The 230,686-nt window shown below is 32.5% G+C and carries 189 protein-coding genes, 18 tRNA genes, 3 rRNA genes, 3 pseudogenes, 1 riboswitch and 2 other annotated features (2 of these 216 only partly in view); of the genes and pseudogenes, 76 read left to right on the top strand and 137 right to left on the bottom strand.

What is annotated here, in order from left to right; genetic code table 11:
- Positions 1-1,052, bottom strand: partial view of an ABC transporter permease gene (locus C1I91_RS02045; protein WP_164880416.1) — the 5' portion only. 85 nt of this gene lie to the left of the window's left edge; the window shows 1,052 of its 1,137 coding nt (coding positions 1-1,052); the start codon lies at positions 1,050-1,052; its stop codon lies off the left edge, out of view.
- 1 nt (position 1,053) lies between these two features.
- Positions 1,054-1,998 carry an ABC transporter ATP-binding protein gene (locus C1I91_RS02040; RefSeq protein WP_128210993.1) on the bottom strand — a complete coding sequence of 315 codons (945 nt, stop codon included), beginning with the start codon at positions 1,996-1,998 and terminating at the stop codon, positions 1,054-1,056.
- A gap of 300 nt (positions 1,999-2,298) precedes the next feature.
- Here C1I91_RS02040 and C1I91_RS02035 point away from each other — a divergent pair, with 300 nt between their 5' ends.
- Positions 2,299-2,880, top strand: a complete 582-nt coding sequence (locus C1I91_RS02035) for a DUF4878 domain-containing protein (RefSeq protein WP_128210992.1) — start codon at positions 2,299-2,301, stop codon at positions 2,878-2,880.
- Positions 2,881-3,173: 293 nt separating this feature from the next.
- Here the strand turns inward: C1I91_RS02035 and C1I91_RS02030 are convergent, their stop codons facing one another.
- Positions 3,174-3,830: a response regulator transcription factor gene (locus C1I91_RS02030; RefSeq protein ID WP_128210991.1), complete on the bottom strand. Its 657-nt coding sequence runs from the start codon at positions 3,828-3,830 to the stop codon at positions 3,174-3,176.
- Between the two features lie 20 nt (positions 3,831-3,850).
- Positions 3,851-5,014: a sensor histidine kinase gene (locus tag C1I91_RS02025; protein WP_128210990.1), complete on the bottom strand. Its 1,164-nt coding sequence runs from the start codon at positions 5,012-5,014 to the stop codon at positions 3,851-3,853.
- A 255-nt stretch (positions 5,015-5,269) separates the two neighbouring features.
- On the opposite strand from C1I91_RS02025, the gene C1I91_RS02020 reads away from it, so the two are divergent.
- Both C1I91_RS02020 and C1I91_RS02015 read left to right on the top strand, forming a co-directional pair.
- Positions 5,270-5,692: a Fur family transcriptional regulator gene (locus C1I91_RS02020; RefSeq protein WP_128215887.1), complete on the top strand. Its 423-nt coding sequence runs from the start codon at positions 5,270-5,272 to the stop codon at positions 5,690-5,692.
- A 392-nt stretch (positions 5,693-6,084) separates the two neighbouring features.
- Positions 6,085-6,561 carry a Dps family protein gene (locus tag C1I91_RS02015; protein ID WP_128210989.1) on the top strand — a complete coding sequence of 159 codons (477 nt, stop codon included), beginning with the start codon at positions 6,085-6,087 and terminating at the stop codon, positions 6,559-6,561.
- A 358-nt stretch (positions 6,562-6,919) separates the two neighbouring features.
- Here the strand turns inward: C1I91_RS02015 and C1I91_RS02010 are convergent, their stop codons facing one another.
- Entirely contained in the window at positions 6,920-7,477 is a 558-nt protein-coding gene (locus C1I91_RS02010; RefSeq protein WP_128210988.1) for a rubrerythrin family protein, read from the bottom strand.
- Positions 7,478-7,830: 353 nt separating this feature from the next.
- Between C1I91_RS02010 and C1I91_RS02005 the strand changes: the two genes are divergently transcribed.
- Positions 7,831-8,427, top strand: coding sequence for a superoxide dismutase (locus C1I91_RS02005; RefSeq protein ID WP_128210987.1), 597 nt, complete (start codon positions 7,831-7,833; stop codon positions 8,425-8,427).
- Positions 8,428-8,691: 264 nt separating this feature from the next.
- Here the strand turns inward: C1I91_RS02005 and C1I91_RS02000 are convergent, their stop codons facing one another.
- The 7 genes from C1I91_RS02000 to C1I91_RS01970 form a co-directional block, all read right to left on the bottom strand.
- The gene (locus C1I91_RS02000; RefSeq protein WP_128210986.1) at positions 8,692-9,447 is read right to left on the bottom strand and encodes a nitroreductase family protein; all 756 of its coding nucleotides are present in this window, start codon (positions 9,445-9,447) and stop codon (positions 8,692-8,694) included.
- A 243-nt stretch (positions 9,448-9,690) separates the two neighbouring features.
- Entirely contained in the window at positions 9,691-10,581 is an 891-nt protein-coding gene (locus C1I91_RS01995; RefSeq protein ID WP_128210985.1) for an MBL fold metallo-hydrolase, read from the bottom strand.
- Between the two features lie 232 nt (positions 10,582-10,813).
- The gene (locus C1I91_RS01990) at positions 10,814-11,788 is read right to left on the bottom strand and encodes a 2-hydroxyacid dehydrogenase (protein WP_128210984.1); all 975 of its coding nucleotides are present in this window, start codon (positions 11,786-11,788) and stop codon (positions 10,814-10,816) included.
- 585 nt (positions 11,789-12,373) lie between these two features.
- The gene (locus C1I91_RS01985; protein ID WP_128210983.1) at positions 12,374-12,841 is read right to left on the bottom strand and encodes a hypothetical protein; all 468 of its coding nucleotides are present in this window, start codon (positions 12,839-12,841) and stop codon (positions 12,374-12,376) included.
- Positions 12,842-13,271: 430 nt separating this feature from the next.
- Complete coding sequence (locus C1I91_RS01980) at positions 13,272-13,889, bottom strand: pentapeptide repeat-containing protein (RefSeq protein WP_128210982.1); 618 nt, start codon at positions 13,887-13,889, stop codon at positions 13,272-13,274.
- Between the two features lie 5 nt (positions 13,890-13,894).
- A complete protein-coding gene (locus C1I91_RS01975) occupies positions 13,895-15,001 on the bottom strand; it encodes a pre-toxin TG domain-containing protein (protein ID WP_128210981.1) in 1,107 nt (368 codons plus the stop codon).
- On the bottom strand, positions 14,988-15,332 hold the full coding sequence (locus C1I91_RS01970) for a hypothetical protein (protein WP_128210980.1): 345 nt from the start codon (positions 15,330-15,332) through the stop codon (positions 14,988-14,990). The genes C1I91_RS01975 and C1I91_RS01970 overlap by 14 nt, the downstream gene beginning before the upstream one ends.
- Before the next feature lie 513 nt (positions 15,333-15,845).
- Here C1I91_RS01970 and C1I91_RS01965 point away from each other — a divergent pair.
- The 3 genes from C1I91_RS01965 (at position 15,846) to C1I91_RS27965 (ending at position 17,985) form a co-directional block, all read left to right on the top strand.
- Positions 15,846-17,138 (top strand): helix-turn-helix domain-containing protein, encoded by a 1,293-nt coding sequence (locus C1I91_RS01965; RefSeq protein WP_128210979.1) that lies wholly within the window; start codon positions 15,846-15,848, stop codon positions 17,136-17,138.
- A gap of 85 nt (positions 17,139-17,223) precedes the next feature.
- Positions 17,224-17,364 (top strand): hypothetical protein, encoded by a 141-nt coding sequence (locus tag C1I91_RS27970; protein WP_164880415.1) that lies wholly within the window; start codon positions 17,224-17,226, stop codon positions 17,362-17,364.
- 480 nt (positions 17,365-17,844) lie between these two features.
- Positions 17,845-17,985: a hypothetical protein gene (locus C1I91_RS27965; protein ID WP_164880414.1), complete on the top strand. Its 141-nt coding sequence runs from the start codon at positions 17,845-17,847 to the stop codon at positions 17,983-17,985.
- Between the two features lie 118 nt (positions 17,986-18,103).
- On the opposite strand, the gene C1I91_RS01960 is transcribed toward C1I91_RS27965, so the two are convergent.
- From C1I91_RS01960 to C1I91_RS01935, 6 genes are all read right to left on the bottom strand, one after another.
- Positions 18,104-18,538, bottom strand: coding sequence for an NUDIX hydrolase (locus tag C1I91_RS01960; RefSeq protein ID WP_128210978.1), 435 nt, complete (start codon positions 18,536-18,538; stop codon positions 18,104-18,106).
- Between the two features lie 411 nt (positions 18,539-18,949).
- Positions 18,950-19,915 carry an ABC transporter ATP-binding protein gene (locus C1I91_RS01955; protein ID WP_128210977.1) on the bottom strand — a complete coding sequence of 322 codons (966 nt, stop codon included), beginning with the start codon at positions 19,913-19,915 and terminating at the stop codon, positions 18,950-18,952.
- On the bottom strand, positions 19,908-20,891 hold the full coding sequence (locus tag C1I91_RS01950; RefSeq protein ID WP_128210976.1) for an ABC transporter ATP-binding protein: 984 nt from the start codon (positions 20,889-20,891) through the stop codon (positions 19,908-19,910). Before C1I91_RS01950 ends, C1I91_RS01955 begins: the two co-directional genes overlap by 8 nt.
- 6 nt (positions 20,892-20,897) lie before the next feature.
- Complete coding sequence (gene opp4C / locus C1I91_RS01945) at positions 20,898-21,815, bottom strand: oligopeptide ABC transporter permease (RefSeq protein WP_128210975.1); 918 nt, start codon at positions 21,813-21,815, stop codon at positions 20,898-20,900.
- Between the two features lie 19 nt (positions 21,816-21,834).
- Positions 21,835-22,791, bottom strand: coding sequence for an ABC transporter permease (locus C1I91_RS01940; RefSeq protein WP_128210974.1), 957 nt, complete (start codon positions 22,789-22,791; stop codon positions 21,835-21,837).
- A 76-nt stretch (positions 22,792-22,867) separates the two neighbouring features.
- Entirely contained in the window at positions 22,868-24,577 is a 1,710-nt protein-coding gene (locus C1I91_RS01935; protein WP_128210973.1) for an ABC transporter substrate-binding protein, read from the bottom strand.
- Between the two features lie 60 nt (positions 24,578-24,637).
- Positions 24,638-24,887: a binding site (T-box leader), on the bottom strand.
- Positions 24,888-25,633: 746 nt separating this feature from the next.
- Here C1I91_RS01935 and C1I91_RS01930 point away from each other — a divergent pair.
- A complete protein-coding gene (locus C1I91_RS01930; RefSeq protein ID WP_205694271.1) occupies positions 25,634-26,068 on the top strand; it encodes an NUDIX hydrolase in 435 nt (144 codons plus the stop codon).
- 247 nt (positions 26,069-26,315) lie between these two features.
- Here C1I91_RS01930 and C1I91_RS29320 read toward each other — a convergent pair whose 3' ends face one another.
- From C1I91_RS29320 to C1I91_RS01915, 4 genes are all read right to left on the bottom strand, one after another.
- Positions 26,316-26,438: a hypothetical protein gene (locus tag C1I91_RS29320; RefSeq protein WP_275051645.1), complete on the bottom strand. Its 123-nt coding sequence runs from the start codon at positions 26,436-26,438 to the stop codon at positions 26,316-26,318.
- 181 nt (positions 26,439-26,619) lie between these two features.
- Entirely contained in the window at positions 26,620-28,860 is a 2,241-nt protein-coding gene (locus C1I91_RS01925; RefSeq protein WP_128210972.1) for an ABC transporter permease, read from the bottom strand.
- Entirely contained in the window at positions 28,860-29,558 is a 699-nt protein-coding gene (locus tag C1I91_RS01920) for an ABC transporter ATP-binding protein (RefSeq protein WP_128210971.1), read from the bottom strand. The genes C1I91_RS01925 and C1I91_RS01920 overlap by 1 nt, the downstream gene beginning before the upstream one ends.
- A gap of 126 nt (positions 29,559-29,684) precedes the next feature.
- Positions 29,685-30,329, bottom strand: coding sequence for a TetR/AcrR family transcriptional regulator (locus C1I91_RS01915; RefSeq protein ID WP_128210970.1), 645 nt, complete (start codon positions 30,327-30,329; stop codon positions 29,685-29,687).
- Between the two features lie 303 nt (positions 30,330-30,632).
- On the opposite strand from C1I91_RS01915, the gene C1I91_RS01910 reads away from it, so the two are divergent.
- Positions 30,633-31,244, top strand: a complete 612-nt coding sequence (locus tag C1I91_RS01910) for a DUF4652 domain-containing protein (protein ID WP_128210969.1) — start codon at positions 30,633-30,635, stop codon at positions 31,242-31,244.
- A 211-nt stretch (positions 31,245-31,455) separates the two neighbouring features.
- Here the strand turns inward: C1I91_RS01910 and C1I91_RS01905 are convergent, their stop codons facing one another.
- On the bottom strand, positions 31,456-31,650 hold the full coding sequence (locus C1I91_RS01905) for a BhlA/UviB family holin-like peptide (protein WP_128210968.1): 195 nt from the start codon (positions 31,648-31,650) through the stop codon (positions 31,456-31,458).
- Between the two features lie 435 nt (positions 31,651-32,085).
- Between C1I91_RS01905 and C1I91_RS01900 the strand changes: the two genes are divergently transcribed.
- Positions 32,086-32,649 (top strand): hypothetical protein, encoded by a 564-nt coding sequence (locus C1I91_RS01900; protein ID WP_128210967.1) that lies wholly within the window; start codon positions 32,086-32,088, stop codon positions 32,647-32,649.
- A gap of 449 nt (positions 32,650-33,098) precedes the next feature.
- Positions 33,099-33,980 (top strand): SPL family radical SAM protein, encoded by an 882-nt coding sequence (locus C1I91_RS01895; protein WP_128210966.1) that lies wholly within the window; start codon positions 33,099-33,101, stop codon positions 33,978-33,980.
- Between the two features lie 305 nt (positions 33,981-34,285).
- Here the strand turns inward: C1I91_RS01895 and C1I91_RS01890 are convergent, their stop codons facing one another.
- Positions 34,286-34,804 (bottom strand): hypothetical protein, encoded by a 519-nt coding sequence (locus C1I91_RS01890; protein ID WP_128210965.1) that lies wholly within the window; start codon positions 34,802-34,804, stop codon positions 34,286-34,288.
- Between the two features lie 505 nt (positions 34,805-35,309).
- Between C1I91_RS01890 and C1I91_RS01885 the strand changes: the two genes are divergently transcribed.
- Together C1I91_RS01885 and C1I91_RS01880 are read left to right on the top strand one after the other, a co-directional pair.
- The gene (locus C1I91_RS01885) at positions 35,310-35,525 is read left to right on the top strand and encodes a helix-turn-helix transcriptional regulator (RefSeq protein WP_128210964.1); all 216 of its coding nucleotides are present in this window, start codon (positions 35,310-35,312) and stop codon (positions 35,523-35,525) included.
- 4 nt (positions 35,526-35,529) lie between these two features.
- On the top strand, positions 35,530-35,943 hold the full coding sequence (locus C1I91_RS01880; RefSeq protein ID WP_128210963.1) for a hypothetical protein: 414 nt from the start codon (positions 35,530-35,532) through the stop codon (positions 35,941-35,943).
- A 553-nt stretch (positions 35,944-36,496) separates the two neighbouring features.
- Here the strand turns inward: C1I91_RS01880 and C1I91_RS01875 are convergent.
- The 4 genes from C1I91_RS01875 to C1I91_RS01860 form a co-directional block, all read right to left on the bottom strand.
- Complete coding sequence (locus C1I91_RS01875) at positions 36,497-38,947, bottom strand: GxGYxYP domain-containing protein (RefSeq protein ID WP_420808462.1); 2,451 nt, start codon at positions 38,945-38,947, stop codon at positions 36,497-36,499.
- A 263-nt stretch (positions 38,948-39,210) separates the two neighbouring features.
- Positions 39,211-40,587, bottom strand: coding sequence for a HAMP domain-containing sensor histidine kinase (locus C1I91_RS01870; protein ID WP_128210962.1), 1,377 nt, complete (start codon positions 40,585-40,587; stop codon positions 39,211-39,213).
- Position 40,588: 1 nt separating this feature from the next.
- Complete coding sequence (locus C1I91_RS01865) at positions 40,589-41,269, bottom strand: response regulator transcription factor (protein ID WP_205694270.1); 681 nt, start codon at positions 41,267-41,269, stop codon at positions 40,589-40,591.
- 120 nt (positions 41,270-41,389) lie between these two features.
- Positions 41,390-41,842: a PepSY domain-containing protein gene (locus C1I91_RS01860; RefSeq protein WP_128210960.1), complete on the bottom strand. Its 453-nt coding sequence runs from the start codon at positions 41,840-41,842 to the stop codon at positions 41,390-41,392.
- Positions 41,843-42,101: 259 nt separating this feature from the next.
- On the opposite strand from C1I91_RS01860, the gene C1I91_RS01855 reads away from it, so the two are divergent.
- Entirely contained in the window at positions 42,102-42,533 is a 432-nt protein-coding gene (locus C1I91_RS01855) for an EamA family transporter (RefSeq protein ID WP_128210959.1), read from the top strand.
- 320 nt (positions 42,534-42,853) lie between these two features.
- Here the strand turns inward: C1I91_RS01855 and lacZ are convergent, their stop codons facing one another.
- Both lacZ and C1I91_RS01845 read right to left on the bottom strand, forming a co-directional pair.
- Positions 42,854-45,877, bottom strand: a complete 3,024-nt coding sequence (gene lacZ / locus C1I91_RS01850; RefSeq protein ID WP_128210958.1) for a beta-galactosidase, LacZ type — start codon at positions 45,875-45,877, stop codon at positions 42,854-42,856.
- Between the two features lie 144 nt (positions 45,878-46,021).
- Positions 46,022-46,573 (bottom strand): annotated as a pseudogene (locus tag C1I91_RS01845) (carbohydrate ABC transporter permease); the annotation flags it as partial.
- 81 nt (positions 46,574-46,654) lie between these two features.
- On the opposite strand from C1I91_RS01845, the gene C1I91_RS01840 reads away from it, so the two are divergent.
- Positions 46,655-47,218, top strand: a complete 564-nt coding sequence (locus C1I91_RS01840) for a sensor histidine kinase (protein WP_128210956.1) — start codon at positions 46,655-46,657, stop codon at positions 47,216-47,218.
- 492 nt (positions 47,219-47,710) lie between these two features.
- Here C1I91_RS01840 and C1I91_RS01835 read toward each other — a convergent pair whose 3' ends face one another.
- The gene (locus tag C1I91_RS01835; protein WP_238475910.1) at positions 47,711-48,460 is read right to left on the bottom strand and encodes an IS4 family transposase; all 750 of its coding nucleotides are present in this window, start codon (positions 48,458-48,460) and stop codon (positions 47,711-47,713) included.
- 226 nt (positions 48,461-48,686) lie between these two features.
- Between C1I91_RS01835 and C1I91_RS28680 the strand changes: the two genes are divergently transcribed.
- Genes C1I91_RS28680 through C1I91_RS29540 form a run of 3 tightly spaced genes read left to right on the top strand, consistent with a single transcriptional unit; the run spans position 48,687 to position 49,823 of the window.
- Entirely contained in the window at positions 48,687-49,181 is a 495-nt protein-coding gene (locus tag C1I91_RS28680) for a DUF4372 domain-containing protein (protein WP_238475909.1), read from the top strand.
- Positions 49,182-49,210: 29 nt separating this feature from the next.
- Entirely contained in the window at positions 49,211-49,621 is a 411-nt protein-coding gene (locus C1I91_RS28675; RefSeq protein WP_238475908.1) for a hypothetical protein, read from the top strand.
- On the top strand, positions 49,560-49,823 hold the full coding sequence (locus C1I91_RS29540) for a transposase (RefSeq protein WP_338032612.1): 264 nt from the start codon (positions 49,560-49,562) through the stop codon (positions 49,821-49,823). The genes C1I91_RS28675 and C1I91_RS29540 overlap by 62 nt, the downstream gene beginning before the upstream one ends.
- Before the next feature lie 129 nt (positions 49,824-49,952).
- Here the strand turns inward: C1I91_RS29540 and C1I91_RS01825 are convergent, their stop codons facing one another.
- On the bottom strand, positions 49,953-50,297 hold the full coding sequence (locus C1I91_RS01825; RefSeq protein WP_128210955.1) for a DUF4372 domain-containing protein: 345 nt from the start codon (positions 50,295-50,297) through the stop codon (positions 49,953-49,955).
- A 463-nt stretch (positions 50,298-50,760) separates the two neighbouring features.
- Positions 50,761-53,175, bottom strand: a complete 2,415-nt coding sequence (locus tag C1I91_RS27960; protein ID WP_164880412.1) for a DUF4474 domain-containing protein — start codon at positions 53,173-53,175, stop codon at positions 50,761-50,763.
- A gap of 478 nt (positions 53,176-53,653) precedes the next feature.
- Between C1I91_RS27960 and C1I91_RS01815 the strand changes: the two genes are divergently transcribed.
- Positions 53,654-54,319, top strand: a complete 666-nt coding sequence (locus tag C1I91_RS01815; RefSeq protein ID WP_128210954.1) for a hypothetical protein — start codon at positions 53,654-53,656, stop codon at positions 54,317-54,319.
- A gap of 182 nt (positions 54,320-54,501) precedes the next feature.
- Positions 54,502-56,129, top strand: a pseudogene (locus C1I91_RS01810) (IS1182 family transposase).
- A 300-nt stretch (positions 56,130-56,429) separates the two neighbouring features.
- Here the strand turns inward: C1I91_RS01810 and C1I91_RS01805 are convergent.
- From C1I91_RS01805 to C1I91_RS01765, 11 genes are all read right to left on the bottom strand, one after another.
- Positions 56,430-57,605 (bottom strand): SAM-dependent methyltransferase, encoded by a 1,176-nt coding sequence (locus C1I91_RS01805; protein WP_164880411.1) that lies wholly within the window; start codon positions 57,603-57,605, stop codon positions 56,430-56,432.
- 123 nt (positions 57,606-57,728) lie between these two features.
- Entirely contained in the window at positions 57,729-57,890 is a 162-nt protein-coding gene (locus C1I91_RS27955; RefSeq protein ID WP_164880410.1) for a hypothetical protein, read from the bottom strand.
- Positions 57,891-58,683: 793 nt separating this feature from the next.
- On the bottom strand, positions 58,684-60,399 hold the full coding sequence (locus tag C1I91_RS01800; protein WP_128210953.1) for a sensor domain-containing diguanylate cyclase: 1,716 nt from the start codon (positions 60,397-60,399) through the stop codon (positions 58,684-58,686).
- Between the two features lie 147 nt (positions 60,400-60,546).
- The gene (locus tag C1I91_RS01795; protein ID WP_128210952.1) at positions 60,547-61,815 is read right to left on the bottom strand and encodes a ferredoxin reductase family protein; all 1,269 of its coding nucleotides are present in this window, start codon (positions 61,813-61,815) and stop codon (positions 60,547-60,549) included.
- A 101-nt stretch (positions 61,816-61,916) separates the two neighbouring features.
- Complete coding sequence (locus tag C1I91_RS01790; RefSeq protein WP_128210951.1) at positions 61,917-62,510, bottom strand: CDP-alcohol phosphatidyltransferase family protein; 594 nt, start codon at positions 62,508-62,510, stop codon at positions 61,917-61,919.
- Positions 62,511-63,168: 658 nt separating this feature from the next.
- Positions 63,169-63,414, bottom strand: a complete 246-nt coding sequence (locus tag C1I91_RS28665) for a hypothetical protein (RefSeq protein ID WP_238475854.1) — start codon at positions 63,412-63,414, stop codon at positions 63,169-63,171.
- 2 nt (positions 63,415-63,416) lie between these two features.
- Positions 63,417-64,505, bottom strand: a complete 1,089-nt coding sequence (locus C1I91_RS01785) for an IS4 family transposase (protein WP_238475853.1) — start codon at positions 64,503-64,505, stop codon at positions 63,417-63,419.
- Positions 64,506-64,742: 237 nt separating this feature from the next.
- Positions 64,743-65,516 (bottom strand): ABC transporter permease, encoded by a 774-nt coding sequence (locus tag C1I91_RS01780; protein ID WP_128210950.1) that lies wholly within the window; start codon positions 65,514-65,516, stop codon positions 64,743-64,745.
- Positions 65,509-66,429: an ABC transporter ATP-binding protein gene (locus C1I91_RS01775; RefSeq protein WP_128210949.1), complete on the bottom strand. Its 921-nt coding sequence runs from the start codon at positions 66,427-66,429 to the stop codon at positions 65,509-65,511. The genes C1I91_RS01780 and C1I91_RS01775 overlap by 8 nt, the downstream gene beginning before the upstream one ends.
- Positions 66,430-66,508: 79 nt before the next feature.
- Positions 66,509-67,432: a sensor histidine kinase gene (locus tag C1I91_RS01770; protein ID WP_128210948.1), complete on the bottom strand. Its 924-nt coding sequence runs from the start codon at positions 67,430-67,432 to the stop codon at positions 66,509-66,511.
- A complete protein-coding gene (locus C1I91_RS01765) occupies positions 67,429-68,127 on the bottom strand; it encodes a response regulator transcription factor (RefSeq protein ID WP_128210947.1) in 699 nt (232 codons plus the stop codon). Before C1I91_RS01765 ends, C1I91_RS01770 begins: the two co-directional genes overlap by 4 nt.
- Before the next feature lie 304 nt (positions 68,128-68,431).
- Here C1I91_RS01765 and C1I91_RS01760 point away from each other — a divergent pair, with 304 nt between their 5' ends.
- Entirely contained in the window at positions 68,432-69,199 is a 768-nt protein-coding gene (locus C1I91_RS01760) for a carbonic anhydrase (protein WP_128210946.1), read from the top strand.
- 194 nt (positions 69,200-69,393) lie between these two features.
- Here C1I91_RS01760 and C1I91_RS01755 read toward each other — a convergent pair whose 3' ends face one another.
- From C1I91_RS01755 to C1I91_RS01745, 3 genes are all read right to left on the bottom strand, one after another.
- On the bottom strand, positions 69,394-69,723 hold the full coding sequence (locus tag C1I91_RS01755; protein WP_128210945.1) for a DUF6054 family protein: 330 nt from the start codon (positions 69,721-69,723) through the stop codon (positions 69,394-69,396).
- 234 nt (positions 69,724-69,957) lie between these two features.
- Complete coding sequence (locus tag C1I91_RS01750; RefSeq protein ID WP_205694269.1) at positions 69,958-70,329, bottom strand: DUF1304 domain-containing protein; 372 nt, start codon at positions 70,327-70,329, stop codon at positions 69,958-69,960.
- A gap of 13 nt (positions 70,330-70,342) precedes the next feature.
- The gene (locus tag C1I91_RS01745) at positions 70,343-71,092 is read right to left on the bottom strand and encodes an MBL fold metallo-hydrolase (protein WP_128210944.1); all 750 of its coding nucleotides are present in this window, start codon (positions 71,090-71,092) and stop codon (positions 70,343-70,345) included.
- A gap of 890 nt (positions 71,093-71,982) precedes the next feature.
- Here C1I91_RS01745 and C1I91_RS01740 point away from each other — a divergent pair.
- Positions 71,983-73,695, top strand: a complete 1,713-nt coding sequence (locus tag C1I91_RS01740; protein WP_128210943.1) for a cellulase family glycosylhydrolase — start codon at positions 71,983-71,985, stop codon at positions 73,693-73,695.
- Between the two features lie 312 nt (positions 73,696-74,007).
- Here the strand turns inward: C1I91_RS01740 and C1I91_RS01735 are convergent, their stop codons facing one another.
- The 3 genes from C1I91_RS01735 to polC all read right to left on the bottom strand — a co-directional run bounded on the left by C1I91_RS01735 (position 74,008) and on the right by polC (position 84,362).
- Entirely contained in the window at positions 74,008-77,721 is a 3,714-nt protein-coding gene (locus C1I91_RS01735) for a SpaA isopeptide-forming pilin-related protein (protein WP_128210942.1), read from the bottom strand.
- 24 nt (positions 77,722-77,745) lie between these two features.
- Entirely contained in the window at positions 77,746-79,506 is a 1,761-nt protein-coding gene (locus tag C1I91_RS01730) for a collagen binding domain-containing protein (RefSeq protein ID WP_128210941.1), read from the bottom strand.
- A 51-nt stretch (positions 79,507-79,557) separates the two neighbouring features.
- A riboswitch (cyclic di-GMP riboswitch) is annotated at positions 79,558-79,640 on the bottom strand.
- A 366-nt stretch (positions 79,641-80,006) separates the two neighbouring features.
- On the bottom strand, positions 80,007-84,362 hold the full coding sequence (gene polC, locus C1I91_RS01725) for a DNA polymerase III subunit alpha (protein ID WP_128210940.1): 4,356 nt from the start codon (positions 84,360-84,362) through the stop codon (positions 80,007-80,009).
- A gap of 808 nt (positions 84,363-85,170) precedes the next feature.
- On the opposite strand from polC, the gene ahpC reads away from it, so the two are divergent.
- Both ahpC and ahpF read left to right on the top strand, forming a co-directional pair.
- Positions 85,171-85,734, top strand: a complete 564-nt coding sequence (ahpC, locus tag C1I91_RS01720; protein WP_128210939.1) for an alkyl hydroperoxide reductase subunit C — start codon at positions 85,171-85,173, stop codon at positions 85,732-85,734.
- A gap of 10 nt (positions 85,735-85,744) precedes the next feature.
- The gene (gene ahpF, locus C1I91_RS01715; RefSeq protein ID WP_128210938.1) at positions 85,745-87,274 is read left to right on the top strand and encodes an alkyl hydroperoxide reductase subunit F; all 1,530 of its coding nucleotides are present in this window, start codon (positions 85,745-85,747) and stop codon (positions 87,272-87,274) included.
- A gap of 103 nt (positions 87,275-87,377) precedes the next feature.
- On the opposite strand, the gene C1I91_RS01710 is transcribed toward ahpF, so the two are convergent.
- Positions 87,378-87,854, bottom strand: coding sequence for a hypothetical protein (locus C1I91_RS01710; RefSeq protein ID WP_128210937.1), 477 nt, complete (start codon positions 87,852-87,854; stop codon positions 87,378-87,380).
- Between the two features lie 373 nt (positions 87,855-88,227).
- Here C1I91_RS01710 and C1I91_RS01705 point away from each other — a divergent pair, with 373 nt between their 5' ends.
- A complete protein-coding gene (locus tag C1I91_RS01705; protein ID WP_128210936.1) occupies positions 88,228-88,986 on the top strand; it encodes a DUF975 family protein in 759 nt (252 codons plus the stop codon).
- 469 nt (positions 88,987-89,455) lie between these two features.
- Here C1I91_RS01705 and C1I91_RS01700 read toward each other — a convergent pair whose 3' ends face one another.
- The 8 genes from C1I91_RS01700 to C1I91_RS01665 form a co-directional block, all read right to left on the bottom strand.
- Entirely contained in the window at positions 89,456-90,628 is a 1,173-nt protein-coding gene (locus C1I91_RS01700; protein ID WP_128210935.1) for a serine hydrolase domain-containing protein, read from the bottom strand.
- A gap of 485 nt (positions 90,629-91,113) precedes the next feature.
- Positions 91,114-92,298, bottom strand: coding sequence for a hypothetical protein (locus tag C1I91_RS01695; RefSeq protein ID WP_128210934.1), 1,185 nt, complete (start codon positions 92,296-92,298; stop codon positions 91,114-91,116).
- 290 nt (positions 92,299-92,588) lie between these two features.
- Complete coding sequence (locus C1I91_RS01690; RefSeq protein WP_128210933.1) at positions 92,589-93,248, bottom strand: hypothetical protein; 660 nt, start codon at positions 93,246-93,248, stop codon at positions 92,589-92,591.
- A gap of 342 nt (positions 93,249-93,590) precedes the next feature.
- Complete coding sequence (locus C1I91_RS01685) at positions 93,591-94,229, bottom strand: uracil-DNA glycosylase (RefSeq protein WP_205694267.1); 639 nt, start codon at positions 94,227-94,229, stop codon at positions 93,591-93,593.
- 426 nt (positions 94,230-94,655) lie between these two features.
- Entirely contained in the window at positions 94,656-95,747 is a 1,092-nt protein-coding gene (locus C1I91_RS01680; RefSeq protein WP_128210932.1) for a vWA domain-containing protein, read from the bottom strand.
- Between the two features lie 92 nt (positions 95,748-95,839).
- Positions 95,840-96,499 (bottom strand): flavodoxin family protein, encoded by a 660-nt coding sequence (locus C1I91_RS01675; protein ID WP_128210931.1) that lies wholly within the window; start codon positions 96,497-96,499, stop codon positions 95,840-95,842.
- On the bottom strand, positions 96,499-97,131 hold the full coding sequence (locus C1I91_RS01670; RefSeq protein ID WP_128210930.1) for a TetR/AcrR family transcriptional regulator: 633 nt from the start codon (positions 97,129-97,131) through the stop codon (positions 96,499-96,501). Before C1I91_RS01670 ends, C1I91_RS01675 begins: the two co-directional genes overlap by 1 nt.
- A 138-nt stretch (positions 97,132-97,269) precedes the next feature.
- Positions 97,270-98,451 carry an NAD-dependent epimerase/dehydratase family protein gene (locus C1I91_RS01665; RefSeq protein WP_164880409.1) on the bottom strand — a complete coding sequence of 394 codons (1,182 nt, stop codon included), beginning with the start codon at positions 98,449-98,451 and terminating at the stop codon, positions 97,270-97,272.
- A 76-nt stretch (positions 98,452-98,527) separates the two neighbouring features.
- Between C1I91_RS01665 and C1I91_RS01660 the strand changes: the two genes are divergently transcribed.
- A complete protein-coding gene (locus tag C1I91_RS01660) occupies positions 98,528-99,436 on the top strand; it encodes an AraC family transcriptional regulator (RefSeq protein ID WP_164880408.1) in 909 nt (302 codons plus the stop codon).
- 18 nt (positions 99,437-99,454) lie between these two features.
- Positions 99,455-99,913, top strand: coding sequence for a GNAT family N-acetyltransferase (locus C1I91_RS01655; RefSeq protein ID WP_128210927.1), 459 nt, complete (start codon positions 99,455-99,457; stop codon positions 99,911-99,913).
- Positions 99,914-100,048: 135 nt separating this feature from the next.
- On the opposite strand, the gene C1I91_RS01650 is transcribed toward C1I91_RS01655, so the two are convergent.
- Together C1I91_RS01650 and C1I91_RS01645 are read right to left on the bottom strand one after the other, a co-directional pair.
- Positions 100,049-100,891 carry an acyltransferase domain-containing protein gene (locus C1I91_RS01650; protein WP_128210926.1) on the bottom strand — a complete coding sequence of 281 codons (843 nt, stop codon included), beginning with the start codon at positions 100,889-100,891 and terminating at the stop codon, positions 100,049-100,051.
- A gap of 263 nt (positions 100,892-101,154) precedes the next feature.
- Positions 101,155-101,790: a flavodoxin family protein gene (locus C1I91_RS01645; protein ID WP_128210925.1), complete on the bottom strand. Its 636-nt coding sequence runs from the start codon at positions 101,788-101,790 to the stop codon at positions 101,155-101,157.
- A gap of 620 nt (positions 101,791-102,410) precedes the next feature.
- Between C1I91_RS01645 and C1I91_RS01640 the strand changes: the two genes are divergently transcribed.
- Positions 102,411-102,752, top strand: a complete 342-nt coding sequence (locus C1I91_RS01640) for a winged helix-turn-helix transcriptional regulator (RefSeq protein WP_128210924.1) — start codon at positions 102,411-102,413, stop codon at positions 102,750-102,752.
- A 297-nt stretch (positions 102,753-103,049) separates the two neighbouring features.
- On the opposite strand, the gene C1I91_RS01635 is transcribed toward C1I91_RS01640, so the two are convergent.
- Complete coding sequence (locus tag C1I91_RS01635; RefSeq protein ID WP_128210923.1) at positions 103,050-103,622, bottom strand: TetR/AcrR family transcriptional regulator; 573 nt, start codon at positions 103,620-103,622, stop codon at positions 103,050-103,052.
- Between the two features lie 137 nt (positions 103,623-103,759).
- Between C1I91_RS01635 and C1I91_RS01630 the strand changes: the two genes are divergently transcribed.
- Positions 103,760-105,007, top strand: coding sequence for a glycosyltransferase (locus tag C1I91_RS01630; protein WP_128210922.1), 1,248 nt, complete (start codon positions 103,760-103,762; stop codon positions 105,005-105,007).
- Positions 105,008-105,478: 471 nt separating this feature from the next.
- Here C1I91_RS01630 and C1I91_RS01625 read toward each other — a convergent pair whose 3' ends face one another.
- The 12 genes from C1I91_RS01625 to C1I91_RS01565 all read right to left on the bottom strand — a co-directional run bounded on the left by C1I91_RS01625 (position 105,479) and on the right by C1I91_RS01565 (position 121,516).
- Positions 105,479-106,666 carry a helix-turn-helix domain-containing protein gene (locus C1I91_RS01625; protein ID WP_128210921.1) on the bottom strand — a complete coding sequence of 396 codons (1,188 nt, stop codon included), beginning with the start codon at positions 106,664-106,666 and terminating at the stop codon, positions 105,479-105,481.
- Between the two features lie 293 nt (positions 106,667-106,959).
- Positions 106,960-107,961, bottom strand: coding sequence for an acyltransferase family protein (locus tag C1I91_RS01620; RefSeq protein WP_128210920.1), 1,002 nt, complete (start codon positions 107,959-107,961; stop codon positions 106,960-106,962).
- 1,142 nt (positions 107,962-109,103) lie between these two features.
- Positions 109,104-109,559: an SDR family NAD(P)-dependent oxidoreductase gene (locus C1I91_RS01615; protein WP_128210919.1), complete on the bottom strand. Its 456-nt coding sequence runs from the start codon at positions 109,557-109,559 to the stop codon at positions 109,104-109,106.
- A 250-nt stretch (positions 109,560-109,809) separates the two neighbouring features.
- Positions 109,810-110,976 carry an alpha/beta hydrolase family protein gene (locus C1I91_RS01610; RefSeq protein ID WP_128210918.1) on the bottom strand — a complete coding sequence of 389 codons (1,167 nt, stop codon included), beginning with the start codon at positions 110,974-110,976 and terminating at the stop codon, positions 109,810-109,812.
- Between the two features lie 537 nt (positions 110,977-111,513).
- Positions 111,514-112,566: a sensor histidine kinase gene (locus C1I91_RS01600; RefSeq protein ID WP_128210916.1), complete on the bottom strand. Its 1,053-nt coding sequence runs from the start codon at positions 112,564-112,566 to the stop codon at positions 111,514-111,516.
- A gap of 4 nt (positions 112,567-112,570) precedes the next feature.
- Positions 112,571-113,263 carry a response regulator transcription factor gene (locus tag C1I91_RS01595; RefSeq protein ID WP_128210915.1) on the bottom strand — a complete coding sequence of 231 codons (693 nt, stop codon included), beginning with the start codon at positions 113,261-113,263 and terminating at the stop codon, positions 112,571-112,573.
- Between the two features lie 817 nt (positions 113,264-114,080).
- A complete protein-coding gene (locus tag C1I91_RS01590; RefSeq protein ID WP_128210914.1) occupies positions 114,081-115,487 on the bottom strand; it encodes a DHA2 family efflux MFS transporter permease subunit in 1,407 nt (468 codons plus the stop codon).
- Positions 115,488-116,032: 545 nt separating this feature from the next.
- The gene (gene rlmH / locus C1I91_RS01585) at positions 116,033-116,512 is read right to left on the bottom strand and encodes a 23S rRNA (pseudouridine(1915)-N(3))-methyltransferase RlmH (protein WP_128210913.1); all 480 of its coding nucleotides are present in this window, start codon (positions 116,510-116,512) and stop codon (positions 116,033-116,035) included.
- Positions 116,513-117,113: 601 nt separating this feature from the next.
- Complete coding sequence (locus tag C1I91_RS01580; protein WP_164880407.1) at positions 117,114-119,096, bottom strand: LPXTG cell wall anchor domain-containing protein; 1,983 nt, start codon at positions 119,094-119,096, stop codon at positions 117,114-117,116.
- A 444-nt stretch (positions 119,097-119,540) separates the two neighbouring features.
- A complete protein-coding gene (locus C1I91_RS01575) occupies positions 119,541-120,182 on the bottom strand; it encodes a lactate utilization protein (RefSeq protein WP_128210911.1) in 642 nt (213 codons plus the stop codon).
- A 404-nt stretch (positions 120,183-120,586) separates the two neighbouring features.
- Positions 120,587-120,997 (bottom strand): hypothetical protein, encoded by a 411-nt coding sequence (locus tag C1I91_RS01570; RefSeq protein ID WP_128210910.1) that lies wholly within the window; start codon positions 120,995-120,997, stop codon positions 120,587-120,589.
- 96 nt (positions 120,998-121,093) lie between these two features.
- Entirely contained in the window at positions 121,094-121,516 is a 423-nt protein-coding gene (locus C1I91_RS01565; RefSeq protein WP_128210909.1) for a carboxymuconolactone decarboxylase family protein, read from the bottom strand.
- 131 nt (positions 121,517-121,647) lie between these two features.
- Here C1I91_RS01565 and C1I91_RS01560 point away from each other — a divergent pair, with 131 nt between their 5' ends.
- Positions 121,648-122,094, top strand: coding sequence for an Lrp/AsnC family transcriptional regulator (locus C1I91_RS01560; protein ID WP_128210908.1), 447 nt, complete (start codon positions 121,648-121,650; stop codon positions 122,092-122,094).
- Between the two features lie 169 nt (positions 122,095-122,263).
- Here the strand turns inward: C1I91_RS01560 and C1I91_RS01555 are convergent, their stop codons facing one another.
- The 6 genes from C1I91_RS01555 to C1I91_RS01530 all read right to left on the bottom strand — a co-directional run bounded on the left by C1I91_RS01555 (position 122,264) and on the right by C1I91_RS01530 (position 128,804).
- Positions 122,264-124,261, bottom strand: a complete 1,998-nt coding sequence (locus C1I91_RS01555; protein WP_128210907.1) for a methyl-accepting chemotaxis protein — start codon at positions 124,259-124,261, stop codon at positions 122,264-122,266.
- A 492-nt stretch (positions 124,262-124,753) separates the two neighbouring features.
- Positions 124,754-125,257 carry an SEC-C metal-binding domain-containing protein gene (locus tag C1I91_RS01550; RefSeq protein ID WP_128210906.1) on the bottom strand — a complete coding sequence of 168 codons (504 nt, stop codon included), beginning with the start codon at positions 125,255-125,257 and terminating at the stop codon, positions 124,754-124,756.
- Positions 125,258-125,436: 179 nt separating this feature from the next.
- Positions 125,437-125,610 (bottom strand): CxxH/CxxC protein, encoded by a 174-nt coding sequence (locus tag C1I91_RS01545; protein ID WP_128210905.1) that lies wholly within the window; start codon positions 125,608-125,610, stop codon positions 125,437-125,439.
- 23 nt (positions 125,611-125,633) lie between these two features.
- Positions 125,634-126,425: an MBL fold metallo-hydrolase gene (locus tag C1I91_RS01540; protein ID WP_128210904.1), complete on the bottom strand. Its 792-nt coding sequence runs from the start codon at positions 126,423-126,425 to the stop codon at positions 125,634-125,636.
- Between the two features lie 25 nt (positions 126,426-126,450).
- Positions 126,451-127,713, bottom strand: a complete 1,263-nt coding sequence (locus C1I91_RS01535; protein WP_128210903.1) for a UDP-N-acetylglucosamine 1-carboxyvinyltransferase — start codon at positions 127,711-127,713, stop codon at positions 126,451-126,453.
- Positions 127,714-128,639: 926 nt separating this feature from the next.
- Positions 128,640-128,804: a DUF1540 domain-containing protein gene (locus tag C1I91_RS01530; protein WP_128210902.1), complete on the bottom strand. Its 165-nt coding sequence runs from the start codon at positions 128,802-128,804 to the stop codon at positions 128,640-128,642.
- A gap of 160 nt (positions 128,805-128,964) precedes the next feature.
- Here C1I91_RS01530 and C1I91_RS01525 point away from each other — a divergent pair, with 160 nt between their 5' ends.
- The 5 genes from C1I91_RS01525 to C1I91_RS01505 all read left to right on the top strand — a co-directional run bounded on the left by C1I91_RS01525 (position 128,965) and on the right by C1I91_RS01505 (position 133,667).
- A complete protein-coding gene (locus C1I91_RS01525) occupies positions 128,965-129,513 on the top strand; it encodes a 2'-5' RNA ligase family protein (protein ID WP_128210901.1) in 549 nt (182 codons plus the stop codon).
- Between the two features lie 763 nt (positions 129,514-130,276).
- A complete protein-coding gene (locus C1I91_RS01520; protein WP_128210900.1) occupies positions 130,277-130,753 on the top strand; it encodes a dUTP diphosphatase in 477 nt (158 codons plus the stop codon).
- 272 nt (positions 130,754-131,025) lie between these two features.
- Positions 131,026-131,457 carry a DMT family transporter gene (locus C1I91_RS01515; protein WP_128210899.1) on the top strand — a complete coding sequence of 144 codons (432 nt, stop codon included), beginning with the start codon at positions 131,026-131,028 and terminating at the stop codon, positions 131,455-131,457.
- A 19-nt stretch (positions 131,458-131,476) separates the two neighbouring features.
- Positions 131,477-132,289 carry an MBL fold metallo-hydrolase gene (locus C1I91_RS01510; RefSeq protein ID WP_128210898.1) on the top strand — a complete coding sequence of 271 codons (813 nt, stop codon included), beginning with the start codon at positions 131,477-131,479 and terminating at the stop codon, positions 132,287-132,289.
- Between the two features lie 184 nt (positions 132,290-132,473).
- Entirely contained in the window at positions 132,474-133,667 is a 1,194-nt protein-coding gene (locus tag C1I91_RS01505) for a S8 family serine peptidase (RefSeq protein WP_128210897.1), read from the top strand.
- Between the two features lie 286 nt (positions 133,668-133,953).
- On the opposite strand, the gene C1I91_RS01500 is transcribed toward C1I91_RS01505, so the two are convergent.
- The 3 genes and pseudogenes from C1I91_RS01500 to C1I91_RS01490 all read right to left on the bottom strand — a co-directional run bounded on the left by C1I91_RS01500 (position 133,954) and on the right by C1I91_RS01490 (position 137,052).
- Positions 133,954-135,156 carry a peptidoglycan DD-metalloendopeptidase family protein gene (locus tag C1I91_RS01500; RefSeq protein WP_128210896.1) on the bottom strand — a complete coding sequence of 401 codons (1,203 nt, stop codon included), beginning with the start codon at positions 135,154-135,156 and terminating at the stop codon, positions 133,954-133,956.
- A 174-nt stretch (positions 135,157-135,330) separates the two neighbouring features.
- Positions 135,331-136,476, bottom strand: coding sequence for an RNA-guided endonuclease InsQ/TnpB family protein (locus tag C1I91_RS01495; protein ID WP_128210895.1), 1,146 nt, complete (start codon positions 136,474-136,476; stop codon positions 135,331-135,333).
- Positions 136,454-137,052 (bottom strand): annotated as a pseudogene (locus C1I91_RS01490) (IS607 family transposase). The gene C1I91_RS01495 and the pseudogene C1I91_RS01490 overlap by 23 nt, the downstream one beginning before the upstream one ends.
- A gap of 458 nt (positions 137,053-137,510) precedes the next feature.
- Here C1I91_RS01490 and C1I91_RS01485 point away from each other — a divergent pair.
- Both C1I91_RS01485 and C1I91_RS01480 read left to right on the top strand, forming a co-directional pair.
- Complete coding sequence (locus C1I91_RS01485) at positions 137,511-138,500, top strand: DnaD domain protein (RefSeq protein ID WP_128210894.1); 990 nt, start codon at positions 137,511-137,513, stop codon at positions 138,498-138,500.
- Positions 138,493-139,470: an ATP-binding protein gene (locus C1I91_RS01480; RefSeq protein WP_128210893.1), complete on the top strand. Its 978-nt coding sequence runs from the start codon at positions 138,493-138,495 to the stop codon at positions 139,468-139,470. Before C1I91_RS01485 ends, C1I91_RS01480 begins: the two co-directional genes overlap by 8 nt.
- A 311-nt stretch (positions 139,471-139,781) precedes the next feature.
- On the opposite strand, the gene C1I91_RS01475 is transcribed toward C1I91_RS01480, so the two are convergent.
- The 14 genes from C1I91_RS01475 to C1I91_RS01415 form a co-directional block, all read right to left on the bottom strand.
- Positions 139,782-139,856: transfer RNA gene (locus C1I91_RS01475), tRNA-Thr, on the bottom strand.
- Between the two features lie 7 nt (positions 139,857-139,863).
- Positions 139,864-139,940, bottom strand: a tRNA-Asp gene (locus tag C1I91_RS01470).
- Between the two features lie 7 nt (positions 139,941-139,947).
- Positions 139,948-140,023 (bottom strand) — tRNA-Val (locus C1I91_RS01465).
- 14 nt (positions 140,024-140,037) lie between these two features.
- Positions 140,038-140,112 (bottom strand) — tRNA-Glu (locus C1I91_RS01460).
- A 20-nt stretch (positions 140,113-140,132) separates the two neighbouring features.
- Positions 140,133-140,207, bottom strand: a tRNA-Thr gene (locus C1I91_RS01455).
- Between the two features lie 10 nt (positions 140,208-140,217).
- Positions 140,218-140,294 (bottom strand) — tRNA-Asp (locus C1I91_RS01450).
- 6 nt (positions 140,295-140,300) lie between these two features.
- Positions 140,301-140,376 (bottom strand) — tRNA-Val (locus C1I91_RS01445).
- 13 nt (positions 140,377-140,389) lie between these two features.
- A tRNA-Glu gene (locus C1I91_RS01440) sits at positions 140,390-140,464 on the bottom strand.
- A gap of 20 nt (positions 140,465-140,484) precedes the next feature.
- Positions 140,485-140,559, bottom strand: a tRNA-Thr gene (locus C1I91_RS01435).
- Positions 140,560-140,569: 10 nt separating this feature from the next.
- Positions 140,570-140,646 (bottom strand) — tRNA-Asp (locus C1I91_RS01430).
- A gap of 6 nt (positions 140,647-140,652) precedes the next feature.
- Positions 140,653-140,728: transfer RNA gene (locus C1I91_RS01425), tRNA-Val, on the bottom strand.
- A gap of 13 nt (positions 140,729-140,741) precedes the next feature.
- A tRNA-Glu gene (locus C1I91_RS01420) sits at positions 140,742-140,816 on the bottom strand.
- A gap of 596 nt (positions 140,817-141,412) precedes the next feature.
- Positions 141,413-141,565, bottom strand: coding sequence for a hypothetical protein (locus tag C1I91_RS27950; protein ID WP_164880391.1), 153 nt, complete (start codon positions 141,563-141,565; stop codon positions 141,413-141,415).
- A 237-nt stretch (positions 141,566-141,802) separates the two neighbouring features.
- Positions 141,803-142,168, bottom strand: coding sequence for a CoA-binding protein (locus C1I91_RS01415; protein ID WP_128210892.1), 366 nt, complete (start codon positions 142,166-142,168; stop codon positions 141,803-141,805).
- A gap of 545 nt (positions 142,169-142,713) precedes the next feature.
- On the opposite strand from C1I91_RS01415, the gene C1I91_RS01410 reads away from it, so the two are divergent.
- Complete coding sequence (locus C1I91_RS01410) at positions 142,714-143,973, top strand: BaiN/RdsA family NAD(P)/FAD-dependent oxidoreductase (RefSeq protein ID WP_128210891.1); 1,260 nt, start codon at positions 142,714-142,716, stop codon at positions 143,971-143,973.
- Between the two features lie 331 nt (positions 143,974-144,304).
- Here C1I91_RS01410 and C1I91_RS01405 read toward each other — a convergent pair whose 3' ends face one another.
- The 8 genes from C1I91_RS01405 to glpK form a co-directional block, all read right to left on the bottom strand.
- Complete coding sequence (locus C1I91_RS01405; RefSeq protein WP_128210890.1) at positions 144,305-145,045, bottom strand: acyl-[acyl-carrier-protein] thioesterase; 741 nt, start codon at positions 145,043-145,045, stop codon at positions 144,305-144,307.
- A 168-nt stretch (positions 145,046-145,213) separates the two neighbouring features.
- On the bottom strand, positions 145,214-145,396 hold the full coding sequence (locus tag C1I91_RS01400) for a DUF1858 domain-containing protein (protein WP_128210889.1): 183 nt from the start codon (positions 145,394-145,396) through the stop codon (positions 145,214-145,216).
- 430 nt (positions 145,397-145,826) lie between these two features.
- Complete coding sequence (locus C1I91_RS01395) at positions 145,827-147,113, bottom strand: adenylosuccinate synthase (protein WP_128210888.1); 1,287 nt, start codon at positions 147,111-147,113, stop codon at positions 145,827-145,829.
- A 616-nt stretch (positions 147,114-147,729) separates the two neighbouring features.
- Entirely contained in the window at positions 147,730-148,236 is a 507-nt protein-coding gene (locus C1I91_RS01390) for a hypothetical protein (protein ID WP_128210887.1), read from the bottom strand.
- A 110-nt stretch (positions 148,237-148,346) separates the two neighbouring features.
- Entirely contained in the window at positions 148,347-148,487 is a 141-nt protein-coding gene (locus C1I91_RS27945; protein ID WP_164880406.1) for a hypothetical protein, read from the bottom strand.
- Between the two features lie 1,051 nt (positions 148,488-149,538).
- Entirely contained in the window at positions 149,539-150,540 is a 1,002-nt protein-coding gene (trhO, locus tag C1I91_RS01385) for an oxygen-dependent tRNA uridine(34) hydroxylase TrhO (protein WP_205694266.1), read from the bottom strand.
- Between the two features lie 391 nt (positions 150,541-150,931).
- A complete protein-coding gene (proC, locus tag C1I91_RS01380; RefSeq protein ID WP_128210886.1) occupies positions 150,932-151,732 on the bottom strand; it encodes a pyrroline-5-carboxylate reductase in 801 nt (266 codons plus the stop codon).
- A 99-nt stretch (positions 151,733-151,831) separates the two neighbouring features.
- On the bottom strand, positions 151,832-153,328 hold the full coding sequence (gene glpK / locus C1I91_RS01375) for a glycerol kinase GlpK (protein WP_128210885.1): 1,497 nt from the start codon (positions 153,326-153,328) through the stop codon (positions 151,832-151,834).
- Between the two features lie 651 nt (positions 153,329-153,979).
- Between glpK and C1I91_RS01370 the strand changes: the two genes are divergently transcribed.
- The gene (locus C1I91_RS01370) at positions 153,980-154,378 is read left to right on the top strand and encodes an alpha-crystallin domain-containing protein (protein WP_128210884.1); all 399 of its coding nucleotides are present in this window, start codon (positions 153,980-153,982) and stop codon (positions 154,376-154,378) included.
- A gap of 130 nt (positions 154,379-154,508) precedes the next feature.
- Here C1I91_RS01370 and mgtE read toward each other — a convergent pair whose 3' ends face one another.
- The 15 genes from mgtE to C1I91_RS01295 form a co-directional block, all read right to left on the bottom strand.
- Positions 154,509-155,852 (bottom strand): magnesium transporter, encoded by a 1,344-nt coding sequence (gene mgtE / locus C1I91_RS01365; RefSeq protein WP_420808461.1) that lies wholly within the window; start codon positions 155,850-155,852, stop codon positions 154,509-154,511.
- A 246-nt stretch (positions 155,853-156,098) separates the two neighbouring features.
- Complete coding sequence (locus C1I91_RS01360) at positions 156,099-157,436, bottom strand: replicative DNA helicase (RefSeq protein WP_128210882.1); 1,338 nt, start codon at positions 157,434-157,436, stop codon at positions 156,099-156,101.
- A 161-nt stretch (positions 157,437-157,597) separates the two neighbouring features.
- Complete coding sequence (gene lonC / locus C1I91_RS01355) at positions 157,598-159,499, bottom strand: Lon family ATP-dependent protease (protein ID WP_128210881.1); 1,902 nt, start codon at positions 159,497-159,499, stop codon at positions 157,598-157,600.
- Positions 159,500-159,513: 14 nt separating this feature from the next.
- Positions 159,514-159,960: a 50S ribosomal protein L9 gene (gene rplI, locus C1I91_RS01350; RefSeq protein WP_128210880.1), complete on the bottom strand. Its 447-nt coding sequence runs from the start codon at positions 159,958-159,960 to the stop codon at positions 159,514-159,516.
- A 1-nt stretch (position 159,961) separates the two neighbouring features.
- Positions 159,962-161,920: a DHH family phosphoesterase gene (locus tag C1I91_RS01345; RefSeq protein WP_238475906.1), complete on the bottom strand. Its 1,959-nt coding sequence runs from the start codon at positions 161,918-161,920 to the stop codon at positions 159,962-159,964.
- 33 nt (positions 161,921-161,953) lie between these two features.
- Complete coding sequence (locus C1I91_RS01340) at positions 161,954-162,949, bottom strand: DUF2232 domain-containing protein (protein WP_128210879.1); 996 nt, start codon at positions 162,947-162,949, stop codon at positions 161,954-161,956.
- Positions 162,950-162,963: 14 nt separating this feature from the next.
- Positions 162,964-163,281, bottom strand: a complete 318-nt coding sequence (locus C1I91_RS01335; RefSeq protein WP_128215879.1) for a MazG-like family protein — start codon at positions 163,279-163,281, stop codon at positions 162,964-162,966.
- A 665-nt stretch (positions 163,282-163,946) separates the two neighbouring features.
- Positions 163,947-165,752: an LTA synthase family protein gene (locus C1I91_RS01330; RefSeq protein ID WP_128210878.1), complete on the bottom strand. Its 1,806-nt coding sequence runs from the start codon at positions 165,750-165,752 to the stop codon at positions 163,947-163,949.
- On the bottom strand, positions 165,715-167,535 hold the full coding sequence (locus C1I91_RS01325; RefSeq protein WP_128210877.1) for a GtrA family protein: 1,821 nt from the start codon (positions 167,533-167,535) through the stop codon (positions 165,715-165,717). The genes C1I91_RS01330 and C1I91_RS01325 overlap by 38 nt, the downstream gene beginning before the upstream one ends.
- A gap of 343 nt (positions 167,536-167,878) precedes the next feature.
- The gene (rpsR, locus tag C1I91_RS01320; RefSeq protein WP_202127775.1) at positions 167,879-168,115 is read right to left on the bottom strand and encodes a 30S ribosomal protein S18; all 237 of its coding nucleotides are present in this window, start codon (positions 168,113-168,115) and stop codon (positions 167,879-167,881) included.
- 52 nt (positions 168,116-168,167) lie between these two features.
- Complete coding sequence (locus tag C1I91_RS01315; protein ID WP_128210875.1) at positions 168,168-168,617, bottom strand: single-stranded DNA-binding protein; 450 nt, start codon at positions 168,615-168,617, stop codon at positions 168,168-168,170.
- 15 nt (positions 168,618-168,632) lie between these two features.
- Positions 168,633-168,920, bottom strand: coding sequence for a 30S ribosomal protein S6 (gene rpsF, locus C1I91_RS01310; protein ID WP_128210874.1), 288 nt, complete (start codon positions 168,918-168,920; stop codon positions 168,633-168,635).
- A gap of 108 nt (positions 168,921-169,028) precedes the next feature.
- Positions 169,029-169,223 (bottom strand): DUF951 domain-containing protein, encoded by a 195-nt coding sequence (locus C1I91_RS01305; protein ID WP_128210873.1) that lies wholly within the window; start codon positions 169,221-169,223, stop codon positions 169,029-169,031.
- Between the two features lie 38 nt (positions 169,224-169,261).
- Positions 169,262-170,158 (bottom strand): mechanosensitive ion channel family protein, encoded by an 897-nt coding sequence (locus C1I91_RS01300; RefSeq protein ID WP_128210872.1) that lies wholly within the window; start codon positions 170,156-170,158, stop codon positions 169,262-169,264.
- A 13-nt stretch (positions 170,159-170,171) separates the two neighbouring features.
- Positions 170,172-170,414: a putative Se/S carrier protein gene (locus C1I91_RS01295; RefSeq protein ID WP_128210871.1), complete on the bottom strand. Its 243-nt coding sequence runs from the start codon at positions 170,412-170,414 to the stop codon at positions 170,172-170,174.
- Between the two features lie 704 nt (positions 170,415-171,118).
- Between C1I91_RS01295 and C1I91_RS01290 the strand changes: the two genes are divergently transcribed.
- From C1I91_RS01290 to yyaC, 3 genes are read left to right on the top strand one after another with little or no spacing between them, the layout of a single operon-like run.
- Positions 171,119-172,276: an aminotransferase class V-fold PLP-dependent enzyme gene (locus C1I91_RS01290; protein WP_128210870.1), complete on the top strand. Its 1,158-nt coding sequence runs from the start codon at positions 171,119-171,121 to the stop codon at positions 172,274-172,276.
- A complete protein-coding gene (gene ytvI, locus C1I91_RS01285) occupies positions 172,276-173,334 on the top strand; it encodes a sporulation integral membrane protein YtvI (RefSeq protein ID WP_128210869.1) in 1,059 nt (352 codons plus the stop codon). The genes C1I91_RS01290 and ytvI overlap by 1 nt, the downstream gene beginning before the upstream one ends.
- A 49-nt stretch (positions 173,335-173,383) precedes the next feature.
- The gene (yyaC, locus tag C1I91_RS01280; RefSeq protein WP_128210868.1) at positions 173,384-173,980 is read left to right on the top strand and encodes a spore protease YyaC; all 597 of its coding nucleotides are present in this window, start codon (positions 173,384-173,386) and stop codon (positions 173,978-173,980) included.
- A 4-nt stretch (positions 173,981-173,984) separates the two neighbouring features.
- Here yyaC and C1I91_RS01275 read toward each other — a convergent pair whose 3' ends face one another.
- The 13 genes from C1I91_RS01275 to rpmH form a co-directional block, all read right to left on the bottom strand.
- Entirely contained in the window at positions 173,985-174,233 is a 249-nt protein-coding gene (locus C1I91_RS01275) for a YkuS family protein (RefSeq protein WP_128210867.1), read from the bottom strand.
- A 484-nt stretch (positions 174,234-174,717) separates the two neighbouring features.
- Complete coding sequence (locus C1I91_RS01270) at positions 174,718-175,227, bottom strand: DUF4446 family protein (RefSeq protein WP_128210866.1); 510 nt, start codon at positions 175,225-175,227, stop codon at positions 174,718-174,720.
- A gap of 50 nt (positions 175,228-175,277) precedes the next feature.
- A complete protein-coding gene (locus tag C1I91_RS01265) occupies positions 175,278-176,144 on the bottom strand; it encodes a ParB/RepB/Spo0J family partition protein (RefSeq protein WP_128210865.1) in 867 nt (288 codons plus the stop codon).
- 4 nt (positions 176,145-176,148) lie between these two features.
- Positions 176,149-176,916, bottom strand: coding sequence for a ParA family protein (locus C1I91_RS01260; protein WP_128210864.1), 768 nt, complete (start codon positions 176,914-176,916; stop codon positions 176,149-176,151).
- An 828-nt stretch (positions 176,917-177,744) separates the two neighbouring features.
- On the bottom strand, positions 177,745-178,530 hold the full coding sequence (gene noc, locus C1I91_RS01255; RefSeq protein WP_128210863.1) for a nucleoid occlusion protein: 786 nt from the start codon (positions 178,528-178,530) through the stop codon (positions 177,745-177,747).
- Between the two features lie 156 nt (positions 178,531-178,686).
- On the bottom strand, positions 178,687-179,406 hold the full coding sequence (gene rsmG, locus C1I91_RS01250; protein WP_128210862.1) for a 16S rRNA (guanine(527)-N(7))-methyltransferase RsmG: 720 nt from the start codon (positions 179,404-179,406) through the stop codon (positions 178,687-178,689).
- 2 nt (positions 179,407-179,408) lie between these two features.
- The gene (gene mnmG, locus C1I91_RS01245; RefSeq protein WP_128210861.1) at positions 179,409-181,307 is read right to left on the bottom strand and encodes a tRNA uridine-5-carboxymethylaminomethyl(34) synthesis enzyme MnmG; all 1,899 of its coding nucleotides are present in this window, start codon (positions 181,305-181,307) and stop codon (positions 179,409-179,411) included.
- 10 nt (positions 181,308-181,317) lie between these two features.
- Complete coding sequence (mnmE, locus tag C1I91_RS01240; protein WP_128210860.1) at positions 181,318-182,694, bottom strand: tRNA uridine-5-carboxymethylaminomethyl(34) synthesis GTPase MnmE; 1,377 nt, start codon at positions 182,692-182,694, stop codon at positions 181,318-181,320.
- Positions 182,695-183,240: 546 nt separating this feature from the next.
- Entirely contained in the window at positions 183,241-183,873 is a 633-nt protein-coding gene (gene jag, locus C1I91_RS01235; protein ID WP_128210859.1) for an RNA-binding cell elongation regulator Jag/EloR, read from the bottom strand.
- Between the two features lie 58 nt (positions 183,874-183,931).
- Entirely contained in the window at positions 183,932-184,612 is a 681-nt protein-coding gene (yidC, locus tag C1I91_RS01230) for a membrane protein insertase YidC (RefSeq protein ID WP_128210858.1), read from the bottom strand.
- 22 nt (positions 184,613-184,634) lie between these two features.
- A complete protein-coding gene (yidD, locus tag C1I91_RS01225; RefSeq protein ID WP_128210857.1) occupies positions 184,635-184,844 on the bottom strand; it encodes a membrane protein insertion efficiency factor YidD in 210 nt (69 codons plus the stop codon).
- Positions 184,807-185,196, bottom strand: a complete 390-nt coding sequence (gene rnpA, locus C1I91_RS01220) for a ribonuclease P protein component (RefSeq protein ID WP_128210856.1) — start codon at positions 185,194-185,196, stop codon at positions 184,807-184,809. The genes yidD and rnpA overlap by 38 nt, the downstream gene beginning before the upstream one ends.
- A 57-nt stretch (positions 185,197-185,253) precedes the next feature.
- A complete protein-coding gene (gene rpmH, locus C1I91_RS01215) occupies positions 185,254-185,388 on the bottom strand; it encodes a 50S ribosomal protein L34 (RefSeq protein ID WP_128210855.1) in 135 nt (44 codons plus the stop codon).
- Between the two features lie 539 nt (positions 185,389-185,927).
- On the opposite strand from rpmH, the gene dnaA reads away from it, so the two are divergent.
- The 25 genes from dnaA (at position 185,928) to addA (ending at position 217,859) form a co-directional block, all read left to right on the top strand.
- A complete protein-coding gene (dnaA, locus tag C1I91_RS01210) occupies positions 185,928-187,289 on the top strand; it encodes a chromosomal replication initiator protein DnaA (RefSeq protein WP_128210854.1) in 1,362 nt (453 codons plus the stop codon).
- 270 nt (positions 187,290-187,559) lie between these two features.
- The gene (dnaN, locus tag C1I91_RS01205) at positions 187,560-188,660 is read left to right on the top strand and encodes a DNA polymerase III subunit beta (protein ID WP_128210853.1); all 1,101 of its coding nucleotides are present in this window, start codon (positions 187,560-187,562) and stop codon (positions 188,658-188,660) included.
- 80 nt (positions 188,661-188,740) lie between these two features.
- A complete protein-coding gene (gene yaaA / locus C1I91_RS01200; RefSeq protein ID WP_128210852.1) occupies positions 188,741-188,947 on the top strand; it encodes a S4 domain-containing protein YaaA in 207 nt (68 codons plus the stop codon).
- Between the two features lie 57 nt (positions 188,948-189,004).
- Positions 189,005-190,090, top strand: a complete 1,086-nt coding sequence (gene recF, locus C1I91_RS01195) for a DNA replication/repair protein RecF (protein ID WP_128210851.1) — start codon at positions 189,005-189,007, stop codon at positions 190,088-190,090.
- 15 nt (positions 190,091-190,105) lie between these two features.
- Positions 190,106-190,366 carry an extracellular matrix regulator RemB gene (remB, locus tag C1I91_RS01190; protein WP_128210850.1) on the top strand — a complete coding sequence of 87 codons (261 nt, stop codon included), beginning with the start codon at positions 190,106-190,108 and terminating at the stop codon, positions 190,364-190,366.
- 58 nt (positions 190,367-190,424) lie between these two features.
- Positions 190,425-192,335 carry a DNA topoisomerase (ATP-hydrolyzing) subunit B gene (gene gyrB, locus C1I91_RS01185; RefSeq protein WP_128210849.1) on the top strand — a complete coding sequence of 637 codons (1,911 nt, stop codon included), beginning with the start codon at positions 190,425-190,427 and terminating at the stop codon, positions 192,333-192,335.
- A 20-nt stretch (positions 192,336-192,355) separates the two neighbouring features.
- A complete protein-coding gene (gene gyrA, locus C1I91_RS01180; RefSeq protein ID WP_128210848.1) occupies positions 192,356-194,923 on the top strand; it encodes a DNA gyrase subunit A in 2,568 nt (855 codons plus the stop codon).
- A gap of 758 nt (positions 194,924-195,681) precedes the next feature.
- Positions 195,682-197,204, top strand: a 16S ribosomal RNA gene (locus C1I91_RS01175).
- A 366-nt stretch (positions 197,205-197,570) separates the two neighbouring features.
- Positions 197,571-200,474 (top strand): 23S ribosomal RNA (locus tag C1I91_RS01170).
- 135 nt (positions 200,475-200,609) lie between these two features.
- Positions 200,610-200,727: ribosomal RNA gene (rrf, locus tag C1I91_RS01165) — 5S ribosomal RNA — on the top strand.
- Together the 16S, 23S and 5S rRNA genes with 2 tRNA genes alongside form the textbook arrangement of a ribosomal RNA operon.
- A 6-nt stretch (positions 200,728-200,733) precedes the next feature.
- Positions 200,734-200,810: transfer RNA gene (locus C1I91_RS01160), tRNA-Ile, on the top strand.
- Positions 200,811-200,815: 5 nt separating this feature from the next.
- Positions 200,816-200,891 (top strand) — tRNA-Ala (locus C1I91_RS01155).
- Between the two features lie 309 nt (positions 200,892-201,200).
- Positions 201,201-201,710, top strand: coding sequence for an HDIG domain-containing metalloprotein (locus C1I91_RS01150; protein ID WP_128210847.1), 510 nt, complete (start codon positions 201,201-201,203; stop codon positions 201,708-201,710).
- Between the two features lie 26 nt (positions 201,711-201,736).
- Complete coding sequence (locus C1I91_RS01145) at positions 201,737-202,255, top strand: transcription repressor NadR (RefSeq protein ID WP_128210846.1); 519 nt, start codon at positions 201,737-201,739, stop codon at positions 202,253-202,255.
- 37 nt (positions 202,256-202,292) lie between these two features.
- Positions 202,293-204,965 (top strand): UPF0182 family protein, encoded by a 2,673-nt coding sequence (locus C1I91_RS01140; RefSeq protein WP_128210845.1) that lies wholly within the window; start codon positions 202,293-202,295, stop codon positions 204,963-204,965.
- 78 nt (positions 204,966-205,043) lie between these two features.
- On the top strand, positions 205,044-206,435 hold the full coding sequence (locus C1I91_RS01135) for an NAD(P)/FAD-dependent oxidoreductase (RefSeq protein WP_128210844.1): 1,392 nt from the start codon (positions 205,044-205,046) through the stop codon (positions 206,433-206,435).
- 14 nt (positions 206,436-206,449) lie between these two features.
- Complete coding sequence (locus C1I91_RS01130) at positions 206,450-206,683, top strand: DUF1667 domain-containing protein (protein WP_128210843.1); 234 nt, start codon at positions 206,450-206,452, stop codon at positions 206,681-206,683.
- Positions 206,684-206,903: 220 nt separating this feature from the next.
- Positions 206,904-207,106 (top strand) — a binding site (T-box leader).
- 539 nt (positions 207,107-207,645) lie between these two features.
- Positions 207,646-207,736, top strand: a tRNA-Ser gene (locus tag C1I91_RS01125).
- 32 nt (positions 207,737-207,768) lie between these two features.
- Positions 207,769-207,859, top strand: a tRNA-Ser gene (locus C1I91_RS01120).
- Between the two features lie 378 nt (positions 207,860-208,237).
- Positions 208,238-208,328 (top strand) — tRNA-Ser (locus C1I91_RS01115).
- 33 nt (positions 208,329-208,361) lie between these two features.
- Positions 208,362-208,452, top strand: a tRNA-Ser gene (locus C1I91_RS01110).
- Between the two features lie 112 nt (positions 208,453-208,564).
- Positions 208,565-209,455, top strand: coding sequence for a metallophosphoesterase (locus tag C1I91_RS01105; protein ID WP_128210842.1), 891 nt, complete (start codon positions 208,565-208,567; stop codon positions 209,453-209,455).
- A 243-nt stretch (positions 209,456-209,698) separates the two neighbouring features.
- Positions 209,699-210,238 carry a GNAT family N-acetyltransferase gene (locus C1I91_RS01100; RefSeq protein ID WP_128210841.1) on the top strand — a complete coding sequence of 180 codons (540 nt, stop codon included), beginning with the start codon at positions 209,699-209,701 and terminating at the stop codon, positions 210,236-210,238.
- A gap of 347 nt (positions 210,239-210,585) precedes the next feature.
- Positions 210,586-214,050, top strand: coding sequence for a helicase-exonuclease AddAB subunit AddB (gene addB, locus C1I91_RS01095; protein WP_128210840.1), 3,465 nt, complete (start codon positions 210,586-210,588; stop codon positions 214,048-214,050).
- Positions 214,050-217,859, top strand: a complete 3,810-nt coding sequence (gene addA, locus C1I91_RS01090; RefSeq protein WP_128210839.1) for a helicase-exonuclease AddAB subunit AddA — start codon at positions 214,050-214,052, stop codon at positions 217,857-217,859. Before addB ends, addA begins: the two co-directional genes overlap by 1 nt.
- 58 nt (positions 217,860-217,917) lie before the next feature.
- On the opposite strand, the gene C1I91_RS01085 is transcribed toward addA, so the two are convergent.
- From C1I91_RS01085 to C1I91_RS01075, 3 genes are all read right to left on the bottom strand, one after another.
- Complete coding sequence (locus C1I91_RS01085) at positions 217,918-218,223, bottom strand: hypothetical protein (RefSeq protein ID WP_128210838.1); 306 nt, start codon at positions 218,221-218,223, stop codon at positions 217,918-217,920.
- A gap of 166 nt (positions 218,224-218,389) precedes the next feature.
- Positions 218,390-219,334 (bottom strand): AEC family transporter, encoded by a 945-nt coding sequence (locus tag C1I91_RS01080; RefSeq protein ID WP_128210837.1) that lies wholly within the window; start codon positions 219,332-219,334, stop codon positions 218,390-218,392.
- Between the two features lie 19 nt (positions 219,335-219,353).
- Positions 219,354-220,700 carry a CCA tRNA nucleotidyltransferase gene (locus C1I91_RS01075; protein WP_128210836.1) on the bottom strand — a complete coding sequence of 449 codons (1,347 nt, stop codon included), beginning with the start codon at positions 220,698-220,700 and terminating at the stop codon, positions 219,354-219,356.
- Between the two features lie 161 nt (positions 220,701-220,861).
- Between C1I91_RS01075 and C1I91_RS01070 the strand changes: the two genes are divergently transcribed.
- The 7 genes from C1I91_RS01070 to C1I91_RS01045 all read left to right on the top strand — a co-directional run bounded on the left by C1I91_RS01070 (position 220,862) and on the right by C1I91_RS01045 (position 227,174).
- Positions 220,862-221,827: a 3'-5' exoribonuclease YhaM family protein gene (locus C1I91_RS01070; RefSeq protein ID WP_205694265.1), complete on the top strand. Its 966-nt coding sequence runs from the start codon at positions 220,862-220,864 to the stop codon at positions 221,825-221,827.
- Between the two features lie 666 nt (positions 221,828-222,493).
- The gene (locus tag C1I91_RS27940; protein WP_164880405.1) at positions 222,494-222,631 is read left to right on the top strand and encodes a hypothetical protein; all 138 of its coding nucleotides are present in this window, start codon (positions 222,494-222,496) and stop codon (positions 222,629-222,631) included.
- 77 nt (positions 222,632-222,708) lie between these two features.
- The gene (locus C1I91_RS01065) at positions 222,709-223,029 is read left to right on the top strand and encodes a PqqD family protein (RefSeq protein ID WP_164880404.1); all 321 of its coding nucleotides are present in this window, start codon (positions 222,709-222,711) and stop codon (positions 223,027-223,029) included.
- Positions 223,007-224,395 carry a B12-binding domain-containing radical SAM protein gene (locus C1I91_RS01060; RefSeq protein WP_128210834.1) on the top strand — a complete coding sequence of 463 codons (1,389 nt, stop codon included), beginning with the start codon at positions 223,007-223,009 and terminating at the stop codon, positions 224,393-224,395. The genes C1I91_RS01065 and C1I91_RS01060 overlap by 23 nt, the downstream gene beginning before the upstream one ends.
- 16 nt (positions 224,396-224,411) lie before the next feature.
- The gene (locus C1I91_RS01055; protein WP_128210833.1) at positions 224,412-225,086 is read left to right on the top strand and encodes a hypothetical protein; all 675 of its coding nucleotides are present in this window, start codon (positions 224,412-224,414) and stop codon (positions 225,084-225,086) included.
- A gap of 31 nt (positions 225,087-225,117) precedes the next feature.
- Positions 225,118-226,446 carry a hypothetical protein gene (locus C1I91_RS01050; RefSeq protein ID WP_128210832.1) on the top strand — a complete coding sequence of 443 codons (1,329 nt, stop codon included), beginning with the start codon at positions 225,118-225,120 and terminating at the stop codon, positions 226,444-226,446.
- 44 nt (positions 226,447-226,490) lie between these two features.
- The gene (locus C1I91_RS01045) at positions 226,491-227,174 is read left to right on the top strand and encodes an ATP-binding cassette domain-containing protein (protein WP_128210831.1); all 684 of its coding nucleotides are present in this window, start codon (positions 226,491-226,493) and stop codon (positions 227,172-227,174) included.
- Positions 227,175-227,372: 198 nt separating this feature from the next.
- Here the strand turns inward: C1I91_RS01045 and C1I91_RS01040 are convergent, their stop codons facing one another.
- Positions 227,373-228,725: a L,D-transpeptidase gene (locus C1I91_RS01040; RefSeq protein WP_128210830.1), complete on the bottom strand. Its 1,353-nt coding sequence runs from the start codon at positions 228,723-228,725 to the stop codon at positions 227,373-227,375.
- Positions 228,726-229,211: 486 nt separating this feature from the next.
- Between C1I91_RS01040 and C1I91_RS01035 the strand changes: the two genes are divergently transcribed.
- Both C1I91_RS01035 and C1I91_RS01030 read left to right on the top strand, forming a co-directional pair.
- Positions 229,212-229,997: a DUF1189 domain-containing protein gene (locus C1I91_RS01035; protein ID WP_164880403.1), complete on the top strand. Its 786-nt coding sequence runs from the start codon at positions 229,212-229,214 to the stop codon at positions 229,995-229,997.
- Positions 229,998-230,074: 77 nt separating this feature from the next.
- Positions 230,075-230,686 carry the 5' portion of a DUF1189 domain-containing protein gene (locus C1I91_RS01030; protein ID WP_128210828.1) on the top strand. Its footprint extends 189 nt past the window's final position, so the window shows 612 of its 801 coding nt (coding positions 1-612); its start codon is at positions 230,075-230,077; its stop codon lies beyond the right edge, outside the window.

Raw genomic sequence — 230,686 nt, 5'->3', positions numbered from 1 at the left:
AAGAAACCATTACTTCCTTGTAGTATTGCTAAATTCTTATAGGAATTAAGTATCAAGGAATTAGGTGCGAAATTAGAAATCATCTTTAAGGCACTTGAGCCTGTCATATCAATGCTATAGAATACCCCACCTATCATTAGAGGTAATGCATTAAGCACTCCAATTATTGCATTACTAACCTTCTCACTTTTTACAAAGGCTATTATGAGACCTATTACCGAAGCTTGAAGTAAGCTTTGAAGTATAACTGTAACCAATATCCATGCTATAGAAGTGGTAAAAGCTATACCTAAGATTCTATTTACCAAAACATAAGCTAGGTTTATAAAGAATACTATTAGGAAGGATGAACTTAAATATCCTGCCAAGTAATTAATTTTGCTGTTAGGAGTAGAAAAGCTTCTTTTCAATATACCAACTCTTTTTTCCTTGTAAAACATCTTTACTAAGGTAAGCATTATTATTATTGATGAAAAACTAAACATTGATATAGTAAAATACTCTCTTGCTCCTAGTGACTTGTAACCTTCTATTATCTTTTCTTTTATCGAAGGTACCGCTTGAATCTCTTGAAGCTTTGCTACTAACTTTTCTTTTAACTGTTTGTTTTCTTCTGCATTTAGGCTTACTTTATCGATATCTTTGTATAATACCTTATATTGATTGATGCTGTCACTGAAGGTTTTAACAAAACCTTGCACCATATCCGTAACACTATCAGAACCAGATAATTTTTCTATCTCTATATTATTAAAAGACTTATCAATCACTACACTGCATTTGAAATCGTCCTTTGCATCACTATTTATAAAGCTTTTAACTTCTTTAGAGCTTAACATTGACTCTAAAGCCTTTCCTTCAAAAGAAGTTTTATCGTATTTAAACTCAACCTTTATAGGATCAAACTTGCTCTTTCCCTCAAAGGAATCCTGCTGCATAACTCCATATATATAGGCAGCTACCATTGGACAAATTATGAATAAAATAAATACTAGCTTACTTTTCCTAATAAAAGAAATTAAGTTTTTTCTTATCTCTGTGAAAATATTCATCTTACTTCTCCTCATCCCTAAGATTTTTACCTGTAAGTGTCAAGAATACTTCTTCTAGAGTAGGTTCCTCTATACCAATATTCTTTACTGCTACTTTATATTTAGAAATAACATCCAATATGGAGTTTATAGTAATACCTTCATTACAGATTACCTTTATCTCATCATTTATAACTTCTGTTCCTCTTATATTGGAAAGCTTCTTTATCTCATAAGCAAGTTCTTCTAACTTTCCTTGAGCTTTTATCTTAATAACCTTATCGCTGGTTACCATTCTCTTAAGCTCTTCTTTATTTCCGTAAGCCACTTCTTTTCCTAGATCTAATATGAGTATGTTGTCGCATAATAGCTCAACCTCTTCCATATAGTGAGATGTGTATATTATTGAAGTGCTATATTCCTTATTCATCTTCTTTACAACTTCAAATATATGATTTCTTGACTGTGGGTCCACCCCTACAGTAGGTTCATCCATTATTAAAACTTCTGGATGGTGCATCATAGCAGCAGCTATATTAAGTCTTCTCTTCATTCCACCGGAGTATTTCTTTACAGGATTTTTTAAGTGATCCTTAAGAGCTGATATCTCAATTGCCTCGTCAATTCTTTCTTTAAGCAGCTTCCCTCTTAGCCCATATAAACCGCCCCAGTACTCTAAGTTTTCCTTTGCATTTAAGCTTTCAAACAATGCTATCTCCTGCGGTACTAGACCTATTCTTTCTTTTGTCTTAATAGGCTCCTTAGTAATATCATTGCTGCCTATTAAAACTTGCCCCTTATCAAGCTTCAAAAGTCCAACCATTAAATTTATCAAAGTAGACTTTCCTGCTCCGTTTGGTCCAAGTAGTCCAAAAACTTCACCTTTCTTGATGTTAAAGGAAACATTATCTAAAACTAACTTATCATTAAATCTCTTTGTTATATTATTTACCTCTACTATATTCATTTTAAAATCCTCCTATATTAAACTGCTAAGTTTTATTTTATAAACTTGCTTTGTTGATTTCTTATCTATGAGTTAATTATACAAGGATATCTATTTATTACCTATTAGCCTAGGTCATCATCTTCAATGACTTAAGTCATTTGTAATAATGCTTTTTGAATTAACACTATAGCAAGTTTTATTCTTAAATCATATATAAGCCTCATTATCTTATAAATAGCGACTTACCATATTACAGTGATTTACTTATTTTGAAATTGATAATATAATTAGTAAGTATGCCAAAAAGGGGGAATATAAATGAAAAAAACTACTTACATACTATTGTCACTAACACTAATATTCACATTAATATTATCTGGATGTGGAGTTAAACCTGACGTAAACGCCAAAGCCTTCTTAGATGCACTTAAGGCTCAAGATATGTCAAAAGCATCTAGCTTCATGAAAAAAGATGGTTCTAAAGGTGAGTTTAAATACGACAGTCCTGAACAAGAAAAGATGATAAAAGCTGTTTTCTCCAAGATAGACTATAAACTTGATGAAAGCACGGTTAAGGGTGACAACGCTACAATTAAAGCAAAAATCACTTCCATAGATCTTATGAGAGTTTCAAACAAAATGATTAGTGAACTAATGCCAACATTAATGGCTCAAGCCCTTTCCGGAGACAAGCCAGATGAAAAAAAGCAAAATGAAATGATGCTTCAATACATGGTAAACTCAATAAATGACCCAAATGCGCCAAAAACTCAAACTGATGTCACTTTAGAACTTGTTAAGGATGGCAACCAGTGGTTAGTAAAACCTACAGACGATTTACTAAACGCTTTAACTGGTAACTATGATAAAATGGCTAATTCTTGGGGTAATAAAAAATAAAAACTCAATTTTACAATATTCACATGTTACATAAGACATTGTAGATTAAGGCTTTGTTATAAAGCACCATGTTGAAATTAAGTGGTCAGTCATCCGATGCTTAACCACTTAATTTCAACAATAATCTTAAACATAGCCTAGATTAAATATAATTACATAGCCAAAACGAAAAAGTTAATAATTTCTTATATAATAAAAAGATCAGGCATTCCTGATCTTTTAACATATAAACTTTTTACTTAGTTTCCTTTTAAGCCTTAAACTAACTGTTTTTAATGGCTCTTTCATCAACTCTACTTAACTAGATTATTCTTAAATGCAAATATTGCAATCTGCGTTCTATCTCTCAAGGCTAACTTTGATAATATTGTAGTTATATTATTCTTTATAGTTCCTTCAGTAAGAAACATTTTTTCTCCTATTTCTTTATTAGTCAAACCGTTGGCTATTTCCTGAATTATAATTATTTCTCTTTCAGTAAGTCCTGTTTCCTGCTGTAGCTTTTCCTTTGCTATAGCTTCACCACCGCTACTTTCCTTAACTACAAGCTTAGGTATTATATCTGGATGAACAACTATATTACCTCCAAAAGCTGCTTTAATCCCTCCGTAAATCAGATCATAAGAACTGTCCTTTAACAAGTAGCCAGAAGCTCCGTTTTTAAGGGCATCCTCTATATACTCACTGTCCTTGAAGGTAGTTAATATCAAAACCTTAATATCACTATTATGCTCTTTTATAAGTTTCGTACCTAGAACACCATCACAGTTTTCCATTCTTATATCCATAAGAACCACATCAACCTTATTTTCCTTACAAAACTCATAGGCTTTTTGTCCATCTTCACAAAGTGCCAATACTTCTATGTCCTCATAGGTTGAAAGTATTATCTTAAGCCCTTCTCTTATGAGCTTTTCATCATCTACAATAATTATCTTTATCTTATCCACCCTAATCCCTCCAGAAAAATCTATACTTCATCTAAACTCAATTTACCTTTATCCATAGTAACTGCAACTTCAAAGCCTTTGCCTTCCTCTGTAAAGAATTCTAAATGTCCTCCCCAGACAGAAATTCTTTCTTTTATACTGGAAAGTCCCACGCCTGGTACCACAGTACCGCAGCCTTTACCATTGTCCTTTAAATGAAGTCTAAGATGACTATCTAAAAAGTTCAAGAATATCCTCACTTCAGTGGCCTTTCCATGTCTAACTGAGTTAGATAAGAATTCCTGCACTATTCTATATATAACCATGGTTTGATCCGAATTAAGTCTCCAAACCTTATCTGACACTCTAAATTGTACTCTTACATCAGTAAGCTTTTCAAAGTTCTTAATCATTTCTGAAATAGCAATTACACCCTCGTATTCTTCCAATTCTCTAGGCTTCATAGCCCTTACTGCTGCTCTTACTCTCTCCATACTTTCCTTAGAAAATTCACCTAAGTTTTTAGCCATAAGAGCTGCGCTGTTTCCATCCTTCTCTGCTACCTTTTCTATTGCTCCTAACTGAATTATTATGGTAGAAAGTGCGTGGCCTACATTGTCATGAATCTCCCTTGATACCCTGCTTCTTTCTCTTAAAAGAGTTATTTCTTCTATTGTATTGGCATAAGATTCTAGTTCTTTATTTGCCTTTTTAAGTTCTTCGTCCTTCTCTCTTAATTGATCATACAAATCCTGAGCTTCTATTTTTCTAAACTGCTCAATCTTTACCTTATCCAGTATTATAAGCAATGGTACTGCAACTACAATCCAGCCCATGAACCTATTTAAATCCTCAATATACATTAAAGCAGCTATGATAGCACCATAGCACATCCAAAAGATTTTAGGAAAATTATATATTATATCAAGCAGGGTTAATACAAATATAAACTCACCAAAAAATCCTGCTAAACTATGTAAGTTGTAAGCTAATATAGTCTCTATAATTAGAGACGGAAGCATAATAAACCATTTCCTAGGGAATATAAAGTATCTAAGCTGATTATTTGCTATAAATAAAAGAAATAGAATTATGTAAAAGGAATTTATCTTATCTCCACTGTATGAAAAAGCTATCATAAACACAAATATATATATGTATCTTAAAAATATTATGGAGCTTTCTTGCTCAAATCTAGTAACCATAGTACCTCCAACAAAATTTTGTATTAAGTAGTGTTAAAGTATGCTTTTGAAATTATTAGACATCATCTATTATTGAAACTTAATACAGCTAAAGCATCAGCCATATTTTCAAAAAAATGTATTACCTTTATATAATATAACTTAAACCGTATATTAACCAGCAGATTCCATTAACATTTTCAAAAATTTTTGCTATTATTAAATTAAGTATAAATTTGTATTAATTACACACTAATATAGGAGGCGATTGATTTGATGAAAATAATTAATATCGAAGCTTATTTGAGAGAACACGGCATAAGTCCTTCCTATCAAAGAAAAAGAATTTTTGAATATTTAAATGAAAGACAAAACCATCCAAATGTTAATCAGATATATGAAGAATTAGTAAAAGAGATACCAACCCTTTCTAAGACTACTGTTTATAACACCTTAAATATGTTCGTTGAAAAAAAGATTGTAGAGGCTATAACTATTGAAGGTACCGAAATACGCTACGATCTATTTAACCCTGCTTCTCATGGCCACTTCAAATGTGAGAGCTGCGGAACTGTTTATGATGTAGATATAGATATTGAACCTTCTCATATAAAAAATTTAGATGGTTTTATGATTAAAGAACAATCTCTTCATTTTAAAGGAATATGTAAAAATTGTTTATCTAAAAGAGCTGAGTAAAGACTAGATCGATGAGATCTGGTCTTATTTTTTTACAGACTCTGAGTATACTTTTTTACTAGTCGTTATAAAGTAATCTATTAAATTAAGTGGTCAGTGATTCCATGCTTAAGTTAATGTCCCTACTCTGAAATAAGTTAGATCTTAATTATGAAAAACGACCATCTAACACCCTAAGGTTACCCCTCAATCTCAAGAAACAAGTCGCAGTTGATAATTTTTATCATTTAGCATTGACAAGCATGTAAATAAGAGTTATTATAATATTGTACTAATTACAAATTAGTTATTAATACAATAATGTTTTAGTTGGTACAAATATTATAAATATCAAATGGTTATACTTATTATGATTTCATATTAATTAATAAATTAGCTAAGGAGGATTTTTTATGAGTAAAAATTATATTGGTTTAGAAAAAGAAGGTTTAGAAAGTGTTGTTAGAGAGTTAAATAAGTATCTTGGAAACTTAAATATAATCTACACTAAACTACACAACCTTCATTGGAATATAAAAGGTGCGGCTTTCTTTGAACTTCACACTAAGTTTGAAGAGTACTATGACACTGTAAACACAGATTTAGATGCTGTAGCAGAAAGAATATTAACTTTAGGTTATACTCCAGCTGCTTCATTGAAAGAATACTTGAGCTTATCTACAATTGCTGAAAGAGAAAGCAAGGATGCTACCCCTGAAGAGTCTGTAGAAGTTATAAGAAAAGACTTTTCATATTTATTAGAATCCTCAAGGAATATACTAAAGCTTGCTGAGGCTGCTAATGATCAAGGTACTGTTGATCTTATGGCTGGTTTCATAGCTAAGTATGAGAAGGATTTATGGATGCTAAATGCTTTCACTACAAAGTAATGGATAGATAGCCTATTTAATCCGAAATCTATTTTTAAAGTCCTCTGGTGCTTGAGAGGAAAGTTTAAAAATATTAACCTTAATATAAAGTGGTACATCTATATGTCCCCTTTGATTGAAGTTTCCCCCTACCTATATCTTAATAAATTTTGGCTCAATAAAAGCACTATCAGCTGTTTGATAGTGCTTTTTATGCAAAAACTCCACTAAATAATTTTCTTTTCAAGTGAAGCAATGCACTTACAAGATTATAACTAAAATTTTTAGTTTGTAGATATTATACATTAAGACTAAAATTTATAGTTTGGAGATATTTTAATTTATAAACGTAGAATATGACTAAGTTTACAAACCCTTGTTATTCAAATGCTTTAAATAATTCTCTGCTTACTCCACAAACTGGGCACTTTTCAACATTATCTCCTATTTCTGTGTATCCACATACTGGGCAAACATACATAGTTGCTATTTCTAGATCCTTGCCTTGCTTTGCAGTGTCCTGAGCAAATTGGAAGATCTTCGCATGAACCTTTTCAGCTTCTAAAGCGTAATGGAAGGATCTTTGAGCATCTTTTTCTTCTTGATATCTTGCTGTCTCGAGATAAACAGGATACATTTGTTTTATTTCATGTAACTCTCCATCAATAGCACCTTGTAGGTTCTCTATAATGTTTGTATGACCAAATACAGCTCCTGCTACAACAGTGCTATCCCCTACTTGGTCCTTCATAACATTGAAGTGATTCGTTGCATGAACTCTTTCAGCATAAGCTACAGCTCTAAATAGCTTTCCTATATTAGGATATCCGTCTTTCTCTGCTGAGTCCCCCCACACAAGATATCTCATATGAGCCATACTTTCCCCACCGTATGCTGAACGTAAAAAATCCGCAGTCATTGCATTATTTACTGACAATACACACACATCCTCTCAAAATATAATTACATAGGTATAATAGTTATCTAACTTCAACTATTAATTTATGCATTACTGATGATCCCTAGAACCCAGGATCATCTTATCCCCAGAACCCAGGATCATCTTATCCCTAGAACTCGGGAGCATCCTATCCCCAGAACCGAGGATTATCGAACATAAATAAATTAAGTTTTCGTAAAGTATAACCATATATATTATTAGCTTCAGTTTGAAATATATACCTAAATTTTTCTAATGCATTTTATAATATCCAAATCTATAATTACGCTTATAACATTCTAAATAGTGGGTAATATATAAAAGATAAAAATTTATTAAGAGGTGATATTATGCCATATACTTTACCTGATTTACCTTATGCTTATGATGCGCTTGAACCACACTACGATCAAGAAACCGTAAGAATTCACCATGATATGCATCATAAAGCTTATGTAGATGGACTAAACAATGCAGAAGCAAAACTAGCTGAAGCTAGAGAAAAAGGAGACTTCGGTCTTATCAAACATTGGGAAAGAGAGTATGCCTTCCACGGGGCAGGCCATATACTTCACACAATGTTCTGGCAAAACATGAGTCCAAATGGAGGCGGAGAACCAACTGGAAGTTTAGCAGATCAAATAAACAAAGACTTTGGAAGCTATGACGCCTTCAAAAAGCAATTCAGCGCAGCTGCTGTAGCTGTAGAAGGATCAGGCTGGACTGTACTATGTTGGAATAAGCTATTTAACAAGTTAGTTATTCTTCAAGTAGAAAAGCATCAAAACCTAACTCAATGGGAAGTGTGTCCACTTCTTATAGTAGATGTATGGGAACATGCTTACTACTTAAAATATCAAAATAAGAGAGCTGGCTTCGTTGAAGCATGGTGGAACATAGTAAACTGGGAAGATGTAAATAGCAGATTCCAAGCAGCAATGAAATAAAGCTTAACATATAGTTAATATTAATGCATTATATTAAAGTTAAAAATATATTTAATATTAATGCATTGTATTAAAATTAAGTGATTAGCAGTCAGATGAGATCACAAAAAACAAAGAGACTCCAGTTTGCTTATGCCAAGAGAGTCTCTTTGTTAATTTATAGCAATGTTCAGCATAAACCAATTTACAATAAAAAAGTTTGTACTGGTCTTAACAGTAAAAAATCACCAAGATTAACTCCTAGTGATTTCTACTATTCTTAAGTTATTCAATTTCAACTAGCCCTATATTATAATATCCCTTAGGAGCATTATAGTTGGAAGGCTCCTTCAAAGAAAACTTAAATTTCTTTTCTGACTTCTGGCAAGCTATATCTAAATGGCATAGAGCAATTCCCATATCTACCTTATTCATTCTTTCCATTATAAGTGCTTTAATAGGATTAAGTTTTATACAGTCTACATGTAAGGAGTTCCCTTCTATATTAAAGTACCAAGGCTGACTGTTGGTTGCAGAAGGCGCTATTCTAACTACCTCTAACAACTCATCAAAGTCTCCCTTATCTCTTATACTTTCCATAGAATTTCTCTTGAACTCTGATTTGTCGCTTCTATGCAGATTCTCAGCAGGCTTTCCGAAAGCAAGCATTATAACAAATTCTAAATTAGACTTGTTTATTATATCCTTAGCAGGCTTAGCTATCCCCTGCCAGCAAGCACCAAGACCCTTTGAGGATAAATATAAGTCTAATTGTTGCAGCATATAGCCTATGTTGGTCAAGTACCCTTCCTTGTTTTCAGAAAATACAACTACGTAGTGAGGAGCCTTAATTGACATAAAACTCTTAACATCATCTTGAGAGATCACTTGAAATTCAGTGTTAACTTCAGGTAATAATGGCTTAATGTCATCTATGAACTTTTTAACATCTTCTAAAGTTTTTTCGTCTAAAGGAGCCATATCGTACTTTCTCACAGATTTTCTTTTGAATATGGTTTCGTAAAACTTTGCATTATTCATTTAAATCCTCCAATATATAGATGTACTAATTCACATTAAAACTTATATTTTCAAATTATCCTCTCAGAAACCAGAGGCGTTTTGAAAATAGGCTTCAGATTGAAGTGGTACATATTTAGATACACACTATTAATAATATGCTCTATATTTGTATATACAACTATTATAATAGGTAAAATATGCTTAACACAATATAAAACTTAGGTTAATTTCAACATAGTACTTTAACAGGCGCAAAACTCCTTAACTGCTATAATAATAAAGCTTCCCATTCTCTACAGAATGATTAAGCTTCCCTTTATTATATAAGTAAGCTAAAAATGCAGACATAGAAGAATAGTTTATGTGATATTGATTAAAGTCTATATCCAAATCATTTAGTATGGTTATATTCTCCATAAGCTCTTCCTTAGTTAAAGGTTTTTCTAAAAGCTCTATTATTTGCTCGCAGTAATTATTGATATTATCTATATTTTTATCAACTAATGCTTCTAAGTCTTCCTTTAATACTATATCCTCTGCATGGCTTATTACAAAGTAGTCTGCATCAATATTCCTTATCTTCTCTAATGAATCCAAAGTACTCCCTACATCAAAGAGATATGGGAAAGAATATTTGTTTAATATAGCTTCACTATATATTGCATCTCCTAAAAAACAAACTCTGTCAGAGGTTAGTAGGGCTATTCCTTGAGGAGAGTGTCCTTTTAATTCTACAACTTCAAACTTATCCTCATTTATCTTTGTATTTCCTTCTGCTAATGTGTAATCCACTATGAGATCCTTACAGTCAGAATCAAGATTCTTTGGAGTTGTTGAAGTATATAACATGTTAGGTCTTAACTCCATATTCTCCATATATAACTTCTCTTTTTCCGAAGCATATACTATACAGCCCGTATAATTATTCTTAAAGTAAGTATTACCTCCACAGTGATCCGTATGGCTGTGAGTGTTGACTATATATTTTACATGAAGATTATTGTCTTTAAGCACCTCTTCAATCTTTCTAGCGGCAGAATTATTTATTCCCGTATCTACGAGAAGGCAATTCTTATTTTTATAACTATAAACTCCAATATTGGTAGGAGCCTTTATATAGTAGGTATTTCCATTAATTTTTGTTAGCTCCATGGTCAATCAATTCCTTCCTTAGTTATATATAATTTATATCTTCAACGGATCTCCTTAGAACTTAGCGGAGGTTGAAAATACTTGTAATCTCTATAAAATACTACTCTTCAAGCTTCTTAAAGCTTTAGTAAATTGGCTAATTGTTAAATTGTTATATTTTAAAATTCTTATATTGTTATATTTATATAATTATAAATTCATATAAATATATAGTAAATACCAGGGTTTAAGCCTATTCCTGTTTTAATTCTGGTACGATATTAGGTGCATTTTCTCCATTAAGTGCTTTCACAAGATTTTCTGCAGCAAGCTTAGCCATGGCAAATCTTGTGTCATCATTTGCTGAGCCTATATGTGGTAAGGTAACAACATTGTCCATCTTAAGAAGTGGATTGTCAGCCTGCACTGGTTCAACATCGAATACATCAAGTCCTGCGGCTTTTATCTTCTTGCTTTGTAGCGCTTCAATCAGCGCCTTTTCATTTACAGTTTTTCCTCTAGAGGCATTTATAAATATAGCATTAGGTTTCATTATATTAAATTCAGCCTCATCTATAAGGTGATGGGTTTCTTCAGTTAAAGGAGTCATGATAACTATAAAGTCTGAAGCCTTTAACACTTCTTCCATGCTACAGTACTTTACCCCTAACTTTTTCTCCACCTCAGGCTTTCTACTTCTGTTATAGTAAAGCACCTTCATATCAAAGCCTAGACTAGCCCTTTTAGCTACTGCCTCACCTATTCTACCCATGCCTATTATTCCTAAAGTACTATGATGCACATTAGCCCCATAAAGGTCTAGATCATCATCTTTCTTCCACTTACCAGCCTTTACATACCTATCAAGCTCCGTTATCCTTCTAGCACAAGCTAGCATAAGCCCAAATATAAGGTCAGCAACGGTATCATCCAAAGAACCTGCCACATTGGTACCTATTATATTTCTTTTTTTCATTGCTTCTAAGTTGAAGTTATTATAACCTACAGACATATTGCTAACAACCTTAAGCTTTTGCGCCTTTTCTAAAAGCTCCTCATCAATTCTAGTTCCAGAGGCTAGAAGACCATCCTTATCCTTTAACTTTTCAATCAACTGCTCCCTTGTGATATCCTCATCTTCACACTTTTCATAATCACAATATTGTGCTATATAATCCTCTACTTCTTGAGGAATAAACTTCGCTATATAAACTTTTGGTTTATTCATAAATTTACCTCCAGTATGTCTATTTTTACTTACTAATATTCTATGATATTAATATGATTAATTAAAAAGCACTTAAATTCACCTTACATAGTTTTAATTATACTCTTATACGAAGCTAAGTGAATAATTCATGTTATTAAGTTATATAAAAATTCGGTAAAGCATCCTTCTTCAGTTAGTTTTTTTGCGCATTGGCATTTCTGAATATAGATGTGCAAAACCTGACGCTCTATACATTCTATTTTTCAGTGTATATACTAACCATATCTTCTAATTCATTTATATTGCTAGGTTTCATAATAAACTTTTTTATAGATTACTATTATAAATAAAGTATTTTCATTACACTTTGTGAGATTTTTAGCTCTCATGGGCGATTTCTAGACAGTAAAAAAGTTAATACCTTCCTAGTTTAGAGGCATTAACTTTATTATAGGCTTATACTCCATATTTAAAATTTTTTAAATCCAGTCTACTTATTACATATTGCGCTGTATTATTATAACTATATGAAGTTTCACTATTCATATGCCATATAGAATCATCATACTACTGAATATATACCGTATTACAATCCCAGTTACTCTATTCTCTTTGCTCTCTACACAAATTCTTATATACAGAGAACTCAGGGTATACATCCCAATTACCTTCAACGCTAAAGTTACCTTCCTTTTGTACGATTTCCCCTGTTATTTCATTTTTTTCACTCATAATTGTATTTCCATTCTGTAAAAAAGTGAAGTGCATAGTAGTTAGGATTTTATCGCTATCACCATCATACTCCCAGTATGATGACTCATTTAAGAAAAGCTTATTTTTTTCAACTTCCTTGAAAGAATAATATAAATAGTTTCTTTTATACTTATCTAGAAAGTATACGCTTATCCATCCCCCAGCTACATTAACTATATATTTCTCTAAATTATTTTCAAAAATAACAGCAGTATAACTTCTTTTCTCAATATGTCTCCTATAAGCCTCATCTTCACTTATATCCTTATGAGTTTCTTTATAGAATAATGACCATTTTTCACAGTATCTTATTTCCACTATTTATATACCTTCGCTTCAATATCTCTTATTACTATGTGCAATTCTCTAGCCTTCTGTAAAACCTTTATAGGAATATCATATTTTTGTACTGGAACTTCTAATATCATCTGACCTTCTAATGTTAATCACCATATCCCTCCAGCTTTATTGTGTTTTTTACCTTTGCTGATGCTCCTATCCCTACTGCAGCTATGTCAAGTATTCTTTCCAAGCCATTTAAGTCTCTGCCTGAAAATAAATCTTCTCAATTGCTTGCCATCTTCTTTCGCCTTTCTTAGGATCTCCTTCAATATTTAATTAACTAGCTATAAAGTAGGTTATTACTCCCTGAAGGAACTGAGTAAATATCCTCTTAATTATTTTCTTTAGATCCATTTCCATTATTACTATATGGTATGTCTATTCTTTCAATTTTCTTTATGACTTTTTAAACAAGTTCACTTTTCTCTTTAAAAAATCTTATAGCGTCATCGCCATTTATAATTAGAGGCTGTTCTAAAGTTCCCCTATTAATATTTTTTATGATATCAGTAACCTTAAACTTACTATTTTTAAATTTAAGATTACTGATTATACATTGCCAAAATTCTACTCCTTTAAAATCACATTCTTCAAATAGTATATTTTTAATCATACTATTTGAGAATACATCATCTAATCTGCAATTTTGAAAACATAAATCTTCAAAAAAAGCTTCATTTGAACCTACTTTTATTAGTGTACAGTTAATAAAAATTGAATTTACAATTTTACTAGAATCTAGCTCTGCTTTTCCCAAGTTTACATTTTTAAATGTAATATTATTAAATTCGCAGCCATATAATTTTGCCCCTCCAAAATTTGCATTCTCAAAGACGGCGTTATTAAAGATTGAGTCTGTAATATATACATCTACGAAATTTAGCTGTGAAAGGTCATTATCCGAAAAATCTACTTCATCTAAAATTAATCTTTTACCCTCTACATCATTTTTATTTACTGAGTCCATGTACAAATTATGATTTCTTATTAATAAATCTAACTCTTTTTGTTCAAATTTTTTCATATTTATCACTCCGGCCACCAAATAATTTTATTTTTTAAACCTAACTTTTCTATAGCTTCTTCAAGTTCTTTAATATGTTGTAATGTTAATTTAGTCTTATTGATTACGACTATATCGTTACCATTCTTTTCAAATTCTTTGACTATATTTTTTATAGCATTTTCTACTTTAAATGCCCCCTTTTTAGCCGAAGTTATTGGTTTTCCATCTCCACCTATGGGATATGACTCAAAGCTTTTTACATCAATTTTTTTACCAGTAGTAATATCTATAAATTCAGCTTTAGGGTCTAAACTTCTTTCAATCCTCCCAAGCGTCCCTTTTCCCTCTAATTCAAGACCTATAACAGCTTCAATTTTAGATCCATCTGTTACTGCCTTCTTTGCTGGATCATATTCTAAAGAATCTAGCTCTGCTTGAGTTTTTCCCCCTGTATAAGCTTCACTTAACCCCTTATCTATAGTCACAGCTTCCTTAGCCACCAAATCCTCTTCAGCCTTGCTTTGTTTAAGCTTACTGATGATATTGTCTAATTGGCCTCCACCATTCATTCCAAAGGAAATAGAACCTTCTACTTTTCCACCTATTTCTCCAAGCTTTATTGCATTCTTTACCTTTGCTAATGCTCCTACACCTGCTGAAGCTATAGCTAGTATTCTTTCCAAACCATTTAGGTCTTTGCCTGAAACTAAATCTTCTCCTAGTAACCCTTCTAGAGTCATCTTTTCTATTCCTAATATAGGAATAAAATCTAAGCCTATGGAAAGCTTCTTCTCTCCTTCAGTCTCGAAGTTAAAGTCTCCGCTTTTTATTATTGCATCCAGGTAATCATCATAATTATCTATTGTCTTTTCTTTTTTCTTGGTTAAATTATACCATAGTTTCTTGGCAAAACCAGGTAGTAATGATGGGTAGTCCTTCTCATTATAGGTGTTTAGGCCAGCATTGTATTTTTCAATAAGAGCTTTACTGTCCTCATACTGTTTTTTTATATTGTCGGATATGTTTCCAAAGCCTAGAATGTCTCTTATGTTTACTTTATCCTTTATGGCAGTTGTATGTCCTACAAAAGCTTGCATATTTGTTGTTATTCCTAACCTATTGTCTATCACCTAGCTTGTCTAGTAAAGCTTCTTTCTGGTTATAATAAGGATCATCCACTGTATCCTTATACTCTCCGACGAAGCCTCCATCACCATTTACATTATAGGTGCCTCCTATAAAGCTTTGATATTTATTCTTGTAGTCTCTTAAATATTGTATATCGCTTTCCAGTGATTGATAGTACATTCTATTTAATTCATCGTGTCTGTTTATTTCATTACTTGCTTCTTTTAAAAGTTCATCTAACCTGTTGAGGTTTTCTTCTATTATAGTTAATGCAGTGTACCCTTGCATTCCCTTTTCATACACTGTATTGGAGTCTATCAAAAAGTCCCTCATAATTATTCTCCTATACTGTACTCTATTACTTTGTGCCATTAACCTTAAATCCAAACACACATCCATTTTATAACTTATTACGATAATAATTCCATAAAGTTACAATATATATGATACTTCATTACTAAATCTTTTTCAAATATTGTATATAAACCAATTTAACTTCACTTTTAAAATTCTATAAGTAGCTTTACTTACAAAGCTTAACTACTACTATTTTTTATATAAGCCACTAATGGATCTTATGTAGTTCATTAATATTACATGTGACTATAATATTGCAAAATATAACTAGTCTTAAATACACCCTTTTTGACATAAACATTTCTATTTTATAAAATCACCTGCTTAAATATAGGCTTTTTATTGTTAAAAAAATATTTTTCATTAAAAAAATTAACATATTAACATTTTTTTCATTTTCTTGAGCAATTTATGTAATAATAATATATAATTTCTAATATATGTATCAGCGTATTTTGTTTATGAGTTAATGTAAAAGGGGGGAGCGCTTTGGAATTTTTAAATCCAAACGAAAAAATTAAACGAATGAGGAAAAAGTTTCGAGTAAATCAAGCTGAGCTTGAAAATACCAACATGACTAGAGCCTTCATTAGTATGATGGAAAGTGGAAAAAGAAACGTAAGTAAAGCAAGTTCTAAGCTTTTAGCTGAAAGATTCAACGAGATAGCTAAGAGAATAAGTGTCAATTTAAATTTAGATGAAGAGTATTTCTGTAGAACTCCAAAGGAGGATGCTAGGTACTACTGTGAGAATGAATTAAAAGATGAAACACAACTTACTCATAAAAAGTTGGACGAGCTTATAGAAATAGAAAAGGAATTTGAACTTACAGATTTGTTAGCACGATGCTATAAGATTTCTGGTGGAATGTATAATGATGAGAAGGATTATAGCAATGCTTTCATAGCATTAAACAACGCTCTAGGCCTTTACAAAGAATTAAAGGATGAAAAAAGCCAGATATTTGTTTATCTAGAATTAGGATTTTGTAAATATATGCAAAATAATTATGAGGATTCAAGCCTTTATTATAAAAACGGTAGTACTTATGCCTTAAATTGTGGGGATTATGTGCGCTATGGAAAAGGACTTAGATCTCTAGCCTTATGTTATGCACGTATGGAGCAGTATGATGAAAGCCTATCAATAATTGATAATGAAATATTAAATAATACCATAATCACTGATGAAGAAACACTGATAGAAGCAAAAGCGGATAAGGCTCTTTTTCTATCTTTTACTGAAAGAGATGATGAATCTGCTAAGCAGTACTTTGAATTAGTTGAATTAATAAAGAGCAAAGATAGTGATAATTACAATGTTATGCTTTCATTGTTATATAACAACATAGGCGAATATTATTATAAAATTAAAGATTACAACAAGAGTTTACAATACTTAAGTCAATCTCAAAGTTTAAAACTTAAATGTAGCAAGTCAAAACTTTCAATTACTTTATGTCTAAAAGCAAAAGTACTATATGCACAAGGGTTACTTGAAGAAAGCCTGATGTTGTTTGATTTGGCTACAGAAATGGCAGAACAGTATAATAGATTTGATTTGTTATTAGATGCTTATAAAGATTTAGCAAAAGCTCTATCAGAAAGTAAACTATTTGATAAATTAAAGCAAAGCATGGAGAGATTAATGGAAACCTTAGAAAGAAATGATTTAAAAGAAGGAAAACGCTTTGCCTTGTATAAACTTGTAGAAGTAGCCAATAATCAAGGTGACCAGGAGAAATGCAACGAGTATCTTAAACAACTAGAAAACTTTATATAAACATTTATATATTTCAATTGTAGTGCATTTTTTATATAAATGTAATATAATAGTAACATGAAAATGGTTGGGAGGGGTATTATTTATGAGAAAAAAAATATCAACGCTTTTACTTAGTGTATTGGTTTTAGGGGTTCTAGCTATTCCAGTTAATAGCCTCAATTTACCAAATACTCGCAGCACCATTACTCCAATGGGAGAACCAGTAGACCCAATTAGAGGATAATATAATAAAGAAATAAGTAGGTGGATTTTCTCACCTACTTATTTTTTATAGCATTATATATCCGTTGCTAAAACCTTTATATCTCCATTCATATAAAAACTTATACTTCTTTATTATCATATCAATTTTGAACATTACTACTGTTCCAATTATCAAAGCTGTATTTACTAAGTGTATTACACCAATTATTCAATACTAATCAATTATTTTATTAGAAAACAATTTGTTTGATAAATTAAAACAAAGCATAAAGAGATTAATCAAAGCCTTGGAAAGCCATTATTTAAAAGAAGGAAAACGCTTTGCCTTGTATAAACTTGTAGAAGTGGCCAATAATCAAGGTGACCAGAAGAAATGCAACGAGTATCTTAAACAACTAGAAAACTTTATATAATTTTTTATATATTTCAATTTTAGTGCATTTTTTATATAAATGTAATATAATAGTAATATAAAAAATAGTTGGGAGGGGTATTATTTATGAGAAAAAAAATATCAACGCTTTTACTTAGTGTATTGGTTTTAGGGGTTCTAGCTATTCCAGTTAACAGCTTCAATTTACCAAATACTCACAGCACTATTACTCCAATGGGAGATCCAGTAGACCCAATTAGAGGATAATATAATATATAAATAAGTAGGTGGATTTTTTCACCTGCTTATTTATATATTTTCATATGGTCGTAACTAACAATTTTTATCTTTTTAACTATATAAAAAACTCATATCTTTTTAATTACTATATTTGATCAAATACTTCACTTAAAAACTTCTGTGTTTCATAAAGGGATATACTGCTCATTAACTGTTCCTTAGAAAAGAACTTAACCTCATCAATTTCCTCATCCTGAGGCTCTAAATCTTCTCTATTTCCATAATACTCAACATAAAACATAGTAGTTTCTTGCTTTTCATATTTATATGATTTAGGAAATGAGAAGCAAATCTTTCTGTCAAATCTATTAATTATTTTATAGTTAGCAGATCCAGTCTCTTCTTTTAGCTCTCGCATAATTGCTGCTTCTAGATCTTTATCCGATGCTTCAACTCCACCCTTTGGAAAGTCCCAGTATCCATTAATAACCTTGTTACTATCAGAATTCCTAGCTTTATGAATTAGCAAATATTCATTATCTTGAACTATAACTGCACCAACTGCTTTTCTTATCTTCATAATGGTTAATCTCCATATACTTAAATATTAAGTTTTTAATATAGATATCCAACTTCAACTACTAATTTATATATGCCTTATAATCCCCAGGAGCTCGTATTATCAAACATGTATAAATTAAGCTTTCATAAAGAATCCCTATATATAACATATTTTTATCATTTCATCTATAATTGTAAAGTATCTTTATAAAATCTAAAAGAGCAGTTTTTTCATTATAGCAGCATCCATATTATTATAGTAACATCGTATATTAAAGTAGGCGGATTCGTCCACCTACTTCTTTTACTTTAGGCTATATTTTATTGTTAAAATTAAGTGGTCACCAAGAAGATGCTACACCGACTAAAGCATCAGATTGCCGACCACTTAATTTCAAAGCTATGGTTTATATATACTTATTTTATACCTCTAAACTAAATGGCAAGCAACCTCATGGCCTTCGGATACTTTTTTAAACTCCGGAACTTCCTTACTGCACTTTTCCATAGCATAAGGACATCTTGTATGAAACCTACAGCCTGAAGGAGGATTTGCTGGGCTTGGTATATCACCCTTTAGTATGATTCTTTTTCTTTTTAGGGTTGGATCTGGTATTGGCACTGCTGACAATAACGCCTTGGTGTATGGGTGCAATGGATTATTAAAGAGCTCATCTCTATCTGCCAGCTCCACTATATTTCCTAAGTACATGATGGCTATTCTGCTGCAAAGATGCTCTACCACACTTAAATCATGGGATATAAATAAGTAAGAGAGGCCTCTATTCTCCTTTAAGTCGCTAAAAAGGTTTATTATCTGTGCTTGTATGGACACATCTAAGGCAGACACTGGTTCATCTGCTACTATAAAGTCTGGTTGCAAAGCCATAGCTCTTGCTATAACTATACGCTGACGCTGCCCTCCAGAAAACTCATGAGGAAATCTATCTATATGGTATGGAGCAAGACCACATAAAACTAGTACTTCTTCCACCTTTTCTCGGACATTTTCTTCGGTTGCTAAGCCATGTTGAAGTAAGGGTTCTCCTATGGCATCTCCGATTCTCATCCTTGGATCTAGTGAACTATAGGGATCTTGGAATATATACTGCATCTTTGGACGAAGCTTTTGAATTTCCTTCCTTGAAAGCTTGTGTATATCTAGGCCATCAAATAGCACTTTACCATCGGTCTTATCATTCATTCTCAATATGGTTTTACCGATAGTAGTCTTTCCGCTTCCTGACTCACCTACCAGGCCAAAGGCTTCTCCTTTTCCTATGGTAAAACTCACATCATCTACCGCTCTTACATTCTCCTTTGCCTTGCCTAAAATACCTTTAGAGATAGGAAAGTATTTTTTTAAGTTTTTTACTTCTAATAAAGGCTTACTCATTTTTATTTTCCTCCTCATAAAGCCAGCAGGCAGTTTTATGCTTATTGTCATCTAGCTTAAGCTTTGGTGCTTTATTTTTACATATCTCCATGCAGTGTTCACACCTATCACTAAAATAACAAGACTCTTTAAGCTCTAAAAGATTTGGCACCTGTCCTTGTATAGAATAAAGCCTAGGCTTTCTTTGTCCTATTATTGGTTTTGACTTAAGAATTCCTTTGGTATATGGATGCTTAGGGTTCTTAAACAGCTCCAGCACTGGAGCTTCTTCTATAACCTTTCCCGCATACATTACCACCACATGGTCTGCCATCTCTGCTACTACTCCTAGATCGTGAGTTATGAAAAGTATAGAGGTATTAAACTCCTCTCTTATACTGCGCAATATGTCTAAAACCTGAGCTTGGATGGTAACATCAAGAGCAGTGGTAGGTTCATCAGCAATTAGAAGCTTAGGCTCACAGCTCAGGGCTATAGCTATCATAATACGCTGTAGCATACCTCCGCTTAATTCATGAGGATAGGAATTAAATATTTCTTCAGCTCTTGGTATTCCAACCTTAGTTATAAGCTCTATGGCTTTTTTATGTGCTTCTTCTTTGCTTAATAATAAATGTACCATGATTGGTTCAAGCATTTGCTGACCTATTGTAAATACAGGATTGAGAGAAGTCATCGGCTCTTGAAATATCATAGCAATATCATTTCCTCTGATATCTCTCATATCATATTTATTCAAAGAAAGCAGGTCTTTTCCATTAAAAATTATTTGTCCATCTTCAATCTTTCCTTGGTCGCTTATGAGCCTCATTATGGATAAGGAGGTTACACTCTTGCCGCAGCCTGACTCACCAACTACACAAACCACTTCACCTTCATTTATAGAAAAACTAACATCATCTACTGCTTTAACTACATCATTATCTACATGAAAGTAGGTTTTTAAGTTCTTTACTTCTAATAGTGTTTTTTTCATTATAACTTACCTACCTTTCATCTTAGGATCAAGAGCATCTCTTAAGCCCTCACCTAATAAGTTTATGGATATAACCGTAAGGAAAATTGCTGTTCCTGGAGGTACCCAAAGCCAAGGTCTCTTTTGGAAATCTATCAGGTTATTTGCCGCATCTATCATATTTCCCCAAGAAGCCGCTGGTGGTACTACCCCTAAGCCTAAAAAGCTTAATACAGATTCGCTTAATATAGCTCCAGCTACATTTAAGGTAGCTACTACCAACAATATAGGAATTGTATTAGGTATTAAATGATTAAAAATTTTCCTTCTGTCACTGAGACCTAGCACTTCAGTGGCCTGCATAAAAGGCTGCTCTTTAAGGGACAATATTTGCCCTCTTATAAGTCTGGCAAGCCCTGGCCATCCTACTAAACTAAGCATTATCATAACAATATATATACGATACTCTCCTGGAACCTTCCACTCAGATAGCAGTGCTCCTATTATCATAAGCAGTGGCAAACCAGGTATGGACATCAATATATCTGCAAGCCTCATTATTAGGTTATCTACAATGCCTCCATAAAAGCCTGAAATAGCCCCTAATATAGCTCCAAATATCACTGATACCAGCATGGAGGCAATTCCTATGGTTAAAGAAATTCTTCCTGCCTGCATAAGTCTTGTAAGAATATCTCTTCCTAGCTTATCAGTACCTAGCCAATGTCTAGCACTAGGCGCTTTGCTTATGCTTGAGGCATTAACGGTTCCTGAAACATATGGAGAAAATAATGGTCCTATAAAGCTAAATAAAAGCATCAATATGAGAAATATAAGTGCTATCATCGCTAATTTATTTTTTCTTAGTCTCTTAAAGGCTTGTTTCCATAAGGATTCCGACTTTCTTACAGCCTTGCTTTTATTAACAACCTTTGAATTTATCATACCTTCACCTCTTCTCTTTCTATTTAAGTCTTATTCTAGGATCTGCTGCAGCATATAAAATATCTGCTAAAAAATTACCTAGTATAGTTAAGAAGGATAAAAACATGGTAAAAGCCATAAGCACTGGATAGTCTCTATAGCTTAGAGCTTCAAGTTGAACTCTTCCAACTCCTGGCCAGTTAAAAATCTGCTCTGTTATTATTGCACCGGAGAATAAGCCCGGCAGCTCAAATCCCAGCAGAGTTATTGCAGGAAGAATAGCATTCTTTAAAGCATGCTTAAAGATAACAGTCTTTTCTTTTAAACCCTTTGCTCTTGCTGTACGTATAAAATCCAGCCTTATAACGTCAAGCATACCAGTTCTAAAATACCTGGTAAGAGATCCAATACTTAAGAAAGTAAGTATTGCAACAGGAAGTATCATATGCTTTAACACATCAAACACATAGGTAAACCCCATATAGTTACTTCCCGTATCTATCATCCCGCCTACCGGCAGCAGCTTCAGATCTATCGCAAAGAACTTAATCATAAGAAGTCCTATGAAGAAGGATGGAAAGGACATAGATGCAAATACTGCCAAAGTAACGATTCTATCAAAAATTGAGTACTGCTTCAGCGCAGAAAAAACTCCTATTATAAGTGCTATACTCCAAGACAGTATCAGGGTAAATACCGCTACTATAAAAGAATTCCATATATATTTATTTAAAAGTGAGGTTACTGATTCTTGATACTTTAAAGAAAAGCCAAGATTGCCAGTAAGAGCATCCTTCACCCAATTTACATAACGTACTGGTATAGGTTTGTCTAATCCGTATAATGCCTTTAGTTCATGTGCTCTTTGCGGTGTAAGCTGAAGATTTGAATCTATATAATCTCCTGGCAACAAGGCAAAGAGAAAGAAAACTATCATTGATACCCCAATCAAGGTTGGAATCATCTGAACAAATCTTTTTAAGATATATTTTTTCATATACTGCCTCCCCTCATATATCTCCAAAAAGGTCTAGCATCGGCTAGACCTTTTTACTTTATATGAAATATATAATTTATTGTTTTATCTTAACTTTAGCTAGGGTAGCTCCAATTCCATTGAAGTTATCAATATCAAGGCCTTCTATTCTTCCATTGTAGGCTGCTACTGATTTTCTATAGTTTAGAAGTATTATAGGTGGATCATTGCTGAACTCCTTATAAAGCTCCTTGTATATCTCTTTTCTCTTTGCAACATCAGTTGTAGCTATTCCATCAAGTATTAGCTTATCAATCTTAGGATTTGAGTAACCTGAATAGTTTCCTTGGGAAGTTGATAAAAACTCACCTACAGCATCATTAGGATCTCCAAGCATTGAAGTAGAAACCGCTGCAAAGTCATAATCACCTTTCTTAAGCTTTGCTACTAAAGCATTAAAGTCCATTATCTCTGCGTTAAAGTCTATTCCTAGTGCCTTATAATTTTCCTTCGCTATTGGAATAAGCTCGTCATCCTTACTTCTAGCTAAGTAATTTATCTTAAGCTTTTGTCCGTCTTTTTCACGTACTCCATCAGCTCCTACCTTCCAGCCAGCTTTGTCTAGAAGTTCCTTTGCTTTATCTGTATTAAATTCATATTTATTTACACCATCATCTGAGTAAGACCATAAAACTGGTGATGCAGGAACATTTGCTACTTGTCCGTAACCCTTATAAGCTACATCTACATATTTTTTACGATCTAGACCGTATATAAGTGCCTGTCTCACTAAAGTATCCTTAAGATATGGCTTTTTATTATTTATATATAAGAAACTGTAAGTGTTAGCTGTAGCAATTCTAATATTTGCAAAGCCTAAGCCCTTTAATTGGTCTACAGTGTCCTCATCAGCGGTAAATCCATCATAGTCGGTTTCTCCAGTTTGGAATAATTGAAGCTTTGTATCCTTTGAAGTAACCTTATATATTAAATGCTCTACAGAAGGTTTTCCTCCATAGTAGTTTTCGTTGGCAGTATAACGTATTTCTTGACCTGGAACATATTTATCAAGCTTATATGGGCCTGCTCCTAAAGGTGCTGGGTATAAACTCTTCAAATAATCAAGTTGTCCCTTTTTGTAGTCTTTTCCATAGTATGCCTTTGACAATACCTGAACTCCTAGAGTAGTTAAGCTCTGTGCATTTACCTTTTCAGTAGTTATTTCTACGGTCTGTGGATCTATTACCTTAATACCTGAAATAGAGGTTGCTGATCCATTCTTATAATCATCTCCGCCTTTTATGGAAGCAAGAGAAATATCCATATCACCGGAATAAGCTGGATCATCTAATAGTGTAAGTGTAAAAGCTACATCATCTGCGGTTAATGGTGAACCATCGCTAAACTTTAGATTCTTTCTTAAATGGAAGGTGTAAGTTAACTGATCCTTTGATATATCCCAGCTCTCAGCTAAGTCTGGTATCACCTTACCGTTTCTATCTAGTCCTACTAAAGCACTAAACATAGGTGAAGTGGCATTTCCATCCCAGCCGTTATCATAGAAATATGGCAAAAATACTCCTCCTGGAGCTGAAATAGCTGCTACAAAGGTATCCTTTCTATCCTTGGCCTTTTGTACATTTTTACTTAAATCTGTCGCCTTTATTATTTGTTCACTGCTGTCTTCAACCTTTTGCTGTACTACCGCAGTATCATCCTTCGAGTCATCCTTACCACCAGAACATCCCGTGAAGATGAGTACTGCACTAAGACTTAAAATCATAGCCCTTAATAAATTTTTCTTCATTTCTTCTCCCCCAATAAAATTAATATTATGAAAAACCACGCAAAAAAATCGCCCCTAATATACAGAGGCGAAGAAGATTCTCCGCGGTTCCACTCTGCTTATCACTACTTCTTTGTAGAAGAGGATATCTCATGTGCCTAAATATCAAAAATACCAACGCTTTAACGGGCGTACCCGCTGAAGTCTACTAATAACTTCGATTCAGAGCTCAAAGATGCATTTCAATTAAGTTCCATTGAGACTTCTTACAGCCAGGAAAGTCTCTCTCTGTAAATATTCCTTAACCTACTCTTCTTATCATAGCCATTATTTCATAGTATTCCTATAATGTTACTAATACCAATTATAGGTAACCAGACCATTTTTGTCAACATTAAATTTGAAATTTTTGTATTAAAATTATTTATTTACTTATTAGTCCATAAAATAACTGACTAGCTTTAATATTTATATTTGCATTAATGTACTAATATTCATCATATAGATATTTTTATTATGTAAACCTTTTAAATTAATAAATTGATAGTTCTTTCTTTGATTGCTAGGCTATTACTATAGGGAACCAAATTCAACTATTAATTTATACATGCCACAAAATTCCCAGAAGCCAGGATTTTATAACAAGTTTAATTTAAGTTTTCATAAAGGTTCCCTATATAGGGAACCAACTTCAACTATTAATTTATACATGACACAAAATCCCCAGAAGCCGCGATTTTATAACAAGTATAAATTAAGTTTTCATAAAGGTTCCCTATAAATTGCATCCTATATTAAAGATTGATTATATATCTATTGGATTATTTAAAGCAAAAAAGTCACTGAAGTGAGCATTTTTCATCATCTGCCTTCTTTAAGCCCAAAAGTGAAGAGCTTTATGGTTCAATGCAATGTAGTCCATGCCTATAGAAAAACAGTACACTTCAAGGAAGTATATCCAGTATCTATACAAACACATACATTATATTGAAATAAATGTTATAATTAGCATATAGCTTAACTATAATTTATTGCACAATTGTAATATGTGACGTACTATAGAAGGGAGTTTTTTATTTGAATAAGAAAAGATTTCAAATGCCTGTTGCCGTACATCTTTTTCTAATTAGAGAAGGTAAAATATTATTATTAAGAAGATTTAATACAGGATATGAGGATGGGAATTATAGCATAGTGGCAGGACATTCAGACGGAAACGAAGATGTAAAATCAGCAATGATAAGAGAAGCAAGAGAAGAAGCAGGAATAGAAATCAAACCAAACAATATTCAATTTGCAGGTGTAATGCACAGAAAATCAGATGATGAAAGAATTGATTTCTTTTTTTCAGCAGATTTATGGGATGGCCAAATAGTAAATATGGAACCACATAAATGTGATGATTTATCGTGGTTTGAAATTGATAATCTTCCGCCTAACGTTATCCCATACATAAAAAAAGCAATAACAAATTATATATCTGGTGTGCGATTTGATACATATGGATGGTAAAATTCATTGAATATTTAATTGAATTTTATGTGTTTTTATCAGAACATTTTATTACACCATATTCTTAAAAGCCCAGTTAAGGAAGCCAAAATAGCTTCCCTTAATTATTTATATATTTTTAACACTATATTAAAACATAGCCTTAATTTAAAGTTTATTTTTCTTAGAAATTTGTGGTTTTATAAGTTTAAAAAATTATCTTGAGTTATTTAGTAAAAAACGTGTTCTAGCGAGGAAGCACGTTTTTTTACTTTTCAGAGTTATTTTCTGAATCAACTACAATCTCACATTTCATTAAATCACTAACATTTGCTGATCCTTTTATGGATAGCTTGTCTTTATTTAAAGAAGTAAATAGAAACATAGTCATAATTCTTATAAATTCCTAAAAAGTTAAGGCTGAGCATCAACGGTTTTTAATCGCCAATACAACAGCCCCTTTATTTTTTGATATATCCAATAATATTAATTCTTTGCGTAAGCTCATCTAAGCATCGAATCACTGACCACTTAATTTCAACACGTTTTTAGTAGAACCTAATTTAAAGATTCTATTCTACTCTAGACTTCAAGGCTTCTGTCATGGATATTCTGTTTACTTTTCTTCTGCTTACGGCCTTTGAAACCTCATAAGTAAGGTAGATTACCACAAATCCAATAAATGCATATATATAGTTAACCCTTATAGGAAATGCCAAGTTCATGCTTTTGCTAGCTGAATTAATCATTTCATTTATTGAAGCAAGTAGTAGCGGTATTCCAATTATATAGCCTAGTACCACTATAAATGAAGAACTATTTAGTATCAGCGAGTATACTTCCTTCTTCTTATAGCCAAGGACCTTCATAAGAGAAATGTTCTCTTTATTCTCCTCTATTATTAAAGAAGTAACCACATAGATAACTATAAGTCCTATGATAAAGGCCATGAAGGCTATAGCTCCAACGTAAGCTTGCATTGGCTTAGTTAAGGCATCAAAGGCATTCTTGAAATCATCCAAAGTCGCAGTGCTTAAAAGCTTGCTTTCAGGTATGTTTAAATTATCCTTACTCCAAACTCCCATATAGCTTCCCTTTGGATAACTTAGCATAGAGTTAAAGTTATTGATTGGCATATAAATATATTCACCAACATAGGTATCTGCAATGCCGTCTACAGCTATATCGTATTCCTTTGAGTCAATCTTATTTATCAGCTTTAAAGTATCACCAGTTTTAAGCTTTAACTTATCTGCTAGAGGCTTAGTTATTAAAACCTTACTAGTATCAAGCTTTTCTCCCTTCTCATCCTTTAGATAGATATATTGAGTGTTTTCAGCTATTCCGTATACACTAAGATTTTGTTTTTCATCAGACTTTAAGGTAAAAGGAGATATAGAAAAGCCTTCTCCGCCTGAGGTATCCTTTGTCTGTAAGGAATTGAATAGATACTGGTATTGATATTTATAAGTATTCTCGTAGGTATCTTTAACAAGGTAATCCATAGAACTCTTCATCACAAAGCCCATAAGCAGAAGCATTGTAGCAAAGGTTATTCCTAGCAATAAGAAGATACTTCTAGGTATACTTCTAAGCTGTTCTCTTACCTTAAACTTAGTGGAAAACTTAAGCTTATCTAACTTTAATCTCTTTTCAATAAACCCTACCTTATTCTTTTCTGCTCCACCTCTCATTAAATCTAAAGGAGAATATTTTAGGGCTCTATTTACTACAAAGTAGCCACATACCCCTAAAAACACTATTGGCAGTATAATACTTATAATCACGTATTTTAGATCAAAATGAATATTTCCCATTGGCATATTGAAATAGCTAAGCATAACCTTCAACATAGGCTTAACAGTAAGTGCTCCTAGTATAGTTCCTATTACTCCACCAACAACAGCTATGGATAAAGGAAAGGTTATATAATGCCTCATTATTTCTTTTTTTCTATACCCAAAGGAATATAGAGTTCCTATGGATGCAAACTCCTTCTTAAGCATTCTCCATATAACTATTCCGGTAAGTATGCAGGTTAGAAGAAGTATGAATATTGGCATTGAAGAACTCATCTGCTCTATTCCCTGAACCTTAGCAGTTTCATAGGTTACCCTTGGATTATCAGTTATATTACTCCACTTAAGCACTATTATATTTTGCTCTTTTAAATAGGCTTTGAATTTTGCTATATTAGCTTCAACATTTCCTCTCTCATTAAATCTTATTGCGTAGGAAATATTTCCTCCAGAAAGCTTATTCAAGTCTTCCTTGCTTATAGATGCTATACCAAAGCTCTTTGGATCATTTAGTATGTCACTTTCCTGTTTTATTACATAGATATAATTGGGCAATGACATAAAGCCTGACACCTTAAAGCTCTTAGAAGCTATGGTTATGTTATCTCCAACCTTTATAGCATTAGCCTTGGCATAGGCTGGATCAATTATTATATCTCCACCGGTCAAAGCATTGCCTTCAATTATAGCAGGCAAATTCACCTTTTTATTCTCACTAAACAGCCTAAGAGTATTGCCCTCTGAAAGCTTATAGTCTAAGGTTTTCTGCTGCTCCATACGCATATTGAACTTTGTTTCTAAATCAGCTATATTAGTAAGCTGCTTATCAGCTATAAAGCTGGCATCCTCTTGATAATAATTTTTTTCGAAGGAGTAGGATATGCTTTTCATGCTGCTAGTTAGTTGGTTAAACATGGTATAAAGCATGCAACTTATGATAATTAAAAATAATGATCCAATGTATTGAGATTTGTTTTCTAGCATGGTTCTTTTTATCTTTTTATTTATAACCATTACCACTCAATCCTTTCTGCTGGCAAGATCACTTCATTTTCAAACTGCTCTACTATTTCTCCACTTCTAACTTTAAAAACCTTGTTTGCCATATCGCTTATAGCACCATTGTGAGTAATCATAAGTATTGTAGTTCCAAACTCTTTATTTACCTTTTGCAAAAGCTTAAGGATTTCTCTTGAAGTAGTGAAATCTAAAGCACCAGTGGGTTCATCACATAAAAGCAGCTTTGGATTCTTCACTACTGCTCTAGCTATGGCCACTCTTTGCTGCTCTCCACCACTTAATTCCTTTGGAAATCTATACTTTTTTTCTAACATTCCAACAGCCTTAAGGACTTCATCTGTATTTAAAGGTTTATCACTTATATTAGATACCACCTCTATATTTTCCCCTACAGTAAGGTTAGGAATGAGGTTGTAAAACTGAAATATAAAGCCTATCTTATCTCTTCTATAATCTGTAAGCTTATCATCCTTAAGGGTTGTGATATCTTCACTGTCCACTAGGACTTTACCGGCATCACTGCGATCTATCCCACCTATTATATTTAGCAAAGTGGATTTTCCTGAACCAGAAGGTCCAAGGATAACCCCTATTTCTCCTTTATTTAAAGTCATGCTTACGCCCTTAAGCACTTCCGTTACAACTTCACCTGTCTCATAGCTCTTTTTTAAGTTTGTAATCTCTATAAACATGATTTCTCTCATGCCTCCCTATATAATAAGACTTGTAACCTCACTAAGCCTATATAATAAAATGCTGGCTTTTCACTTATAATTAATAATCCTGCTGTATTTAAGTTGTTATAGATGATATAAGTTTTATTTAGTTCCAACTCCGCTTTTTAGAAGTTCAATCATACTTTTAAGGTCTTTCGCTATCACATCAAAGCTTTCGTCAATAATATCTTCTCCAGCCTCTCTGGCCCTATTCATCATGTGCTCCTTCATCTTCACAGAAACCCCTGTCATAAATAACGCTATAATCTCATCGTCTATATCCGTTCTTATATAACCATTCTTTTTCCCAGATCTTATTATCTTAAGCATATATTCATCAGAAACCTTCATCATGTAACTCATTGATTCATTGGTTAAGTGACTGTACTTACCTAAAAATACATCCTGAATAAAAATCATTAACTCTCTTTCATCGTTAAGCTGTCCCCATACATCTCTTGAACTTTCATATAAGTAATCAAATATATTTATGTTTTCATCAACATTTATTATATAGTTGCCGTACTTTTCCATAAGAAGCTGAGCAGACCACTGCACTGAAAACATGAACAGCTCCTTCTTATTTTCAAAGTACTGATACATACTTCCCTTGGCAACTGAAGCACTCTTCGCAATGCTTCCTATGTTGGCCTTTTCAAAACCATTGTTGGAAAACTCACTTACAGCAGCTCTCATCACCTTCTCTTGTTTCTCTTCATTAAGATTAAAAAAAGTTTCCTTTGGCATATTTCCTCACCTGTATTTACGTAAATATTTATGACTTCTCAGTCATGTGACTCCTTAGTCATAGTATATGACTATAGAGTCATGTTGTCAATATATTTTTATCTTTAAGAAACTGCTTCACATATCTATCACGCTTAATTTTTATTAAATAGCACTATATTATACAAATATTAACATAATTTCATAAAAGCCCACAATAACCAACTCCTAAATTTAATATTTTTTATCTTTTTTGTATTTAAATGTAAAATAATATGTTATAATGTTATTCGTAAAAAACATTTATGGAAAGAGGTATAAAATATGAAAAAATTTCTAATAAAGGCACTTGTAATTTGTTGTTTGTTGCCAATTACTAATGCAGGTGTATCAGCTAAAGCACAAGAGATTAGACTAAACACTAGCAATAGTGTAACAGTGAATAGTCAAACATATTTTGAAGAAATCAATCCTGAAAATAGTATAAAAAGTGATTGGCGTACTCCATTAAAAAAAGTAGGCAACACTAATTATGAAGCATCAATTGTTGGTAAGGGAGAGTATGCAGACGAAGAAGGCCCAGCTACAGTATTAGTGAGAGATACTTTAACCAATAAGTATAAGGAATTTAAATTTATAGATAGAAATAACTTAGAACATCCTCAAGTTAGTGCATTGAAAGTTGTTGATGGAAAAGCAAATACTTTATTTGTGATTGTTGGAAACGCATATGGGATGGGTTTTCAGGGGAACTCCATTTACTCATTAAATGTACAAGATGGAACTTCAAAAATGGTGACACAAACCACAGGAGCTGCAATTGCCGTAATTAAGGATGCAAAGTTAATAAATGACAATTTATTAAAAGCAGAAGTATGGATATTTGATGATCAGATGATTAATCATATTGTTGATTACAATTATTATGCTGTTTAATATTTATGGTAAAGAATATTTATTAGATCTGGCAAACTAACTCATTATATCAATGGGCGGATACTTTAATGTTCTAAATCAACATTTTATTAAGGTTGGATGGCATCACAGCCTCCAACCTTAACCTTTAATAGCCTTAATTCATACTTATCTAATGTTAATTTTAAATGCTTTTCTATAATTACTTTACTAAAAAGACTTTTTAGATTAGCTATTTTAATAACTTTTCCTTAATATCTTCTACATCTTGTTTAATTTGTGGTAATAGCTCTGTTAATTCTTGAACTATACTTTGGTAATTACTTTCTCTTTTGCTGTTTTCCTTTAATACATAAAATAATAAATAACTAAACAAAATTGCAAAAGCACCTTGAGTAGCTATTAACTTTAATATATCACCCTCCATAAGTATTCTCCTCTCATATAAAAATTATCGGTTCTTTATACATAGAGAAAAAAAAGTAACTTATGTAAATGTATATCTGTTAATATTATATATATATATTCTTATATGCTATCTCTTCCCTATAAAACCGCATATTTTAATGTTATTACAAATTATTTTCTTAGTTTACACATATTCATTTTAATAAACCTATAAATTTGTTAGAACAATCCTCTTATATTGATATTGGCTAGGTTATAATTAAAAATCAAATCTATAAGTTTCTTCAATTATAAATTCTTATTTTTCTTTCTGCCAACTGGTTATCAAGTTCTCTTCGTACTAGCTTTTCATTTTTATTATAAATAAAACTTGTATATATCTTTACACTTTAAGCTATCTTATCTCTTTACTTTATGAAAAGTGTTTAAAATATATAATCAAGGAGGATTTATTATGGCAACTGCATTAGACAATTCATACGAAAGAGGATATTGGTGTATAAACAATAGTTCTAGTAAATCAGCTGTATATGCTAGCTTTACATGGGACCCAAATCAATCTAAATATGTGGGGGTGAATTACTTAGGTTCCATATGGCCTGGAGAGAAATTTGTACTAGCAGATGGCTTTCAATATCCGACTGAGCTCTATGGATTCTGTGTCTATTTTGTAGCAGCAGATGGAAATTGGAAACAGGGCTTTGTGCTTAGTGATATTAGAGGTACTTCTGCTGCTAGACATTTCAGTCCTGAAAATGGAAGCCTTAGATATTACACTGCAAGAGTGACTCTAAATTATTATGATGATAACTTACATTATATTGGTGAAATACCAAGTGGAAATGGATTTTATGTAAGAGATGCTGGGTTATGCGCTTGGGGAGATACTGGTAAAGTTGCAATTCAATTTTCATCAACATCTGGTAGCTCAAGATATTGGGTAAATACTGGTGCAACCACAACCTCTGGTAATCAAAATCCATATTTAACACCTAACACTGCTTGGAGCAATCTATAACAACTTATAAAACGCGGCTGTATACTAATTAATCAGTATACAGCTTTTTACTATAAAAAAGTTGTACATATAACTACTAAGATTAGATAGATTATAGGTATGTAACTGAGAGTTGGTACTTAATTATAATTCGCTTAATATTAATAAGCTTATAGTCAATCTATATAAGTGTTGAGGATATTTTATAAATACAAATCAGCTTTGGAATAAAGCTATATCAATTTTAAAAACAGAAATAGTCTTTATTATATCTTTATTTCTAGCATTAATTACTTCTATATTTATCTTTTTTTATTTTTTCCCAATAAATCTATTTAAACAATATGCACAGCTTTATGTCCGTCCCCTTGACCTATTATGACATACAGCTGTCTTATTAATTAAGGTATACTAGAATAGAATATAGAGCTAATAACTAGGCTAGTATGTTTATTTTAGGAGGGACTGAAATGCATAAAGAAATAGATGCAAAAACTTTACTTTCTGCCAGTAAGAATCCTAGTAGATGGTTTGGAGTTAATTATACCTTTAATACTTATAGAGGTTGTGAACATCACTGCATATATTGCGATTCAAGAAGTATGTGTTATAGAATAGATAACTTTGATGAGCTTATAGTAAAGAGAAATTCTGTAGAAATACTAAAAAAAGAGCTTAAGAATAAAAGAAAGAAGGGCTGCTTAGGTACTGGTGCTATGAGTGATCCTTATACCAAGTCAGAAAAAGATTATATGATCACCCGTGGTTGCTTAGAAGCAATTGCCGAATATAACTATCCGGTACACATAACTACAAAAAGCAGTTTAATTCTAAGAGATATAGATTTGCTTGAAGAGATAAATAAAATCTATGCTTCTGTGGCTATAACTATTACAACTACTGATGATAATCTAGCTAAAGTAATAGAACCTGGTGCTCCCTCTTCCTCTGAAAGACTTAAGGCACTTGGAGTGCTTTCTGAATTAGGAATATGCACAAGTATAACCATGATGCCTATTTTGCCTTTTATAGAAGATACTGAAGAAAATATTTTAGATATAGTAAACAAAGCAAGTTATTATGGAGTTAAACATATAGTTCCTTGGCTTGGAATGTCCTTACGTGATAGACAAAGAGACTATTATTATAAAAGATTAGATAAGAGCTTTACAGGGCTTCGTATGAAATATGAGAAAAGCTTTGGAGACAGGTATAGCTGCTCTGTGAGAAATGCTAAAAAGCTATACTACAGCTTATCAGAAGCCTGCAGCAAGTATGGAATATCCTTAAAGATGCCCTCTTATCATCAGAAGGTTTCTGCGGTTCAACTCAGTTTATTAAATGATATATAATATATTTATAATTAAAAGCGTTTAGCCAGTTAAAATGAACCATCTGTAAAAGACATTTTAAATTGCTAAACGCTTTTCTAAAGAATTGATATTACTAGGTTGTTCTAGCAAAGACTTTCTTATTTTCTTATTGAGTAAAGAGTTTTCTTATCCACCGAGTCCTTTATTAGTAGCAATGTTTTCTCAGAATCCAATGAAGAATAGCTTGTATTTTTAATGCTTAATTATGGCTCAAATTAGTCTTAAATAAATATTAATACCATACTTAAATTATAATACTATCTAATTATTACAAAACCCAAAGCTCACGAATTACTCTCAGTCAGCATATTTAATGCCTTCTCCATAGCTTTATTCTCCTCTTTATCTAGAAAATAATACTTTACAGGATCTATCTTGCAATCCTCTATTATAATATTCAGTGCCCCTTCAAGCTTCTCTAGCTTAAGTTGAGTTCGATCTATAGCCTCAGCCATCTGCTGGTCAGATCCATTGCTATCCTTTAATCTATTTAGATCTTGATACTCTCTTGTCAAACCCAAAAGGAAATCAGGTACCGACTTCTTTGGTAAGTCTAGCTTTCCAGCCTCATTGAATTTCCAGTAATCCCTTTGCAGACTCTTAGTATCCTTGTTAGCTAAATCTTTCTCAGCATCCTTAACTGTAGAATATAAATCAAGTATATTAGCCTGAATCTTTTCTCCACGTTCATTTATCATCGCTCTGTTGTTATTTGTTAAAGTAATCATATTAATCAATAAAGCTACAGCAGCTATAATCAATGACACTGAGAAGGCTACCGCCGCCCACTTCTTTTTATCCATAATTATTTCTCCATTCAAGTGTTGTTTGTGTTTATAAAGCTTGTGCATTTGAAAAATTACCTAAGTGATATTCTTCAGATATTCATTCACAGCTTCCAATATGTGTTCAGATAGAAGCTTTTCTTAATTAGGTGTTTATTAATGATGTACTATCAGGCTTCTCTATCCATGGCAAATTATTGCTTTCATATAAATAATATAACATTGCTGCTTACTAGTCATCAAAATTCTGAACTAATTTTATGAATAATACTTATTTCATAGAAGCTACCATAGATATTACCCCTTGCTTCTAATTTTTATATTTCGCTGCCATTAAAGACTTTAAAGTTCTTAGAACTCAAGTTAATTTATTTTTTATGCTCTATTAAAGTACCTGTTAATTTAATCATAGCGTTGTTTAAAATATAAATCCAAAAATAATGTAAAGATATCTTTACACATCCAATTATTTGCAATACAATTAACGTAAAGATATCTTTACATTACTAGGAGATGATTTTATTTGAAGGTAATAAACCACATTAGAGAAATAAGAGAAAAAAGAGGAATAACTCAGATAAAGATGGCCGAAGATCTTAGGATTACAAGACAGACCATAAATGCCATAGAAAAAAACAAATACAATCCTAGCTTAGAGCTAGCCTTAAAATTGATTGACTATTTTGATGTACCCATAGAGCAGTTATTTTATTTAGAAAAGAATAGTAAGGAGGATTAGTTATATGAAAACAAAAAAACTTAGTTTATTTGCAAATTTGTATCTAGGTGTAATCTTTGTAGCAGGAGTACTAGTGGTGTCCTACGTATTAAGCATAAGATCTAATATAAATTTTAACACCTTAGCCCTAACTTCTGTAGGCGGTAGTCTCATAGGATTACTTGTACCTAATATAATCTCCTTAATATCCAAAAAGAACGCTACCAATATTCCACCTATCGATGAACGAAATGTAGCTATTTTAAAGAGATACTTTCTAATTGTATTATATATTGTCTTAATAGGAATCGGTCTTGGATTATTTATTTTATATGCTTTAGGTGTGAAAACTGTTGAGGTTGGTGCTTTAATAGTATGCCTAGGAGCAGTATATTTACTCATAGTTATTGGAGCCTTTATCGTAAAGCGTTTTTGCTAAAGTTTCAATTTATAATAGTATTTAAGTATTCTTATTATCTAAACAATTCCTTTACCTTAGTTGTAGCTGTATAACTTCGTAATAAAACTTATATTCTCAAATTCTCCTCTCAGAAACTAGAGGAGCTTTGAAAATTGATTTTTGGTGAAGTTTTATATATTTAGTACAGTTCTTAAAATGATTAAATAAACATACAACTTAAGTAGTCCCACTAAATAGCTTACTAATTTAAAGTTTATTTTCCTTGAAAATATGCCATAGTTAACATAAGGAAACAACTTTTGTGGTTTTATAAGTTAAATTATCTTAAGTTGTTAGTAAAAACGTGCTGTGGTCGAAGATAGCACGCTTTTTACTTTTTAGAGTTATTTTCTCAATAATAAATAAAAGGTTACTGGTAAGCATCCAGTAACCTTTTATTGGTTATATAAACTTAAAACGCTAGGCTTATTTAAGCAAGTTACAACTTATTATATATAAACGTAACTTAATTACATATTATATCACACTACCATTAAAATTCCAATGTATTTTAGATTAGAGTCTTAAAAGGTCATCTTTTTACATTCCTATCAATAGTCTCCATGAAAACCTTTGGACTAACTACTCTTACCTTTGGATTCTTATTTAACATATCCATAGCAGACCTCACATCATTCATACTCTTGCTCCAGGCATGAACATATACAAAGGTGTAGGCTTTAGGATCCTTCACATTGGTTTCACCATTTTCAACTCTATCATTAATATTTTTAACTAACTGGCTTTCATCTTCTAAGCCACTCCAAAGCAAATCTCTGCAGGATACTATTGGTTTATTTTTAGACCATATTATCTCTCCGTGATAGTTATCATGCCTATGATAATCTAAATAAAATATACCTTTCATATGAGGCTTATCCGTAAACTTGTTCCAAAGCCTATTGTCATGAAAACTACCATCATCTATGACTGCCATATATTTCTCATCAGTGTCTTTCATATAATTATCTAATTGCTGTAAATATAACTTCAAGCTGCTTTTTTCAAACTTACTTGGGTACATATACCCATTACCTGAAGGAGGAACTATAAAATAATCCTCAAAGGGTTTATTAGAAGCACAGTCATAATATTTTTTAAACACTGTAGGTGCTAAGTAATACATGGATGGACTTATGCCCCATCCCATATGGAACCTTCCTCTATTTGTAGAACCAAACCACTTTTGAGAGTTATAATTGGAGCCAAGATTCCACTGCTGATTATCACCATCAGACATCATAAAGGTAACATAATGGACATTGTCTTCTTTTGGTATTTCCTTATCTTCAGCTTTCTGCATTAAGGGTTTAGAGTCGAAGGAACTTAGAACTGTTAGATTGTAAGACCAATCTGCTGCCACAACACTTACTCCGTTTTTAGAGGCTGTGCTTACATTAACAAATTCATCTGGTCCCCAACCTAGGCATACTGAATTTTTATCCATTGATGAAAATATTTTTTCTCTAAGCTTTGTAGTATTAGGATCATTTTCATAGAATACTAGCGCCTTTGACATTATGGCATAATCTCTTAGAACTGAAGCTTTGCTAGGCTGAAGCTGTATAACTAAACTATGGTTTAAGCCTTTATTCCACAAGTTTTCATATGCCCAAGCTTCATTTGTATTCCTGCAATCACCCTTAAGCTTTGTTATGCCGTGAAGCTTTACCTTATATTCAATACTTTTATCCACAGCAATAGAGTTTTTTAATCCACATAAAGAACAGGCATTGTTTATAGATGGGTTGTCACCTCCGCTATAAAGTACATAACCTTCTACATAATCCTTAAACATATGTACTAGCTCCCAAGGATCATAAACATTTTTAAAGTTTACTCCATAACTGGATTTGAGATCATTTAGCCATAAACTATAATCTGGCTGACTAGAACTTAATATATAAATCTGATATGCAGATTGGCTATTAACTACTCCTTGAAGTGTAGCTAACATAGTTTTTTCAGCTTCTGACAAGCGATCTTGTGATATAACATAAAGTTGTTTTGGTTTTAAGGTGTTTTTTACATAATTAGAAAAAGGACTATTACTAGTAGTAATAGTCTTAATCCACTCACTCCATTTAATATTGAAGTTATCTTTATTTTCATTGCAGTATTTATAAAAGTTTTGTAAAAAAGCTGTTCTCTCTTTATTATAGAAAAGTCTTGTTTCATTTTCATCAAAGCCTGCTAGGGTTAATTGTCTTTTTGTTATATTATCAAAAGAAACTTGTTTTGAGTTCTTCATCATATCATACATTATCATGAAGGTGGAGGTTCTTCCTATACCCTCCTTGCAGTGGAAGTGAAGCCAGGTATCATTAGGTTGATCCTTAACTACTTGTATAAAGTAATCCACCATATCGTTTGTAGGTATCTTACCATCAGTAACAGTGATTCTAATGTAGTTTAAATTTTTGTCTTTTGTTAGTTGCTCTTCATCCTGAACCTTAGTTGGAGTTACTGGCATATTAGGATGATTAAAAAAAGTAATTGGAACATTGAGCTTAATACTCTGAAGCTTACTCTTTTCACTTGCCAATACTTGCTCCCTTGTCATACCAATATTAGCATCATTCTTTAAGTTCTTCCAACTCACTGGGATGTCATTTATAAAGCCATGAGATTCCTGTCTTAAATCAATTACTGTAGTAGGAAGCTTAGTATTTATACCACTTATGACAAGAGGAAGATTAAAGCCTGAAAACTGCTGACTTCCAGATATATTTAGCTTATCTAAGCCTTTCACATCTATGGTCTTATCTTTTTGCAGCACGGTCAAATCAGTAGTTTTTCTAAAGTTTCTAGGCATATCCTTATAGTTTAAGGTATCTATCACAAGATTTACTGTGTTTGGGTCTGGTGTTGCTGGCTCTTTAGGAACATCATACAGTCTCTCTTGTAGAGCACAGGAAGATAATAAATTTAATGAGAGCATCATTACTAAAGAAAAAATCCATGGTCTAAACTTTTTATTCAAATTCATCACCTCAGCTTGATTAATTAAGAAGCCATCAAATCACAAATAGTTTGATGATAGCTCTCTTTTCATAATGTTCACCGAGAAAGAAAATTATATGTTATATAAATCTTACCTCATAGACCAATTTACGCCTACAAATTAGAACCTTTTCATTATGCTTTCTGAAAGTTGGTTTTCATGAATGGCTACTAGACAGTAAAATAGAGCCCAACCTTTTAATATTGAACTCTACGAATAACCTTATTAACTAAAATTAATATTTAGTTTTTTAAATCCAACTTTACTATTACAGTTGTACCTCTTCCTTCTTCACTAAGCATTTCAATTTTTGCGTTATGCACCTCTGCTATCCATCTTGCTATGGAAAGCCCTAATCCACTTCCACCCTTCTCCTTTGACCTAGATTTATCTACAGTGTAAAATCTATCAAAGATATTATTAATGTCCTCTTCTGGTATTCCTATACCTGTGTCCGTAACACTTATCTGCAGCTGGCCATTTTCTACAAAAGAATCTACTGATATAAATCCACCTTGTGGGGTGAATTTTATGCTATTTTCAATAAAGATTCTTAACATTTGTTTCAGTAGCTTATAATCTGCATATACTTCCGTTACTGCATTCTCTCTATTTTTTATTAGATGAGCGTCGTCAATTAACCTAGTATCCTGCACAACCTCCTCTATCAATTCATTAATCTTAAAGTACTGTTTTTCTACTATTTGAGTGTAACTGTCACCCTTAGCAAGGAACAACAGCTTCTCTATAAGATTTGCCATGTTTGAAGCCTCAAGCTTTATGCCATAGATAGATTTTTCTAAGGCTTCCTTATCATCTTTCCCCCACCTATCAAGAAGATTGGCATAGCCTTGGATTATAGCAATAGGTGTTCTTAACTCGTGAGAAGCATCAGACACAAACTGCACTTGGCTGTCAAAAGCCTTCTGCAACCTGTCTATCATGTTATTAAAGGTATTTCCAAGCCTTCTCAGCTCATCATCTGGTCCTTCTACTTCTATTCTTTCCTTCAAGTTGTTAATGCTTATGTTTTCAGCAGTATTAGTCAGTTTATCTATAGGAATCAGCATCTTTTTACTTATTATATAACCAAAGGCAAGCGAAGCTAATATGCCTATGAAATCAGCAATTGCCATAAATATAAATAATATTTTCATAAAGCTGTATTCATTTTCTAGATCTTTTACTACCTGTATATAAAGTACACCATAGGCACTTTTAACTCTGGTATTTAAGTAAATTAAATGTTTCTCATTTTTCTCTAGTCGCCTTGTTTTACCATCCATGCTCTTTGATTTTATATTAAAGTTAACTCTTCTAGATTGATTTATGATAGCTCCATCCTTGTCTGATATCTTGATATAAATGTTTTCCTTTGATGGTATATCTAAAAAGAATTCTTTGCTATATAAGTCAGGTTGCTCTTGCTGTTCATTAATCTTGTTTTTTATTATGACAGTAAGTTCTTGAACTTGCTTATTTGCCTGTTTATATAGAAAGTACTTAGTTCCATATAAAGTTACTGAACTAAGTACCAATAATATAAGAGAAAACATAAAAGCATAAATGATGGTAAGCTTTAAGGATATCTTTGCACTTCTAAGAAATTTTAAGTTCATACTAGTCACCTTTAATCACATAGCCTACGCCTCTTATAGTCGTTATAAGCTTATGTTCAAAACCTTCATCGATCTTGCTTCTCAAATATCTTATGAATACATCTACTACATTGGTGTCGCCAACATAATCATATCCCCATATACTGCCTATCAACTTTTCTCTGGTCAAAACTATATTTTTGTTTAAAATCAGCATTTCTAACAGCTCATACTCTTTTTTTGTAAGCTCAATTTCTTGACCACTTCTCCAAACTTGATGAGCTTTTCTATCCATAACAACATCTTCTATCATAAGCTTATCACTTTTATTTATTATAGTATTTCCTCTAGTATGAGCTCTAATCCTTGCCAAAAGCTCTTCTATGGCAAAAGGCTTAGTAAGATAATCATTTGCCCCTACATCTAGCCCCAAAACCTTGTCCGAAACTTCTCCCTTTGCCGTAAGCATTATTATTGGAACCTCTGAAAACTGTCTGGTTCTTCTACATACCTCAATGCCATTGATGCCTGGAATCATGATATCTAGCAATATTAAATCATAGCTATTCTTTTCTATCTTACTTAAGCCTTCTCTTCCATCATAGGCTGTATCAACTTTATAGCCTTCATGTGTAAGCTCCATCTCAATGAACATAGACATTTGTTTTTCATCTTCTACTAAAAGTATCTTTAAATCCTTCAACGTACCATCTCCGTTATACATCTAAAATTCTTTACTTAACCGCATAAAGCACTGCTATATTAATTTCTTAATGTCAAAAGCATGCTTATAAACATGGCAAGTTTTCAATATATAACAATTTTACTCCTGATTGCTATTATTGTCCTCATTTTTATTATCCTCATTTTTGCTCTGTTTATTTTTATTGTTTTTTCTAACTTTGTTTGTATTATTCTTTTTAGTCTGTTTTTTAATGTTACCTTTAGAGTTCAATATAACTCCATACTCTGAGTCCATCTTTACGTCTCTCAACACATTATTAGGAGTTTTAATCTTAAAGTCATAATCAAAACTGTCCTTTTTAAAGTTTAGCTCCCTATTAACGCCTACAACTTCACCCTTAACCTTGGTTAAAGCTATCTTTTCTAATTGATCTTGGCTATACTTTATATTTGCTTTTGCTCTAAAATATATTATTGAAAATACCGTTACCGTTATAACAAAAATCACCGCCACAACTATAGCTGCAATTCGTGCTGTCTTCTTATTGTTTTTTGTTAGCTTTTCTCTTAGTTTTGATATAAATTCCTTCATACCTTTATACCTCCTATTATAATTTGATATTGTCCAAATTAAGCAGTCTATATAAAATGTGCCCGTAGAGTATCTTTAAGATAACCTTTTTAACCTAAGAACAATATCTTTAATCACTTTTACTCTATAAAACTAATACTAGTTTTCTTACATTAGAAAACACTAAAATTTTTATTAAAATTTCATTAAAATTCTAAGCTCTAGAGTAATAAGAGTTATAATTAAGTAGGTATTATAATTATATAAGGGGATGGATTTAATGAATGCTCTTTGGTTTGTTTTTGCCATGTTATCTGCTGTATTTGCTGCACTTGTAGCTATCTTTGGTAAGATAGGTCTAAAATCTGTAGATGCAAATACTGCTACTGCTATAAGATCAATTATAATGGCTGCTTTTCTTTTTCTAGTTGTGGTATTTCAAGGGAAGCTTAGCAAGATTCCAGAAATAATTTCTGATAAAAAGACTTTTTCCTTTATTGTCTTTAGCGGCTTAGCTGGTGCTCTCTCTTGGCTATTTTATTTTCTAGCTTTAAAGTATGGAAAGGTGTCTCAGGTAGCACCTATAGATAAGTTCAGCGTAGTTCTTGCAACCATACTGGCAGTTATGTTCTTAGGAGAAAAGATAAGCAAGATGAATGGCTTTGGTGTAGCACTTATAGCTGTTGGTGCTATAATAGTTGCTTTAAGCTAAGGATTGGGTAGTTTTAAGCATAACGCTAGTACTTCATTTATAACTAATTATCTACTTGTATTTTAGTCCTAGCCAATTTACTTTTTATGCATCATATGAACATAATCCTATGAAAACAAAAAAATTTTATACTAGTCTTTATATATTAAGAAAGGAAGCGTTGAATCATAAGACTCATCACTTCCTTTTCTATTTTTGCTATTTAAAATTCAGTTTAAATTCTCATCTACATTTGCCTTAACATTTTACTTTAAGCTAATAAATCCTGCAGCATGCCCTATATAACTAGCTACTAAAATAAGATTTTTATTAAGCCCACCTTACTTAACTGCTTTTATAAGAAACTGGAAGCTCATATCCTTTGAAGAATCAATTAAGTATTCCTCATGAACTGGTGCTCCCCAGCTATCATCTCCACCTACACCCATTTGCTTTCCAGCTATGGTTACAACGGTGTAGTTGGTTCTTGGAAGCTCATGATAATGAAGGGCATTCTGAAGTTCGAAGGCTGTATAAGGCGACACTCCAAGCTCAAAGCTTTCTCCTTCTGCTAAGAACTCAATGCCAAAGCCATTTTTGTCTATAAGCCTAACCCATCTTACCCCAGTGTGATTACCACTTTCCTGAGGCACTAGGTATCTTGAAATATTGTCTAAAACACGCTTATCAAATATACCAAGTCTAGCTCCTTTTACCCTATCGATATAATTTTCCTCAGGGCCCATACCGTAGAAGGTGAAGCTGTCATAGTCAGAAGAAAGCTTAAAGGCTAAACCGAATATCGGCATTTCTGGAAGTCCCTCTACCCCTTTATAATTACAGCTGACTTTAATTTGACCATCCTCATAGGTAGTATAGGCTACTTTAACCTCTGTTGGCACTGATAGCGGAAGACTGTAGGTGTATTCAACCTTAACACTATATTCCTCTTCAAAGACCTCAACCTTCATGCACCTTTGAAATAAGCTTGCTTGAAGCCACTGGCCGCATCTAAAGCCTTGCCTGTTTCCATTGTCATTATCCGTAGTAGCTCTCCAATATATAGGCATTGGAGTTCTAGTTATCATCTCTTTCCCATTATATCTTAGAGATACAATGCCACCTTCCTGCTTTGAGAATAATACACTAAAGTCTCTGTTCTTAACACCTATATTTACATCTCCATGTATAACTTTAATCTTATTAAGCTCCTTTGAGCTTTTTTCTTTCTTAACAGGATATATATACTGATCAAAAGCTACTTCATGACCTTTTTCTGCCCAAAGCTTTGATACTTTAAGCTTTAAGGCTACGTCTAAAGAATATTCTCCAGCCTGTTCTAGCTTAGGAAGGTCAAGGCTACAATAAGCTTCTTCACCAGCCTTAACCATTACCTCTAGCTTATTCTTATACTGCTCTACTCCATTAAGATATAGTATATATTCTAAAAAGTAATCTGAGGTATCTATAAACAGATTTTCATTCTTTACCCTAACTCCCTTTGCATCTGCATATAGCTTTATGTTTTGGTAAAGCTTTTTAACTTCCTGTACCTTTGGAGATATAGTTCTGTCTGCATATATTATCCCATCACCACAGAAATTGTAGTCTGTAGCTCTATCATCAAAATCTCCTCCATAGGCTAAGAATTCTTCACCAAATCTATTTTTACTTACTACTGCTTGATCTATATAGTCCCAAATAAAGCCACCTTGGTAAAGCTTATACTTATCTTCAAGCTCAACATATTTGTGCATTGCTCCACATGAATTGCCCATGGCGTGCATATATTCACAGCTTATATAAGGCTTCTGTGGATTGTCTTTTAAATAAGCTTCTATCTCATGAACCTTTGCATACATTCTGCTTTCCATATCGCTTGTAGCATTGAACCTTCTATCATGAAATATACCTTCATAGTGTACTAGCCTAGAACCATCTCTTTCTCTAAAATACTGAGACATCTTATAGATATTTTCCCCTCCATAAGATTCGTTTCCACAAGACCATATTAGTATTGAAGGGTGATTCTTATCTCTTTCTACCATGGATTTTGCTCTATCAAGTACTATATCCAACCATTCTGGCTTACTATCAGGGATAACCCAATCCGGTATTACCTGTCCCATCTTCATCCAAGAACCATGAGTCTCAAGATTGGTTTCATCAATAAGGTAAATCCCATACTGATCACAAAGCTCATACCAATAGCTTTGATTTGGATAATGAGAAGTTCTAACTGCATTTATGTTACTTTGCTTTAAGAACTTTACATCCCATAGCATATCTTCTTTAGTTATGGCTCTTCCTCTTCTACAGTTAAATTCGTGACGATTTATCCCTTTAAAGATTATTCGCTTGCCATTCAAATGCATTACCTTATCTATCAGCTCAAAGCTTCTGAAACCAACGCTCTGTGGTACTATCTCTACAGTTTGATTATCTTCATCCTTTAAGCTTACATAAAGAGTATAGAGATATGGATCTTCTGCACTCCAAAGCTTTACGTCAGTTACATCCATGGATATTTGCATATTGGGCTCTAACTTAATATTGGTACAATTAGCTACAGTAACTCCACTTTTATCCTTAAGCTCCAAGTCAGCAGTACCTGATATATGCCCACTAAGCTTTAGTTCTGCCTTCAAAACAGCATTTTTATAGGCTTTATCAAGATTAGTATTTACAAATATGTCTTGTACATGAGTTTTAGGTACTGTATATAAGTATACTTCCCTAAATATACCTGAAAATCTCCAAAAGTCCTGATCTTCTAACCAGCTTCCTGTAGATCTCTTATAAACCTCTACAGAAAGCTTGTTTTCACCACTCTTTATATAAGGAGTAAGGTCAAACTCTGCTGGAGTAAAGCTATCTTCGCTATAGCCAATAAATTCTCCATTAAGCCAAAGGAAAAAGGCACTTTCTACACCTTGAAAGGATACAAATAAAGGACCGCCAGTTAATGCTTCGTCTAATTGAAAGTACTTAACATAGCTTCCTACAGGATTGTATTCTTCAGATACTTCCGGTGGTCTAAGCTCAATATGTCCATCCCAAGGATACATAGTATTGATATATTGAAGCTTGTCGTAGCCTTGAAGTTGTATGTGTCCAGGCACCTCAATATCCTTCCAACAATTACATTCATAATCTAATTTATAAAAGTCTTTAACCCTTGAACTTGGGTTTATAGCAAAACTAAACTTCCAGTTACCATTTAAGCTCTGTCTAAGCCTCATATCTCCTGAATTCAGCTCGTCTTCTTTTGTATAATACTTATGGTCTGAATGAGCTTCAACCCTGTTTACTGCAAAAATTGAGGTATCAGAAAGCCATTCTATACTAGGTGTTTTTAAATCCATATTAATAATCCTCCATTGTAATATTTAAAGCATCATATTGAAACTATAATCAACAATAATTTTTAAGCATCACTTGATATCGTATACATAACTCTATTTTCCAATAGTTTTAATAAACTTTCAATAGATTTAGAAAAATATATATCAACCTTTTACAGAGCCAAGCATTCCACCAACAAACTGCTTCTGCATGAGGAAGAATACCAAAGCCGTTGGTATGGTGGCTATCACTATTCCTGCCATTATCATGCCATAATCAGGGGTATAAGATGAACTCATGGTTGAAATTATAAGTGGAACAGTTCTTTTTTGAGGACTTTGTAAGGCTATTAGAGGCCACATATAGTTGTTCCAGCTTCCCATAAAAGTTATGATAGCCGCTGCTGCGTAAGAGGACTTCATGGTTGGAAAATAAATCTTAGTGAAAACTCTAAGCTCATCCAATCCATCTATACGGCCTGCTTCCAAAAGCTCCTTTGCAAAGGACTTAGTATTCTGTCTAAAGAAAAATACTAGAAAGGCAGTGGATAAGCTTGGTATTATTACTGAAGCAGTAGTGTTAAGGCCTACCACCTTGAAGGAGCTGAACATCTTGAATAAGGGTATCATAAGCGCTGCAAAAGCAACCAGCATAGATAGCAAGAGAATTCCAAGAATCCTATCTCTAGATTTGTTTTTATTTATTTCAAAGCCATAGCAACAGAAATAAGCAAAAATAATCTAAAGTATAAAAATATAAATTCTGATGGGAAAAATTATACAGTTTTATCGAAGTACATGCTAGACGGCTTAAACGACTATTTAGAAAAACTTCTCATAGCCAAGGAAAATCAAAGAAAATCAGCACTATCAGCACTTCAAATACAGATAAATCCTCACTTTATCTATAATACTCTGGCATCTATAAAGTGGCTGGTTTTAAAAGGAGATAAGGAAAAGGCAAGCAACACCATAAACGCTTTTATATCACTTCTTCAAAACACCATAAACGAAACCAGTGAAACAATAACAGTGGAGCAAGAGATAGATAATCTAAAAAACTATGTTTTCATAAACGAAACCAGATATGGAGATGAAGCTGGAAGAATACATGTATTTATATCAGAAAAGTATGGGAAGTTATTCTGCGAGATAGTGGATAATGGCGCTGGTATGGATGAGGAACAACTGTCAAAGCTTTATTCCTCTACCACCTCTAAGCATAAACATTTTACTGGCATTGGAATAAAGAATGTGGATGATAGAATAAAACTTCTTTATGGAAGTGACTATGGAGTAAAGATAAATAGCGAAGTATCTGCAGGAACTACTATAAGTATATTTCTGTCTTTGATTGATTAATAGTTATATATAGGTTTTTACTTATTTTCTTATAGAAATATCACTTCAAATGTTGCATTTTTGGTGCGTCGTACCAACATGAAAGCAAAAATACTGTAGGAACAATAAATGCTGCAGCTCCAACTAATAATACAATGATCAAAATTATACGGATTGCTATATGGGCTTTTTTTCCCGTTTTTTTCTTGTATAAATTGCATAATATAAGAAGTATTGTTGATGATATCGTAAGACCTAAGCCTATAAATAACACAATAAGCATAATAGAGAAAAATACTAACACTTAGCTTACCTCCAAAGTTATTATTAAATTAATTGCTTTTTTTAATATATATGTATTTTCACTACTGTTTAATTATTAAACAATATTTCCATTGACTTTTTAAAAAATCATCATATTTTGTTTTTTTGGAATGTTCTTCCAACAAATTTAAGCGGGGATTCAGAATTTTTATTGTGAATTTTTAAAACAATATATTTTATTTTTGTAATTTAGGAGCTATTAAAAATATCAAGCCACTTAAACTCATGGGCTTCGTAAATCTCAAAGAGATTATTCTCAATAGCTCTCTTGATATCAATTAGTGAAGTTTTTATTTGAATTGATGTTTCTATAATTTTAAAGATAGAAAAAGTCATAATTCCAGTGATTATCTGAATCATTATTGCATTTAGTGAGTGACCTATAAAGGTTTTAAATTTTAGATTTTGCTTTATCCACTTGAAGAAAATTTCTATTTCCCAGCGTTTTTTATAAAGCCAGGCTATTTCTTCACTAAAGAGTTCATCAATGTTTGTTATGAAGGTTAATACCTTACCAGTTTTGTCTAAAATCTTTATAAGTCGATAAGTCTCTTTAGTTTGATAAGTGTATACAGATCCTAATTTTACTACTTTGTCGCATAATATTTGAGTACCTAAATCCAAAAGTCTGTTATCACTTCGACTTATTCTTAAGTCTTTGATTTCAGTTACTACTGCGTTATCCTTTAATCTAGTTACAAAGTACTTTTCATCTTTTGTATATTGATCAAACTTAACATAATCGTTGTAAGCTTTGTCAAACACATAGATGCAATGCTTTGTATCTACTAAGGAATCCATTACAGTTTTGTCATGCGAGGCAGCATTTGTTACTACAAATGCATCCGGAATACCCTTGTTCAGGTCAAACCTTGTATGAATTTTTACACCTGCTTTGGTAGATCTAAATAGTGCCCATTGATAAAGATTTAGGCTCATACTTATTGTGGTAGAGTCTATTAGTTTGATAGATCCAAAGCGTTTTAATGATTCATTTACTGAACCTATATCACTACCGTTTAATCTTTGATTAAACTTTCCATTGACAATTTTAATATGGTTATAAGTTGTCTAATTACCATAAATTTAGACGTGAAATAGCCAGTAACCTTTGATTTAATGTAATCACCAAAAAACAATAAACCCAAAGGAGGTTACTGGCTACGTGGTTGATTATATCAAATTATTCGATAAAATTATAGAGTTTATCAATTGGGATACACTGAAATATTCAGTATTTAAACTAAATACTGACAATAAAGTTTCTAAGTTTTTCACAAAAGAACATTTAAAATCAATGATTTACTATCATATACTCCAAAAAGATAATTTAAGGGATCTAAGTTCTGGTATTTGTATGTCTAAGAAATTGAAAACAATCATCGTAAGTGTTAGTTTGGGTACCTTATCACATCACAATAACAAAAGAAATTTTGAAGTGTTTTTACCAATTTTAACTGAACTTATTAATAAAGCTGTAAATATAGGCTCAGTAAACGAATCGTTAAAACGTTTCGGACCTGTCAAGCTAATAGATTCAACCACCATAAGCATGAGTTTAAATCTTTATCACTGGGCACTATTTAGATCTACTAAAGCAGGTGTAAAAATTCATACAAGGTTTGATTTAAATAATGGTTTCCGGATGCATTTGTTGTAACAAATGCTGTCGAACACGACAAGACTACAATGGATTCCTTGATGGATACGAAGCACTGTATCTATGTATTTGACAAAGCATATAGTGATTATAAAAAATTTGACCAATATACAAGAGATGAAAAATACTTTGTAACTAGATTAAAGGATAATGCAGTAGTAACTGAAGTCAAAGACTTAAGGATAAGCCGTAGTGATAACAGACTTTTGGATTTAGGAACTCAAATATTATGCGACAAGGTAGTAAAGTTAGGATCTCTATACACTTATCAGACCAAAGAGACTTATCGCCTTATAAAAATCTTAGACAAAACTGGTAAAGAGTTAACATTCATAACAAACATTGATGAACTCTTTAGTGAAGAAATAGCCCGGCTTTATAAAAAAACGCTGGGAAATAGAAATTTTCTTCAAGTGGATAAAGCAAAATCTAAAATTTAAAACCTTTATAGGTCGCTCACTTAATGCAATAATGATTCAGATAATTACTGGAATTATGACTTTTGCTATATTTAAGATTATAGAGAAATTAGTTGAAATAAAAATTTCACTAATTAATATTAAGAGAGCTATAAAAAATAATTTCTTTGAAATTTACGAAGCAAGCAAATTTAAATGGTCTGATATTTTTAATAGCTCCTAAATATGAAACTAAAATATAGTTTTTTTTAAAATTTACATTGAAAAATTCTGAGCCTACGTATGTTTTTACTGGAATTATATTCCTGACTATCGAATAAGACCTTTTTTAAAAAGTCAATGGAAATATTACTTAATGATTAAACAAAAGTGAACCTATATTTAAAGCTTTATTGATAAGTTCAGTTAAAACTGGTAAAAACACTTCATAACTTCGTCTATTATTATGATACGACAAGGTGCTCAAGCTAACGCTTGCGACGATTGGTTTTAAATTTTTAGACATTCCTATACTAGAGCTTAAGTCTCTTAAACTATCTTTTTGACATAAATGATAGTAAATCATTGATTTTAAATGTCCTGTAGTGAAGAATTTAGAAACTTTATTGTCAGTATTAAGTTTAACTACTGAATGTTTCAATGTATTCCAATTAATAAGCTCTATAATTTTATCGAATAATTTGATATAATCAACCACGTAGCCAGTAACCTCCTTTGGTTTGTTGTTTTGTGGTGATTACATTAAATCAAAGGTTACTGGCTACTTTCACGTCTAAACTTATGGTAATTAGACAACTTATATCCATATTAAAATTGTCAATGGAAATTTTAATCAAAGATTAAACGGTAGTGATGTATTTTGATTTATAAATAGCATTACGTTTCACCTCAAAGATAAAAATAATACTACTAAATACAATACCATAAAAAGCCATTAATTACAAAAGTAATTAATGGCTTATTTTAAACAAAGTTATTAAATAGCTATATTATATGAATACAAAGCTACTACATAGTTGATTGTTTTATTAATTATATAATACAGGTATCCAACTTAAACTACTAATGTATACATGACTAATGCTCCCCGTAATACGGTATTATAGAACATTTATTCATTTAGTTTCATAAAGAATACCTATAGTTTGTTACTACAAATTTTAAGTCTGAGATTTTATAACTTTATCATACATGGATTGAATAGAATTAAACCACGTCACAATTCTATTGTATGAATCCTGTGCTTCACTTGATAGCTTTTCAACTAAAGCATAATCAATTAAGTTAGGATCATTACTATTTACCCCTAACACTTTTTTAAGTAGATTATACTCTTCTACAAGTGTATTGTTAAAGGCTTGAGTACTATTAAAATCATCTATTCTCGATTGTGGTTGTTTTGATTTAGGAACATCAAAAGTAAAAGTTACTGTACTATCATACCAGATTACCGGACCAGCAAAATTAGTATTAGCTGAAATATCTACGTCAGGCATAATATATCCCGAATTCTGTAGCCCCCCCAAAAATGCATGCATCATATCGGAATTTTTCAGTTTTATAGTTATATCCATTGTTAAATCCGTACTTGGATCGTTGGTGAATTCTCCCCACTTAAATCCTGTTAGCCACCAATGAACTTCTGGACCTCTTTCAATAATTTTAACACCATTTCTTTTTAACACAAATGACATAGTTAGACGCTCCTCATCAGTTACACATGCAAAGAACTTACCTACAACAATATCTTCCGGATATTCCTTTCCTTGATATCTATTATATACTCCTATTTCTGCTCCGGTTTCTATACCATATTGCCCTTTCCATAATTCAATCATCCAATCTTTATTATCATAAGAAAAATAAATCGGTTCACAATCTATTATTGCACTAATTATTACAGCGGCAGAATCATCATACATCTTGCAATATCCCGCCCGTCTTTGAATGGCTGGATACATTTCAGAATATATAATATCTTGAAGTGGATCATACAAGAAACCAAAAGCTGATACTATAGTTGCTAAGCTACTATTTGGTGTCCAAGGTGTAATACAATTATTGTTTATGGTTGATGCGCCTGAATTTCTTCCAGAACTTATATTGTTGTCTATTTCTATTAACCCACTACCGCTTCCAATTGAAATTGTAGATATCTGGTCGAAAGCCCAGTCCCTAGGTAATGTATATCCAAGATTACCACTAAAGCCTGTAGACATATCACATGCAAAACTACTACATGAATATCCAGCTTTAGCTACTCTACTACATACATTTCTAGGTGCATAAATACCAACTTTATAAAAATTATTATAGTCGTCAAAAACATCATTTATTTCCTTGAAGTATGGAAGTATAGAAGTATCAATATCTCCATCTAATGCATCAAAATCAACAGCAAAATATATAATTGTATCCTGAAGCATACCAATCTTTTTAGCTGCATCTATAGCAGCTTCAGCATCACTTTTTCCTTGGTCAGAATTAAAATATTCCAGTTTATATCCTCCGACTTCAAACAATGGAATAATGCTTAATCCAGCATTAATAATAGTTAAAGTCTCGTTATAAGTAAGTGCATATTTACCAGTAAGGTATCTACCAACTACTGTATATCCATTACTCTTTAATGTTGAAGCTATTTGCGGTGTTATAGTTGTAGAACAATCACATGCTGTTCCTTTTCTAGTGTTATCACCACAGCTTATTAAAAGAGATTTCCAAGTTTGAATGCCTGCTATGCCCGTTACTGGCAAGCAAGAAAATTCTTGAAATCTTCGTATAGCGGCTTCGGTATTATCGCCAAAATATCCAGTAAATGATGTTGGATCGTATCCGTTGCAATATAAAATATATTGAAGTATTAATACAAAGTTATTGCTTTGTCCTTTAGATAAAGTTGGGCAAAGCTTACTAGTGGTAGGTCCAAATACTCCATTAGGAGGATTTATGCCTTCTTCGATTTGTAGTGCATATAATAGTGCCTTGTTCATAGATCTCCCATAAAGCCCATCACAAGGTATTAACCCAAGGTCACTTTCAAAGGTTTTGTTTGAAATATATTTTCTATTTATGACTTGTTGAATTTCCCTAATATTTTCATCACCTTGATAACTTCCATAGTTAAGTAGTTTAAAAGCATCCATTGTTAGTAGAGCTCTCATTAAAGTAGAGTCAACTATACCAGTTTGAGCTATTCCAGCATCAGCTTGGAGTTCTTTTATTGCTTTATCTGTATTTGATCCGAAATTACCACTAATTGCTGTTGGATTATAGCCTTTACAATATAGAGCGCCTTGAACTATTCGAATTTGATTTTGTAAAGATTTAATTTCTGCGTCTGATAAACTAGCAGTAGGTTGAGAGTAAATTGATAAATTTTTGAAAGCACTTCTTGTTGCAGGACCGAAGTTACCATTTGGAGATTGAATTTTTAATTCAATTTGTAATGCTGTTATTAAAGCATTTATTGTGGGCCATCCTGTAATTCCATCTGTTTTTACAGGTTGGTAAGCTGGGTTTTCAGAATAGGTATTATTTAACCACATCTGAGTTGTTAGGACCATTTGATCCATGTTTATCACTCCTTCAAATTTAATTTACATAAAATAAAGAGAGCGCTAATGTATAATTGTAAATATGCATTCTAAATAAAGTCTATCTAAATATAACCATACAAATTAGAAAAAGTAGAGTATCAAGATTGATTCAGTATAGATTCCAGAACTTAAAAGACATATTGTGTTTAAAATACGTTTTTACAAGCATACTTTTATGCAATAGCTTAAAGTTCGCCTAAGTAAGAAATACTTAGCTATTCTAAAGAAAAGATCTAAATTTAAGTCTTATAAAGCTTCTGAATTAGAATATGATTTATCAATCAATTATAGTTACCTCCTCTTATCTCCTATCTATAATAATTAAGCATGTATTAAGTTCAAAGTAAAATTAATATAATTTTTATAAAACGTCTTTACATTTCTTATAAATCTATCTTTTTACTTAATGAAAGGTATTTAAAATACCGAAAAACATAATAGAGGAGGATTTAAAATGGCAAGTAATAAGTATGGCTTTGCAGTTCCCGACTGCAACTTCGGGGGGGCTATTAATACAATGTTGTACGAAAGAGGTTACCTAATGGTAAACCTAGGTTCTAAGTTCGATGTTTTCGATTGTAATGGTTCAAGATGTGGTGGAATTGGTACGAAAGAAAGTTATGTAGTAATAGGGCGTATTGCTAGTAACGCTCCACATAGCTGGGGTATGGATGGTGTTGTTATGGTATTTACAAATGGTGCTGGGCAACCTACTGTTGCGTACACCGTGGGTGGCTATGGGAGCGAAGGAGGTAATTGTTCTTCTTGGGCTTCACATTTTCATACAACTAACAGTGCTAAAGATGGAGTATTTAAAACATACAATAGAACAATCAATTTCTTTGGATATAACTGTCCTCCAGGCACTTATGTAGCTCCTACATTATTTAGAATGGAAGATTTAGATTTTGCCTACGCAGGTGATGAAACAGGTGTTGCTGTTACACTACCATTAACAGATTTATCAAGAGCTAACACCATCTCAATCAAATCTGCTGTAATAAATGGTAATGTAGTATCCTCTCCTAGAATTAGTTCGTTATCTTATCCAGATAATGAATATTGCGTTACACACGTTACTGATAGAGGTGTGAATAACGATGTTGAGGGACGTTGGTAAAAGTGGGGTTACTTGTCAAAACAAAAGCTTTAACAATGCTAATTTTTGTAATCTCTATACTTATAATAAGTAGTAAAAATAAAGGGGCTGTCGCACTAATTAATTAGTGCACAGCTCCGTTTTTTGCATAAAAAATAAATCCAGCATTCACAAGAGTGCTGGATTTATTGTAAAATTAATATATGACCAAACATATTAATTTACATAAAGATTATACTTTAAATAAAGGAAGTTATCAATTAAAACTTCCATTTAATATTGATTATATGGTCTCAGTTAATGATTCGGTGCGTTTGCTAAGTCAATTTGTAGAGGAGATGGATTTAACAGATTTATATTCGACTTATTCCCGAATTAGGGAAAATCAAGCTACGCCACGACAGATGCTGAAGATTGTACTCTATTCTTACATGAACCATATCTATTCTTCACGGGATATGGAAAAATATTGCCGACGTGATATTAACTTCATGTATCTTCTTGAAAATTCACCAATACCTGATCATTCAACATTTGCTAGATTTAGAAGCTTACACTTTGCGCCATGTGCAGAAAGAATCTTAGCTGAAATGACAGAATGTCTTCGTGCTACAGGAGAAATATCTGGAGATGCTATATTCATTGATGGTACTAAAATTGAGGCTTGTGCTAATAAATATACTTTTGTTTGGAAAAAGGCAGTTACAAAGAATTTAGAAAAGCTTCTTGTTAAATTGGCTGATTTAGTAGCTAACTGTGAGGAACTATACGGAATTAAGATAATATACAATGACAAAGTGAAGATGAAACATATAAAAAAGTTGCGAAAAAAGCTTTACGCTCTGAAATATGAGAGAAATATTGAATTTGTGCATGGATCAGGGAAAAGAAAAATGCCATTACAGCGATCTATTGAAACTCTTGAAGAGTATCTTGACAAGTTAAAAGAATACACGCAAAAGTTGCACATTTGCGGTAACCGTAATAGTTATTCAAAAACAGATAATGATTCAACATTTATGAGAATGAAAGAAGACGCTATGGGAAATGGTCAGTTAAAAGCTGGATACAATGTCCAACACGGTGTTGATTCGGAATATATTGTATGGCTCACCGTATGCGATCAGCCAACGGATACCCCTACACTTATTCCATTTCTTAAGAGCATGGAAGAATCTCTAAGTTTTAAATATCTAAAAATAGTTGCTGACGCTGGCTATGAAAGCGAAGAGAACTATTTATTTATTGAAGAAAATGGACAACTCTCTTTCATTAAACCAGCAAACTATGAGATATCTAAAACAAGGAAATACCAAAGGGATATTAGTAGAATTGATAATATGGACTATGATGAAATTGGAGATTACTATATCTGCAAGAATAATAAAAAGTTAATATTTAGTAAGACTATAAAAAGAAAGAGTAAAACCGGATACATAAGCGAAAAAACAGTATATACTTGCGAAGATTGCAGTTCTTGTTCTTACAAAAGCAAATGTATAAAAGGAAATAACAGCAAGACACCTTTGGAAGAAAGAGCTAAAAATCTTGAAACCTCAAAGTTGTTTAATAAGCTTAGAAAAAAGATTTAGAAAGAGTTGTAAGTGAAGAAGGCTGCCAACTTAGAATGAACCGAAGTATTCAAGCTGAAGGTTCTTTTGCAGAGATAAAACAAGATATGGGCTTCCGAAGATATCTCTCGAAGGGCAAACAGAATGTTTGGGCCGAAAGTATTCTTTTAGCAATGGCACATAATGTAAACAAACTACATAATAAAATCCAATCAGAGAGAACTGGAAAACACCTATTTTCATTAAAAAACAGTGCATAAATTTAAACTTTTAAAAACTAATTGTTTAAAAATAGCCTTAATAGAAAAGGCTTATTAAAGTGCGCAATTTTTTAGAATTTCAGAAAAAACATTCTAAAATATAGTTGTAATTCTTACAAATTTTTAGAAAATTAGGGCTGAGCATCAGCGGTTTTTAACCGCTAATGCGACAGCCCCTTCATAAATGTTTATTTATCTTTCTCAAATAAATATGCATATCTATCAGTTCTTCCACTAACGTTGAAATAAAATATATTTAGCTATTACTCTTTAATTAGTGCAAGTTGATAGAGAAAAATTCTATCTATACATATAATCCCTTGTCCATGGTAAGTCATTATTAACTCCCTTACCAAATAGTATTTGATGGATGCTTATATTTACACAATTAAAGGATGCTGCACAGGCATTGAGGTAAAGTCTCCACATTCTTATAAAGGTTTCATCTTTACTCTTTCTAACCTCTGGAAGTGCCTTTTCAAAGTTTCTAGCCCAGTTCTCTAAGGTTCTTCCGTAGTGTCTTCTAAGGCTTTCTACGTCTATTAATTCAAAGTCCTGTTCTGATATATAGTTTACTAGCTCCTTAACTGCAGGTACATATCCACCTGGGAATATATATTTATCAATCCAGGTATTAGTACCCCCATCATTTATTCCAGTTATAGAGTGTACTAGAGAAAGTCCATTTTTGCTCAAAAGCTTGTTTACTGTTTGGAAATACTCTTGTAGATTTTCCTTTCCTACATGCTCTATCATACCTACACTAACCACTCTATCAAATGTAAGATTCTTTAATTCTCTATAGTCTGAAAGTTTAACGTCCACTAAATCAGTTAAGCCTTCTTCTTTTATTCTTTCTTTTACTCGCTCAAACTGTTCTGAGCTTAGAGTTACGCCAAGGGCCTTTACCTTATATTTCTTTGCTGCTGTAATAATAAGCTCACCCCATCCGCAGCCTATATCCAAAAGGCTCTGACCTTCCTTTAAGTTAAGTTTTTTAAGTATGTGCTCAACCTTATTTTTCTGAGCATCAGTTAAGGAATCAGTATCATTTTTAAAGTATCCACAAGAATAAGTCATGGTATCATCAAGCCATAGCTTATAAAAATCATTACCTATATCATAATGAAATTGAATATTTTCTTTACTTGTTTTTATAGTGCTCTTTATCTTCTTTAAAAGTTTCTCGTACTTAGCACCATTCTTCAAAAAGCTTTCCTTGTTGTTGTAAAGTGATTCTATTACATCCTGTACGCTACCCTCTATGTCTACCTTATTAGTCATATAACCTTCACCAAGTGCCATGGAAGGATCGTTTATTATGTCTCCCTTTGGAATAGGTTCATTAAAGATAATCTTAAACTTTGCCTCTCCTTCACCGTAGTTTTCTACAGTGCCATCCCAGAACTTAATTTGAAAGGGATCTGAAAACATATTTTTTAATAGAGTTTTGTAAAACAACTTATCAGCAACCAAATCTAATCACCCCTCATTCCAATTCTTCTATATCACTCTAACCTGTTAGCTCTAGACAGATAAAACACTTCTGCTTTTCACAAATAGCTCGGTTTAAAAAACTTTACTAAAACTACCTAGTTATTAAGTAACCACCTTAGCATCACCTAAAAATAAAGCTCTGTTAACGTACTGTGTTGAAATTAAGTGGTCAGTCATCCGATGCTTAGATGAGCTTGCGCAAAGAATTAATATGATTTTGTCATATTCCATGGCTAAAACTGTAAACTCACTACGTTCGAACATACAGTTTTACTCTTTATTTAACTAGTCACTCTTTATAAAACTTATGTATCTTAATCTTAAGTATATTAGGAATGCCATTAAAATAAAAAGTAAAGAGAAAGAATGTGTCGCCTGCCAGAATTTCTTCACATAAGTTCAGAAAAGGCAGATGCGCAAAAAATCACTAATGAAGAACGTATTAATGATTTTTAAAGCCATTCCATCTGAAAAAATCATTTAATTCTAGTTGCTCGCTCATATAGCATCTCCTTCGTAACCACTTAATTTCAACAATATTATTAACCATAGCCAAAATAAAAAGTGTTTTGTCTATATAGAAAGACTTATTGTTAGAACAATATTAGTTACTAATATATATTGAGTTATTTAAAATTATTGTACTATATAGTATTATAACACTTTTCATTTACAATAAAAACCTAATAGGTTAATAATATGTAAACTAATCAGCTATATCTCAAAGCAATACATCTATATAAATATTAAGTTTTTCTCAAACTTATTCCTATAAAAGAGTCACTTAGGTTTTTTCGGTGACTTTTTTGAGCATTTGTATTTCCCAATGAGTATGAGTAGAATCTGACAGGCGAATAAGAGCTTTTTTACTGTTCCTTAGTAGCTGTTATAAGTCCTTGATATTACTAAGTTTCCTTAAAAAAAAATTTACACTTTCCTTAACAGAAAAAAACTCACTGAAGTGATTTCCTTCAGTGAGACCTTTTTGCCTATCCGCCTTTCCCAATGCATATGAGGAAAATCTAGTAGGCTAATATATTTTATTTTCCACTATCTTTTATACAGCAATCCTATCTCTTCCGGCATTCTTGGCTATGTATAAAAGCTTATCTGCATTTTCAATGCATTGCTGCTTTATATATGTATCATTTTCGTACAATCCACCACTTACGGTAACTATGTCTCCATTCTTTAGATATATATCTTTTATATTTTGCCTTATAGTCTCACTAATTTCTTTAGCTTTTTCTTTATTTGTGTTAGGAAGTATGACTATAAACTCTTCTCCACCGTATCTTCCAGCATAATCTGTAGGTCTTAAGCTATTTTCAATGGCCTTGCTTACATTTATTAATACCTCGTCCCCATAAGGATGTCCAAATTTATCATTAATAGCTTTAAAGAAATCCACATCTATCATCAATACAGAAAACTTACTATTATACTTCTTATAGTCTTCTATCATAATATCTAATATACTATCTATGTAATCTCTATTATAAAGCTTTGTTAGCCCATCCCTTATAGAATTTTCGTATATTATCTTATTCTCAACCTTTAACTTTTCTATAATAGCAACCTCATCAGAATACCTAATGGCAATCACATAAGTTTCTAGTATTGCAAACATAAACATGCCTATTTGAAACCCATATCTCGAATAGGAAACACCATTATTAACCAATACATCATTTAAGGCTGTCGCAATTATAAAAATGAATGCCAAAAGAGATACTCCACTGTAACGCTCCTTTTTTATTACCTTATTGACCAAAAATATTAACATACTTATTATTATTAAGGCTAAAAAGCCTTCACCTATATATGAAAGACTATCATAGAAGGGACCTTCGGTTACTATACAAATGAAGGAAAACAGTAATGAGAAGCCCAAAGATAACACTGTTAGCTTTTTAGGAATATCTTTAAATATCTCTCTGATAAATAAAACATATATTGGTATCCATAGATAATATGTGAGGGCAGCAGTCTTACTCATTAATTCATAAGGCATATTGGGAAAGAATCGTATTATTATTCGCTCATTTAAAAATAAACATCTTAGTTGAACCAATAAGCAAAGTATAGAAAAATACAAAGAAGCTTTGTTACCTTTAACTTTCTTAAATATAAATAGATTTAAAAGCTCTAAAACCAGTAAGCTTCCTAATATCACTAAGTCAACACTTACGTTTAACAAGAACTCATTCATTATATTATCTTTAGTGCTAAACTGCATAGATCTGATTATAGGGAAAAGATCTCTATAGTTAGAGGTTTCAATAACAATTTCAACTTCTCCATTATTGGATGTAAAGTATGAGTAGGTAGGCAGATATATTGCTTTCTCAGCCTCATAGCTTTTTCCTATCTTACCTACAGTTCCTTGAAGAACACCATTTATCCAAACCTTTGAAGCCGAAAGCATTTTACTTATTCTCAACCCATAGACCACACCATCTTTTGCTTTAATTCTAAGTCTTAAAGTCATATAACCAGTAGTTTGTCCATTTAGTTGGCTTTTCAAGTCACCAGGAATAGTTAGATATGTATGTGAGGACATGTTTTTCAGTTCTTCTGGAGAAAGAAGGTTATTTTTAAACAGTTCCCACTGACCATCTAAATCAACAACTTTCTTTTTACCAAAGTCATAATCGGTAAGATCTACACTTCCATTGATGGCATGTGCTTTGTAAACTCCTGCGAAATTAGTGATTGATATAATATTAGCTAATATAAAAATGGCTAAGATAGAGATTGTAATCTTTCTCATATAATATCTCCTATTAATTATAATAACCATTAAAATATATTATATATCGTTTAATTTGGCAATAGGTGAGATATAGCCTAATAATATGAAGAAACCGCTACCACTAGCTTAAAACATCTATCTATTGGCAGCAGTCAAAATATTTCATTATTTAAATTGGAACTGTTCAAAATGCACTACTAAGTCCTTAAGGTTATTGTCCTTAAATTGTTTTCTTAAGCTTTCCCTCATGCCCTTAGGACCACAGAAGTACACATCCTTTACCTGTTTCATATCTACTTCTTTACCAATAGCATCTAATGATAAGAATCCCCTCTCCTTAGAATTAAACAAGTGCAATTTTACTTTAGTATTTAAAGCTAACTGCCTTAATTCTTCAATGTAAGCTCCATCCTGCTCACTATTGTATGCATAGAAGAAGTGTATATTGTAGCCTTCTGGTACTGGATCTTGCAAGAAGCTTCTAAAAGGAGTTACTCCTATACCTCCAGCGACCCAAACCTGACTTTTGCCACCGTCTTTATAGTCAAAGCTTCCATGAGGTCCCTCTACTGCAAATTCATCTCCAAGCTTTAAGGTATCCAGTAGAACCTTTGTGTCATCACCTAAAGCCTTAATGGTAAACTGGATTTCACCTTCTTTTGGTGCTGCACTTATGGTAAAGGGATGAGAAGGAAACTTCTTACCTTTTCCAATAAGCTTAATAAAGGCAAACTGTCCTGGTTTGAAATTTACGTCTTTATTTAAAGCCCTACCTGTTATTTCTAAGGTTCCATCAGATACAAGCTTTAACTTACTTACCTTAAACCTATACTTAAAGGCCACTTTTTCATAGAAGAATATACTATAAAATATGGATACAACACCTACTAGATTCACCATATTAAGCCAAATGCTAAATGGATTTAAAGAAAATGGTGGATAAGTAGAGCTTCCATAATAATGATAAACCCCCATCATATAAGCCAATATCATAAACTTATGAATGTTTTTCCACCTCTCATAGTTTAACTTTTTAGCCACTATAGCAATTATGATAAGTGCTACAAATAAGTATAAGCTAAAACTTCCGTACATCGCATAAGGATCTCTAGGTATCTTTATTCCTTCGCTTCTCTCAATCCTTTTGCCTATGTCAATAGTTATGTTGTGAAGCACAACTAAAAGTAAAGCGGACATACTTAAATATTTATGGTAAATATAAGATTTGTCTAATCCGTTAAATATACGATTTAATATCTTGTGCCTTGTAGAAATAAAATTCACCAGTGAAAAGGCAACTAATGCAAAGGCTGCAATAAGCTGTGAATACTCACTTGCCTTAGAAATCTCTCTTGTGGAGCTAGCAAAAAGCCAGCTTATATAGGTTATTGCCATGGTAATTATAATAAATATCAATCCTGATCTTTTCTTCAATTAAATCTCCCCCTAACTTACTAACTTCTAAGCCTCTTTTAATTAGGCTATGTTTAATAATTTTCAACATGGTACTTTAGCAGTGCCTTTAATTAAAGCCTCTATCTTCTGACCTTGCTATATCTCAGTTTAGTAAGCATATAGCACCCTCTAATTCTTTCAAAGGAAGAGTATGCTCCACCTAAAAAGGTAGTGTAAAGTAAGATATTAATTAAATAGCTTGAACCAATAACATTAGAATGGCTCAGTAGGCATGCTACCCCTGGTATTAGGAAAAAGGTTGCTGAAACTATTCTTCCTATCTTATCAAAAACAAATGGATGTCTAGATGCTGTGTCATATCTCTTTATAAAGTTTGAAGTTAAGACAAATTCTAAAAACTTTATACATACAAAAGCTAGATACCATGCAGGCAGTACTTTTACAGCTATAAGCATCCCATAAGAAGAAACTATATATAATAAATCTGCAAAAACATCCAGCTTAGCTCCCATAACTGAGGTTACTCCAAGCTTTCTTGCTAGCTTTCCATCAAATAAATCTGACAGACAAATAGCACTAAACAAAATAGTTAAAACTACAGTAGAACCTTGTCCATAGGTAAAGTGTTCAAAAATGCAGTAGTTAAACATAATCGTCATAACTAATCTTGATATAGTCAATGTATTTGGTATCAACTTACTTATCTTATCCATATCTCTTACCTCTAAAATTCTTTAATTTTTACCACTTCATATTAAAATCTAGGCTCTGTTAAAGTACCGTGTTGAAATTAAGTGGTCAGTCATCCGATGCCTAGATTAGCTTTAAAAATAGCTTTTCTGATTGAAGTTATGAATCTTTATCTGTCTTAAATATAAAACACTTAATTTAAAACAACCTTAGAAGAAGCTTAGAATTTGCTGAGAAAGTTGTAAACATTCTATACAGTTTACATCCACTTATCAGGTATTTTATTCATAAAAAGAGAGCTGCAAATAAACTGAAACAGTTCATTTGCAGCCCTCTTTTTTACTGTGGAGACCAGTTATAAGGTTTTTTCTTAGCTGAGCCTATTAATGTCAAGGCTTTGGGGTAGCTACTTAGAATAACCATAAAAAAATAAAATTATATCGCCTGCAGATTTTCCTTACATACATTCAGAAAAAGCAGCTGCGCAAAGAAAATCACTGAAGAAGATCTCTCAATGGCATTAAGTTAAGAGAATTCAAGAAGCTATTACATAAAGTGATAGCTTCTTTTTTCAGAGTTAGCTGTAAATGTTCAACCGAAATGAAGAAAATAATTTTAAAAATTGCATGCAAATAAAGCAGGCATATATCCCGCTAAAAAAAACTATTAAATTAATCATTATTATGCTACTCTATACATGAAGCTTACGGATGTTTTTTCAGACATATTTCTAGGTCGCGAACGACCAGGTCGAATCGGTGTTATGTGCCTAGCAATCAAAGCTTCTATATTAGGTGGAGTAACTTTACCAAGGAAAAACTGTCGGCATATATGCGCTGCAACAGAAAAGTTGACTTTGTAGTCGTATTTCCTGTTCCTTTTCTTTATGATTACGTGTTGGGTAATTATTTCAGAAAAGTTGTACATAATTAGCCTTGCATATATTTCCTGAAGTATGTACTCCACCTTTTTGAATGAAAATGTAGCAATCCAATAGTATATTTCAAATCACGGAATGATGTTTCAATTCCCCAACGCTTGAAATAGAGTTCTTTTAGTGTTTGAGGTGAAAATTTCGTTCTATCTAGGTTTGTAACAACAACCTCATAAGTATCATCAGTAATTTTAAATCGTACAATCCGAAACGGTAGTTTGTACATTACTGTAGGATCACTTTTTCTATTTGTCTCTGGGAGATAGTCAAATGTCTTATTTTTCCCAATTAGTCTATAATGGTTTTTATCCTTAAGCAATTCTTTCACTTTATTAGTTTGTTTTCTAGTAAGGTTTAAATCAATATCAACATCAAATTCATCAGCAGATGGAAGTTCAAATCCATGTAAAATACCTGATGCATGACCATGAAAATCTTTTATTCTTATTAGGAATTTCCATCCTTTTTGTTGAATGTGTGCCATATTGTTATAAGATTCATACCCTCGATCCGCAAGGATAATTGCTGGAGTTTTAATAGTAGATCTGTCTACCATGTCTGTTAATGCCTTACATTCATTGGAAAGCTTTCTTCTCAGCACAATTACGTCCTCGTAGGTATGTTGATTAAGATCGTATAATGCATTTAAATGCAAAAGGTTGTACGGTTTCCTAGAGTCTTTAAATTCATATAAGGAATCCAAATCGTTTTTATTTGTTGGAATATGTATGTCAGATCCATCGACAGCCAAAAGGCGATAGCCTTTAAATAGATAATCAGTTGTTGTTTTGTTAACGAAGTTATGAAATAATTTTTCAAATGCCGTAGTCAAGATCTTTGCCCTTTGTTGAACAAAGGCCGCCGATGTAGCTGTGTCAATAGAGCATCCCCATTGATTTAAAAGCTCATTACTTAAAGTATTTCCTTCCATTCCTAGCAAAGAAAAAATTATTTTATCAAAGGGAAGTTTTCGATTTCTAAGGAAATCCTTGTCGGGATTCCTAATATTCTCTTTAGGATTATCGCGAAGCTCTTGAATAAGTTCAAATAAAGTGGATCTCAATTCTTGTGACTTAGTATTCATATGTATTCTCCTCGTAATTGAAATTTCTCTCTAATTACAAGGGCCGCTTTCACTACCTTTAAAACAATTGGTAGTGAAAGCGGCCACATATTTTTGAAATGCTGTCAAGTGATAATTAAAAAAAATAAAAAAGACCCACAGCACATATTTGTGATGCAAGCCTTTCCTTAACTTAATGACATTGAGAAGATCTCTTCAGTGATTTTTTACTTATCAATTTTATATAGTAGCAGAAGCTTAGTTTATATCTGCCTTCACATAATATACTATGCTCAACGTCATTCCTATTACAAAGGTTAAGGCTGAAATTATCATAACTGTATAAGGTAGTTGAATGGATGAAGCGTCTACTACAAGCCTACCTAGCTCACCTTTTCCTACTTCCTTTACCGCGCTAGTAAGTATGTTTAGTGGATAAATAAATGGTATCTTTTCAGACATAGACTTGTCAGCAAAACTTACTAAGAACATATTAATAAGAGTTGCCAAGCCTGAATATATTACAGGTCCTATCACATTTTTAGTAAGCAAGGAAATAAATATAGCTATGGGAAGTATAGCAATTTCAAAAATCAATATGCAGCCATTAAGCTTTAAGTGATTAATTATTATATCTATAGTCAAAGCATCATGAGGTAGTAAAAGACCAGTAAGTAGTGTTAATGCCAGCTGAAGAATAATCGTTGCTGTTATTATAAGTATTATAACTATAAACTTTGATACAAACACCTTTACTCTGCTTAATGGATAAGAAAACAAGGTATTGCTGGTATTATAAGAAAACTCTCTACTGAATATATAGGAAGCAATAATAGCGTACATAGCTAAGTTCATAAACAAAAAATTCATTTGCTCCACCTGATATATATACTTATCCCAATAAACATGAGATCCTTGTCCAAGCCATCCTAAGCATAAAGTACCAGGGAAAAATAGAGTTATTAGAAAAATCACTAAGTAAAAGTATGATTTTTTTAATTTTAGAAATTCACAGTATACTGCATCATACATTTTCTTCACCTCCTATAAGGTTAACAAAATAATCTTCTAAGTTGTCTACACTAAGACTCATTTCATTTAAATCCACATCGTTATTAATCATAAGTTTTGATATCTCAGCAGCTCTTTCTATGCCTTCATATATTCTAAGCACATTATTTTCAAAAACATCAAAGTCCTTAATACCTAGTTTTGCTTCAAGCAAATAACAGGCTTTTTTATCGTCGCTTATCCTTAACTTAAGATACTTTCTGTTTCTTCTCTGAAGTTCCTTATAGTCAATTTCTTCTACCAATCTTCCTTTATGAATGATTCCTACTTCTGTTGCCAATTGCTCTATCTCACTTAAAAGATGACTGGAGACCAAAATGGTTATACCTTGCTTATCTTTCAAGCTTATCAAAGTCTCTCTGATGTCCTTTATTCCTAGTGGGTCCAATCCATTGGTAGGCTCATCTAAAATCAAAAGCTCAGGCTTATGAAGTATTGCTCTTGCTATACCAAGTCTCTGCTTCATCCCTAAGGAAAAGTTCTTTACCTTTTTGTCCTTTATCTCCTTAAGCTCTAAACCCACTATAGCCAATGCCTCTTTTATATACTCCTTGTTTTCTATGCCAGTCATTCTTCTATGAATCTCTAGATTTTCTTCCGCTGTTAGATTTGGATAGAAGCCTGGATACTCTATAGTTGAGCCTATTCTCTTATATATATCTTTTTTATAATTGGTCTGTCCAAACAGCTCAATCTCACCATCAGAAGGCTTTATCAGATTCATTAACATTCTCAAGGTAGTGGTTTTTCCAGCACCATTTTGTCCTAAGAAGCCATAAATCTCTCCTCTCTTTATGTTTATATTAAGATTGTCCACCGCAAATACACCCTTATATTTTTTACTCAAATTATGAGTTCTTATTGCGTACTCCACAACATCACCTCTTTCTAAAGATTAAAAGGACTATGCTTTAATAATAAAGCATAATCCTTAACTGCCATTGACACAGTTCTTACATGTTTCTTAACTGTTTATTTAGAACAATCTTAAACTCAGTTTTTTCATAAGGCTTGCTTTTAACCTCAATGGTGCCGCCATGCTTTTCCACTATCTTTTTCACTATGGTTAAGCCTAGGCCGCTTCCCTTTGCTTTGCTATTTCTCGACTTATCTACAGTATATAATCTTTTGAAAATATAAGGCAGTTCCTCTTCTGCTACTCCTGATCCCTTGTCCCAGATAGTTAACTCTACTTGATTTTTAACTTCTTCTAACCTTACGCCTAACATCTTGCCAGCATCACCATACCTTATAGCATTTGATACAAGATTATGTATAACTCTATAAATAGAACCTTCATCTGCTTCTATAAATATTTCTTTCTCTCCGATATTCAAGTCAAGCTCAAAGCTACTTCCCTCAAGATCCTTTAAAAAGGAAAGCATACACCTTCTTACAACCTCTGTTATGTTAATAATAGAAGGTTTTAACACAATATCCCCAGAATCAAACTTTGAAAGCACAAAGAATTCCTCAATTAAATTTCTTAAAAACTCTCCTTTTTCACTTATAACCTCCAAGTACTCCTCTCTATCGGCTTCACTCAAAGTCTTGTCAGTTTTAAGCATCTCTATATATCCTAAGATAGCAGTTAAAGGGGTTCTAAAATCATGGGATATATTAGAAATCATCTTTTTTCTATCTTCTTCATACTGTTTTTTCAACAAATCTATTTTCTGAAATTCATCTATAAGCCTGTTTAAATTAATAACCAAATTTTTAATAGCTTTATTATTTCCTTTTACTCTAACCCTCTCATAAAAGCTTCCTCTTATAACATTTTCTATACTGGCAGTTATACTTTTAAGCTTTATATTCTGAAGTAATATTATCAACATCAAACCTAATATTATAAGTAATAATATTATATACATCATTCTAGCTTACCTAACCTATAGCCAATGCCCCAAACAGTTTCAATATACTTAGGCTCATTAGGATTGTCCTCGATTTTATTTCTTAACCTTCTTATATGAACCATAACAGTATTGTCGTCTCCCAAATACTCTTCTCCCCATACGCTATTAAATATTTGAGCCTTTGTAAAAACCTTATTTGGATTCTCAAAAAACAACTTCAAAAGCTCATACTCCTTGGCTCTCAAAGTAATAGACTGTCCACTTTTACTTACAGTATAGTTATCCAAATCAAAGGTTATTTCACCATATTCTATTTTATTACTGCTAGTATTACCTGAACTATAATACATATATCTTCTAAGCTGGGCCTTTACTCTTGCTATTAGTTCAGCTAAGGAAAAAGGCTTCACAAGATAGTCATCGGCACCTAAGCCTAGGCCTATAATCCTGTCACTTTCTTCAATTTTTGCAGATACTACTATAATTGGCACAGTGCTCTCCATTCTTATTCTTCTCATAACTTCCATTCCGTCAAGCTTTGGAAGCATAATATCAAGAATTATAAGCTTAAAGTCTTCTTGTTGCCAAAGCCTTAAACCTTCTTCACCGTCTAAAGCATAGTAAATGCTATAGCCTTCCTTGCTTAAAGCCTTTCTTACCATATTGCTTATGGTACTATCATCTTCTATAACTAAAATTTTAGTAGTTTCCATTTATCATCACATCCCATAAATTAATTTTATATTTAAATGGAATTAAGTTCAATATTTGATATATGATTACACATACCATAGGTATCCAACTTCAACTATTAATTTATACATGCCACAAAATCGCAGAGCCGCGATTTTATAACAAGTATAAATTAAGTTTTTATAAAGGTTGCCTATATATTACTCATTTCATAAAAATTATTTAAACACACATATCTCTACAAAAATTCTCCTAGGATAAAATCCTTAACTCCAAGAGAAAATATTAAGGATTTATAAAATCTATAACTAGGAGGTTCAAATAATGAATAAAAGAAATTTTCGTAACATAGCTATGATTACTTCTAAGTTTCTTATTGCTGCACTTTTATTAACTGGCTGCTCAAGTGCTGGCACATCTAATAATCAGCCTGCAGACAATACAAACAAGTCAACCACTGAAACAAAAACAACTCAAACTCAGATGTATACAAGGTCAGAGACTGTAACCATAGATCAGGCAAAACAGCTCTTGGTAGAGGGGAATAAAAGATATGTTGATAATAAAATACTAGGTCATGATATCACTAACACTAGACGAAAAGCCCTATCAACAAATGGTCAAAAACCTTTTGCAGTAATCTTGAGCTGTTCAGACTCTAGAGTTCCTCCAGAATTAGTATTTGACCAGGGACTTGGCGATTTATTTATAGTAAGAAATGCTGGTAATGTTATCGATCCAATTGCTTTAGGAAGCATAGAGTATGGTGCTGAACACCTAGGAGCTCCACTAATAGTAGTGCTAGGACATGAGAAGTGCGGTGCCGTGAAAGCCGCTATGGAAGGCGGTACTTATTCCGATAATATTACTGCTATAATAAATCAAATAAAACCATCTTACGATAAAGTAAAAGCAAATAATAAAAACGCTGATGACATGTACAACTTGACCATAGATGAAAATGTAAGAAATTCTATGAGTTTAATCAATAAAAGCACAGTAATACAAAAGTTATTAACAGAAAAGAAGATTAACATAATTGGCGGAAAATATCACATGGATACAGGTGAAGTAACCTTCGATATCCAGTAGTATTACCCAAGAAATAATCTTATTCATACTTAGAGGTGTGCTACTTCCATGTGAAATCTACTCTCAAAACTACTGTGAGTGTTTAGAGAAGTTTTTTAAAAATATAAATTTTATTATGAAATGATGCATCTATATAAGATAAGGTTCTACTGCAAAAATAATATCTCAGCAGTAAAACCTTATTTTTAATTTTTTTATTTAACAATATAATTCTCTAGTATACGCTCCACACTACCAGCAAAGCTATCCGCAGCTCCCCAGTCAAACTTAAAAAACATTCCCTCCGAGCTTCCTGTTGCTACAGCTCTAACTTCTGTATTGCCCTTAAAATCATCTATCATTACAACTAAAGCTGCTCTATTACTTGTTCTCATATAATACTTTTCGTAAATCAAGGTTCCAGTTGAAAGTCCATTTTCCAGCTTAGTAAACTCTTCATATACCAAGTCTGCGTTTTCTCGATTCTTAACTAAATCATAAGCTTTTTCTGGAGTGATACTAACTTTAAAACTAGATATACTCATATAAAACTCTCCCTTTATAATTTATATAACTGTATTTTTATGCCTATTATCATATCACACTAAAGCTCCTTAAAGCTTATAAACTATTATTCTTAAGGTAATTTTTATATTTGATATTATAAAAACCATGCATCATAAGGAGATACTCTTTATGTATATGCATGGCTTTCATAAGTCTTAGAATTTTTACTTATTGCGTAAAAACCCCTCAAGTGAATATTATTAAATTTATATTTACAAGCTGGCTATTAGTGCAATCATAGAAAGTATCGCCAAGCCACCTTGTTTTATTATTATATTTTTATTTGATGTAACGGCTCCATATATCGCCGCTACAATGACACAGCCTAAAAAGAAAGCTCTTAAAGGAGTCCCCATAATATCTGGAGCAAAAAAGCTCCAAAATAAACCTGCTGCTAAGAAACCGTTGTATAATCCTTGATTTGCAAATAAGACTTGCACTTCTTTTCTCTCTAGCAGCTTATTATCTACACCAAAGGTTCTTTTAGCCATTGCTGACTTTACAAAAAACATCTCTAGTAGCATTATGAAAACATGCTCTGCTGCAACTAAGAAAACTAAAATACCTAATAATTTGTGTATCATATGATAATCCTCTTTATAGCTTCATAATCTTTTTTTCTTGTAAGCTTACAAGAGCTTCTGGAGTATGAGTAGAAAGGTATACAGTAGGATTATTAATAATGAACTCTCTTACCTTTTCAAGGGTAACTTTTGCAGCCTCTTTGTCTTCAAATACTACTGACAATTGATTTTCTACTAAGGCAGCATCAGTATAAGTTACATCTCCGTGAAGCATATAGAATATTCCTTCATTTTCAACTATTACAATACTATTTCCAGTAGTATGCCCTGGAGCTGGTATCAAATATACACCTTCTGCTATTTTCTCACTACTATCAAAATTATGGTATGCTCCATCTTTAAATTCTGCTCTAATAATATTTTCTCCATTTAGTTTTAAAGCATCTGCTTCCGCTGGAGAAAGATATATTTTAGCATTAGGGAAGCTTCTTAGCTCACCTGAATGATCTGGATGTTTGTGAGTTAACAATATCTTTGTTACTTGTTCTGGTTTATATCCTAGAGAGCCAAGAGCTGATAAATAATCTTGAATCTTATGTCCTTGATAGATTTTTTGTCCTTCTCTAGGTGGCATATCTGGAGTTTCTGCTGGAACTCCTGTATCAACTAATATAACTTCTTTTCCTGTATCTATAACAAAGTTCTGAAGACTTGATGGGTATCTCTTACTTGCATCAAGTGTGCTCTTATCTGCACTCCCTCCAAAGGCAAAATCCTGTGTCATAAATCCACCTTCGTACAATCTAACTGCTTTAATCTCCATAGCTATTAATTCCTCCTATAATTTATAAATAATTAAACATAATTTTATTTAATAACTGCATCGAATAATACATTTTACAATTTAATTGTATACAACTAAATTTCACTTGTCAATATCTTGCTAATTATTTTCCGTTTTACCCCATCATAGAAATTTATTTTATTACAAAACCAACAATTCCCATCACTATTTTAACACACTTATTTTACTATCCAGTCAATATATACCTAATACCTTCTCCAACAAATAAACATTTACCACGGTCTAATCTGATAAACTTCCTTATTTTTTTATATTAAAATTGATTTTTTATATATAAATATATCCATAAAGTACTTATAATTTAGATGTAATGCATTACATTGAATGTAAAAAAACGCGATTATTTCACTTCAATTATATCTTTTAATCGTACTAATAAACTTAGTTTATTCTAATCAGTCAGAATCCTTAAACAAATCCAATTTTAATCAAAAGAAAGTAATAAATTTAGAAATACTATTTCATAAAACTTAATAGATATGATATTTCCATGATTTTAAATACACTAACAATCCTTAGTGCTATTGATGGTGTCTTTTTATTAATGCTAAGTTTAAGACCATTGTTGAATTTGAGTGGTTATTAAGGATTTCAAATGCTACTTTGGAACAGCCTTAATAAATGGACTTTACTTGCCATTGGTGTATCTATATCTAAAACATGATTGATATATTAAGAATTTAGAGTTCCTATACCAACTATTAATTTATAAATGGGCTAAAATCACCAATTCTTGGACAAGTATAAATTAATCTTCAGTATTAGAACTCTTTAGTTAAGATGAGCAAGTTTAATAAATATAACTATGTATTTTATAGATTTAATGGTAGAAAGGGTGGATATTATTCATGAAAAAAACAAAAAGGTTACTCATGATTTTTACTGCTTGTGCTATAGCATTTTCCACAGGCTTAGCTAAGACAGAGCCAGTAAAAGCAGCTACGGTAAAATGCAACACTAAGACAATATCTCAAAAATACTCAGAAGCCATGGAACCAGGCTGGAATCTTGGCAATAGTTTTGACTCAGTAGGAAGCGCAGGTGAAACCTCCTGGGGCAATCCAGTTGTAACCAAAAAGCTTATCAAGGAAGTAAAAAAGCAAGGTTTTAAGAGCATTCGTATACCTTTTACAGCCTTTGGTCGTGTTGGGGCAGCTCCTAACTATACAATAGATAAAACATTTTTGAACCGCTACACTGAAGTGGTTGATTGGGCTCTTGATGAGGGTTTATATGTAATGGTAAACCTACACCACGACTCATGGGAATGGGCAAACTATATAAATGCAGACGACGATAATGGAGTATCTATGGCAGAATATAAAGCCGTTTGGACTCAATTAGCTGATAACTTTAAAAAGTATCCTTCTAAGCTTTGCTTTGAGTCAATAAATGAGCCTTCCTTCAAAAACCACAGTGGGGATGTAAGCACTGAGGTTCAAATGCAAAGACTTGCAGCAGTAAATACTGAGTTCCGTAACATTGTTAGAAATTCCGGTGGTAAAAATTCAACTCGTATGCTTGTATTACCTACTTTAAATACAAATAACAGCGATGATAGATGTGAATCACTTTACAACACAATTTCAGGCTTTAAGGACCCAAACATCATGGCTACCTTCCACTACTATGGATACTGGCCTTTCAGTGTTAATATTGCTGGAACAACAACCTTTGACAGCACAACAGTTTCAGATCTTACTAGCTCCTTTAATAGAGCTTATAACCACTTTACTGCAAAAGGAATCGGTGTAGTTACTGGAGAATATGGACTACTTGCCTTTGACAGCTCTTCCAGTGCAATAGAACATGGTGAACTTTTAAAGTACTTCGAATATATAAACTACTATGCAAAAAGTAAAGGTATCTCACTTATGCTTTGGGACAACGGAAACCTATTTAGTAGAACTAACTATAGCTGGAGCGACCCAGCACTATACAATATGCTAAAGTCCTCTTGGAAGGAAAGAAGCTCATATTCTCAATCAGATATGGTATTTGTAAAAGCTGAAGACAGCTCTAAGGATATAACTATGAACTTAACCTTAAACGGCAATACTTTAAAAGCAATCTACAACGGAAAAGATAAGCTATCCTTAGGTAAAGATTATACTTACTCAAATGGTGCTGTAACCCTAAAAGGGAGCTATGTAAGTAAGTTTATAAACGGAAGCTATGGCACAAAGACTACTTTAACCTTGAAGTTCTCAAAAGGTGAACCTTGGAATGTAAATATAAATTACTATAAGACACCAGAATTAAGCCAAGCCACTGGTACTACCTCTAACTTTAACATTCCTGTCGCTTTTAATGGTTCAAAGCTTTCTACACTAGAAGCTGTGTATGCTGATGGAAGCGGTGCTGGTCCACAAGGATGGACTACTTATAAGCAATATACTGACGCCTTTGTTCCTAATTACAGCACTAACTTATTAACTCTTACACCTAACTTCTTTAACTCTTGTAATGATGGCGTGATAACTTTAAAGCTTCACTTTCAAAGTGGTGAAGTGCTACAATATAACATTACTAAGAACGGAACCACTGTTAAATCAAATTAAGAGATTTATTTTTTAATTATCGCCTTTTTTATAAAGGCTCTTACTGATAGTTACCCCCTATTAGTAGAACAATAATTTTGTTAACTATAGTATATAATAAAAACCGCTAATGTAAATTCCATTAGTGGTTTTTTGCGCATCTGCCTTTTATTAACCTCTGTGAATAAATTCTAGGAGAATCCATAGCTTTATTTTTTACTGTTTACTCCAAAGCTTTGATATTGCTAGATCCAGCTAAGAAAGGGTTCATGATTTAATAGACAGTAAAAAAGGATTAGGAGACTTCTCTCCCAATCCCTTTTCACTTATCCATTAGTATTTTTTACTTATGTTTGCCTTCTTTGATAACTTTAAGCTAATACCTACTAAGATTGATAATAGAGCTATAATAATCATAAACGTATCGTCTACTACTGATCCTGTTGTAGGAAGTACTTGCACTTCTCGTTCATCCTTAATAGTAAAGCTTTGAGTATTTGAAGAACTTACCTGAACCTTCTGAATTGTAGAATTTACAGTATATCCTTTAGGTGCTTTAGTTTCCCTAATAGTATATGTTCCATAGTCTACAGCTTCAAATCTTGCAACTCCGTTGCTGCCACTTACTTGAGTGGAAATAACTTTTCCATTATTATCGTATAAAGTAAATTCAGCCCCTTGAAGTGCATTACCACTTAAATCCGTCTTTTTAATTTCTATTGTTCCCTTTATTCTACTATTTTTTACTTCATATGAGTAAGTGTACCCATTACTTTCAACTGAAGTTTCTATAGCATTACTTGAAACAATATATCCTTCAGGCACCTTTGTTTCTTTTACAGAGTACTTTCCATAAACTAAATCCTTGAACAATACAATTCCATCTTCCATGGATACTGCTGTCTGTAGTGCTTTGCCAGATTCATCATATAAAGTAAACTCTGCTCCCTTAAGTGGTTTTCCATCTTGATCGATCTTATTAATCTTGATAGATCCCTTTATTTTGGTGTCAGTAACAGTTCCAGCATCATAACTTTTTCCACTTTCAGTTCCATTAACTTCAACCATTATTTCTTTATCTGAAATATTATAACCTTTTGGCGCTTTAGTTTCCTTTATTGTATACTTTCCATATTCTACATCGGTAAATATAGCAGTTCCATTTTCTTCTGTTACCACACTCTTAACAGCTTTTCCATTAAGATCATACAAAGTAAACTCTGCATCTTTAAGTGTTTTACCATCTTCACTAAGCTTCTTAATTTGGACATTCCCAGTAACCTTAGTATCTGCTATAACTCCAGCGTCATAAGTACCGCCTTTTCCTGTTCCATCTACATTAACAGAAACTACCTTATCAGATACATTATATCCTTGAGGAGCTTTAGTTTCCTTAATAGTATAGTTTCCATAATCCAATGTTTCAAACCTTGCAAGCCCATTGCTGTCACTTACCTTGGTTGCTATTGCATTTCCACCGTTGTCATATATAGTAAACTCTGCTCCTTGAAGAGCATTTCCGTTAATATCTGTTTTCTTAATGTCAACTGTGCCTTTAATTCTATTATTTTTAACTTCATATGAATAAGTATATCCATTTTGTTCAATAGAAGCTTCTATAACATTATTTAAAGCTGTATAGCCTTCAGGCACCTTTGTTTCTTTTATAGAGTACTTTCCATAAACTAAATCCTTGAACAATACAATTCCATCTTCCATGGATAATGCTGTCTGTATCGCTTTGCCAGATTCATCATATACAGTAAATTCTGCTCCCTTAAGCGGTTTTCCATCTTGGTCAAGCTTTTTAACCTGTATTGAACCTCTTATTTTAGTATCTGTAATATCTCCAGCATCATAGTTTTTTCCACTTTCAGTTCCATTAACTTCAACCGATATTAACTTATCTGAAATATTATACCCTTTTGGCGCCCTTGTTTCTCTTACAGCATACTTGCCATATTCTACTCCAGTAAATCTAGCAGTGCCGTCACTGTCAGTGATTGAGCTTTGAACAGCCTTTCCACTAACATCGTACAATGTAAACTCTGTGTCACCAAGGTAATTTCCATCTTCACCTTTCTTCTCAACCAACACAGTTCCTTTGACTTTCTCATCAGAAAAGCTAGATGTTATTGTAACCCCATTTTCCTTTATGCTGAAGCTGTGCTTATCTGTATTTAGAAGATATCCTCTTGGTGCATTGGTCTCTACAAAATAATAATCACCATAACTTAAGTTATCAAACTTTACAGTTCCATCTAATCCAGTTATACCTTCTAAACCACTTCCTACTGCCTTTCCGTCACTGGTATATACAGTTACTGTTGCTCCAGGTACCGGTTTAGAGGTTGCTGTATCAGTCTTAGTTATCTTTATTCCTCCGGTTACTCTTGTATCAGAAAGAGTATCCTTAAGCACCACTCCATTATCCTTAATGCTAAATGGATGTTTATCTGTATTAAGTAAGTAGCCTTCCGGTGCTTTTGTTTCTAAGAAATAGTAATCTCCATAAGCTAAATTATCAAATTCCACCGTTCCATCTGTTGCTGTTATTCCCTCAACACCAGTACCTACAGGTGTTCCATCACTGTTATATACAGTAATTGTTGCTCCTGGTACAGGACTTGATGTAGATGTATCTAACTTGGTTATCTTTATTCCACCCCTAATTTTTATATTAGTTATAGAATTAGGATTAACTGTAACTACAGTATTCTGGTAATCACCACTGAAGGTAGCGGTCAAAGTATCAGTAGATAAAGTATATCCATTAGGTGACTTTGTTTCTTTTATCTTATAAGTGCCATAATCAATATTGGTAAACTCTACTTTACCATCCTTATCGCTTACTGCTGTAGTGTTTTTCCCGTCAGAATTCAAAACTGGTGTAATTCCATCATTCTGATAGAGCGTAAATTCTGCTCCAGAGAGCCCCTTGCCGTCTTCTCCATTTTTAGAAAACTGTATGTTTCCCTTTATCTTTGTATCTTTAAAGCTATAAGTAATGTCCCTTTGTCCTGTGGTATCATGTACCTGGAACGTGTAAGCTTCATCACTTAAAGTGTAACCTGTTGGTGGTGTAATCTCTTTTAATGTATAGTTTACATCATATTTAAGAGCTTTAAATAAAGCAGTTCCGTCTGAACCAGTAGGTGCAGAAGTTGCCTTAACATTTCCGTATTGATCAATCAACTGAAAGACTGCACCTGATAGTTTTCTTGTGGTATCATTAGCATCTACTTTTGAAACAGTAATACTTCCGCTTACCCCAGTTCCCCAAGCACTTCCGCTGGCATACCACACTCCGTTTTGATTTGTAGAAGATGTCTGATCTGTGTCTGTACTTTTAAACTCAACTGTATTGGAATAGTTACCTGTCTTAGATACATCAGTCGTAAATTTAAGAATATATGACTTAAAGCCTGCATTCTCTGGGAATGTAAAATCAAATTTTCTAGTAGTAGGATCATACTTTACATTTACGCCAGTTAGAGGCACCTTAGCTCCTGCAGTAAGAGTACCATTTGTATTAACAGTAGCTTCATATAATTGTACTGTATCAGTGTTAAGTGAAAGTCCCTCTTGCAATTCATCCGTTATGGTTGCATTACTCATATAAATATTGAAATTAGAATTAACATTAAGTGTCCAATCAATATAGGAGTTACCATAAACATATGAAGGGGTTTTATTAATAACTGTATTATTAACCGCTTGCGTACCTGTACTGCTTCTATTTCCATCTGTAGGTATTTCATCTCCAGTAATAGATGCAGTATTACTTAAAGTCTTAGTTCCATTGGTATTGAAAATGCTCAAATCTGTAATCTTTGTTTTAAAGGTTATAGTATAAGTATTGTTTATTGTATTGCTACTACCAGTTGGAAATGTATAAGTAAGCATTCCAGTCTTTCCAGAATCATCGCTTACTGGAGTATACTTAAAGCCATCTGCAGGCGCGCTATTATCTATAGACGCAGAATCACTAACATATAATTGACCAGCTGGTATATAGTCAGTTATTACTGCATTGGTTATAGGCATCTTACTCTTATTTATCCTTATATTCTAAGTTATTTCCCTAGTAGCATAATTATAACCTGCACCGGTTTTGCTTATTATCTCACTGCTTACAGGTTGAGTTGCTGAGGCTGTCTGGTTTATATCTGAACTAGTAAGGGTAACACTATTATTAAAGTTACCACTGTAATTTGCCTGATAAACCTTAGGATCAGTTACCTTAGTCTGAAAAGTTATAGTATGCGTATCAGAAAAAGCACTAGAAAATGTATAGGTAAAGGTTCCTGTTTTTCCTGTATCTGCACTTGTTGCAGCAGTGTATCCACTGTCATCTAAGGCTACGCCATCAAGATTTCCAGAACCAGCAACATAAACTTGTCCTATAGGAATATTGTCAGTAACTTTTGCTCCCGCAGCAACGTTAGTCTTATTGTTATTAACAATTATCTTCCATGTAATAACACCTGTTGAAGAATTATAGCCTGCACCTTGTTTTTGAATAATATTAGTTGGAACTCCAACAACTTTACTGGAGGATGTTCCACTTAAAACACCATCACCAGATAAAAAGGCAGTATTGCTGTAATTTTTATAATTATTATAGTTATAAACTGTTGAATCAACATTTGTTGAAAATGTAATAGTATGAACGCTGCTTATATTTTTAAGATCATAGCTAAAATTTTGACCAGAAATCGTATAATCAGTCCCTGTAGCTCCATCTACTTTGATAGTTGATGCATCAATGGTTAGCCCTACTGGGATAGCGTCTGTAACAACAGCATTATTAATTGTTCTTCCACTTTCATTTACTTTTATGGTCCAGTTAATTCTTTTGTTCGCTGCATCGTAAGCTCCATCTTTACTTATATATTTTACTGTGACAGGAATAGATACAGTGTTTGATGTTAAACTTTTTGGAGTTCCACTATAATCATAATTTAACATGGCAGCATTTGTATAATTATAAGTTCCTTGAGATTTCGTTGCCAGATCATTGTGTACGCTTGTCTTAAATGTTATAACTTGCTGGGTAGTTATTTCCCCCATATTTATGGTTAACTTCCTGCTAGTGTTGTCGTAGAAGTAGTTTGTTCCCAGTACAGCAGGTGTGCCATTTATACTAACAGAGCCATCTATAAATGCTTGTCCATTATTTATATTATCTACAACTACTGCGTTACTAAGTCTTACGCCTTCTTTATTTGCTGTCACTGTCCATGTAATTTCATCAGTTGTTGAATTATAAGTTCCACTCTTTACAATAGTTGGATCAGGCTGTTGAAAATTGAAAGGGCCTTGAGTAACAACTCCTAACCCAGGTACGGTAAAATCAATTTTAATGGGATTAGCATTTCCTATCTTCCCTTGGTTAAAGTGGCAGTCTAATGCAAAACCACCAAGTACATCTGAGTGTCCACTAGGATAAGAAGTAAATGTAATTTTGGTCTTGCCATTGGTATCAACATGTATATTGGCAACTACACTTCCGTCCTTTGGGCTAATCATTGGCTGGTCTATAGCTGTTGCTATCTTTATCTCATCCGGTAGCTGCATAGTGTAATAATCCCCTGCATTTACAGTTTGATCATTAGGAATAGACCAGGTGTAATTAATATGTATTTCTGAACTTTTACTGATATTGTCACCTAATTCTTTTCCATTAATATCAGTTATTTTAACATCAGTAATAAGCGGAAAAGCTCCTGTAATATCTCGAGTAGCTGCCTTTACATTGCTTACGGGTACAATCACCTGTAGTAGAAAAATAATTGCCACTACAAAACTAAAAAATCTTTTTTTGCTCATTTTATCACTTCCTTTAAATTAATTTTTTATAATAAAAAAACCGACCTAACTTTTACGTTTGGTCGGTTGCACTACTAGCTCACTATATGCAAAGTGCCCAAATAAGCATATAGGTCGTCACTACCAATTAAATTTTATATGAGTTATAACATATCCCCTATTAATAAATAACCGCTATTATAAAAAATAGTTTTTTACTTAATAGATGATTCATAACCACTATTTTATATAATAGACTATGTATTGTCAACAATATCCAATATATTTTTCTATAAAATTACATATTTTTTCATGTTTTTCACTTAACTTTTGAGGTATATCTTTAAAATTAAGTGGTCAGTCATCTTATGATTTAATTAAATATAGAAAAAACCACTAATGCTGCTTACATTAGTGGTTTCCAGTTATATAGTATTAACAATTCCAAATCAATATATTATTTCATCTTAGTATTAGACATTAAAAAAGCTTAAACTAAAAAACACCTTACCTCTCTACTTCTAAGATATCAAATCAAAGAAACTCAGCTGATCCTTTTCAGGAAGACCGTTTAGACAGCCAAACTTTCTTAGAGAATCTATAGCTGAATTTCCTATCTTGGCACGTTTCTTTAAATCTTCAATAGAGTTAATAGGGCTATCTTCTTTTATTGCTTCCTGTATAGCACTGTATATACCTTCTGCTGCCACATTGCCCATACCTGATATACTGTTTATAGGTGGTCTTAACCCCTCTTCTTCTACCAGGAATTGAGTAGCATGAGACTTATATAAATCTATCGGAAGGAACCTAATTCCTCTTTCATACATCTCTAGGACAAGTTCCAAGTCATCATACATATCTTTATCCTTAGGCGGAGCCATCATACCCATAGCCTCTATTTCCTTCATTCTTTGCTTAACCTTTTCTTTTCCAAAGATCATATACTCTGCATCAAAGGCCTTTGCTCTTATGGTAAAGAAGGCTGCATAGTACGCCTTTGGTATGTGAACCTTAAACCAAGCTATTCTAAAGGCCATCATAACATATGCTGCCGCATGGGCTTTAGGGAACATGTATTTTATTTTTCTACAGGAATCTATGTACCATTCTGGTACCTCACATTGCCTCATAAGTTCTTCGTATTCTGGCCACTTTGGATCCTTTAGTGCCTTACCCTTACGGACAGTTTCCATTATCTTAAAGGCTGTATTTGGTGGCAAGCCTTTTTTGATAAGATAAATCATGATATCATCTCTCGTACATACAGCTTCACTTAGTGTAACTATTCCTTGGTCAATCAAGTCCTTAGCATTGCCCAGCCAAACGTCAGTACCGTGGGAAAGTCCTGATATACATATTAGGTCTGTGAATGCCTTTGGCATAGTATCTAGAAGCATTCCTCTAACGAATTTAGTACCAAACTCAGGTATTCCAAAGGTTCCAACCTTAGAGTTTATCTGTTCTGGTGTAACCCCTAAAGCTTCAGTAGATGAAAATATGGACATTGTCTTCTTCTCATCCATCGGTATAGTCTTAGGATCTACCCCTGTTATATCTTGAAGCATTCTTATAACCGTAGGATCATCGTGCCCAAGTATATCAAGCTTCAATAGATTCTGGTCAATTGAGTGATAGTCAAAATGTGTAGTTATAATATCAGAATTTGGATCATCAGCTGGATGCTGAACTGGGCAAAACTCAAAGATTTCTCTTCCCTTAGGCACAACTATTATTCCACCGGGATGCTGTCCTGAAGTTCTCTTAATTCCAGTACATCCTTTTGATATCCTCATTATTTCAGCCTTACTTACGGTCATATTCTTTTCTTCATAATACTTCTTTACATAACCAAAGGCCGTTTTTTCTGCTATAGTACCTATGGTTCCAGCCTTAAAGGTAGTGCCCTTTCCAAAGATAACCTCAGTATATCTATGTGCTTTTGCCTGATACTCTCCGGAGAAGTTTAAGTCTATATCTGGTTCCTTATCTCCGTTAAATCCTAGGAAGGTTTCAAAAGGTATATCTATACCATCCTTAGCTAAAGGTGCTCCACACTCAGGGCAATTCTTATCTGGTAAGTCGAAGCCATTTTTAAATCCATAGTCTGTAAAGTCAGAGAACTTGCAATTAGGACATCTATAATGAGGAGGAAGAGCATTTACCTCCGTTATACCTGTCATATAAGCAACTACTGAAGAACCAACAGAGCCTCTGGAACCAACTAAGTAACCATCCTCATTAGATTTCCATACTAGCTTTTGAGCTATTATATACATAACTGAGAATCCATTTTTTATTATGGAATCCAGTTCTCTTTCCAATCTATCTTGAACCAATTGAGGCAGCGGATCTCCATAAAGCTCATGAGCCTTTCCATAGGTTATATCTTTAATGGTCTGCTCACAGCCATCTATGTGTGGTGTCGCCTTATCTGGTGATATTGGGCTTATCTGCTCACACATATCTGCAATCTTATTAGTATTAGTAACAACCACCTCATAAGCTTTTTGCTTTCCTAAGTACTCAAATTCCTTAAGCATTTCTTCTGTGGTTCTTAGGTATAAAGGAGCTTGATTGTCTGCATCCTTAAAGCCCTGTCCTGCCTCTAATATACGTCTATATATTTCATCTTCTGGATCCATAAAATGAACGTCACCAGTAGCAACCACAAGCTTATTAAGCTTTTCTCCTAGCTGTATTATCTTCTTATTTATCTCTTTTAAATAGTCTCTATTAGGCACCTGCTCTGTTCTAACTAAGTAATCATTATTTCCTAAAGGTTGAATTTCAAGATAATCATAATCTTCTGCAATAGCTTCAATTTCTTCATCAGATTTACCTAGAAGTATTGACTGATACAATTCTCCTTCACTGCAGGCACTTCCTATCATAAGCCCCTCTGAGTATTTCTTGTACATGCTCTTTAATATACGAGGCTTCTTATGGAAATAATCTAAGTTAGAGTAAGACACAAGCCTATATAGGTTCTTTAAGCCTACATAATCTTTCGCAAATATTATTGCATGGAAGGTTTTAAGCTTCTTATAACCTTCCTTTTTAGACTCCTCATCAATACCAAATAAATCTATGTCCTCAAGAGTCTTTACTCCTTTTTCCTTTAGCTTTTCAAGCATTACCTCAAAAACCTTAACAGTAGTATCAACGTCATCTAAAGCTCTGTGAGCCACTTCAACCTTTATACCTAGGTTCTTAGCAATTCTTCCTAGCTTATAGGTCTTAAACTCTGGGAATACTTCCTGCGCCAAGGTTAAGGTATCTACGTAAGTAAAGTCAAAGTCATAACCTAATACTTTAGCATTTTGCTTTAGAAACCCTACATCAAAGGATGCATTATGAGCAACTAAAACACTTCCCTTTATGAATTCCAAAAGCTTAGGGAATACTTGATCTATAGTTTCTGCATCTTTTACCATATCATCTGTTATGTTAGTAACCTCAACAACCTTTGCAGGGATTGGTTTTTCAGGATTTACAAAACAGCTGAATTCGTCAACAACCTTACCATCTTGATACTTCATAACACCTATTTCAGTGATTCTTTCAGTTACTGCTGAAAATCCTGTTGTCTCTAAGTCAAGAACGCAGTAAGTTGTATCTATACTCTGTCCCTTAGGATTGGTTACAGATGGTTTCTTATCTGGAGCCAAGTAAGCCTCTACCCCGTATAGAACCTTCATATCAGGATTATTTCTTCCTAAAAGCTTATGAGCTTCTGGAAATGCCTGCACTACTCCATGATCTGTTAAAGCAATAGCCTTCATGCCCCAGCTCATAGCTCTCTTAATCAAATCAGTAGCACTATTCATAGCATCCATTTGGCTCATCTGAGTATGCATATGAAGCTCAACCCTCTTAACTTCTGCATTATCTTGTCTCACAGCTCTCCTAATTCCTAGAGTTTCTATGATAATATTAGCTATCATTTCAACTTCTCCAGAGAACTTACTATAACTAGCAGAACCAACTAGTCTTACTCCCTTAGCCTTTTTAAGTCTAGATAAAACCTCTTCATATTCTCCAGGCTTTAAGAAAGACTTACAGGTCATGGAAGTTGATCCATCATATATATCAAAAGAAACTAAAGTCTTTCCACTTCTCAGTTCCTTAGCTTCGATATTTGATATTTCCCCTTCAATTGCTATCCTTCCTTCATCTGGTGTAATATCAGTAATCTTTATTACATTTTCCTTAATCTTAGAGCTTCTTCCAAGTATTAAGAATGGATCTCCCTTCTTACCATCTGAGTCATCCTTCTGCTCTTCTTTCTTTAATGGAGCTTCCTTCGTTGGCTTAGGAGTGTTAGAATCTACATCAGTTTTGATTTTCTTTAAAGCAGCCATCATCTCCTGCTCACGACTCTCTTGTTGAAGGGCCAAGTCTTCACTGCTTATAGCATCAATAAATTTTATATTGTAGGAAGTACCGTAAAGAGTTTTTATGTTTTCTCGAAGCTGTTTTTCATAATTCATGGACTTTAAAAAACCTGATACTGCAACCTTTAAGTGAAAGTTTATCGTATTGTTTTCAATTGTATATTCACTATTATTAGCAACTGTTTTTAGAACAGGATGCTTATCAGACATTGAAACTAAAATATTCTTGATTTCTTCTTCTATAGGTTTCTTATCTGTTCCGTCAGCATAGTTTACAGATATTATAGAATCATTTAAGGCAAATCTTTGTTTTATAAATCTATTAAGGCCATCAAATTCTTTTATATCAATATATTTATCTGAACTTATTTTAAGCTCAAGCTTCTTACTCTTTTTGCTTAACACAACAGATTCTACAAGTGCATTAGTTATATTGCCACGTGCATTATAGTCACTAAAAATTTCATTTATCTTTTTCATGGTAACTTACCTTCCCTCTAAAATTTTTAGTACCTTATTATTATATAAGAATAATATTTTTATGTCATGTGGTAAAAATTTAGTTGAAGTGAATTTCTTTAGATAATTATTGTGAAGTTACTTTTTCTTAAGCATATGGTAAGAAGCTCTAGCAGACGGCTACATATTCTTATCTTCATTATTTTCCTCATTTTAGACAACTTCATATTAAGATTTATATTTTACAAAGTCTCCTCTCAGAAGCTAAAGGAGCTCTGAAGGTATATTTGAATTTGAAGTGATGCATCCATCTTTAGTATCGCTTTACTTACAAAACAAAAATCGGCCTATGTTTAATAATATTGTTGAAATTAATTGGTTATGAAGGAGATGCTATATGAGCGAGTAACTAGAATTACATGGATAATCTTCAAACTACCCTCCAAATGATATTATAGCCAATACTTCTTATATTAGGTTTTATATTCATGGTATTTCTAAGAAAAGTCTTTCACAAAATATATTTAAAGAGTTCTTATATGGAAACTTAATTTATACTTGGTGAAGACTTGTGGGTTTCCGAGATTAGATCATTCCAGCTTCTGTGGATCATAAAGCATGCATAAATTAATAGTTCAGTTAGGAACTCTAAGAATGTGATAGAACGTTGAAAAATAAAAATAAAAAAATTTTGGAAAACTATATTGACAAATATTAGTTTAGTTTTATAATTGGTATTAAGTAATAATCATTATTACTTTGTATCAATTACAAAACGTATGTATAAAAAAATTAATTTATAAAAGTAAATTTTAGGAGGTATTTTATTATGTCACTAATCGGAACAGAGGTAAAACCATTTAAAGCATCAGCTTTCAGACAAGGTCAATTTTTAGATTTAACTGAGGCAGATTTCAAAGGTAAGTGGAGTGTAGTATGCTTCTACCCAGCAGACTTCACTTTCGTATGTCCAACTGAATTAGAAGATTTACAAGATAACTATGCAACATTACAATCACTTGGAGTTGAAGTATACTCAGTTTCAACTGATACACACTATACTCACAAGGCATGGCATGATAGCTCAGAAGCTATAAAGAAGATCACTTACACAATGATCGGTGACCCTTCACATACTTTATCTCGTAACTTTGATGTATTAATCGAAGCTGACGGTCTTGCAGATCGTGGTACTTTCATAATAGATCCAGACGGAATAATTCAAGCTGTTGAAATAAATGCTGGCGGTATAGGTCGTGACGCAAGCATACTTGTTAATAAGATAAAAGCTGCTCAATACGTTAGAAATAATCCTGGTGAAGTTTGTCCTGCTAAATGGAAAGAAGGCGCTGAAACACTTAAGCCAAGTCTTGATCTTGTAGGAAAGATCTAAGGAGAAGCATATCATGCTTGATGCAGATATAAAAGGACAATTAGCCCAATATCTTGAATTGATGGAGGGTAATGTCCTTATAAAGGTCAGTGCAGGATCTGATGATGTATCTAAAGATATGGTTGCGCTAGTTGATGAACTAGCCTCCATGTCACCAAAGATTAAAGTTGAGAGAGCAGAATTATCAAGAACTCCTAGCTTCAGCATTAACAGAATTGGAGAAGACACTGGAGTAACTTTTGCCGGTATCCCTCTAGGTCATGAATTTACTTCACTGGTGTTAGCCCTACTACAAGTAAGTGGCAGAGCTCCAAAGGTTGATGAACAAACAATAGAAAAAATTAAAAACATTAAGGGACAATATAGTTTTGAATCTTACATCAGTTTAACCTGTCACAACTGTCCAGAGGTTGTTCAGTCACTTAACTTGATGAGTATTCTTAACCCTAATGTTACTCATACCATGATAGATGGCGGTGCTTTCAAAGATGAGGTTGAAAGCAAAGACATAATGGCAGTACCATCAGTATTTTTAAATGGAGAATTCTTTGGCAGTGGCCGTATGACTGTAGAAGAAATCCTTGCAAAGCTTGGAAGTGCTCCAGATGCATCAGAGTTTGCAGATAAAGAACCATATGATGTTCTAGTAGTGGGTGGAGGTCCTGCAGGATCAAGTGCAGCAATATATGCTGCCCGTAAGGGTATACGTACAGGCATTATCGTAGAACGTTTTGGTGGTCAGGTGATGGATACTTTGGGCATAGAAAACTTCATAAGCATGAAATATACTGAAGGACCTAAACTTGCAGCAAGCCTTGAAGAACATGTTAAAAACTATAATGTTGATATCATGACCCTTCAAAGAGCAAAACGCTTAGAGAAGAAGGAGCTTATAGAAGTTGAACTTGAAAATGGCGCTATATTAAAAAGCAAGGCTGTAATTCTTTCAACAGGTGCTCGCTGGAGAAACGTTAATGTTCCTGGTGAAGCAGAATTCAAGAATAAAGGTGTAGCTTACTGTCCTCACTGCGATGGTCCTTTATTTAAAGGAAAGCATGTGGCTGTTATTGGTGGAGGTAACTCCGGTATAGAAGCGGCTATTGATCTTGCTGGAATTGTAGATCATGTAACTGTTCTTGAATTTATGCCAGAATTAAAGGCTGATGCCGTACTTCAAGAACGACTTTACAGCTTAAGCAACGTAACTGTTCTTAAGAATGTTCAAACAAAAGAAATCACAGGTACTGACAAGGTTAATGGTATCTCTTATATGGATCGTGATACTGAAGAAGTTAAACATATTGAGCTACAAGGTGTATTTGTTCAAATAGGTCTTGTACCAAATACTGATTGGCTTGGAGAAGCAGTAGAACGTAACCGCATAGGTGAAATCATCGTTGATAGCCGTGGTGCTACCAATGTACCTGGAGTATTTGCAGCAGGAGACTGTACTAACACTCCATACAAGCAAATAATTATCTCCATGGGATCTGGCGCAACTGCCGCCCTAGGTGCCTTTGATTATTTAATAAGAAGTTAATAACTAAAAATTCGCTGAAATTGTTTTTTTCAGCGAATTTTTGCTTATGTTTATATATGATTATGACTATCTAGAAAGGTTGTAACTATAAAAGTATAAAACTTTAACCTAGGTCACTTCCACTACTCTTCTCTATTAATGCTTTTTGAAAAATCTTTATATTTGAATACAACCCACTAGCTATACCAACATATGCAATCATACTAGTCGTCAAAAGAAACAATAATTGATTTTCTATTAAAGTTGTAACTCTCATTGATGTTAATACTCCAACGATATCCATAAAACAACCTATTGCAAGTATAACCTTAACATGATGTTGAAGACTTTTCTTAAAAAATCGTATAAAAATGTACAAACTAACAATTACACTAATAGTCATTGTTATACTCAATTCCCTTGTAACATAGTATACAACAGCATCTCTCATACTATGATCTGTAAGTTTTGCATTGTAGCATAAAACGATACTATCTAGACTTAAAATAAAGATAAATACATATGCAACTATTGTAAGTATAAGTGTTATGGGATATCTAAATACTATATTAAGTATTTGCTTTAATTTTGAATCTTTCATATTACTTCCCCCTTTAAATACTAAAAACATATATACTTAAAACATAATTTTACCCTATGTTGTATTTTTTTACAATATGTGTATTTTTAATCAGCAAAAACTCACTCTACTCATAGGATATAAATATTTATAAAGATATTCATTAACAAGTTATTCTTCTTGAGTAATCGTGAGAAAAACAAAGAAAATTCGAGTAAACATCAAATGTTATCCTATTCATACATAAACTTAACCAATAAGTATGAGTATCTTTGCATTTATCGGCTTTGCTATAAGTTATTATATAACCTATAATATATTTATAGTTATTACTTAAATAAATATAATTTACCCCATAATTAAAATATAATTAATAAATTTATCGGAGGATATCATGTGGTCTAGAAAAGAATTAAAAGACAGAGCTAAAGAGGTTTTAAGTAAGATATATTTAGGTGCCTTTGGTGTCAGCTTAGTATTAGCACTTGTAGGAGGTACACACCGCTGGAGCAGCAACGGTTCTCATAACAATAGTTATAGCCATAATTTTTATTACAATCATTACAATAGTCATGGCTTTATAAACTTTCCTTTTACCAACTGGCCTTTTATACAATGGAGACATATATCATTCTTTTTTATAGCCTTTGTTGTAGTACTTGCATTACGTATTTTTGTAGGATATGCACTAGAAGTTGGCGGACGAAGATACTTTGTTCAAGCAGCTCAATATAAAGATAGACGTAATTGCTTTAGCTTTGGTTTTGATCAACAAAATCATATGTCAATAGTAACCACTATGTTATTTAAAAACATTCTTATATTCCTATGGACCCTTTTATTGATAATACCTGGTATCATCAAAAGCTACGCTTACAGCATGGTCCCATATATTCTAGCAGATAACCCGAATATCGGTGTTAGAAGAGCTATTGAGTTAAGTAATGAAATGACTAGAGGCCATAAGTTTGATATGTTTATATTAGATTTATCCTTCATTGGATGGTATATATTAGGTGCATTAGCTTTCGGTATTGGTACATTCTTTGTAATGCCTTATGAAAATGCTACAGATGCTGAATTATATCTAGTATTAAGAAGAGAAGCTTTATATCAAAATATGTGCAGCTATGACGAATTGTTATTAAGTTAAACAATATACTAAGTTACAGAAATATCCAAAGGATATTAATGCTGAAAGCTACAGTCTAAGCCTTCAGCACTATATCCTAATTTGATTATATATACTGTGCTTTACTCTTAAAATTATGTTAGCTTAACGAGTAAATGCAAATCTACATTTGTTTAAGGATGTATCACCTCAAGCTTCATAGAATCAACCTCCCCCTTTGACTCTAAGAAGATGGTTTGAAAACCGTGGTGGTGCATCTTTAATTTTGCCTATAGAACGCCTAACCTAACTATTAGCTTATATATGCCCCCCCATAAGCCAGGATCATCTAATTCCAATAATCTGCGATTTTCCAATAAGTATAAATTAAGTTTCGATATAAAGATGTACCACCTCGATCCACAATGTATTTTCAACACTCCTCTATTTTCTGATAGAAAAACTTGAGAATCTAAATCTTATTATAAAGTGGCGCATTTATAGGAACTCTTTATATGGCACTAAAAACAATATTGCGTAATTTTCTGGTAATGCTAGTGGTTCCCGAATCAGTTTTTTGCATCATGAATAAAAAGGTTAACTTTTCATTAGGACAGTTATTAAAATATGCTCCAAGCCATCCGTCCCAGCCGTATTCCCCAAGAAAGCCTAGATCTCCAGCTTTGCTGCAGTCAATCATCACACGCATCAGATTGCCATAGCTATGGCCTGAAAGGGTTATCCAATTATTGAAATTATTTTGCTGCCAGGTGTTTAGATTGGCCGAAGTTAGATATTCAACTGTTCTTGGTCTTAAGATTTGAACACCATCTAAGCTTCCCTTATTTATAAGCATTGTAGCAAACCTTGCATAGTCATCTATGGTTGAAACTAACCCTGCTCCACCGGATTCGAAGGCCGGTTCTCTATCCATGCTATTAATTATACCTAAGTGATTTTCTGTATATAATACTAATTCACCATTATTATCTGCATATGTTTTTACAAGTCTAGCTCTTTTTTCTTCTGGCACCCAGAATCCAGTGTCTTTCATACCTAGTGGTTGAAATATTTCTTCACTCAAGAACCCTCCAAAGCTTTTTCCACTAACAACTTCAACTATTGCACCAAGTACATCCGCAGAAGTTCCATAATCCCAGCTTGTCCCAGGTTGATAAGCAAGAGTACACTCTCCAAGCTTATTCATAGCTTCTACAGTTCCCATTGGTTCTTCACCTAACAGTCTTTTTCCTATCTCTTCAAGCAGAGCCTCTGTGTTCCTTCCAGCTCTATGTTCTCCCCCATATACTAACCCTGAGGTCATAGAAAGTAGATCTTTTATCATAACTTCTCTTTCCACTGGAACTAGTTTTCCTTCAATCTCTACCCTTTGATTTTTGAAACCTTTTAGATACTTGCTTACAGGCTCGTACAAATCGATTTCACCACGTTCTAAAAGTATCATTACAGCAGCAGCTGTCACAGGCTTTGACATGGAATATAACCTAAAGATAGAATCTCTTCTTATAGCTATCTCCTGCTCTTTATCAGCCATTCCATCTTCATGATAAAAAACTTCTTTACCATTCTTTAAAACCAACAAGTTGGCTCCAGCTAACTCATTGTTATTTATACTTGCTCTTAGTGCTTTTTTTATTTGGCTTATTTCAACCTCTCCCAGCATCTTCTCATCACCTCTAAATAGATTAATTTAATATTATATTACCCTATAAAAAATATATACTTTTACAACCTTTACATCAATACTTTATAAAGTTTTATTAAAAAGAATTTTAAAAAAAACACTCATTAAAACTAACCATTGCATAAACTAGATTCATAGACTATATTTTTTTAAGCATATACTTAATTTCAATACAATACTTTGACATAGCCTTCTTAAAAAGCATTTTATTTAATACTCTCATCTAAGTATTAAATGGTTATACACCTAAAATATACTCTATCTAAGCATATTTTAAGTAAATTCATCCATAAACTTAGTTCTGTGTTATTTATTTTTATTATATTACTTTTATTTAACTCACTTAGCTTACTATAGGGTTTTTATTCTAATACGTCTATGAATAAATCTTATACGTCATTAAATATATTTTTATGCTTATTACTGTATATATAATTACCACTATATTTATTATTATTTTTTTATTAATTATTTTTAATAAAAGAATTATTAATAGAAGAATTATTTGTTCCTACTCTCCATCCGGTATCAATGGGATATTCATCCTGATGCCTTAAGGATATTCGTCCGTCATCAAGCTGAGTTTCATCCGTATTATGCCTTAATCTGTTGATGTCCTCCATACATCTATCAAGTATGCTGCCTATGCTTTCAAAATCCTTGTGCTTCTTTTTTGTATTATTTCTCTTAAATATGCTTAAATCAAAATCTTTATCACGCTCTTCTAGAGCTTTTAAATCTCCTATGGGTTTAAAATAATTCAATATCTCCTGCTGCCTTAATAGGTGTTCATCATAACAGTCTTCACAGTCCTCTGACTCTTGATTCTTTTTAGCGTCTATTTCCATATCTAAAACTCTTTTATTTTCTTTTACATTAAAAAAATCAAAGCCATATAACTCTTTATATCTCTTTGCAGTTTCAGCTAAGGGCTCTATATTCTGTGTCATGAGATATTCTTTTTTATTACCATGTTCTGTTGAGCTGGAGCAAGTTTCTTTTCCAAACTCCTCTACTTTATGCAATTCATTAATATCTTCTACCACTTGTTCATATTCTGTTAAATCTTCATCACTCAAGGATGAACCTTCAGGATAATCTACTATCTCATCTTCCTCTACAACATGTGCGTTATAAAATGCAGCCTTTTCTTTAAGTCTTTGGTCATCATACTCATCATAATATCCGTAATCATCTTCCTGCTGAATTAATTCTTCATAATCATTAACCTCATCTAACGGATTAAGTTCCTGTTCCTCACACTGGCTGAATACATCATTGAATTTGTCCTTCTTTCTACTAAAATTATGCATATTGTACTCAAATATTAATTCTATATAGTTATCACCTAAGGTGTAATATGAATACTTCCCATTGGCTACAACAGTCTTATGCTTCAAAATATTTAGCTTAACCAGTTTTTTAAACCTTCTATATACACTATCTGCATTGCTAAGATTTAGAATAGGATATTGTTTAATAATTCCTTCATACTTAACCCAATAATATATCTCTTTATCGATAACCTGATTTCTCATCTTAAAAGATTCCATAAAATCAACAAAGTATCTAAGTATCGCCGCGTCCTTGATGTCTAAACCAAACTCCATAAGCTTCTCTTGATTAAACCCCATGATTGAATACTTCATAATACCCCTCCAAAAATTTTTTTAATTTAATTTACCTTTTAAGCATTATATATGCAGTATTCAAGTGATTTGGGGAATTTTTTTATTTCTTAAGAATTTTGTAATAATATAGTTTTGTTCTAGCTCACAACAAAAGCCTAGCTTATACTTAAAGATATCTTTAAGCATAGTCTAGGCCTTTTAACACGGCATCTTAGAAGAGCCTTATTTCATTATGTTTTATTGTACCATCTAAAAGTATTAGTTCATTCTAAAAATAATACCTTCAGATTAAAATAGTCCATTTTTAGTTACTTTATATTTATTTTAATATCCCCATTCTTATTTATAGCAGTAACATAACAGCTTGTGGAATACGAATCACCCTTGTCAGTTTTTATTACTAAACGTAAAGTAATATCTACTATATACTTTGGATTTCCTCCCGCAACCTTTTCCCAGCTATAGCTATCAAGGCTAATCTCTTGCACTTTATCTGGAACTTGATTCTTAAAGGATTGATAGTTCAAATCTAAATTCTTTTTTTCTTTATCCGTTAAAGGAACAGCTGACCACTTATCAGCATCATCTTTTGAGTCATCATATTCATTTGATACCACTTTGCTACTCACAGCATTAATTCCGTTTAAATAATAGTCTTTAGCTATAGAAAAGGCTTCATCTATTTCTTTATATTTTCCCTTTTCATATTTTAATTCAGCATCCTCACCCTCATTTATTACAGTAATTCCTCCATTACTAGCGGTACTAGAACTTGAAGAACTGCTAGTACTAGTGCTACTATCACTGCTAGCGCTATTAGTTGAAGTTTTAGAGTTTGAATCATCTTTCTTAGTCTCAACAGTAGTTTTAGCCTCACTCTTAGCTTCATGTTTTACACTCTTGCTACATCCTGATAAAGATAATACCATAGCTACACACAATGTTACTAATATAAATTGTTTTTTCATAAATTGTTACTCCCTCTCTCCCTAAAAAACTGAAGTCTATTGTAACCTAGATTTCAGCAAATACTAAGTTTAATTAAAATTATAATATTATTAACTTAATTTTATATAATTCAGTTATATTACAATTCTAATAGCAAATTTTGTCAAAATCAAGCGTATTTTTGTATTTTTTGATGTAATAATATATTAAGGTTGCTTTTTACCAACACCAAACCTATTAATTGATTTTTACGTTGAGATATCTATCTTGGTGTAAAACACTCCGAAATCAAACTATCTTCCTTAAAAAACACTGATTATCATTTTTCCCTCATTTGCATAAGCATCAAATCGAATTAACAATTAAGTCCTGTCTATTATTGATTTGATCCCCTGAACAAAATCATTTTTCCCACCTTGAGCAGGATGCCTTACCTTATGACAACTGATGCCTAACTTATTAAGACTTTCCTCTGCCTTGTTTCCCATAGCAATGACCTTTTCAATATTAAATAATCTAATTATCTCTATAAGAGGCTTTTCTCCTATTAGAAGCTCTTTTTTTAATGGTGTTCTATTGCTCTCTCTATTGCCTTCTTTATGAGGATGAAAGGGAAAAGCATTCCATCCTAAAACTTTCACATCATACTTTATAAAAGTCTGCCATACTATTGTTGCTGTTGGTTCCTTAAGAAGTTTGTCACTCTCTATAGGCAGTTTATAACCTTTATCCTCTCCAAATAGATTCATTCCCTCCATATTGTTAATTAAAAGATATTCACTACTAAAGGGCACCCCAGTAAGGCGACAACCTCTATACCCAGGAGCTTCTCCTACTAATATAAATTTAGGTTTTAAAATACTCATTTCCTTTAAATAAATTAATAAATTGTCTCTTCTTATAGCATTTTCTTCATATTCATAGGAGTATTGATTAAACACATTTGATGTAACCTCTGTTGCTGCCAAATCTTCTATAAATCTTATTAAATCCTCTATCATCTACCCAACTCCATTTTTCATTAGATGTACTTTCTTCAAACAATATAAGTATCAAGCTTTAGCATCAGTTCTGCTCTCAATAAATCCTTTAAGACCTTTACTGGACGTACATCTTATTCTTTAAACCTTTAAATCCTATAAAGAGCTCTTAATTTCTCCCCTTAGAACCAAGATATTGTTGAGAATATATTTTACAGCGTATTTATCAGTCATATATTTTTCCTAAAAAGCTCTAATATATACTTACTTAAAATTAAGCCCTACTGTTTATCTATGTTTAACAATATGAGAAAATCATAACAATTCTCTCTGTAACCTCATATAAGCGTCCTCCGACTGACCACTTAATTTCTACACGTTACTTTAAAAAAACATTGTTTACATGAAAAAGAGGACCTACAAAAATGTATGTCCTCTTTTCTATATTTATCTATCCCAATCCTCTACCTCATAAAGCAAACTAGTATTAGCCATAAGCTTTCTATTATAGGAGGTGGATTGAATAAATACTTTATACTTATCCATTAATACTGGCTTCAAGGTTTCAAGTACACCTCTTATATTTTGCTGTGGACTGAGCTTTAGCATATCTCTAACCTGCTCACCATTAAATATTTTCCCTGTTTCCTTTTCGTATAGTAGTACCTCTTTATTAACCCCAACCTTTTCAGTCTTTGTTAGCTCATAAAATCCTCTACCTACCTTAAAAGATATTCCTTGCTCCAATATAAATTCTTTTATGCTCTGCTCTTTATCTACGGTTAGTACTTGGAAACGACCATCTGGCACTGGGTTCAGTCCATCTTCACTTACATACTCTTCTATCTCCCTATAGCTTAACTTTTGAATAGAACTCCTAATGTTATAGTTCATTCTGCCCTTTGATCTAAGCTCTTCAGCAAAGCTCATAAGGCTGTCTTCTCCATCTTGTTTATAGCATATAGCCATTATCAAATCTGGTATATTTGCAAACTGATCTAAGGTTAAGTAAAAACCACCAGTTTTATTTGCTATCTCCTCATAAAATGGTTTAGAGTGCTTTCTTACTCCAGGCATAGCATGGATTCCATAAACGTTTATCCCACTCTCTAGAAGAAGTCCTAATTCATTTCTCCAATCAATATTATTTACGTTTGCAGGATAATTAGGACCGTGAGGTACGTCATCACCTATTATAACTAAAACCTTAGATGTTCCTGACTTCCAAGAGAGGCTAGTCCTCGCTTTATTTAATACTAGTTCATAGCATTCAGGCGCATCTCCCCCATATGTCGGTTCCACTGTTGTAATAAAATCAATTATTTCCTTTTCGTCACTTGAAAAGTCCTTAATCTTTATTACGTAAGGCTTTTCTGCATCACAGTAGTCTCCATGAGCTATTATAGATATTCTTAAACTAGGAATATCTGAAAATAACTTACTAACTATCTGCTTTATGCTTCTCCTAACCTGTGTTAAACATGGATACATCGAACCTGTAGTATCGAAACTGATACATACATCTATACTGCTATTCATAAGCTCCCATCCCAATAATTTCTTACCTGATAAATATATTCAAAGGGATAGAGCTTTATTCAATGGACAGGGGGACGGAGCTTTCGTCCCAACTATATCCAACTTCTTTCCTTCCACACCTTTGTTTCATATTGGAAGTACTTCTTATTGTTCTTTATGATACTTTTCATTGAATAAAAGTAAAGCTTGTTCATTAATGTTGGTTTCAATTTCTTTTGTCCAGCCAATATCATATTTACCTTTGTAGCCAGCTTGTTAAAATCCTCTTCATTAAACTTGTCATTATCTATCTTAATCACCGACCCAAGCTTTATCGCACCAAATAACAGACCTATTTTTGTAAGATATTTATCAGCTTCTTTTTCTCCACTTCCATTGGTAGTAATAAAATTGATAAATGGTTTTCCAATATGGTCAAAGGTATGTAGTCCAATAAGTGATCTTTCTATAAAGTTCTGAAATATGGAACTTACATGATTAAAATGAACTGGCGAAGCAAAAATCAATAAGTCCGCCTCTCTCATTGACTTCTTTATAGCTATAAAATCATCATCTATTGGACAGCTGCCATTTTTACTACACAGCATGCACCCTTTACATGGTAGTACGTCTTTTTCTGACAAAACTATCACCTCTGATTGAATCTCCTTCCCTTTGTTAACCAATAAATCAAGAAAACTATTAACAATGCTTGCTGTAACCGAGCTCTCTGAAGGCTTAGGACTCCCAACTATCGCGACAATTTTCTTCATTATAATTCTCCTTTAAATAAATTACTTATGAAATTAAAGGTATTACTTTTAGCTCCCAAAACACGTGTAAGCAACTCCTCAAATGCAGTGACTTTATAACGTAATATATCTTCCTCCCATTTGAATAGATCTGCATCTAGATAGAAATTTGAAAGTGTCAAAATCATCTCAGCAGTTTCTTGAGGACAACTTACATTAAAGACTCCTTCTTTAACCCCCTGTGTTATAATTTCTGAGTAAAGCGGTGCACTTTTCTTAATAAGAATAACCATCAATTTCTGATGAAATATTGCATTTGATGGAGAATTGATTTTTTCATTCTGCTCATTATTGCTACTAGCAATTTGTATTCCTATCAAGATGATTTGCTTAAGCCTTTCATCAGCTTTTAACTCTTTCTCATCCCTCTGCGCTAACTCCATAATCCAGCTATTTACGTACATTTCTATTGCTGCATCTGCACATTCTTCTTTAGAAGAAAAATAGTGATAAAATGCGCCCTTCGAAATATTTAATGCCTGAATAATATACGATAGTGTTGTATTCTCATAGCCATTAGCTATAAATATATCCCATATTCTTTCTAAAAGTTCATTTCTTTTATTATTAAAGTCTTTGTTTGTTCTTGCCATAATACCTCCTTAATAATAAACCGACCGTTGGTTTAATTATATGCCCAGATACATAATTTGTAAATAGCCCTTTTCAATAAAATAACCAGCAATCTCTGAAGACTGCTGGTTATTTTATTAAAATTATTACTTCAATACTTACTCAAAATTTTGTTTGATGAAATTAATATAGTCTTTTTTTACAACCTCACTAGGGTTATCTTTGAACCATTCATAAGATTCCTTTAGTCCTTCAAATAAATCCTTTTCTTCTCCCAATAGATTAGCTTGTCTTGATACATCCAAACTATATTCATAATCATAAAATGAGAAGTAATCTCTTTGGTTATTATGACTAGTTACATATACCTTTTCCAAAGGCACTCCTACCACCTTATAACATAGCTCAACAAAGGTATTTATATCTACCAGCTCTGAATTGCCAACATTATATATATGTTCTTTAGGATGCTTTTCTAAGATATTATCAATGACTTTACATAGGTCTTCAACATGAAAAAATTGTAGCTTCATTGTGCCATCATTAGGTATATAAAACTTCCTATTTTCTAAAGCACATTCAAACACAAATGGCTCTCTATATACATTTTGCATGGGTCCATATAAGTAAGGAGGTCTTAGAATATAAGCATTAGGAAATCTAGAAAACAAGTACTTCTCTGCCTCAATCTTATCTTGTCCATATTTTCCCCATATTGAGTTTCCCCCTACACTTTGATTTTCAGAAAATGGCTGTAAGTTTGTTTCTGGATAAACAGCGGAAGAGCTGATAAATATGTAATCTTTAAATGCTCCAACTGCATCTAATATATTTTTAATATCTTCTCGGTTATATCCACATACATCTATTATGGCATCAAAGCAATACTTTTGTAGACAATCTCCTAAGTTATTTCTATCTGCACATATTAAATTAACGTTCTCCAATTGAGGCTTAGTACCTCTATTTAAAACATAGACCTCATGACCCTTTGACTTAAAGTATTTCGCTACATACTTACTAACAAATACAGTGCCACCTGTAACCAATATACGCTTCATAAAATCCTCCTTTTCTACACAGTTATTATCATCTACAGGCTCGCTTTTAAAACGATCTTGAAACAAATATCCGTAACGTTCATACCTCTTATTATACCAGATACTGTAACTTACATTAATTCTTTTCATAATTTTAGAAATAGGTTCTTCTACTTCCTTTATTAATAAATGTACATGATTGCGCATAAGGCAATAGGCGTAAATCTCAAATTGGCTTATTGATTTGTAATACTCTAGAGTGTCTATTAATCCCTTTCTATCTTCGTCATCCTGTGACACCAAATAAAGCAAAAAACATCGAGAAACTGTTTAAGATATGTCATATAATTATAAACATCAGGGGGGATATTACACTATGGATTATTACACCTTAATCGAAGATTCTATTAACTATATTGAAGATAACTTACACTCAGTAATCAGTTTGAAGGACCTATCAGAAAATGCTTATCTTTCGCCTTATCACTTTCATAGAATCTTTAAGGCTTTAGTTGGCGATACGTTGATGGATTATGTAAGAAAGCGCAGGGTAAGCGATGCAGCTTTAAGGATTGCTAGTACCAATAAAAGGCTGGCGGATATAGCATATGAATACAATTTTTCGTCACAAGATGTTTTCTCAAGGGCATTTTTCCGTGTATATGGTATGACACCAGGAACCTTTCGCAAACTTAAACCAGAGATTCAATTATTCGAAAAAACAAATCTAGTTATTAGTTCTAAGCTATCTACAAGGTTAATTAATGATATGCATATTCCAAGGATTGTTATTAAAAATAATTTTCTTGTGGTCGGCATGGAATGTACTGTTTCCAGAGCTGAATTAGGCCTTGATATTCTTACAGAAGATAAATGGAGCGATCATGAGATAAGAAAAATGCACGATGACTTCTTTGGCAGTCTGCAATGGAAGGTAAAAAATAAAGTGACTACCTCTGATTGCATCGCAGCTTACTTGAGAAATGATGATAATTCTTTAACTGACTTGGCATGTATCGAAGTTAGCTCATTTGAAGATGTTCCTGAGAATATGGTATGTAGAATAATCCCATCTCAAAAATATGCTATGTTCAAATTTGAAGCAGATAAATCCGCTGAGTATATTACTCCTTTTGATCTTTCCATTTTAACTGATTATATCTATGGAGTATGGCTGCCTGATTCAAACTACGCATTAGCAGAAGCAGCAAGTCTTGAGATATGGTTACCTACAGACAATTCTCTTAATCATTGTGAGGCAAATATCTATATCCCAATAAAATAACTTTACGGAGGTAATTCGATGTTAACTATAAGCAAAGCTTTAACTGAAGATGCAGAAGCTCTAACAAGTATTTCAACAACTTCCTTTAATCACGACTCTAAAACTTATCTTGGAAAGGAAATAGGTCCATACGGCTACAATCTAGTAGAATGGCACCTGGACAGAATGGACAAGTCAGACTATTATAAAATTCTAAATGATAACAACATAATAGGAGGCATCTACGTATCTAAGGTTTCAGATAGCCATTATCAGCTACAATGTATATTTATTCATCCTCAGTATCAAAACAAAAAGATAGGAACAAAAGTTATAGATATGATAGAAGAGTCCTATCCTTCTGCAGAAAAATGGACTCTAGATACCCCTTCATGGAATCCAAGAACAAATAACTTTTATAAAAAGCTTGGATACACAAAGATTGGTGAAGAAGATTTAAAGTTCTTAATTCTTAATCTTTATGAAAAAGTAGTTTGAACTCTCTATGAATTAATTACACTCTGATTAACAATTAACTTATTCCTTGGATGTATCCTCCCTGAAAAATTACTATACAACAACTCCTCTATCTATGTTGAACAGCTTCCTGTTAACTGTAATCAGAGAAGTTTTCTAACCTACATCTGGGACGAAAGCTCCGTCCCCGTGTCCCAAAATCAGCTTTCCAGAAGCCCACTCTATTTTACCCTTATTCAGCAAATATGGCTTAAGCTTTTTTTGCAGTGAAGTATCTTCTGGTAGCTTTTCTAAAGGAATATCTCTGGTTCCATATACCCAATCCATAAAAGCTAAACTGTCTTCCTCTACATGCTGAACTTCAAATGATTTCTGGAACTGCATTATCCTAGAGCTTTCAGGTAAAACATGCTTTAATGATGGCGCAAGTAACCAGGAACTGCAAACCATATCTGCCTTCATAAACTCTGGATAATACCTTTTGAAAAAGTCTACGGCTTCCAGATAGGATCTACGCAACTTGGTTAAGGTTATATCCGCATCTGCAGGAATATGAATATTAATTAGGGGGCTATCATTTTCCATTCTCATCTCATACTCAAGCTCTCCAATTCTATATTCCACCATAGAGAGCTGATGAACTGCCCACCATCCCCATACATAGCGATAGCTTCCATGATTGTCCTTATAATCCTGTAGAAATCTAGGGAAAAACTTCATGGTAGAGATAAATATTTCTTTCGGTATACCAAGCTCTTGGTACTTATCATAAACCTCACAGGCACACCTCAACTGGCAGGACAACATATTCATTCCATCTTCATCATCACCAAGTAAAAGTCTTAAGCGTTCAAGGGCTCCCTCCCAACACTCTGGGTGCCTCATTCCCTCTATCTCCTGCTCCATGCTTTCAAAATCTAAATTCTTCTCACACTCTAATAACTTATTCACAACTTCGCTTTGTATCTCTAGCATTTTACAAATATCAATTATCTTCATTGCATTTTCCTCAATCTCTTTCTAATTTCTCAATCCCAATTTATCTTTATATTAATAGTTCATCCTGCCTTGCCTTAATATGCAATAAATCCTTTATAAGCAAGATTCTATATGCTAAGTATACTATCTAGTTGCTAACTTTTCAAAGATATCTATAATCTATGAATTGTAATTTAAGTTTTAGATTATACCCTTTATCTATTTCATTAAAAATGATTTATATCTCACACTATCGATTCTATTTATCTAAATGCACTCAAAATTTATCTTATAAAATTGGTAAATATTTTATCTTCTCTTTCGTTTTCCTTCACGTTATTTTTACTGGAATCAAGTGCCTTTAATAACCACGACATATTCTTTCCTAGAACGCTCATAATCTGCATTCCTTCTTCATCTTGTTTGGCTTCTCCAGGAGTTGTGCCATGAATTACATTCCAATAATTTGATGTGGGCATTACCATCTCTGAATAATTGATGTAGTTATTTAGCTGTTCAAAGGTTGGAACACCACCAGATCTTCTTACTGCTACAACGCTAGCTCCTACCTTATGTCTAAGCATTCCATTATTCACAGATGTAACTAGAAATGCACGATCCAAAAATGATTTCATGGTTCCTGGTATAGCAGCATAATGTACAGGAGAACCTAAAATAATTCCGTCAGCTTCCTTCATCTTTTGAATCCAATCATTGACTTCATCGTTCTGTATGACACATCTTTCGTTCATGTTTCTACTGCAGCCACCGCAATCTACACATCCACGTATTATCTTATTTCCAACATGAACGATCTCCACCTCTATATTATCTTTCTCTAGCTCTGCTGCTACAGCCTTTATTGCCTCATAAGTGTTTCCATTCTTTTTAGGACTTCCATTAAAAGCAACTACTTTCATATTAATACCTCCATATAATTTATTTTCAAACTTGGGTTTATTATATGGCTGGATAATATATGAGACAAGTACGCACTTTTTCGTTAGATAACTTACCTTTAAGTAAGATTTATTGTAGTAACTATATTAATATAAAATAATTTTTAATCAAAATACCTATGTTTATTTTGATATAGTAATTTGTTATTATAAAGTTACTTAGTATATACTGTAAATCTAGTTAATAGTTATAGGTATGCTCCATTGACTATTAATCTATGTATGTTAGAAAGACCTCAAAACCCTTGATTATCAAATATTTATAAGTTAATTTTTAGTAATTGGAATCTCTAGAGAACCAACTTTAACTCTTAAGTGATCCATGGCTGATTATTGCCAAAACCTATAATAGTCTAGCCCATAGAACACTGGATAATCTAGTCCACAGAGTCCTGGATTATCGAGCATACATAAATTAAGTTTTCGTAAAGAATACCTATAGGTAATCAACTTCAACTATTAATTTATACATACCACAAAATCACCAGAAACTAGGATTTCATAACAAGCATAAATTAAGGTTTCATAAAGATTTCCTATATATAATTAAATCATATTAAATATAAAAGGTAGGTACTCAAATGCTAAATTATAATGGTAGGCAATATATATGTTTATTAGACTTTGCAATGGATTTTATCAGAGGCAAATGGAAGGCAGTTTTATTGTGTCATTTATATGATGAACCTAAAAGATTTTTAGAGCTACAACGAATAACTAAAGGAATAAGCCAAAAGGTGTTGAATGAAAAACTCAAAGAATTAGAGAATGAAGATTTAATAAATAAGAAGATTTACCCTGAAGTACCACCAAAGGTTGAATATTACCTTACTGAAAAAGGAAGAGACCTTACTAAAATCATTAAGGAAATTGAGTCTTGGTCTATGAAATACTACCCTCACCTAGATAGCGGATGCAAATAGCCTCACATAGTATATAAGTTCTATTTAAGTTATTTTGATTAAGAAAGTTATTGGAGCGTTCTTGCTGAAATCACTTTATGAATAAAACTTATATATTCTATATTTTCCAAAACTATTAATTCATCAATAATTTGTAATTTAGTATAAAAGCAATAGACTTATGCCCACCTCGATGCAAGGTGGGATTTGATTTTGCTGCTATAATTTTACGCTTTATTTCTTTACACATTTTTAAATATTATAATAGTCTCTATACCACTTATGAGATAATTCACCGTTCTAAATTCAACTACTATTCTATACCTTTTTACTCTGAAGTCGCTTCATAACTCCATTTTCCATAAGGTCATATATTAAAGAAACTAACTCTTCTGCAGGCAGTATCTTACCCTGAATAAACCAATAGCTCATCAAACCTATCATAGCTGAAAGAATAAATTCTAAAATAAAATCGAATTCTACAGTATCCATATCGTATTTACCAAGAAAGGCTTGCCTAATTATAGGCTTAGTTGAATTTTTCAGCTTACTGGCAAATGCAGGATCACCCTTATCACCAAGCAGCACAGAATAGTATTTGCTGTTCTGTTCATAAAGAGCCATAAACATATTAAGGGGAGTGCCTATACTTTCATTTGGTATAGAAATTGGGGGTAGCTCATGTACTGCAGGTATTAGAGACTCCTCAATCTGTTCCATTACATCATAAATATCTGTAAAGTACTGATAGAAGGTTCCTCTGTTATAACCTGCTTTCTCTGTTATTTCCTTTACAGTTATTTTTTCAATTCTTTTCTCACAGTATAAGGCCCAGAAGGCATCAATCAAGTTCTGCCTGGTCTGTGCGGTTACTGTTGTTTGCTTGTTCATCCTTGCAATCCTCCTGACTTTCCCAGCAACATTAAAATCGAACATTCTTAGTCTGATTGTTGGTTGATTGAGTGTTAAACTCCAATTATACTGTAAACATACAATAGGTTGTGTGATAATACAAGGGGGAATATTACATGATTACAATACTTTGTTCAGGTTCAAGAGGGGACTTTCAGCCATATATTGCTTTGGCACAGGAGCTTAAGGAATTAGGAAAGGCCGTTCGTATTACTGGTATGATAGAGTTTGAAGGCTTTGTTAAAAGCTATGGGATAGATTTTTACCCTATACAAGCAGATTTTAAAACCCTTAATGTTGATGAGACCATGCTTAAGGAAGCTCAATCAGCGGACAATCCGTTGAAGATGCTTTTAACCTTCAATAAGATGAAAAAGTACGGACTAAGCATAGCTAATGAATTTTATGCTGCCTGTGAAGGTAGTGAATTAGTTATTTATCATCCTGGCTGCACCATAGGCTATTTTGCAGCAGAAAGACTTGGAATACCTGCTATCTTGGCCTCTCCCTTCCCAATGCACAAAACAAAAGAACAAACTTCTGTAATCCAGTATGGAAGAATTAAAGCCTCTCCACTTAAGAATATAATTAGCTACCATATGCTTCAAGGCATGTTATGGCTGGCATCAAACAATTCAGTAAGATATCTTTGGAAGAAAGATTTTGGAGGACTTCCAAAGAACTTTGGTAAGCCTTATGAACGCCATTTAGATAAAAGTCATCCTTCTGTTATATCCTGTAGTAACTTCGTTTTCAAGAGACCTAGTGACTGGAATGAAAACATACACCAATATGGATATTGGTTCGTAAAGGAACAAACAGAATATACTCCTTCAAAAGAGTTAGAAGATTTTTTAAACTCTGGTGATAAACCTGTTTATGTTGGTTTTGGAAGCGTATTTCATAAGGATCAGAAAGAAACCTTATCAAAGCTAGTTATAGACGCCCTTTCAAAAGCAAATAAGAGAGGGATCATCTGCGGAATGGGTAAGCTTGATAATCTTCCAGATAATATAATAGCTATAGACAGCATACCTCATACCTGGCTTTTTGAGAAAGTATCAGCAGTATGCCATCATGGAGGAGCTGGAACAACCTCAGCAGGTTTTGCAGCTGGTGTACCAAGTGTTATTATACCCTTTGCCAATGACCAGCATGCTTGGGCCCACAGAGCTTATGACCTTGGAGTAGGTTCAAAACCCATCCCAATAAAGAAGTTAACGTCTGATAATCTTGCTGAAGCTATCAACTATGCGCTTCAAGACAATATTGTTGAAAATGCAAAGAAACTATCAATAAATATCTCCACTGAAAATGGCGCTAGAGAATGTGCAAAAGTTATTGTAGACAGTCTAAAGATGTAATTCTATGAAAATTTATTCTATGCACCTTGTAGTATGGGACAGAAGTATTCTACCAAAAATATTGATTAAGTTCTTTGATTTTATTATTTAACTTAGAAACACAATCTTTTTATTTCTAAAGTTAATTATCAACATTAAATATCTTAGAATTGATATAGAAGTTAAAAGCAAAAAAGGTGCTACATCCTCACAGGATTAGCACCTTTTTTCTTAACGGGTTTCATTAAAGCCCAATAGCCCTAAAATAAATATAATACTAAGTTTTTATAACAAAGTCGCTGAAGCGAACTTCTTAAGTGAGACTTTTTGCGCATCGCCTTTTCTGAACGAATGTGAATAATTTCTGGGCAGCAACATAACTTTATTTTTACAGTTTACCATAGACAGCTACTCTAAGGACTTGATATCGCTAGGATTAGATATCAAAAAAACTTATACTGTCCTTAACAGTAAAAAATATCTCCTTAATTGCTATAGCTTCCTTGCCTTAATTACAAAGGTTACAGGAAGCATCTTGGCTTTTTTAGCAAAGTCACTATCCTTATATAATTGAATAATATCATCGTCAGATTCTTCAACCATTTGGTCAATGATAAATCCTGCTTTTGTTAATGCATTAATATAGGTCGATAGCTTGCGATCCGCTAAAGATATTGCCCCTCCTTCAAGAGGTACGGAATACCAAGATTCATCAAAATAACTTTTTTTAAAAGAAAGTAAATCATCTTCCATAGCTACGCATTTATGTATTGGGTGAGACCAACTAAAAATAAATACACCATCCTTTTTTAAATAAGTAGCAATCCTACTGAAAGTGCCTTCAAGATCAGTGGTCCAGCCAACACCGTAAATGGAATAAACAAAATCAAAGTAATCTACTGGTATTCCACAATCTTCTTCCATTGGTGAACAAATTAAATTCGCAGAAAGCCCCTTTGATGATAAGTATTCCCTAGCCTTCTCTATTTGCTTTTCAGAAATATCTATGCCCCATAGTTCAGAAGCTTTGCGATCTCCATGATATCTTAGAGAATTCCCTATTCCGCAACCTATTTCTAATAACTTTTTTCCTGATACATCTCCAAAGAGATGACACTTTTCCTCGGAAATAAATGCGCCATATTTAGGAAGCGCAGTTGTACCAATAACTTCGTTCCCTTTAGTGTCCCAAAATGAACTATTTATTTTATGGATATTATTCTTGTCCATATCAACTGAAATAGCATAACTAACTTCACCAGCACCTATGATGTTAGTTCTATGATTAGGATCTTTTTTCATAACGTTTCCCTCCATTAATATCAGTTTAAAAGTTAAGCGAGGAAATGTTTTCGTAGTAACCCCATCATCTCTTACAAAAGATGGTGCTATTCCATGAAATCTACTGAATGCTCTTGAAAAAGCAGCTTGAGACTCATATCCATAGCGTATAGCAACATCAATTATTTTTTCGCCTCTTTTAATATCTATTGCAGCCATAGCTAATCGCCTAAGGCGAATATACTCAGATAATGGAATTTGAGCTAATAAAGAAAAAACTCGACGAAACTCACACTCAGAGCAATTCATAATCTTTGCCGCTATATTATAATCAATATCGTAAGACAGATTATCTTCAATATAATCAAGTGCTTGATTCATGGACTTCTGCCAATCCATAACCTCACCCCCTATTTACAAATATATCAATAATTCAGGAAACAGACATTGCATTAGGTGTATTTTCATGCAATGAAGATTATATAAATACTCCTTAATAGAAATTCATTATTAAACTCAGTATAATTTTTATCGTATGATTTAGTTAGTCGCATAATTTAATTATACAATTAATGTGAGTTCTTCGGAATTCACATTTTTTTGTTTCTGCAAAAAAATGACTGCTACAAAACTAACTATGTTAGTTTTGCAACAGCCACTTCTTCTCTATTATTTATTTTAACCGCTCTAGTTTACCTTAAGAGAATTCTCTTTAACTTAGTTCTTCGTAAAATTGCTATGATTAAAGTAGAAATACATAAAGTAAGGATAAATCTAACCACTGTATTGCCAAAAAGCATTGGAACAAACGCTCCAAGTGCAAGCAATATTATTTGATGAGAGCAATACAGCCCTACACTGTATTCTCTACAAAGCGTACAAACTTTTCTTGAAATATTTTTCTTATAGTTAGTAGCCCAAATAAATATAAATGGAGCTGCAATTATAGAAGATAAATACATATTAGCATCTTTAGCAATACCGCTTTTATTTAATATAAAGGTCTCAACCAATAGTACTATTATGAAAATTATGCTAAGTAGGCCTGAATTCTTTATTCTTTCGTTTAACTTATATTTGCTTATTAATGCGCCCATAGATACAAAAAGCATGGATTCAACAATTCCTATCTGTGGAAGAAGTGCAATTGCATTATATCCCTTAATTACTGGTCCAAGCATAGTTTTCATAAATAATCCATAGTAAGTATCTGCGCTTGCGCCAAATAAAAATAGTATTATTCCTATTATAAGTAAAGGAAGTATTTTATCTTTTTTTAGTAAAGGTGCTATTATAAATATAGTAATAATTAAAGAAGCTATATACCAAAGGCTTCCAGATACACCTATAAGTAAAAATCTTATGATGATCATTATTAGTGGCAATTTTAATATACCTAAAACAATTGGAAATAACGTGATAGACTCAATAAGAACCCACGCAAAGTAGAGAATTAATAATCTTTTTAATGTAGTACTAGGTTCTTTTGGTGATTGAATTCGTTTGTATAAAAAGTAACCTGAAACGATAAAGAAAAATGGTACTGCTAGCCTACAGATTCCCATACTTGTTGCCATCCACAAGTCTTTGTTTACAGACTCTAAGGCCCTAGTATGAATCATCATAACTCCAATAGCAAATACCAAACGTAATAAATCAACCATTCCATAGTAAGGATTATTTTTTGTTTCCATAATCACTATCCCCTGTTAAAATTATTCCTAGTTTCCATTACTATTTGCTGGGCAAATGCTTCAAGTTCACTTGAAGACGATATCATAATTACATAAATAATAAAATCAAGAGTACTCCCATAGTTAAAGTATTCCATCTTTTTACTGTTTATGCAATATTTAATTTCTAGGCTATTTTATATTATTTATTCTTTCAACCAATTTATCAAACTTACTATAACCATTTAATATTTCTATTCCTTGCTTGTAAGCTTCTTAAAGCTAGCTACCGAAATGTACAAAGCATCTTATTACTTGTGGTAAGGTTCAGTGTAACTATTTCAAGTGAGGGTTTTCCATTTTGTTCTTGTGTATATATCCTACATAAATATGGTATAATTCTAAAGTACAATACTGAAAATCCGTAGTAGGATGGCTACGGAGGTTTTGAACGTTTTATCCTCCTTGGACTATTGGTGAATTACTTCACTATAGCTAGGGGGTGGTATTGGATATGTTTAATACTTTTATAACATGTGTATCAATTATTTATGTGATTAAATTAATTTTAAAACATAATCTTTTCATACATCATCTAAAGATTAAAATTAAGTGTCTTGGTATTGATATAGAAGTTAAAAGCAAAGAAAAAAGTGCTCCATCCCACAAAGATTAGCACTTTTCCTTCAAATTAATTTTCAATTAATGTTATCCAATAGCCCTAAAACAAAATAAATGTTCTAAGGATTAGCTTAGTGTTAGCGCACTAAGCTTTTCTTATTTATATTATATCAAATCTTTATAAAAAATAAACCTATATAATCTTTTATATTTAAAAATTTTAATCTCAATAATATAATTTGGAATTTACTTTTTCTCCATCTAAATTATCTATGTAATAAGTTGTGTGACATAACTATAATAGAAAGCTTATAATATCTTTATAGTAAATTTATTTTTTCAGCTAAATTGTCTTTATCAAATCCTATCTGCACAAATTCATAAAGATCAGCTCCAGCGGATGAGAAGATGCCAACGTTATTTTGCTTGATAAAAATTGACGTTTTAATCGCACTAATATTAACTTTAATCAATTCTTCATTTGCTAAGCTACTTATTGTAAGATTCTCCGTAACAGTTATACTGCAGATTTATTATAGTACTTATTTTCTCATCATATTCATGCCAATTCTTATTATCATACTCCTAGGCATCACTCTAATAGATTGAACTAAAATCTTATTATAAAAACCAGTAATGACTACAGACTTATTTTTCTCTAACGCTTTATAACCGATTTCAGCTACATAATTAGGCTTTAGCAGCTTATTCTTGAACAGTTTTATATCTTCAATATTTGCCCTCTTTGCAAAGTTGGTTTTTGTAGCCCCAGGGCAAAGAGTGGTAACCGTTACTGCTGTACCTTTAAGCTCATATCGGATTGCTTCTGAAAAATGTAAGACAAAGGCTTTTGAAGCACAGTAAACTGAATTTAATGGAACTGGCTGAAAGGAACCTGTAGGCCCAAGATTCAGTATCTTCCCATATCTTCTTTTAATCATTCCATCAACATATAATCTAGTTAACTTTGTAAGTGCAAAAATATTTATAGACATCATATTTAAAGTATCTTCTACATTTCTTTCATGAAAGTTTCCATATTCCTACTTCTTAATAGGAAATTTAGCATAATTATAATTTAATATAATGTTAAATGGCTCTCCTATTACTGCATCAGTTGACTCTTTAAAATATTTATCTAATTTTCTTTAATTAAATTATCTCGTTACCTGCTTTCTAAAAAGCACAGCTCCAACTGTAACTAATGTAAGTTTCATAAGCTTTCCTTCTAGTTAACTTAAAAAATTCTTAGCAATCACTTGGTCTAGGTGAAGAAGGGCCAAGGCCAATGGAGCAAAGCCAATTCAACGCTACCTCATGCAGCACGTTGATGTTGTCTACCTGGCAGTGTTCTAGTCCACCAAGTCTTCTATCCTCTATGGCGAAGAACGTCTTATTCTTAGAACCAGCCTGCTGATAATTTTTAAGAGCTTGAGTTAGTGGATTTGGTTGAACTAATATTTCTTCCGCACCGTGCATCACAAGAAGAGGACATTCTATCTGGTGAAGTACACCCTCGAGATTGTATGCAAAACGAGGATTTCCAGCAAAGTCATCCAAGCTTTCAGCACCGAGGATTCTCATACCGTGGGCAGCCAAACTAGGTGGCATCCATTTTAGCATTGCTTCCCAATCGAATGCGTGTGTACCCCCGTCAGAGATTACAGCAGCAATCCTGTGGTCGAAGGAAGCAAATCTAAGGGAGTCGTATGCAGCAAAGCTTTCACCATGGACAATAATCTTGCTAGGATCCACTTCCGGTCTAGTTAGAAGAAAGTCAATTGCTCTTGAATGAAAAGCCTCGCTATCAGCTCGCCTGCCCTTTCCCTTTTCGTACATTGAGAGACCGGTTCCTGGCTGATCATAGACCATAAAGTTATATCCACAGGAAATAAAGGCAGGCCCTAACCAGAAATAGTTCTCAACTGACCACTCATCACCACCATTGAGAGCCAAAATTGTTGGTTTCGGACCTTTTATCCAAGAAGGTGAGAAAAAGTACCCATCTAACTTGACATCCTCATAATCTACTTGGATTTTCTCTGGTTTGACATCGAAGTAATTTCCGGCAGCTTCGAAGAGTTCATTTACTTTTCTAAATATGCGGATTTTCTCGGTGTCATTATCCATCACAGCATATTCAGCTATTCTGTAGTAATTCAAAGCTCGGATGTAACAGTTACGTGCTGTATACCAGTTTCCAACAGCTTCTGCCTCCTTGCCATGACTTTCCAGAGCCTCTGCTGTTATAAGCCATTCTCTATGCCATGTTTCCTTATCATTTGGATCTATTTTTTTGCAAGCTTCATAAATTTCGGTAACATCAGTAGCACCAAGACTTGCCATCCCTAGAGCTTTAGTTACTTGATACGACATCATATAGTTGTTTGGCCAACGGCTGAATTCAATTGACATTGTAGTATCCTCCTTTTCTAGTTCTATTTATTACTCCTGCCCTACTCTGATTAATCACAAGAGTGTATGTTTTGAAATGGCATCGCCTACCTATGCCTGTGCCGCAAACTTGAATCTCTACCATATCATTTCCTCCTATCAATTTACTTGTAGCATATATATATAGGGAACCTTTACGAAAACTTAATTTATGTATGTTCGATAATACCGGCTTCTGGGGATTATCAGGCATATATAAATTAATAGTTGAAGTTGGATACCTATAGGCAACCTTTATGCAAACTCAATTTATACCTTTTATAAAATCGCGGCTTTTGAAGATTTTATGACATGTATAAATTAATAGTTGAAGTTGCTTCCCAATATTTAAGCTACAAGTAAATTTTAAGATACAAAAATGAAACTTCTCTAAAATGAAAATAAATCTTCATAAAGAAAATATAAAAAATTATAAAGTGCTGAAACTCAAAAAAGCCACTGCTTGAGTTCTTTAACTTAAACCAGCAGTGGCCCTTAATTCATTGTAGAAGAATGTAATTAATATTTTGAAAGAGGAAGACTGAACCTTATACCAAGTCCGCCATACTCAGAAGAATATGCATAGACTTCTCCACCATGATATTCAATAATTGATTTACAGCTCGCAAGTCCAAGCCCTATCCCACCATTTTCAATTTGCCTAGATTTATCCACAGTAAAAAATTTAAGAAATAGTGAAGAGAGGTCGCTATCTGGAACTCCAATGCCATTATCCTCAATTTCAAAATAGGCATAAGCCTCTTGTGAGTATCCAGTCATATATACCTTCAACTCACTTTTTCCTCCATATCTTACAGCATTACTGAAGAGATTGCCAAAAACACGGCCAATCATAATTTCATTAACCATAAGCATGATATTTGCCGTGAATAAACCTTTGCAAACAAGCTCATAGCCAAGTCCTGATAGTTCATATTTATATTCTTGGGCAATGTTTTCAAATAATTTCGATGCCTCAACAGCTTTCAGAGTCATAGCATCTAAAGCCTGTTTTTCTTTGGTGAAGCTTACAAAGTCATTGATGAGTTCAGCCATATATTTTGACTTTTTTTGAAGCAACTCATAATATTCCTGTTTTTCATTTTCCGATATGCCCTTTTGCATAGCTAAAAGTTCAGCAAAACCATTAATAGATGTTAATGGTGCTTTCAGATCATGTGCAATAGCAGCAATCATATCCGTTTGCTCTTTGTGTGCTAGTTGGAGTCTCTTTTCCATGTTATTAAAATGATTATAAAGGTCTCCGATTTCATCATTACTCCTTAATACAAGTGGAGGCAATGGATGTACAATATTTATTCTTTCCAATCTGGTATTAAGCAGTCTGATTGGTTTTTCTATAAAAAAATAAATATACATAATCAAAATAATAAAGATGAAACAAGCAACAGCAAAAATAGGAAAAAGCAATCCTATATATGATGGATTCAGTAATGAACTGGATATATGTGAATATTCTGCAAAGATAAACTTTAAGTAGCATCCAATAGAAACCATAAAAACTATAAACATCACCAGGAACAGTAAAGGAAGCTTTATCTTCAGTTTCATTCTATCACTCTCTTTCCTTGTACTTATATCCGATGCCCCAAATTGTTTTAATAAAGTCATATTCTGGACCAAGTTTCTTACGGATATTTTTTATATGAACCGTTACTGTATTTAATTCTCCGTACTCGTCTCCCCACACATATTCATATATCTGCTCACGAGTCAATACATTATTGGGGTTATGCATTAGCATAGACAATATTTGAAATTCCTTTGTTGATAAGTTAAGCTTTATGTTATCTAGAAATACTTCAAAGGTCTTATCATTCAATATGAGAGGAGATTCAGTTATTTCTCTATTGGGGCTAAGCTCCTTCCATTCCTTAAACAGCCTGTCAACTTTTCTGAAACTGGCCTTTATCCTGGAGGTAAGTTCCTGAATGCTAAAGGGCTTTGTCATGTAATCATCTGCCCCTATTTCAAGCCCAACGATTTTATCAATATCCTTATCCCGTGCGCTTAAAAACAGAATCGGAGCATTATGAGATTTTCTGATGCTTCGGCATACATCAAAGCCATCCATATCAGGCATCATTATATCAAGAATGATGAAATCAATATGATTTTCTTTCAATGCACATAAGGCTTCTTTCCCAGTAAATGCTGAAATAGTTTCAAATCCTTCATAGCTTAAACTCTTTGTTATGAGTTTTACTATATCTTTATCGTCATCTACAACTAATATCTTTTTTTGCACTTTTGCACCTCCGAGCTACTTCAATGACCCCTTTCCTACACAGTCAAGGTTATAGCCTAACTTAATAGAAACTTTAGCTTTCTCACCTATATCAACCTACTTTATGCCTTGTAATAAGGCTTTTACAAAGAGGGTTTTTGAAGTTTTCTGTGATTTTTTCACCTTAAGCATATTGTCTAAGAGCTACGCTTTTATTTACCTATCCAATTAGAAATTTATAATTCAAGTTATGAACCTAAGTAACAGGCAATCTTTCTATAATTGAAATTTACACAAAAAATTCGCATACTGTGCTTTATATATAAGAAACAAAATATTATTAATAATCTCTTCAATACTTTCTTCCGTAAGCCTTCCGTACAGTATTATTTCATTTATTATTAGCAAGGAGAGCAAGTTTATAGACGAAGCTAATCCTCCATAGTTAATCTTTCATATCTATTTTGCTGAAGCATTTACCACCACTGCTCTAAACTTACATTTTCTAGTGTAGTTCCTCGGAGTCTACTAAAATATTCACTCATAATTTTAGATCAGTATAATTCCATCACAATATCTTAAAATAGCTACTAATAAATACACTATAGAATGAAGATGTTCAACTGATCCAGTTAATGAGCTGAACATTACTTAACTATATTTTAGTTATTTAAAAATAGGGTACTATAGTTCCTTATATAAAAAGTATATCACTCTTTTTTAAATATGCAATTAGGTACATAAACATTTTCAATGATTTCCTTAGCTTGTCCTTCAATTTGTTATTCTATTCTTTATCTTATATCAATGTATATCCTACTTCTTCTTTTCCTTATACTTATGATTCATTTCTCCCAAAGAAAAAAGATAAAATTAATGCCACAAGTGCAATTCCGCAAACTACCATTGCTGAAGCCGAAAATCCAGTAGCTACCGCAACTTCATTAGTCGCATGTTGTACTTCTAATGCATTGATTTGAACTGCTGACATTATTCCAATAAAAAGTGATGATCCTATAGCAGCAGAAATTTGTTGAAGCGTATTTACTATTGCTACTCCATGAGGATAGTATTCTTTTGGCAATTGATTCAACCCATGAGTTTGAGAAGGAGACATAAATAGTCCGATTCCTACGCTCGTAAATATATAGATTATTACTAAGTGTGCCAAAGATGCATCACTTTTAGATAAAGATATTAAAAATACAAATATAGTTACCATTGCTGTTCCTAATGGTATTAAAAATTTCACCCCAAATTTATCGTAAATCTTCCCACCTACAGGTGCGGCTAGTCCAGCACAAATTACAGCTGGTAATAAGGCTATTCCTGCTACAAAGCTTGATTTTCCAAGAGCTCCTTCTATAAACATTGGTAACATTATACTCATAGTGAAAGTAACCATCATAGCTATCATTACTAAAATTGTTGCCATTACAAACTTTGGATACTTAAAAGGAGATAAATTCAACATTGGTTGTTTTAAGGTATTTTGACGTTTGATAAATGTTATTAAACAAATAATTCCTATTATAAAGCATATTAAAGTTGTTTTAATATTTCCTCCACTTATACTATTTATAGAATATATTATTGTTCCAACTCCAATTGTAGATAACACTATAGATAAATAATCCATTTTAGGCTTCGTTATTTCTCCTACATTAACTAAGAATAGTTTTCCTATAATCATAAGTACGATTATAATTGGAATTAACATTATAAATAATGCATGCCAACTAAAATATTGTAATACAATTCCTGATATTGTTGGACCGAATGCAGGTCCTAGTAAAATTGCTGGCACACATATTGCCATTGATATTCCTAGTTTTTCTTTTGGTGCTATTAATAATATGGTATTTGTAACAATTGGTATTATCATCCCTGTACCTGATGATTGTATCATTCTTGAAATTAATAACATCGCAAAAGAATTTGAACACGCCGCACATATCGTTCCTATAAGTAATAATCCTATTGCACTAAAAAATAATGTTTTTGTTTTAAATGATTGAATTAGAAAAGCAGTAATAGGTACCATTACTGCTGCTACTGTCATATAAGCTGTCACAAGCCATTGAACAGTTCCAGCAGAAACATTCATATCCTTCATAATTCCAGATAGCGCAACATTTAATATGGTTTCATTAAAGGTTGCCACAAACGCACTAGCTACTAATATAGCGATAATACTTATAAAATTTATTTTTTGATTACTTTCTACCTTATGTTTTTTATTCATAGTTTCCTCCATAAATTAGACCGATATAAATAATTGATTACATAGTAATGTACTCCTATTGTCTATATTAATATTTAACTCAGTCTTATTAATTAATTATTTGCTTAACTTGTTTTCCAGTTTTCCTTAAGTATTGTTAATTTTTCTTAACCACCTTCTGTCATAGAAGAAATAGCCACAGCCATATTGGGCTTGCCTTATTTATCTCAATTCTCCAATCAAATGTAATCACTCCTTTTACATTGCTTTTTTGAAATACAGTACTTGCTTTGTCATTATACTAAGGTTTCATTAGGTCTCGTAAGTTAAATTTTTTCTAAAAATCAAAAAAAATTTTTTCAATTTATGTTGTCGATTACATCATAGTATTTTGCAAACTATACTTACCTAACCTGAGGCCATATAGTGATTAATGTAATAACTGCATTTAATAAAAATAATTACACCAAAGAATAAAAATCCTACTAAAAAAAATAACCTATATTATAATTCATATAATATAAGTTATTTCCTTAACTAAACATGCAATTTTAATAGATTATCATTCATTTATGATACGGTTCCCCCTTCATTATCCTATAAGCCCTATAAATCTGCTCAAGTAACATCACCCTAAAAAGCTGATGGGGGAAGGTCATCTTTGAGAAGCATAGCTTATAGTTTGCTCTTTGTATAACATCCTTTGATAGGCCCAAAGACCCACCTATTACAAAGCAAAGTTGGCTCTCACCCTTAACCCCTAAATCACCTATGAGGTTTGAGAAATCCTCTGAGGATATCATGTTACCTTTTAGGTCTAGTGCTATTACATACATATTTTCTTTTATAGACTTTAGTATAAGCTGTCCTTCTTTCTCCTTTATCTGCAGTTCCTCTTTTTCTGATGCATTGTCTGGAGTTTTTTCATCAGCTAGCTCTATGATATCAAGCTTACAATATCTTTTTAATCTCTTTGAATATTCATCTATAGCATCCTTTAAGTATTTTTCTTTTATTTTACCTACTGTTATTAAGGTTATGTTCATAAATCTATATCTCCTAATCTGATTTTATATCTTAGTTAATGGGTTTATACTTACTATTATTTCTTACTTATTATATATTTACTAAACAAAAGAGTAAACAGGCTATTTAGTAGTAACTACCTAACCTTTGTCAACATATACATAACTTCATTTATATGATTTTACAACTTTTAAAGCTCATAACCTTTTACAAGCTTATATTTAAAATGCGGTTTTGAATGTACTTCACTATATTTCCTTACAACTTTACCTTAATAAATAGTTCCTAGATAGTAAAAAGTAGCTGAAGCCAGCTTTTTTGAGTATTTACCCTTTCTAAACTTATGTGAAGAAGTTATGGCAAGAGACAGATCTTTACTTCTTGTAGTTTGTTCTAGACAGCTATTCTAATACACTGAATTTACTAGGTTTACTTAGCGTTTTCCCTATGACAAGTATTAGCAAAAAAATATAAGGGGCACCTTTAGATATCACTTAAACAATTAAGTAATTCCAAATATACCCCTTATTATTAATTAAAATTATATCTATTTAAAGTTATAAAATATAGCTAGCTTCTAAATACATAATTCTATATATTTTTAATGCCTTTATACCAACACTAGTTAGCAGCCTTTCTTCTAGTAAGCATTAAACCACCTAGTACGGCTAAAACACAACCAGCTATTAGCACTATATTAAAGTCCAAATCTGAACCAGTCTTAGGTAATACCTTAGGTGTTTCTACTTTTGTAAGTGCTACAGTATTAGGTAATACCTCAGATGTCTCTATTTTTGTAGGTGCTGCAGTATTAGGTATCTCTGCTTTAGCAGAGGTTGTATCTGTTGCAACCTTTGTCATTATAGCGAAGTTTGTAAAGTGAGGAGTTTCAAAAGTAAAGGTCATATTTTCTTTATCAAAACTTCCTCCCATCTCAACCCATTGCTTCTTAGTTTCATCAAAGTAGAACATACTTAATTTACTTGTATCAACATTTTTTATTTGATCTTCCGTTAAACTTATTACTATTTTAACCTTTTGACCATTGGCAAATTCATGTATATCCTTTATTAAATTGTTATTACTATCAAATAACTGCATTGTAAAATTAATAGCGTCCCTCAATGGAGCCACATTACTTGGAAGTGCTGAAAATAATTCTTTTGCTCTATCTGACGGCAATACCTCTTGTGTTACTTTAATATAATCTGACCCACTCAATCCATCTGTGTATACAACCTTTTCTGGAATTGACATGGTAACCTTATCCGACTTAATTATCAAAGTATCTTTTCCATCCTTTATAGCATCTACTCTTTCAGTAGCATTAACCTTATTACCATCTTTAGTAGTATTTAATTTAACCGCAGCAGGTGTGCTAGTCGGATTATTGTCTACTGATTTTTCAGCATCATCATTATTAGTAGGAGTTGATGGAGTTACTGGAATTGTTGTGATTTGAACTCCTTTTACATTAACAATATAATCTAATTGACCTACTTCATCTCCCATTTTCATAGTAGCTTTTAATGTCACAGCTGCAGAATCTCCAACTGGTCTATGCACTATCCCATTAGTTTCCACACAATTCACAGAGTTACTTTCCCATGTTACCGAAGCTCCATATGTTGAATTTGTAGGAAGTCCTAAGTTTTTTGTAACACTTTCCTTGCTGTCTCCTTCTGCATAAACTATATCTAAATGTTTTGTAGCATCATTAATTATTGATTTACAAGTATATTTATTAAGTGCAGAAATTACTTCATTAATATTATTTAACTTTCTACCTTGTATATCATGCAATAGATCAATTAGCAAATTATTCTTCATCTCATTAGATAACTTATTATAATTATATTTAGATAAATCTATATGTAATATCGGATTTTCTATTGCAACTCTCAAATTAGAAACAATATATGCATTCATAACAGCATTTACAGCTGCTTGATATGGCGTTATTTGTGGTTGTGGAGCTGTTTCTTCAGCTAATACCGTTAAGTTTCTAGTATCAGTTATAGGGAATCCGCCTCCATCTATACTATTAGCAGTTAAATGAACGACTTCATTTGGTTGTCCATATGCTGGTCTTTTAACCACACCTGTCGTAGATATTACATCAGGTTTATCACTTGTCCATCTAACGTAAATTACACTATTATATAGATTAGGTAAACTCATACTTGATCTGACATGATCTGCATCATCATTATAGTTAAATCTTATCTGTATCTTTGCTAATTGTTTTGTATATTCAGCTACTCGGTTTACATACCAATTAACATAATCTTCTACTGCTTGAGGACTGGAGAATAGTCGATTATTTCGAGAATTTTCTCTTCCTATACCTGTAGCTAAATAATCTTTTTGTTCATTTGAAAAAGTACTATATTTGCTTAAATCAATACTTAGCTTTGGATTTTCAACTGCTTCTCTAACAGCCTTAGGTTCAGTAGCAGTATTTAATTGACGTAAAGCTATACTCTGTTCTGTGGTAATTCCAGTTAAAGCAGATACATTCACTGGTGAAATGATACTAAATAAAAACATCATAGATATAACTGTAGTAATTATTTGACTAAATATTTTCTTTCTCTTTTTCATGTTATTCATAATCCCCTATCTTTTGCTTTAAATCATAATTTTTAATAAGCTAAATGTTATTACTTCTTATTTTCGGTTAATCCTTTTCCCCTTAACACCTTTATGATATAACCGAAAAAATCACTCACCTCTTTTCTTACGTATTACAAAAAGAACTTTGCTTTAATACAGTGCAGACTCAATACAGATGATAATTACACTTAAATAAGTAATTATTAATTAATCAAGCACCTTAATAAAACAAAGTCCTATACGTTACTTTTTAAAATAACCACTAGATTTCATGTTAACGTTTTCCAAAGTCAATGTTTACAACATTATTTTGCCATTTTTATTATAAAACGGCTTTAATCTATAAGTCAAGTAACCTGAATAATCTTCAAATCAAAGAATAGTACCACCATCTTGGTGATACTACCCTATTAAATAAATTGCACTACCTACTTAATATCCCAAATTCTCATTAAGTATTAATACATGCATTCTAGTTTTGTCACCTTGTCTCTTTATAACAGTATACTCATTGCATATCCTATCATTACTGCTGCAATCCATACAATAACCTACTTTAGCACAAGGTGTGTTTCTATTAAGCCTCTTCGCATTTATAGGTGCTGATACTCTTTTGTTTCTTTCAATAGCTTCCTCAATATTTTTTACTATCTTATTAACTCCGCATACAACTAAAACTTTATCTGGGCCAAAAAGCATAGCTGCAACTCTGTTTCCGCCACCATCTACATTAAACAGTTGTCCATCTTCTGTTAAGGCATTAGTGCTGGTAAAGAAAGCATCTGCACTAAAGGTTTTTCTGTGAATCTCTTTCTTTTCCTCTTCAGTAATTCCCTTAGCGGCTCTATCTAAAAATTCATATCTGCCACTTCTAAGATGCTCTAACAATCCTAGTTCTGTAAGGGTTGCTGATCCTCCACAGCTAACTGTAGCACCTTCGGAGACTAACTCCTTAATCTTCTCTAATAGCTCGCCTCTACTTTGTATATGATATCCGTTTATATTATTCTTGCCTAAGGCTTCTATTGTTCTCTCTATTTTTTTCTCATTTGACCAACACACATTTGAATCCATAGCTACTCCCCCAACCTTAAATATTATAATTAATTATATCATATAATACCTATTTGGATATTATTTGGAAAACTTCATCTCTACTCGATAATTATTTAAAATACCACTATAGGTTTCCAACTTCTACTATCAAGTTTTCGTGATGGGACCATATATATCAAGATAGGTCTTACCAAAGCTATTGCCCCTGATTCTATCCATCTGCTCCAATCATCATAAGTCCATAGTCTTCTCTTACAACCTCTTTAGCTTGTATTATTCCTCTAAAAGCTCCATCACACATTACCATACTTCTATCTCAGAACTTGTCTTCAAAACTCCTTTTTAGTGTGAGATAATTTTTGCAAGGCATAATCTCTCCAGTGATTCAAAGAACTTACTTCTATATATTTTAAAATAAAAGGCTACCTACTATCTTCATCAATCTTATCATCAACCTTCTTCTTAACAATTGCCGGTAAAAAGGCAACAAAATTAACTATAGGTAATATTACTACAGCTAAAGGAAGATAGACTAATAGCTCCATATATCTCATCAACGGAAGATTTAATGCTATTAATAAAAATAGAACCATTAGATTAGTTGCCTTACCTAGCTTTAAGTCTAACATAGAAAAATATATAGCCATTAATACTGCTACGTATACTCCTCTCATAGACCAACCTAATAAGGTAATTGCACCAGTCATTGTAGGATGTTGTCCTTCAACTGCAGCGATTGACCTTTGTTTAAATACTCCTATCAAAGCAAATACTACAATAGTAATTAGAGGTAAGATACAAAATTTGAGGGGTTTTAAATATCTTTCCTTCATTTAATTCTATCATCTCTCCTTCACCAAGTATCATATATATATTACCTATTATATATCATAAAAGAATCCACTTACATATATTTGAAATAAAGTGCCCTATTCTATACTGCAGACAGGTTTTAGTTCCATCATGGCTCCAAAGTTCTGGCAGGCAGTTATAAAAGCTATAAAACTGCATAGTTCTGATATTTCCTCATCAGAAAAAACTTCCTTAAGTCTATTAAAGGCCTCCTCCCCAACCTTATATCTGTTATTTGCGGCAGTTTTTAAAAACTCTACAGCTATACTTAGTTTTTTGTCTTCATAAGATTCTAGCGGAGCTCCCTTTGCCTTGCAATATTCACAACCATTTATCTGTGCTAGATTTCTCCTTAACTCTTCCTTAAAAGCTGCTGTAAAAGTAGCTGAACCTAAAAACTCCTTCTCAAGGTTAACCCAACTATTTAAAATATCAAGGTTATGTCCTAATAAGCTTTCAAAAATTGTAGTTCCATTCTCTGATCCTTTAATTCTTGTCATAATGCACCATCCTTATAATAATAACTTATATATATTTTATAAAATACTTTTAATAAAATCCTTTTCTTTTGAAAGCAAAAACTATAAAATAAATTTCATATTTAAAATTAATATAGCAAAGGAGTTTACATATGAAAATAGATGAAATAGATATGCTTATACTTTCGGAATTAGAGCTTAACAGCCGATTATCTACAAGGGAATTATCTAAAAAGGTAAACTTATCAGCTCCCTCTGTAGGTGAGAGAATAAAGAAATTAGAAGGCTTAGGTATAATAAAAGGATATACAATAAAGATTGACAAGAAAAAATTAGGCTATACCTTGGATTGCTTTATTCTAGTAACCATGAGAAATGGTGAATATGACAGATTTAAAAAGTTTATAGCCTCCCACAATAGAAGCGGATTTTGCTATAGAATAGCCGGTGATCATTGCTTCATAGTAAAGCTAACAGTTAGAGATCTTTCAGAGGTAGAATCCTTTATAAGTGAAATATCCTCCTATACTATAACAAGCACAATTATAGCCTTTTCTGAGGTAGAAATAGAAGAAGGAATAAAAAAGTTGCTTAAGTAAGCTATTTTGCCCTTCTGCCTTTCCTAAGGTATGTAAGGAAAATCTGGTAGTGGGATAAGTTTTTCTACCATAGCTTTTAAGGCTTTTATTTCTTGATTGATTACTTAAAGAAAAAAAATATAGCACTGAATCTCTATGATTCAGTGCTAATCCACTAATTATATATATCCTATAGCTTGAATCTATCTATCTTCTCTTCAAGGTTAATAGATATATCCTTTAGTATTGTTGAGTTTTGGTTGAACTCATCCATTGTTGCAGCTATTTCTTCAGTAGATGCAGACACTTCTTCTGTACTAGCTGCAGTTTCTTCAGATATTGCTGACATGTTTTGCATGCTCTCCATTATCTGATCCTTGCTCTTGTTAACCCCATCTATTGATGCTTTAACATTTTTTATAGACTTTGATAGTTCCTCCATATATACAGAGATGTTTTGGAGGTTGTTCTTAGTTTGCTCCACAGAATCAGACTGGCTGTTTATAGCCGCCTTTGTGCTAGCCATTGCTTTAATGGCGTTCTTTGACTTTCCATCCACTAAATCGATTATTGATCCTATTTCCTTAGTAGATTCAGTTACTTGTTCCGCAAGCTTTCTGATTTCATCAGCTACAACTGCAAAGCCCTTACCAGCTTCTCCTGCTCTAGCTGCTTCAATAGCTGCATTTAAAGCCAATAGATTTGTTTGTTCAGCTATTTCATTAATTATGTTAGTGAAAGACTTGATAGTTCCAACGGAGCTTGTCATATCATTTACCGCATCTTCTATATTCTCAGAAGACTTGTTAGTCTCTACTGACTTCTCACTTAAAACATCCATAGTTGTTATTCCATCTTCAGTCATTTCTTGAGTTACCATAGCTAAGTTTGTCATGGTGTCTATTTGGTCATACATTTCCTTAAGTTCAGTTATCAATTGTTGAACTTCATAAACCCCTTGCTCGATATCATGGGCTTGTTCAGAACTACCTGATGCTACTTGATCTATAGTTTTTGCTACATCATTTACTGCTGTAGCTACATCTTCACTCATAGTTGAAATTGTTACCGCTGTCTTTTCCATTACTAATGAGGATTCTTTAACTTCACCTATAAGATTATGCATACCATCAGACATTTCATTAAAGCTTTCTGCCAACTGTCCAAACTCATCCTTTGATTTTATAGATACCTTATAAGTTAAGTCACCATTAGCTGCCTTATTAAGACCTTTTCTTATTATGTTTATGTTTTTAGCTATAAAGTTACTAATACCAACTGCAAACATAATATTTAATATTAAAGTTAAGACCATATCAATTATAGAAACATTAGTTAATGCTTTAGTATCCTTTGTAAGTTCGCTTTCATTCATTGAAGCAAATACTATCCATCCAGTAACTTTATTTCTATCATAGCTTACAAACTTCTTGGCACCATTGTAGGTATAAGGCTCAAAGCCACTTTGACTCTTCTCAACATTACTCCAATAGCTTTGCTTCTTAACTTCATCGGTTCCTATAATCTTGTCGTTAGGGTGAGAAACTAATACACCTTGGCTATCAGAAATATAAATGTAGCCTTGTTCTCCAACCTTTATATCTGAAAGACTCTTAGATAACTTAGCTAAGTTTAAATCTATAGCTGCTACTCCTATTATTTGTCCGTCTTTTTCAACAGTCTTTGATAAAGATATTACCATATCACCAGAAGCTGCGTCTTTGTATGGTGCACTGAAAGTAACCTTACCCTTGTTATTCAATGCATCTGTATACCAAGGTCTAGAGGTTGGATCATATCCACTTGGTAATTGTGTCACAGGATATATAAGCATCTTTTTATCAGCACGTCCAATATATATGTTTCCTATATCTGAGTTCTTTTCCTGAAATGTCTTAAGAGTTCCCATAACTACATTATCATCATCGCTTTTTATGCTATTCAACCCTGATGCTGTGTCAATTGCGGTAGAGAATATAGTGAAATAATTATCAACTAGTTTATTGGTTAGGTCAATTTCTTGAGTAGTAGTTACTCTAAGTTTATTGTCCAATGTGCTTCTCGATTGGTGATTGGCCACTAAAGCGAATACCAATAATGGTATCTGGCAAATTAATATCATTACTATAACTAATTTCACTCTTATGCTTTTTAAACCTAAACTGTTCTTTTGTTTTTCCTTCTTCATAGCATCCTCCTAATGTTAATCTATATAGTAGCATAACTGCCTCCATTTCGTAACATCATTGCCGCTTCTTTAATTATGGACGCAGGTATCTGCAGGTTATATATGTAATTATCGTCATTGTTGCTAACTTATTAATGCTTTTGCACCATTCTTGTTATTTTTTTATTTTAATCCTATATACGAAAAATGTAAGCTTCTTCATAATACTTTTAAGAGAATTGCTATACATAAAAACTTGCTAAAGCTACCTTCTTTAGTGAATTTTTGCACATGTGCCTTTCCAAATTCATATGAGTATAATCTGTCAGGCAGCATAATATTTTTTACTGTTCACCCTACATAACCATTCTAAAGCCTTAATATTAAAAGGCTTAGCCAGCAAAAAGTTCATACTGGTCTTAATAAACAAAAAAGCCCAGTAGTAGATCTACTGAACTTTCTCTCTATATTAGATATTGCAAACCTTAGTAATAGCTAAACATAGTAATCTAATTATTCAGCTTTACCACAGCACTTCTTGTACTTCTTTCCACTTCCACATGGACATGGATCGTTTCTGCCTATCTTATTTTCATTTCTAACAATCTTTGATTCTCTATATTGAACTGCTATCTCTTTTCTCTTTTCTACTGAGAATATTCCTTCCCATTGTGGAAGTTCATAAAGATAGTCAGCCTTAGCATCTAGCATGTTAAAGTATAATTGTTCAAAGTTAATATCAAAAGCTAATTCCTGATCAGCTTCTACAGTTTCAAGATCATATGGATTTTTAAGACTTTCGTTTATACCATCAACGAATCCCATGATAAACTCTGTTGTTGTGTTATAAGTTTTAGCTAACTCTGCTATAGTAGATTTCTTTACTGTATTATGAGCAGCAAGTAAGTCAGTATATACTCTTCTTTCTATATCACTATACTCTACCCAAAAAGCCTCTTCTCCCTTAGTTTTAACATACTCTACAACCATATCTGTCCATTGACTATATAAACTCATTCTTATATCTCCTTCTTATTGTTATTCTATTGAAATTATACTAATTACTTTTATGTTTTTCAAGATTATAATTAGAATTTTGCTACTTATACGAAAATTATATGTTAATCCATAATTACAAAGCATATTATTTATATAAAATATAACTAATACGCTTAAAACATCAATATTGATTTATGTTATTCCTCTGAGGTACTGCCGCTGATTTTATATATGGCTTTTAATTCACAATAACTACACTTTCCATCATCAATACCTTCAAGGTTTGGAAAAGTTTCATACTCATCTATGTACTCATCTATAGCCATGTCAACGTGATCTCCACAACTTAGTTTCTCAATATAACTGCTCATTATATCATACCTTTCTTATTTAGTTATTTAAGTTCGATATAACTACTTGGTTTATGTCTATCTGCTAGCGTTAAATAAACATCCTTACCATCTCTTATATTGTTGTCATTTAAAACATTTAAAACTGTTTGAAAAGCTAAGTCAGGATGATTGTTTGTATTACTTAAATGTCCTAAAATTATCTTTTTAGGCTCATCCTTTAAAATATCTACAATAGCCTTTCCACAGTCCTCATTGGAAAGATGCCCTATTTCACTTAATATTCTTCTTTTTAAAGGATATGGGTATGGGCCGTATTTAAGCATTTGTATGTCATGATTACTTTCCAAAAGTATAACTTCAGAATCTTTTATATTCTCTTTTATTTCTTCTGTAAAAGTACCAAAGTCCGTAGCTACACTTACAGCCTTTCCCTTTGATCTTATAGTATACCCCATAGGCCCTGCCGCATCATGGGGTATATTAAAGCACTTAACCTCTAAATCCTTGATTCCAACAACACTTCTCTTATCTATAACTCTAATATTATCTTCTTTTATCTTACCTATTAGATTCTCCATAGCATTCCAAGTTTGTTCATTTGCGTATATTGGAATATTATACTTTCTAGATAAAACACCTATTCCTTTTATATGATCTGAATGCTCATGGGTTATAAATATTCCATCTATCTCAGAAGGATTTTCTTTTATTGCAATTAAAGCCTCATCTATTTTCTTTCCTGGTAGCCCAGCATCAATAAGTATCTTGCCGCTATCAGAGCGTACAAAGATACTATTGCCACTGCTGCCACTGTATAATGAGCAAAATATCATGCTTCTTCCCCCATGATTCTATTTTTTATTCTTCTTCTATTCTGTATATATCCGCACCTAGTTCTCTAAATTTCTTTTCGATATGTGGGTATCCCCTGTCAATATGCTCAATACTGCATATTTCAGTTCTTCCCTCAGCAACCAAGCCAGCTATAACCATAGCAGCTCCAGCTCTTAAGTCCGTAGCCTTTACTATTGCGCCAGTAAGCTTGCTTACTCCTTCTATAACAGCAACCTTGCCTTCTACCTTAACAGATGCACCCATCTTCTTAAGTTCATCAAGATGCTTTAATCTGCTTTCCCATATTGTTTCTGTTATCATACTTCTTCCGCTTGCAACACAAAGAAGCGTAGACATAGGCTGTTGAACATCTGTTGGAAAACCAGGATATGGAGATGTCTTTATGCTAACTCCTCTTAGTGGTTTATCAACAGCTACTCTAATACTGTCGTCGCCTTCTTCTACTATTGCGCCAGCTTCAAGCAATTTTGCTGAAATTGATTCAAGATGTTTTGGGATTACATTTGTTAAAGTAACATCACCTTTAGTTGCAGCTGCTGCTATCATAAAAGTACCAGCCTCTATTTGGTCAGGTATTACACTATAATTACAGCCCTTCATTGATTCAACGCCTCTTATTCTTATAACATCTGTTCCCGCACCCTTTATATCTGCTCCCATAGAGTTCAAAAAGTTTGCTACATCTACTACATGAGGTTCCTTTGCAACATTCTCTAAAACAGTTACTCCTTCAGCCATAGTTGCTGCTATCATAACATTTATAGTAGCTCCAACACTTACAACATCAAAGAATATGTTAGCTCCTACCAGCCTATCCGCTTTAATATTGACAGCGCCATGCTCTATGATAACTTCTGCTCCCATAGCCTCAAAGCCTTTAATATGCTGGTCTATTGGTCTAACTCCTATAGGACACCCTCCAGGTAAATCTACCTTAGCTTTCTTAAATCTTGAAAGCAAAGCTCCTATAAAATAGTAAGAAGCTCTCATTGCTCTAACATCTGCAGTGCATGCCTCTAGTGTATTTATATCTGTTGCATCTATTTCTAAAGTATTATTATCTATCTTGTTTACTGAACATCCTAAGCCTTTAAGTATTCTCTCTAAGCAGTGAACATCCTCAATGTCTGGTATATTATCTATTAAAGATTTTCCTTCACTTGCTAATATAGCTGCGGGTAATATAGCTACAGCTGCATTTTTTGCACCAGCAATTTCTACTCTTCCCCTAAGCTTGTAGCCTCCATTTATAACTAACCTTTCCATACTACTTCACCCTTGCTCACATATTTTATAATATATATATAAATTCCCCTATCTAAAGAACAATTATCCAAATAATGCCTTACAAATTTCAACAAATTTATACATCACATATTGTCAAAATTCACTAAATAAAGCACTTGTCCATAGTTTCCATTATATCATAACGTAATAATAATTAAAGTGATTTTTTACATTGATTGCTTGGAAAAATGTACCTTTATGAAATCACCAAACAACTTTGTATATTTATGTATTATTATCAAAAAATATTCATGAATTTTTTTAAATATTTATATATTAGCCAAAACCTCTTAATTACTTAATCGATCCATACTCATACATACATATATATTCAAGTGTTTTAAAAAAGTTAACACTTTATATTTAGGCTAACATTCCCAAAATATTCCTTAAGGTTGTAATCTTTTATCAGCTTCCAATTATACTTTCTAAAAGAATTAATTTATACAGGTAATCATTGTAAGATAAAAAACGCTTGTTACGAAACCCTTTTCATCGACCTTTTTTTCTATATTAATTTTATGCTATGTTAAAGTGCTGTGTTTAAATTAATTGGTCGTCCATACTACGCTTTAATAACCACTTAATTTCAACAATGTTATTAAACATAGCCTATAAGTATATACGAGAAAAATATCGTAGGTGAGTCTATTTTGTTTTTAGTTAATCTGACTTTTGAAATGTATGTGAGGAAAATCTAGTAGGTAAATAAGATTTATTTCTTTACTGTTTATACTAAAAATCCATTGTAAGCCCTTGATATTGCTTGTTTTATGTAGAAATAAACTATACCTTCCTACGAAAAAGACAAGTTCTTTTTCATTGGTACTTTGTGGGCTCTTTATTATTAACCATCGGTTCCTAGACAGTGAAAAAGGACAGTGCTTTAAGCACCGTCCTACAAACTATCTTCCTTCTTCTTCAAAGCTTCCGCAATCTGTTGATTCAACGCTTTCAGCTCTTGATGCATGCTTTACAACCATTATTTGGTCCAGACTACAGTAATTTTTATCTTTAGCATGATATTTGCATTCAGTAACTACACATCCTATACTATCATTATGTTTCATATTCTTATCCTCCTCTAAATGCTATATGTTTAAATTTTCGCAAAATTGTAATTTGCATATCTATTTTAAGTATTCCTATATTTTTTTATACCTTGTAATATGTTATAATTTATAACAAAGTCTGTATGTTAAATGAGAATTGTATTGAAAGAGGTTAAAGATGAGGTATTATTTAGTTGCGCTATTTGATGATGACTCCTATAAATCAATAGAACCTATACAAAAAAGTATTTCTAAGAAGTATAGGCTTTATAAAAACCTACCTACTCTACATATAACATTAGAGGTGGTAGAAAACCCAAACTTAGACAAATTGGATGAAGTTATCTCTAAAATAATTAGACCATATAAAAAGTTTAAAGTTGAACTTAAAGATATTATTTGCTTTGGAGAACCTCATAAATCAGTAAACTTAAAGGTTGAAAATAAAGGGTATATAAAAAGACTATCTAGAAATATAAACGACACCTTAAAACTACATGGTTTTTCAGTTAGAGACAATATAAATGAATGGGACTTACACGTTTCTCTAGCCAATACCAACTTTGCTCAGAGAGAGTGGAAAAAACAAGAATATGATATTGCTTGCAGTACTGCAAAAACTGAGGGCTTTTACAATATGGCCAAGATAGACAGAATAGAGTTATGGAAGCCTGTAAATAATAAAAAAGACATGATTATAAAGACTTACAACTTAAAGTCTTATTAGTTTATTCGTAGAATACAAAGCTTCTTTAAGCTAAGAGTTGTTAAAATTGCCTATTGAAATTGAGTAGCTAATCATCTGATGCTTTAGTTCTAAAGGTGCCATCATATAGCATTTTCTGAATAAATACTTAATTCCAATAATATTATTAAACAAAAAAATTAAATCAATAGAATGCTGTACTGATATTATATAGTTGTACCACTTCGTTATGAAATCTCTATTTTCATGATCTCCTCTAAATAACTTAGAGAGCCTTGAAAATGATTTCGTTGTTGAAGTGGTATATCTTTAGTGCAGCATTTTATTATTTTTAATATTAATACATATAAAAATATCATTTTATATTGTTGTAAAAATCAATACATAAATATTTTTAGTATACGGTCGATATATCTAATAGATACTTTTTATTACTCAGCTTACATTAAGCTTCTAACCATAAAAGCTACCCTTATCAATTATTCTGTCTCAACCATAGTTTCTCTTGTTAAACTTTATATCTCAGAAAGCTATTCTAAGTCATCTTATACTAGGTGTGGCTAAAAAGTTTTCTATAATTCCATGTAGCAAAAAATATAATATTTTATTGTATAGTAAAAAAATGCGTGACATTATTAGTTTATGTTTTAATTGTCAAATTTATATATTTTTTTAGAAAATAAAATATTTTTAAACTGTATTCGTTTACTGAACTTTTCATTTTTCAAAAGATTTTGTACAATATTATCGTGGCAATTGCCCAAGAAGATAGGGGGATATACATATGAATCTTAATAAGTTTTTTACAAGACAAAAAGAACTAAATAAGACATTGATCCTCGACCCAAATCTAAATGATTATAAACTTAGACAAAGAAAATTTTTAGAGCTTCAAATAAAGATAGGAGCATTAGCTGAAGATACAAAATGTTATAAGTATTGGGTTGAAAAAGATGCAAAACTAGTGAAAGCTTCAATTTTAGACAATTACATAAATTGTTTAAGCAGTATTCTAACTATTGGAATATATGAAAAATACGATGAGATAGAGGAATTAATAATTAAACCTAATGATTATTGTTTAAGCGATCAATTTTTAAACTTGTTCATAGATGTTAATGACTTAATAATATCTCCATCAAAAGACCACTATGAAACATTACTAGATGATTATCTAAGTCTTGGAATAAGCCTTTGCTTTTCAGAAAAAGAAATAGAAGAACTATTTTTAAAAAACAACTTATGTAAATTGGCCCTTTAAGGGCTTTTTTTTATCTCTTCTGAACCTCTACATATAATAAATATTTTATAAATAAAAACAAAGAACTCTATCCTTTGCTTACAAATTCACCATTAGTATCAAATCACATACAGTGTAACAAGAATTTACTTGCCTTTTGCCTAGAAACATTACATTTTAAATAGTTTACTGCTAATTATGCTAAAAAATATAAAACAATTCATGTAAGTGAGCAAAAAATACGAATATGTCATAGCTATTGATGGTAACAATAATTCTTGAGGTGATTATTGATGATGGGAATTATTTTTTCTATAATAGCTGGAATAGCAATGAGCCTGCAAGGTGTGTTTAATACCCGAGTGGAATCCAGAATCGGAACCTGGGAAACAAATGCAATAGTACAAGGGTCTGCTTTTATAGTAACTATTATACTTGCACTTACAATTGGTAAAGGCAGCTTTAGAGCAGTGAAAAACGTAAGTAAAATATATCTACTAGGCGGAGTTCTTGGAGTAATTATAATTTTTACCGTAATAGAGGGAATAAAAAATTTAGGTGCAACCTACTCTATAGCTACTATCTTGGTGGCCCAACTCACCGCCGCAGCTCTTATAGATGCTTTCGGCCTTTTTGAAACCAAAAAAATTTCTTTTGGTCTAAACGAAATACTTGGAGTTATAATAATGATTACTGGTATAATAATATTTAAATGGAAAAGATAGATAAGGTAGGATATTAAGTATGGTATTTTCAAACATTGCATTTTTGTCTAAAATGGCATGGAAAAATATAAAGACTTATGCTAAGCCAATGGAGAAAGCTTGTAGTGATAAAGTTAAAGAAAACTCCCTTCGCTGGTTAGGCCATGCCACTGCTTTAATTAATATAAATAATAATATAGTTATAACAGACCCTGTATTTAACTCTTTCTTAGGCCATCTAAAAAGACAGGTAAAGGTACCAGATGATATAAAAGGATTAAAAGTAAATTATATTTTGCTATCTCATGGACATACAGACCATATAAACTTTCCATCTCTAAAAAGATTGAACAGAGATGCTATAGTTCTTTGTCCTAAAGGTTATAAAAAATTATTGAACCTTATAGGCTTTAAGAAGGTTTTTACTATAAGTCCTGGTGAAGCCTATTCAGATGAAAACATATCAGTGAAAGCATTAGAAGCCAATCATGATGGCAGAAGGTTCTATATAGGAAAAGTCAGCTATTCAAACTCTTATTTAATTGAGTCTAGTGACAAGCAAGTATTTTATGCAGGTGATACTGCCTTTACAGATGAGTTTAAGGATTTAGCTGCTGACATAGCACTAATGCCTGTAGGCTGCTATAAACCTGACAGGTTCTGCTATATGCACTGTACTCCAGAAGAAAGTTATAAGATGTATAAAATGATGAATTGCTCTAAGATGGTGCCTATTCACTACAAGACCTTCATATTATCCTTAGAAGATTTTAATGAAACTCATTCTAGATTAGAGTCCTTAGGTGATGAATCAGTTAAGATTATAGATATAGGTCAATGTATAGACTTTTAAAGATAATGTAGATTAAAGATTATTTTCGAATTTTTTAACTATAGTTTTCATACCCTATAGCAAATTTACACTCTAACATATAATATATTGTATGAGATTTTAGCATTACTAACTTCGACCATTCTAATATTCTTATGAGAAGTTATAATACAATAAATCTTTTAACAATTTAAAGGAGTGTACCATGTTTTCTTTAAAAAGCAAGCTAGATACTGCTTTAAGGTATTATCTTTCTAAAGAATATTATAAAAGATATAGAGTTATTATAAAATATAAAAAATTCGGTGATACTATCACAAAAAAGATTACATCCTTTAAGGGAACTATAATAAATAAAATAGATTGGCTGGAATTAATAACTGCTGAAATATCTCCTAGAGCCATAGATAGACTTATGGAATATCCTGAAGTGGAATATATAAGCTTAGACGGATATTGTATGTTATGTGGGTCAAGTATCGCATCTGCAAATGGAATAACCCTTTCAGGAAGATACAAGTTTACTGGTAGAGGTATAGGGATAGCTTTAATAGACAGCGGTGTATTTCCTCACCCTGACCTATTAAGCCCTTCAAATAAGATAAATACTTTCTATGATTTAATCAATCAATATAAGTACCCCTATGATGACAATGGTCATGGAACCTTTATCAGTGGCATACTGTGCGGTAGCGGTGGAAATTCAAACGGATTATATAAAGGAATTGCAGAAAAAGCCAGCCTCCACTGCTACAAGGCTTTTAATAGTACCGGGAAGGGATATGTATCAGATATTCTTTTTGCCTTAGATAGCATTATAGCCTCTTCTGAAAATGAAAACATAAGATTAATTTTACTTCCCTTTGAACTAGCAAATGACAACATATTTTTTCTAGAACAATTTGATAAAATATTGAACTTAGCAGTTTCTAAAAACCTAATTCCTATAGTACCAGCAGGTAGCAATCCTTCTGTGGAATATTCTATGAGAGGAATAGCTACTTTGAAGTATTGTATAACTGTAGGCGGCTTGGATACAAATAAGTCAGTTAAACCTTATTTATATTCTTCTTGCGGCCCTGTTGGAAAGGTACAAAAGCCAGAGATCTCTGCAGGATGTGTTAATATCCAATCTTTAAATTGTGATACAAGTTATATCTCTGAAAGAAATGGATTAAAACTATATCCCACAAAGTTATCAGAACCTTATGCTATTTATTCTGGCACCTCTTGCTCAGCAGCTTATATATGCGGCATCTGCGCACTTATTCTCGAAAAAAATCCTTCATTAAACTTTAATGATATGAGATCATTACTGCAGATATCGGCAAAGCCTAATGATCTTCCTAGGTACTGCCAAGGGGATGGAACTGTTGACTTAGATAAACTACTAATATAGACCAAAGGGGCTGTAGTACTATAGATAATTAGTTAACAGCTCCTTTTGGTTATAAAAAAGCAGCTAAAGCGACCTTCTTCAGTGAGCTTTTTTGCACATCAAAGATTCCGAATGTATATGAGAAAAATCTGGCAGTCGAATAATATTTATCTTTTTACTGTTTATTCTAAACAGTTGCTCTAAGTCATTGATATTACTAGACTTAGCTAGCGAACTGTTTTATGATTTCCTAGAAAATAAAATCATTTTAATTTCTTTTGCAATAATCAAATTCGCTTAAACAGTACTACTTTATGTACTTATTAGGATTTATTGCTGTTCCATTTACTCTTAGTTCAAAGTGCACATGTGGACCAGTACTTCTACCAGTGTTTCCTACTCTACCTATGACATCTCCCCGTTTTACCTTATCCCCAACCTTAACCAAAACCTTGCTACAGTGGCCATAGACTGTTTCAATACCTTCTCCGTGATCAACTATTATCATATTTCCATATACACTATTATAAGAAGTTTCTTTTATCTTACCATCCATAGCCACACCTATTGGATCTCCCACATTTGCAGCGATATCAATACCATGATGCACTTCTCCCCAACGGGCTCCAAAATTAGAGCTTATAACCCCTCTAGAGGGTCTTGAAAGGAAAGCTACACCAGAGGATATTGGATTTTTTATTCCTCTGGTTATAACTGTATCCTTTGGTTTAACCGTAACCTTTTCACTCAATTTTTCTATATTAGTTTTTTTCCCATTTATAAAGGTTTCTTCTTCCTCTACCTCAGCTTTACCACTTGTTCCTTTATCAGTCTTTGATTCTCCCATAAATAAATCTTCACTTGAATCTATAATAGTAGATGGTTCTACATCGATGAGTTTTTTATTCCTTGTTTTGACTTCAACTTTCACTAAAGGATTCTTACTATCTTTATCCGCGTCTATTATTTTATCTGCTATCTCATCTGTAGAAAGGACATTGGATACTGATGTTTTCTCTTCTATGTACTGATTATGACTTTCTACTCCTATAGAAAAAACCTTACTTCTGTCTATATTGCTCATATCTATGTATTTGTCTGCAACCTTCTCTAATATCTGCTTTCCTTCTTCTTTTTTAGCTATGTATCCAAGCTCTTTATCTCCTATAATCAGCCTAAAGGCACTAACATTCATATTAAAGTTTTTTATTATATTGTCTTTCAAGTTATTTATGGTACTTACGGCACTATCTGCGCTACTTATCTTTTTGAAGGACAGGGTCTCATCCTTGTCAACTTCAATGCCAAACCTACTGTTTACGTCATCCTTAGCCTGATTAAAGGCTTCAACTGCCACTTCCTTATCAGTAACGCACCCAATTTTTACTCCATTCTCATAGGCATCGTAAAAAGATTTATGCCCAATTGTTAAGGCTACGTATATTAAACTCGGCAATACTATTAGGAAGGCACTTCTTAATATAAATAATTTAACTCTCCTACTCTCCATACTTTACATCGCTTACCGTTACATAAAATCTACTAAAATCTAATATTTAGAGATTTATTCCTTATTCAACGCAACCTGTTTTGTCATAAGACTACTCCAGTTTGATATGTTGCTCCAAAGGCTTAAAATCCTGCGTAACGCACAGTACATATCAGCACTATCTTGTTAGTGATATTATGCTGATTTTTTATACCTTGAAAGATTTATTGACGCATTTTTGTCCCTATCCATCCGAGCATTACATGATGGACAAACAAAAACTCTGTCTTTAAGTTTTAAATCTTTCTTTATTACGCCACAACAAGAACAAGTTTTGCTTGAAGGATAAAACCTATCTGCTTTTACAAATTCAATGCCATTAAATTTACTCTTATATTCTAAGATACTAATAAACTTATGGAAACATTGTTCTTGTATAGCCTTTGATAAGTGTTTATTTTTAAGCATACCCTTTACATTTAAATCTTCAACAACTATTCTGCTTGGCTTGGTTTTCACTATTGCAGTTGTTGTTTGATGAATATGATTTAAACGTATATTTGAAAGCCTTCTTTGAATAAGTTTTAATTCTCTTTCGAGTTTTTTAATATTATTAGTTTTAGTAAATTTATAACGGTTTTCACCTTCCTTTCCTATTCGAATTTTTCCATCTTCATATTTTCTTGAAACTTGTTTCTGCTTTCTTTTTAACTTCTTTTTTAGTCTTTTCACTTCTTTAGCTTTGTTAATATTTTTAAATGGCTTATCTATATTTGAAACTATTGCTAAATCTTTTAATCCTAAATCCACACCTATTGATATATCTGTATTTTCTGATATAGTTTCTTCTTTTTCTATGCCTATAGATATATACCAAAACTTACCGTCAAAACTTATTCTTGGATTAATATATTTAATATCTGTAGGTATTTGTTCTACTGTTTTAATCCAACCTACTTTTTCAATTAATACTAAGTTTTCTTTAACTTTTAGTTTATCTGTATCATTATAGAATGAAGGTTTGCTTTTTCTTCTGCTCTTAAATCTTGGTTTATCCGCTAACCCTTTAAAGAAATTTTTATAAGCATTACAACCATCTTTTACAGCCTGTTTTGCTACATTATTAGATACTTCATTAAGCCAGTTAAGTTCTGATTTCTTTAAAATAGTTAATTCTTTTCTTAAATCTTCATCTTTTATAAACTTGACACCATTTTTGTGATTTTCTTCTTGTCTTGCAAGTGTCCAATTATAAATATATCTTGCAGTACCAACAGACTGCCATAATTTTTGTTCTTGCTCTATATTCGGAATAATTCTAACTTTCTTCGCCAGTATCATTCTCTAACAGCTCCTTAATCATTTTCTTTGCTTTATTGGCTCTTTTGCCTTGCAACCTACAACTAAAAACTGTAACAATTTGAATTAAATCCTCAACTAATTCCTGTTCTTCTGTTTTTTCAGTGTTATCTATGATTTCGATATCAGTCCCATACTTATTACATAGATTTTCTATTATTTCAAACCCAAATCTCAGCAACCTATCTTTATATAGAATCACTATCTTTTCAACTATTGATTTAATCCTTTTTTATCGTAATTTATTCCACTTCCTATATCAGTAATAACATCAAATGAGTACCCTTTAGCAATCATGTATGTTTTAACATTTTCAACTTGTCTTGCTAAATCATCTTTTTGTTTATTACTTGACACTTTACAATATCCAATTACTTTTTTAGTTTTCTTAACAAGTGGCACTTGCAAAACTTGATTAATTCGTTGTTCAGAATAATAACGGTGTCCACCTTCTGTTATATGATGTGGTTTTAACTTTCCTTCATTATCCCACAATCTTAAAGTTTGAATACTTTTTCCCACTAATTTTGAGAATTGACCAATTGTATAATACTTCATGCTATCACCTCTTTACACATATTATGACAGCATAAAACTAACAATATTCCAATATATTTTAGTTGGTTTTAGTAGGTGTTTTAAAACTGTTGTATGCCTCTCTTAAAATATTATGCATATAAGATTAATGCTTATATAAGCGGTTCTTATCCTATAGAATCACTCCTCAGAATTAAGTTAGTACTTTAAATAAAATCGAAGCAATCTATCTTTCATTCTCATGTATTATAAGAGTAAAAAATCAACATTCCTTTTTAATATGTCCTATTGTCTTACTTATTATTCATGCCCTTCTATAATATTCAATATTGTAGTGTTTAAGCTTTCCTTAGTCATTAATTGACAGCGTAGTATTGTTGAGAGAACCTTACCCCTCTGTTATAATATAAATGAACAATTTTTATTGTTGGTTTTATTTATTTATTTGAAAATTATTTTGAATGGAGGGTTATGACCCTATGAGTACATTTATGCTTAAAAATTCTCCTGTAGAGTTTACTCCTGTAAGCAATATTTTTCTTGAAAAATATATGCCTAAAGCAAGAGGTGAATTTGTAAAAGTTTATCTACTTATGCTAAAGTACAGTATTTCAGGTGAATTAGGAGTTAGCTCATCCATTATAGCTTCTAATTTAAGTCTTCTAGAATCTGATATAATGAATGCCTTAAACTATTGGAATGATGAAGGTGTCATTCAGTTAGTTCCTATAGATAAGATGGGCAACTTTAATATAAAATTCTTAGAATTAAATGGTGATGATGACAATGCATCAAATGTTAACTTACTAGACGAGTTAAACAAAGACAACACTAAAGATATGCTTAAAGAAGTTGAAAGATTGTTAAGCAGACCTCTATCCCCTAAAGAAATGACAACTTATCTTGGTCTTCAAAATGACTTTTCTTTTTCTTCTGAGATGATATTGATGCTTATAGAATATTGTGTGTCCAAAGGTAAAGCAGATTCCAGATATATAGAAAAGGTTGCATTAGCTTGGCACGATAGCGGAATAAAAAATATTGAAGATGTTCATGCTTATATAAGTAAGAGCGAAGATAAATGGGTGAAGATAAGAAAGATCCTAGCTTATCTTGGCATAAAAAATGGTGAAGTGATGAAGCCTCAGGAAGAGCTTATGGAAAAGTGGATGTTTACATATAACTTTCCTAACGAGGTAATATTAAAAGCTTGCGAAATATGTTTTGAGAGACTCAATAGAGCAGATTTTAGATATATAGATGGAATATTAACAAGGTGGAATAACGACGGTATAAAAACCCTAGAGGATGTTGCTACAAAAAACCTACCACCTAAAACTAATACCAATAAGCAAAATAATTATGATAACTCTAAGAAGAGCAATTTAAAGTTTACTGATTATGAGCAAAGAACCTATGATTACGATTCTTTAGAGAGAAAATTATTAGGATGGGATAACAATGATTAGTGGATATAAAAGTCAAGTGGAAAGTTTATATCAAAAAATTAGAGAAGAAGAAGCTGCTGCCTTAAAAAAACGTAGAGAAGAGATAAAAGAAAAGCATCCCGAAATATTAGATTTAGATAATGAAATAGGGAAAATGAGTATCAAACTTTCTATGATTGCTTTAAAGGCAATGGACAATTTTGAAGAAGAATTTAAAAAAATAAAGGATGCCATAACAGAGCTTAGAGCTAAGAAGTATGAACTTTTAGTTTCTTATGGATATAATCCTGAATATTTAAATCTTCATTATAGATGTGCTAAATGTAAGGACACAGGCTATATAGTCACAGAAAAATGCTCCTGCTACAAACATAAATTAGTAGGTTTATATTATAAGAATTCTGGACTTGAGAATGTTATACAGGAAGAAAACTTTAATACCTTCAACATCAACTACTATCCAACTCACAGAATCGGAGATGAAAAGTTTTCTCCAAGAAAAAATATGGAGTCTATACTTAGTTACGTTGTTGGAGATTATCTTCCTAACTTCTCTAATAAGAATGAAAACTTATTATTTTACGGCACATCAGGAACTGGTAAGACCTTTCTTTCCAACTGCATAGCTAAAGACCTACTAGACAAAGGCTACTTAGTTGTATATAGAACTTCCGATGAACTAATACGTGATCTAAAGGATGTTAGATTCAATAATAATGAAGCATTAGAAGATTTCTTAATTAATTGCGATCTCCTAATAATAGATGACTTAGGTGCAGAACAGATAACAGAGTTCGTAGTTACTGAACTATTTACCCTTTTAAACAAGAAACTGCTTAATAAAAAGAAAATGCTTATATCTTCAAATATGACGCTTCAAACTCTAACTAAGTATTATGCAGAGAGAATAACCTCTCGTCTCTTCGGAAACTTTAAACTTTTTAAATTCTATTCTGAAGATATAAGAGTGAAAAAGAACTTATCTAGATAATTTAATTATTTATCAAAAGCTGATTTCTACCTTAAGAGAAATCAGCTTTTATTTTCTTCTAAAACACCTTATAAAAAAATCAGGGATTATTATAAAGGTGGTTATGAGCATGCTTGCAAGTATAAATACGTAGAAAAGAAATTGTGATAAAGACAATACACTCATCGTAGTAACTCCATTCTTAATTTATATACGTAATTATATTTGCATTTTCTCATTTATATGCCTTACAGCTTTGTAATATTTATATGCTTATATAAATAAAATCGTATAACAAAAAAACATCTTACGAAATCGTAAGATGTTTTCTGTGGAGCTGGCAATAGGAATCGAACCTACAACCTGCTGATTACAAGTCAGCTGCTCTACCGTTGAGCCATGCCAGCATTAAATTGGCGACTCAGAAGGGGCTCGAACCCTCGACCTCCGGCGTGACAGGCCGGCACTCTAACCAACTGAGCTACTGAGCCATATTTTTGGTGGGCACAACAGGGATCGAACCTGTGACCCTCTGCTTGTAAGGCAGATGCTCTCCCAGCTGAGCTATGCGCCCAAAAATATGATAAATGGTGACTCCTAGGGGAATCGAACCCCTGTTACCACCGTGAAAGGGTGGTGTCTTGACCGCTTGACCAAGGAGCCATATTAAGTTTTATTTTTAGTGGAGCTGGCAATAGGAATCGAACCTACAACCTGCTGATTACAAGTCAGCTGCTCTACCGTTGAGCCATGCCAGCATCATAAAAATGGCGACTCAGAAGGGGCTCGAACCCTCGACCTCCGGCGTGACAGGCCGGCACTCTAACCAACTGAGCTACTGAGCCATATTTTGGTGGGCACAACAGGGATCGAACCTGTGACCCTCTGCTTGTAAGGCAGATGCTCTCCCAGCTGAGCTATGCGCCCAAAATATGATAAATGGTGACTCCTAGGGGAATCGAACCCCTGTTACCACCGTGAAAGGGTGGTGTCTTGACCGCTTGACCAAGGAGCCATATTAAGTTTTATTTTTAGTGGAGCTGGCAATAGGAATCGAACCTACAACCTGCTGATTACAAGTCAGCTGCTCTACCGTTGAGCCATGCCAGCATCATAAAAATGGCGACTCAGAAGGGGCTCGAACCCTCGACCTCCGGCGTGACAGGCCGGCACTCTAACCAACTGAGCTACTGAGCCATATTTTGGTGGGCACAACAGGGATCGAACCTGTGACCCTCTGCTTGTAAGGCAGATGCTCTCCCAGCTGAGCTATGCGCCCAAAATATGATAAATGGTGACTCCTAGGGGAATCGAACCCCTGTTACCACCGTGAAAGGGTGGTGTCTTGACCGCTTGACCAAGGAGCCATATTAAGTTTTAATCATTAATTTATTTGTCGTTTTCACGACCCAACAATAGATATATTACAAAAAATAAGACTAAGTGTCAACACTTTTTTAAAAAAATTTAAATTTATCTTTTAAATTTAATTACGCATATTTATCAAATGATTGCTTAGGATTACTTTTTATAGCTTGATTTTTATAGTTAAATTGGTGTTTTACAGCCACTTTATACCCCATTTAAGCAGCTTCATTTATAAAAATATATAACTTTAGTATCGAGTTTATATCTTAAGAGTTTTAGGTTTTATATTTTCAAGTTTTACTCTCAGAACCCAGATGAGTTTTAAAAATAGTTTTAAAGTTGAAGTGGTCCATCTTTATAGAGAACTAACTTCAACTGTTAATTTACACATTTCGCAAAGTCCCTAGAAGACGGGATTTTATAAAAAGTATAAGTTAAGTTTTCATAAAGGTTCCCTATATATAGGGTTCCTAACTCAACTACTAATTTATACGTGCCCGTAAATGCCCAGAACCAGCGATTTTCGAACAAGTACAAAGTACAAATTAAGTTTCAATATAGAAACCCTATATTGATGTACCACTTCATATTAAAATTAATATTGGCCACTATGATCTTTATGTCTATCCTGGAAGTCTCCCTTGCCCTTATTTTTCTCTCCTATATATGCTCCTTCTTTTGGAAACATCTTTCTTAGCTCTGCATTGCTTTTTGGTCTATCTTTTTGTCTGTGCTTATTATCATCCATAAATACACCGTTATGCAAAACTTATAGATTTTTGCTTCCTTCTTCACCGTGCCCGATAATTATATTAGTAATACTTATCGTTTGGCCCGACACTCCAAAGGCGTAAATTCGGATATGCTTTACCCTACATATTAACATCATTTTCTCAAAGAAATGAGTTAATCAACGGTTATTCAACTCCTTATTTTTTTATTTGGCCGTTTTAAGAGTATATTACCCTAGATATACTTTTATATACTAGCTTAAAGCTACCAACGCACATCCTTCAACTGCTTCGATACCATTATCCTTACAGTAACTTAATATTTCAGGACTTTCTGCTCCTGGTTGAATTAAAACATGCTTTATACCAAGGTCTTTTGCCTCTTTTATTACCTCAATTCCACTCTTAGGATTTATGCACAAATCAATAGCCTCAACTTCATAAGGAACTTCCTTTATACTCTTATAGCCATATTCAACTGTAGATCTAGGGTTCACACCGCTGACATTATATCCATGGTCACTAAACTTAGCTAAGATCTTAGATGCATACTTATCATTGTTTTCAACATCACCAACTACTACCCAGTTATCATAATCCATAAAATCCTTTGCATCCATTTTATCCACTCCTTATCTCATATAGTATATAATATATAAATATTCACACTAAGCCCTTTAGGCCTATATAAAAAATAGTCAATAAGCTTTAAAAATTTTTAGTATAGATCTGCTATTAGCCATAAATAAGACGCTAAAACAGATAACTTTATAGTAAAAGCTTATTAATCTAGTAACATCTATAGGTTATCCACAAGTATCAATTTTTATAATTAATCAAAATAGTAAAAGTAGTTTAAAAGTGCTCTAATAACCTATAATTTAAATAAGATCTTTTTTTGATGAGAGTATGAAAAACTTTAAATTATATATTACTATGGTAGAATTTATATATGTCGTAACATTAGCTTATCATGGCTTTTGACTTTAGTTAGCGTATACTTTTTTACTGTATATGAAACTATAATTTATTTCATATTTAAATTTTTTATATTTAAAAAATATTAATATTTTTTTACTTAATCAATATTAAAGTAAATGTTGAAACATAGCATATATTTAAAAATAATTAAGACTTAATAATCATAAACAAAGGAGATAATAAAATGACTCACAAGCATCATGAAGTAGTTGTAATAGGTGGTGGCGCATCTGGTCTTATAGCTGCTATAGCTGCAAAGGATCACGGAGCAGATGTAGCTATTGTTGAAGGTACTGATAGAGTTGGAAAGAAAATCTTAACTACTGGAAATGGTCGTTGTAATATAACAAATTCACTTATCGGTTTTCCCTTTGAAAACTACCATAGTGAAAATCCCGGTTTCTTTAATTATTGCCTCAATAACTTTTCTGTAGAGGAAACAAAAAACCTTTTTCTTTCGTTAGGCCTTCCTACTGTAGAATTAGAAAAAGGCAAAATGTATCCACAGTCTCTTCAAGCTTCATCGGTTGTGGATATTTTAAGATTTGCAGTTGAGGATAGAAATATCCCTGTGTATAACTCATTTAAAGTAAAAAAAATTATCCACAGTGGAAACAATTTTAAGTTATCCACACAAGATGCTTCTTTAGATAATATAAGTTGTGGAAAAGTTATTTTAGCCTGTGGAGGAAAATCAGCGCAAAAAACCGGTTCTGATGGTTCAGGTTATAACTTAGCAGCTAACTTAGGTCACAAAATAATTGAGCCTATTCCTGCATTAATTCAGCTTAAGTTAGAACATAAAAGTTTAAAAGGACTTTCTGGTATCAAATTTGACGGTTTTGGCGAAGTTATAGTTAATGGTACTTCCATGAGAAAAGAATTTGGAGAGATATTGTTCACGGACTATGGCATATCTGGCCCTCCTATTCTACAATTATCAAGAATAGCTTCTTATGAATTATCTAAATATAAAAACGTAGCTATATCCATTGATATGATGCCTGGAAGATCAATTGATGACTTACATAATTTCTTTGAAGCTCATTGGGCCATGGTATCACATAGAACTGTACTTGAATCCTTTATAGGAGTCATAAACAAGAAGTTAGCTCCTATTTTACTAAAAGAAGCAGGCATACAAGATATTCATAAACCTTGTTATAGCTTAGAATGGAAAGAAAAAAATAATATAATCAATCTTCTAAAGAACTGGACCTTCAAATGCGTAGGCACTAATGGCTTCGACGGTGCCCAAGTAACTGCAGGCGGTGTCAACACTAAAGACGTAGATCCTAAGACTCTCCAATCCACCCTAGTTAAGAACTTATACTTTTGTGGAGAGATATTAGACGTAGATGGAGACTGCGGAGGCTATAATCTTCAATGGGCATGGAGTTCTGGATTTTTAGCAGGTAAGAGTGCTGCAACAGCTGATAAATAATACTGCTTTGAGTCAAATCCAGCAGGAGACATAATCTTTTTTTTTTATTATTTCTCCCATACATTTAAGACATCAAAACATAGTTATCAAAATCTTTATCTAAAATATAATTGCCAAAGAACAAAAAAAGGATTCACTGAATTAGCTTTCTTCAGTGGATCCCTTTTAGTGTAAATGAAGTATATTTTTTTGTTAGCCATACCTAGCAATATCAAGTGTTATAATAGGCTGTTATGCTGTATAGCCAAAAACAAACCCTATTTTTCTGCCAAAAGCTATTCTCAATGCTCAGCTGGGTTTTTAGAATAGCTTTCGAACTTTAATATAAACTTTAATCCCATATACATTTAACTGTAGCGAGAACTTTTCCTTCTTCATCAGATATCTTATGTGAGGTTTCTATTGCACTGTTATTATTATTTATACTACTTGATGATGTAATTTCATGTCCAAATGTTGTTTCCTTAAGGAAGTTTACGATAATTCTTCTGATTGTACGACTCTTTATTACTTCTATTGGCAAGCTTTCAACTGCCCACTCTATATATTTTACATTATTCACATGAAGATTTGAGTCTATATCCCCATATCTTACTCTAAAGGTTTTATCAAATTCATATTCCTTAAGAGGTTTTATGTCTTCAATATCTACAGAATATTTTAAGTCTTCCTTTACACCATATAGCTTATATTGCTCTTCAGGTATTCTAATTGCACGTCTTCTTTCTAGATCGATAAAGAAAAATATACTTTTTCCTTCAATTATCACATTTCCTTCACTATCTAACACAATATATTTTCTATATGCATAAAACTTTCTAAAGCCTATAGGTTCTGTAATTACTTTTATTTTTTCTTCTATATCAGGGTATCTATAAACCTCTATATCGTATTTGTAAAAAACCCATGACTGCTTATCTTCCATCATGTCCTTAATGCCAGATCCTAAGCTCTGAGACTGTCTAAATCCTATATCACATAATAAGTTTACAATAGTTGAAATAGATGCTTTTAGGTTCCATGCTACATCATGATAGTTTATTTCGTATTCCTTCTCAAATTTCTCCAGCATAAACTCCTCCTGTTACGTAAATATTTCTATAATAACTTCCACTTAGTATAATTTTACCACTCTATTATATGTTTAAAATATAATAATTTTGTTAACAGTGAAGACTTGGCTAAATAAAAAATAAAGACGCCCTAAAAACCGGCGTCTTTTCAAAGTTTCTAAAATATATTACTTATTTAAAGCAACAACTAATTCGTCAAGGTTTAATCCATGTACTAAAGCAGCTTCTTCAATAGTTTCTGCTTGAGCTGATGGGCATCCTACACAACCCATTCCGAAGCTCATTAAAACTTCTGCTTTTTCTGGATATGTTCTAACAACTTCACCTATAGTCATGTCCTTAGTAACCATTACTATCACCCTCACTTTTTTAATTATTTTATGTTACAAGCTTACTTTAATTATTATACTAAATTATTTATATAAATTCAACCAAAATGGTCGGATTTAAATGTAAGCCTAGCCAATTCATTACTTAAAGTGATTTTTAATCACCCTGTAATTACATTCTATAATAAAAAAAATAAACATTCAGTAACCAATGTTACCATCTATAAATTAATAATACTTTATATTTTTTTATTATGACTAATAAACTCATTTATATATAACCATGTTAGACAGTTATTTACCGCTTCAACAATATTGGTTCAAAAAATATGTTTACTAGAAGATAACCTAAAGAATTAATTGATACATTTCATAGAGTAATAGAGGACTATAAAACCGTTATTCAATGGTTTTACACTCCTCTTGTTATTAAATATATAAAAATCTAATCCTATAACTCTGCAATTCTCATTGTTTGATCTCTTCTAGGACCAACAGAAACTATTGATATCCTAGTATCAGTTATTTCTTCTATTCTCTTAAGATATTTCTTTGCATTTTCAGGTATTTCGTCGTAGCTTCTAGCGTCAGCAACTGATTCATCCCATCCATCAAACTCTTCATAAACTGGCTCACACTTAGCTAAGTCTTCAAGGCTAGCTGGGAAATAATCAATAATGGTACCATTGAATTTATAACCAACACAAACCTTTATCTTTTCTAATCCTGCTAAAGTATCTATCTTTGTTACTGCTAAAGATGTCAATCCGCAAACTCTTACTGTTGTCTTTAGAATAACTAGGTCTAACCAACCGCATCTTCTAGCTCTACCAGTAGTTACTCCGAATTCACGACCCTTTTCTCTTATCCAATCGCCAGTTTCATTTTCTAGTTCAGTTGGGAATGGTCCCTTACCAACTCTTGTTGTGTAAGCTTTAGCAATACCTACAGCATTAGTTATCATTGTAGGTCCTACACCTACTCCATTTGAAACTCCTCCTGCAGTTGTGTTTGAAGATGTAACATATGGATATGTTCCATAATCAATATCAAGAAGCATTCCTTGTGCACCTTCAAATAGTACTTGCTTATTGCTCTTTATAGCCTCATACACTTTTACTGATGTATCTTGTACATATGGTCTTAATCTTTCTTCATAAGCAATATAATCATTGTATATTTCTTCAAAGCTTAAAGCTTCTCCATGAAGTACATTTGTAATATACTCATTTTTTGCTTCAACATTTACTTTTAGCTTTTCTACAAACACTTCTTTATGAAGAAGATCACAAACTCTTATTCCACTTCTTTCAAATTTATCTGTATAGCAAGGTCCTATGCCCTTACCAGTTGTACCTATATCATTTTTACCTCTTGCTTGTTCCTTTAACTTATCTAAAACTCTATGATATGGCATTATAAGATGAGCTCTATCGCTTATCATAAGCTTTTCTGGAGTCACTTTTACGCCTAAACCTTCAAGATAATCTATTTCTTCAAATAAAGCCTTTGGATCAACAACAACACCATTACCAATTACATTTAACTTTGTATCATAAAGCACACCTGATGGTATTAGGTGCAACTTATATTGTTTATCTTCAACCTCAACTGTATGACCTGCGTTATTTCCACCTTGAAATCTAACTACAACATCAGCTTCTTCAGCTAAATAATCAGTCATCTTTCCTTTTCCTTCATCGCCCCATTGAGCTCCTAAAACTATAAATGCTGACATAACCCTTCCTCCTTAAATACATCAGTTTACTTGGTTACACTCATTCATTATTGTCATGTCTTATATGTCTAAACCTTACTTTCCCTTCAAACATAGAAAATTTAATATAATTTAAATTCCCACCTAACATAGTATCAAAGTAAGTATGCTAGGTCAATGGAAGTTACGAATATTTTAAAATATTATAATTTTATAATTCGTATTTATTGCTTTTATATATACAGCTTCCTTCAAAATAAAACCTATCAAAATTAGGCTTTGCAGATTCATCAAAGGCTTTATTTTCAGTCTAAGGATTGAAGTGGTGCATCTTTATGTCCTTATTTCTATTACTGTTATAAAATTATGCAGATAACCAAGTATAGCAATTAGTTATCAACTATAGGGAACCTATATGAAAACTTAATTTATACTTGTTTGATAATGCCGCTTCTGGGGATTATCAGGCATGTTTCCCTATAGAACTTATTAAAATCTATATATTTATATATTGGTCAATAACATTGTCAAATATAATAATATAAAAAAATAAGTTTGTTCATAATCTACTGTTATTGATTATGAACAAACTTATAGTTAATATCCTGTAATAAAATACTTATTTATAAAATTATAGCTACTTGGTCACAACTATATCCTTAAGACTCATGTCCAAATTCTTTGCCAGGTCATTGAGCTTTTTCCCCTCTTCGCCCGCTTGCTTAGCTGTGCTATATCCCTTACATCCAAGTATAATCCCATCAAAAGTACTTATATATCTTTCATGGAATCCATTTAACTCACTACTATGATTTAATGTACTCGCCTTAGCTTTTAAATCTGATAGCTTGTTTATATTTTGATCAATATTTTTATTTGCTTCAATATCATTAATTGCTTGCTTTGCCTCAGATGATATATCCTTGACATTATTAAAATACGAATAATCTGTTTTATATCTGTTTACCTCATCAGAAACAGACTTCTTTGCTATAAATATGTTGTAGGCACTTACTCCCAAGGTAAGAATTAAAATAATAACGATAATAGTTTTTATTACACCCTTTATAAACTTGAATACTAAATACAAAAGTACTACTGCAACCAATAACAATATTATATTATCAGCAGTAATTCCGCCCATAATAACACCTCCTGTTTTTTATATTATAGCATAAATATGGGTTTATAAAAGGCAGAGTTAAAAAGTCACTGAAGTGACCTTCAGTAACCTTTTTGCTCTGCCTCAATATACTATCTTTTATTTTTAGTATTTTGATTCTCCTGATTTAATCCACTATTTCCTCTGTTTAAGAAACCTGTTTGAGAAGATCTAGATTCTTCACTCTTATCAACCATGCTTTGCTTCTTAGATTTTTCACTATTATTACTCATAACATCAGCTCCTTTAATATTAGTTTAATAATCCGCTTTTTCTGAGGATTTTAAAAAAGGTTCGGACAGACATAATATCCTTTGCTTCTTTACACTTCATTAAGACTGTCCAAACCTTTTACTTTAATCTTAAGCAGCTCATCTTAAATATAATCTGCTAGCTACTAAAAAAATATGCATAAACAACTCTCTAAATCAAATTTCTTTGGCCAATCACTTACGCATCTGCCTCTTAAATATACTTATGAAATAGCTAAAAATATAATAAATATCAAAAGGCAAAAGAGGCTATCCAATTAAGGATAGCCTCTCCGCAGTCATCAAATAATATTAAGAGGAGTCTATTTGGTTAATGCTATGTGTGTGTTTGCCTTCGAAAACCAGTCTCAACTAATTTGTAACTTTGATGCAATTATTTTGCCCAGTAAATGCATCTATCTTACTAAGAAGTTTTCCTTGAGAATGATTATCACTATCTATAGTTTATATCCTGAAACAGCTTTTGTCAATATAGTTTTTAAACTTTTTTAATTTTTTTATATTTTTATATATCCTAAGAAGACTAACATAGATTTCAACGTCATACTTTTAAAGAGTTATAAGCATCCTTTATGAAAACTTAATTTATACTTGTTATAAAATCCCGGCTTCTGGCGATTTTGTGGCATGTTTAAATTAATAGTTGAAGTTGGTTCCCTATCGGTATCCTTCACGAAAACTTAACTTAAGTCTGTTCCATAACCCCTAATTCTGGCAATTATCGGGCATATATAAAATAATAGTTGAAGTTGGATACCTAATAGCGAAGCTTAACTTATACTTGCTCAAAACACCTGGTTATGAGGACTTTCTGCATAAATTAATATTCAAAGTTGTATACCAAAAGATACAGCAGTTCAAAATAAAATATATAAATTAAAAAGGTACCAATAATAGTTAAAACGGCCGATAGTTAGTTTAAAAATTACGGAACTACCTACTCCTGTCAAAATACTAAAGCCCTACCCATACAGATGGATAAGGCTTTAAGCTTATACTTGTTATATAATCTTTATATTATATTATTTTTCTGAAGCTTATTTACAACTTCTTTTGACTTTTCGTGCTTTTGATTATATCTTTCATACATCTTAGCTTTTTCTTTAAGTCTAAGTCTAGCATCTCTCTCAGGGTGCTCTATTATATACTGTCTGCAGCTATCAGAACAGAACCCTTCCTGTTCAGCTTCACACTTTTCACAGCATATATGCTGCTTATGACAGTCGTCATTTGTACAATTTATATATCTATAAGACTCTTCTCCACAGTGGGCACATTTAGATATAACTGTATCCTCTTCTGTATTATTTATCTTCACAGAGATTCTCTCATCAAAAACATAGCATCTACCATCCCAAAGTCTCCCCTTTACTTCAGGATCCTTGCCATAAGTTACGATACCACCTTCAAGATGATATACATCATCAAAACCGTGTTCTAAAAATACACCTGTAAGCTTTTCGCATCTTATTCCACCTGTGCAGTAAGTAAGAATCTTCTTGTCCTTATACTCTGATAGATTTTCATCTATCCACTCTGGAAACTCCTTAAAGTTATTTACCTCTGGTCTTATAGCTCCTCTAAAGTGACCGATATCATATTCATAATCATTTCTTCCATCCACAACTATAACATCATCTCTTTGAAGCATTTCATAGAATTCCTTTGGCTTTAGGTACTTTCCTACCTTCTCATTTGGATTAACATCATCTTCCGGAAGTAATGTTATTATGCTATTTTTATGTCTAACATGCATCTTTTTAAAGGCATGCTCATCCACTTCGTCTATCTTGTACACCATATCTTCAAATCTAGGATCAGCTTTTAAAGCGTTCATATATGCTTCTGTTTGCTCTACCGTTCCTGAAACAGTCCCATTGATGCCCTCATCAGCAATAAGTATTCTTCCCTTAAGTCCAATGCTTTTACATAACTTCAGGTGCTCTTTAGTATAATCCTCACTATTGTCGATATTTACAAATTTATAATATAGAAGAACTCTATACTTACTCAAATAAATCACCTCATCATAATTAAATCTTTTTAAACAAACACATATTATTACTTAGCCTTATATGTAAGTGCAAGAGTTATTTCCGGCTTGGTAACTTCCTACACTGAATAAACTAATTTACTAGTTGTTTTTTCTCTAATTATGATATATCAAAATCAGCTTATTGTAAATGATAATTTATATCAACTAATACTATTTATTGACTTATCCATACGGTAAATACCAAAGCAGGCCTTTTTTAATACTGCCTGCCAGTTTATTTATCTAAACTTGCTTTTATTAGTTTTTCCCAAACAGCAAAAAAGCCTGAAGTAAAATTTTATATACTTCAGGCTTTTCAAATATTAATCATTATTCTTCAACACAGTACTTTAACGGAGCGTTTCTAATATTACATATTCTTAGACTTTTCTTCACACTTCTCCATAGCTTTTATTATAGAAGATCTCATTCCGCTCTTCTCCAGCTCTATTACCGCCTCTATTGTTGTACCTCTTGGTGAGCAAACCATATCTTTAAGCTCCCCAGGATGTTTTTCTGTCTCTAATACCATCTTTGCTGAACCTAAAACCGCTTGAGCTGCAAGCCTATAAGCCTTCTTTCTTGGAATTCCCATCTTAACTGCAGCATCCCCCATGGCTTCTATAAACATAAACACATAGGCTGGAGATGATCCACAAAGAGCTATGAACCCATGAAAGTCATTTTCTCCTAGGATTTCAGTTTTTCCGAAGGAATTGAATATGCTTATTATGTATTCAAGTTCCTCCTCTGGTACATTGTCAGATGGGCATATAGCGCTCATACCTTCTCCTACCAATGCAGGTGTATTGGGCATAGTTTTTATAAGCTTTATATCTCTATTAAACCAAGCTTTAACCTTATCTATCTCAATTCCTGCAGCTATTGTAACTATAATAGCTTCTTTTTTAATTAAATCCCTTATTTCTTCAATTACAGCCTCATACATGAATGGCTTTACAGCTAAGAAGATTACATCTGCTTCCTCAGCTACCTTCTTATTATCTATAGTAGTTCTTATTCCAAATTTGCTTTCTAGAGCTTCAGAGGAGCTCTTAGTTTTAGTTGAAGCTATTATATTCTCCTTTGAGACAATTCCAGAATTAATAATACCACCAACCATTGCTGCTCCCATGTTGCCACAACCAATAAATCCTAACTTTTTATCCATATGCCTTCACCTCATTAAATATAAATTAAACACTATTTTATCTCTCAATGCTTCATTGTAGCTGAAATTAAATCATAGCTTATGCTTATAATCCATTAGCTATTCGCCACAATTTTCAGTTAAAGCCTTCCTAACTGCTTTATTCCAGCCTACCAAAAAGCTTTCCCTTCTTTCTTCACTCATACATGGATTAAACTCCTTGCCTACCTTCCAATTAGTTTTTATATCCTCTACATCTCTCCAGTAGCCAACGGAAAGTCCCGCAAGGTACGCAGCTCCTAAGGCTGTAGTCTCTATCACCTTTGGTCTATATACCTTAGTATCTATTAAATCAGCTTGGAACTGCATTAAAAAATTATTAGAAGCTGCACCTCCATCAACCTTTAAAGCTCTTAATTTTATATTTGAGTCTTCTTCCATTGCTTTTAGTATATCATAGGTTTGATAAGCTATAGACTCTAATACCGATCGTATTATATGCTCCTTTTTAGCTCCTCTAGTCAATCCTGTTATCATACCTCTAGCATACTGATCCCAATATGGAGCACCTAAGCCCACAAAGGCGGGAATAAAATAAACTCCATTTGTATCTTCTACTACCCATGCATATTCCTCAGATTCCTTAGAGGAGCTTATAAGCTTCATCTCATCCCTAAGCCATTGCACTGCCGCTCCAGCTACAAAAACACTTCCTTCTAAAGCATAAGTTACCTCTCCGTCAATCCCCCAGGCTATTGTAGTAAGCAGTCCTTTATGTGACTTCACAGGCTTCTTTCCAGTGTTCATAAGCATAAAGCAGCCTGTGCCATAAGTATTCTTTACAGTTCCTTCTTCATAGCATGTTTGTCCAAACAAAGCTGACTGCTGATCTCCTGCCACACCGCATATTGGAATCTCACCACCAAACAGTCTCTCACTTGTAATGGCAAACATTCCACTTGAACTTCTTACCTCTGGCAACATACTTTTAGGGATATTAAATAACTCTAACAGTTCCTTATCCCAACATAAATCATATATGTTATATAGTAAGGTTCTTGATGCATTTGAATAATCAGTTACGTGCACAGCTCCATTTGTAAGCTTCCATATAAGCCAAGAATCCACTGTTCCAAAAAGCAAATTGCCCTCCTCAGCTTTTTCTCTAGCACCTTCTACATTGTCCAGTATCCATGCAATCTTAGATGCTGAAAAGTAGGAATCCACTTTGAGACCAGTTTTACTTATTATCTTATCTTCATAACCTCTAAGCTTAATTTCATCGCAATACTCCGCAGTTCTTTTACACTGCCATACTATTGCATTATATATAGGAACTCCAGTATTTTTATCCCATACTATAGTCGTCTCTCTTTGATTAGTTATACCTATAGCTGCCACTTGAGAAGCTTGTATACCTATTTTAGCCATAGCCTCAATAGCCACTCCATATTGAGTAGACCATATTTCCATAGGGTCATGTTCCACCCATCCAGCCTTAGGATATATCTGCTTAAATTCTTTCTGACCTATTGATTGTATATTCCCTTCTTTATCAAATATGATGCACCTGGAACTAGTAGTTCCTTGATCTAATGACATAATATACTTATCCACTTTATCACCTCTCATAATTCTTATATAGTTACTTAATTTCAACTATTAGTTTTTCATAAAATATGCCTATAGAATAGTAAAGCTTAATTGAAACTTCTATATATTACTTGAAAGTATAATTATTTATATATAAACTTGCTGAAACAATTTCTTAACTTAGTCTTATAATCATCAGTCTTCTTTCATCCATAAGAATAAAATCCAACCTTTTTTAACCTTATTACTATATAAACACTATATGGCTATTTATAAATAATTTTATATAAAATTATAGTTATAAAAAATATTATATTTTATAGTTCTTATTATACTAATTATACCCAATAAAAAAATTATAATAAATCTCTATAATTCTATATTTATAATTTGAATTTAACCTAATTTATACTACCCATATTAGAAATATTATGCTCATCTTATATTATCTATATACTTGCCCAATAATCCTTCATTATATAATCTTATAATAATCATAAACTAATCCATGATAAATCCCTTGATTTATAAACCATATGCCTTTTCAGAATGCACCTTAAAAAAATCTGACAGGTGATATAACTTTTATTTCTTTATACTTTGTATGCTTTTAGGAATTCATAGCTAAATCTAGATCATAACTTTTGAAACAACAAAAATAAGGAGGCGAGCTATTTGACAAGTTTAAACTTTATAGACTCAGGTCAATTCATAGAAAGCAGCACCTTCTTTAAAATTGTCTTTGATGAAGTTTTTAATAAGAATTCTATTAATTTAGTACCTACAAATCACTGTATCGATTTAGACATAAATGAGAATGAGGAGTCTTATTTTGTTTCTGCTTATCTGCCAGGTGTAAAAGAGGAAAATATAAGGTTAGAGCATATAGCTAATGTTCTTATTATAAATGTAAAAAAAACTAAATTTATTCCTCTACAACTAAGGAACAATTGCAACAATGGTAATTTCCACTACTTTAGAAGAGGCATTTACGTAAGAGAGCCAAGTGCTAGCATAAGTTTTATTGATTTTTCAAAGTCATTTTTGAAAATTAAAATATCTAAGTATCCATAATTGTAAAGTAAAAAGACATCCTATTTTCTCTAAAATAAAATAGAATGTCTTTATTATAAAATCTATATAATATCAAGTTTTACTAAAGATAATACGCCGTTAGATTACTTTCAAAACAAGTATCACAAAACTACATCAAATACTTAAGGAACATTGTAGCCAATCCTAAGAAGAAGAAGAAGCCGCAAACATCAGTAAAGGTTGTAACAAATACAGCTGAAGCAAGTGCTGGGTCTACATTTAGTTTCTTTAGTGTAACAGGAACTAAATATCCTACTATGGTTGCTAAAGACATATTTAATATCATAGCTACTCCAACAACTAAACCAAAGATTGGTTTGTTAGCCCATATTAAACCAAGTATAGCTACTACAACTCCAATAGCAACACCATTTATTAAACCAGCTATAACTTCTTTTAAAAATACTCGCTTAGCATTTTCCTTGCTAAGTTCTCCTAAAGCTATACCTCTAACTATAAGCGTAAGACTCTGGGTTCCTGCATTACCACCCATACCTGCTATTATCGGATTGAAGGTAGCTAGTATTACTAACTTGTCAATAGTAGAACTGAATAGTCCTACTGTAGCACCTGCTATTATCGCCGTAACTAGGTTTACTAGAAGCCATGGCAGTCTGCTCTTTACTGAGTCAATCACCGGTCCATCTACTGCTTCGCCTTCACTAAGTCCTCCTAGACGATAAATATCTTCATTATCCTCTTCTCTTACTATATCTATAATATCATCAAAGGTTATTACTCCAAGCATCTCTCCTAGACTATCAACAACTGGCATAGCCTGAAAACCATACTTTTGAAATATATTAGCAACTTCCTCCTGGTCCATGTTAACCGGTATGCTCTTTACACTGGTTGTCATTATATCGCTTATCCTTGTGTCAAAAGTGGCTGTGACTAAATCCCTTAAAGATAGTATTCCGGTCAATACTTCATTACTGTCCAATACATATAAATAATACACAGTCTCAGCATCTAAGCCAGTAGCTTGTAGATAGCCTAAGGTATCTATTACTGTCATTTCTTCTTTTATTGCTATAAACTCTGTGGCCATGATACCACCAGCGGTATCTTCTTCATAGGTAAGTAGTTCCTTAACCTCTTCAGCCTCTTCTTTGTCTATATTACCTAAAAATCTATCTACCCTATCTGGTTCCAAGTTACCAAGAAGGTCCGTTATTTCATCGGAGCTCATCTCATTTATTATCTTAAACTGATCTATTTCCGAGAAAATATTTAAGGCCTCTTGCTGTTCATCCTCATCCATTTCCTCAAATATGTCTGCAACAAGCCAGTTTGGAAGCTTCTTTAATATAGTGTATTTATCGTCCTCTAAGTCTCTTAAGGCATCCAATATATCTACTGGATGTATTTCTTCAAATATTTCCTCTAAAGCATTAGGTGCTTGTGTTAGTAATAATTCCTTTAATTCTTCCTTGTTGAAAGTTTTCATTATTGCCTTTCCTCCTCATCATGTAGAAGGAAGGCATATAAGTTAATAACATTTATTAGTGACTTATAGCTGTACCACTGCATATTTGAAACTTACATTGTTCAAACAGAAGTTGTACACCTTTAGTTGCTTCCTTCTACTTCTTAGTATTTAGTTTTTTAATGTGTTTTAAGCAACTATGCCCGTCACATTCCATAATTGTTATTCACCTCTCGTTTTTATTTACCATAAAACTCTTAATATTTCTCATTAATGTACCACATCAAGATTACCAAACTTACTGTATTGTCCTAACCATGCTAGCTTAACTGTACCAACTTCACCATTTCTGTGCTTAGCAATTATACATTCACCAACGTTTTTATCTTCAGTTTCTTTGTTATAGTATTCATCTCTATACAAAAACATAACCAAGTCAGCATCCTGCTCAATAGAACCAGATTCTCTAAGGTCAGATAGCATAGGTCTATGATCAGCTCTTTGTTCAGGGGCACGGGACAACTGAGATAAAGCTATAACAGGACATTGCATTTCCTTTGCTAAAGCCTTTATACTTCTAGATATTTCAGAAACTTCTTGTTGCCTGTTTCCATCCGATGAACTGCTACCACTCATAAGCTGAAGGTAATCTATCATAATTAAGTCTATACCATATTCCATCTTAAGTCTTCTACACTTAGATCTCATTTCCATTACAGTTACGCCGGCAGTATCATCTATATATATCTTAGCTGCAGATAGTGGACCAGCTGCTCTAGCGATGTTTTCCCAGTCCTTATCTTCTAGATTACCAGTTCTAAGACTAACCATATCTACGTTTGCTTCAGAGCATAAAAGCTTATAAGCCAACTGCTCCTTAGGCATTTCCAGAGAAAATATTACTACACTTTTACCTTCCCTAAGTGCAGCATTTTCACAGATGTTAAGTGCAAAGGTAGTCTTTCCCATTGATGGTCTTGCTGCTATTAGAACCATGTCTCCTCTTTGGAAACCTGAAGTTTTAGTATCTAGATCTACGAAGCCTGATGGGACTCCAGTTAAGGACCCTTTATTGTTGAAAAGTCTCTCAATCTCTGCAAAACCTCTTTCAAGAATTGCACTTAGCGATTCAAAGTCTCCAGTATTTCTTTTTTCTCCTATTTCAAATACTCTTTTCTCTGCTGAATCTACTACCTTTTCTACGTCATCTTGGCTGTTATAACAGTCTTCTATTATTTCAGTAGAAGATCGTATTAATTTTCTTAAGGTAGCTTTTTCTGATACTATCTTTATATAAGAGCTCAAATTAGCAGTAGTAGGAACAGACCCACTTATTTCAGTTACATAAGTCATTCCGCCTGCTTTTTCTAATCTATCTGTGGCCTTCAAATATTCTAATAGAGTTACCAAATCAATAGGTTGATCTTTTTGAATCATCTCAGATATGCTTAAAAATATAACCTTATGAGCTTCTCTATAAAAGTCATCCGGTGTCAATGCTTCTGCTGCCTGAGCAATTGCTTGCCTATCGATTATCATAGAGCCAAGAACTGATTGTTCAGCTTCTATACTCTGTGGTAAACTCCTCATGATAGGTGTATTTTCCATATGATTCGCTCCTTCTCCATTATATTTGCATATAATATTATGAAATCTTTTTTATAATTAATCAATAGATTTATGAAAAAATCACAAATCTGTTTTCATAAACTAAAATGAGGCTGACCATAATGCATTCTTATATACATTATGGACAGCCTCTTGGCTTCTTATGCTTCAAACACTATTTCCATAAGTGATTCAATAGTTTCTACAGCTTTAACCTCTATATCAGTTAATCCCATAGGAACTTCTTTTTCATTATCCTTAGGTACTACAACTAGCTTAATGCCTTTTCTTCTAGCTCCATATACCTTTTCAAATATTCCTCCTACAGGCTTAACTTTTCCTCTAAGAGATATTTCTCCAGTAACAGCTACATCTTGTCTGATAGGCTTATTTAAAAGAGCACTTATTATACATACTGTTATAGCTGCACCTGCTGAAGGTCCATCAATGTTTCCTCCACCAATCACATTAACATGTATATCATAATCTTTAATGTCTTTATCAGTTAGCTTTCTTATTACAGAAGCTGCATTAAATACTGAATCCTTAGCCATTGAACCAGCAGTTTCATTAAATCTAACCTGTCCAGCTCCTTTATCCTTAGCTTCAAAAACAGTAGCTTCTATTTCTAAAGTAGAACCAAGGAATCCAGAAACCCCTAATCCATAAATATGACCTACTTCTGCCTTTAACTGATTGTCTACTCTTTCATAAGGTATGTATCTACCTATTGATATTACCTCTTCCACATCTTTCAGTGAAACAGTTACTTTCTCAGGTACATTATCCTTGAAGTTGTACAATGCATATCCATAAGCGTCTGCAAGTATGTTTACAGCTTTTCTACCTTCTATAGTATATCTTGATATTAATTCCTCTACTCCAGCTTCAAGCTCAACCTGAAGCTTTTCAGCAGCATCTAATATTATCTTCTTTATATCAGTTACAGTAAGAGGTTCAAAATATACCTCTGTACATCTTGATCTAAGTGCTGGATTAATCTCACCTGGATCTCTTGTAGTTGCACCAATAAGAACAAAATCCGCAGGAGCTCCATTCTCAAATAGATACTTTATATACTTTGGTGTATTTTCATCATCAGGATCATAGTATGAAGAAGAGAATTCTACTCTCTTATCTTCTAATACCTTCAAAAGCTTATTCTGAAGTATATCATCTAGTTCTCCTATTTCATCAATGAACAATACTCCACCGTGGGCATCAGTAACTAAACCTGGTTTTGGTTCTGGAACACCAACCTCAGCTAAGTCTCTTTTGCTTCCTTGATATATTGGATCATGAACTGATCCAAGTAAAGGATTAGTTATTTCTCTAGGATCCCATCTTAGGGTTGTACCATCAACTTCTATGAAATTGGACTTATCATTGAATGGTGTAAAACTAAGCTTCTTAGCTTCTTCTAAAGCTAATCTAGCTGCAGTAGTCTTACCTACACCTGGAGGTCCATATAGAATTATGTGTTGAGGATATGGTGATGCTAACTTAGAAATTAGTGATTTTATAGCTCTTTCCTGTCCTATAACCTCTTCAAAAGAAGAAGGTCTAACTAAACTCATTATGTTTTTATTAGGAACCTTAGCATCTAGAGTTTCAAACTGAGCATATTTCTTTAGGGTCTTTGCATTTTCAGGCCCCTTTTGTTTTCTGATTATTCCTAGCTTCATTTCATCGATATATTTATCTTGCTTTTCCATTATAGCATCTTGGACTTGCTCCTCGATCCTATTCTGTATATACTTTCTTGCTAGCTCTTCTGATAACCATCCATAAGTATCTTCCAATGCTTCATGAAGATTAGCTTCAGATGGAACAGCCTTTAAGCCCTTACCATCTGAAACTATTTTATTAAGTGCGTATAGTCTTTCATAAACATTATTAGACTTAACATACTTATTTAACTTATGTCTTACAGTTCTAGCTCTAACAGCACCTTCATCAAGCACATTCTTTGCGACCTCAAAAAGTACACTGACTTGAGAATCTAAAGTCATGCCACTTTTAAAAATATCTTCTAAAACATCTATATCATTTTGTGATTTCAACCTATGACTCCTCCTTATTCTTGTGGAGCAATAACAACCTTCATCTTAGTGCTAACTTCTGGATATAATTTAACTTCTATATCATAAGATCCTGCTAGCTTCAATGTGTCCATTACAATCTTTTTCTTATCTATTGTCACATTGTATTGTTTCTTTATAAGCTCAGCTACATCTTTACTAGTTATAGCTCCAAATAATCTACCACTATCACCTGTTTTTGCTACTATCTTTATTTCTTTATTCTTAAGCTCATCAGCTAACTTTTGAGCTTCTTCTATCTCAGCTAGTTTCTTTCTTCTCTCAGTTTCTTTCTTAGCATTTAATACATGTAGATTTGAATCATTTGCTTGTTCTGCTAGATTTCTAGGAAATAGATAGTTTCTAGCATATCCATCTGATGCTTCTATAACATCACCTTTCTTACCTAACTTCTTAACATCTTGTAATAAAATAACTTTCATTCTATTCACCTTCCCTTAAATTATCTGATATAGCTTTCTGTAATAGCTTCTTAGCTTCTTCAATAGCTACATCTGTTAGTTTAGCTCCTGCCATAGTCATATGACCACCGCCTCCAAGGGATTCTAAAATAATTTGGACATTGACTTCACCTAAGGATCTTCCACTTATGTGAATGTCTCTATCTATTTTAACAAAAACAAAGGAGGCTTGAATACCTGTAATATTTAGTAGATCATCCGCAACCTGTGCAGCTATGACAGTTTGTGTTACATTTGGTGGACAAACAGCAATAGCTATATTATTTACCACCTCAGCAGATCTTATAGTTTCTGCTTTTTGTATATGACTTTCTAGATCGTTACTAAAGAATCTTTTTATATCTACTGTGTCTGCCCCAACCCTTCGCAAGAACGAGGCAGCTTCAAAGGTTCTTACACCTGTTTTAAACACAAAGTTCTTTGTGTCCATAGCTATTCCAGCAAGAAGCGCTTCAGATTCAAGCTGATATAGCTTTGGTTTATCCAGCATATACTGAACCATCTCTGTCACAAGCTCTGACGTAGATGAAGCATATACCTCTATATAGGTTAATAGCGCCCCCTCTATAAAGTCAGGACTTCTTCTATGATGATCAATTATAACAATCTTTTTGCTCTTTTCAAATACATTCTTATCTAAAACATATCCATTACTATGGACATCAACAATTATAAGTAAAGTATCATCATCTATGTTTTCAGCAGCTTCTTCAGAATCTATAAATACACCTTCATATTCTTTAATCAATCTTATCTTATCTAGAAAGCCATCTATAGCTCTAGTATCATTGTTAAGCACTATATTGCACTGCTTACCTAGTTGCCTTACAACCGCTGCTATACCTACTGCTGCACCAAAGCAATCCATATCTGGGTTCTTGTGTCCCATTATATATACCTTACTGCTCTCATATATCAAGTCTTTAAGTGCATGACTAACAACTCTAGCTCTTACTCTTGTTCTTTTTTCAAGCTCTTTTTTGTTACCACCAAAGAAGAATATCTTTTCTCCTTTTTTCACTACTGCCTGATCCCCGCCTCTTCCAAGAGCCAGTTCTTTAGCAGTAATTGCATATCCATGGTTTTGAGCTGGAGAGCTTCCACCTCTTCCAACACCTATACTAAGGGTAACTTCCATCTTATTGCCTAAGTTTATTTCTCTAACCTTATCTAGTATATCAAATTTAGTTGAGATTTGAGAGTCTATACCATAATCAGGAACAGAAAGCACATATTTATTATTATCGTACTTTCTTATCATTGCATTTAAAGCTTGCGCATATAAGTTAATAGTTTTCTCAACTTCTGCGATAAGGAATGGACCATTATTCTCTTCAGTCATCTTTACCACTTCATTGAGGTTATCAACTTCTATAAGCATTATGCTTTCTTTTGTTGCTTCTGTTATGTTAGTTATATCATTGAAGTAAACTAAATATATATCATCAAAGTCTCTTATTTTTATATTTCTCGAATAAACCTCATAAATCCTCCTATTTAACTTCAATTTATGAGATATCTTACTTGAAGACTTTATTACCTCTTCTACTTCCAATCCTCTTACTATTGAAGATACTAGTTCTCCATTGTAATTAATAGATTCAAAGGTATCCTCAAACATCTTATTATGCCAGATCAGTTCTCCATCTTCTTTTATTATAGCTAGAGCATATATCTGAATCAGCATAGTTTCCCTTACAAAGTCTTCAATTAAATAAGTTATATCTATATTTTTAGGCTTTGCATTTTCATCATTGTTATTTTTTTCAGTATCATATAGATAAACTATCATAGCTATAGGTATCAATAATATCAAATATGCAATATCTTTATACCCTTGGAATAACATAATAAATGATATTATTATACAAATAATTATTATAATCATATAAGTCGATTTTTTTGTCTTAGAATTTTTCATACTATGGGCTCCCCCTTAAAGCTACTCTCAAGGCTATTTACTAAGAAACTTTCTCCTCAAGGCATTTCCAAGACTATTTGGATCTAATCCTCTAATATCAAGCAATAAATCTATTAAGCCAACATAAAAAAGGAAGACTTGAAATGCTGAAATAATAAAGAAACCACATATAACACCGGCCAGTGCCTTATTTACCTTAAACTTCTCAGTTAGATAGTAAAAAGTCACAGCAGCTCCAACTACAACGAAGGCATAATCAAATATTATCATAGAACTTGAATAGATATAATTGCCTATGTATATGCCTTTAGATTTCAACACTATCCCTACACAAACAAAAACAATAATTAATGCTCCGATTCTATTATCCAAATACCACTCTTTAAAGCTTCTTATTGGGCTAAGTTTAATATTGAAATTCTTTAGAAGCTTCTGCGCTACTAGATAGTTTAATATTGACGTAACTACAACAACCACTATAATACCACCAGGAATACTAAACAAAAAAAAGTTTACATCTAAGTTTTTAATCTGATCATATAATGGATTATTAGCAGAGTTCATTCCCATATTCTTAGACATCTCCGCACTTTGCTTAATCATGTCTACAATTTGCTCAAGCATCTTTGTCAAGCTCATATTTAATATAATATATATGTTTATATACCAACTTACAATGGATCCTACTAAGTTAGTTACACTTGTTATAATCATAGTAAATGTAGCTTTATATCCTCTAGAAAAAGAAAATCCTAGTGCTAATCCAGATAAGCCATATACCACTACAGCTGATATTGAGTGCATTGGATCAACAAACATGCTTATCAATACGCTACTTACTATTATACATAGTATTGAAACAACTCTGTTATGTCTTATATACAGTAAAGCTATAGGTATTGGAAGTATAAAGCTTCCTATCGATCCTATTATAGGAATATACGCAGTAATTAAAAACAATATAAATACCACTATTGACATTAGTCCTGCTTCTACTGTAGATCTTGCAGTATGTTTATTATTATTCATCTTTTCCTCCAATGTTAGGTTCTTTCTTTAAGATGACTATGCAGCCTACTTAAATTTTTACCATCCCGTTCTATATTATCCCCCTCTACGATGCCAATTTTTATTTTTTTCTTCATATCCTCATCTACTTCGATAAAAGAATAGCCTAATTTATCTGCTAGTAGATACAAAATTATTATTGCCCCGGAAATACACTCCAATATAGCATCATGTGCCACATTGCTTCCTTTAGTCAATAATCTAAAAAATTCAGCTATTACTCCTAAGAGCTGAGCCTTTAAATCTTCTATAATTTTTATATCAGACATAATATTGAAATTATCTTTTTTCATCATATCAACCTCATATCCCTTTAATATATTATATATTTTAGTTTTTTTCCCATGGTATTTCAACCAAATATATCTAAAATACATTATTTATATGCTATTTTCTAAATTATTTTTATATTTCAACTAAATACGTTAATTTACTTCATTAATAATACTATACTTCCTACTTTTATTATACTTTATAAATTCTTTAACTGCATAAGTATTTATTATATAAAAAATTCACTAAAGTGATCTTCTTTAATATTTTTTTGCACATCTGCCTTTCAGAATATATATGAGGAAAACCTGGCAGACGAATAAGATTTATTTTTTACTGTCTATCCTAAATAATTGTTCTAAGGTCTTTATATTTACAGGTTTGGCTATCAAAAGAATATAACGTCTATTTAAGCTCTCTTGTCATGTTCGTCCTTGTTTTTTATCTAAAATATAAATTCTTAAATAATAACAAAAAAGCATTCATAACTGGAATATTAATTCCTTTCTATGAATGCTTTCTATAGATATACCAATCCAGCGTATACCATATACCACTTAAATCCTTAGACTCAAAATAAAGTTTTCGATAAATCTACGAAGTTTCTATTTTGATAAATTTCATTATGAAGTAGTATTTCTATACATATATAACTTCATAATAAGATTTATATTTTCAACTTCTCCTACTTAGCCTCACCTTGGCTCTTATAATATTCGTTCAATATATATTTTCTACCTATGGAGTAGCTATCTTCTACATGCTTCTTTTCTGCATCATTTGATGGCGTTCCTTTTAAATCACCAGTCTTCACAATAGTTGAATTTTTCTTGGTATTAACAAGTATTCTCCCCATTGCATAGTCCATATATGATTTATCTTCATTTCCTATGAGGTAAGATATTGTTGGCATAAAGTCTACCTGTCCCCCATAAGAATGTATTACCTTTCCTGACATTCCTTTTGAATATATTATGAGAGGAATTCTTCTATCGTATCCTTCCCACCAGTTGCCATCATAATTTAAGTCTTTTATCTTATCATTATAGTACTTATGAACACCGCAATGATCTCCATAAATAACAAGCACAGTATTGTCTAGCAGCCCTTCGTTTTGTAATTTATCTACGAACATACCTATTTGCTTGTCTGAGTAATTAAGACTTTGAAAATATCCACCCAAAAAGTTTTTATCAATATTTTCAGGTAAGCTTAAATATCTATGATCCTTATCAATATTGAAAGGTCCATGACTAGACTCTGTAGCAGCCATTAGATAAAATGGTTTAGGTAATGCCTTTATCTTATCAGAAAGCTGCGTTAAAAAGGTTCTATCTGACAAGCCAAATCCAACATACTCATCATGCTTAAATTTTGTATAGTCCCATTTCTCATCAAAACCTAGAAGTTTATGTGTCTCTCCCCAGTTCCAATCTCCACCTTGATCCACCTTTGCAGATACAGTATAATAACCATTTTTCTTTAAAAGCTTTGGTAAGGAGTAGTAATTCACTTGCCCTTCATCTAAAAAGGTAATTCTATCTCCTAGGGTAAACACAGATGTATTTACCAGCATGTCACAATCTATACTATTGCCTCCATTATTCTGCTCGAAGATATTATCAAAATACAAACTATTATTAAGCATCTTATTTAAATTTGGAGTTATTTCCTGACCACCAGCTTTTTTGTTAATAACAAAGTTCTCCATAGATTCTATCTGAAGAAATATAACATTTTTCCCTTTAAAGATTCCCTTATATTCATTGTCTGGGACAGTCTCCTTGTTATCCTTTATCCATTGCTTAACTTGGCTTATTTCTTTATCATCTTTTTTTCTTTCTAACTTATTCACGGTATCATAAGCCTCAAAAACATGGTATGCAACCGGACCTAAGCTCATCATATTTATCTTATAGGACCATTGTCTTTTAAAAAGCTTTATATCACCCTTTGTTATATCTTTTACATCAACCAAATATTCTATAGTAATTATTGATAAAAGACTCAATAGCAACATTCCCAAAAAAACTTTCTTTCTACTTGGTATATTCGAAGAATTTCTTCTGAATAGAAAAAGTGCTATAAATACAACAATATCTACAACGAATATTACATCTATAGGTTTAAAGTTTATTAAGGCACTGCCATATGGGTTAAATAGATCCTTATAAAATATAAACTTTATTCCCCAAAAAGAAAAGTTTCCCCTATAATACCACAAGTCTAATATCATAATTAACGTATATATTATATTTAAAAAAAAGCAGTAAACAACTGCCTTTTTCTCTTTCATCATGTAGGATACAGAAATCAACAAAGTTATAATGCTTATCTTGTAAATAAGTACTATGTAGTCACGATTAAGACCACCTATACTAGATGCATCCTGTGAATAGAATAAAGATGTAAATAATATAGTTTTTATAATTATTGATATTATATTTAATTCTCTAAACCAATTCTTTAGGTTTATCAATCTGCTTTTCATGTTTTTCTTCTCTCCTTTTCATCCAGAATTGCTGCACTAGATAGTTTATTAATGCTGCTAATATAATGATTGGTATAGGTGCAGCCTTTTTACTTGCAATACCATTGTATACAACTACGTATACAACTAATATGCCTGCTATTATAGAAAAGATAGAGCTTATAGAAAGCTTGATTAAAACCCCAAAATCCACCTTGCTTTTGAATATATCTTTTCTGTAAAGTATGAAGGTTATTATAGCCGCTATTATGTAGCCTATAAATATACTCAAAACATAGTTCACTTTAAAGGCAGTTAAGGAATAATAACAAATTGTAGGAACAATCACATTTGCTACTCCTATAGATATATCTTCTCGTCTATCCTTTATGTTAATAGTATCTTCCGAATTATTTAAAGCCATAAATATCATAAGCCAGCAGGCTATAAAAGAATATCTATCCTGCGATTCAGTTATAAGATATAACATTGAATATCCGCAAAAAATTATATAAAACATCATCACTAAAGGATTCTTTAAAACACCCTTCTTATTATATAAGCTTAGATAGCTTAATATCAGAAGTATTACATAGAATAGTTGGAATGCTAGTGCTCCTCTATCCTCTACGTTTACTACCATCTTATCTGGATCAGTACCTCTAACAGCCCAATAAGAGGCACTGAAATCACCTTCTCTCCATTGGAAGGAGAACTTTCTAAGATAAAAAACTACTAGTCTACTTACAGGAGTGTTTGTAAGTCTCTTTTTAATCTCTTCCTTGCAAGCCTTTGCTAAAGCTTCATTATCGTTTTCATACTTATCAAACATCACCGCATCTTCATGATTCCATCTTCCCCAACTGTCTTGATTAGTCCCCTTTAAAACTGATGTCCAAGCACTTTCACTGCCCTTCCATAGATCAAACTGGGTTATTCCAACAGCTTTTAGTGTACTGTTTATTCCCACAAAAGGAATTATAAAGGCTAATAATATGCACATGCTTTTCTTTACCTTTATCAATAAAGTATCCTTATTATAAATGAATAAAGTCATAAGATAAGCTATAAGCATTACTTGTCCAACAGCTCTAAATAGATGTCCTATCATCAATACAAACCCTGCTGCAACCATATATTTCTTACTTTTGCTAAGTCCTGATATAAATAAATAGATACTCAATAAATAGAAAGGTATAGCCATGTTTTCCGTACAGTATACCCCTGTATAAATTAATAGCGGCGGATATAAAGCAGTTATAAAAGCTCCATAATAAGCTTTCTTCACACTACCCTTAAATATCTTCCTACATATGCCATATATAATTAATACATTGGAAGAAGATAAAATAACATTAATTATTTTTAAAACTATTAATGGATATGAAAAGAATTTTCTTATAAAAGCAAAATATAATACTAAGCCTGTTAGATGTGGAAATCTAGCTATATAGCTTGTACCTCTAAATCCAGATAAGTCTCCATTCAAGAAATCTCCAGCAACTATATATGCTCTATTAAAATCAGAGATAGGCCTATTGTCTATGGAAAGTACCCATACTAACCTTAATAAAAAACCTACAGCTAATAAAAACAACAAAATATTTTTACTACTGCACTGTTTCCTAATCATATAGTAAAGTGTTACCCCAATGCCTATTATTAGAAAAATAGCTATTATGGTGAATAAGAACATGCCCTTCGTCATATACATCGCAAGTTCTACAGATGATACAACTAGTATTGTAAAGAACAACACCCTAAGAACATATAATACAAAATTACTAAATTTGTTACTATTCATCAATTATATACCTCATGTTATATTATTTTACAGATGTATATAATATTATCATATTTTTGAACACTTGTTTACATCTTTAAGCTTTTTTAATCTTATTGTAATACTTTCTTAACACATTTGTTTAAGTTATTGAATTTATTACCTATATATTCCGTTATTTAAAAAATTAAATATTAATTCATAACTTAAATAAATTAATATTTAATTTTTTAAAAAGAGAGTCCCTTTAGTATATTTTATTGATTATCTATAATTTCAATTCTCTCAAATATAGTTTTTCTTTTTAAGAATTCTTTTATAGCAAAATTAAAATCCCACAATATAAATTGTGGGATTTGACTACTTATTCTGTAGTAAATGGTAGTAATGCTATGTTTCTTGATCTCTTTATAGCATCAGTTAATTGTCTTTGATGCTTAGCACATGTTCCTGAAATTCTTCTTGGAAGTATCTTTCCTCTTTCAGTAACATACTTTCTTAGCTTATTTATATCTTTGTAATCGATAGAAGTAGCTTTTTCAACACAAAATGCGCAAACCTTTCTCTTAGATCTTCTCATTTTGCCGCCGTTTCTCTTCATTCCACCGTTGTTATTATCTCTGCTCACTTTTTTCCCTCCTTACCTTTTAGAATTAGAATGGGATATCTCCATCATCTACAGGAGTCATATCCTCATCAAAGCTCATACCACCAAATGGATCATTTGACGGAGCTCCATATTCAGAACCGCCACCAAAATTATTGTTTCCAGCTTGTGAGTTTCCAGCTCCTCTTCCAAGGAATTGAACCTCTTCAGCCACTACTTCAGTGACATATCTTTTTGAACCATCTTTGGCGTCATAAGTTCTAGTTTGAATTCTACCGCTTATAGCCATTTGGCTACCTTTACTCATGTAATTAGCTGTAGATTCAGCTTGCTTTCCCCATACCACTACTGATATGAAGTCTGCTTCTCTTTGACCTGATTGACGATTAAACTTGTCAACGGCAAGAGTTAGAGTAGTAACCGCAGTTCCTGCTCCTGGTGTAAATCTTAGTTCAGGATCTTTTGTAAGTCTACCTATAAGAACAACTCTATTCATTTCTTATACCACCTCTTACTTTTCTTCCTTTACTATTATGTGTCTTAACACGCCATCAGTAATTCTGAATATTCTGTCTAACTCTCTTGGTAATTCTGGACCAGCAGTAAAGTTAATTAAAGTGTAGTAACCATCATTAACCTTTGATATTTCGTAAGCAAGCTTTCTCTTACCCCAAAAATCAACGTTATCTATAGTTCCGCCACCATTTTCTATTACACCCTTGAATTTTTCGATAGAAGCCTTAACAACCTCTTCTTCAAATGTTGGATGTAGTATAAATATAGTTTCGTACTTTCTCATCACATTCACCTCCTCCCTTTGGACTAGCGGCAATGCATCGCATTGCAGGGATCCACAATGAGATATTATATCATTTTAAATCAAATTATGCAAGTTTTATATTTTGTCTTAAGATATTTCATTTGACTTAACTATCTTCTTTATTCCCTTTTGAAATTTTTGCCTTGAAAGCATTACTATTCTTTCACAGCCTACACATTTTATCTTTATGTCCGCACCTAGTCTTATGATCTCCCATTCGTAACTTCCACAGGGATGCTGTTTCCTCATTTCAACGATATCACCTAAGTTAAATACCTGCATATATATTCCCTCCATATATCCATCATTAATGTATAATACTATGCTTCTTTGTTTTTATTGATAGTAGTAGCTTGAGGAGTCACGTGTGGAATCCTTATTTGATATTTATCAAACTCAACTTTAATCTTCTTCCTCAAGTCCCTCTCAATAGCCCACTGCATCATAGGCTTTGCAGATCCTGATAGCCTTATAACTATTCCAGTCTGACTAAAGGATGTAACCCCTACTACCTGTGGCTTATCAATTATATCATTATTATCCTCTGAGTAACTATCACAAACTCTGTTTATTAAATCAATTGCTTTATCCACATTTTCTTCGTAGTCTATTTCAATATCAAGCATAACCCTCATATTTCCTCTTGAGTGGTTAGTGACTGTACTTATACTTCCATTAGGAATTAGGTGTATGTCTCCGGAGAAATCTCTAAGCTTAGTAGTTCTTATACCTATACTCTCCACAATACCGCTAAACTGCCCTATAGTCACGTAATCACTTACAGCATATTGATCTTCAAATAATATAAACACACCGTTTATAAGGTCCTTAACAATGCTTTGAGCACCAAAACCAACAGCTACTCCACCTATACTTGCAAAAGTAAGCGATATTCCGTTAAACAATCCAGACAGTATCCCAACTATGCCAAAGAAATATACTGTATATCTTAGTATACTCTTAAGCAATTCACCAATGGTGCTGGCTTTTTTCTCATCCATGGTAAATCTATGTTCGCTCTCAATCTGCTTTTTAACAAACTTATCTATTATGGAATTACCTATTCTTATAGCTAAATACATAATAAAAACTATACCTAAGATAATAAACAGTCTCCATAGGATATCATTAATAGTTTGGAACTTTATTGGTATACTACCAATAATCAGTTGTTCTTTATCAAAATCTATAGAGAAAATCTTATTAATTTCTGCCATTTACGATCCCCCATTACTTATAAATTGTCAATCCTGCTTGGTTAATTAAATATATATTTTTGAAGTTTATCTCTTTATCTAGATCACCTTCAATGTTGCTTAGAACCTCATCATTAAATCTTATACATATACCACAGCTTTGAGTTATGTATGTTGGTGTAGGCATAACCATTATATTCAATCCCTTGTTCTTTATAAACTTCTCTGTACCTATAGCATCATGTGTATTCTTAAAAACCATTATGTATTCTTTCATAAAATTTAGCTTTATATTAAGCCTTTCCCTCCTATTATATATAATTATAATTCTCTAAAGAGTAAAATATATTAATATTAACGCACTAATATTACTTAGCTATGGACTTTTCATTAGTGAATTTAATACTACAATCAATTATAATAAATATTATAACCAATTGAGTACTAGTTTTCCTTACTTTTTATTAAACATTAATAATTGTTTAATATTCCTGTTATCACTACATTAATTCAGTTAGAACAATAATTTTTATATATTAATTTATTTTGCATCAATTATATATATATTGTCTAGAATTATATTAAGATGTACTAGCATACTCATTTGGAAAATGGATACAATTGTGCAAAATGTGGTTATTTTTGATTATATTTAATTGATTATATAAAGTTTAACTAAAATCTATAAATAGATTTATGCAGAGACTCATTTCCATTTTATTACAGTTATTGTTTTAGTCCATATACTTTTTTTATGCTTCGTTTAAGAACCTTATTGAAATTATTAGGTTGCAAAGTAGATGCTATATGATGGAAATATTAGAGCAAACTGATAAAAGCATCGGATGACTGACCACTTAATTTCAACACAGTACTTTAACAGAGCCTAGAATTAATATTAGATCTTATGATTATTACAAGTATTGTTAACATGTAGGAAAAACACCACTATACAATTGTTTAAAGTAAAGGATGATTTTTATGAATATTTATTTTGATAACGCTTCTACTAGCTTTCCAAAACCACTATCGGTAAGCCAATCGGTTTATGATTTTATGATTAATAGCGGCGGCAATGCCGGTAGAGGAGCATCTGCATCTTCACTAAAAAGTAGTGAACTAGTATATGAATGTAGAGAGGCTTTATGTAACTTCTTTAATTTTGATAAAACTGAAAATGTTATATTTACGCAAAACATAACCCATTCTTTAAATATACTTTTACTTAGTATCATAAAAGATGGATGGCATGTTATAACATCATCTATGGAGCATAATTCTGTTTTGAGACCACTTACCCTATTAAAAAATCAAGGAAAGATAGAGCTTGATATTGTGCAGTGCAATTCAGATGGGCTTATAGATGTGACTTCTATCGAAAAGCTGATAAAGTCAAATACTAAGCTTGTAGTTTTATCTCATGCATCTAATGTGGTTGGCACTATTCAGCCACTAGAACAGATAGGACTCTTTTGTAAACAAAACAACCTATTTTTTATTGTTGATACTGCCCAGTCCGCTGGTAGCACCTTAGTAGACTTTAAAAAATTAAACTGTGATGCTCTTGCTTTTACTGGACATAAAAGTCTATTAGGTCCACAAGGCATTGGTGGTTTTTTAATAAATGATAAATTAAATGAAATCGCTTCTGTAATATTTTCTGGAGGCAGCGGAAGTATGTCAAGCTCTCTTATTCATCCAGATTATCTTCCAGATAAATTTGAATATGGAACACTTAACTTACCAGGCATAGTTGGACTCAAAGCCGGCATAGACTTTATAAATAAAGAAGGCTTAACTTCAATACGCTCAAAAGAAAAACTTTTGACTAATAAAATCTTGGATATTTTTTCTGACTTAAAAGAAATTGATGTTCTAGGCTACAAATCCACTAATAAAGAAAGAACTTCAGTTATATCTTTTAATGTGATAAATAGAGATCCATCTGAAATTGCGTATTTGTTAGACAACCAGTATGGAGTAATAACAAGAACTGGCTTGCACTGTGCACCTCTAGCTCATAAAACTATTGGAACATATCCAACAGGAACTGTTAGAATAAGTCCCGGATACTTTAACAACTTAGATGAGGTAGACATACTATTCAAAGCACTAAAAAATATTATAGGAGGTAATTGATGGACAAATTGCAACAACGGATTGAACGACTAGGTGTATTCTTCATACTTTACACCTTATTTTTCTACTTATTTTTTTCCACGCTAAAATATACAATCCCCTTTGTATTAGCTATCTTATCAGCTTTACTACTGAGGTATCCTACAAGGTTAATGATTGAAAAACTTAAGTTTAAGGATTGGTTAGCCTCTTTACTAAGCACCCTAGTATTCTTTGGCTTCTTTATTTCATTAAACATAATCATATGGACATCCATAGTCAATGAATTAATAGGACTTATAAGGTATCTTCAAAAGCTTATAGCTAATAATTCATCAGATATATATAACTACTTTATGTCCTTACAAGATTACCTTTCTCACTTGAATATCGACCCTAGTATAGTGGATACAGTACAGAAGAATCTTTCATCTTCAGCAACTAGACTTATAAATCTAACCATAGGAGCCGGCTCATCTTTAGTTCAGTCTATATTAACAGTTTTGAGCTATGTTCCTTATATAGGTATGGTTGTAATATTTACTCTTATTACCACCTATTTCTTCACTAAAAAGGTAGCTATATCAACAACCTCTGGCTTATTAAGCTTTATACCAACTGGGAGCGAAAAAGTAATATTGGTGATAAATCATGTGAGAAAAATGTTAAAGAACTATATATTATCCTATCTGTTAATAATATTTATAACATTTATCTTTACCTTTATTGGTTTTACCTTATTCAGAGTAAAGTATAGTCTAATCTTAAGTATTCTATGTGCTGTGTTAGATTTACTTCCTGTACTAGGGATTCCACTGGTATATATACCACTAGCTATAATGAACGTATTGGCGAAAAACTATGTGACTGGTTTTGGAATATTGATATTATATGCAATTGTATTTTTTGTTAGACAAATAATAGAGCCTAAAATTATGTCTACCTCTTTAGGACTAAACCCATTGGCCGTTCTTGCTGCAATCTTTATAGGAATACAAGCAGGTGGGATAATAGGAATGTTATTTTGTATGTTCTTGGTAGTGTTCTATGAAATCTTTAGAAAAGTTGATGTGCTATAGTATAAACACCTCCTCTATTGGTAATAATTCCATTAGAGGAGGTGTCTTTATGTCAAACAGATTTACAACAGATTCAACAAATATAAGTTCTCCATTTCTAATAAGAGATTATTTATATGATGAGCTTACTCCTATTTTAAAGCAAAAAAGACCTGTTGTATGTATATGTATAGGGACTGACAGATCAACTGGAGATGCTCTTGGCCCCTTAGTTGGAGAAAAACTAAAATATATGATTCAAAGTGAAGTATATATTTATGGCAACCTTAAAGATCCAGTACACGCTAAAAACCTTAGTTCAGTTTTAGACGAGATTCAATGTAAGTTTAATAATCCATTTATTATCGCCATAGATGCTTGTCTTGGCGATATTGATAACGTTGGCAAAATTTATATTGAAAAAAAGCCACTTTTACCTGGAATGGCTGTTAATAAGAATCTTCCTCCTGTAGGAGATATAAGTATCTTAGGTGTTGTAAACATCTCAGGCAACTTAGAGTTCATGGTACTTCAGAACACTAGATTGTATACCGTTATGACTATTGCAGATGCTATATCTAGAGGTATATATCATTGTATTCTAAAATCTATAGGTTTCAAGAAAAATCCTGTTGAAGCGAAAATAGAGAGTATACTTTCCAAGTAATACTTCAAATTATAGTTGAGTATACTCTATTTATTAATATATTTTCTATATCATCTATATCCTTACTTCCACTATCTATAATAAGTACGCCTTCTGATTTATAACTTTTACATGACGGCAAGTGTGAAATATCTTCCTCTTTTAGATTACATATAATCGCATCGTATTGCTCGTTACAAGATACAATGTTATATCCTCTTTCTTCTAGTCCATTTTTAATATTTTTCAATTCATCAGAGACATATAAATTCATATTTATTCCTCCTTTGAATACTAGTTTACCTTTATATAAGTATTTTATTCTATATATACCTAAAAGTCGCTAATGTTTTCTACATTAGTGATTTTTTCGCATGAGACTTTCCTCAAGCTATGTGAGTAAATTAAAAAAGAAATCCTAACTTTCTTTTTACTATTTCTAATATATACATTTAATCCATCTCCACCTTCTCATCCGCAGGTTTATTTATAATATAGATTTCTACCGAAAATGTAAGTCTTCTCATTATACTTTACGGTGGCTTTTCTTTATGAGTTTTTTTATATAAACCTAGTGTTTTCATTATACTTTTGTTAAGGCCTACCCCTTACAGGTAATTCTTGCTAAGGAACTTTATTCTTTATACTTAGTGATACTTTAGCCATCATATGTGATTGTTACACAATAAAAAGATGGTATCCAAATAAAATGGACACCATCTTTTTATAAGTTAAGTTTTCATAAAGGATACTTATATTTAATGTATATTTACTTTATTTATAGCTTGATTTAATACAGTAATTTCTTCTTCAGATAGGTCATATCTTGATATTCCCTTATCAATTGGTTTAGCATATGTAGTACTATCATTTCTACTATAGATACCAGTTAAAATAACGCCATCATTATTGTCATCTAATATGGCTACTGAGAAGCTTAAATCACTTCCTACATCCTCAAAGGCCTTATATCTTACCATAGATATCTTTTGAACACAGCCCTTCATCTTTTCTTCTATAGTAGCACAATTATCTAATGCAGCTTGTGAATTTTTATTAGCTTCATCTATTTTATCTAAGTAGCTTGAAACCAACTCTTCTAAATTCTTATTATTTACACCTCTCATCATTCTTCTATACTTCTTTTCAACCTTACCTAATGAATTGAAAAGAACAATAATTAATATAAAAAACAGTATAACTATTGCTGCAAGTGCTACTACTATATATGGCATGAGATTTTGTATGATACTAATTATATCCTCCATATTTACGTCCCTTTCTAAGATAAAATTATAAATGTTTCACGTGGAACATTTTAAGGCTTCATTATTTCGATTATTCTCTGCAAATCTTCTTCTGAATAATACTCTATCTCAATCTTTCCTTTGTTCTTCTTAGAGTTTATGTTTACCTTAGTACCAAAAAAGTTTTGAAGTTGGTTTTGTATATCCTTATAATATGGATTCAATGTTTCAACTTCTTTCTTATCATCAGTAACTTTTTCTTTACTTAAGTACAATTTTATTATTCTTTCTATGTCTCTTACAGATAAGCTTTCATCAATAACCTTTTGGGCAAACTCGTATTGTTTATCTTTATCGCTAACAGCCAAAATAGCTCTTCCGTGCCCCTCACTAATTATACCTTCAATAATATAGCTCTGCACTCTTTTATCTAGATTAAGTAATCTTATTGTATTGGAAATAGCTGTTCTTGACTTACCGATTCTCTCACTTAGCTGTTCTTGAGTAAGTGAAAATTCTCCAAGTAGCTTTTCATATGCCTGAGCTTCTTCTATTGCATTTAGATCTTCTCTTTGTATATTTTCAATTAAAGAGATCTCTAATATTTCTTTATCATCTATATCCATTATGATTGCAGGAACTTCCTTCAGCGCAACTTGTTTTGCTGCTCTCCATCTTCTCTCACCTGCAATTATAATATAGCTATCATTTTCTTTTTTTAATATTAACGGCTGTATTATCCCATGATTTTTTATAGACTCAGAAAGTTCATTTATTTTATCATTGTCAAAATATCTTCTTGGCTGCTTATCATTAGCCTTAATACTATTTAGAGGAATCATAGTAGCTGATTTATTATTAACTTCATCATTCTCTACATTATCATCTTCAGGAATTAAAGCTCCTAATCCTTTTCCTAATCCAAACTTCTTACTCACCTAATCACCCCTTCTGACGATCGATAAATTCATTAGTTAATTGCTCATAAGCTTCTGCACCTTTACACTTTTCATCGTAAAGCATTATTGGCAACCCAAATGAAGGAGCTTCTGCTAATCTTATATTTCTCGGTATTGTAGTTTTGTATACTTTATCTTTAAAATATTTTTCTACTTCTTTATAAACTTCATTGCTAAGATTTGTTCTCGAATCATACATGGTCATTATAACACCCTCTATGTCGAGATTTTTGTTCAACGATTTCTTTACTAATTGTATCGTATTGATAAGTTGTCCAACACCTTCTAGTGCATAGAACTCACATTGTATTGGTATCAAAACAGAATCACATGATGTCAGCGCATTTATAGTTAGAAATCCTAACGAAGGAGGACAATCTATAAAAATAAAATCAAAATCATTTTCTACTTCTTTAATCTTTTCTTGCAGTATTAATTCTCTTTTTTCTTTATCAATTATTTCAACTTCTGCACCTGCTAGTTCCATCTTTGCTGGAGCTATATACAAATTAGATACTAATTCGCTTTGTTTAATTATCTCACTCAATGCTACATCATTTGTTACAACATCATACATAGACTTTTCTAATTTTCTCTTGTCAATTCCCAACCCGCTTGTAGTGTTTCCCTGTGGATCTATATCAATAGCTAAAACTTTGAATCCAAGCATCGCTATATAGGAACACAGATTAATATTAGTGGTTGTTTTTCCGACTCCGCCTTTTTGGTTAAATATACATATCTTTTTCATATTCAACTCCAAGTTATTATAACTTTGAGTCATCCACCTCCTTTCGTCATATATAAATATTATATATTTATATATGAAATATTTAAAGTGATTAATTATGAATTTTACTGTTTCACGTGAAACAATTAATACTTTTTTTCTAGAATTCTTACATTCTAGGCTTGTCTACAACCTTTTTATAATAAGTATGATTTATTATATTATTCTCAATGAAAATTTATATCTCTATATGATACTTTATTTTACTTTCTAACATAGTAGTGCTCTTGAATAATAAATGTTTTGATCATCTTCCCCCTTTATTAAATATAAAATAAGCCTGTTAAACTACTGTGTTGAAATTAAGCTATCAATCATACAATACTTTAATGATAGATGTCTCACATCTCAATAAATCCTATATTTAAAAATTATCTCGCCAAAACCTGTAATAGTTTTAAAAATAGTTTAATGGTCGAAATAATACATCCGCTCAGCTAAATAGATATAGTGTCTCCTTCTTAACCACTTAATTTCAACAATACTATTAAACATATGCAATTTTGCAAGTTCTTATAAATTAAAAAATCGCCAACGCGACCTTCTTCAGCGCTCTTTTGCCCATATCCCTTCCCAATTGTATATGAGGAAAATTTGGCAGCAGAATAATATTTTTTTATTGTTTATCCTAAATAAATGTCCAAACACCTTAATATCACTGAGTTTAGCTAAAAAAGACTATCCTTTCATACTTAAAAAAGCTTTTTAATTACACTATTGTGATAACTTTAGATTTCGTTGCAAATTCCTAGACAGCAAAAAAGGCTACTACTAGAGTAACCTTTCTATCTACTTTGCCGCGTTCTTAGGTATATTAACTGTTATTTGAACGTATTCACCACAGTCTTTTGACTTATATTCAGCTGGTATTTTAAACTTATCAAACACTTGCTTTATAGAATTCACATAAATCTTTGCTGAGAAAACTCCTGTTATTCTTTTCTTTCCTTCTTTAGATAGACTTTCCCCAGCTAGTTTTAAGAGTTCTTTGTTTATCAAGTCTTCAGTATTTTTTACATTAAGACCTTGTTTTATAACTTTATTAATAACCTTCAACTGCAATTCTTCGTTAGGTAAAGAAAGTAATGCTCTTGCATGTCTTTCAGTTAAATTATTTGATATGCAAATATTTCTTACTTCATCTCCTAGCTTAAGAAGTCTTAATTTATTTGCTATTGTAGATTGCTTTTTTCCTAATCTTTCTGCCAATTGTTCCTGTGTAAAATGATGATCCTGAATTAGATTATAGTAAGCCTCAGCCTCTTCCATGAAGTTCAAGTCTTCTCTTTGTAGGTTTTCAAGTAAAGCAATCTCTGCTGACTCAGAATCAGTTATGTCCACAATGGTGCAAGGCACCTCTTCTAGATTGGCAAGTCTAGCTGCTCTCCATCTACGCTCTCCTGCAACTAGTTCAAATATTTCTCCTCTTACTCTTACAGTAAGTGGCTGAATTATCCCATGTTCTCTTATAGATTGAGATAGTTCACCAAGGGCCTCTTCATTAAAAAATTTTCTTGGTTGATAAGTATTAGGAATTATTTTATCAATATTGACATGAACAATTTCTTTATGCATTTCCCATCCATCCTTACGAAAAAAGTTAAAACACATCTTATTCCATTATTTAACAAATTCTTTATAAAATAGAATTTCCCTTCTTTTTACATCGAAAAATATTACGACAATATATATTATATTATGTATATTTATATTATAAAACTACATATACTTCTATTTTATAGGTTTTTTTGTAATACTTCCAGCTTTTCTTGGATAAGTTTTTGGTGTTTCTTTCATTTTTTTGACAACAACTAAATTGTGCTTTAAATCAGTATCTTCTATATTAACCTGTATTACTTCTAAAAGTCTTCCTCCTAAAGTAGCCACAGCATTTTTAGACTCTTCTAATTCTTCTTCTATTGCTGGTCCCTTAAGAGCTATAAAGTGACCATTTACTTTAACGTATGGTATACAAAGTTCTGATAACACACACATATTAGCAACAGCTCTTGAAGTAGCAATATCAAAACCTTCTCTTAATTCACTTGTTCTTGCGCCATCCTCAGCTCTTGAGTGAATTGTCTTTACATTGTTCAATCCTAATTTATTTATAACTTCGTTTAAAAAGTTAACTCTTTTATTAAGCGAATCGAGCAAGGTAACCTTTAAATCTTCTCTTATTATAGCTATAGGTATGCCTGGAAATCCAGCTCCAGTTCCTACATCTATCAGATTAGCTGCAGATTTAAATAATGGTGAGTTAAACGCCTTTATTGAATCCACAAAATGTTTTTTTATTATCTGTTCATCTTCAGTAATAGCTGTAAGGTTAATCTTCTCATTCCATTCCTTAAGTAACTCCATATATGTAATAAACTTATTATACTTATCTTCATTAAATTCTACATCAACAGAGCTACAAGCTTCTTCTAGTATATCATAATATTTCATTACTACACTTCCTCCACTGTATTACTATTATTTCTGAAATAACCTTCTAAATATATAAGTAATACTGAAATATCCGCTGGCGAAACTCCAGATATTCTAGATGCCTGACCTATACTTATAGGACGGATCTTTGATAACTTTTGTACAGCCTCAATTCTTAAACTATTAACATTGCTATAATCAATATCCTCAGGAATACGTCTATTCTCAAACTTCTTAAACTGAGCTACTTGTTCTAGTTGTTTCTCTATATACCCTTCATACTTGGCAACGATGTCCACCTGCTCACCTATATCATATGGTAATTCTGGTCTATCTTTATCTAATTCTGCTACTGAGAAATAACTCAATTCAGGTCTCTTAATAAGCTCATACATACTAATAGGCTTTCTAAGCTCTGCTGATCCTAATGATTCTAAGAATTGATTAACCTCTTGCTTGTTAGTAATCTGAAGATTTTTAAGTCTCTCTAACTCTGAATCTATATTATTCTTTCTTGTCATGAATCTCTCATATCTTTCTTCAGTAACTAATCCAGATTTATAACCAATAGGTGTCAGTCTTAAATCAGCGTTATCTTGTCTTAATAGCAATCTATACTCAGCTCTAGAAGTCATCATTCTATAAGGTTCATTAGTTCCTTTTGTAACTAAGTCATCAATTAGAACCCCTATATATCCATCACTTCTAGTTAGTATCATAGGCTCTTTTTTTTTAACCTTTAATGCAGCATTTATTCCTGCAACAATTCCTTGTGCAGCTGCTTCTTCATATCCTGAGCTACCATTTAATTGACCTGCTCCAAACAATCCTTCGATATTTTTAAACTCTAATGAAGGTTTTAGCTGAGTAGGATCTATGCAGTCATATTCTATAGCATAAGCAGTTCTCATCATCTCCACATCTTCAAGTCCAGCTATGGTCTTAAGCATCTCCACCTGAACATCTTCTGGTAGTGATGAGCTCATTCCTCCAACATACATCTCAGAGGTATCTTCTCCTTCTGGTTCTATGAAAATTTGATGTTGGTTCTTATCTTGGAATCTCATAACTTTATCTTCAATCGATGGGCAATATCTAGGTCCAACACCTTCTATTGATCCATTGTACATAGGAGATCTGTGGATGTTTTCTTTTATTATGTCATGAGTTTTATCGTTAGTATAGGTTAACCAACAAGAAACCTGTTCTCTATCTATGTTATCACTCATAAATGAGAATGGTATTATTCTTACATCTCCAGGCTGTTCAACCATCTTAGTAAAATCTACTGATCTTTTATTTATTCTAGCTGGAGTTCCTGTCTTAAATCTTCTAAGTGAAATCCCTAAGTCCAAAAGACTTTTCGAGAACTCATTTGCAGGAAACAACCCATTTGGTCCTCCATTATAACTTACATCACCAATTATTATTCTAGACTTCAGATATGTTCCTGTGCAAACAACAACAGCCTTAGTTTTAAAGTAAGCTCCATTTTTTGTCTGAACACCTACTACTTTTCCGTCCTCTACGTCTAATTCTATAACCTCAATTTGTCTTATATATAGGTTTTCTTGATTTTCAAGTACTCTCTTCATCCTTTGTTGATATTTCTTTTTATCTGCTTGTGCTCTAAGTGAGTGTACAGCTGGTCCCTTGGATGTATTAAGCATTCTTGATTGGATAAAAGTATTATCTATATTGATCCCCATTTCTCCACCAAGTGCATCAACTTCTCTAACTAAGTGTCCCTTTGCTGTACCACCTATATTAGGATTACAAGGCATTAAAGCTATACTATCAAGATTCATAGTACATACTAGTGTCTTGCATCCTATTCTAGCGGAAGCTAGCGCTGCTTCACAGCCAGCATGACCAGCCCCTATAACAATTACATCATATTCACCTGCTAAGTATTTCATATTAATTCTCCTATTTTCCAACACAGAATTCTGAAAATAATTTATTTACTAAGTCCTCTTCAAGTTCCGATCCAGTAATTTCTCCAAGTGCTCTTAACCCAGTTGTAACATATATAGAAATTAAATCTAAATACTCATGATTCTCAACCTGCTTTAAGGCAATGTCGCAGTTTTCTTTAGCTCTATAAAGAGCTTGCTTATGTCTCGTATTAGTTATTATTAAACTTTCTTTATCTATGTCACCACTGAAAAATAACTGTTTTATCATATCCTTTAAGTTATCTATTCCGTACCCAGTAACTGTTGAAATATCTATCTTATTATTAAGTTCGTCTATTTCATTGCTTCTTATATTTCTATCTAAATCAACTTTATTACATAAAGTTATATATTTCTTATCTTTAATGAAGCTTAGTATTTCTCTATCTTCTTGATCTAATTCTCTGCTGACATCAATCATAAATATTATTATATCAGCCTCATCAATCTTTTGTTTTGACTTTTCAACGCCAATCTTTTCTACTTCGTCTTCAGTTTCTCTTATTCCGGCCGTATCAATTATTCTAACAGGTATTCCATCTAAATTTATATACTCTTCAATAACGTCCCTAGTGGTACCCGGTATATTGGTAACTATAGCTCTCTTTTCCTTTAATAAAGCATTCAAAAGCGATGATTTTCCAACATTTGGTTTACCAACTATAACCATGCTAAGCCCATCTCTTATTATCTTTCCCTCATCAGCACTAGATAATAACCTATTAATCTCACTTATTACAGACTTAAGGTTTTCTCCAACTCTTAAAGGTATGGTTTCGTCTGGTTCTTCATCATCCTCTGTAAAGTCTACTGCGAATTCTATAAGAGCCAAAACATTCAATAGTTTTTCTCTTAAAGCATTTATTTCCCGGGAAAGAGTTCCTTGACTCTGCATCATAGCAGCTTTCATAGATAAATCTGTTTTCGCTCGTATTATATCTATAACCGCTTCAGCCTGAGTTAGGTCTATTCTACCATTTAAAAACGCTCTTTTGGTAAATTCACCTGGTTCAGCAAGCCTCGCTCCAGCCTTTATAACTTCTTGAAGAACGCTATTTGTAGATGTAACTCCACCATGGCAATTTATCTCCACTGTATCCTCAGCTGTAAAGCTCTTTGGACCTTTCATATAACTTATAATAACTTCATCAACTATTTCTTCTTTTGAATCCACTATTTTACCGTACCTCATAGTATAAGGCTTCATTTCTAATATGCTTGCATTGCTTTTTCCTCTAAAAATCTTAGATACTATATCTAGTGATTTATTGCCAGAAATCCTTATAATAGAAATTCCACCTTCACCTAGTGCAGTTGCAACAGCAGCTATTGTATCAAATTCTCTCATGCTGTCCTCCTTAATATATAATTTTAATTTATAGTATCTCCTCTTATATATATGTACTGATAAAAAATTCGCTGAAGTGACTTTCTTCATTGAATTTTTCTACTCATCTGCCGTTCCGAATATATATGAGTAAAATTGGTCAGGCAAATAATTTTATAGAAGGCTTTGGCTTCATATAAGTTATTTATATAATAACAAGTCTGCTAACTCGCATAAACACTATATATTTATATAAATATAACAATTTATAAATATAACAATTTATCATCTTAAGAACTTTAATTTCAACCCAATAATTTAGCAGAGGCAAAAATTTAGATCTTTCTTATTATTATAATAACCTTATATAATCTTTCTTAACATCGACTAACCTATAAATACATCTTAAAACTAATATCCATTTTACAAAAATAAGCCTTATTAGTCAAAGATTATTGATGAAAAATTCCTAATAGGCCTTTTAGAATTCATTAAATAACTTTACTTATAAATTATATAAAATATATGTCTCTAAATAGTCAAAAGGAAAGCCTAAAAGGCTTTCCTCTACTTTTCTTTTCTTATATCGACCACTATTCTTCTATATGGCTCTTCTCCTTCACTATAGGTATATACAGTGGAGTTACCTTGAAGAGCTGAATGTATAACTCTTCTCTCATATGGATTCATAGGTTCAAGCTTAAATGGTCTTCCAGACTTTCTAACCTTATATGCCGTTTTATCAGCTAATCTCTTTAAGGTTTCTTCTCTTTTACCTCTGTAGTTTTCTGTGTCTAAAACAACTCTTTTATAAGGTATATCATGACCTTTATTAACAACTAGGCTCACAAGATATTGAAGTGAATCAAGTGTTTCGCCTCTATAACCTATTATAACGCCCATTTTAGGACCTAATAGATTAATGTTTAAAACATTATCTTCTTCTACTATTCTTATCTCAGCCTTTATGTCCATGGAATCTAATACACTTCTTAAAAATGTCTTTGCTTCTAGAACATAGTCTCTTTTAACTGTCACAACAATTTTTGCAGGTTTTGACCCAATAAGATTAAATAAACCTCTACTACCTTCTTCAACAACGTTATATTCAACTTTATCTTCCGTAACATTTAATTCTTTTAGAGCATTCTTTAGAGCTTCCTCTACAGTCTTTCCCGTAACTTCTAAAGTTTTTTGCATACCCTAGTCACCCACCTTATTATACTAAAAAGCTTAGTACTTAAAATATATCTATATATTAACTTGCTAATGCTTTTTTCTTAGCTGGTACCACTACTAAAAAATAAGTTTGAACTACCTGTATTAAGTTACCCATTATCCAATAAAGAACTAATGCAGATCTAAAGTTAATAGCCATAACACCCATCATTATTGCCATACCTATATTCATAGATCCCATATTCATACCACCAGCCTGTTGAGTTGTAGCAGCTGTTGATTTTGTTGCTAAATATGAAGATAAATAAGTTGTAATTGCAGATACTATAGGCAAAACATACCATGGATCTTTAGCATATAAATTAGGAATCCATAAGAAAGAAGCCCCTTGTACGTTTATCTTTGAAAATACTCCGTATAACGCGAATAGAATTGGCATTTGTATTAATAAAGGTAAGCATCCGCTGAAAGGACTAACATTATTTTCTTTATATATTCTCATCATTTCCATCTGTGCTTTTTGAGGATCATTTTTATGCTTTTTTTGCATTTCTTGAACTAATGGTTGAACCTCTTGCATCTTAGCCTGAGATCTTATCTGTTTAATATTTAGCGGTAATAATATTAACCTAACAATTACGGTCAATATAAAAATAGCCAATACATAAGAAGTACCAACGTGAGTAATACCTATGCTGACTACCATATTATGAAGTGCCGTAAATACATCAGTTAAGAAATTAATTATTGGTTGTAACAAAACTCTAACCTCCTACACTCTCTTATTTCACAGGGTCATATCCACCCTCATGAAATGGATGGCATCTTAATATTCGTTTTATTGACATGAAACCACCTTTGATGGCCCCATATTTTTGTATAGCTTCAATTGCGTACTGAGAACAAGTAGGATAATATATACAAGAAGGTCTCTTTAAAGGCGATATAAACTTTCTATAGAACTTTATTAGAAGAATTAAAATCCTTTTCATTTTTTATTAATCCTGCCTTATTAAATAAATTGATCATAGCTTTCTGGACTTCCCAATAGGTTTTGTCATTTATAGCTACTCTTGCAATAAATACTAAATCATTTCCTCTTTTTATATTCTCATTATTCAATCTATAACTTTCACTTATCAATCTCTTAGCTCTACTTCTTATTACACTAATTCCAACTTTTTTACTTACAGAAATACCTACCCTATTATAAGGTAGACCTTTCTCGTCTCTATTTCTTCTATTATTATATATATATAATACAAGCAAATCATTAGCAAAGGATTTCCCTCGTCTATACACATTTCTAAATTCCATGTTTTTTCTTAGTTTTTGATCTGCCATAGCTTCGATATTCTCCTTTATTTCTGCAGTTGCAGAAAAAGGCCACAAAAGCGGCCCTTATGCTGTCAATCTCTTTCTACCTTTTTGTCTTCTTCTCTTAAGAACTGTTCTACCTGATGCAGTAGCCATTCTCTTTCTGAAGCCATGCTCTCTTTTTCTTTGTTTCTTTTTAGGTTGGTATGTCATGAACATCTAAAATACACCCCCTTTAGTTAATTATGTTTTATAGTGAAAAACTATTCTGTCACTGAATCTTATGCGTTTTAAGATTTACCTTTTAATTATATATTTCAAGTCCTTTTATGTCAAGAAAATCAATAGTTGTTGATAATTTTATAATCACATATATTTTTTGTGGATAAGTTATTGAACAGGCCTCTTTCTTTATGATATTATTATGTAGTGGCTGTGTATAAATTGTTAATCCACTAATACTTATCCACAACTGTTGATAAGTATGTGCATAACTTGTTACTTTGTGTATATAAGTGGCTTTTACATTATATATTTTTAGCCTTTTTTCTATTATTATACCAATGTTGATAGTGTTATTTAATATCTATCTACATATGTTGATAAGTTTAAATCCATAATTTTATCAACATAGTTATCAACATGTGAATAATTTTATTTACATAGTCAATCATCTTAAGAGGGTGTTTATATTTTTGTGAACAAACTGTTATTATCGAAAAATCAACTAATAAATTTTTTTGACTGGAGGATAGGAAATGGATGCCCAACTAAACCAAATATGGGATAAAACATTAAATATAATGAAGGGTGAGATGTCTGAAGTCAGTTTTAATACTTGGATAAAAAGCTGTGAACCTATATATATAGACTCAGATACTATAAAATTTAGTGTTCCTAATGATTTTACCAAGGATATAATCGAGAAGCGTTATAAGACCCTTTTCGTTCAGGCAATTAAGCTAGTTTCTTCAAAAAAATATAATATAGAATTCCTAATCCAATCCGAGCTTCAGCAAGAAAACGAGATTTCAACTAAACCAAATAAAGAAGAATCTTCTAATATATCAGTGGTTAGTGTTAATGATGAAATGTCTGCTACGTTAAATCCCAAATATACCTTTGACTCCTTCGTAATAGGAAATAGCAATAGGTTTGCACATGCTGCTTCACTTGCAGTAGCTGAAGCTCCTGCAAAAGCATATAATCCTTTATTTATATATGGTGGAGTTGGTCTTGGAAAAACCCACTTAATGCATGCTATTGGTCATTATATATTAAAAAACAATCCTAAGGCTAAGGTAGTTTATGTATCATCAGAAAAATTTACTAACGAATTAATAAATGCAATAAAGGATGATACTAATGAAGAATTTAGAAATAAGTATAGAAATGTAGATGTACTTTTAATAGATGATATTCAATTTATTGCTGGAAAAGAAAGAACTCAAGAAGAATTCTTCCATACATTTAATACCTTACATGAAGCAAACAAACAAATCATTTTATCTTCAGATAGACCGCCTAAAGAAATTCCTACATTAGAAGATAGATTAAGATCAAGATTTGAATGGGGCCTTATTGCTGATACTCAAGCGCCAGACTTTGAAACTAGAATGGCTATATTGAAGAAAAAGGCTGATGTAGAAAAATTAAATGTTGCAAATGAGGTTATGGTGTATATAGCTACAAAAATAAAGTCTAATATAAGAGAGCTTGAAGGCGCTCTTATAAGAATAGTAGCGTATTCTTCACTTACAAATAGAGAAATCACTGTAGATCTTGCTTCGGAGGCATTAAAAGATATCATATCAAATAAACAAGGAAATCATGTAACTATAGAACTTATCCAGGAGACAGTTGCAAACTACTTCAATCTAAGAGTAGAAGATTTAAAGTCTCAAAGAAGAACTAGAAATGTAGCTTATCCTAGACAAATCGCAATGTACCTTTCAAGAAAGCTTACAGATATGTCCCTTCCTAAAATAGGAGAAGAATTTGGTGGAAGAGATCATACTACTGTAATACATGCTTACGAGAAAATATCAGATGGCTTAAATTCTGATGAAGTGCTCCAAAACACAGTAAATGACATAACAAAAAAGGTTACTCAAAAGTAATTAACAGCTGTACATAATAACTTGCTAATATGCTGTGGATAACTCAAATAACATTAGTGCTTGGTTAATAATGTGGATAAGTTCAAGAATCCATTACAACTTATCCACAGTATTTTTTTACTGTTTTTTGGCTTGTTATAAGGGTTACAAGTACTTTTCAACAAATCCCCAGCCCCTACTACTATTATTACTGTATTTAAATATATATTTATCTATATATTTATTAAATTTTTTAATTATAACTTGTTGATAAATAAGGAGGTTTTTATTTTGATTTTTATATGTGATAAAAGTAAACTTCAAGATTCGATTTCAATAGTTCAGAAAGCAATAACTGGTAGATCAACTATGCCAATATTAGAAGGAGTATATATTAATGCAAGCAATAACTCGTTAACATTAATTGGTTCAGATAAAGATGTAAGTATAGAAACAAAGTTAGAGGCAGATGTTTTAGAAAAAGGTGCACTTGTTGTAGATGCTAAGATCTTTGGAGAGATAATTAGAAAACTACCAAATGATGAAGTAAAGATTGAAACTCTAGATAATAACGGCATACAGATAACTTGCCAAAAATCTGAGTTCAATCTTATTTATATGAACCCAGATGATTTTCCTAGCTTACCTAACATAAATGAAAATATGATTTTTTCAGTTCCACAAAATCAGTTAAAAAATATGATAAAAGGAACTTCTTTCGCTATAGCTCAAGATGAAATAAGACCTATACTACAAGGTATCTTGTTTGAAGTAAAAGAAAGTTATCTGAATTTAGTTGCATTAGATGGATATAGATTAGCTTTAAGAAGAGAATTAATAGATACTCAAAACACTATAAATGCAGTAATTCCTGGAAAGACTTTAAATGAAGTTGCTAAAATTCTTGAAGATACTGACGATCAGGTAAATATAACATTTACAACAAATCATATTCTTTTTAACCTAGGTGAAACAAAGGTTATTTCAAGATTGCTAGAAGGAGAATATATTCAATATAATTCAATACTTCCTCAGGAGCACAAAATGTCTGTTACCGTAAAAAAACAGCATCTTCAAAATAGTATTGAAAGAGCTTCTCTAATGGCTAAAGAAGGAAATAGTAACTTAATAAAACTTGATATCCAAGATGACGCTATGGTTATCACATCCAATTCTCAATTGGGAAAGGTGAGAGAAGAAATTGCTGTGAATATGCAAGGAGAGGGAATACAAATTGCATTTAACTCTAAATATTTATTAGATGTGCTAAAAAATATGGAAGAGGATGAAGTTGTTCTTGAGCTTACTAGCGGTGTATCTCCTTGTGTAATAAAAAATAAAATAAATGAAAATAGCAAATACTTAGTAGTACCAGTTAGATTAGTTAAATAATAAAAAAGGAGTAGATTTACTAAAACTCTACTTTTAAACTTACGAATGAAAGCGGAGTTGGTTAAAATCTTAACAATCACATGGAAGAAGTTAAAATAAGTACTGAATTTATAAAATTAGATGCGTTCCTAAAGTGGTGTGGTGCAGTTGGTTCAGGATCAGACGCTAAGATGCTTATTCAAGAAGGCGAAGTAATTGTAAATGGTGAAGTATGCCTTCAAAGAGGAAAAAAACTTAGAGTTAATGATGTCGTAACGTTCGATGGCCAAGAATACAAAATAATTTAGTAATATTTAAATAATATATGCTATTAATAATTGTGGTATAATTAAATAGGTGCTTATATGTATATAAAAAAGATTATGTTACTTGATTACAGAAATTATAGAAATATAACTATTAATCTTGGCAGAAACGTTAATGTTTTTATGGGAGATAATGCCCAAGGAAAAACTAATGTTTTAGAAGCTATGTATTATTGTGGTTTCGGAAAGTCTCATAGGACTAATAGAGATAAGGAGCTTGTAAATTGGGATACTGAAAAAGCGTTTATAAGCTTAAGTGTAGGTAAAGAAAGAATAGATAAGAGAATAGATGTAAATATATTTAAAGATGGCAAGAAAGCTATTAAGGTTAACTCCATTAAGATAAATAAGATTGGGGAACTAGTAGGTATATTTAATGTGGTTATGTTCTCTCCTGAGGACTTGAAGATTGTAAAAGAGAGTCCTGGGATAAGAAGAAAATTTATAGATATGGAACTGTCTCAGTTAAATAAAAAGTATTATTATAGCTTGGTTCAGTATAACAAGATACTTAATGAGCGAAATACAGTTCTGAAGCAAAGAAATGTTGATTTATCTATGCTAGACATATATGACTTACAACTTAGTGAGTTTGCAGAATACATAGTTAAAGAACGTATAAAGTATATAGATAAGATCAACGAGCACGGAAAAGTAGTACATGGTGAAATCACATCTGGTAAGGAAAATATAGAATTTAAATATATCTCAAGTATAAAAGATCTAACTAATATTAAACAATCCTTTTTATTAGGTCTAGAAAAGAATCGAAATAAGGATATCGAAAAAAGGATCACATCTGTTGGTCCTCATAGAGATGACTTCTTAATTTTGATTAATGATATAGACGCTAAAAGCTATGGTTCTCAAGGTCAGCAAAGAACAGCAGTATTGACAATGAAATTTGCATCACTAAGAATAATAAAGGAGTTAACAGGGGAATACCCTGTCCTCCTTTTAGATGATGTGCTTTCTGAATTAGACTTTAATAGAAAAAGATATATTTTAACTTCTATAGGACAGATACAAACAGTTATTACGTGTACGGGAATTGAAGACCTTACAGGCTATTTAGATGAGAAAGCTAAGGTTTTTAAGGTTAAGGATGGAATAATTCTAACTTAGAGGGAGGCGTTTTCAGTGTTTTTACACTTAGGGGAAAATGTTGTAGTTCCAATTAAGGACGTGATTGGTATCTTTGATATACAAACAACGATGTATAGCAGTGATACTAGTCAATTCTTAAGAATGGCAGAAGAAGATGGATTTGTAGAAAGGATAACCAATGACAAACCGAAATCTTTTGTTATTGCAGAAGTTGATAAAAAGAGTAAGATATACCTTTCGCCAATATCTTCATCCACGCTTACAAAAAGAACGGATATAGATTATACGCCATAAATCGTCCGATATCTAATTTTTGTATTGTATTAATATATTAATTTTTAGGAGGAACTAAATGGTGGAACATAAAAAAGATTCTTATGATGAAAGTCAAATTCAGGTGCTAGAAGGTCTTGAAGCTGTTAGAAAGAGACCAGGAATGTACATTGGAAGCACTAGTTCAAGAGGACTTCATCACCTAGTATATGAAATTGTTGATAATAGTATTGATGAAGCACTTGCGGGATACTGTAAGAATATAGAGGTTTATATACATGAGGATAACTCCATAACTGTAATTGATGATGGAAGAGGAATGCCTGTAGGAATACACCCTAAGATGGGAAAGTCTACTGTTGAAGTAATTATGACTGTCCTTCATGCTGGAGGTAAGTTTGGCGGTGGAGGTTATAAGGTATCTGGTGGATTACATGGTGTTGGTGCATCAGTAGTTAATGCGTTGTCCGTATTATGTGAAGTTACAGTTACTAGAGAAGGAAGTGTGTGGCAACAAACTTACTCTAAGGGAAATGTCACTAGTGAGCTTACTAAAATAGGTGAAGATGATGGTCAAGGAACAAAGACTCACTTTAAACCGGATCCAGAAATATTTGAGGAGACTACATTTGATTTTGAGATATTGTCTCAAAGATTAAGAGAACTAGCTTTCTTAAATAAGGGAATTAGTATACAGCTTACTGATGAAAGAGATGGTAAGAGTGATAACTACTTCTATGAAGGTGGTATAAAGTCTTTCGTAAGCTATTTGAACAGAAATAAAGAAGTATTACATCCAGAACCAATTTATGTTGAAGGAACTAAGGATGGTATAGCTGTAGAAGTTTCTTTACAATACAATGATGGATACAATGAAAATATATTCTCCTTTGCTAATAATATTGATACTGTTGAAGGTGGAACTCACCTTGTAGGTTTTAAGGCCGCGTTAACAAGAGTATTCAATGATTATGGTAAGAAGTTTGGATATCTTAAGGAAAACGATAAAAACCTTTCTGGTGACGATATAAGAGAGGGCTTAACAGCTGTAGTTTCTGTAAAGATATCAGAACCTCAATTTGAAGGCCAAACTAAGACTAAGCTTGGTAATAGTGAAGTAAGAAGCATAGTTGATAGCGTAGCTGGAGAAGGAATAAGCGAATTCTTAGAGGAGAATCCTGCAGTAGGAAAGATTATTATAGAAAAGTCTTTGCTGGCTCAAAGAGCAAGGGATGCAGCTAGAAAGGCAAGAGAACTTACAAGAAAGTCAGTGCTTGAGAGATCAGCTTTGCCTGGTAAACTTGCAGATTGTTCATCTAAGGATCCTCTAGAATGTGAAATATACATAGTTGAGGGAGATTCAGCGGGTGGATCAGCTAAACAGGGAAGAAACAGAAGGTTCCAGGCTATTTTACCTTTAAGAGGTAAAATAATGAATGTAGAAAAGCAAAGACTAGATAAGATATTAGGATCTGATACTATACGTTCTATGGTTACTGCTTTTGGTGGCGGAATAGGAAAAGACTTTGATGTTGAAAAGCTAAGATACAATAGAATTATAATAATGACTGATGCCGATGTTGATGGAGCTCACATTAGAACATTATTATTGACATTCTTCTACAGATACATGAAAGAGCTTGTAGATCAAGGGCATGTATATATTGCTCAGCCACCACTTTATAAGATTTCAAAAGCTAAAAAAGACTACTATGTTTACTCTGATAAAGAGCTAGAAGAAAAGATGACAGAGCTTGGTGGTAAAGACAATACTGTAGGTATACAAAGATACAAGGGTCTTGGTGAAATGAATGCTAGTCAGTTATGGGATACAACTATGGATCCTGAAAAGAGAATATTGTTAAAAGTTTCTATAGAAGATGCTATGGCTGCCGATGAGATATTTACAATACTTATGGGAGATAAAGTTGAGCCAAGAAGAGATTTTATCCAAAAGAATGCTAAATTGGTAAGTAATCTAGATGTTTAGCACTAAAAGAGGTGAAGTACATGGATTTTAATGAGGGAAAAGTTCTACCAGTTGACATAAAAAATGAAATGAAGAAGTGTTATATAGACTATGCCATGAGCGTTATAGTAGGTAGAGCACTTCCAGATGTAAGAGATGGTTTAAAGCCAGTTCATAGAAGAATACTTTATTCTATGCATGAACTTGGTTTAGCACCAGATAAGGGATACAGAAAGTGTGCAAGAATAGTCGGAGAAGTTTTAGGTAAGTACCATCCACATGGTGATTCATCAGTATATGATGCACTTGTAAGAATGGCGCAGGACTTCTCTATGAGATATATGCTTGTAGATGGTCATGGAAACTTTGGATCTGTTGACGGAGATTCAGCAGCTGCTATGAGATATACTGAAGCAAAGATGAACAAAATAGCGGTTGAAATGTTGAGAGACATAAATAAAAATACTGTTGATTTCATGGATAACTTCGATGGAGAAGAACAAGAACCTATAGTTATACCATCTAGATTTCCAAACTTATTAGTAAATGGATCATCAGGTATAGCGGTTGGTATGGCTACTAACATACCACCACATAACTTAGGGGAAGTAATTGATGGTACTATAATGCTTATAGATGATCCTGAAACTTCCGTGTTGCAGCTTATGGCTCATATTAAGGGTCCAGATTTTCCTACTGCAGCAACTATAATGGGAACCTCAGGAATAAGAGAGGCCTATGAAACTGGTAAGGGAAGAGTTGTTGTAAGAGCTAAAGCTGATATCGAAGAAGAAAAAGGTAGACATAAAATCATTGTTACAGAACTACCATATCAGGTTAATAAAGCTAAGCTTATCGAGAATATAGCTGACTTAGTAAAAGATAAGAAGATAAATGGAATATCCGACTTAAGAGATGAATCTGACAGAGATGGTATGAGAATAGTAATAGAGCTTAAGAGAGATGCAAACCCAAATGTTGTTCTTAATCTGTTATATAAACATACTAAGATGCAAGATACTTTTGGTGTAATAATGCTAGCTCTAGTAGATAACCAACCACAAGTACTTAATTTGAAGCAAGTATTAAGTCATTACATACAGTTCCAAAAGGAAGTAGTTACAAGAAGAACTGTATTTGAACTTAACAAAGCTCAAGAAAGAGCTCATATTCTAGAAGGCTTAAGGATTGCTTTAGACAACATAGATGAAGTTATAAACATTATAAGAAACTCAAAAACTACTGAAATTGCTAGAACTACTTTAAAAGAGAAGTTCGGATTAAGTGATGCTCAAACTCAAGCAATTATGGATATGAGACTTAGAAGACTTACTGGGTTAGAAAGAGATAAGATTGAGGAAGAGTTTAATGAGATCATGAAGCTTATCAATTACTTAAATGAGATATTAGGTAGTGAAGAAAAGCTACTTTCAGTAATAAAAGAAGAGCTTATAGATATCAAAGCTAGATACTCTGATGAAAGAAGAACTGAAATTACTAAGAATGCAAATGAGATAGACTATGAAGATCTAATTCAAGAGCAAGAAGTAGTTATAACATTAACTCATGGTGGTTATATAAAGAGAATAGCAGCTGATACCTACTCTGCACAAAGAAGAGGTGGAAAGGGAATACAGGCTATGACTACGAAGGAAGATGACTTTGTAGAGCATGTATTTATAACATCAACGCATACTAACTTAATGTTCTTTACTAATAGGGGGAAGGTGTTTAAGCTTAAGGCTTATGAGATACCAGATGCAGGAAGAGCTGCTAAGGGAACTAATCTTATAAACATTCTACCTTTAGAACAAGATGAAAGAATTTATACTGTTTTAACAATAAAAGATATGAATCAAGATGGATTCTTATTTATGGCTACTAAGAAGGGATTAGTTAAGAAGACACCACTTAGTGAGTTCCAAAATATAAGAAAGAATGGATTAATAGCAATTAATCTAAGAGAAGAAGATGAACTTCTAAAGGCAAAAGTAACTTATGGTGATGCAAACATAATGATAGTTACTCAAAATGGATACGCTATAAGATTTAACGAGAAAGATGTAAGACCTATGGGAAGAACAGCTTCTGGTGTTAAGGCTATGAATTTAAGAGAAGATGATATAGCTGTTTGTATGGATATAGCTGTAGATGGTGAAGATGTTCTAGTTATAAGTGAAAATGGATTTGGTAAGAGAACGCCTGTATCTGAATATAAAGTTCAAAATAGAGGTGGAATGGGATTAATAACTTATAAATTAGCTGAAAAGACTGGTAAGGTTGTTGGTGCTACTATATGTAAGATTGATGATGAATTAATGCTTATAAACAGTAGTGGTGTTGCTATAAGAATTAATGTTTCAGACATTTCAGTTACTAGTAGATCAGCTATGGGAGTTACTCTAATGAGAACCATTGAAGAAGAAAAGGTAGTTGCAATAGCAAAAATACCATATACTGAAAAGTCTTCTGAAGATGATGACAATGGTAGCGATGTAGCTGCAGAGTTAGAGGAAAACCCTGTTTCTGTAAATCATGATAATAGTTTAGATGAATTATTAGAGAGAGCAGAGAACGAAGATCCTATGGAAGAAGATCCAATAGAATAATATTCATAAATAAGAAAGAGACTATTTCTAGTTTTATATACTAGAGTAGTCTCTTTCTTATTTTAACGAACGATTTAAGTATTTCTAGCATTTAATTAAGTACTTATCCAACCTATTGAGAATTCTTAAAGATATGTTTTGCATTGAAGCAGTACATATATAGGTATACTAGTTCCAAGTAAGAGGTATTCATTAAATAAAATAATATTAATATTTAAGATAACATTTAGTGTAATTTAAGTTATGGAAGTTAACAAGATATAAATCTTATCACTTTGTAATAGTATTTATATCTTTAATATCTATTTTCTAAAACAGGGGTAGCTTTAAAAACATATTTTGAATAGAATTATAACATCTATATAACAGGTTACGACTCCATAAGTTGGTAAAACTAGTTGAAAACACTACCAGGTGTATCTATATGTAATAAAGTTAATAATTAAGAGAATTTAATAGAAAAGTTAAAATAATTTCTTATAATTAACAAAGTGTATACAAATACATTGTTTTTAAAATGATAAGATAAACATCGTCACAGCGATACTAAATCGAAAGCAAACAAAAAAACATTTTAAAAAAAGATGTTGACAATAAAGTTTGTAAGTGATAAGATAAGGAAGTCGCCAATAAGCGACAACAATAAACTTGGTCTTTGAAAATTAAACAGAGTAAAATAAACAAAGTCTAAAACTAGACTTAAACCAGCAATTCTTTTGAAAAAAGACTTACTAAGTAAGTAAGCTATGATTAAACTTTAAATTGAGAGTTTGATCCTGGCTCAGGACGAACGCTGGCGGCGTGCCTAACACATGCAAGTCGAGCGGAGAAAGTTCTTCGGAACTTTCTTAGCGGCGGACGGGTGAGTAACACGTGGGTAACCTGCCTTATAGAGGGGGATAGCCTTCCGAAAGGAAGATTAATACCGCATAACATTTTCGTTTCGCATGAAATGAAAATCAAAGGAGCAATCCGCTATAAGATGGACCCGCGGTGCATTAGCTAGTTGGTGAGGTAATGGCTCACCAAGGCGACGATGCGTAGCCGACCTGAGAGGGTGATCGGCCACATTGGAACTGAGATACGGTCCAGACTCCTACGGGAGGCAGCAGTGGGGAATATTGCACAATGGGGAAACCCTGATGCGAGCAACGCCGCGTGAGTGATGAAGGCCTTCGGGTTGTAAAGCTCTGTCTTTGGGGACGATAATGACGGTACCCAAGGAGGAAGCCACGGCTAACTACGTGCCAGCGTACCGCGGTAATACGTAGGTGGCAAGCGTTGTCCGGATTTACTGGGCGTAAAGGGAGCGTAGGTGGATGTTTAAGTGGGATGTGAAATACCTGGGCTTAACTTGGGTGCTCGCATTCCAAACTGGATATCTAGAGTGCAGGAGAGGAAAGTGGAATTCCTAGTGTAGCGGTGAAATGCGTAGAGATTAGGAAGAACACCAGTGGCGAAGGCGACTTTCTGGACTGTAACTGACACTGAGGCTCGAAAGCGTGGGGAGCAAACAGGATTAGATACCCTGGTAGTCCACGCCGTAAACGATGGATACTAGGTGTGGGGTTTCAACACCTCCGTGCCGCCGTTAACACAATAAGTATCCCGCCTGGGGAGTACGGTCGCAAGATTAAAACTCAAAGGAATTGACGGGGGCCCGCACAAGCAGCGGAGCATGTGGTTTAATTCGAAGCAACGCGAAGAACCTTACCTAGACTTGACATCTCCTGAATTACCCTTAACCGGGGAAGTCGGTACCTTTGGTATCGACAGGAAGACAGAGTGGTGCATGGTTGTCGTCAGCTCGTGTCGTGAGATGTTGGGTTAAGTCCCGCAACGAGCGCAACCCTTATTGTTAGTTGCTACCATTTAGTTGAGCACTCTAGCGAGACTGCCCGGGTTAACCGGGAGGAAGGTGGGGATGACGTCAAATCATCATGCCCCTTATGTCTAGGGCTACACACGTGCTACAATGGCAAGTACAAAGAGACGCAAGACCGTGAGGTGGAGCAAATCTCAAAAAACTTGTCCCAGTTCGGATTGTAGGCTGAAACTCGCCTACATGAAGCCGGAGTTGCTAGTAATCGCGAATCAGCATGTCGCGGTGAATACGTTCCCGGGCCTTGTACACACCGCCCGTCACACCATGAGAGTTGGCAATACCCGAAGTCTGTGAGCTAACCCGTAAGGGAGGCAGCAGCCGAAGGTAGGGTCAGCGATTGGGGTGAAGTCGTAACAAGGTAGCCGTAGGAGAACCTGCGGCTGGATCACCTCCTTTCTATGGAGAAATTATTAAGTACTGATGTATTTCAGTCTTAATATACACGAATTCTGGTTATTATTTACTCTGTTTAATTTTGAGATACCAAGTATCTCAGATTGTTCTTTGAAAATTGCACATAAGTTAAAGTAAAGATATTTACTAATTCTTTGTAATGAATGATCTGAAATTAAGATGCACGCTAGTATCTGAAATCAGTAACTGATTTGTTAAAACGCAAAATTTGCGAAGCAAATTGGAGTGGCATTAGAACCAAGTAATACGAGGAAGCGACAGAGTGAGTAGCGGAGCTTGCTTATGCAAGTGAGCAACGGAACGACAGAGCTGACGAAGTAGTACGTAGGTTATAATGACGCGACATTAGGTCAAGCTACAAAGGGCGCATGGTGAATGCCTTGGCATCAAGAGCCGAAGAAGGACGTGACAAGCTGCGATAAGCTTTGGGTAGGCGCAAATAGCCTGTGATCCAAAGATCTCCGAATGAGGAAACTCACGTAGGTAACCCTACGTATCTTATAGTGAATACATAGCTATAGGAGGGTAAACCTAGGGAACTGAAACATCTAAGTACCTAGAGGAAGAGAAAGAAAAATCGATTCCGTCAGTAGCGGCGAGCGAAATCGGAAGAGCCCAAACCAAGGATTTATCTTTGGGGTTGCGGACAGAACATAAATGTGGTGGCTATTGTAATTGAAGATATCTGGAAAGATACACCGTAGAAGGTAATAGTCCTGTAAGTGAAACAAGAAGACCATAGTTCTGCTCCAGAGTACCACGAGACACGTGAAACCTTGTGGGAAGCAGGGAGGACCACCTCCCAAGGCTAAATACTACTTGATGACCGATAGTGAAGAAGTACCGTGAGGGAAAGGTGAAAAGAACCCCGGGAGGGGAGTGAAATAGAACCTGAAACCGTGTGCCTACAACCGATCAGAGCACCATATGTGTGTGATGATGTGCTTTTTGTAGAACGAGCCAACGAGTTACGGTATGTAGCGAGGTTAAGTACTTAAGGTACGGAGCCGAAGGGAAACCGAGTCTGAATAGGGCGAATAGTTGCATGCCGTAGACCCGAAACCGGGTGACCTATCCATGGCCAGGTTGAAGCGAAGGTAAAACTTCGTGGAGGACCGAACCACGTTGGTGTTGAAAACCATGGGATGAGCTGTGGATAGCGGAGAAATTCCAATCGAACTCGGAGATAGCTGGTTCTCCCCGAAATAGCTTTAGGGCTAGCGTCGGATATGACTAATGGAGGTAGAGCACTGAATGGGCTAGGGGGCATATCGCTTACTGAACCTTATCAAACTCCGAATGCCATATAGTATTAGTCCGGCAGTCAGACTGCGAATGATAAGATCCGTAGTCAAAAGGGAAACAGCCCAGATCGTCAGCTAAGGTCCCAAAGTATAAGTTAAGTGGAAAGGATGTGGGATTTCTAAGACAACTAGGATGTTGGCTTAGAAGCAGCCACTCATTAAAAGAGTGCGTAATAGCTCACTAGTCGAGAGATCCTGCGCCGAAGATGTTCGGGGCTCAAACTTATCACCGAAGCTACGGCTAGTAGATTTAATCTACTGGGGTAGGGGAGCGTCGTAATCGGGCTGAAGTCGTACCGTAAGGAGCGGTGGACTGATTACGAGTGAGTATGTTGGCATTAGTAGCGAGAACTAGGTGAGAATCCTAGTGGCCGAAAACCTAAGGTTTCCTCAGGAAGGCTCGTCCGCTGAGGGTTAGTCGGGACCTAAGCCGAGGCCGAAAGGCGTAGGTGATGGACAATCGGTTGATATTCCGATACCACTGCAAATCGTTATTACCGATGGAGTGACGCAGGAAGATAGAGTGTGCTAGCTATTGGATGCTAGTCTAAGCACTTAGACATGCAAGTAGGCAAATCCGCTTGCTAAGTTAAGGTGTGATGGGGAAGGCCCTTGTGGCTGAAGTACTTGATTCTACGCTGCCAAGAAAAGCTTCTAGGGAGAAATGTAGTGCCCGTACCGCAAACCGACACAGGTAGGTGAGGAGAGAATCCTAAGGCCGGCGGAAGAATTACAGTTAAGGAACTCGGCAAATTGACCCCGTAACTTCGGGAGAAGGGGTGCCTACGAGAGTAGGTCGCAGAGAATAGGCCCAAGCAACTGTTTAGCAAAAACACAGGTCTCTGCTAAAGCGAAAGCTGATGTATAGGGGCTGACGCCTGCCCGGTGCTGGAAGGTTAAGGGGAATCGTTAGCGGTAACGCGAAGCGGTGAACTTAAGCCCCAGTAAACGGCGGCCGTAACTATAACGGTCCTAAGGTAGCGAAATTCCTTGTCAGGTAAGTTCTGACCCGCACGAATGGCGTAATGACTTGGGCACTGTCTCAACTGTAAATCCGGCGAAGTTGTAGTGCAAGTGAAGATGCTTGCTACCCGCGATTGGACGGAAAGACCCCGTAGAGCTTTACTGTAGCTTAGCATTGAGTTTCGGTATTGTCTGTACAGGATAGGTGGGAGACTGGGAAACATCCTCGTTAGGGGATGTGGAGTCGACCTTGGGATACCACCCTGACAGTACTGGGATTCTAACCGGGCACCATGAAGCTGGTGACGGGACATTGTTAGGTGGGCAGTTTGACTGGGGCGGTCGCCTCCAAAAAAGTAACGGAGGCGCCCAAAGGTTCCCCTCAGAACGGTCGGAAATCGTTCGTAGAGTGCAAAGGCAGAAGGGAGCCTGACTGCGACACTTACAAGTGGAGCAGGGACGAAAGTCGGGCTTAGTGATCCGGTGGTACCTCGTGGGAGGGCCATCGCTCAACGGATAAAAGCTACCTCGGGGATAACAGGCTGATCTCCCCAAGAGTCCACATCGACGGGGAGGTTTGGCACCTCGATGTCGGCTCGTCGCATCCTGGGGCTGAAGTAGGTCCCAAGGGTTGGGCTGTTCGCCCATTAAAGCGGCACGCGAGCTGGGTTCAGAACGTCGTGAGACAGTTCGGTCCCTATCCGTCGCGGGCGTAGGAAATTTGAGAGGAGCTGTCCTTAGTACGAGAGGACCGGGATGGACTGACCTCTGGTGCACCAGTTGTTCCGCCAGGAGCATAGCTGGGTAGCTACGTCGGGAAGGGATAAACGCTGAAGGCATCTAAGCGTGAAGCCCACCTCAAGATTAGATTTCCCATAGCGTAAGCTAGTAAGATCCCTCGAAGAACACGAGGTTGATAGGTCGGAGGTGTAAGCATGGTAACATGTTCAGCTGACCGATACTAATAGATCGAGGGCTTGACCAAAACAAATATTACAAAGTAAACTTAAGTGCAATTTTGAAAGAATAATCTTTCGTATATCTAGAAAAAACATGTTGACAAAACAATTTACGCTAGATATAATATTCTCTGTAGTCCGATTAAGGATTATACTGAATATCTGGTAATGATGCGTCTTAGGGTTACACCCGTACCCATACCGAACACGAAGGTTAAGACTTAGACGGCTGATGGTACTGCATGGGCGACTGTGTGGGAGAGTAAGTGGTTGCCAGGTTAGTAAGGATCTTTAGCTCAGTTGGTTAGAGCAACCGGCTCATAACCGGTAGGTCCGGGGTTCGAGTCCCTGAAGGTCCACCATATTTGGGGGTATAGCTCAGTTGGGAGAGCACCTGCCTTGCACGCAGGGGGTCAAGAGTTCGAATCTCTTTATCTCCACCAAAGAAAACCATGAACATTTAGTTCATGGTTTTTTTGTTATTTAACTATTATTATAGTATTTGCTTTGTAAAGTGGAGAATATTTATATTCAATATATTAATATAGATTCGTTGTTTGCATTAATATAATTTAAAAAAACATAAAAATAATTATTCGAAACTTTATTTGAAGTATTTAATTCGTTGCTTAAGTTTATATTAAGAAAAATCAGTTAATATATACATATGATTATTGGCATATTATAATTATTACTAATGGATACTCAATAAAAGCTATAAAATAAATAAATTCGAGATGGAGATATAATTTATGAGATTTTATAGAATAAAGCAATTTTGGTGGGCAATAAGCTCTTATTTCAAAGATATAGATAATGAATATATCGATAGATATTTAGACGACCATGAAAAGTTACTATTTGATAAGCTAAAGATTGGTGATAAGCATCATTGCGTAAGAGTTTCTAAGGATTCCTTAGAGATATATGAGAAGCTCCTAGCTAAGGTAGAGCATATAGATAAAGATCAGTTGGCAAAAGCTGCATTACTTCATGATATAGGCAAGGCTGAGAGGCCATTAAACTTTATCGAAAAATCTGTAGTTGTAATATTACATAAGATAACTAAGGGAAAGATTAGAAGGTATGAGAATATTAAAATTTTAGATATATACTATAATCATCCTAAAAAAGGCGTTGATATGCTATTGCATTACGGATATAGTGAGGAGTTTCTTCAGGTTATAAGACTGCATCATAGTAAAAAGGTTATAGATAATCCTATGCTTAACATAGTAATAGAAAGTGATAATAAAAATTAATCATTTTAGTTAGGAGGGTAGTAAAGTTGTCTACATCTAAAGAAAGAAAGCAATTTATAATTAAAAAATTGATAGATTCAATAGAACCACAGAAGGGATCTACTTTAGCAAAAGATTTAGGCGTAACAAGACAAGTAATAGTTAAAGATATAGCTTTATTGAGAGCGGAAGGCAATAATATAATTGCTACACCAGATGGGTATATAATAGAAAAGAATTTAGTTAATAAAGTGAATAGAATAATAGCTGTAAATCACCATACAGATGAAATGGAGGATGAATTAGCTACAGTATTAAGGTACGGAGGAGTTATCGAAGATGTAGTTGTGGAGCATCCTTTATATGGTGAAATAAGAGCAATGCTTAAACTTAAAAATTTTAATGATCTTACAAACTTTATTAATAAGTTTAACAGTTTAGGAGCTACTCCTTTATCTTCATTAACAGGAGGCGTTCATATTCATACCATTTCTACAGATTCACAAGAAAATATGGAGTTAATATTAACGGAGCTTAAAGATAAGGGATATTTAATTACAGAGTAAGTTAATAATCAAAAATAATAGGGGGATATGATTATTTATGAAAAAGGTTTATTGGCTTTTAGCCGCAATAGTTATAGCTATTATGATAGCATTTTCTTTTTCAAGCTTATTTATTAATATACAATGGTTCCAAGAGGTAGGATATTTACCTGTATATTTTACTAAGCTTATAGCAGTACTAAAGTTAATGGTTCCAGTGTTTTTAGTATGTTTTTTTGCAATTCACTTCTATGTAAAATCACTAACTAAAAATTTATCAGGAAATTTAGATAATAAGATAAAAAAATATATAAAGAGAGCTGCAGTAATAGGAAACCTAGTTTTCTCTCTTTTAATATCATATTATACTGCTTCAACCTATTGGTATACCATATTACAATTTACTAACTCAGTTAACTTTAATGATAAAGATCCTATCTTTGGGCATGATATATCCTTTTATGTATTTAAATTACCATTGATACAATCTTTATATAATGTATTATTATTTCTATTGATAATTATGGTTATCATAACCTTTGCATCTTATTTTACAGTAAGAGCTAGAAATAGATTTGGTAACAATGGTACATTTAATCTTAATACTAAAGATATCTTTAAGAATATTGCAGGAAAGCAACTAGCCATAGTTTCTGCATTACTTATGATTATGATATCCGGTGGTTATGTGTTAAAATGTTATAACTTGTTGTATAGTGCAAGAGGTACTGTGTATGGTGCTGGCTATACCGATATAAAGGTTACTCTTTTGTTTTATAGAGGAATTGCTATTGTTAGCTTAATTTCAGCAGTAGTGGTGTTTGTAAGTGTTCTAAGATCAAAATTAAAACCTATAATAGCTATGGCGGGCCTTATATTTGTATTAATAATTGTAGAGCCTATCGTAGCATCCTTGTTCCAACAATTTATTGTAAAATCAAATGAAATGGATTTTGAAAAACAATATATAAGTAATAATATAAATGCAACGAGAAAAGCATTCAATATAGATAAAATAAACGAAAAAGATTTTGAACCAAAGGCAAACTTAAATAATTCAGTATTACAAAATAATAAGGATATTATAGAAAACCTTAAGGTTAATTCTATAAGTCCAGTTTTAAATTTTTATAATCAAGTACAGGTTATGAAAAATTATTATAACTTCAATGATGGTGATACAGATAGATACAACATAAATGGAAAGTATACTCAGGTTTTTGTAGCACCTAGGGAATTAGATTATTCCAATATTAATACATGGCAAAATATGCATCTAAGATATACACATGGATATGGTATGGCAATGAGTAAGGTAAACTCAGTTACATCGGAAGGACAGCCGGATTTTGTTATGAAGGATATTCCTACTAATAACCTAACTGATATTAAGCTAGACAATCCAAGAATATATTTTGGAGAAGGTTCAAATGAATATGTTGTAGTAAACACAGATATAGATGAATTTGACTATCCAAAGGCTGGGGAAACTCAAACAACTAGATATAGTGGTAAAGCAGGAATAAAAATGAACTTTTTAAATAAGTTGTTGTTTTCTGTAAATCAGGGTAATATCAGAATTTTAATGTCTGGCGATATAAAAAGTGATAGTAAGATAATACTTAATAGAAACATAATGGATAGAGTTAAGAAAATAGCTCCTTTCCTAACTTATGATAATGATGCTTATAGTGTAGTTAAGGATGGCAGGATATATTGGATAGTTGATGCTTATACTACATCAAATAAGTATCCATACTCACAGCCCTATAATGGATTTAACTATGTGAGAAACTCTGTTAAGGTTGTAATTGACGCCTACAATGGAGATACGAACTTTTATATTGTAGATAAAGATGATCCTATAGCTGCCAGTTATTCAAAGATATTTAAAGGACTATTTAAGGAGGGTGAATCAGTACCACAGGAAATAAGACAGCATTTTAGATACCCTAATGATATATTCAATGTTCAATGCAGTGTACTTGGAAAGTACCATGTTACTGATCCTACTGTATTTTTTACACAGGATGACTTATGGGAAGTTTCATCAAATATCTTAAGTGTTGAAGGAAAAGAAGATGTAAATGAAGCATTATATCTTATGACTAGACTACCTGGTGAGAAAAACTTAGAGATGGTTATGTTTGAGTACTTCAATATGAAGGGAAAACAGAATATGGTATCATTGCTGGGGGCTAGAATGGATGGGGCAAACTATGGAAAGCTTGTTATGTATAAGTTTCCTCCACAAAAGACAATCTTAAGTCCGTCCTTGCTCAAAAATAAGATTTTAGCAGATCCAGACATATCAAAGGAAATCAGTCTATGGGAAGGAAAAGGTTCTAAGGTAGAGTATGGAGATACTGTTATTATTCCTATAAATGATTCTCTTTTCTATCTAGAAACTCTTTATCTAAAAGCAGATGTGCAAAAATCACTGCCTGAGGTTAGAAAGATAATAATTTCTGATGGAGAAAAAATTGTTGGAGATGAAACAGTAGAAAAGGCCTTAGAGAAGCTATTCAACTATACGAACAATGCTCAGCAATCCAATAGTAAGGATAATAATCAAACTAATACTGTAAATAATCCTATTAATAAGGGTGACGTTGAAAAGGCAAATGACCTTTATAATAAGGCTTTAGAAGCTCAAAAAGCAGGAGACTGGGCTACTTACGGAGAATATATAAAACAATTAGGTGATATTCTTAAGAATTTACAAAAGTAATATATAGATGAAGATGATATAGAGGGGAGGAATTACGTAAAACTTATAGTGCTTTATAAGTTTTACGTAATACATAATATGGATTATGATGTTTTGATATTAGGCGGCGGGATTATAGGTTGCGCTGTTGCCTATGAATTATCAAAATATAACTTGAATATAGCTGTTATAGAGAAAGATTATGATGTTGCAGATGATATATCCTTTGCCAATACAGCTATTGTATATGATGGCTCTGAGACAAAGGATGATCTTATGAGTAGTCTTGAACATATGGGAAATTCAATACTTTCAGAAATAACTAAGAAGTTTAATGTACCCTTTAAGAGAATTGGTTCATTAAGAATTGCGGACAACGATGAATGTGAAGATATAATTGAGGATATGTATAGGACTGCTAAGAGCAGAGGTATAGATAATATATATTTAATAGACGATGAAGGGTTATATGATATAGAGCCCAATCTTAAAGTAAAGGTTAAAAAGGCTCTATACTCAGAAAATACTGCAGTAATCTGCCCTTATGACCTGGCTATTGCATATGCAGAAGTAGCTTTTGATAATGGAGTTAACTTTAGATTAGAAGAAGTAGTTCAAGATATACAAAAGATGGCTAGAGGTTTTAAGGTAACTACAAATAAGAACAAATTTACTTGTAAGGTAGTTATAAATACAATTCCAGGAGATAATTACACAATTGATATTAATAGAACAGTAATAAATGAAAGTGAAGGAAAAATACATTACCTTGTACTAGATGAAGACTTTGATAACTTGTCCAACTTAGTTATAAAGGTTAACTCTGAGGATAACTTTACTTTTCAAACTCCCACATTAGCAGGCAGCACGCTGGTAGCAGTAAATGCTGAAAGATTGCTTGACTTTAATGACATATTAAAAGAAGCATCAAAGATATTGCCTGAGGTTACTAAGGATAATGTAAATAGCATTTTCTATGAGGATTATAGAAAAGATGTAATGTTTATCGATGATGATCAATTAATGAAGGGATATATAAAGGTTACTGGAGAGCATTATGCCCATATAACCATAGCCCCATCTATAGCTAAGATGATATGTGAAACTATAGTGGATAATTTAAACTCTACACTAAAAAAGAACTTCGTAGATAAAAGAAGAGAGTTTTACAGGTTTAGGGATATGACTAGGGATGAAAGAAATGAAATAATAGCACTAGATAAGAGATATGGTAAGATAGTATGTCTATGTAATCAGGTTTCGGAGGGAGAAATTATTGATTCAATAAGAAGGCCCTTAGGAGCAAGAACTGTAGAAGGTGTTAAGAGAAGGACAGGAGCTACCTTTGGCAATTGTCAGGGAGCATATTGTATAGGAAAGATAATAGATATAATAGCAAGAGAAACTGATAAGACATTGACGGAGATAGTTGAAGACTCTAAAAACTCAAAGGTACTTGTATCAAGGATAAAGGAATTTGAAGATATTTAGAGGGGGGAGTACACTTGGCAGATCAAGAGATATTTACAAGCGTTGTTAGGGTAAAGGGTTCTAGTAAATATAACCTAGTTTCAGTAAAAAGTAGCGAAGCTATAGATAAGAGCATGTGGTTAGAACTATCAAAGGTACTATCAAGGATTTATGTAGGAGCTCCTACTAACATGGGTGATGTAATATGTAAAAATATATTGAATACTGGAATTGATATAATAAGCACAGCCAATATAACTAAGGATTAAATAAAGGCTGTTTTCAACAGGGTGTTTTAGCAGAGCCTAAATAAAAATAGCTGTTTACGTATATATATATAAAGTCTTTAAAAAAATCATATATAAAAGTTCTGAAGCAGATAGTTTTTATTAATACAGTATGTAATAATTTTACATAAATAAAATATTTTATTCTAATAATCATTGACATTATATATTGCTATGGAATATAATATATTAAAATTATATAAATAAACTGCTGATAAGGCTAGTAGTAATTTTCAGGTTTTTAGAGAGTCGATGGATGGTGTGAATCGATAACTTGTAATTATGAATCCACCTTTGAGGGACTGCGATGAGTAGTACGGTTATACCGTTATATAAATTAAGAGGATAAAAGGAAGAATTCTTTTTATCAACTAGGGTGGCAACGCGGAGCTTTTCGTCCCTATATGGGATAAGAGCTCTTTTTATTTTGCTTAAAATTAAATATAGTTAAATATGCCCATGTGTTAAGTAAAGAGCTACTAAGATATTTTGTGTTTATAAGAAAGTCAAAGCCCAAGATATTTCTTATAAGTAAATACGTATTTCATTGCAAATCACATTGAAAGAATAATTTATATAAACTTAAAATAATTAAGCCCAATTATTTTGAGGATCTATAAATAATTTTATAACATGAAAATATTAGTAGCTCATTACTATCAAATATATTATACAAGAAAGAGTCAATTAAATGTAGAGTTATTTTATATTTAGTTGGCTGTTTTTTTATTGTTAGGGAAAATATAAAAAATAAAGCATACTCGACTTCCAGATTTTCCTCATATACACTGGCAAAGGCAGATGTGCAAAAAAAGAAATCTTATTCACCTGAAAGATCTTTCTTAAATACCTTAAGAAAATGCATACACGCAAAAAATATTGAAAATTATTATATTTAGTGTTGACATGTTAAATTTAAGTTGATATAATAGCAAATGTGACACGGAGAGATGGTCGAGTTGGTTTAAGGCACCGGTCTTGAAAACCGGCGTACGGGTGACCGTACCGTGGGTTCGAATCCCACTCTCTCCGCCATTTTTTTATAAAAAATTAATTGTAGGACACGTGGAGAAATACTCAAGTGGCCGAAGAGGCGCCCCTGCTAAGGGCGTAGGTCGGGTAACCGGCGCGAGGGTTCGAATCCCTCTTTCTCCGCCAGAAGCATTTAGTTAATAACTAAGTGCTTTTTTTATTTCAACAAAATCCTCATGAAGTCTAAAGTCTCCACAAAAGTATAATGAAAAAATCTGTATCTTTCACAGGAAAGTATAAAATTTTTTCCAAGCTAAAACTAGTAATATAAAACTTTTATAACAGCTACAACATTCTTTTAAAAAATGTTTATTAATAAGGTTATTATTTTTCTTATTGGGTATTATATAATTTGTGGCATTAAGTATTATTAAATCTTTACCTAACATAGTTACAATAAGTGTATTAAGTAGTTGTGAACAATTTGAAATATGAACAAAAAATTATAAATATTATGTTGACAGAATATTTTTTCGTTGATATAATAAAAAATGTCGTTGACATGGAGAGATGGTCGAGTTGGTTTAAGGCACCGGTCTTGAAAACCGGCGTACGGGTGACCGTACCGTGGGTTCGAATCCCACTCTCTCCGCCATTTTAATAACAAAATTTTAATCGTAGGGCATGTGGAGAAATACTCAAGTGGCCGAAGAGGCGCCCCTGCTAAGGGCGTAGGTCGGGTAACCGGCGCGAGGGTTCAAATCCCTCTTTCTCCGCCAGCAAACACTCAGTTTTATAACTGAGTGTTTTTTTGTGTTTTTATATGTATCTATTGATTTAATGGAAGCATATAATAATAAAGCATAAATAATAATACATGAAGATTTATATATGAAGAGAGATATATTGACCAGTATAATGGATAGATCACCAGAAGTATGCTTTGACAGAAATAGCAAAATTGCGTTTATAAGTGATTGTCATAGAGGAGATGGAACTTATAAGGATGACTTGCTGCCCAACGCCAATATATATATGACTGCATTAAATTATTATTATAGAAATGATTTCATTTATATAGAGATTGGTGATGGCGATGAATTATGGAAGGTTAAAAGTATAGAAGATATATATAATACCTACCCAGATATATTTAAGTTACTTTTAAAGTTTAAGGACGCAAACAGATTTTATATGCTTTTCGGAAATCATGATGAAATAAAGGCAACTAAAAAGTTTAGGCATATGATAGAAAAAATAGACAGAAGTGAAGATGAGAATGAACTTTATAACCTTTTTCACGATCTTCCTATATATGAGGGCCTAATATTAAATTATGAAAATATAAAGAAGCTATTTATAATACATGGCCATCAGGTAGATAGATTAAATTATAACTTTGAACCTTTCGCATCCTTTATGGTTAGGTATGTATGGTCATTTTTAGAGGGACATCTAGGCTTTAAGAATGGAACAAGTCCTGCTAGAAGTAATACTAAGAGAAAAAAGGTTGATAGAAAGCTTCAGCAATGGGTTAAGAATAACAACCAACCCATTGTTGCTGGACATACCCATAGATCAAGGATGCCAAAAGCAGATGAGATACCATATTTTAATGATGGTTGCTGCATTCACCCTTATTCCGTGAGTTCAATTGAAATAGAAAAGGGAAAGATATCACTTATAAAATGGAGCATAAAATCATTGGAAAACGGAGTTCTCACTGTAAAAAGGGATATTATAGGTGGGCCAGAGCTTCTTATTAACTATGGGATATTTTAACTTAGCGTTATATGAATGGGCTTAACCCCACTCCATCTGAAAAAATTACTTAAATCTAACTACTCGCTTATATAGCAGCTCTTTTATAATCACTTAATTTAAATAATATTGTTAAACATAGTCTTATATTTAAATTAAGTAAGGCTACTATAAGTTGGGAAATAACTAATATTATGAGTTGAACCATATATTTACAGGATATATAATAGAAGGGGATTACTTTATGCTAAAGAGGGTGTAAGGGTGTTAAAGGGTAAAAAGATATATTTAAGATCAGTAGAGAAGAGGGATGTAAACATATTTTATAATTACTCTACTGATAAAGAAATACGTAAGTTCGATGGAGGGAATATGATCTTTCCTTCTATCGAATATGTGATGCAGCATTTTGATGAAATAATGAATGTGTCTAGAAAAACACTTAGTATAATCAATGAAAAGAGTGTTTTAGTAGGATATTTGACCTATAAGGAATTTGAAGATACAGCAAATGTATATACTATTGGTATTACAATAGGAAGCCAATTTTGGGGAAGAGGATATGGACAGGACTCTATAATGGTTTTATTAGATTATCTATTTATGTATAGAGGTGCACAAAGGGTTGAGCTAGAGGTAGTTGATTATAACTTAAGAGCTATAAGATGTTATGAGAAATGTGGGTTTGTGAATGAAGGGAAAAAGAGAAATAGGTATTTTTCTCAAGGTAATTATCATGATACACTAATAATGGGGATTTTAAGGAATGAGTTTGATAAGCTAAGGCTAGAAGCTATAAATTAATTAAATTGAAAGCTATGAGTACAGGTAATTAATATTATCTGTACCTTTTTATTTTATAGGCTCTGCTAAAAGTTAAACAATATTATTAAACATAGCCATTTAATAAAGGATAATCCTAATCCAATTATTTTTAAGCATCTATAACGGCTTATTAAAGGTTTACTAGCTCAAATATAAATGTATATTTAAAGCTTTCCTAATTTCTGAGAGGGGATTTCAAAATATAAATTTTAATATGAAGTGGTACATCTATATGTATAGGTAATACGGTAAAAAAAGAAAATTTAGGTTATAATTAAAGAAGAACTTATAAATTATCTACATTGATAAAGGTAGGAGATACGTGTATGGGAATAAAGTTTATTTACGGAAGAGCTGGCAGCGGAAAAAGCTATTATTGCATAGAAGAAATTAAGAAAAGAATTGAAGAAGGAAAAGAAAATAAACTGATACTATTAGTGCCTGAACAGATAACCTTCCAAACGGAAACAAGACTTCTAAAGCATATTGGAGAAAAAAGTGTGCTTAAATCCGAAGTTCTAAGTTTTAAGAGAATGGCCCATAGAGTTTTTAACTTTTGCGGTGGAATAACTCACAAGCGAATGAATGAAGCAGGTCGTAACATGCTTATTTTTAAGGTACTTGAAGAGGTTAATGAGCGTTTAAGTGTTTTCTACAGAGCGTCTAAGCAGCAGGGTTTTGTGGACGTTGTTTCAAGAACTATAACCGAGTTTAAGAAGTATAATATTACCTCGGAAATATTAAATGCAACTATGCAGTCTATGAGAGAAGATAATGAAGAGCTTAAAATGAAGCTAAGTGATTTATCAATAATATTTGATAAGTTTAACGAGCTGCTTCATGAGAATTATATTGATTCTGAAGATGAATTAAACATGCTTTCAGATAAACTTGATGATTGTAATATATTTGATGGTGCAGATATATGGGTCGATGAGTTTACTACCTTTACTCCTCAGCAATTAGGAGTGCTAGGTAAGCTGATGAAGAAAGCTAATAATATATATGTGGCATTAACCTTAGATGAAACTCATGGAAGTGATGAGACAGATATCTTTAACGTTACTAAGAATACTGAGAAAAAGCTTTTAAGAATAGCTGCAGAAAATAATATTCCTTATGATGGCTACTTAGATTTAAACAATAGGGAGAACTATAGGTTTAAGGAAAGCAGAGAATTAAACCATTTAGAAAGACACTTTTTCTCTTATCCTTTTGTTCATTATAAGTGGGCCAATGATGATATAAGGCTATATAAGGCTAATAACAACTATGATGAAATAGAAGTAGTAGCAAAGGATATATTAAGGCTGGTAAGAGAACAAGGATATAGATATAGAGATATTTCAGTAGTTTGCAGGCAATTAGAGGATTATGAAAAAATAGCTTCTGTAATATTTAATCAATATAATATTCCATATTTTTTAGATAAGAAGAGAGACATAGTAAGTAATCCACTTATAGTTTTAATTACCTCTGTATTTGAAATATTATCGAGAAATTGGTCTTATGAGAGCGTATTTAAATATTTAAAGACAGGTCTTACAGGTATTGATGGCGAGTACATAGATATATTGGAAAATTACGTTTTAGCCAATGGAATAAAGGGAAAAAGATGGCTTGAGGATTGGTGGGAATATAAAATTGACCCATTTAAACAAGAAGGAGAAGAGTTATCAGAGGAAGAAAAGCAGAGAATTTCTCTTATCAATGATATAAAGGATGAAATAAGAACTCCGTTAATTAAGTTTTACTCTGATATAAAAGGAAAACATACAATAAGAGAAACCTGTGTAGCCTTATATGATTTTATGAATTCTCTGGATATTATTGAAAGAATGGATAGCTTGTCTAAATCCTTTGAAGAGAAAGGAATTGGAGATAAGGCTAAGGAGTATGACCAGGTTGTAGAGATAATTATGGAAGTACTAGATCAGGCTGTAGATGTTATGGGAGAAGAAGTAATAGAAGCCAGTGACTTTATTAAGATACTAAATGTAGGGTTTGAAAAGTATGAGATAGGACTTATACTAGTAGCTTTAGATCAAGTAAATATAGGTGAAATATCAAGAATAAGAAGCAGGGAGCTAAAAGCCCTTTATATAATTGGTGCCAATGATGGAGTTTTTCCAGCCTCTAATAAAGATGAGGGAATACTTTCAGATATGGATAGAGAATTATTGAGAAATCAAGGGGTAGAACTTGCCTCTGATACGAAAACTAAGGCTTTTGAAGAGCAGTTCTTAGTTTATACAACTCTAACTATGTGCAGCAATTACTTAATGATAACCTACCCTTTAGCCGATTTTGAGGGAAAGTCTTTAAGACCATCTATAATAATACCTAGACTTAAAAAGATATTTCCTAACATAAAAGAAGAGAGTGATATATTTAGGCTTAAAAACAATGAATTTGAAAAGGTAGTAGCTCCTATACCTACCTTTAATGAACTTATTGGTGCAGTAAGACGAGACTATGATAAAAAAGAAATAGAAGATTATTGGGCAGAGGTGTATTCTTGGTACAAGAGTAAGCCAGAGTGGAAGGAAAAGGCTGATAGCATATTTAAGGGGTTAAAGTATAGCAATCAAGAACAGGATATAGCAAGGGATAAAATAAAGAAAATATATTCTGGCAACAGTGATAACCTATTATTTAGTGTTTCAAGGATAGAAAAATATGCTCAGTGTCCTTTTGCCTATTATGTTCAATACGGTCTTAAGGCTAAGGATAGGAAGGTTTATGAATTCACTCCACCAGACCTTGGAAGTTTTATGCACAATGTATTAGACGAGTTTACTAATTATATAAGAGATAAGAAAATTCATTGGGATGAATTAGATGGAGATAAGTGTAGGGCAATAATATCAGATATAGTGGATAAGCAAGTAGGAGAAAGTGCAGCATCTATATTAAACAGTTCAAAACGATATGAGTATTTTACTAATAGATTTAAGAATATATTAACCAAGTCAGTTAGTGTAATATCTGAACAGATGAGGAGGAGTAACTTCGATATATTTAGAAATGAGTTTGAGTTTGGAAGCTATAAAGATAGTGAGCCAATAAAACTTAAGCTTTCTTCTGGGGATGAGGTATTTCTAACTGGTAGAATCGATAGAGTAGATACTGTAGAGTTAGACGGACAAACTTATATAAGAATAATAGACTATAAGTCAGGAAGTAAAGAGTTTGATTTAAATCAGTTATATTATGGATTACAAATTCAGCTATTAGTTTATTTAGATGCTTTAATTAAAAACTCTAAATACTTTTTAGATAAACAAGTAATACCGGGAGCAATCCTATATTTTAGAATAGATGACCCTATTATAAAGTCAAAAAGGGATTTGAGTGATGAAGAGCTAAAAGAACAAATACTTAAGAAGCTTAAGATGGATGGTCTTCTACTTAAAGATGCTAGACTAGTTAAGGCAATGGATAAAACCATGGAGACTTATTCACTTGTAATTCCAGCAACCTTTAAGAAGGATGGAGACTTTACTAAACAGAGTGCCGTTATAACAGAAGAGCAGTTTGATATATTAAGAAAGTATGTAAATGAGAAGATGATTGAATTATGCGAAGAGATGTTAAGTGGACGTATAAAGATTGAGCCTTCAAAGGATGGGAAGTTTACTTATTGTAGTTTCTGCAACTACTCTCATATATGTCAGTTTGATTTAAGCCTAAGTGACAATAAACATAAGGTAATACAAAAACATAGTGACGAAGAGGTGTGGAAAGAGATAACTAGCGTTGTGGTTAAGGATCTAGGAGGTGAAAAGTAATGGGAGATACGAGATGGACGGAAGAGCAGTTTAGGGCAATAACTACTAGAGGTAGAAATCTATTGGTGGCAGCAGCTGCTGGGTCTGGTAAAACCGCAGTATTAGTAGAGAGAATAATAAGAATGATAACTGAGGGAGAAGAACCGGTAGATATAGATAGTTTATTAGTAGTTACTTTTACATCTGCTGCAGCTGCCGAGATGAGAGAAAGAATTGGAGACGCTATATCTAAGGCACTGGAACATTCACCAAACTCTAAAGTGCTTCAAAGGCAGCTAGCGCTACTGAATAGATCCAATATAACTACTATGCACTCCTTTTGCTTAGATGTTATAAAAAATAACTTTCATCATATAGATCTAGATCCTAATTTTAGAATTGGTGATGATACAGAAGGTACTTTAATAAGAAGTGAAGTAGTAAGTGAGTTGTTTGAGGCTAGGTATGATGCTGAGGATGATAACTTCAAAAGATTGGTAGACGCCTATGGACAAGGAAAAGATGATAGTAAGCTTCAACAGATGGTATTAGATTTGTATCAGTTTTCTATGAGTGAACCTTGGCCAAAAGCATGGCTTAATGAAAAGTGTGAGAGTTTAAATATTAATACAGAAGAGGAATTAAGCCATAGTGAGTGGGCTAAGATATTAGTTAATAATGTTGAGATTGAATTACAAGGATCATTGAAGCTTCTTTATAACGCTAAGGAGCTATGCGAAGTTACAGAAGGTCTAGAGCTTTACTTAATCAATTTAGAGGATGATATAAATCAAGTAACCAACATAAGAGAAAGTATTTGCGGTGGTATTAGCGCCGTTTATAACTCACTAAGGGACTTTAATCCATCAAAGCTCAAGTCAGTGAAGAAGAACCAAGTATCTGACGAAGAAGCTCAGCAAAGAGTGAAGGATATAAGAGATGAGGTTAAGAAAAAGGTAAATAAGATGAGAGATGATATATTTGCCATACCCCCAGAAGAGGCTATTAAGGACTTTAATACCTTACATTTTCTTATATCAGAGCTTGTGAGTTTAGTACTAGAATTTGATGAAAGATATAAAGGCAAGAAGAGAGATAGAGGCATATTGGACTTTAATGATCTAGAACATCTATGTCTTAAGGTTCTTACTGAAGAAAAGGAAGATGGCACTATAGTTCCCTCAGCTGTGGCTAGAGAGTTTAAGGCTAGGTTTAGTGAAGTTCTAGTTGATGAGTATCAGGATACCAACAATATTCAAGAAACTATAATAGATATGGTTTCTAGAAAAAACGATGAAAATCCTAATGTATTTATGGTCGGAGATGTAAAGCAGAGTATATATAGATTTAGACACGCTAAGCCAGAGCTATTTTTAAACAAATACAATAGCTACTCTGAGCAAGGTGACCATGATATGAAGATAATGCTTTATAAAAACTTCAGAAGCAGAAAAGAAGTAATAGATGGAGTAAACTATGTATTCAATATGCTTATGTCTAGAACTGTAGGTGAGCTTGAATATGATGAAAGAGAAGCTTTAAACCTAGGAGCTGACTATAAGGATTTAGATATTGAAAATATATATACTGCACAAGAGGAAGTCAGCGTAAGTGATATAGATATCGCAGGAGATATAGAAGTTCATATATTAGATAAATCAGCAAAGAAAGAAGAATCTGAAGAAGAGACTCAAGACTCAGAGCTTCAGGAAGAAACAGAAGGCAGTGGAGAAGCTGAAGAGGATCTAGATGCAATTCAGATTGAAGCAAGAATTGTTGCTAAGAGAATACATGAGCTTATGAATGCTGCTAACTGTAAAAAGTACATGGTTTGGGATAAGGGCTTAGAAAGCTATAGAAGACTTAAGTATAAAGATATAGTAATACTTCTAAGAGCAACAAAAAACTGGTCAGAGGTATTTGTAGAAGAGCTTGGTCAAAGTGGTATTCCTGTATATGCGGATACTGGAACTGGTTACTTTGATACTATTGAAATAAGAACTATAATGTCTCTATTACAGGTAATAGATAACCCTATGCAGGATATTCATATACTATCTGTACTTAGATCACCAATTTTCTTATTTTCTTCAGAAGAGTTAGGAGACTTAAGACTGGTTGACAAGAAGAAATACTTCTATGAAATAATAAAAGACATAGCAGAGGATGAAGTACAAGAAAATATATCTGAAACTCTTAAAAAGAAATGTATCAGCTTTATGGAAAAGCTTAAGGTATGGAGAGATAAAGCTTTGTATATGCCTATAGATGAATTCATATGGTACTTATATATGGACACCTCTTATTATGGATATGCAGGGGCAATGCCTAATGGAGTTCAAAGGCAGGCTAATTTGAGGATATTATTCCAAAGAGCTAAGCAGTATGAAAAAACAAGCTTTAAAGGCTTATTCAACTTTATTAACTTCATCAATAAACTCAGAAAATCCTCTGGTGATATGGGAAGTGCAAAGATACTTGGAGAAAATGAAGATGTAGTTAGAATAATGAGTATACATAAGAGTAAAGGACTAGAGTTCCCAGTTGTATTTCTATCTGGCTGTGGAAAACAATTTAATCTTATGGATTTAAACAAAGAGATACTTTTCCACGATGAACTAGGTTTTGGACCTGAATATATTGATGTGGATAGAAGAATAAGCTATACTTCCCTTCCAAAGCATGCTATAAAGATGAGATTTAAGCTTGAGGCCCTTTCTGAAGAAATGAGAGTTTTATATGTTGCCTTCACTAGAGCAAAAGAAAAGCTTATAATAACTGGAGCGGTGTCCAATCTTGAAAAGTCAGCAAGGAGATGGTGTTCCTCCGCCAATCTTAGTGAAGAGAAGATACTTTCTTCAGAGGTTCTTAAAGGAAAGAGCTATATGGATTGGATAGGTATGGCCCTTGCAAAGCACAAAAATGGAGAAGAAATAAGAATGTCTGGCAATACAATTGTGGATTATATTAAAGGTGACTTTTCCACATGGAGTATAAAGTATTGGTCAAAAGCTGATGTAGTTGTGGATGAAAAATTAGAAGTTGTGGATGAAATCTCTCATGAGGAAGAGGAAAAACGTCTCTTTATCTACAACGATATAGAGGATATAAGGGACGACATTGATAGAAGGCTAGGCTTTAATTATAAGTTTAGTAATGCTACTAAGATAACAGCTAACATATCTGTTTCAGATCTTAAAAGAGCAGCCTATGAAGAGGATCAAAATGAAATATTAACAGTATATAAGGGAGATAGAATAAGAAAGCCTCAATTTTTACAAGAGGAAAAGGGTTTATCTGCAGCTGAAAGAGGTACTATAGTGCACTTTGTCATGCAGCATATAGAGCTTGGTAAGGTAAGAAATATAAATGAAATAAGAGAACAGATTGAGGAGATGATTTTAGGAGAGTTCTTAACTAAAGAACAGGCTAAGGTGGTCAATGCAAGTAAGATATTTAAGTTCTTCCAAAGTGGTATAGGAAAAAGAATCATAGATGCCTTTGAAAATGGAAGTATGTTATATAGAGAATTACCTTTCTTTACAGAGATACCAGCTTACCTTGTGGATAAGTCTTTATCTGAAGAAGAGGGTAGGAATGAGTTAGTTAGATTACAAGGAGTTGTAGACTGTTTCTTTGAAGAGGAGGATGGCTTGGTACTTCTTGATTATAAGACTGACTATGTTGAAGAAGGCAATGAGCAGGAGATAAAGGATAGATATGAGATTCAGCTTAGCTATTACGCTGATACCTTAGAAAAGATAACAGGAAAGAAAGTTAAGGAAAGATATCTATATCTATTTGGATTGGATAAAGAAGTGAAGTATTAATTAAAGAATTAGAAGCAAAAAGAACAATATAAAAATACACCTTAAGATCAAGATGTATCTAAATCTTAGAGGTGTATTTTTTTCTTATTAAATTATCAAATATAACTAAAATACAAGCAGGAATACCTAGTAGACTTCTAATAGAATCAAATCCATGAATTAAGGCTGCTCCTAGTAATAGATAGATTATTCCTATACAGAAAAATAAGATTCGCTCACTTTTAAGATAGTTATTTTTATCTAATATATTAACTTTTTTTGAATTAGATATAAAAAGTTTTTTAGGCCCAACCATGGCTATTACTGTAGATATAACGCCTAAAAATATAAATAAGTAGTTTATAAGCTTGCCAATACTATCCATTATATGTCTCCTTTACTTAAAGTTTTTTATTCATAATTATTATAAATACATGCTAATTCAATGGTAAAGATATTTTTAAAACTTCACTAGCCCCTAAAAAGAGAATTTGAAAATTTATATCTTAAAATAAGGTTTTAATGGATCTAAGTGATTTAATATGTCTTTATTATAGCAAATATTTAAAGAGAAATACATATATTGGGATAAACATAAAGCTTGCTATTAGTGAGGTTGCATTCAGTACAGAAGAAAACTTATAATCTCCATTATATTGTCTAGCCACTATAGCTACGGTATTCATTACTGGCATAGCAGACATAACGATGAATACTTCCTTCATAAGTAAAGGAAAAGATGTAAAGCTTAAAAGTACAAAAGCTACAATTGGAGATACGATAAACCTTCCTATTAAGATCAAAAGAGAATCTTTATCTACTTTCATCTCTTTATAATTCATGTTTGACAAGATTGAACCTATAAATATTGTTGAAAGTGGAGTTGTTAGATTTCCTAAGTACCTACAGCTATCAACTAAGAATACTGGTAGTTGAATCTGCAAAAGTATTAGGGCGGCTGATAGGATAAAAGCTATAAGTGGTGGAGAAAGTATATTTTTTAGGTTGCTTTTAGAAAAAAATCCACCAGAGGTTTTCTTGCCATCACATCTTATATCATAGGCTGCTATAGACCAAAAGAACAAAGTGTTTATTATATAGTATATTAAGATATAGGGGAGAGCCTTTTCTCCAAATATAGATATGTTTACTGGAAGCCCTACAAATATAGTGTTTGATAGACCAAAGAGCGCTCTGAAGACGCCCTTTCTATCTTTTGATATATTAAAGAATTTATATACAAAGGAGCCTATTAAATAGGTTGTAGAAATCGATAAAAAAGCTAATAAGTATCCTCCAAGGGAATTAATGAATTGTTCCTTAGTAAAGCTAGTATTTAGGTTAGCTATCATGAAAGCAGGTAGAGATATATTTACTACCATTTTAGACATAAGATTGTCTGTGCTTTCATTAAACCAGTTCTTCTTTCCAAGGAAGAAGCCAACAGCTATAAGAATGATTAGTGTTATAACCCCGTTAAAAGCATTGATAATCATAATAAAATCCTTTCAAAAACTATTTAGAAGGCTTATTGTAAGCTTGGTATTCTTTAGCTAATTCAAATAACTTTTCTCTGCTGTTTAAAGAAGGATCTTTAAGTACCTTTTCTAATAGATAGTTTAGAAGTTCTCCTAAGTGTTTACCTGGTTTTAATCCTAATTCATTTATCAGGTCATTGCCGTTTATGGCTAGTTCCTTAGAGGATAAGGGAGCTTTTGAGTTTAATATTTCATTGATTTTATTCTCCATAATATCTACATGAGCTAAATACAAGAATGGAGGAGCAGAGGACAGTATATCAGCTCTTTGAAGTTTAAACAAATCAAAAACTAAACTCTTACCAACCCTATTTATCATACGTTTAAGAGCTATATCTGTTGGAGCTACAAGCACATTCATATGTTCCTTTACCAAGGTACAAGTCATATCTGTAGTTAAGTTATCTACTCTCAGTCTTCTTAAAATCTTTCTTGTAAGATTTTCTCCCTTATTGTTATGACCATAAAAGTGACCAATGTTATTTTCATCTAAAGTAAAGCATATGGGTTTTGCTATATCGTGAAATAAAGCTGCAAGCCTTAGATAAACTATGTTTGGCACTTTTTCCACAACAGAGATGGTATGGTTAAAGATATCTTTATCATGGTATGGAGTATGCTGATCGAAGCCTATGCAGATAGCAAGTTCAGGTAGTATGTGCTCTAGTATACCTGTATCTGCTAGAAGCCTTAATCCTAAACTAGGATTGTCGGATATTATTAGTTTTATAAATTCATCTCTTATTCTTTCAGCACTTATATTCTTTATAAGATCATTATTTTTCTTAATGGAAGTTAAGGTTTTTTCTTCAATAGTAAAACCTAATTGAGCTGCAAATCTTATGGCCCTCATCATTCTTAAGCCATCTTCGTTAAATCTCTTATCAGGATCTCCAACGGCTTTTATCAATTTATTTTGAAGATCTTCATTCCCATTAAAGTAATCTATAAGGCCTTCGTTAGAATTATAAGCCATAGCGTTTATGGTAAAATCTCTTCTTGATAAGTCTTCTTTTATATCAGAAACAAACTCTACAGATTCCGGTCTTCTATTATCTATATATTCCCCATCAATTCTATAGGTGGTTACTTCATAGCTGTTTCCATGGATAAGCACCGTTACGGTACCATGTTTTATGCCAGTTGGTATTGTCTTTTCAAATAATTCTTGGATTTTATCTGGTAGTGCATTAGTAGTTATATCATAGTCGTGGGGAGATACTTCTCTTAGACTGTCTCTAACACATCCACCAACTATAAAGGCTTCATAGCCATTTTCATAAAACTTATCTATTATAAACTTTACTTCCTTTGGAATGTTCATGTCATATCCTCCTATAGAAACTAATTGATACTTTCATACTAATTTAAGTATATAATATATAGTATAAGCATTAAATAAAATATTTTACTAACTTATGTTTATGTTTCTATAACTAAAGATATAATTATTAATAGGATATTGACGAAAGGATGTAAGTTGCATTGGGTATAGAATTGAAAAAAATTAACGAATTTGAACAGAATGAAAGAATAGAAGGCTTTTTCTTAATAAAATCACTAAGCTTAAAAACAGCAAATGCTAACGGAAAAAAATACTTGGATTTTGCTTTAGGGGATAGTACTGGAGAAATAGCGGGAAAGCTATGGGAAGTTAATGATGACAATGAAAATGCTTTTAAGGATAACACAATAGTTAAGATTAGAGGAATGGTTTCTGCTTGGCAGGGAAATCTTCAGCTTAAAATAGAAAAGATAAGAAATATAGATAAAGAGGATGACGTGAACATACAGGATTATGTTCAAAGTGCGCCTTTTGATAGTGAATACATGTTCTCAAAGATAAAAGAATATATAGATAATATGAAAAACCAAGATATAAGAAATATAGTTGGGTATCTATTTGAAAGTTCCAAAGAAAAGTTAATGTACTATCCAGCGGCTAAAAAGAATCATCATGCCATAAGAGGTGGTCTATTATATCACATAATGACAATGCTAACTGTAGCAGAGAACTTAAGCTCAATTTATACATTTCTAAATAAAGATTTACTTTACGCAGGAGTGATACTTCATGACCTTGGCAAGATGAAGGAAATGGATTCAAATGAACTAGGTATTGTATCTGAATATAGTTTAGAAGGTACACTACTTGGACACATAACCCAAGGAATAAAAGACGTTGAGGTTGTGGGAGAAAGCTTTAAGGCTGACAGAGAAGTCATTGTACTACTACAGCATATGATACTATCTCATCACTATGAGCCAGAGTACGGAAGCCCCGTAAAGCCTATGATAGCTGAGGCTGAAATGCTTCACTATATAGATATCATTGATGCAAGAATGTATGATATAAGAAGAGTCACAGGCGAGACTGATGAAAAACAATTTTCTGAAAGATTGTGGTCACTGGAGAATAGAAGAATATACAATCATGGTTTAGATAAATAGTTTATAAGCATCCTCTACAGAACATATTAGTAAAGATATTGTTTTGTAGGGGAATTTTTTTAGCTAATAAAGTGGTTTAAGTTTTAATATAGTTATCTAATTGTAGTAGTGTGAAACTTTATTTTATTGTTATGGATAGGTTAATCTAATAACTTATAAAATGAGACTTTAAGTTAGTTGTGTGCTATACAGATATAATAATAAGATAAAAATAAAATCTAATTTATATGTTTGTTATTAATAAGTTAATTGTTTTATTAGTTAAATAAACTATATAAATTAAGTTATTTTAAATTAGTAATTACTTTGCATGTGACATAATTAATTTACAAATTTAATATTGTACTCGCCAATGTTGAGTAATATAATGTATAATATACAGTAAAATGGTATATATGTAAATATATATTAAGAGAAGTTGTTCAATGAAACACAAATTGAAACTTTATTGGATTTTTAATATAATTATTTGTTAAAATTTATATTTTATGGATGCATATTCTATATGGGCAATGGAATATATGGAGTAATTGAGTATATTACTATGAAGGTTTCTTGATTTAGTTAGTCTTTATATATTATATAAAGTTCTATACTAGTACAAGTTATCTATATATTATAAGTCAATATTTGCATGTAGTTTTGACTTTGATGGGAGGTGGGAAAATGAAGTACGAAGAACCAGTTATGGAGATTATTGAGGATGAAGAGGTTTGTGTTGATGTACATTCTTCTGCATTTGCTCTAGCAGTCGTTGGGGCAATTGTAATTTCAGTATTATGGCCTCCGACATCGGCATCTTAAATGACAGTAGGAGAGTATTATAATATGCTCTCCTTTTAAGTGGAAAATTAATTTAGTAAAAGAAAGGATTGATGTATATGTTACAATTTAAACCTTGTAGAGTAATTCAAAGCTATAAGATTGAAGATAACAGAGCTTATATTATTGGGTTTAATCATGTTGTTGAGTTAAACTCTGTATCTGCAGTGTTTTGGGATATGGCAAATGGTAAAAACACAGTTGAACAGATTATTAAAAGGATTGTTAATGTTTTTGATATATCTGATGAAGATAAGGTTTACGATGATATATGCAGATTAATGGAAATGCTAAATCAGGAGGGAATTTTAATAAAGAACTGGGATCCATTATATAAAGATAAGGTAGGTGTTTTATATGAAAAAAACGAGAGCTTATAGTAAGTTAGATGTTCTTTTGATAAATGCACCATCTCCATTTCCAGGTAGTATTTTATCTCATAGGTTACAGGGGCTTCCACCATTAGGTCTAGGTTATATAGGTACATGGCTTATTAGAAATAACTATTCTGCTAAGATACTTGATTTTTATATTAAAGAAGTTACTATTATTGATTTAGAAAGTTTAATTAAATCAGATTATCCTAAAATTATTGGAATATCGACAACTACTGAGACATATAAGTGTGGTTTAGCAATTGCAAAGCATATAAAATTAATTGATAGCGATATAGTAGTATTTATGGGTGGATGTCATGCTACATTTGAATATGAGGATGCATTGAAATCAGGATTTATTGATTTAGTTGTAAGACATGAAGGGGAATTAATAGTAAAAGAATTATGTGACTACTATATAAAAGGTGTTGGTAGTCTAGATAAGATTAAAGGGATTTCATATATTAGTGATGGTGTAATTAAGAAGAACCAACGTAAAGAATTTATTGAGAATTTAGATATGTTACCTTTTCCAGATAGAAGGTTATATGACCTAGAGAAATATGCTGTGCCAGCAAGTATTTCTACAAGTAGGGGGTGTCCAGGAAGGTGTATATTTTGTGCAGCTACGGCTTTATCAGGTGGACGGTATAGAGTAAGAACAGCAGAGAATGTTATAGAGGAATTTAAATACTTAAAGTCACTTGGCAATAATCATATACAAATAGTAGATGATACAATGACTGCAGATGTAGATAGATTACATAGGTTACTGAAGCTACTTAAGGAAGAGAAATTAGGTGTGACTTGGAATTGTGAGTCAAGAGTTGATATAATGACTAAGGAGCTATTGAAAGAAATGATAGAATGTGGATGTACTTCTATCCAATTTGGCGTAGAGACTGGTAGTCAGGAAATGTTGGATTGTCTAAGAAAGAGTATTACTATTGAGCAGATAAGAAATACCTTTTTGTGGGCTAAGGAGTTAGGAATTAGCACTGCTACATGTTTAATGATAGGACAACCATATGATACAATTGAAACTATTAATAAGTCAATAGAATTTGCATTAGAATTACAGTCTTATGGAGCAAAGGTAGTTTTTAGTGTATCAACGCCTTTCCCAGGTACATTTATGTATAATAATCCTGAGAGGGTTGGAATAAAGATTATGGATTTTGATACAGATAACTATAATACACTAACACCAGTATATGATACAGACAATTTTAGTAGGGAAGATATACAAAAACTCTATTATGATGCTCTAATAAAATTAAGCAAAGGGCAAATAAGGCCAGAAGCAAAAGAGATTTATAGAAGAATAAGTAAGTACTTAAAGCAACAAGTTGCTGAAATAACTAACTAAGTAGGAGAATTGGTTTATGGTCGATAGTTTTCATGTTGATATACCACAAGGCAAAAAAGAAAACTTTTTCTCATTATTGGTATATATAATGTTGCAGGTATTTATAAATTTAATTATGCCTATAGCAAGTGTTATAATTATAATACTGTGTTTAAATAAGGGGATTTTTAAACCTAATATGGTTATAAATATAGCTATATTTATGTTTTTGATATTTATGTCTATAGTAATAGAAGAAACCTTTCACGCTTCTATTTTAATAATTCAGGGAAGAGGAGACCAAGTGAAGTCACTACAGTTTGATACTGTAAAATTAAAAAAAGTTAGAATTTGTATAGGGGTTTCAGTGTATTTTAATGGTAAGTTTAATAATAATGATATATTATATATATCATTAGCAGGCCCTATTATGTCATTATTTTGGGGTGTGATTTCAATTTTCTTTACTATAATATTTTTTATTGCATTTAAACATACAATTTATATTAGATCAGTATTACGGTTAATATTTGGATTCTTGATTGTACCTTTTTTTTCATTGATGCCTTTAAATAAATATTTCATTACAACTGATGGATATAAAGTATATATGCTTATAAGAAAGTTTAACATAAGTTTAAAGAATGTTTTGAAGGTAATACATATAATTTATAAATATTCTTTAACATTCGTTTTTAGAAGCTTTAAGTAATAACTGTACTTTTATCTAAGGAGTTTAATTTATGAATACAAGTTTAATACATTGGCTAAGAGCTAATGATTTAAAGAAAATATATAGGCAGTTAACTATATATTTAGGCTCATTTTTTTTGCTAAACTATTGTGGTGTTTTTTTAAAGATATTTCTTTGTTACAAGTATGGTAAGAATTATGAGCATGTAAATGAATTAATTATTTTAATATATAGTGTTATTATGATTAGTGTAATTATACGAAATATAAAGAACTTTATTACTAATGGAGAAATTACATTCTTAAAAGGTGTTTCTTATAACGATGTTCAGGTATGCATAATAGGATTACTCAGACAAAGAAGCTACTTTTATGTGCTTTCTTGCATATATGGAGTTATTAATTTTAAAACAGATATATTAGGAATTGTTATGAATTTGTTTGGATATTTACTATTATACTTGGTAATATACCAAGTAATAATGTTAGTTTTCTTATCAATTAATATATCATTAATTGGTAAAAGATTAATGATGGCAAGTGGTTATATATTAGTAGCTTTAAGTTGTTATAAACTTTTTAGTATTAGAACTTTGTTATTAAACAATGGTTATATAACTCAAACATTATTTAATAATTATTTAGTGAGATTCATTTTACAAAAACTATATAACGACTTTTCTTTTATATTCTTTTTCTCTATGTTTTCATGCATATGTTTTACGGTAATTGTAGGTAGGGCTCATATTTATGATTATCACATAAACTATCATAAAGTTAAATTTGATAACATAAGAGATTTGTTTTATAAACCAACTAATTTTAATAATGCAGTTATAGCACATATAATAAAAGATTATTTTTCTTTAATAAGAAATGTAGATTTTTTTATCCTACAAGTTTTTTCTTTTTTAGTTTATATAATTATTGCTTTATTTAATAATGATTTAAAAATATATTTGATTATAACTAGTGTTATTATCTATTTAAACGTTGCATACTGTCAAGAATTATATAAAATTGAGGCAAGTAATTTTATACTTTATAAGCAGTTACCAATAAAGTATAATGTGTTTGTTTTTTCTAAAATAATTAGCGTCTTATTTATATCAACGTATCAATTTATATTGGTATATTCCATAAGATCTATATTACTTCACCAATTACTATTAGTTATAGTAGGTTTAATTGTCTTATCTTCATTTTTGTCAATATATTACAATAGTATATTAGTTATGCACTATCCAAAGATAGATAAAACCAATATACCTATGTTGGTAGAAAGTGTTCTATTATTCATACCCGTTCTACCAATACTATTAATTTATATAGCACTAAAGAGAGGATATAAGAATTGGATAAGGTATTTTTATAATTGATAATACTGAAATTACATTAAGTATTTAGGGAGAAGTGGTGTTCTATGCTGGTAGCTAACAAAGTTACGAAATTGTATTCAAATAACATGGGAGTAGTTGATTTCTCTGCTGAAATAGAAGATGGAGAGATTTTAACCCTTATAGGTCCTAATGGTTCAGGTAAATCTACAACATTAAAAATTATGGCAGGTATAATGAAATCTGAAAAAGGTAATGTTTTAATTGATAATATGGATACAATTTCTACAAGTACTAAAAGATATATTGGATATTTACCAGAAGAAATGTTTCTATATGAAAAGATGAGTGTATATGAGCTATTGACGTTTATAGCTTCTACTAAGTTCAATAAAAATTTGAAAGATAGTATTAAAGAAGCTTTGATCGATTATGATTTATGGGAGCATAGACATCAAATTATAAAGAATTTATCTATGGGAATGAAAAAGAAGGTTGGGATAATTAGTGCATTTTTAGGTGAGCCAAAGCTAATAATACTTGATGAACCCACTAATGGACTAGATACCAAAGGAATAATTACATTAAAGAAACAAATAGGTCATTGTAAGAATAAAGGTAGTATTATTATAATATCTAGTCATATCTTAGATTTTGTATATAATATAAGTTCAAGATTTATCTTTCTAAAGGAAAGTAGAGTAGTAAGAGATATGTACTATAATAATAGCTTAGAGTTAGAAAAGATTTATTCGGAGCTGTATATTTAGTAATAAGTTTAATATATAGTTTGGTATATAATTAAAAAACATAAGTTAATGATAAGAAAAATATATATTTTAAATATAATATTATCTTTATATATGAGCTTAATGAAATACTTCAAGTTGTAAGTAAGTTGATAAAACAAAGATTAAGACTCAGCATTCGGCTGAGTCTTAATCTTTGTTTTTAATAGGCTAGGGGGATTAGTTTATTATTACTTTCGACCCTCTAGAAACATTATCATATATCCATTTTGCATCTTCTACTTTAAGTCTTACACATCCATGGGAGGCTGCCTTACCTAAAGTAAAGTCTGTTATTTGACTCTTAGATGAGTTGTAAGGCAGTGAGTGGAATAAGTAATTTCCATCGAACTGAACCCAGTACTTTGCGCCTTCTTTATATTCATCTGAATAGAACCAATCACCTTTTTCCTTTACTGTGAATATTCCTGATGGAGTTTCACTTCCCTTTATTCCTGTAGAGCATGAAAAGCCCTTTAGTAAGTTCCAACCATTCTTCTTACCTTTATAAACATAAGTTTTTTGACTTGATAAGTTTACATATACAAGGTAAGAAGTATCAGAGCTAAGGTTAAGTGAGTTTATAGTGTTTGAGTTTATGACCATAGCCGATACAGAAGTCGTCTTAGAACTAGAGTCTGTACTACTTTTATTAGTTCCGTTTTCTGACTTTGAACTTGATTTAGGAGAATCAGTTTTTGAATCCTTTGATGAATTAGTGGTTGCGGTATTAGACGAAGTACTATTGGAAGCTGAATCGTCCTTATCATTAGCTGAAGTTTTACTGCTAGAAGACTTGTTTACGAAATCATCTTTATCCTTCTTATATTCATCAATTTTACTTAACACCTCTTTATCATTAGAGTAATACTTTGTATTGTCCTCTAAAAGTGAGATTGCCTTTGAAAAGTAGTTTTCTGAAACCAGTTTTTCAGCAGAACTTAAGGTTTCTTGCTTTATACAATTTGCCACTTCTTTTTTATATTCTTCCGCTTTTAGGAAGTTGTCATCATAATTATTTACCTTATCAAAGGCAGCGTAAGCATCTGCATAGTTTTTATCCTTATAAAGCTTCATTCCTAGTGAAAAGTTGTTAGCTGAGTCAGTTAGTAGAGGAATTTTCTTTTTAAATTCACGAATTTTATCACTAACCACGCCGTATCTATCTACCTCGTTCAATACTGACAATGCAGTTTCATCCGATATATTGTTATTTTTATAATTAGAAATCAAGTCATCTATATATGTTGAAAAGTAATTTTTTAAATCACCATATAGCAATAGTTTTTTTGCAGGATTAAAATTCCCTTTAGAAACTATTAGAGAATTAGCTGCTGAATAATCCTTTTTATCAAAATCGATTTTAAAATCACTGATTATATCATTATAAGCATAAAAGGAATAAGACATTGCTATACAAAAAAGTGCAAATATGCTTAAGATAATAATTTTGGATAAAGGGGGCTTTCTTTTTTTAATACTTTCATTAACTTCATTACTTTCATCAATTATATCATTTTTATCATTTTCCAAATTATATCCTCCGTTGACAAAACTTTATAAAACTCTATAAAGTTCATTCCTTTTTCGTTGAACCCAATTTTGTAAACTCAAAAGAGTAAACTACTTCTGTTTGATGTAGTTCTCCAAAGGCTTAAATTCCCGTACAACGCACGGTACATATTCGTAAACGCTTGTTAGTGCTTAATTTACGAAGTGTCAACAATCTCCTTTCTTAATATTTATCAAATTAATCTTTATCTCTTCACACGGTGCTAAACACCCTCACCATTGACTACATCACTTTCGCAATGTATGGGAATCACAATAGACCACCGACCTCAACGAAATGAGGATTTTATAAAAGATTATCATAGTTTTATAACTTTTTATAAGTTTTCTTTAACTATTGCTAGCCTTCCTAGTTTAATTAAATTATTGCCAAGTTTCTTTTAAAATAAACAACAATAAGTACTAAAAAAATCTTCAATGGCTAAAATACAAGAAGGAGGAGATTATATGGATAAGAATATATCATTTGTTACTAAGTTCTATAAGTCTATGACTAGCCCTAAGTTTTATATAAAGTTTAATCAAATAAGCCTAGCTGCAGCAGTAGTATATTTATTTACAATTTCACTTATTCTAGGCCTTATAGGTTATATTAGACCAACTCTCAATTATTATAGATTTATGGATACCATACATCATGAGGTTGTATATGACTTCCCTGAGTTTAATTTTAGCAATGGCATACTAAAGGTTGATGGTAAACAGCCTATTTTACTTAGAAAAAGTGATTATTATATATTAATAGACACTACAGGTAAAACTAAGGTTTCTGATATAGAGAAATATAATAAATCAGTTCTTATTCTTAAAGACAAGGCTTTTATTAAAAATGGCGATAAGCCAATAGATGAAACAAGATATAGCATTATAAAGTTTTTGCACTTTGATAAAAAGCAATTTATTCAATCCATGTATGACTTTAAGGCTGGATCTTTTATAATACTAATTGCGGCACCGGTGCTGTTTTTTGTATCCAATCTGTTTACCGCCTTTATAGTATCGATGCTTGGAACTTTGGTCAATGCAACCCTAAAGGCAGGCATAAAGTACATAAACTTATATAAGCTAAGCATATACTCTATAACAACTTCTATGGTGTTGAGCTGTATAAGAAGAATTTTAGGGATAAACATAATTTTTATAAACTATGTCTACATAATTATAGGTTTTATATATCTATTCTTAGCGATAAGAAATATATTGATCAGTGAAGCTAAAAATATGGAAGAGTAGCATATACTGCTCTTCTTTTTATATATTTAATATAGTATAATTGCTATATAATGGTATAAACATGGAGGGAATAAGCGGTGACAAAAAAAGATAGGTTCTTTAAAAAATTTATTAAGTCTATAGTAGATGTTAAGTATTACGTTAACTTCAACAAGGAAACCTTAGGCAGAGCTTTTATGTATTTATTTTTAATGTCTTTACTTTTAGGAACGCTAAACAGTATAAAACCTATGTATTCAGGAGTAACAGGAGTAAGCAAAGCAATAAAAGAGCTAGATAAAAATTCAGTAGATTTTAAGCTAGAAAATGGCGTGCTTAATGTATCTAATAGTCCTTTTACATACGAGGATGGAGATACTTATATAATAGTAGATACAACTAAAAATGCTAGTGAATTTGATAAGGCTTCTATAAAATCAAATGAGAAGAGCACAATGTATATATTTAAGGATAAGCTTATAATAGAACAGGACTTTAAGGATACTCAAGAAGTTAAATATTCGGACTTAGGTAATGTTACTTTTACTAAGGCTGATTTAGTTCACTTAATGGGATGGGTTAAGATATTTGTAGCTATTATAATTCCACTTTGGATAATAGTAATGTTTATAGGACATATGTTCTCTGCCTTAATAGTAGCCGTAATTGGATTACTCATAAACATATTTATAAAGGCTAAGGTTGATTTT

This window comes from Clostridium manihotivorum, assembly GCF_004015185.1.
Lineage (GTDB): Bacteria > Bacillota > Clostridia > Clostridiales > Clostridiaceae > Clostridium_AR > Clostridium_AR manihotivorum.
This window is presented reverse-complemented; position numbering and strand designations above follow the sequence as displayed.

Bases quoted from the DNA above. Each gene is read 5' to 3' on its own strand.
- C1I91_RS01540 (WP_128210904.1), bottom strand. From the start codon at position 126,425: ATGATATTTTGCTCATTATACAGTGGCAGCAGTGGCAATAGTATCTTT.
- C1I91_RS01275 (WP_128210867.1), bottom strand. From the start codon at position 174,233: ATGAATTTATATGTCTCTGATGAATTGAAAAATATTAAAAATGGACTA.
- C1I91_RS01905 (WP_128210968.1), bottom strand. From the start codon at position 31,650: ATGGAGGGTGATATATTAAAGTTAATAGCTACTCAAGGTGCTTTTGCA.
- C1I91_RS01920 (WP_128210971.1), bottom strand. From the start codon at position 29,558: ATGTTTATAGAGATTACAAACTTAAAAAAGAGCTATGAGACAGGTGAA.
- C1I91_RS01970 (WP_128210980.1), bottom strand. From the start codon at position 15,332: ATGAGGGACTTTTTGATAGACTCCAATACAGTGTATGAAAAGGGAATG.
- C1I91_RS01305 (WP_128210873.1), bottom strand. From the start codon at position 169,223: ATGCAGGTATTTAACTTAGGTGATATCGTTGAAATGAGGAAACAGCAT.
- C1I91_RS01855 (WP_128210959.1), top strand. From the start codon at position 42,102: ATGAATGCTCTTTGGTTTGTTTTTGCCATGTTATCTGCTGTATTTGCT.
- C1I91_RS01395 (WP_128210888.1), bottom strand. From the start codon at position 147,113: ATGTCAGCATTTATAGTTTTAGGAGCTCAATGGGGCGATGAAGGAAAA.
- C1I91_RS01555 (WP_128210907.1), bottom strand. From the start codon at position 124,261: ATGAAGAAGGAAAAACAAAAGAACAGTTTAGGTTTAAAAAGCATAAGA.
- C1I91_RS01990 (WP_128210984.1), bottom strand. From the start codon at position 11,788: ATGAATAAACCAAAAGTTTATATAGCGAAGTTTATTCCTCAAGAAGTA.
- rsmG (WP_128210862.1), bottom strand. From the start codon at position 179,406: ATGAAATATTATGATATACTAGAAGAAGCTTGTAGCTCTGTTGATGTA.
- C1I91_RS01705 (WP_128210936.1), top strand. From the start codon at position 88,228: ATGTGGTCTAGAAAAGAATTAAAAGACAGAGCTAAAGAGGTTTTAAGT.
- C1I91_RS01745 (WP_128210944.1), bottom strand. From the start codon at position 71,092: ATGGAGATTAAAGCAGTTAGATTGTACGAAGGTGGATTTATGACACAG.
- C1I91_RS01680 (WP_128210932.1), bottom strand. From the start codon at position 95,747: ATGAATAGCAGTATAGATGTATGTATCAGTTTCGATACTACAGGTTCG.
- C1I91_RS01575 (WP_128210911.1), bottom strand. From the start codon at position 120,182: ATGGATTCAAATGTGTGTTGGTCAAATGAGAAAAAAATAGAGAGAACA.
- C1I91_RS01135 (WP_128210844.1), top strand. From the start codon at position 205,044: ATGGATTATGATGTTTTGATATTAGGCGGCGGGATTATAGGTTGCGCT.
- C1I91_RS01670 (WP_128210930.1), bottom strand. From the start codon at position 97,131: ATGGCAAGAACAAACAAAGACTTTAATAATAAAAGAAATGAACTTTTA.
- C1I91_RS01035 (WP_164880403.1), top strand. From the start codon at position 229,212: ATGGATAAGAATATATCATTTGTTACTAAGTTCTATAAGTCTATGACT.
- C1I91_RS01940 (WP_128210974.1), bottom strand. From the start codon at position 22,791: ATGAAAAAATATATCTTAAAAAGATTTGTTCAGATGATTCCAACCTTG.
- yyaC (WP_128210868.1), top strand. From the start codon at position 173,384: ATGTCAAACAGATTTACAACAGATTCAACAAATATAAGTTCTCCATTT.
- C1I91_RS01690 (WP_128210933.1), bottom strand. From the start codon at position 93,248: ATGAAAAAACAATTTATATTAGTAACATTGTGTGTAGCTATGGTATTA.
- C1I91_RS01880 (WP_128210963.1), top strand. From the start codon at position 35,530: ATGAAAACAAAAAAACTTAGTTTATTTGCAAATTTGTATCTAGGTGTA.
- ahpC (WP_128210939.1), top strand. From the start codon at position 85,171: ATGTCACTAATCGGAACAGAGGTAAAACCATTTAAAGCATCAGCTTTC.
- C1I91_RS01860 (WP_128210960.1), bottom strand. From the start codon at position 41,842: ATGAAGGAATTTATATCAAAACTAAGAGAAAAGCTAACAAAAAACAAT.
- C1I91_RS01655 (WP_128210927.1), top strand. From the start codon at position 99,455: ATGTTAACTATAAGCAAAGCTTTAACTGAAGATGCAGAAGCTCTAACA.
- ytvI (WP_128210869.1), top strand. From the start codon at position 172,276: ATGGACAAATTGCAACAACGGATTGAACGACTAGGTGTATTCTTCATA.
- C1I91_RS01560 (WP_128210908.1), top strand. From the start codon at position 121,648: ATGAAAATAGATGAAATAGATATGCTTATACTTTCGGAATTAGAGCTT.
- C1I91_RS01390 (WP_128210887.1), bottom strand. From the start codon at position 148,236: ATGGGCGGAATTACTGCTGATAATATAATATTGTTATTGGTTGCAGTA.
- C1I91_RS28665 (WP_238475854.1), bottom strand. From the start codon at position 63,414: ATGTACAACTTTTCTGAAATAATTACCCAACACGTAATCATAAAGAAA.
- C1I91_RS01345 (WP_238475906.1), bottom strand. From the start codon at position 161,920: ATGAAAAATTCTAAGACAAAAAAATCGACTTATATGATTATAATAATT.
- C1I91_RS01700 (WP_128210935.1), bottom strand. From the start codon at position 90,628: ATGCTGGGAGAGGTTGAAATAAGCCAAATAAAAAAAGCACTAAGAGCA.
- C1I91_RS01765 (WP_128210947.1), bottom strand. From the start codon at position 68,127: ATGGAAACTACTAAAATTTTAGTTATAGAAGATGATAGTACCATAAGC.
- C1I91_RS27945 (WP_164880406.1), bottom strand. From the start codon at position 148,487: ATGAGTAATAATAGTGAAAAATCTAAGAAGCAAAGCATGGTTGATAAG.
- C1I91_RS01290 (WP_128210870.1), top strand. From the start codon at position 171,119: ATGAATATTTATTTTGATAACGCTTCTACTAGCTTTCCAAAACCACTA.
- C1I91_RS01740 (WP_128210943.1), top strand. From the start codon at position 71,983: ATGAAAAAAACAAAAAGGTTACTCATGATTTTTACTGCTTGTGCTATA.
- C1I91_RS29320 (WP_275051645.1), bottom strand. From the start codon at position 26,438: ATGACTATGTTTCTATTTACTTCTTTAAATAAAGACAAGCTATCCATA.
- C1I91_RS01695 (WP_128210934.1), bottom strand. From the start codon at position 92,298: ATGAAGTATTCAATCATGGGGTTTAATCAAGAGAAGCTTATGGAGTTT.
- C1I91_RS02015 (WP_128210989.1), top strand. From the start codon at position 6,085: ATGAGTAAAAATTATATTGGTTTAGAAAAAGAAGGTTTAGAAAGTGTT.
- C1I91_RS02020 (WP_128215887.1), top strand. From the start codon at position 5,270: ATGAAAATAATTAATATCGAAGCTTATTTGAGAGAACACGGCATAAGT.
- C1I91_RS01080 (WP_128210837.1), bottom strand. From the start codon at position 219,334: ATGATTATCAATGCTTTTAACGGGGTTATAACACTAATCATTCTTATA.
- C1I91_RS01340 (WP_128210879.1), bottom strand. From the start codon at position 162,949: ATGAATAATAATAAACATACTGCAAGATCTACAGTAGAAGCAGGACTA.
- C1I91_RS01735 (WP_128210942.1), bottom strand. From the start codon at position 77,721: ATGCCTATAACCAATGCAGTAATAACTGACTATATACCAGCTGGTCAA.
- C1I91_RS01660 (WP_164880408.1), top strand. From the start codon at position 98,528: ATGGATTATTACACCTTAATCGAAGATTCTATTAACTATATTGAAGAT.
- mnmE (WP_128210860.1), bottom strand. From the start codon at position 182,694: ATGAGAGAATTTGATACAATAGCTGCTGTTGCAACTGCACTAGGTGAA.
- C1I91_RS01955 (WP_128210977.1), bottom strand. From the start codon at position 19,915: ATGAGTAAGCCTTTATTAGAAGTAAAAAACTTAAAAAAATACTTTCCT.
- C1I91_RS27970 (WP_164880415.1), top strand. From the start codon at position 17,224: ATGAGAAAAAAAATATCAACGCTTTTACTTAGTGTATTGGTTTTAGGG.
- C1I91_RS01105 (WP_128210842.1), top strand. From the start codon at position 208,565: ATGAAGAGAGATATATTGACCAGTATAATGGATAGATCACCAGAAGTA.
- C1I91_RS01400 (WP_128210889.1), bottom strand. From the start codon at position 145,396: ATGGTTACTAAGGACATGACTATAGGTGAAGTTGTTAGAACATATCCA.
- C1I91_RS02025 (WP_128210990.1), bottom strand. From the start codon at position 5,014: ATGGTTACTAGATTTGAGCAAGAAAGCTCCATAATATTTTTAAGATAC.
- C1I91_RS01055 (WP_128210833.1), top strand. From the start codon at position 224,412: ATGGTCGATAGTTTTCATGTTGATATACCACAAGGCAAAAAAGAAAAC.
- yidD (WP_128210857.1), bottom strand. From the start codon at position 184,844: ATGAAAAGGATTTTAATTCTTCTAATAAAGTTCTATAGAAAGTTTATA.
- recF (WP_128210851.1), top strand. From the start codon at position 189,005: ATGTATATAAAAAAGATTATGTTACTTGATTACAGAAATTATAGAAAT.
- yaaA (WP_128210852.1), top strand. From the start codon at position 188,741: ATGGAAGAAGTTAAAATAAGTACTGAATTTATAAAATTAGATGCGTTC.
- mnmG (WP_128210861.1), bottom strand. From the start codon at position 181,307: ATGAAATACTTAGCAGGTGAATATGATGTAATTGTTATAGGGGCTGGT.
- C1I91_RS01760 (WP_128210946.1), top strand. From the start codon at position 68,432: ATGAATAAAAGAAATTTTCGTAACATAGCTATGATTACTTCTAAGTTT.
- C1I91_RS01500 (WP_128210896.1), bottom strand. From the start codon at position 135,156: ATGGAGAGTAGGAGAGTTAAATTATTTATATTAAGAAGTGCCTTCCTA.
- C1I91_RS01295 (WP_128210871.1), bottom strand. From the start codon at position 170,414: ATGAAAGAATACATAATGGTTTTTAAGAATACACATGATGCTATAGGT.
- C1I91_RS01650 (WP_128210926.1), bottom strand. From the start codon at position 100,891: ATGAAGATAATTGATATTTGTAAAATGCTAGAGATACAAAGCGAAGTT.
- C1I91_RS27940 (WP_164880405.1), top strand. From the start codon at position 222,494: ATGAAGTACGAAGAACCAGTTATGGAGATTATTGAGGATGAAGAGGTT.
- C1I91_RS01750 (WP_205694269.1), bottom strand. From the start codon at position 70,329: ATGATACACAAATTATTAGGTATTTTAGTTTTCTTAGTTGCAGCAGAG.
- C1I91_RS01600 (WP_128210916.1), bottom strand. From the start codon at position 112,566: ATGAAACTGAAGATAAAGCTTCCTTTACTGTTCCTGGTGATGTTTATA.
- C1I91_RS01840 (WP_128210956.1), top strand. From the start codon at position 46,655: ATGCTAGACGGCTTAAACGACTATTTAGAAAAACTTCTCATAGCCAAG.
- C1I91_RS01270 (WP_128210866.1), bottom strand. From the start codon at position 175,227: ATGGAGGATATAATTAGTATCATACAAAATCTCATGCCATATATAGTA.
- C1I91_RS01485 (WP_128210894.1), top strand. From the start codon at position 137,511: ATGAGTACATTTATGCTTAAAAATTCTCCTGTAGAGTTTACTCCTGTA.
- C1I91_RS01410 (WP_128210891.1), top strand. From the start codon at position 142,714: ATGACTCACAAGCATCATGAAGTAGTTGTAATAGGTGGTGGCGCATCT.
- C1I91_RS01645 (WP_128210925.1), bottom strand. From the start codon at position 101,790: ATGAAAGTAGTTGCTTTTAATGGAAGTCCTAAAAAGAATGGAAACACT.
- C1I91_RS01335 (WP_128215879.1), bottom strand. From the start codon at position 163,281: ATGAAAAAAGATAATTTCAATATTATGTCTGATATAAAAATTATAGAA.
- C1I91_RS01800 (WP_128210953.1), bottom strand. From the start codon at position 60,399: ATGAGAAAGATTACAATCTCTATCTTAGCCATTTTTATATTAGCTAAT.
- C1I91_RS01675 (WP_128210931.1), bottom strand. From the start codon at position 96,499: ATGAAGAAAATTGTCGCGATAGTTGGGAGTCCTAAGCCTTCAGAGAGC.
- C1I91_RS01050 (WP_128210832.1), top strand. From the start codon at position 225,118: ATGAATACAAGTTTAATACATTGGCTAAGAGCTAATGATTTAAAGAAA.
- C1I91_RS01480 (WP_128210893.1), top strand. From the start codon at position 138,493: ATGATTAGTGGATATAAAAGTCAAGTGGAAAGTTTATATCAAAAAATT.
- C1I91_RS27950 (WP_164880391.1), bottom strand. From the start codon at position 141,565: ATGGATGATAATAAGCACAGACAAAAAGATAGACCAAAAAGCAATGCA.
- C1I91_RS01260 (WP_128210864.1), bottom strand. From the start codon at position 176,916: ATGAAAAAGATATGTATATTTAACCAAAAAGGCGGAGTCGGAAAAACA.
- addA (WP_128210839.1), top strand. From the start codon at position 214,050: ATGGGAGATACGAGATGGACGGAAGAGCAGTTTAGGGCAATAACTACT.
- C1I91_RS01910 (WP_128210969.1), top strand. From the start codon at position 30,633: ATGAAAAAATTTCTAATAAAGGCACTTGTAATTTGTTGTTTGTTGCCA.
- gyrB (WP_128210849.1), top strand. From the start codon at position 190,425: ATGGTGGAACATAAAAAAGATTCTTATGATGAAAGTCAAATTCAGGTG.
- C1I91_RS01995 (WP_128210985.1), bottom strand. From the start codon at position 10,581: ATGGAGCTAACAAAAATTAATGGAAATACCTACTATATAAAGGCTCCT.
- C1I91_RS01640 (WP_128210924.1), top strand. From the start codon at position 102,411: ATGCTAAATTATAATGGTAGGCAATATATATGTTTATTAGACTTTGCA.
- C1I91_RS01075 (WP_128210836.1), bottom strand. From the start codon at position 220,700: ATGAACATTCCAAAGGAAGTAAAGTTTATAATAGATAAGTTTTATGAA.
- C1I91_RS01815 (WP_128210954.1), top strand. From the start codon at position 53,654: ATGGCAAGTAATAAGTATGGCTTTGCAGTTCCCGACTGCAACTTCGGG.
- C1I91_RS01710 (WP_128210937.1), bottom strand. From the start codon at position 87,854: ATGAAAGATTCAAAATTAAAGCAAATACTTAATATAGTATTTAGATAT.
- C1I91_RS01300 (WP_128210872.1), bottom strand. From the start codon at position 170,158: ATGGCAGAAATTAATAAGATTTTCTCTATAGATTTTGATAAAGAACAA.
- dnaA (WP_128210854.1), top strand. From the start codon at position 185,928: ATGGATGCCCAACTAAACCAAATATGGGATAAAACATTAAATATAATG.
- C1I91_RS01330 (WP_128210878.1), bottom strand. From the start codon at position 165,752: ATGAAAAGCAGATTGATAAACCTAAAGAATTGGTTTAGAGAATTAAAT.
- C1I91_RS01150 (WP_128210847.1), top strand. From the start codon at position 201,201: ATGAGATTTTATAGAATAAAGCAATTTTGGTGGGCAATAAGCTCTTAT.
- C1I91_RS01580 (WP_164880407.1), bottom strand. From the start codon at position 119,096: ATGAAAAAGAGAAAGAAAATATTTAGTCAAATAATTACTACAGTTATA.
- C1I91_RS01755 (WP_128210945.1), bottom strand. From the start codon at position 69,723: ATGAGTATATCTAGTTTTAAAGTTAGTATCACTCCAGAAAAAGCTTAT.
- C1I91_RS02035 (WP_128210992.1), top strand. From the start codon at position 2,299: ATGAAAAAAACTACTTACATACTATTGTCACTAACACTAATATTCACA.
- jag (WP_128210859.1), bottom strand. From the start codon at position 183,873: ATGCAAAAAACTTTAGAAGTTACGGGAAAGACTGTAGAGGAAGCTCTA.
- C1I91_RS01535 (WP_128210903.1), bottom strand. From the start codon at position 127,713: ATGGAAAGGTTAGTTATAAATGGAGGCTACAAGCTTAGGGGAAGAGTA.
- C1I91_RS02000 (WP_128210986.1), bottom strand. From the start codon at position 9,447: ATGAATAATGCAAAGTTTTACGAAACCATATTCAAAAGAAAATCTGTG.
- rpmH (WP_128210855.1), bottom strand. From the start codon at position 185,388: ATGTTCATGACATACCAACCTAAAAAGAAACAAAGAAAAAGAGAGCAT.
- C1I91_RS01315 (WP_128210875.1), bottom strand. From the start codon at position 168,617: ATGAATAGAGTTGTTCTTATAGGTAGACTTACAAAAGATCCTGAACTA.
- proC (WP_128210886.1), bottom strand. From the start codon at position 151,732: ATGGATAAAAAGTTAGGATTTATTGGTTGTGGCAACATGGGAGCAGCA.
- C1I91_RS01515 (WP_128210899.1), top strand. From the start codon at position 131,026: ATGATGGGAATTATTTTTTCTATAATAGCTGGAATAGCAATGAGCCTG.
- C1I91_RS01140 (WP_128210845.1), top strand. From the start codon at position 202,293: ATGAAAAAGGTTTATTGGCTTTTAGCCGCAATAGTTATAGCTATTATG.
- C1I91_RS01570 (WP_128210910.1), bottom strand. From the start codon at position 120,997: ATGAAGGAAAGATATTTAAAACCCCTCAAATTTTGTATCTTACCTCTA.
- C1I91_RS01610 (WP_128210918.1), bottom strand. From the start codon at position 110,976: ATGTCAATTGAATTCAGCCGTTGGCCAAACAACTATATGATGTCGTAT.
- C1I91_RS01950 (WP_128210976.1), bottom strand. From the start codon at position 20,891: ATGAAAAAAACACTATTAGAAGTAAAGAACTTAAAAACCTACTTTCAT.
- C1I91_RS01505 (WP_128210897.1), top strand. From the start codon at position 132,474: ATGTTTTCTTTAAAAAGCAAGCTAGATACTGCTTTAAGGTATTATCTT.
- C1I91_RS01495 (WP_128210895.1), bottom strand. From the start codon at position 136,476: ATGATACTGGCGAAGAAAGTTAGAATTATTCCGAATATAGAGCAAGAA.
- C1I91_RS01685 (WP_205694267.1), bottom strand. From the start codon at position 94,229: ATGATAGAGGATTTAATAAGATTTATAGAAGATTTGGCAGCAACAGAG.
- C1I91_RS01835 (WP_238475910.1), bottom strand. From the start codon at position 48,460: ATGAGCCTAAATCTTTATCAATGGGCACTATTTAGATCTACCAAAGCA.
- C1I91_RS01565 (WP_128210909.1), bottom strand. From the start codon at position 121,516: ATGACAAGAATTAAAGGATCAGAGAATGGAACTACAATTTTTGAAAGC.
- C1I91_RS01635 (WP_128210923.1), bottom strand. From the start codon at position 103,622: ATGAACAAGCAAACAACAGTAACCGCACAGACCAGGCAGAACTTGATT.
- gyrA (WP_128210848.1), top strand. From the start codon at position 192,356: ATGGATTTTAATGAGGGAAAAGTTCTACCAGTTGACATAAAAAATGAA.
- C1I91_RS01405 (WP_128210890.1), bottom strand. From the start codon at position 145,045: ATGCTGGAGAAATTTGAGAAGGAATACGAAATAAACTATCATGATGTA.
- C1I91_RS01415 (WP_128210892.1), bottom strand. From the start codon at position 142,168: ATGGATGCAAAGGATTTTATGGATTATGATAACTGGGTAGTAGTTGGT.
- C1I91_RS01770 (WP_128210948.1), bottom strand. From the start codon at position 67,432: ATGATGTATATAATATTATTACTTATAATATTAGGTTTGATGTTGATA.
- C1I91_RS01785 (WP_238475853.1), bottom strand. From the start codon at position 64,505: ATGAATACTAAGTCACAAGAATTGAGATCCACTTTATTTGAACTTATT.
- C1I91_RS01625 (WP_128210921.1), bottom strand. From the start codon at position 106,666: ATGGATTGGCAGAAGTCCATGAATCAAGCACTTGATTATATTGAAGAT.
- rnpA (WP_128210856.1), bottom strand. From the start codon at position 185,196: ATGGCAGATCAAAAACTAAGAAAAAACATGGAATTTAGAAATGTGTAT.
- C1I91_RS01360 (WP_128210882.1), bottom strand. From the start codon at position 157,436: ATGGAAAATACACCTATCATGAGGAGTTTACCACAGAGTATAGAAGCT.
- opp4C (WP_128210975.1), bottom strand. From the start codon at position 21,815: ATGATAAATTCAAAGGTTGTTAATAAAAGCAAGGCTGTAAGAAAGTCG.
- C1I91_RS01870 (WP_128210962.1), bottom strand. From the start codon at position 40,587: ATGAACTTAAAATTTCTTAGAAGTGCAAAGATATCCTTAAAGCTTACC.
- C1I91_RS01085 (WP_128210838.1), bottom strand. From the start codon at position 218,223: ATGGATAGTATTGGCAAGCTTATAAACTACTTATTTATATTTTTAGGC.
- C1I91_RS01510 (WP_128210898.1), top strand. From the start codon at position 131,477: ATGGTATTTTCAAACATTGCATTTTTGTCTAAAATGGCATGGAAAAAT.
- C1I91_RS01525 (WP_128210901.1), top strand. From the start codon at position 128,965: ATGAGGTATTATTTAGTTGCGCTATTTGATGATGACTCCTATAAATCA.
- C1I91_RS27955 (WP_164880410.1), bottom strand. From the start codon at position 57,890: ATGTTCGAACGTAGTGAGTTTACAGTTTTAGCCATGGAATATGACAAA.
- C1I91_RS01590 (WP_128210914.1), bottom strand. From the start codon at position 115,487: ATGAATAAAAAACATAAGGTAGAAAGTAATCAAAAAATAAATTTTATA.
- C1I91_RS02040 (WP_128210993.1), bottom strand. From the start codon at position 1,998: ATGAATATAGTAGAGGTAAATAATATAACAAAGAGATTTAATGATAAG.
- C1I91_RS01520 (WP_128210900.1), top strand. From the start codon at position 130,277: ATGAATCTTAATAAGTTTTTTACAAGACAAAAAGAACTAAATAAGACA.
- C1I91_RS01620 (WP_128210920.1), bottom strand. From the start codon at position 107,961: ATGGAAACAAAAAATAATCCTTACTATGGAATGGTTGATTTATTACGT.
- C1I91_RS01325 (WP_128210877.1), bottom strand. From the start codon at position 167,535: ATGAATAGTAACAAATTTAGTAATTTTGTATTATATGTTCTTAGGGTG.
- C1I91_RS28675 (WP_238475908.1), top strand. From the start codon at position 49,211: ATGGATTCCTTGATGGATACGAAGCACTGTATCTATGTATTTGACAAA.
- C1I91_RS01045 (WP_128210831.1), top strand. From the start codon at position 226,491: ATGCTGGTAGCTAACAAAGTTACGAAATTGTATTCAAATAACATGGGA.
- polC (WP_128210940.1), bottom strand. From the start codon at position 84,362: ATGAAAAAGATAAATGAAATTTTTAGTGACTATAATGCACGTGGCAAT.
- addB (WP_128210840.1), top strand. From the start codon at position 210,586: ATGGGAATAAAGTTTATTTACGGAAGAGCTGGCAGCGGAAAAAGCTAT.
- C1I91_RS01900 (WP_128210967.1), top strand. From the start codon at position 32,086: ATGGCAACTGCATTAGACAATTCATACGAAAGAGGATATTGGTGTATA.
- rlmH (WP_128210913.1), bottom strand. From the start codon at position 116,512: ATGAACATAACCTTAATAACAGTAGGTAAAATAAAAGAAAAATACTTA.
- C1I91_RS01630 (WP_128210922.1), top strand. From the start codon at position 103,760: ATGATTACAATACTTTGTTCAGGTTCAAGAGGGGACTTTCAGCCATAT.
- C1I91_RS01730 (WP_128210941.1), bottom strand. From the start codon at position 79,506: ATGAGCAAAAAAAGATTTTTTAGTTTTGTAGTGGCAATTATTTTTCTA.
- C1I91_RS01065 (WP_164880404.1), top strand. From the start codon at position 222,709: ATGTTACAATTTAAACCTTGTAGAGTAATTCAAAGCTATAAGATTGAA.
- C1I91_RS01915 (WP_128210970.1), bottom strand. From the start codon at position 30,329: ATGCCAAAGGAAACTTTTTTTAATCTTAATGAAGAGAAACAAGAGAAG.
- C1I91_RS01615 (WP_128210919.1), bottom strand. From the start codon at position 109,559: ATGATGTCTATAAATATTTTTGCACTTACAAAGTTAACTAGATTATAT.
- C1I91_RS01780 (WP_128210950.1), bottom strand. From the start codon at position 65,516: ATGTATGATGCAGTATACTGTGAATTTCTAAAATTAAAAAAATCATAC.
- C1I91_RS02005 (WP_128210987.1), top strand. From the start codon at position 7,831: ATGCCATATACTTTACCTGATTTACCTTATGCTTATGATGCGCTTGAA.
- C1I91_RS01895 (WP_128210966.1), top strand. From the start codon at position 33,099: ATGCATAAAGAAATAGATGCAAAAACTTTACTTTCTGCCAGTAAGAAT.
- C1I91_RS01935 (WP_128210973.1), bottom strand. From the start codon at position 24,577: ATGAAGAAAAATTTATTAAGGGCTATGATTTTAAGTCTTAGTGCAGTA.
- rpsF (WP_128210874.1), bottom strand. From the start codon at position 168,920: ATGAGAAAGTACGAAACTATATTTATACTACATCCAACATTTGAAGAA.
- C1I91_RS01060 (WP_128210834.1), top strand. From the start codon at position 223,007: ATGAAAAAAACGAGAGCTTATAGTAAGTTAGATGTTCTTTTGATAAAT.
- C1I91_RS01960 (WP_128210978.1), bottom strand. From the start codon at position 18,538: ATGAAGATAAGAAAAGCAGTTGGTGCAGTTATAGTTCAAGATAATGAA.
- C1I91_RS01980 (WP_128210982.1), bottom strand. From the start codon at position 13,889: ATGAAAAAATTTGAACAAAAAGAGTTAGATTTATTAATAAGAAATCAT.
- C1I91_RS01890 (WP_128210965.1), bottom strand. From the start codon at position 34,804: ATGGATAAAAAGAAGTGGGCGGCGGTAGCCTTCTCAGTGTCATTGATT.
- C1I91_RS01925 (WP_128210972.1), bottom strand. From the start codon at position 28,860: ATGGTTATAAATAAAAAGATAAAAAGAACCATGCTAGAAAACAAATCT.
- C1I91_RS27965 (WP_164880414.1), top strand. From the start codon at position 17,845: ATGAGAAAAAAAATATCAACGCTTTTACTTAGTGTATTGGTTTTAGGG.
- C1I91_RS01545 (WP_128210905.1), bottom strand. From the start codon at position 125,610: ATGAGCAGTTATATTGAGAAACTAAGTTGTGGAGATCACGTTGACATG.
- C1I91_RS27960 (WP_164880412.1), bottom strand. From the start codon at position 53,175: ATGGATCAAATGGTCCTAACAACTCAGATGTGGTTAAATAATACCTAT.
- C1I91_RS01550 (WP_128210906.1), bottom strand. From the start codon at position 125,257: ATGAGTTTATATAGTCAATGGACAGATATGGTTGTAGAGTATGTTAAA.
- rplI (WP_128210880.1), bottom strand. From the start codon at position 159,960: ATGAAAGTTATTTTATTACAAGATGTTAAGAAGTTAGGTAAGAAAGGT.
- C1I91_RS01790 (WP_128210951.1), bottom strand. From the start codon at position 62,510: ATGGATAAGATAAGTAAGTTGATACCAAATACATTGACTATATCAAGA.
- noc (WP_128210863.1), bottom strand. From the start codon at position 178,530: ATGCATAAAGAAATTGTTCATGTCAATATTGATAAAATAATTCCTAAT.
- C1I91_RS01530 (WP_128210902.1), bottom strand. From the start codon at position 128,804: ATGAAACATAATGATAGTATAGGATGTGTAGTTACTGAATGCAAATAT.
- lacZ (WP_128210958.1), bottom strand. From the start codon at position 45,877: ATGGATTTAAAAACACCTAGTATAGAATGGCTTTCTGATACCTCAATT.
- rpsR (WP_202127775.1), bottom strand. From the start codon at position 168,115: ATGAAGAGAAACGGCGGCAAAATGAGAAGATCTAAGAGAAAGGTTTGC.